Below are 225714 nucleotides of genomic sequence, written 5' to 3' on the forward strand. Positions count from 1 at the left end.
CGGAGAAGGGCTTCAGGCGCCCGGCCTCGATGGCCTGCCGACGCGCGGCCACCTCGTCGCGCACCGCCTTCGGCAACGACGGCGCAATGGCGCTCAGGCGCACGAAGCCGTCCTTCATGCCGCCCCACACCGGCCGCGCGGCCCAGCGGCCGTCGATCACGCCGCGCGCCACCTGCGTGTAGTAGCCGCCCCAGTGGTGGGTCACCGCGGCCAGCTGCGCATGCGGGGCAAAGGCGCTCATGTCGCTCTGGTAGGCCAGCAGCTTCACGCCCTTGTCTTCCGCCGCCTGCGCCACCGCGGGCGAGGCGCTGTGGTTGGTGAGCACGTCCGCACTCTGGGCCACCAGCGCCAGCGCGGCCTCGCGTTCCCTGGCCGGGTCGAACCAGGTGTTCAGCCAGGTCACCCGCACCTGCGCGTTGGGGTTGGCCGCGCGCATGCCGAGCGTGAAGGCGTTGATGCCCTGGATGACCTCGGGCACCGGAAAGCCCGCCACATAACCGGCGATGCCGCTGCGGCTGCTGCGCCCGGCCACCAGGCCGGCGAGGTAGCGGCCTTCGTAGTAGCGCGCGTTGTAGGTGTTGAGGTTGGGGGCGGTCTTGTAGCCGCCCGCATGTTCGAACTTCACCTGCGGGAAGTCGGCCGCCACGCGCAGCGCGGGCTCCAGGTAGCCGAAGCTGGTGGCAAAGATCAGCCGGTGGCCTTGCAAGGCCAGGTCGCGCAGCACCCGTTCGGCGTCCGCGCCTTCGGGCACACCTTCGACCACCGTGGTGCTCACCTGCGCACCGAGCGTGCGCTCCATCTCGCGCCGGCCCTGGTCATGCTGGAAGGTCCAGCCCGCCTGCCCCACCGGGCTGACGTAGACGAAGCCGACCTTCAGCGGTGCGGTGGTGTTGGGTTGTGCCGGTGTGGCCAGCGGGAACGCCAGGGCGATGGCGCCGATGAGGTTTTTGAGCATGGTTGTCCTCGACATGGCCACCGAATTCACCGGGCGGTGGCAGCCCGCTGCAGCATTCGATTGTAGAAGCCGGGGTTCAGTGGCCGGTGGCCCGGCCGTACGGCTCAGGCGCCGACCACGCGGGCACGCACGTCGGGTGACAACGCGCTGGCCAGCTCCGCCGCAAAGCGCGCATGCAGGGCGTAGGCCTGCTCCACATCGGGCGTGATCGTCGACAGCCGCACCAGCATGCCGTCCAGCAGGCGGCCGCGCAGGCCAAAGCGCAGCTGGCGCAGGCGGAAGGCGGTGTCATCGGCCACGGCCTCGCCGCCCAGCACGGTCCAGTAGGTGATGGGCTCCGACCGGCCCGGCAGGCTGGCATGCAGCCGCGTGCCAGGCAGCGACCGGTCACTCAGCGGCAGCGTCACTTTCCGAAGGCCCGCGACACGGAAACCGTTGCCCGGATAACAGACCTCCGGCCGGTGCAGCTGCAGCCCGGCCGACTGCTCGCTACCCTCGGCGGCCAGCAGCATGATGCGGCGGCCCTGCGCGTCCACATAGGTGCGCTCCAGCACCTGGTCGTAGATGCCGAGGTGGCGGCCTTCCTGCCGGGCGGGGCGCACGAAGAGCTCGGCGCCGGCGTCGGTGTGCCAGGGGCCGAACCGGCGCGGGAACAGGGTGTCCAGCGTGGTCATGTCCCGCGCGGGGTCGGCCACCGGCCTGGCCCATTGCGCCATGAGTGCGGCCAAGCCCATGCCGGCACCGAGGCCCAGCGCCAGGCGGCGGTCGAGGTTCATGCTGCGCTCCCGGTGCGCGGCAGCAGCCGGCGCAACCCGCAGTCGAGGGCAAAGATCAGCACCAGCGCCACCGTGAACAGCACCAGCCCGGCAAAGCCGTGCACGAAACCCTGCCCCACCGCGTCGCCGAACCGGTAGGTCACCAGCATCAGCACGATCACGCGGATCACGTTGGCCACGAAGGACACCGGCACCACCAGCACGGCCAGCAGCGCATTGAGCAAAGCCGAGCCGCCGCTGCGCAGGCTGGCGTAGAGCAGGCCCATGGCCTCGAGCGTGAACATGGTCTGCAGGCCGGCACAGGCCTCGCTCACCAGCAGCTGGTACTGGCCGATGGTGACGACCACGCCTGAGCGCCCCACCGGCGCGCCCGCCCAGAACAGCAGCTGGGTGGCCACCGCCGACACCGCCAGCTTCAGCGGCCCGGTCAGCGCCAGCACCAGGCTGTAGGGCAGCGGCATGATGAGCAGCAGGAAGAACAGCGGAAAGGCTGCGGCGCGCAGCCCGCGCCGGCCGCCGCACAACAGCACCAGTGCGGCCAGCACCATCACCAGGGCGGTGATCTCCAGGCGCAGCAGCTGCTGGCTGCGCCCCACCACGTACATCAGCAGGCCCGCGCCAAACAGCAGCCCGGGCAGCAGGCGCGGTTGTGGCCCAGCGGCCAGCAGCTGATCGCGGCGCTGGTAGAGCAGCCAGGCCGACACGGCCGCGAACAGCAGCTCATGGCCTTGAGCGTGCGAGCTCCAGGCACCGGCGCTCAGATCCCACAAGGTGGGCACGAACAGGGCCGCCAGGCCGGCCGCCAGCCACAGCAGCGGGAGTCGATCGCCGCCGCCCAGGGCAGGGGCCGGCGGCAAGGCGGTGGGCGACACGGGGCGAGCGTGCAGCGCGCTCAGCGCTGCACGGGCTGGTCGCCGGCGGCGCTGGCCGCCTGGGCAAAACGGCCGACGTAGTTCACCTGGGCCGCACGGCGCAGTTCGCCCATGCGGGCGCTGACCAGCCGGCGCTTGCGATCGGCCAGCAGGTAGGCCTGGATCGGCTCGCGCGCCTGGGCGCGCTCCACCCGCGCATCCTGCGTCTTGAGCACGGTCCACACCCGCAGCGCGGGCGTGGTGTCCAGCACCATCGAGCGGCCTTCTTCGAGCTTGTGCAGCGTGTCCAGCAGGCGCACCGGCACGTTCTCCGGCAGCTGCACCGTCACGCCGGTGCGGTAGCGCAGCCCGGCGCGGTCCAGCGCGGCCTGGACTTCGGCCGCCGAGCGCGCCGAAGCGAGCACGGGCTGCAGTGCGGCCTGCGCCGGGCCGGGCACATCGACTGCGAACTCCTGCACCGTGAAGATGCGGCGCTCACCAAACAGCGCGGGATGGGCGTCGTAGTAGCGGTCGACCTCGTCGCTGCCCGGGCGCTCCACCTTGGCGGCCAGCTGTTCCTGGTACATGCGCGCCAGCAGTTCGCGCCGCGCCGCCTCCATGCCCTGCACGAAGGCCGGGTCGCTTTCGATGCCCTGCTCGCGCGCGGCCTGGGCCGCCAGCTCCTGTTCGACCAGGGAATCCAGCGCCACCCTGGGCGCCGCGTCGGCGTACAGGTCGTTGATGCGTGGCTGGCGCTGCAACAGGTACTGCACCTGGTGCAGCGAGAGTTCCCCCTCGTTCACCTTGGCCGCGATCTGGCTGGATTTCGGCGCCGCATCATGCCGGCCGCAGCCTTGCAGCAAGGGCAGCACCGCAGCGGCGGCCGCCAGCAGCAGCGCCGCGCGCCCTGGCGCGGGGAACAACATCGCAGTGACGCTCAGCTGCGGCGGCGGCGCAGCGCCACGCCGGTGAGCAACAGGCCCATGGCCACCATCGCCACGGTCTGCGGCTCGGGCACGGCGGTGACATAACCGGCATAGATGCCGGTGACACCCGCCAGGCCGGTGCCGTCCACCGTGCCCGTGAGGGTGAGCGCGTAGCTGCCACCGCCGGTCAGGCCGTAGAACGAAAAACCGTCGTTGGGGTTGCTGTCCATCTGGCTCGCACCCAGGCCGGTGCCCGTGAGGGTGGCGGAGCTGAGGCTCACGTTCCACATCGTCCCGAAGTTGACGGTGGTCGTATCGCCGTTCACGGTGGTGGACGAGCCGGGGATGGTGAAGGTGTAGACGTCGGCGAAGTTGCCCACGTAGTTGCTGAACGAGTGGTACAGCGGCTTGGACATGTCCAGCAGGCCGAGGTTGAACACGTCGGCTACCGCCGGGCCCGCGGCCAGGGCACCCGCCGCCACCGCGGCCAATGCGCGCATCTTCATGAGGTCTCCTCCATTGAGCGTTCGTTACAAGTTGAGGAACATCTTGTCACATGCGCCAGCGAAGGGCCTACCCCTCATGCCGGGGGAAGCGGCTGTGAAGATCCCACAATCACCCGATCCAGGGGATGGGGAGTCAGCATGCTGATCAACTGTGTGGCCTACCAGGACGGCACCAAGCTGGCCGACATCCCGATCGCGGAAGTGAGCGACTACCTGCAGCGGCCCGGCTGTTTCGTCTGGGTGGCCCTGCGCGACGCCACCGACGAAGAGCTGCACACCATGCAGCAGGAGTTCGCCCTGCACGAGCTGGCGGTGGAGGACGCACGCCATGGGCACCAGCGGCCCAAGGTGGAGGAATACGGCGACACCGTGTTTGCGGTGATGCACACGGTGGAGTTCACTGCCACCGACGCGCTGCGCGCCGGCGAGGTGGCGGTGTTCGCCGGGCCGAATTTCGTGCTTTCGGTGCGCAACAACAGCCAGCAAGGTTTCCTGGGTGTGCGCGCGCGGGCCGAGCGTGAGCCGCAGCTGCTGCGCCATGGTGCAGGGTTTGTCTTCTATGCCCTGATGGACGCGGTGGTGGACCGCTACTTCCCGGTGATCGATGCGCTGGAGAGCGAGCTGGAAGCGATCGAGGGCCGCATCTTCGAGCCGGGCGCCGCACGCGCCAACATCGAGCAGCTGTACGCGCTAAAGGGCCGCATCATGACCGTCAAGCATGCGGTGGCGCCCCTGATGGAAGCCGCCGGCAAGCTGAGCCTGGGCCGCGTGCCGCGGGTGTGCGAGACCAGCCGCGACTACTTCCGCGATGTGTATGACCACCTGATCCGCATCAATGCCACGCTGGACACCTTGCGCGACACCATCGGCACCGCCATCCAGGTAAACCTGTCGATGGTGACGATCGAGGAGTCCGAGGTCACCAAGCGGCTGGCCGCCTGGGCCGGCATCTTCGCAGTGGCCACCGCGTTCGCCGGCATCTGGGGCATGAACTTCGAGCACATGCCCGAGCTGAAGTGGCACTTCGGCTACCCGGCCGCGCTCGGTTTGATCGTCACCACCTGCGGGCTGCTGTGGTGGCGCTTCCGCAAGGCGGGCTGGCTGTAGCACGCTGCCGGCCGCGCCAGTGGCCATGACCTGAGCGCCCGGGGCACGTGAGGTCCGCACGGGTCGCACATGCCGTCCAGCGCCCCTCGCGCACCGCTCACCGGGCAGCGGATGGCAAAGCGCCAACTTGTCACGCGGCGCGCGCCAGGCTCGCTTCAAGGGGTAACCAAACGAACCGATAGACAGGGAGCTGCCAGCGGCCCCGGGTGCCATGCCCGGCCGCGGCCACCCTGTCATCGAGAGTTCACCGAAGGAGACCCTGATGGAGCGTTTTGCACGAGCTGCCGCGTTGGCAATGTTGGTCTGCACCCTGGCCGCCTGTGGCGGCAGCCCTGCTCCCCAGGCCGTGGCCGCGCCCGCGGGCGGCGCCAGCGGGCCGACAGCCCAGACCATCACCGGAGTGAGCACGCCGACCAGCGTATCGGTGGTGACCGCCAAGAACGCCCAGTAAGCCGACGCCTCCGGAGAACGACCATGACGCTTCGCCCCCGCACCCTGGTGGCTGCCCTTGCAGCCGCCCTGCCCGCCCTGGCCCTGGCCGCGCCGGGCAGCAGTTCGCCCTACCGCACCGACACCCAGAACAGCCACGTCGAAGACGCGACCTCGCGCGGCGTGGGCCAGGTGAACATGATCACCTGCTTCATCGGCTCCATGCGGCCGGAAGCGCTGGTGAACCAGCCCAACTACTTCGCGATGGTCGACAAGACCAAGTGCGACCCGGAAAAGAGCGCCGGCAACGACAGCTCGTCCAGCGGCGCGGCGAACGCGCCCAACTACATGACGGCGACGGTGAACTCCAGCCGCAGCTCCAACAGCGAGCCGATGCGCGTGAAGGTGTGGGCCGATGAGAAGGAACAGGACTTCAGCGCCACCATCTTCATCAACATCTCGGCCACCGAAGCGCCCACCGCCAACAACCCGTACGGCGTGTTCCGCATGGACTATTGCGGCAAGGGCGACAGCGGCGGCCCCTGCATGATGAATGGCTACCTCGAGGGCAGCGCCGACGGCATCAGCTATTTCGAGCTCGAAGGCGATGGCGCCGGTGGTGGCGGCGGCAAGGCGCTGCGGCTCACCACTTCCGGCACCGACAGCGGCGCCGGCATGCTGCAGATGACGGAGCAGGGCCAGCCCCTGGCCTATTCCTTCGCCTACAACGCCAGCTACTTCCGCCGCTCCGACGGCACGCAGGACCAGTGTTTCTCACGCGATGCGAGCGACCCCGAGACCGGCATGTCGGTGTGGCGCTACGGCCTGTACGACGCCAGCACCGGCGAGCGGGTGAACCGCAACTCCGGATTCCCGATCGAGTTCACCGGCGCACAGGGCCAGGTCGAGCGCGGTCAGATCGGCTACTGGGGCCTGAACGTGCCCCCGGGCGTGAACATCGCCAGCGGCACCACGGTGCAGCGGGTGGAATACGGCGCCGGCCAGCCCACCAAGACCGCCTATGCCCTGCTCAAGGCCGATGGCCGGCTGATGAAGTACAGCAAGCAGACCCGCACCCTGGCCGCCACCGACAAGCTGCACTTCCAGACCTGGGTGGGCGACGCCACCAACTTCTACCCCGGTGCGCAGTCGAACACGCAGTACGAGATGTACTGGGACGACAGCGCCGGCGCCTTCAAGGTCACCGCCACCATGGAGTGCGGCAACGGCCCCTGCCAGACGCATGACCTGTCGGCCGAGCAGACGGTGCAGCCCTCGTTCTTTGCGCCCATGGGGGGTGTGCGCGGCTGGTCGCAGACGCTGGGCGGCGAGCTCTTCATCCCGCTGGCCGGCGTGACCGGCAGCGTGCAGTCGGCCAACGTCAACGTGATCTACCGCACCCAGGACCTGGTGTACCCGGCCGACATGCCGACCACGCTGTACTGCCTGCGCGACTGCCCCACCGCAGCCAGCATCGGCGCCTACTTTGCCGACGGCTCGAACGCGCAGTCACCCTTCGTGGCCAATACCTTCAACAACTGGATGCCCTCGGGCAGCGACGCGGTGGTGAGCTACAGCACCGACACCACCCATGTGCTGCTGAAGGACGGCGCCGGCGCCGCGGTGACCTTCACCAACCGCGACGCGCTGCAAAGCCGCCCGCAATACCAGCACGGCCTGCGCACCGGGCGCCTGTTCACCGACCTGGCCGGCGCCCAGTGCACCAACGACACCAGCCATTACTGCGACTACAAGGTCGAGGAAATGGCCACCTACTACCAGTGGGAAACCGGCCCCAACCAGTGGAACCAGTTCGCCGCGCTGAAGGACGGCAGCGGTGCCCTGGTGACCTTCGATGCGCCGCTGCAGGTGACCTACAACGTGCCCACCGGCACGGCCTACGGCGCCTATGCCGGCAAGTCCATCGTGCTGCAGTACGGCGGCTTCGGCGAGCTCTGGGGCATCCCGGGCCACTGCGTCTCGCGCACCACCAACGAACCGGTGAGCTGCGAAGGCCAGGAGTCGCGCTACGTGCCGGCCTTCGTGATCCCGATGGACGAGGTGCTGGGCCGGGTCAGCCTGGGCGGCACGCCGCTGCTGGCCAAGTGGCTGGACCGCGAGATCCGCTTTGCCCGCAAGGACGTGTCGGTGTGTGCCGCGGCGGGTGTCACCCTGCCCAGCGGGCTCACCCTGCCCACGGCCAGCAGCCTGGCGGACCCGTCGGATGCCAACTCGCCGATCTACATCGGCGCCCGGCCGGTGGTGACGGACGCGCCGCGGGTGATCCACGGCGACGTGAAGTTCTGATGGCCGGCGTTGCGGCGGGCCTGCAGCCCACCGCGACACCATGGCGGCCGCGCACACGGGTGGGCTGGGGCTTCGCGGCCTCGGCCCTCGCGCATGGGCTGCTGCTGGCCTGGCTGGGCACGCCGTCGCAGCGGCCGGGCAGCAGCCCGGTGCGGCCGGCCGCCGCCCGACCGCACATCACCTGGCTGGCCCTGGCACCCGCTGCGGCGCCGGCACCGGCGCCCGCCACGTCCGCCCGGACAGACACCCCGCCCCCGCGAGCCCCGCGGCCGGCGGCGGCGCGCAAGCAGGCCGCCGCGCCCACCGCAGCACCCTCCCCCAAGGCCCTTGCACAGGCGGCGGTCGCGGCCCTACCAGCACCTGAGCCAGCCGCGTCGGCGCCGCAGGCCATCGCGGGCGTGGCCTTCGCACCGGCGGCCATCGGCTGGGGTGGCAGGGCACCACGACCCTGGGCCGCGATGCCGTCGATCCAGCCGCTGCCGCCCAGCGCATCGACCGCGCCGCCGCCGGAGGCGGCGCTGGCCCGGATGCAGGACGCCGCGCGTGCGCAGATCGCCCTGGCGCTGCAGCAGCAGCTCGGCCGCCTGCCGGCTCCGTCCACCGGCGTGCAAGGCCGCTGTGCACCCCCCGCGTCCGGCGCCGGCGACCTCGCCTGCGACAGCGACGCGCTGCAGCAGGCGGTCTCTGCGCAGGCCGCGGCACTGGCCGGCCTGCTGCGGGCCTACCGTGGCGCCGACCCGCGTGTGACCGACGTCGCGCTGGCCTACACCGACGGCCGCTACCAGCTGCAGCTGCGATAGCACGGGCCGCCGCATGCGGCGCACGCGCCGGCCCGCGCGCCCGGTAAAGTGCCGGCACCATCACACAGCGAAGTTGAACCCCCATGAACAGCAAACCGGTGTTGACCGCGGACGAAGTGGCGCAGATGCTCGCCGCCGCCCGCCAGGAAGCCCAGGCCAACGCCTGGGCCGTGACCATCGCGGTGGTGGACGATGGCGGCCACCTGCTGGGCTTGCAGCGCCTGGATGGCGCCTCGCCGGCCAGCGCGGCCATCGCCACCGACAAGGCGCGCACCGCGGCGCTCGGCCGGCGCGAATCCAAGGCCTATGAAGACATGATCAACAACGGCCGCACGGCGTTCCTGTCGGCTCCGCTGCACGGCATGCTGGAAGGCGGCGTGCCGGTGGTGTGCGAAGGGCAGGTGGTGGGCGCGGTGGGCGTGTCGGGTGTCAAGTCCGAGCAGGATGCCCAGGTCGCCAAGGCGGCCGTGCGCACCGTGGCCGCGGGGCAGTGAGGACGGCATGGACAGCACTGCATCGCACGCGGCCCACCCCGCAGCGCACACGGCGCGGATCGTCTGGCGGGTGGCGATGCTGGCCGCCGTGCTGTGGGTGGGCTGGGAACTGAACGCCCTGCGCGGCGAACTGAACGCTCCGCAGCCCTCGTCCATCGGCCTGGCCCAGCAGGTGGCCGACGTGAAGACCGAGCTCGACGAAGTGGCCGACGCGGTGGCCGACTTGCAGGACGCGGTGGACCGGGTGGAAGCGGCGCTCGTCGAGGATGCCGAAGCCGACCCCGCGGTGCGGCGCGAGGCTGCGCTGCAGCAGCGCGTGCTGCAGCCGGCTCGGCGGCACGCCGGCGCGGCCGCGCCGTCGGCCACGCGGGTGGTGCATCAGCCGGCGAACACCGCGTCCAGCTCGGCGATCCAGCGGCGCTTGTCCGCCTCACCGGCAAAGCTGGCCTCGAAGCTGTTGCGCGCCAGCACGTAGGCGTCGCGCGCGGTGAGCGCCGGCACGGCCTCGAAGGTCTCCAGGTAGTTCTGGTTCACGTAGCCGCCGAAGTAGGCCGGGTCGTCCGAATTGACCGTGGCCTTCAGGCCCGCGTCCAGCAGCGCCTTGAGGTTGTGCTGCGCCAGGGTGCCGAACACGCACAGCTTCACGTTGGACAGCGGGCACACGGTGAGCGGAACCTGCTCGCGCACCAGGCGCTGCACCAGCGCCGGGTCTTCCACGCAGCGCACGCCGTGGTCGATGCGCTCGACCTTCAGCACGTCCAGCGCTGCAGCGATATAGGCCGGCGGGCCCTCCTCGCCCGCGTGGGCCACCAGGTGCAAACCGAGCTCCCGGCAGCGGGCGAACACCCGCGCAAACTTTTCGGGCGGGTTGCCCCGCTCGCCGCTGTCCAGGCCCACGCCGACGATGCGGTCGCGGTAGGGCAGCGCCTGCTCCAGTGTCGCAAATGCCGCCTCCTCGCTCAGGTGGCGCAGGAAGCACATGATGAGCGCGGCGCTCACGCCGAGTTCGTCGCGCGCGCGCTGCACCGCACGGGTGAGACCGTCGATCACGGTGCCGAAGGGCACGCCGCGGTCGGTGTGCGTCTGCGGGTCGAAAAAGAGCTCCGCATGGCGCACGTTCTCGGCCGCCGCCTTGGCGAAGTAGGCCATCGCCATGTCCTCGAAGTCCTGCGGCTTCAGCAACACCGAGGCGCCGGCGTAGTAGATGTCGAGAAAGCTCTGCAGGTCGGTGAAGGCATAGGCCGCGCGCAACGCCTCCACACTGGGATACGCGAGTGCCACGCGGTTGCGTGCGCTCAACGCAAAGATGAGTTCCGGCTCCAGCGAGCCCTCGATGTGCAAGTGCAGTTCGGCCTTGGGCATGCGGCGCAGCAGCTCGGGCAGGCGCTCGCGTGGGATGGCGTCGAAATCGTTGGTCATGGCTTGCCTTGAAAGGACAAAGGCCGCTCGTTGCAGCGAGCGGCCTCGGGTACTGCTAGCGCATCACGCTCACTTGCCGGTCGGCACTTTCGCGTCCACGCCCTTCACGAAGAAGTTGATGCCGTGCAGGAACTTGTCGTCGGCGACTTCGTCCTTCTTCAGCATCTCCTTGCCATCGTTGGTGACGATCGGGCCCTTCCAGATGGCGAAGCTGCCGTCCTTCAGGCCGGCCTTCACCTTCTCCAGCGCCTCCTTGGCATCGGCAGGCACCTTGTCGGACAGCTCCACCAGGTCGATGGCGCCTTCCTTCACGCCCCACCAGGTGTTGTCGCCGGCCTTCCAGGTGCCGTCCAGCGCCTCTTTCACGGCCTTCTTGTAGTAGGGCTCCCAGTTGATGATGGCCGAGCCGAGGTGGGCGTTGCGGCCGAACTTGCCCATCGGCGAATCCCAGCCGAAGCCGTACTTGCCGGCTTTTTCGGCCGTCTGCAGCACGGCCGACGAATCGGTGTTCTGCATCAGCACGTCCACGCCCTGGTTGATCAGGCTCTGCGCGGCTTCGCCTTCCTTGGGCGGGTCGAACCACTTGTTCACCCACACCACCTTGGTCTTCACCTTCGGGTTCACGCTCTGCGCGCCCAGGGTGTAGGCGTTGATGTTGCGGATCACCTCGGGGATGGGAATGGAGCCCACCACGCCCAGCACATTGGTCTTGGTCATCTTGCCGGCGATCACGCCGGCCATGTAGGCGCCTTCATAGGTGCGTGAGTCGTAGGTGCGCATGTTCTCGGCACCCTTGTAGCCGGTGGCATGCTCGAACTTCACGTCCTTGCTGTCGGCGGCCACCTTGAGCATGGACTCCATGTAGCCGAAGGTGGTGCCGAAGATCAGCTTGTTGCCCTGGCCCACGAAGTCGCGGAACACACGTTCGGCATCGGCCGCTTCGGGCACGTTCTCGGCAAAGGTGGTCTCGACGCGGTCGCCGAATTCCGCTTCCACCGCCTTGCGTGCCTTGTCGTGCGCAAAGGTCCAGCCGGCGTCGCCCACCGGGCCCACGTAGGCGAAGGCGATCTTCAGCTTGGCCGTGGCGGGGGCCGAAGCCGGCGCCGCTGGGGCGCTGGCGGCGGCGGATGCAGCCGGCGCGGCGGGCGCTGCTTCCTCCTTCTTGCCACAGCCCACGAGGGCGGCGGTGGCGGCCAGCGAGCTCCAGCCGGCCCACTTGATCAGCGAGCGCTTCGAGATGGGAATCATGCGGTCTCTCTCCGTCGGGTGTGAAGATATGAAGGGCGGATTATCCGGGCGCTCACGAGCCCGGAAAAAAGGGTTTGCCCAGCGACGCCGGCATGTTGATCTTGATCCACGCCGGGTTGCGGGAGATCAGCACCAGCACCACGATGGTGGCGAGGTAGGGCAGCATGGTGAGGAACTGGCTCGCGATCTCCACGCCCTGGCCCTGCAGCTGGAACTGCAGCATGGTCACGCCGCCAAAGAGGTAGGCCCCCAGCAGCACACGCGCCGGCCGCCAGGTGGCGAAGGTGGTGAGCGCCAGCGCGATCCAGCCCTTGCCGGCCACCATGCCCTCCACCCACAGCGGGGTGTAGATCACCGACAGGTAGGCCCCACCCACGCCGCACAGCGCACCGCCGGCCACCACGGCCAGCAAGCGGATGCGCCGCACCGGGTAGCCTAGCGCATGCGCCGACTCGGGCGACTCGCCCACCGCGCGCAGCACCAGCCCGGCGCGCGAGCGGTAGAGGAACCACGCCAGCGCCACCGTGAGCGCGATCGCGATGTAGACCATCGGATGGTGGCGGAACAGCGCCGGCCCGATGAAGGGAATGTCCGCCAGCCCGGGGATGGCGAAGTGCGGGCGGTCGGCCAGTTTCTCCTGCGTGTAGGGCAGGCCGACGAAGGCGGAGAAGCCGCTGCCGAAGAGGCTCAAGGCCAGGCCGCTGGCGTACTGGTTGGTGTTGAGCCAGATCACCAGCAGCCCGAACACCGCGGCCATCGCAGCCCCGGCCACCGCACCGGCACCGAAGGCCAGCCAGTCGTTGCCGGTGTGCACCGAGGTGGCGAAGCCGGCGACGGCGGCCACCAGCATCATGCCCTCGGCCCCCAGGTTGACGATGCCGGCCCGTTCGTTGATCAGCAGCCCCAGCCCGGCCAGTGCGAGCACCGTGCCGGCGTTCAGGGTGGCCGCGAGCAGCAGCGAGAGGGTCTCGTCCATCAGGCTTCCTTCACCGTGGTGGTGTGGGCCGCAGCCGGCGCCACCGGCCGCGGCTGCGCCGGTGCCCAACGCAAGCTGTAGTGGATCAAGGTGTCGCAGGCCAGCAGCGCAAACAGCAGCAGGCCCTGGAACACGCCGGTGATCGCCTTCGGAAGGCCCAGGCGCGACTGCGCGAGTTCGCCGCCGATGTAGAACATGCTCATCAGGACGGCCGAGAACACGATGCCCACCGGATGCAGCCGGCCGACGAAGGCGACGATGATGGCCGCGAAGCCGTAGCCCGCCGGTACATAGGGTGTCAGCTGCCCGAGCGGCCCCGCCACCTCCAGCGCACCCGCCAGCCCGGCCGCGCCGCCGGACAGCAGCAGCGCCGTCCACAAGGCCGTGCGCGAGGAGAAGCCGGCATAACGCGCCGCCGCCGGCGCCAGCCCGCCCACCTGCAGCTGGAAGCCGCGGTAGGTGCGGAACAGGAACAGCCAGCACGCCCCCACCGCCAGCAGTGCGATCGGCGCACCGATGTTGATGCGCAGGCTGCCGTCAAACAGGCGCGGGATCTTGGTCACCGCGAGGAAGCTGATGCTTTGCGGAAAGTTGTAGCCCTGCGGGTCCTTCCAGGGGCCATACACCGCATAGCCCAGCAGCATGTCGGCCACGTACACCAGCATCAGGCTCACCAGGATCTCGTTGGCATTGAAGCGGTCACGCAGCAGCGCCACGATGGCCGCCCACAGCATGCCACCCAGCACCCCCGCCAACAGGATGGCCAGCACGATCCAGCGCCCGGTGTGCGCGTCCGCCTGCATCGCCACCCAGCCGCCCGCCATCGCGCCCAGCACGAACTGGCCTTCGGCACCGATGTTCCAGATGTTGGAGCGGAAACACACCGCCAGGCCCAGCGCGATCAGCACCAGCGGCACGGCCTTCACACTCAGCTCGGACAAGGCATACGCGTTCTTCGCCGGCTCCACGAAGAACATCTGCAACCCACGCACCGGGTCCTTGCCCAGCAGCATGAACAGCGCGATGCCGACCAGCACCGTGATCGCCAGCGCGATCAAGGGCGAGGCCAGGGACATGGCCTTGGAGGGCTGGGGCCGGGCCTCAAGCTTGAGCATGAGGCTCCTCCACCGCGGCGCCGGCCTTGTCGCGGCCCCACAAGCCCGACATCCACTCGCCGATCTGCTGCACCGTGGCGTCGCGGCGCGCGATCGGCGGCGACACCCGGCCCTGCGCCATCACCACCAGCCGGTCGCTGATCTCGAACAGCTCGTCCAGCTCCTCGCTCACCACCAGCAGCGCGCAGCCGGCATCGCGCAGCTTGAGCAGCTCGCCGCGGATCTGCGCGGCGGCGCCCACGTCCACGCCCCAGGTGGGCTGCGACACGATCAGCAGCCTGGGCTTCGCGTCGATCTCGCGGCCCATCAGGAACTTCTGCAGGTTGCCGCCGGACAGGCTCTTGGCCACCGCATCCGGCCCGCCGGCCTTGACCTGGAAGCGCGCGATCAGTTGCTCGGCCAGCCGCTGCACATCGCGGGTGCGGATCCAGCCGCTGGGGTTCACGTTCTCGGTGCGCGTCAGCAGGGTGTTCGCCTTCAGCGACAAGGTGGGCACCGCGCCGCGGCCCAGCCGCTCCTCCGGCACGAAGTGCAGGCCCAGCCTGCGGCGCGCGGCCGGGCCGCGGCGCGCGATGTCCTGCCCGAAGAGGCTGATGCTGCCGGCGGGGGAGCGATCGTCCTCGCCCGACAGCGCGGCCATCAGCTCCTGCTGGCCGTTGCCCGACACGCCCGCCACGCCGAGGATCTCGCCGGCGCGCACCTCGAAGCCCACGCTGTCCAGCGCGGTGGCGAAGGGGTCGCGCTTCGGGACGCTGAGGCCGCCGACCTTCAAGGCCACCTCACCCAGCGCCACCTCGCGGTGCTCCAGCTCGGGCGGCTCGGCACCGATCATCAGGCGCGACAGGGAGGCATTGGTCTCGCGCGTGGGGTCCACCTCGCCGGTGACCTTGCCGCCGCGCAGCACGGTGCAGTGGTGGCACAGCGCGCGGATCTCGTCGAGCTTGTGGCTGATGTAGAGGATGGCGCAGCCGTTGGCACTCAGCTTGCGCAGGGTGATGAAGAGCTTGTCCACCGCCTGCGGCGTGAGCACCGAGGTGGGCTCGTCCAGGATGAGCAGCTGCGGCTGGGTGAGCAGCGCGCGCACGATCTCCACCCGCTGGCGCTCACCCACCGACAGCGTGTGCACCGGGCGCAGCGGGTCCACCTCCAGGCCATATTCGCCGGCCACCTGGCGGATGCGTTCAATGACCTTGGGCAACGGGAGGCCCTTGTCCAGGCCGAGCCAGACGTTCTCCGCCGCGGTGAGTGTGTCGAACAGCGAGAAGTGCTGGAACACCATGGAGATGCCCAGCGCACGGGCCTCGCTCGGGTTCTTCACCTGCACCGGCTGGCCGTTGAAACGCACCTCGCCGGCATCGGGCCGCACCGCGCCGTAGATGATCTTCATCAGCGTGGACTTGCCGGCGCCGTTTTCACCCAGCACGGCATGGATCTGCCCGGGCATCACGCGCAGCGACACCTTGTCGTTGGCGCACACCGCCGGGTACTGTTTGGTGATGCTCAGCAGCTCGAGTCGAGGCACGGAGGTTGTCATGGGGTGCGCAGAGCAGTTGAGCCGTAGCGCCGTTGGCCGGCGACGAAGGTGGCGACCAGGTTGCGCTCGTCGCCGAGCGTCATCCATGCAAACAGGCGGTCATGCACGTCGCGTGCCACTTCATGGCGCCGCGCCGCCACCGGGCCCACGGCCCAGTCCCACACCGCCACGTCGGCGAGTGTACCGACGGCCAAACTGCCGATTTCATGGTCGAGCCGCAGTGCACGCGCCGCACCCAGGGTGGCCGCATACAGCGTCTTCCAGGCCGTCAGGCGGCGGCCCGCCATGGCCTGCACCTTGTAGGCGTCGGCCATGGTGCGCAGCATGGACAGGCTGGTGCCGCCGCCCACGTCGCAGCCCAGGCTCACCGGGATGCCCGCCGCCTGCGCCGCGGCCCAGTCGAACAGGCCGCTGCCGAGGAACAGGTTCGACGAAGGGCAGTGCGACAGCTGTGCACCACTCGCGCGCAAGGCGGCGCGGTCGGCATCGTCCAGCCAGATGCCATGCGCGAAGATGGCGCGCTCGGTGAGCAGGCCGTGCTGCGCATACACGTCCAGGTAGCTGCGGGCCTGAGGGAAGAGCTCTGCCACCCAGCGCACCTCGTCCTGGTTTTCCGCCACATGGGTCTGCATGTAAAGGCCCGGCGTTGATGCCAGCAGGCGGCCGGCCATGGCCAGCTGCGCGTCGCTGCTGGTGGGCGCAAAACGCGGCGTCACCGCATAGGCCAGGCGGCCGTTGCCATGCCAGCGTTCGATCAGCGCGCGGCTGTCAAGCTCGGCCTGCACCACGTCGTCGCGCAGGAAGTCGGGCGCATGGCGGTCCATCAGCACCTTGCCGGCAATCAGCCGCATGCCGCGGGCCTGCGCCTGCTCGAACAGCGCATTCACCGAGGTGGCGTGCACCGTGGGGAACACCGAGGCGCTGGTGGTGCCGGTGGCCAGCAGCGCGTCCAGGAACAGCGCGGAGATGCGCTGCGCGTGGTCGGCGTCCGCCATGCGGCGCTCGGCCGGGAAGGTGTGCTTCTCCAGCCAGTCCAGCAGCGCGGTGCCATAGGCGCCGATCACGTCGATCTGGCCGCTGTGCACATGGGTGTCGATGAAGCCCGGCAGGATGAGCCGGCCGCGATGGTCTTCGCGTGGCCAGTCCTCACCCGGCGCCTGCGGCTGCACCGCCACGATGCGGCCATCTTCGATCAGCAGCCAGTGATCGGGGCGGAAGCGTGCGCCAGGGCCGCTGGCATCGTCCAGGCCGGGGTCGGCGTCCAAGTCCAGCAGGTCGCCGCGCAGGGCGAGCCGGCTCATCGCCTGGCCCTCTGGAATGGACGCCTATGGACGGCTGTGTGGACGCTGCGCTGGGGGGCCACGTGCGAATACCCTTACTGGTGACGGCGGATCTTCGTCAATGGCGATCAGGCCGCCATACGGTGCGGCGTATAGCCGCCATGGCGAGCATCGTATACAACGAGGGGTACAACCCGTTAACTTAGGGCAAGCCCTCCCCACCCTTCAGTCGCATGACCACTCGCACTATCCGTTTTGTGCACCGCGGCCGCACCGTCAGCGTCAGCGGCATCGCGCCCACGCGCACGGTGCTGGACTGGCTGCGCGAGGATGCGCGCTGCACCGGCACCAAGGAGGGCTGCGCCGAAGGCGATTGCGGCGCCTGCACCGTGATCGTGGCGGAGCGGTCCGATGCACCCGGCAACGTGGGCGGCCTTCAGCTGAAGACGGTGAACGCCTGCATCCAGTTCATGCCGGCGCTGGACGGCAAGGCGCTGCTCACGGTGGAGGACGTCACCGCGCTGGGCGACGGCGCGCAGCTGCACCCAGTGCAGCAGGCGATGGTGGACTGCCACGGCTCGCAGTGCGGCTTCTGCACCCCCGGCTTCGTGATGAGCATGGCGGCCAGCTACGAGCGCCATTGCCAAGCCCGCACCAGGCCCAGCCGCGCCGAGCTGGCGGACGAGCTGGCCGGCAACCTGTGCCGCTGCACCGGCTACCGTCCCATCCTGGACGCCGGCCAGCGCATGTTCGAGCTGCCGCAGCGCCGCCTGCCGGTTGAAAGCTTGCGCGAGCAGCTGAACGCCTTGCAGGCCGAGCCGCCGCTGTCCTATGAGTTCGACGGCCGCCGCTTCTGGGCGCCGCGCACCCTGGCCGAATTTGCGGCCCTGCGCGAGCAGCAGCCGCAGGCCCGTTTGATGGCCGGCTGCACCGACATCGGGCTGTGGGTGAACAAGCAGTTCCGCGAGCTGGGCGACATCCTCTTCATCGGGGACGTGGCCGAGCTGCGCCGCATCGAGACGCACGACGCCCAGCTGCGCATCGGCGCCGCGGTGAGCCTCGAAGACGGCTGGGCCACGCTGGTGCAGCACTGGCCGCAGTTGCAGGCGATGTGGCTGCGTTTTGCCTCGCCGCCGGTGCGTCATGCCGGCACGCTGGTGGGCAACCTGGCCAATGGCTCGCCCATCGGCGACGGTGCACCAGTGCTGATGGCCCTGGGCGCCACGCTGCTGCTGCGCCGCGGCACCCAGCAGCGCCGCCTGCCGCTGGAAGCCTTCTACCTCGGCTACATGAAAAACGCGCTGCAGCCCGGCGAGTTCATCGAGGCGGTGGAAGTGCCGCTGCCCACCGCATCGCAGCGGATGCGCGCCTACAAGGTGTCCAAGCGCTTCGACAGCGACATCTCGGCGGTGGCCGCCGGCTTGAGCATCGAGCTCGACGGCGACATCGTGCGCAGCGCGCGTTTTGCCTTCGGCGGCATGGCCGCGGTGGTGCAGCGCGCCGCCGGGGCGGAACAGGTGGTGCAGGGCCAGCCCTGGAACGAAGCCACGCTCACCGCCGCGCTGCAGGCACTCGCCGCCGACTTCCAGCCGCTGACCGACCTGCGCGCCAGCGCGGCCTACCGCACCCATGTGGTGGGCCAACTGCTCAGGCGCTTCTGGCTCGAGACCCGGCCGGCCGCGCCGCTGCCGGCGGCCGAACTCGACGTGTGGCACGACGTGCGCCGCGCCGTCGTCTGAACACCAAGGACAGACCATGAACAAGCTGGTCGACGCGCCCCTCACCGAGCCGCTTCCCACGCCGCAGGTCGGCGTGGGCCGCCCGCATGAATCCGCCGCGCTGCATGTGACCGGTCGTGCCGCCTATGCCGACGACATCGCCGAAGCCAGCGGCACCCTGCATGCTGCGCTGGGACTGTCGCCAGTGGCGCATGGCCGGCTGCTGGGCGTTGATTTGCAGCGCTTGCAGGCCCTGCCCGGCGTGGTGGCGGTGCTCACGGCCGCCGACATTCCTGGTGTGAACGACTGCGGCCCGATCGTGCACGACGACCCCATCCTGGCCGATGGCGAACTGCACTACCTCGGCCAGCCCGTCTTTGCTGTCATCGCACAAAGCCGCCAGGCCGCGCGCCAGGCCGCGGCGCTGGCCAAGGAGGTGATCCGCTGCGAGCCGCTGCCCGCCGTGCTGAACGTGCGCGAGGCCCACGCCAAGGCGCATTACGTGCTGCCGCCCATGCACCTCACCCGCGGCGACCCGGCGGCCGCGCTGCAGGCTGCGCCGCACCGGCTGCAGGGCTCGCTCACGGTGGGCGGGCAGGAGCAGTTCTACCTCGAAGGCCAGATCTCCTACGCGCTGCCCACCGACGACGGCGGCATCCACCTGCACTGCTCCACCCAGCACCCGAGCGAGATGCAGATGGTGGTGGGCCATGCGTGTGGCCTGAAAGCGCACCAGGTGCGGGTGGAATGCCGTCGCATGGGTGGTGGCTTCGGCGGCAAGGAATCGCAGTCCGCCCTGTTCGCCTGCGTGGCCGCGGTGGCGGCCCAGCGGCTGAACCGGCCGGTCAAGTTGCGGTTGGACCGCGACGATGACTTCCTCGTCACCGGCCGGCGCCATGGCTTCGAATACGACTACGAGGTGGGCTTCGACGATGCGGGCCGCATCCTCGGCGTGGAGATCACGCTGATCGGCAACGCCGGTTACTCGGCGGACCTGTCGGGGCCGGTGATGACGCGAGCCATCTGCCACTTCGACAACGCCTACTGGCTGCCCAACGTGGCCATCCATGGCTACCTGGCACGCACCAACACGCAGAGCAACACCGCCTTCCGCGGCTTTGGCGGGCCGCAGGGTGCGATCGCGATCGAGGCCATCCTGGAGCGCATCGCCACCCGGCTCAAACGCGACCCCGTCGCCGTGCGCCAGGCCAACTACTACGGCACGCAGGAGCGCAATGTCACGCCCTATGGCCAGACGGTGGACGACAACGTCATCCACGAGCTCACCCAGCAGTTGATCGACAGCAGCGACTACGCCGTGCGCAAACTGGGCATCACGCGCTTCAACGCGATGAGCCCGGTGCTGAAGAAGGGCATCGCCTTCACGCCGGTGAAGTTCGGCATCTCCTTCAACGTGACCCACCTCAACCAGGCCGGCGCGCTGGTGCATGTGTACCAGGACGGCAGCATCCTGGTGAACCATGGCGGCACCGAGATGGGCCAGGGCCTGAACACCAAGGTGGCCCAGGTGGTGGCGCATGAACTGGGTGTGCCCTTCGAGCGCGTGCGCGTGAGCGCCACCGACACCACCAAGGTGGCCAACACCTCCGCCACCGCGGCCTCCACCGGCGCGGACCTGAACGGCAAGGCCGCGCAGGACGCGGCGCGCCAGATCCGCGAACGCCTCGCCGCACTGGCCGCGCGCCTGCACGGCGGTGCACCGGAGGACGTGCGCTTCGGCAATGACACGGTGACCGCCGGCAGCACGACCTTGGCCTTCTGCGACCTGGTGGCGCGCGCCTACCTGGAGCGGGTGCAGCTGTGGTCCGACGGCTTCTATGCCACGCCGGGGCTGCACTGGAACCGCGAGACGCTGACGGGTCGGCCGTTCTACTACTACGCCTATGGCGCGGCGGTGAGCGAGGTGCTGGTGGACACGCTCACCGGCGAATGGCGGCTGCTGCGTGCGGACCTGCTGCACGACGTGGGCCAGTCACTCAACCCGGCCCTGGACATCGGCCAGGTGGAAGGTGGCTTCGTGCAGGGCATGGGCTGGCTCACCACCGAGGAGCTGGTGTGGCACGCGACCACGGGCGCCCTGCTCACCCACGCGCCCAGCACCTACAAGATCCCCACCGCCAACGACGTGCCCGAGGCGCTGCAGGTGCAGCTGTTCGACAACCGCAATGCGCACGACAGCATCCACCGCTCCAAGGCGGTGGGCGAACCGCCGTTGTTGCTGGCGTTCTCGGTGTGGCTGGCGCTGCGCAATGCGGTGGCCGCGGCGTTGGGGCCGGACGCCGACCCCCGCCTGGATGCACCGGCCACGCCGGAAGCCATCCTGCGGGCGCTGGGTGCGTTGCCATGAACGAAGCCACCCTGCGCCGCACGGCGCTGGCCTGGCTGGCCGCCGCCCGCCCCGCGGTGGTGGTGCAGGTGCTGGAAGCGCAAGGCTCCACGCCGCGCGAAGCGGGCGCGCGCATGCTGGTGAGCGCCGATGCGGTGGAAGGCACGATTGGTGGCGGGCACCTGGAGCTGCAGGCGATTGCCGACGCCCGCGCGGCGCTGGCCGCAGGCACCGCACGCCAGCTGCACGAAAAGCGTTACGCCCTCGGGCCCGCGCTCGGCCAGTGCTGCGGCGGCGCGGTCACCCTGCGGCGCACGCCGCTGGATGGCGACAGCCTCGCCCGCTGGCCCGAACCGCTGGCGCGATTTCACCTGCAGCTGTACGGCGCCGGCCATGTGGGCCGCGCGATCGTGCGGGTGCTGGCGGGCATCGACTGCCGCGTGAGCTGGATCGACGAACGCGACGCCGAATTCCCCGTGCGCAGCGAGCTGCCGCCGCACATCGAGTGCGTGTGCGTGGACAAGGTGCAGGCCGAAGTGGCCGGCGCCCCGGCTGGTGCCTTCTACCTCGTGCTCACCCACAGCCACGCGGTGGATCTGGCGATCGTGGAGGCGGTTCTGCGGCGCGGTGACTTCGGTTTCCTGGGCCTGATCGGCTCGGCCACCAAGCGCGCCCGTTTCGAACACCGGCTGCAGGAGCGCGGTGTCACGGAAGCACAGCTGCAGCGCCTGGTCTGCCCGATCGGCCTGCCGGGCATCACCGGCAAGGAGCCGGAGGTGATCGCGGTGGGCGTGGTGGCGCAGCTGCTGCAGTGGAGCAGTTGACCAACAGCCGCTCTCTAGTGAGCCACGGAGCGGCGCAAGCGGTACACCATTCCCAGACCATACGCGCCGGAATTGCAGGTCACCCCCATCAGGTCACCATCCCTTCCAACGGCGAGGCGAGAGGATGCCGTGCCGAACGGTGCCGCCGGGAACGACGCGAGAGCGGTCACCATGCGACCCGCAGCAACAAAGACAGTTCCGGCGCCATTGGCGCCGCCAGCCGACGAGGTGCCCACCACGACGTTGGAGTCGATCGCATGCCCGGCGTTGACCCAGCTCCCCGCTGAATTGTCCGCAGGTAGGCGTGTGATGGTCTGATAGCCTTCATCCGGCGTGACGCGAAACACCGTCCCCTTGTTCTCGAGGCCACCGTAGACCGTGGTGCCAAACAGCGTGTCGCCGACCCGGCTTAGCCCGTCCATCGGCTGGACTCCGTCCTTGGTCAAAGGGTCGAAGGAGTGCATGAGGCTGAACTGTCCATCGACCGTCACGCGATAGACCGTTCCGTGGCCCCCCGTGCCTCCAAGGTAGGTCGCCCCATAAAGGCTGCCGTCCGACCCTTGAACGATGTGGCCCATGGGATTGCTCCCGTCTGTACCCGTGCCATTCGTGCTGAATCCGTGAAGCACGGTCATTTCCTGTCCGGGAGTCCATCGATACAGCAGGCCGAACTGTGTGGGACCGCCCATCGCCATCGTGCCGTAGATACTGCCGTCCCTGCCATGGATGATGGGGCCAGCGCCACTGCCCTGCGTCATGCGGTACAGCGTCTGCAACTCGCCTTGCTTGCTGACTCTGAAGATGGATCCGCGATCTGCGCCGGCGTCGCCGTATGTTGAGCCGTAGAGATAGCCATCCCGCGCAAGCACGAGCGCGCCGTTCGGCTGGCTGCTGTCCTTGAAGCCGGTAAACGAATAGAGGCTCTGAAGCGGCGTGTCACCAGAGATCCTGAAGATGGTGCCTGCATTGCGGGCACCACCGGCACCAGTCACGCCGTACCAGCTTCCGTCAGGAGCCTGAGTAAGAGGCCCCTTCGGACAACTACCATCGTTGCCGCTGAAGTGATGAAGGACGGTGAACTCGTAGCTGGAGGACATCCCTTCGGACTGTGATGCGCTCGCAGGAATGCTGCAGCAAGCTGCCAGTGTCCAAGCGCACAAGCGCACCCATCCCTTGACCTTCATGTGATCTCCTCCCTGTGGACGGCGGCAGCGGTTGTTTGCTGCCGCCAAATGTGGAGGCAGAGTGTGCGCCGGTGCCATGCCCAGCATTCCCCCTCGATTGGGGGGTGAGCCTAGCGGTTTCGAGACGCTGCCCTCTTCGGGGTTGCAATGCTTAAGCTGCACGCAAGAGGATCGACCGACCTCCGAGAAGAGAGTTGAGAGCCTGGGGTCGTTCGGTGCCTTGTTCCGCAAGAGCGGCCCGTGACCACTATGCAGCCGATCAGGACCGGGTTGCAGCAGCTGGTGAACGAGGCGCCATGCAGCGCCATGGTGGACAGTGGCTTAGCGCAACCCCAGCCGCGCCAGCTTCTTGATGAGGCCGACGCGCGAGATGCCCAGGCGGCGTGCCGCCTCCGACTGGTTGCCCTGGGTGGCGGCCAGTGCGTCGCGCAGCAGCCGGCGCTCCAGTTCGTTGAGTGCCGCATCCAGCGGTCCCACGCCGGTGTCGGGCGCAGTGTCCGCCACAGCGGCAGTGCCAACGTCTGCCGTGTCGGCCCCCACATCGCCGCTCGCCAGCCGCAACAGCCCCGCGTCCACCGTCTCCTGCCCGGGCAGGATCAGCGCGCCGGCGCACTCCACCACCGCACGCAGCTCGCGCACATTGCCGGGCCAGGGCCGCGCGGTCAGCCACGCCAGTGCGTCCCCGGCCAGGGCGGCCCGCGGCGCCACCCGGTGCAAAAAGCGCGCGGCCAGCACCGGCACGTCGGCGGGCCGCTCGTCCAAGGCCGGCGTGCGCAACACCACGCCCTTGAGGCGGTAGTACAGGTCCTCGCGGAAGCTGCCTTCGCGCACCATGGCATCCAGATCGCGGTGGGTGGCGGCCACCACGCGGGTCTGGGCGCGTTTGGCCTGGCGCCCGCCCACCGGCACGAAGGTGCCCTCCTGCAGGAAGCGCAGCAGCTTCACCTGCATGGGCAGCGGCATTTCGCCCACCTCGTCGAGGAACAGCGTGCCGCCGTCGGCCGCTTCCACCAGGCCGGGTTGGTCGCGGTAGGCGCCGGTGAAGCTGCCGCGCAGGTGGCCGAAGAGTTCGCTTTCCAGCAGCTCGGCCGAGAGCGCGCCGCAATGGATGGCCACGAACGGGCCGTCGGCGCGCCGGCTGCAGTCGTGCAGCGCCCGCGCCACCAGCTCCTTGCCGGTGCCGGTGGGGCCCAGCACCAGCACGCTCACCTGCGTGGGCCCGACCCGCCGCACCATGCTGCGCAAGGCCGCCATCGCGGCGCTCTGGCCCACCAGGCCGAGTTCGTCCGACGCGGCGGCGCTGCGCAGCCGGCGCAGCTCGGCATCGAGCCGGCTCTTGCGCAGCGCCCGCGCCACCACGAAGCGCAGCATGTCCGGGTCGATCGGCTTGGTGAGGAAGTCCCAGGCGCCGGCTTCGATGGCGCGCAAGGCCAGGTCGTGGTCGCCGTGGCCGGTGAGCACGATCACCGGCACCGCCGCAAACCGCGGGATCAGCGCGACGCCGGCTTCGGGGTCCATGCTGGGCGGCATCGCCAGGTCCAGCAGCACCAGCTCGGGCCGGCGCCGCTCGAAGGCCGCGAGGGCCTGCTCGCCGTCGCCGGCCACACTGACCTCATGCCCGAGGTCGCGCAGGAAGGAGCCGCCCAGGCGCTGGAAGGCCGGTTCGTCGTCCACCAGCAGCAGGTGGCCGGGCTCGGCGGCCCGGTCGGTGGCGGGGCCGGTATCAGGGATGTCGTCGATGCGGGTCATGGGCGGGCCGGGAAGGTGAGCGTGAAGCAGGTGGACCAGGGTGCACGCTCGCTCAAGGCCACCGAGCCACCATGGGCCGCGAGGATGCGCGCCACGATCGCCAGGCCCAGCCCGGTGCCACCGGCACTGCGCGAAGCAAAGGGTTCGAACAGCCGTTCGCGGATCTCGGGCGGCACGCCGGGGCCGTCGTCGCAGACATGCAGGCGCACCGCGTCGACGCTGCGATCGGCATCGAGGTGCACGCGGGTCCGGGTGCGGGGCGCCGCGGTGACCACGCCGCCCTGCGCATCGGGTTCCGCCGGCGCCGGGCCCGCCGCCACCGCGGTGTTGGCGTTCTCCAGCAGGTTGGTGAGCGCCTGGTCCAAGCGGCGCGCATCGGCCTCTATCCACAAGGGCGCGTCCAGCCCCGGCCCCAGGCTCACGGCGGGCCAGCGCAGGGCCAGCGCCCGCACCCGGGCGGCCAGGTCCAGCGGCGCGGGGTTGAGTTTCCAAGGCTTGGCGTAGTCCAGCAGGTCGGACGTGAGGTGCGAGATGCGCCCCACCTGGTCGGCCACTTCACGCCGGGTGGCGCTGGGCGCCGCGGCCACCGCCATGGAGATGATGTTCAGCGGGTTGCGGATGTCATGCGCCACCGTGGCGGCCAGCGCGCCCAGCTCTGCGAGGCGCGCCTGCAGCTGGCGTTCGCGCTCGCGCGCGGCCAGCACCTGCGCCTGCTCCACCCGCGCGGCGGCGTCGGCCAGCACCGCGCCGAACATCTCGGCCGCATGGCGCGGGCCGGGCGGGGCCGCATCCCAGCCGAGCAGCTGGCAGCGCCAGCCGTCGGCACCGCGCGTGCAGTGCAGGCTGGGCACGTCGGACGAGGGCAACGGCGCCTCGCCGGCGCCCTCACCCACCACCACCGGCACTTCCAGCCCGACTCGGCTGCCGATCAGCCCGCTGGCGATCGCCGCCAGCTCCACGGGGGTTTCGGCCGGCTGCAGCGCCGTGCGCCAGGCCGCGAGGTCGTTCACCGAGACCTGCCCGCCAGGGAAGATGAGCCGCTCGGCCACCCGGCGCACCGGGCCGTTGAGCGCCAGGCAGCTCACGGCCACCGCCAGGCCGCCCAGCCAGCGCGATTCGAACGGCAGCAGCGGCGTCAGCGCCACCACGCCGGCGCCCAAGGCCAGCAGCAGCGTCCAGGCCAGCGCACGCCGAGCCCAGGCATTCACCACGAACACCCGGTAGCGCAGGATGCCGTACACCAGGATCAGCGAATAGGCCGGCAGGCCGAACAGCGGCCACGGTGTCATCGGCAGCTGCATCGCAGCCATCAGGTAGCCGGCGAGGCACAGCGCGCCCCAGACGCAGGACGCACCCACCGCCGCGATCTGGCTGCGCCGGGGCTGGCTGGCGCGCATGAAGCCCACCGCCAGCACGCTCAGGCCCGTGATGCCCAGCACCACCCAGGCCACGCTGGCCACCAGCCCCACCGTGGTGGGCACCGCCACCCAGCCGAACGAGGGCGCGTGGATGAGGTAGCCGGGGGACCGCACCCACGCCAGCAAGGTGGATGCGCCGCCCAGTGCATAGGCGGCACCCAGGCCTATGCGGCCCAGCGGCACGCGGCAGAACACCACGCAGAAGTGCAGGAACACCGCCGACACCACCGGCGCGGAGGACACCAGCTTGATCGCCAGCGGCTCCACCTCCGGGCCCACCCAGTTGGGCAGCTCGTTGCCCACCACCCACACCGCCACGCCGGCCAGGAACAGCACCAGCAAGCGGGCACCCGGCACCCGATGGGCCCAGATCCAGAGCACGACGGCGAGCGCCAGGGTTTCGAGCAGCGCGAACGCGAGCACCGCGTGGATGAGCATGGGATTGGCCGGGTTCGGCGGCTGTTAACCGCAGCGACGATTCGAAGGAACCGCCTGTATCCAAAGTATACGGTCGGGCGCCGGCACACCAATGAAATCAAGCACTTAGCGCCGCTTCGCGGCTGGCTTGGAACCTGCGCTAGCAGGCTCACCAAGACCTCCTGCCGACACCATGCTGCTGCGCTCGTTCCGCCCTGCCTTGCCGCTCCCCGGCGCTGCCGCGCCCACCGCCCCCACCGCGCCGGCGCCCGCCCCGCTGGACCTGCGTGCGCTGCTCGGGGAAGCGGCCTGGGCCGGTCTGCCCGCTGCAGTGCAGCGCCGCTTTGTCACAGGCCATCCGAGCGCGGTGTACGTCGGCCGCATGGCGCTGCACTGTTCCTGGGTCGGCCGGCTGTTCGCCGGGCTGTCGCGCCTGGTGGGCGCGCCGCTCACGGCGGCGTGCCAGGCCGACATCCCGGCCGTGGTGAGCGTGCACGGCAATGGCCGCGGCGGCGTGGTGTGGGAGCGCCGCTTCGGCCACCCCGGCGCCGGTGGTGCGACCGTGCGCTCCACCAAGGAGCTGGCGCCCGACGGCACGCTGTTCGAGCGCACCGACGGCGGCCTGGGCATGGCGCTGCGGGTGTTCGAACGCGAGGGTTCGCTGGTCTTCCAGAGCCGCCGCTACGAGCTGGTGCTGGGCCGGCGGCGCTGGGTGGTGCCCGCCCTGTTCACCCCCGGCACCTGCGAAGTGAGCCACACGGACCTGGGCCATGGCCGCTTCCGCTTCACCTTGCAGATGCGGCATCCGCTCTGGGGCCGCACTTTTTTCCAGACGGGCGTGTTCACCGACCCGGTGGACCTCATCCATTCAGACGCCACAACGTAAGAGGCTGCCATGACCCCCCTGATCTACTCCGTGCTCGCCCTGCAGGCACTGCTGGGCGCCTTCGACAACCTGTGGCACCACGAGCTGCAGGCACGGCTGCCGCAGCGCGTGTCGGCGCGGCGTGAGCTGGCGCTGCACACCGCGCGCGAGGTGATCTACGGCGTGGTGTTCCTCACGGTCGCCTGGGCGGAGGCCCGCGGGCCCTGGGCCGTGCTGCTGGGCGGGCTGCTGGTGGCGGAGCTGTTCATCACGCTCGCCGACTTCATGGAAGAGGACCGCACGCGCCGCCTGCCGCCCTTTGAGCGGCTGCTGCACACCGTGCTGACCGCGCTGTACGGCATCTTCCTGGCGCTGATGGCACCGGTGCTGCTGGCCTGGGGCCGCAGCCCGGGCGGCCTAGTGCTGGTGGACCACGGCCCCGTGTCGTGGCTGTTCAGCGCCTTTGCGCTGGGTGTGCTGGCCTGGGCCGCACGCAATGCGCTGGCCTTGCGCAGCACCCGCCAGGCGGCGGCTGACGCGGCGGTGGCCGAGCGGGCCGCGCGCATGGCCGCACGCAACGCACCCGCGCTGCGCGGCACGCCGCTCACCGTGCTGGTGGCCGGCGGCACCGGCTTCGTGGGCACCGCGCTGGTGGCCGACCTGGTGCGCAGCGGCCGGCGCGTGATCGTGCTCTCCAGGGACGTGCAACAGGCCCGCGGCACGCTCGGCCCGCGCGTGACCGTGATCGACCGGTTGGACACCCTGCCGGCGGAAACCCGCATCCATGCGGTGGTGCACCTGGCCGGCGCGCGGGTGCTGGGCTTGCCGTGGACCCGCCAGCGCCGGCACACCTTGCTGGCGAGCCGGGTGGACCTGACCACCGAGCTGGTGGCGCTGATGCGCCGGCTGCACCACCGGCCCGAGGTGCTGGTGGCGGCCTCGGCCACGGGCTTCTACGGCGTGGCGCCCGAGGGTGCGTCCATGCACGGCGCGGGCGCGGTGCCGGTGGACGAGTCCGCCGCGCCGCGGCCGGGGCAGTTTGCCAGCGACCTGTGCGCGGCGGTGGAGCATGAGGCCCGCCGTGCGGAGGCCCTGGGCGCCCGTGTGGTGCTGATGCGCTTTGGCGTGATCCTCGGCCGTGGCGATGGTGCCTGGCCGATGCAGGCGCTGGCGGCGCGGCTGGGCCTGGCCACCACGCTGGGCACGGGCCGCCAGCCCGCCCCCTGGCTGCACCTGGACGACGCGGTGGGCCTGCTGCGCCTGGCGATCGAACAGCCCCGCCTGGCCGGCCCGGTGAATGCGGTGGCACCGCAGGCCTGCACGCAGCACGAGTTTGCGCAGGCGCTGGCGGCCGCGCATGGCCGGCGCGCCTGGCTGCGCATGCCAGCCGCACTGCTGCGCGCGCTGGGCGGGGAGATGATGTCGCTGATGCTCGAAGGCCAGGCGGTCGCGCCCGCGGCGGCGCTGGCGGCGGGGTATCGCTTCAGGCACGCCGATCTGGCCGCTGCCTGCCGCTGCCTCGCCGGCACGGCATCGGTAACGGCCTGCCAGCCCGCTGCGGGACACCGATGAAGCAGCTGCAACGGCCCGTGCCGCCAGGGTTGCGCTAGCGCCCTGGCCCCTGCTGATCGCCCAGGGCATGCGTGCGCTCCTCCACCCAGCGGTCCACCGCGAGCAAGGCATCGCTGAGCGAGCGCGCCATGGGCGTGAGGCGGTACTCCACCTGCGGCGGCACGGTGTCCAGCGGCTGCCGCTCGACCAGGCCGTGGTGCTGCAACTCGCGCAGCGTCTGCGTGAGCACCTTCTGCGAGATGCCGCCGATGCGGCGCAGCAGCTCACCGTTGCGCATCGGCCGCTCACGCAGCGCGGGCAGCAGCAACGACCATTTGTTGGCCACCAGGGTGAGCGCCCGTCGCGACGGACAGGCGGCGTCATACACATCGAAGACAGGTTTGCTCATCGGGGCCGGAATTCCGGTGGTTACCAGCAGGTGCGTACTTCCTGCCACGCACAGGCCGCCGCAAGCTTAGCCCCATGTCGAACACACGGAGTCCTCATGGGTTGGATCTACCTGCTGGGCGCGGCATCGCGGAGGTGGTGATGGCGCTGGCGCTGAAACGGTCGGAAGGCTGGACGCGCATGGGTGCGTCGGCGCTTGGCATTACGGCCGCGCTGCTCAGCATCTTCTTGCTCACGCGGGCCTTGCGGCAGCTGCCGCTGGCTACCGCCTACGCCATCTGGACAGCACTGGGCAGCCTCGGTGTGGCGGCCGTGGGTGCCTGGCTGCTGAAGGAGCCTCTGGGCGCACCCAGGCTGCTGTGCATAGGGCTCATCGTGGCGGGCACCGCCGGCCTGCGCGCACTGGAGGGCTGATGCAATGAAACGCCTGCTTCGCATCGACAGCTCACCCACGCGCCCCGGCTCACGCACACGCGCGGTGGCCGACACCTTCGTTCAGCACTGGCGCGCCGCCCAACCGCATGCCGACGTGGAACACCTGGACCTCTGGACCACGGAGCTGCCCGAGTTCGATGCCGAAATGATCGAAGCCAAGTTCGCCGTGCTGCGCCGGCAGGACGCCACCGACGCCCAGCGCCAGCGCTGGGACAAGGCCATGCGCCTGGCGCGGCAGCTCAATGCGGCCGACGTGGTGCTGGTGGCCGCACCGGTGTGGAACTTCGGCCTGCCCTACCGCCTGAAACACTACATCGACGTGGTGACGCTGCCCGAGCAGAACTGGCGTTGGACGCGCGAACGCGGCTACGAGCCCTTGCTGCAAGGCAAGGCCGCCGTGCTCGTGTGCTCCAGCGCCAACGACTACCCCGCCGAGGGACTGCATCCGCCGGACTTCGCCAAGCCGCATCTGCGCCAGTGGCTGCGGTTCATCGGCATCGACGAGGTGCACACGATCAACGTCGCGCCAACGCTGGACGCGCCCGACCCGGTGGCCGCGAGGCTCACTGCATCACAGGACGCGGCAGCCGCGTCGGCTGGGCGGTTGTGAGGCCAAGGCGGCACGCCAGATCTACGGCCATCCAGTACGCTGCAAATGCGACGGATCGGCACGCGTACGATGCAATGTCTCTGCACATTGGAGCGGTCGGCCGTGGTCACCAGCCTGGAGAAGGAACTCAAGCGTCAGGTCACCGTAGACGGCGCTCAATACATCCTGACGCTTCATCCCGATGGTTTTCGCCTGACGGGCAAAGGCAAGCGCAAGCCACAGGTCGAACTTCACTGGCGTGACTTGTTGAGCGGCGATGCTGCCATGGCGGTGGCTTTGAATGCCTCGCTCGCTCACGAAAGCCCACCGAGGCCGACAGCGTCAGGGGCAGGGCGTCCGAGCTCGCGAAAGCCAATCAAGGCGGCGCGTTAAGTGATGGTGCGGCGAGCGCCTTCTAATGAGCTATTTGGTCACGGAAGGCCGCCGTCTCGACGGAAGCAGCTCGGGAGCCGCCCGAGTGGCAGCCGTCCCAGGGTCAGGCCAGGCGCAAGGAAAGCGATGGCAGCAACTTATGCCGTTCCGCGCTTCGGGAGCAGCACTTGCTGCGGGGGCGGTGGTGTTCGCCGGACAGCGCTCACCACCCACGGGACAACACTCAAGGAGCCCTTCAAATGAGAACTGTTTTCGCACTAGCCGCGGCCATGTGTGTCTGCGGGGCGGCAAATGCTGCCGCCGAGGCCTGGAATTTCGACTTCGCCAACGTCATCAAGACCAATGATCGAACGCCACAACTGGTCAGGCCAATCCATGTCGAAGGGACCTTCGTCGCAGAGGATCTGAACCACGACAACCAGTTCGAGCTGAGCGAGGTCAGTCAGCTCAGTGTGCGGGATCTCGAACTCCGGTCCTTGATCCTTCCAGTGGCGCCATCGGTGCCTATCCCTTCATTCGTTGTCGATCACCCGTCCAGCCTTTGGACTTCGCTGGGCGCCTTCCGCTTTGACAAGGGCGCCTCCACGCTCGAAATTGCGTTTTTCACCGGTTCGACCGATCGGACCCTGATTTACGTTGACACGATCAACGGCCACTCCGGATACAACATGCAATCCGAGTCTTGGACGCTCGACTTCTCCGAGGCTGTGTTGACTGCTGCACCCGTGCCTGAACCCGCCACCACTGCGCTTTCCCTGGTTGGATTGGCAGCCGTGATGAGCCGGGGACGCACGAAGCGCCGGCGCGACCACTGAAGCGCTTCACTCCTTGGGCCAAGCGTACCGACGCATTCTGGGAGACGATGACCACGCTTGGCCTCCGGAAAGGTGGCACGCATGAACGGCCGCTTCTGGCCGAAAACCGTCATGGCAGCAAGCCAACATAGTGACCCAGTTCAGCCTCAAGCCGTCTCTCTAACTCTGAGGGCTGCTCTAAGCGCCTAGGGACGTCATGTCGACACCACGGGCGGATGGCGATTGCTCTCGCGAGCGGTCCAGTGGCTTATCCGCCTGCTGGGCTGTGCCGCTCGCGAGTGGGTCACCGCGGTGTTGCCGAACCACTTCCACTTGCCGCCTGCCTGCGGGAAGCCAACCGTGCCTGCTGCTCCGCTATCACCTGGACGAGCCGAGCCGGGTTCACCGGCTTGGTGACGTAGTCGTCGAAGCCGCCGCTCAGCGCTTGATCGATTTGATCGGGAAGCGCATCGGCGGAGACCGCGATGAGCGCAATCGATGCAGTGTCTCTGCTGACACGCAGGGAAGCGGCCAGTTCCATGCCGGTCATGTCACCCAGGTGCATGTCGACCAGCATCATCTGTGGCGGCCGTGCGCGTGCCATCGCCAGGCCCTCAGCGCCCGTCGTCGCAACACGCAGCGCCACGCCGGAGCGCAACGCCAGGATTTGGCGCATCAGTTCGACGTTGACCTCGTTGTCCTCTACATAGATGACATCCAGTAGTTCGCTGCTTCGTGACTCCGTCGGCGGCCCGCTTGGCTCTTCCGTCGGCGCCATGGAGGGGGGAGCCGCCGAAGGCAGGCTGACGGTCACCCGGGTCCCCACGCCGGAAGCGCTCTCGATGCGCAGGCTCCCCTTCATCAGGACCACGAACTGTCGCGTGAGCACAAGGCCTATCCCCGTTCCTTCAACTTTGGAGTGCTGGGCGCCCAGCCGGTTGAACGGCTCGAACAACTGGGCCTGCTGCTCCGGCGTCATGCCCTTGCCGGTGTCCTCGATGACGATGTCGACGAAGTCCTCACGGGCGTGCAGCGACAAATCGACCTGTCCGCCGGCCGGCGTGTACTTCACGGCGTTGCTCAAGAGGTTGATGAGCACCTGCTGCAATCGCAGGCGGTCTGCCATTACGAAGTGAGATCGTGCCGGGCCATGCGGGCCACCTTCCGCCTCGGGGCGATCATCTGCACGGGCGAGCGGCGAGAGACGTACGCGCGCGCCCATTGCGGCCTGCGCTGTCATCGTGAGGGCCCGTTCTGCCTCTGCCGCAACGTCGACCGGCTCGAGCGACATGGTCATCTGCCCTGCCTCGATCAGCGAGAGGTCCAGGAGTTCGTTCACCAGCGCCAGCAGGTGTCGTCCCGCGTGCTCGATGTGCTCGACTCGCTTGCGATCCTCCTCGCGCAACCCGGAGGCCTCGTCCATCGCCATCAGCCGGGCGAACCCAATCACGGCATTCAGGGGCGTGCGCAGTTCGTGGCTCATGTTCGACAGGAAGCCCGACTTCGCCTGGTTGGAGGCCTCGAGCGCGAGGCGCGCCTCCCTTTCGGCACGGGCTCTTTCGTGGTCGCTGACATCGCGCAGCACGATGGTCGCCACCGGGCCGATGCGCGTTCGCACTGCCGACGTCGACACTTCTGCCGGAAAGGACGTGCCATCGGCACGCCGGGCGCGCAGGTCGTGGATTCGCAGCGTCAACGTTTCCACGTCGTCGGCCGGCACCGCTTCGTCGATCAGCGCTTCCAATCGGGGGTAGTCCTGGGCGGTGACCAGCTCGGCGACTGCGGTGCCCAGCCGTTCGCGGGATGGGCTGTTGAAGATGGCTTCGGCCGCGCGGTTGAACAGCACGATGCGCCGCTGCCCGTCCACGCAGATCACCGCATCCCCCACCGCGTCCAGCAGCCGGGCGATCTCGCGCTCCGCTGCCGCCCGCTCCTGGAGGCGCAGGCGCGTGAACAGAACGAGGATGGCCCCGAGCACAGCGGCGGAGCCCAGGTTCAAAGCGAGCAGCACGACGCCCGCCTGGCGAGACGTCTTTGCCAGGCTGGCCGAAAACGCGTCCTCGAGGGGGGTCAGCCGGTTGTCTATGGCCCTGGCGCGATCGCGCAGCTCTGCCACTGTCTGTTCGGTCGCGCCGGCTCGAATGCGCTCATGTGCCACGGTGCCCAGCGCCGCCAGTTCCTTGACGCCGGCGTCGCCTTCACGCCACAAGGCGACCGACGGGGCGAGCAGCTGAGTCTTGTGGAACCACCGGAACAGCCAGATCAGCCCTTCCACGTCCTTCGGATCATTGCCACCCGCCAGGAAACCCTGTCGGGCTGCGGCCAAGTCGACCGGCGACTGCTCCAGCGCCTCGCGGGCTCTACCGTCCCCGATCGGCACGGACAGTGCCGCCGAAAAGCGATGGAAGTCCGCTTCCTCCTTGCTCGACAGGTAATCGCGCAGCGCCATCTGGGCGCTCCTGCGACCCTTCGAGTACAGGTTCTCGCCCCCGACGTATGCGCGCACGGCGGAAAGCAGCTCGATGCTGGCGCTTGCCAGTGCCACCTGCAACGCGAGGATGCCAGCTGCGGCGACCACGATGGGCCAAGTGCGCCGGGGCGCACCGAGCATCCCCGTGCGGATACTTGTCATCCCCGCTGGGGAGCGATGGGCCGCCCCCCGGGTGAGCGCGGAGCCCCGACGGTCTTGATCACCGTTCTCGCTCGGGCGGAAGCGCGGCGCTGACATCGGTTTGCTGGTGCCTGGGGACTGCCTTTGCCTCGAGGCAGGCATCGAGCGCCATGCGCATGTAGCGGTAGCTCGTCAGGACGCGCCCGCGGATGAGCTCGAAGTAGCGCACATTGGGCCGCGTTCCCACGAGCGTGCAGATGATCTCGAGGGCTTCCCACGGATGCGTATCGTCGTATTTCGCATGCAGCCGGAGCCACTTCATGGCCTTGGCTCGCACCTCCGGCGCGAAGCTGTTCTCGTACGCGTCGCTCTCGCAGACGAAACGCGACCAGTCTCCCGTCACGCCCTCGATCGCGTAGTTCGTTGCCGCCATGCCCGCCGCCAGCGCATCGCGTTCACAGCTGTGCCAGCACCAGTGAGACAGCGCCTGCGTTTCAGCCGGCGGATCCGCATAAAGCAGATCGCCTGCGCTCAACCCGCTGGCGAGTGCCCATTGCACCCAGTGATCCGCATGGTTCTGCTCGACGCGGATGTTGCGGATGAGGTATCGCCGCGCCTCGTCGTGTCCTCGCACGCGGCCCATCTGCACCTTGAGCAGGTTCAGGGCCATGTACTGCGGGAACTGCTCGATCACCGGCCAGACGCCCGCAAGGAACCTGCCGGTTTGCGCCTGCTCCAGCTGGGCGTCCCGCATGAGCCCGAACAGGGGATGGGCGGCGACGCGCTCACGCGCCTCGCTGCAGTCGAGCGCGAGGTCTTGCGCCCAGGTCGGGTAGCTGTGGATGTCGGTCAGCTCACCGCTGCGTGCAAACCCGTCATCCATGTTGTCTCCCTGAACGATCTGTCAGCTTGGAATGTACGGATCAACGCCGGTTCCTTCAATGAGGTCGAGGAGATCGTTAGGCGCGGTGTAAGCGTCTTGGGGCGATGCCAGTTCGCGGCATCCCCCAAAAGGGGGATCAGGACCATGCATCCACATGCACGCACGCTCCCTCCAACCCCTGCCTCGTCTCACGACATCGGGTCGTACATGAACTCCCGCAGTTCCTGATCACACCGACACGCCGCCGCGATCTTCGCGGCCCAGGCCACCGCCTCCTCCCGTGAAGGCAGTTCAAGGATGGTGTATCCGCCCTCGATGCGCCGCGTTTCCGGGTAAGTGCCTTCGGCCACCGAGCCATCCGCCGACACCTTCACGGGCGCGATGCTCTCGTTGATCCCACCGGCGAACACATAGACGCCGGCGGCCTGGGCTTGGGCAATCACCGCATGCGAGGCGTCCACCACCGCCTGGAACTCTCCCTCGGGGATGACCATCGCGCTGCTGGGAAACGAAATCAGGTACTTGGCCATACTGTGCTCCTTGTGTTTGCCGTGGATTCGGCCTGCCAGCTACGACGTTGCACGGGCCTGGCCTTCGACCGTCATCGCTCGGTGTTAACCCTGGAAGACCACACCCGCTCGTAGTCGGCAGCGCCTGGCCTCAGGTCAGGGACCGCGGCTCTCATCGCTCCCATCTGTACCAGATGCCTCAAGGCCCCACGTCGCCTCCAGATGGTGGCGCAAGGTCGCCAGGATCTCATCTGACAGCGCAGGCAAGCCACGCGCAGTGGCGCGGGCGAGGATCAAGCCGCCCACCATGGTGGACAGCATGGCAATGGCGCGCACCCGGTCCTCCGGTTCAATCTGCGCCGCTTCGGTGTCGTCGGGCCGTCGCCGCGCAAACAGCGCCATGTAGCGCCCGATGCCTTGGGCAAAGGCGTCCGCGATGGCACCGGTTTCGCGTGCCGCGTCTGCCGCCAGCGCCGCCACTGGGCAGCCCTGGCCGACGCTGTCGCGGTGCTGCGGCGACAGGTAGTTCGCCACCCCGGCGCGAAGGAACCCGCCGGCGTCGGCGCCCGCATCGGCGTCCGGCGTCTGCAGTTCGGAAAGCGTCCACTCGAACGCGCATTCGCACGCCTGGGCCGCCAGTGCGTCCTTCGATTCGAAGTGGCGGTACAGCCCGCCGTGGGTGAGCCCGGCCTCGCGGGTGATGTCGGCCACGCCCACGCCGGTGAAACCGCGCTCGCGATACAGCCGGGCCGCAGCCTGCAGGATGGACCGGCGGTTCTCGGTCACCTGCGCCTTCGAGACTTTCATATCGATCCTTTTCGCAGACACCGCTGCGTATTGATGATGATCATATTCAATGACTTATGATGTTGAGCATCATCATTAAGTTAGCCAAGACCCCATGCATCTCTCTCCCGCTGCGAGCCATCGAATCGTCGTCACCGGCATGGGACTGGTTTCCCCACTCGGTTGCGGCGTCGAGCTGGCCTGGCAGCGGCTGCTCGCCGGCCGGTCCGGCTTGCGCCTGCTGCCCGATGCGATGACGGCCGACATCGCCGCCCGCGTGGGTGGTGTGGTGCCCGATGTGCAGGAGGATGCGCTGGGCGGTTTCGACATCGACCGCTTCGTGTCCACGAAGGACCAGCGCAAGATGGATCGCTTCATCGGCTTTGCGCTTGCCGCTGCGCAGGAGGCGCTTGCCCAGGCGCAGTGGGGGCCGGCCGACGAGGCGGCCCAGCAGCGCACGGCCACGGTGATTGCGTCGGGCATCGGTGGCTTGCCAGCGATCGCGGGCGCGGTGCGCAATACCGAATTACGCGGGCCGAAACGGCTGTCGCCGTTCACGGTGCCCTCGTTCCTGGTGAACCTCGCCGCGGGCCATGTGTCGATCAGGCATGGCCTGAAGGGGCCGATCGGTGCGCCGGTCACGGCGTGTGCCGCCAGCATCCAGGCCATCGGCGACGCTGCCCGGCTGATCCGCTGCGGTGAGGCCGACATCGCGGTGTGCGGCGGCGCCGAGGCCGCCATCGATCGCGTGAGCCTGGGCGCCTTTGCCGCCGCGAAGGCCTTGTCCACCGGCTTCAACGACACCCCCACCCGCGCATCACGGCCCTTCGACCAGGCCCGCGACGGGTTTGTGATCGGCGAAGGCGCTGGCATGCTGGTGATCGAATCGCTGGCGCACGCACTGGCCCGCGGCGCCACGCCCTTGGCCGAGCTGGTGGGATACGGCACCAGCGCGGATGCGTTTCACATCACCGCCGGGCCCGAAGACGGCAACGGCGCGCAGCGGGCGATGCAGGCGGCGCTGGCGCAGGCCGGCCTCGCCCCGGCCGAGCTGCAGCACCTGAACGCCCACGCCACCTCCACGCAGGTGGGTGACCTGGGCGAACTGGCCGCTGTGCGCAGCGTGTTCGGCGGCGACGGTCCACTCGCCATCACCTCCACCAAGTCGGCCACCGGCCATCTGCTGGGCGCGGCCGGTGGCGTGGCAGCCATCTTCACCGCGTTGGCCTTGCGCGATCAGGTCGTCCCGATGACGCTGAACCTCGACCACCCGGACGCCCTTGCCGAGGGTTTGGACATCGTGCGCGGTGCGCCGCGGCGCACGGCCATCGATCACGCGATGGCCAACGGTTTCGGGTTCGGCGGCGTGAACGCCAGCGTCATCTTCAAGCGCTGGATGGCATGAGGCTACGCATGGGAAGTTAGGGGGATGGACAAGGCGGCCGGCTGGCGAGATGCTCCGCCACTTCGGGATTGGAGGAGTCGCATGATGAATGCTCGCCTCGCCGGCATCGCCGCCATCTGTGTCCTGTGGGCCACGCTGGGGCTGTCGCCCGCACGGGCGCAGGTCACCTGGGCCGACGTGCTCGCCTTCAAGCCACCCGCGGACACACCGGTCTACACCGCGCAGCGCCTGGCCAAGGCACCGGCGGACGAGTGCTTCAACGGCATCGGCGTGGACTATCCACCGATCAACCCCGACGGCAGCTGCAACGTCGGCACGCCCAAGAAGAACCAGGCTTACGTCTGGGGGCTGGCGCAGGCCGGCCTGGGCGACCCGCTCTTCGTGGGTGACGAGATCTGGTTCGGCACGGTGGCCAACCCGCTGTGCGGCGGCTCGGCCACCGGCCTGTTCGAGCCGCAGCCGGAGCTGAAAACCTCGTGGGTCTGCGAATACGGCATGAGCATGCTGGCGCGACGCCCGGTGCACCCGTTGCCGCCCAGCGCCGGAGACTGGCGCCTGCCACGCGCCTACTCCTACAACGTCGTGCAGCGGCGGCTCACCGAGCGCACGCCCGCCGACCCGGCCTTCCAGAACATCTTCGGCCTGCGTTCGGCCGGCGCGCTGGGCCGCGCGGTCTTCCTGGCCGGCCCCACCTTTTCGAACGACGTGACCTTCGCCGCCTGGGACGCCGCCAGCGGCAGCTACCGCGGCGCCTGCCGGGCCACCGCGCTCAACCAGATCCGGCAGTGGATCACGGTCAACGGCGTGCTCTATGCCGGCGCCGGCCGCGATGCGGGCGATGGCGTCATCCTGCGCTGGCGCGGCACGGTGGACAACCCGTTCAATGGCGCGCCGGCCGTCTCCGACTACTGCGGCTTCGAGGTCGTCGGCGTGCTGCCGTCGTTCCCGTCCTACCTGGCCAACTACGACGGCAAGCGCATCGCGGCGTCGGTGTGGAACAAGTCCACGCTGGACGGCGACGGGCTCGCCAAGGCCGCCAGTGTCACCTTCGCCGCCGGCATCTACCTCGGCCCCCTCTTCGGCACCGACGGTCAATACACCAGCGCCGATGCCGCTGCCACCTGGACCCGCATCTGGTCGCCTCTGCAGTACGAGACCGACCCGGTGGTGGCCGGCACCACCGGGGGCGGAGCCATTGCCTTCTGGAAGGGCTGGCTCTGGTTCGGCACCATGCACAACAACAGCAGCACCAGCCAGCTGCATGCCAGCTGCACCGCGCCCGCCTGCTTCGGACCGCCGGCCAGCGTGGACGAAAACGTCTACCTGTTGTTCAACGTGTCACGGGCCGCATCCCTTTGGCGCGCGCGCGTGTCGCCCACCGGCGGCCTGGAGGTGCAGCTGCTCTACGGGCAGACCGAGCTGCCGGCGCTGGTGCCCGGCACCAAGACCTTCCAGATGAAACCCACCGGCTGGACGCCGCGCCATGGCAAGGCGGGTTTCGACAACCCGTTCGTCACCTACACCTGGGCGGCGTCCGCCGGCAGCGACGACCTGCTGTTTGGCATGTACGACTACCGCTATGTGTTCGACGTGCGCATGGGCCTGGTGTCCGCCACCGGTGCCCGCGCGGCGGCCATCAGCCCCAGCGGCGCGGCCATCAGCACCACGGTGGACCCCCAACGCGGCTACGGCGCCGACCTCTGGCGCTTCAACGACCCGGAAGCGCCGGCGCGCGCCGAGAGCCTGCGCGGCTTCGGCAACTTCACCAACTATGGCGTGCGCAACATGCTGCGCCTGAATGACGGCCCCAACGTGATCGTCGGCACGGCCAGCGGCCTCAACCTCGAGCCCGATGCGGGCTGGGAACTTCAGCTGCTCACGGCACCCGTCAAGGCCAGAGCGCCTGCCACGCCCGCTGCAGCGAGCCGGGCTCCATGACCGCCATGAACACCAGGCCGACCAGCGCGCCGGCCACATGCGCATCGTGGTTCACGCGGCCGGCGCGGCTGCGTCCGGCCAGCACGCTGAACGCGAGGTAGCCCACCGCGAACAGCGGCGCGGGGATTGGCACGGGGATCGGCAGCACGAAGATCGACGCCGCGGGGAAGGCGACGATCGAGGCGAAAAGCACCGCCAGGATCGCGCCGGATGCACCGAGGCTGGCGTAGCCGGGCTGCCGGCGATGCAGGGCCCAGGTGGCCATGCTGCTGGTGAGCAGGCCGATGGCGTACAGCGCGGCAAAACGCGGTGTGCCGATGTGGCGCTCCAGCCCGAAGCCGAAGGCCCAGAAGGTGAAGCCGTTGAACAGCAGGTGCGCCAGGTCGGCGTGGATGAAGCCGCTGGTCACCAGCGTGGCGTAGTCGCCGCGCTGCACCAGGCCGTGCGGGCGCAGCAGGTTGCGCTCGATCAAGCGCGGAGCGACGAACAGGCCGAGCAGGCTCACAACGCCGAAGGCGGCAAGCAGCAGCGCCGCGGCCGGCGCCCCGGCACTCAGTTGAAGCAGGATGTCCATGGGCGCACTTTACGAGGCCGCTCGGGGCGGCCTGGCCGGCGCGCCCGCCTACCTCGGCATCAAGGGCAGCCCGCGGTACACCCGCACGTAGTCCACCACGGCCTCATGTCCCGCACCGCCCATGGCCAGCAGGCCAAGGCGCGGTAAGGGCCCGAGCTGATGCACCCAGGTGCCGCCGCGCACCCAGTGGCCGGCGTCCGCGCGGGTGAAGGCGGTGATCAGCGCCTCCTGGCCGCGGCGCTGCACATGCAGCGCCAGCGTGGTGCGGTCGCCCGGTGGGCCGACCACGCTGTTGCCGTAGCGCGGCCGCTCGCCAGGCTGCGCCGGCCGCTCGATCGCGAACTCGGTCTGGCGCGTGTCGTGCAGCGCCACATGCACCAGCTTCACATAGCGGTCGTCGTCAGCCCACAGGGCCAGGCCGGCTTGCACCGGCTGTGCGATGTCGCCTTCGGCGGGCAGCGCCAGCCCGACCCGCGTTTCGATCCACAGGTCACCCGCGGGAAGGGCCGCACCCAGCACCGGGGCACTGTTGTGCTGCGCCCAGAGGTCGCCCGCGCTGGTAGGCAGGATCAGCTGCCCGTGCTCGAACCTCGGCGTGGCGTCGGGCGGCCGGGTCCAGCGCCAGCGCTGGCTCAGGCGAGCACCGGTCCATTCGTCGCGCCAGAGCATGCGGCCGCGCGGCACGGTGGCCGCGGTGTCGTGCAGCGGGGCCTGGCGGGCCACCGTGGCGCCTGCGCGGATGGTGGGCGCGGCCATCGGCTGGTCGCTGGGGCCGCGCCGCACCACCGGCCAGCCGTCCACCCAGTCCAGCGGGTCCAGCAGCAGCGGCCGGCGCGTGAGCGGCGAGCCGGTCCATTGCGGATGCTGCCGGTCCACCGCGTGGTACAGCGTCCACCAGCGCCCGGCCTCGTCGCGCAGCACCGAGTTGTGGCCGGCACCGACCCAGCGGTTGCCGTTCTGCGCCAGCACCGGCGTGCCGCCGATGCGCGCCTCATTGAAGCTGCGGCCGTCGCGGTCCAGGAAGGGGCCCAGCGGATCGCGTGAGCGGCCCACGAACACCATGTAGCCGGTCAGGTCCGCATTGCAGCAGTTGGTGGAGGAGGCAAAGAGGTAGTGGTAGCCGTCCTTGAACACCACCTCGGAGCCTTCGTAGCGGCCGCTGCGCGACAGCGGCAGGGGCTCACCCTGGGCCTTCAGCCCAACGGTATCCAGCGGCTGCACCAGCAGGCCGCCGCCATAGCTGCCGAAGTACAGCAGCTTGCGGCCGTCCGGCAGGGCCAGCAGTTCCGGGTCGAAGGTCCAGTGGAAGTTGCAGCCCGGCCCGGCACGGCGCGGGCCCACCACCAGCTGCGGCTCGGGCACCCAGGGGCCGAGCGGCGAGTCGCTGGTGGCCACGCCGATCGCGCTGTCGCTGTTGCAGCCGGGCTCGGGGCTGAGTGCGTCCACCACGTCGGTGATCGTGTAGTAGAGGCGGTAACGGCCGTCCACGAACACCAGCTCGGGCGCCCACAGCCCCGCGGTGGCGGTGGCCTGCGGCGGCACCTGCGGCATCGCCTCGCCCTGGTAGCGCCAGTGCACCAGGTCGTCGGAGCGGAACATCGGCATGTGGCGGAAGCGCAGGCCGCCTTGGGCGTCCCGGTCGGCGTCGTTCAGCGGGTCCTGCGTGCAGATCAGCGTCCACGGGGGATCGCCCGGCCGCTGGCCTTTCAGCACCGTGGGGTCGGCGCAGCTTTCCACCGCCGCGCCATCGGGCAGCGTCAGCGGCAAGGGATTGCGATAAGTCGCGGGTGCGCCGGCCCAGGCCCCGCCCGGCAGCGCCAGCGCGAGGGCCGCAGCCAGCCCGCCGCGCACTACAACGGCCGAGAGTGCGCTCGCCCGCATCACGGCACCATCGTCGGCCCGCCGACCACCGGCGTGCCGTTCACCCAATCGAGCTTGTCCAGGTACATGAAGCGGCGGTTGCCGCGCGCACCCGTGGCCGTGACCTCCCAGGCGTGATAGGCGATCCAGGTCTGGTCGCCCACCTGCAGCAGGCCGGCGTGGCCGGGGCCGACCAGCGGCGGCGTGGTGTCCTGGCGGCTCTTGAGCACCGGGTTGGCGGCGGCACGTTCGCAGGGGCCCAGCGGGCCCGCACACACCGCATGGCCGACCGCATAGCTGGTGTCGGCGTAGTTGCCGCCGGAATAGAACAGGTGGTACGTGCCCTCGTGCACCCACATCGTGGGCGCCTCGATCACCGCGCCTTCCCAGGCCGCCTGGTTGGTGAGCAGGCGCACCGGATCACCCTGCACCGCCAGGCCGTCGGCCGACAGGCGCTGGGCGTACAGCGACGTGGGCATCGCGCAGCAGTTGCCGTCGTTCTTGAAGTAGAGATAGAGCTGGTCGCCCACCTGCAGCGGGCTGGCGTCGATGCTGCCGCCTTCGGCGACCTGGCAGACGAGCGGCGCGTTGCGCGAGTCCACGTACGGGCCCTGCGGCTGCTGCGCCTCGGCCACGCCCACGCACTGGCGATCGCTCGCCTGGTCATGCGCGGTGAAGTACAGCAGGTAGCGGTTGCCCAGCTTCAGCACCTCGGGCGCCCACACGAAGCCGAACCCCGGCCGCGCCCACACCGGCAGCTGCGGCATCGCATCGGCCTGCGCCTGCCAGCTGACGCGGTCGGTGGAGGCGGCCACCTGCACGTTGCGCCCCACGCTGTTGGTGGCAAAGGCATAGGTGGTGCCGCCCTCCTGCAGCAGGAAGGGATCGGGAAAGTCGCCCAGCGAGCTGACATGCGCCACCGGCGGCGGCGCAGTGTCCACCGGGGCGGACGAGCCGCCACCGCCGCAGGCCGCCAGCAGGGACGGGAGGGTGATGCACAGGCGCAGCCAGGCGCCGGCCTGACGTCGGAAGGTGCCGAACATGGGGACTCCTTGTGGGGTGGGTTCAGTGCGGGGCGGTATCCGCGTGGGTGAACTGCGCGTCGCGTTCGAGCATGCGGTTGATGCTGCGCTGCTCGCGCTCCAGCGTGGTCTTCATCGGGGCCTCGTGCACCACCACCGCGGTGAGCGCGTCGCCCAGCATGGTGGTCACGCGTGACTGGCGCGCCACCTCCTGCGGCAACGCGGCACCGAAGTCGGCCAGCGGTGCCACCTGCGGCCGGAACGGCAGCGCGCGAAAGGCCGCACCCTGGATGACCGATTGGCGAGTGGGCAGCTGGCCGGTGCGCGCCCAGGCACCACCCTCGTCGTACAGGAACTTCAGGAACTGCAGCGCAGCGCGGCGCTCGGCCGGGTTGTGCGTGCCACCCTTCAGCATCACGAGCAGGTGGTTGTCGGCCCAGGCGCCGGGTTGCTGGTACAGCTGGGGGAACGGCACTGCGGTGTAGCCCTGGTGCAGCGGCCGGCCGGGCTGGTGCGCCTCGCGGTCCAGGTCGCCCAGCAGCCAGGTGCCGTTGATCATCACCGCGCCCTGCCCGCCGACGAAGGCCTGGATGCCGGCGCCGTAGTCATGCCCGTGCGAGGCCAGGCCTTCCCGGTACAGCGTGGCCATCAGGGTCACCGCCCGTTCGGCCGCCGGGCTGCGCAGGTCGATCTGCGTGGGCCGCTGGGGGAACAGGCTCGCACCCTGCTGCTGCACCAGGGTCATCAGGGTGCGCGCGAAGGCCGGCGCATCGTTGACGGTGAGCATGATGAAGTAGGGCTTGCCGGTGGCCGCCTTGAAGCGGCGCGCCTGATCCAGCAGCTCGGCCTCGCTGCGCGGCAGCACCGGCTGCCCCGCGGCCGTGGCCAGCCCCGCGCTGCGCAGCAGGTTGAGGTTGATGTGCCACAGCCACGAGTGGGTGTCGAAAGGCAGCGCGTAGGGCCGGCCGCCCACGGTGACCGCACGCTGGGCCTGCGGCGTGAAGTCGGCGGCATTGATGCCGATCTCCTGGAAGCCACTGTCCAGCGGCTCCACCAGGCCGCGCTTGACGAAGTCGTTGAGCGTGGAGCCGTGCAGGATGGCGACGGCCGGCACGTCGCGGTTGATGATGCGCCCGCCGATCTGGTTGTAGTACGGGCGGTGCTCGATGATCTGGGTGCGCACCAGCACGCTCTGCTGGGTGGCGTTGAAGCGGTTGGTGAGCACGGTGATGATTCCGCACTCGCCGGTGGCGGCGGTGGGGTCGGTGACGGCACCGAACTCCGCATCGCAGGCGCCGAAAAAACGCGCGAAGGTGATCTCGGTGCGCTGCTGCGCCGCCGCCCACAGCGGCAACAGGGCCAGCAGCGCGAGCAACCAGCGGCGAAACCAGCGCGCGCTCATCGCACACCCCCGGCCACCGCGGCCACGATGTGGCGCTGGAAGAAGGCATACAGCACCAGCACCGGAATCGCCGCGAACACCGCCTGGGCCATCAGGAAGCCCAGGCCCTCGCTCTGCGCGAAGTTGGTCTGCATGGAAGCCAGGCCGAGCGACAGGGTGTACATGGCGGGCTGGGTGGCCGACATCACCGGCCAGAGGTAGTCGTTCCAGGCGTTCAGGAAGGTGAAGATGCCCAGCGTGGCCTGCGCCGGCAACGACAGCGGCAGCACCACCTTCCAGAACACGGTCCAGCGCGAGGCGTTGTCCAGCAGTGCGGCCTCCTCCAGCTCGATCGGGATCGCCTTGAAGTACTGCGACATCAGGAACACGCCGAAGGGCGCGGCCACGCCGGGCAGGATGAGCGCCGCATGCGTGTTGTGCAGGCCCCAGTCAGCAAACAGCCGGTGCAGCGGCGCCACGTAGCCCGCCTGCGGAATGGCCAGGCCGGCCAGCACCGCGGCGAACAGCAGCTTGCGCCCCGGGAACTCCAGGCGCGCGAACGCATACCCGGCCAGCGAGGACACGGCCAGCACCAGCACCGTCTGCCCCAGGGCCACGATGCAGGAGTTGGCGATCCAGCGGAACAGCTGCGAGGTGGCCACGATGTCGTGGTAGTTGCGCCAGGTGAAGGGCGCTTCGTACCAGACCGCGGTGCCCAGCTGCAGCACCTGGTTCGGCTTGAAGGACAGCGCCAGCACCCACAGCAGCGGCAGCACCCACACCAGCGCGAACAGCATCACAGCCACCATCGCGATGCGATCGCCGCGGTTGCGGCCCAGCACGGTTGCGATGCTCATCGCCGCCCCTCCTTGTCGGCCCGCGCCACCTTTGCCTGCACTTCCAGGCACAGCAGCAGCAGCACGGTCAGCACCTGCGAGGCCGCCGCGGCATAACCCAGCTGCCACTGGTCGAACATGGCCTCGTAGATGAACATCACCAGCGAGCGTGTGCTGTGGTTGGGCCCGCCTTCGGTGAGCAGCTGCACCTGGCCGAAGATCTGCAGCTGCGCGATCACCTGGGTGATGGTCACCAGCACCAGCACCCGCCGCAGCGCCGGCAGCGTGATGAATCGAAAGCGGGTCCAGCGGCTGGCGTTGTCCAGGTCGGCCGCTTCGTACACCTCGTTGGGTATCTGCTGCAGCGCGGCCAGGAACAGCATCATCGGCAGGCCCACGCACCACCACAGCGTCATGATGGCCACGGTGGGCAGCGCCAGCCAGGGGCTGTGCAAGGGCGACGCCATCGGCAGCCCGGCGGCCTGCAGCCCGCTGGCCAGGGCACCGGTCTCCGGCCGCAGCATCAGGCGCCAGATCAGCGTGACCACCGTGACCGACAGCACCGAGGTGCCGAAGAAGATGCCGCGCAGCCAGGCGGCGAGCGTGCCGGGCCGGTTGAGCACCAGCGCCAGGGCCAGGCCCGTGCCCACCAGCAGGGGCGTGGCGATGCCGGCGAACAGCAAGGTGTTGAGGAAGGCGCGCACCGCGATCTCGTCCTCGGCGAGGTCGACGAAATTGCGAAAGGCCACGAAGCGGCCCAGGTTGGACAGCAGGTCCACCGCATTCAGGCTCAGCCACACGCCGCGCACCGTCGGCCACACCATCAGCAGCACGTAGGCGGCGAGGAAGGGCGCAATGAACAACCAGCCGACGCGCTGCGCTTGCGTGGTGTGCGGGCCTTGCGCCGGCAGCTGCACCGCCAGCGGCGCATCGGCCGCGGCCACCACCGTGGGCACTTGCACGCGGGTCATGATGCGCGGTGCGCCCGGCCTTGGGCGTCGAACAGGTGCAGCTTGTCGCGTGCGAAGCCCAGCCGCACCGTGTCGCCGATCGCGCGCTCCGGCTGCGCGCGGCCATCGGCCACCACCAGGCTGCCGTCGGGCAGCTGCACATGCAGCAGGGTGCGGTCGCCCAGGCGCTCGATCACTTCCACCGTGCCGGGCAGCAGGCCCTCGGCCTGCACCTGCAGCGCCTCGGGCCGCACGCCCAGCGTCCAGCCGTCCGCTGCCGACGCGTCCAGGCGAACGCCGGTGGACAGCAACGCACCGCCAGGCAGCTGCACCACCGCGCCGCCGCCATCGTCGGGCTGGCGTTGCACCGGCAGGAAGTTCATCGCCGGGCTGCCGACAAAACCCGCCACGAAGCGGGTGGCCGGCCGGTCGTAGGCCTCCATCGGCGTGGCCACCTGCTCGATGCGGCCCTGGTTCATCACCACGATGCGGTCGGCCAGCGTCATGGCTTCCACCTGGTCATGCGTGACCAGCAGCATGGTGGTACGCAGCTGCTTGTGCAGGCGCGCGAGTTCCACCCGGGTGCGGGTGCGCAGGGCCGCGTCCAGGTTGGACATCGGCTCGTCCAGCAGGAAGGCGGAAGGCTGCTTCACCAGCGCCCGCCCGATCGCCACGCGCTGACGCTGGCCGCCCGACAGCTGCGCCGGCCGTCGCTCCAGCAGGCTGCCCAGCTCCAGCATCTTGGCGGCGGCTTCCACCCGCTGGCCGATCTGGTCGGCCGGCATGCCGATGTTGCGCAGGCCGAACGCCATGTTGTCGCGCACGCTCATGTGCGGGTACAGGGCGTACTGCTGGAACACCATGGCGACACCACGCTGGCCCGGGGGCAAGGTGGTGACCTCGCGCCCGCCGATGCGCATGCTGCCCGCGCTCACCGGCTCCAGCCCGGCCAGCATGCGCAACAAGGTGGACTTGCCGCAGCCCGAGGGCCCGAGCAGCGCCACGAACTCACCTGGCTCGATGCGCAGGCTGAAGTCCGGAATGACCTGGGTGGCGCCAAAGCGCTTGCTGACGTTCACCCACTCGATGCCCTGCATGTCGTGTCTCCTTGAATGCGCTCTACGGCGCGTGAACAGGCCGCAGCCGGTGGCCCGCCAGCAGGATGGCACAAGCACGCATGGTGCGAGGCCCGTTCATGCCAGCAGCCCCGCGCCCGCGCTGGCGCTGCAGGCCCACACCAGCGCCGGCTCGCCGCCGGGGCTGCGGTAGCCGCGCTCCACCGCGCTGCGCACCGACGCCACACGGCCGTGCGGCACCAGCGCCACCACGCAGCCGCCAAAACCGCCGCCTGTCATGCGCGCGCCGCCCTGCGGGCCCAGCACCTCGTTGACGATCATCGCGAGCCGGTCCACCGCTGGTGGCACGATCTCGAAATCGTCGCGCATGGACACGTGCGACTCGCGCATCAGCTCGCCCGCGCGTTGCAGGTCGCCGTCGCGCAGCGCCTGGGCCGCGTCCAGCGTGCGCTGGTTCTCGGTAACCACATGGCGCGCGCGGCGCAACAGCGGCAGCGGCAGCTCATGCGCGCGCGCCTGCCACAGCGCCTTGTCCACGTCGCGCAGCAAGGGCACGCCCAGCGCGGCGGCCGCCTGCTGGCATTGCTGGCGCCGCAGGTTGTATTCGCTGTCCACCAGCCCGCGCTGCACGCGGGAATGGATGACCAGCACCGCCAGGTCGGGAGGCAGCGGGATCGCCTGCGTCTCCTGCGTTCGGCAGTCCAGCAGCAGGGCATGGCCCGCCACGCCGGCGGCCGAAGCCAGCTGGTCCAGGATGCCGCACTGGCAGCCCGCGAAGTGGTGCTCGGCCCACTGGCCCGCGCGCGCCTTGCGGCGCACGTCCAGGCCCGTGCCGGCCAGGGCGTCGAAGGCGGTGGCCACCGCCATTTCGAGCGCCGCCGATGAACTCAAGCCAGCGCCCAGCGGCACGTTGCCCGCAATCGCGATGTCAGCGCCCTGCAGCTTCACGCCATCGGCCTGCAGCGCGGCCAGGGTGCCGCGCACATAGTTGGCCCAGCCGGCCGGCTCGCGCGGCTGGATGGGTTGCGTGAGGCTGAAGCTGTCGAGCTCGCTGCCCTCGTCGCAGGCCAGCACCCGCACCCGGCCGTCGTGGCGCGGCCGCAGCAGCAGCAGGGTTTCGCGGTCGATCGCGCAAGGCAGGCAGAAGCCGTCGCTGTAGTCGGTGTGCTCGCCGATGAGGTTGACTCGCCCGGGCGCGCGCGCCAACAGGCGCGGCTCGCCGCCGAAGCGGCCGTGGAAGGCGTTGAGCGCGCGTGCGAGCAACTGTGCGCGATCGAACGACGCCGGGTTCGTTGTCATGCCAGCGCCTCCACGCTGCGCAGGCGCTCGGCCGCCTGCTCGGGGGTGAGGTCACGCTGCGCATCGCCCAGCAGCTCGAAGCCGGCCATGAACTTGCGCACGGTGGCCGAGCGCAGCAGCGGCGGAAAGTAGTGCGCATGCAGCTGCCACGGCGCGGTGTCGCGCTCGTCGTGCGGCGCCCCGTGCCAGCCCATGGAGTACGGGAAGGACACGTTGAACAGCTGGTCGTAGCACCGGGTCAGGCGCTGGATCGCCAACGCGAGATCGCTGCGCTGCGCGTCGGACAGCGCTTCCAGCCGGGCGGCCGGCGCCTTGGGCAGCAGCAGGGTCTCGAAAGGCCAGTTGGCCCAGTACGGCACCACCGCCAGCCAGTGGGTGGTGTCCACCACCGTGCGCGCGCCGTCGGCCAGCTCCTGCGCCACGTAGTCCAGCAGCATCGCGCGCCCGTGTTGGGCGTGATAGGCCCGTTGGCGTTCGTCCTCCAGCGCCACCTCGCCGGGCACATGGTCGGTGGCCCAGACCTGGCCATGCGGATGCGGGCTGGAGCAGCCCATCATCGCGCCCTTGTTCTCGAACACCTGCACATGGCGGTACTGCGCACCCAGCGCCCGGCTCTGGTCCACCCAGGCCTGCACCACGGCCTCGATCGCGGGCAACGGCATCTGCGGCAAGGTGAGCGAATGGTCGGGCGAAAAACACAGCACCCGGCAGGTGCCGCGCACCGGCGCCGCCTGCATCAGCGAACCTGAAGCAGCGGGCGGCGGCTCGCCGGCGTCGGGCGTGAGCGCGGCAAAGTCGTTGGTGAACTCGAAGGTGCCGCTGTAGTGGGGGTTCAGCTCACCGTTGGCGCGGCGGTTGCCCGCGCACAGGTAGCAGCCGGGGTCGTGCCGCAACACCGCCTCGCCGCGCACCGGCTCCTGCTGCCCGGCCCAGGGCCGCAGGCTGCGGTGGGCCGACACGATCACCGAGCGGCCGGTGAGCGGGTTGAGCCGCCGATGCGGATGGCGCACCGGATCGAAGACGGTCGATGCGCTCATGCCGTGACCGGCAAGGGCGGCTCCATGTCGGCCGCCACCTGCTCCGCATGGCTGAGCGGCCCCGCATGGCCGGCCAGGCTCTCCAGCAGGCGCAGCTTCTTCAGCCAGCGCTTGTTGTAGCCCAGCGGATTGCGCTCGTAGTCCGCCGCCTTGAAAAGCTTGCCCTTGGTGGCGCGCGCGATCATGGCCGGGTCGGCCTTGGGCTGGCGCTCCGGCGTGAGCAGGCCGTTCTTCTCCAGGAAGGTGTCGGTGAGCTGGGTGTAGCAAAAGCCCACCAGGCCCTTGCATTCATGCACCGCCTCCAGCAGCGCCACATAACGCCCGGCGAATTCCGCTCCGGGTTCGACGAGTGAATAGCCCCAGCCTTCGTCGCCCTCGTGCAGCGGCGCGATGCCGCCGAACTCGGTGAGCATCACCGGGCGGTCGTGCCCTTCGAAGCCGTCCAGCAGCAGCGCGTGGCCGCCGCCCGGGCGCTCGTGCTGCAGGGTGGCACGCGCCGCCTGGCGGCTGCCGTAGCGCTCGATCAGCTTCTGCGGTTCGTCGGTGTAGTCATGGATGCTGAGGATGTCGCCGCACGGCATCTCCCAGCCGTCGTTGCCCACCACCGGGCGCGTGCCGTCCAGCGCGCGGGTGGTGTGGTACAGGGCGCGCACGAGGTCCACCTGGCGCGCCTGGGTGGGCAGTGCCGGCACGCCCCAGGATTCGTTCACCGGCACCCAGGCCACGATGCAGGGGTGGGACAGGTCGCGCTCCACCAGCGCGCGCCACTCGTCGCACAGCGCATGCACCGTGGTGTCGGAGAAGCCGTAGGCCGAAGGCATTTCGCTCCACACGCACAGGCCCAGGCAGTCGGCCCAGTACAACCAGCGCGGGTCTTCGCTCTTCTGGTGCTTGCGGGCGCCGTTGAAACCCAGGCGCTTGATCGCCTCGACGTCGGCGCGCAGGCGGCCGGTGTCGGCCGTCATCAGGGAATCGGGCCAGTAGCCCTGGTCCAGCACCATGCGCAGCTCGTAGGGCCGGTCATTGAGCAGGAAGCGGCCATCCTCCACCCGCACCGAGCGCATGGCGGTGTAACTCTCCACCCGGTCCAGCAGGCAACCGTCGGCGTCATGCAGCTCCACCACCGCGTCGATCAGCTGCGGATGCTCCGGCGACCACTGCAGCTCGGCGCGCGCGTCGTCGATGCCGGGGTCGGGCAGGTGGATGTCGCGCGAGGCATCGGCACCGAAGATCATGGTGCGGTCCTGCGCGATCACCGCACCGTCGGCCATCAGCGTGACCACCAGCGACATGCCCGGGCGCCCGCCCGCCACACGCACCGCCACGCCCATGTGCCAGCGCGCGAAGTTGGGCGTCCAGCGCAGGCGCTCGATGTGGGTGGCCGGCACGCGTTCGATCCACACCGATTGCCAGATGCCGGTGGTGCGGGGGTACCAGATGCTGTGCGGCTCGGCATGCCAGTCCTGCTTGCCGCGCGGCTTGTGCATGTCCGCCGGGTCATCCTCGGCCAGCACGCTGACGGTGATCTCCGCCGCTTCGGGCGCGACGCAGTCGGTGATGTCGATGGAAAACGGGCTGTGGCCGCCCACATGCTGGCCCACGCGCTGGCCGTCCACCCACACGGTGGCGCGGTAGTCCACCGCGCCGAAGTGCAGCTTCAGGCGGTCGTCCGGCCGGCTCTTCAGCCCCACCAGCGGCACGGTGCGCTCATACCAGCAACGGTGGTGAAAACCCAGGTCGCCCACGCCGCTGAGCTGGGCCTCAGGCGCATACGGCACGCGGATCTCGCGCTCGAAACGCACCTGCGCCGGCCGGCTCCAGCGCGCCTTGTCGTCATAAGTGAATTGCCAGGTGCCGTCGAGGCTGCGCCAGTCGGTGCGCCGCAGCTGGGGGCGGGGGTGGTCCATGAACGGGTTCCAGGAAAGGATGAAAGCAGTGCGTTCACTATCTCAACAATTCTTGTTAGAGTCAACGCATATAGAGAGTAATTTGCGCGATCCGCCGGGGGCTGCGGCACGGGCCGCGTCGATAATCTGCCCAATCCCACCGTTGTTAAGGACACAGCGCGCATGAAACTGGATGGAGGCCGCGTCCTCGTGCTGGACGGCGAAGAAGTGCTGCCGGTGATCAAGGCGCTGGCGTCCGAGACGCGGCAGGCCATGCTCGCGCTGCTGACCGACCAGGTGCTCAACGTGTCCGAGCTCGCCGCCGCGATGAACCTGCCGCATTCGACGGTGAGCTTCAACATCAACCAGCTGCAGGCGGCCGGGCTGGTGTCGGTGGCCACCGAGCCGGGCACCCGCGGCACGCAGAAGCTGTGCGCCAAGCGCTACGACGAGGTGCACATCCGCCTGCCCGGCGCGGCGGTGGAGAAGACGCCCAACGTCACGTCGGTGGCCATGCCGATCGGCAGCTACCGCTTCGTGGAGGCCAAGCCCTCCTGCGGCCTGGTGAGCGAGAACAAGATCATCGGCATGCTGGACGACCCCCGCTCGTTCTTCGAGCCGGACCATGTGCATGCGCAGCTGATCTGGATTGCCGAGGACGGCTACATCGAATACGCCTTCCCCAACAACCTGCCTTACGGCGTGTTGCCGCGCACGCTGGAGCTGTCGATGGAGATCTGCTCCGAGGCGCCCTCGCACAACCCCGACTGGCCCTCGGACATCACGCTGGTGATCAACGACGTGGAAGTGGGCACCTGGACCAGCCCCGGCGACTACGGCGGCAAGCCCGGCCTGCTGACCCCGGCCTGGTGGCCCACCGAGCGCACCACGCACGGCCTGCTCAAGCAATGGACCGTCACCGAGGGCGGCACCCTGATCGACGGCGTCACGCTCTCCAGCGTGGCGATTGCCGACCTGCGCCTGGCGCAGTCCAACCACATCAAGGTGCGGCTCGCGGTGAAGGAGGATGCACGTCATCGCGGCGGCCTCAATCTGTTCGGGCGCAAGTTCGGCAACTACCCGCAGGACATCCTGATGCGCATCACCTACGACTTCCCCAAAGGCAGCGGCCCGGGGGCTGCCGCCTGAGGGGAAGCGGGCCGCTTCACAGCGTGAAGTTCACGCCCAGCGAGTAGGTGGACGGCGTGTAGCGGATGTCGCGCGGCCGGCTCGGGTCGCCGATGTAGCTTTCGTACTTGGTGTGGGTGATGTTGGTGGCGTCGAACTGCAGCGACAGGTTCTTGGTGATCGCGTAGCCCAAGCTCAAGTCCACGTAGGTCGCACCGCGCACCGTGTTGACGAGGTGGAAGTCGCCGTCGTTCACGTTGTCCGCATAGGCCCCGCGGTGGGTGGCGGCCAGGCGGCCGGTGATGCCGTTGCCCTGGTACATCAGCACGAGGTTGTAGTTGTGCTTGGACACGTCCACCAGCGGTGAGTCGATGAAGGTGTCGCTGTTGAGCGACGTGCGCGTTTGGTTCTTGCCGTTGATCAGCGTGTAGTTCGCCTGCATACCGAAGTTCCTCCAGATGCCAGGCAGAAAGTCAAAGAAGGCCTGGCCGCCGACTTCCACGCCGTGCAACCGGCCCTTTCGCGAATTCTGCGGACGCGTCACGTAGTAGTTTTCACCGCCAATGTTTTCCACGTCGGTGAAGGGCTGTAGATAGCCGTCGATGCGCCGGTCGAACACGGCCACCTGCACGTAGCCGTTCTTCTTGAAGTAGTACTCCAGCGTCGCGTCGGAGCTGATCGACTTGGTTGGCTTGAGATTCGGGTTGCCAGCGCTTCCCGCACCCGGCACGTTGACCGTCGCTGCCGTTAGCGCCAAAGCAGGGTTCAGATCGGCGAACGTTGGGCGCGTGATGGTCTTGCCCACGGTGAAGTGAGACTGCAGCCGGTCGGTCCAGCTCGCCACCAGGCCCAGGCTGGGCAGCACGTTGGTCTCGGACGTGGTCATGTCCAGCGGGCTCAGCACGTTGGGGTCGCCTTGCTGGGCGGGCGGCGTGCTCAAGGTGCCCTCCAGGCGCCGGTTCACCCGGATCAGGCGCACGCCGGCATTGCCCAGCACCGACACGCTGCCCACGTCGAAGCCGAACTTGCCTTGCACATAGGCCGTGATGTTGCGCTCCCGCTGCGAGAACGAGCGCAGTGGATCGGCCGGCGCGCGGCCCAGCGGTGCACCGTAGCCCTGGCGCAGTGCATCGGTGTTGTCCAGCAGGTAGTTCATGTCCGGCGTCATGAACGGGCCGAGCAGCCGGTCCACCCCGGGCACCAGGCGATCGAAGTTGGGACCGAACGCCACGCTGGCCAGCGGCCGGGCGTCGTCTGGGAAGTCGTTGAAGGTGTTGGCCGCCTGCGATTCGGCGCGGCGTTCGCTCAGGCGCACCCCGCCCATCACCTTGCGCATGAAACCGTCACCCAGCGCCCATTCGGCATCGGTCTTCCACTGCGCCTGCCGGCCGGTGTCCTCGTTCCAGTTCTGCACCAGCGCCAGCAAGGCGAACTGGCTCGGGTCGCGCAGCGGCGTCTGGCTGGAGGGGGTGGTCACCGAGGTGAAGCCGCCATGCCCGTCCGGGCCCACGGTGTAGGTGCGCGTGGTGACGTCCATCACGCGCTGGTCCACCACGATGCGCTCGTTGGAGTACTTCGAATGCGAGAAGGCGAGGTCGGAGTTCAGGCGCAGCGGCCCTTCGCGGTAGGCCACGCCCAAGGTCGCCAGGTTGGTGCGGGTCTTCTGGCGGAAGGCCTGCGTACTCGTGGTGGTGTTGGGGTCCACGTTCCATGGATTGGGACCGTAGCGCGTGGCCGGGTTGGTGGACGAGATCACCGGGCAGATCGGGTTGTTGCCGTTGGGCAAGCAGCCCTCGGTGCCCACCACCACGTCGGTGGCATGCGGGGTCCAGCCCACGATCGAGAAGATGTAATCCGTCTCGAAGCGGTTCTTGTAGTCCATCGACAGCAGGTGCGAGCTCACCTCCAGCTTGTCGCTGGGCTTCCATTGGAAGGCGCCGTGCAGGCTGGCGCGCTCGCGGTTACCGCGGTTGTAGATGCCGCCCACGAAGGCCGCGCTGGCCAAACGCTCGCCCGGAGCGGCCGGCTGGAAGATGCCGTTCTGGTCGCGGAACACATGCGTCGAGTTGCCGTTGGCGTCCACCGACCACACCTGCTCCGGCCGGTCGTTCCACTGCACCGGGTACACGAACCGGTCCTTCTGGTAGTAGGCGTCCACCAGGAAGCCCATCTCGCCCGCATCGGTCTTGGTCCGATTGCTGATCGAGCCGCCCACCGCCGGGTCGGTGTAGTTCTCGCTCTGCGAGGAACCCTGGGGCTTGAGGCGGCGCGCTCCCGCCTTGGCTGTGGCCTGCCAGCCCATGCCCTGGGTGAACGGCGTGGCGAGCCGTACATTCACCGAGCCAGCGATGCCGCCTTCCAGGATGTCGGCGGTCAGTGACTTGTAGACGTCCAGGCCCTGCACGGACATCACCGGCAGATCCTGGTAGCTGATGCGGCGGCCGGTGCCGGTGAACACCTCCATGCCGTTGACGGTGGTGGACACGTCGGGCAGGCCGCGAATGATCACGTTGGCGGTTTCACCGAGGTCGCGGGTGATCTGCACGCCCGAGATGCGCTGCAGCGCATCCCCGATCGACCGATCCGGAAAAGCGCCGATGTCCGACGCATTGATCGAGTCGACCACCTGGATCGAGTCGCGCTTGATCTCCTCGGTGGTGCGCAGGCTCTTGCGCATGCCGGTGATCTCCACGGTCTGCACCGTGTTGTCGGCCGCCGCCGCGGGCGTGGCCGCCTGGCCCCAGGCGGCCGTGGCGAGCGCGGACAGCGTACAAGCGATGCAGATCGGGGTGAGCTTGAAAGGAATCATTCGTGGGCTCCGAGGTCGTGGACGCACGCGCATCGCGGCGACAACTGCAACAAACCGATTGCCAACAATCGGCCGGTTAACTGCAGCATTCTTTGGTAGAAAGGTGTCACTACCGCACGACTTCCCTCTCTCCGGGGCCGATCATCGCGAGTTGGCTGGAAGTAGTCACCCCGTGAAAACGATAACAAACAAGATTCTTTGTTGCTTTCTGATAGCGGCCTGCAAATCAGCCAAGGAACCCCTCGCGATGCCCCGTCTGCGCTACCAGAACCCGGTCCACCCGCACTACTTTGCCGACCCGTACGTCTGGCGCCATGCCGGCCAGTACTACGCCATCGGCACGGGCCCCGCCGAAGCGGCCGGCGAGGTGAGCGGCGCGGGCGGGGCCACCGTGTTTCCGCTGCTGCGCTCGCCCGACCTCGTGCAATGGCAGCCTGCCGGCCACGCGCTGGTGCGGCCCGATGCCGCCCTGGGCGACACCTTCTGGGCGCCGGAGATCGTGCAGGCCGACGGCCGCTGGTTCATGTACTACTCGGTCGGCCATGGCGACCGCAGCCACCAGCTGCGCGTGGCCTGCAGCGACGAACCGCTGGGACCCTACGTGGACTGCGCCCAGCTCACCGACCCCGCGGATGTGCCCTTCGCGATCGACCCCCATCCGTTCCAGGACGTGGACGGGCGCTGGTACCTCTTCTCCGCACGCGACTTCCTGGAGACGGTGGACGACAGCGGCGCCGCGGTGCGCGCCGGCACCGCGCTGGTGGTGCATGCGATGGCCAGCATGACCGCGCTGGTGCCCGGCAGCGGCCGCACGGTGGCGCGCGCGCGCTTCGACTGGCAGCGCTTTGCCGCCGACCGGCCCATGTACGGCCAGGTGTTCGACTGGCACACGCTGGAAGGCCCGTTCGTCGTGCGGCACGACGGCCGCTACTACTGCCTCTACAGCGGCGGCAGCTGGCAGACCCCTTCCTATGGGGTGGACTACGTGGTGGCCGACTCGGTGATGGGGCCCTACGTGGACGACGCGCCCGGCGCCGGCCCGCGCGTGCTGCGCACCGTGCCGGGGCAGGTGCTGGGCCCGGGGCACTGCTCGGTCACGGTGGGGCCCGACGGCAGCAGCCGCTACCTCGTCTATCACGCCTGGGGGCCGGACCAGGCGGCACGCCGCATGTGCATCGACCCGCTGGAGTTCACCGCCGACGGGCCGAGTTCGCCCGGCCCGAGCTGGCTGCCGCAACACCGCTGACAGCCGCTGAAAACCCGCATTGCAAAAACGCGTTCAGCAGCAGGTCCGCCGCATCCCACATTTGAACGATGCAGGCGGAGAACCGCAGGTCCATATTGGCCAGGTGCCTTGTTGGCATTCCGGTCCGGGAGGACACCATGCAGCTGCTGATGATGAAGGGGCATTCGGGCGCAGAGGTCGACAAGCTCGCCAAGGCGCTCGCGAAGGAGCTGGGCAACGACGCCACCGAGTTCCCGGTGCTCCACCAGGCGGGCGCGGCGATCGACGATGAGTTCGAGGCCGCCATCCGGCGCTGGCAGTCGGGCATCGGCATCATTGCCGACGGCGTGGTGGGCCCGCACAACCAGGTGCTGCTGGGGCTCATTGCGCCGCAAGGCGGCAAGTTCGACGGCCTGGCGCTGGACGTCGGCCATGTGAGCCGCCTGTTCCCGGTGACCAAGCCGGCCAACATCGCGCGCTACCTGCCCTACATCGAAGCCGCGCTGGGTGTGGCCGGCCTCACCGACCGGGCCATGGTGGTGGGAGCGCTGGGCACCATCCGGTCGGAGACCGAGGGCTTCGTGCCGATCTCGGAGTTCCAGTCCAAGTTCAACACCGCACCGGGCGGTGCGCCCTTCGGCCTGTACGACGGCCGCCTGGGCAACCGCGCCGCGGGCGATGGCGCGCGCTATCGCGGCCGCGGCTTCGTGCAGCTCACCGGCCGCTCCAACTACGCCACCTATGGCGAGAAGATCGGCTGCGACATCGAAGGCCGGCCCGATCTGGCCAACGCGCCCGAGGTGGCTGCCATCCTGCTGGCGGTGTTCCTCTCCGACCATGCGGCCAAGTTCCGCAGCGCCGTGGCCCAGGGCAACCTGCTCGCCGCGCGCAAGCTGGTCAACGGCGGCTCGCATGGCATCGACAACTTCCGCAGCGTGTTCACGCTGGCCGATGCGGTGTGGCCCGCCCAGGCCGGCGCTGCGGCCACGCCGGCGCGGCGCAGCCAGCGGCCCACCCAGAGCACGCACAAGGTCTCCAAGACCAAGAAGGACGCAGCCGACCTGCGCGACCGCGAGTTCATGCCCTGGGCCACCAGCCTGCCCGACGAATACCCGGGCGCCAATGACATCGCCCGCTTCCTGCCCGCCTATGCGGAGGCCCGGCTGGTGCTCAACCAGGGCCAGGAAGGCGCCTGCACCGGCTTCGGCCTGGCCTGCGTCATCAACTACCTGCGCTGGGTGAAAGCCGGCAACCCGGCGCGGATGCAGTCGGTGAGCCCGCGCATGCTGTACATCCTGGCGCGCCGCCACGACGAATACCAGGGCGAGAACTACGAGGGCTCCAGCTGTCGCGGGGCGATCAAGGGCTGGTTCAACAACGGCGTGTGCCTGGAGGAGGACTGGCCTTATGCGCCCGACAAGTCCAACCCCGCGAGGTACGGTTTTGCCACCCGGGCCACGCAGAACACGCTGGGCGTGTACTACCGGGTGGACACCAAGTCGATCACCGACATGCAGGCAGCGGTGGCCCAGCATGGCGCGGTGTTCGTCTCTGCCTTCACGCACGACGGCTGGGACGAACTCCCCTCGCCCAAGGCGCCAGTGAAGTCCCATGCCGATGTGCCGGTGATTCCCTTCGACGGCAAGCCGTCCAAGGACGGCGGCCATGCCTTCGCGGTGGTGGGCTTCAACCGCGAGGGCTTCCTGATCCAGAACTCCTGGGGCGAACAATGGGGCAGCGGCGGCTTCGCGGTGCTGAGCTACCTGGACTGGCTGGCCAACGCGATGGACGCCTGGGTGGTGTCGCTGGGCGTGCCCGGCGTGGTGGCCGGGCGCCTGGCCTCCGGCTCCATGGTGCAGGGTGCCCGCGCCGCCGGCGCCGACCGTTCCAAGTGGTGGGACAGCGGCATGGCCTACCAGCACAGCGTGGTGCTGGGCAATGACGGCCGGGTGCAGCGCTACCTCACCGAGGACGAACCGCCGCGCAAGCTGCAGCACCAGGTGTTCGCGCTGCCGGACCAGTGGTTCCGCACCCGCCCTGCCAACGAACCGAAGCGGCTGGTGCTGTACGTGCACGGCGGCCTCAACGATGAAGCGGCTGCGATCAAGCGCGCCAGCGCGATGGGCCGGTTCTTCGCGGGCAACGGCTGCTACCCGCTGTTCATGGTGTGGAAGACCGGCCTGGTGGAGTCGATCAGCGGCATCCTCGAGGACGCACGCCGCAAGCAGCCGCAGGTGGCCGGCGCCGGCGACTGGCTCAAGGACAAGATGGACCTGCTGGTCGAAAAGACCATCGGCCGACCCTTCGCCAAGCCGATCTGGAGCGAGATGAAGGAGAACGCCGAACTCGCCTTTGCGCCGCGCCATGGCGGGGAGCTGTTGCTGGAGGCCATCCAGGCGCTGGCCGGCACCTGGGGCAGCCGCTTCCAGCTGCACCTGGTGGGCCACTCGGCCGGCTCCATCCTGCTGGGCCACCTGCTCAAGGCCGCGGCCGCACGCCCCGCGGTCAAGGGCGCGCTCACCACGGTGAGCCTGTTCGCACCGGCCTGCACGGTGGCCTTTGCGGCACGCCACTACGCATCGGACGACGAGGTGATGCAGCGGCTGTACCTGGACGTGCTGTCGGACAAGGAGGAGCGTGACGACAACGTCGCCTCGATCTATCACAAGTCCCTGCTCTACCTGGTGTCCAACGCGCTGGAGACCGACCTGCGCACACCCATCCTCGGCCTGGACGTGGTGAACGACACGTCCTACGACGGCTGGGACGGCTCCTCCGACACCGGCGAGGCCCTGGCCACCTGGCGCAAGGCGGCGGACAGCGTGTCGCTGGCCCAGCGCACCCAGGTGGTCAACACGGGCCGGGTGCGGGTGGCTGTGGATTCGGCGGGCGAGGACGTGACCCAACCGGCCGCCCACGGCGCCTTCGACAACGACATCGACGTGATGACGCGCACGCTGCAGCGCATCACCGGGGGGCCCTTGAGCATGGCGGTGGACGACCTGCGGGGCTACTGAGCTGGCTGTCGGGTGCGGGGCGGCGCGCTGGGCCCGCGCCGCACGGGCATGGGCCTTGCCGCGGGCTATCACGTTCAATCCGATTGAAGGTGTTGTCCATGCCCGCTGCCTCACGCCCCCGCAAGACCGTCATCGTCACCGGCGGTGCCGGTTTCCTCGGCTCGCACCTGTGCGACCGGCTGCTGGGCGACGGCCACCACGTGCTGTGCGTGGACAACTTCTACAGCGGCACCAAGGACAACGTGCTGCACCTGCTGGACGACCATCGCTTCGAGCTGCTGCGCCATGACGTCACGGTGCCGCTGTTCGTGGAAGGCGAGGAGATCTACAACCTGGCCTGCCCGGCGTCCCCGGTGCACTACCAGTTCGACCCGGTGCAGACGGTGAAGACCAATGTGCATGGCGCGATCAACGTGCTGGGGCTGGCGCGCCGCATCAAGGCGCGCGTGCTGCAGGCCTCCACCAGCGAGGTGTATGGCGACCCCGAGGTGCATCCGCAGGTCGAGACCTACTGGGGCCATGTCAACCCGATTGGCCCGCGCGCCTGTTATGACGAAGGCAAGCGCTGCGCCGAGACGCTGTTCTTCGACTACCACCGCCAGCACAACGTGCGCATCAAGGTGGCGCGCATCTTCAACACCTACGGCCCGCGCATGCAGGTCAACGACGGCCGCGTGGTCAGCAACTTCATCGTGCAGGCCTTGCGCAACGAGCCGATCACGCTGTATGGCGACGGCACGCAGACGCGTTCGTTCTGCTTCGTCACCGACCTGGTAGAAGCCTTCATCCGCCTGATGGACACGCCCGACGACCTCACCGGCCCGGTGAACCTCGGCAACCCGGTGGAGCACACGGTGCGCGAGCTGGCCGACAAGATCGTCGCGCTCACCGGCTCGCGCTCGGCCATCGTGCACAAGCCCCTGCCGATGAACGACCCGGTGCGGCGCCGCCCCGACATCAGCCAGGCGAAGGCGGTGCTGGGCTGGGAACCCAAGGTGGGCGTGGACGACGGGCTCAAGCAGACGATCGCCTACTTCGACGAGCTGCTGAAGAAAGGGCCGGCGGCGCTGGAACACCGCTGAAGGACACGGCCGCCCGCGCGCGCGCTCCGCTGTCAGCCCAGCGCGCGCAGCACCGCCTCGGCGATCATCCCGCTCACCCGCTGGTTGGCTTCCTGCGTCACGCCCGCCACATGCGGCGTGAGCAGCAGGTTGGGGCAGCCCTGGAAGTGCGCGCTGGCCGGCAGCGGCTCCGCCTCGAACACGTCCAGGGCGGCGCCGCCGAGGCGGCCCTCGCGCAGCGCGGCGGCCAGGGCCCGCTCGTCCACGATGCCACCGCGGGCGGTGTTCACCAGCACTGCACCCGGTTTCATCGCCGCGATGCGGGTGGCGTCGAACAGGCCCCGTGTCTGCGGCGTGAGCGGCAGGTTCAGGCTCACGACGTCGGCCTCGGCCAGCAACTCGTCCAGCGTCAGCGCGCGCACGCCGGCCTCGGCGAACAGCGGATCGCTCGCCTCGCGCCGGCCGCGCCAGGCCACCGGCTGCATGCCCAGGCCGGCGGCCAGGCGGGCGGTGAGCCGGCCGATGTCGCCAAACCCCACGATGCCCATCACCTTGCCACCCACCTCGCGGCCGTGGCTCAAAGCTGCACGAGGCCACAGGCCCGCCGCCACGTCGGCGCTGGCCTGGTAGGCCCCGCGCAGCAGCAGCAGCGCGCTGGCGATGGTGTATTCCGCCACGCTGGCGGCATTGGCGCCGGTGGCCGGGATCACTTGCATGCCACGCTGCTCGCAGGCCGGCAGGTCGATGTTGTCCAGCCCCACGCCCAGGCGGCCGATCACCCGGCAGCGCTGCAAGGCGGCCAGCAGGCTGCCGCGCACCTGGGTGCGGTTGCGCACCACCAGGGCGTCCGCCATCGGTGCCTCGGCCAGCAGCGCGCCGGGCTGGTCCACCAGCGTCGGGTCGTACAACACATGGTGCTGCTGGCGCAGGCGCTGCACCGCGCTCTCGTCCATGAACTCGGTGATCACGATTCGGCAGGCCGTCATGCGCCCATGATCGCCTACCGCGCCGGCGATTCCGCTGGGGTGGCCTTGGCCTAACATCGGCCCCCTCTCCCAGATCTGCGGACCCCACATGGACATGCTGGACAAGCGCGACGACCTGAAGGCGCGCAACTTCCCGAGCGCCAAGGAAGAAGCGGTCACTGCACAACCGCCCTCGCTGTACGCCGGCCCGGAAAGCGCCTACCGGCTGGCCTTCACCGACAACAAGTTCCTGCTGCGCGAAGAGCTGCGGCCGGTGCGCATGCAGCTCGAACTGCTCAAGCCCGAGCTGATCCAGCAGGAGCAGGGCATCGAGTCGACCATCGTGATCTTCGGCAGCGCCCGCATCCCGGCGCCCGACGAAGCGGCGGCCGCGCTTGAAGTGGCGCGCGCCAGCGGCGACGCGCTGGTGCTCAAGCGGGCCGAGGTGGCGATGGCGATGTCGCGCTACTACGCCGAGGCCCAACGTTTTGCCGAGCTGGTGACCCAGGCGTCCGCCACGCTGGAGACGCCGCTGTACGTGGTGACCGGGGGCGGCCCCGGCATCATGGAAGCAGGCAACCGCGGCGCGCATGAGTGCGGCGGCAAGAGCATCGGCCTGAACATCGTGCTGCCGCATGAGCAGGCGCCCAACCCGTACATCACGCCCGAGCTGTGTTTCCAGTTCCACTACTTCGGGTTGCGCAAGATGCACTTCCTGATGCGCTCGATCGCGCTGGTGGCCTTTCCCGGCGGCTTCGGCACGCTGGACGAGCTGTTCGAGGCGCTCACGCTCATCCAGACCGGCAAGTGCCGGCGCCGGCCCATCCTGCTGTTCGGGCGCGAGTTCTGGTCACGCCTGGTCAACTTCGAGCTGCTGATCGAGACCGGCATGATCAGCCCCGGCGACGTGAACCTGTTCCGCTATGTGGAGACGGCCGAGGAGGCCTGGGAATTGCTCCGCGGCGAGTACGGCTTTGACGGCGCGCCGGCCAAAGGCAGCTTTGCAGACGATGTTTGAGCGAACTTTTCGCTAACGCGGCAGGCCGGGCCGCGGGCAAAGTGAATATCTCTCACACCGGCGGCATGGAGAATCGCGCGTCATGACGCCCCACGCTCGCCGGAGACCCACATGAACACCAAGATCAGCCTGATCGGCGCCCCCACCGACGTGGGCGCCGGTGCCCGCGGCGCCAGCATGGGCCCCGAAGCCCTGCGCGTGGCCGACATCCAGCTCACGCTGGAGAACCAGGGCCTGGAGGTCATCGACCGCGGCAATCTGGTCGGCCCCAACAACCCCTGGCAGCCACCCGACGAAGGCTACCGTCACCTGGAAGAGGTGGTGGCCTGGAACCAGGCGGTGCACGAAGGCGTGTACGCCGAGCTGGAGCAGGGGCGCCTGCCCATCCTGCTGGGCGGCGACCACTGCCTGGCCATCGGCTCGATCAGCGCGGTGGCCCGCCACTGCCGCGAAAAGGGCAAGAAGCTGCGCATCCTCTGGCTGGACGCGCATGCCGACTTCAACACCAGCATCATCACGCCCAGCGGCAACATCCACGGCATGCCGGTGGCCTGCCTGTGCGGCCACGGCCCCAAGGAGCTGGTGGAGATCGGCGGCCATGTGCCGGCCATCCAGGGCAAATGGGTGCGCCAGATCGGCATCCGCTCGGTGGACGAAGGCGAAAAGCGCTTCGTGCACGAGATGGACCTGGAAGTGTTCGACATGCGCTACATCGACGAGATGGGCATGCGCCACACCATGGAGCTGGCCCTGGCCACCATGGACGTGAACACGCACCTGCACGTGAGCTTCGACGTCGACTTCCTCGATCCCGACGTGGCGCCCGGCGTGGGCACCACGGTGCGCGGCGGCCCCACCTACCGGGAGGCGCAGCTGTGCATGGAGATGATCGCCGACACCGGGCGGCTGGCCTCGCTGGACGTGATGGAGCTCAACCCGGCGATGGACGTGCGCAATGCCACGGCCGAAGTGGCGGTGGACCTGATCGAGTCGCTCTTCGGCAAGAGCACCTTGATGCGCAAGTAGGCCGCCTTACACTGCCCCCGACATGACGGAGGGCCCCACACCGCGACGGAACCTGGCGCTGCGCACGCGGCTGATGCTGCTGGCAGCAGCCGCCATCGTGCCGCTCGCGCTGATGTCCGGCCTGGGCCTGCTGCTGATGGTGCAGCAGCAGCGCCAGCAGGCTGAACGCTCGGCCCTGGACCTCACCCGCGCGATGGCGATCGCCGTGGACGCGGAGCTGCAGCGCACGGTGGCCGCGCTGGAAGTGCTGTCCACCGCCGCGTCGCTGGACACCGGCGACCTGCAGGCCTTCATGGTGCGCGTCCAGCGGGTAGTGGCGCAGCAGTCGGGCTGGCAGCTGGCGCTGCTGGCCGACCCCCAGGGCCGCGTGCTGCTGAATACCGCCTATCCGGACGGCGGCGCCTTGCCGCCGATGGCCGAACAGGAGAGCTTCGCCCAGGTGGTGCAGAGCCGCCAGGCCGTGATCGGGCTGCTCAAGCGCGGCTATCGCGGGCAGTTTGCGCTGCCGGTGCGTGTGCCCGTCATGCGCGACGGGCAGCTGCGTTATGTGCTCACCGCGGTGCTGAGGCCGGAGGCCATCGCCAGCGTGCTGCAGCGACAGCGCATTCCCAACGACTGGCTGGTGTCGGTGTTCGACGCCAAGGGCCTGCGCGTGGCGCGCTCGCGCGGCGCGGAGCGCTTCATCGGCATGCCGGCGGCGCCCAGCCTGCAGGCGCTGATCGCCCGCCACGGCGACGAAGGCACCGGGGTGACCACCTCGCTGGAAGGCGAGGAGATCCACACCGCGTACACCCGGCTGCGCAGCAGCGGCTGGATGGTGGCGATCGGCGTGCCCTCTTCCGCCGTGTATGCCGGCATCAGCCAGTCGCTGGCCGCGTATGGCGGCGGGCTGCTGCTGTCGCTGCTGCTCGGGGGCCTGGCCGCGCTCCTGGTGTCGCGCGGCATCACCCGCCCCATCCGTTCACTGCACCAGGCGGCCCAGGCACTGGGGCAGGGCCGGGTGCCACAGGTGCAGGGCAGCTCCATCCGCGAGCTGCAGGACGTGGCCGACGCGCTGCATGCATCGGCCCAGTTGCAGCAGGCTGGCGCAGCGGAACGCGCCAGGCTGTACGAGCAGGCCCAGGCCGCGCGCCAGCAGGCCGAAGCCGCCAACCGGTCGAAGGACGAGTTCCTCGCGATGCTGGGCCATGAGCTGCGCAACCCGCTGGCGCCCATCGTCACCGCGCTGCGCCTGATGGCCTTGCGCAATGGCGATGCGCACCAGGCCGAGCGCCGCATCCTGGAGCGCCAGGTGGCCCACCTCACCCGGCTGGTCGACGACCTGCTGGACGTGTCTCGTTTTGCGCGCGGCAAGGTGCAGTTGCAGCGCGAGCTGCTGGACCTGCGCGAGGTGATCGGGCGTGCGCTCGAGATCGCGCAGCCGCTACTGGCCCACCGCGACCAACCGGTGCGGGTGGACCTGCCGCCGGAGCCGGTGTTCGTGTTCGGCGACGCGGTCCGGCTGGCGCAGGTGTTTTCCAACCTGCTGAGCAACGCCGCCAAGTTCACCCCGCCGCAGGCCCGCATCGCGGTGCGCACGCTGGCGGACAGCGCCAGCATCACCGTCACGGTGGAGGACGGCGGTGCCGGCATCCCGGCCGACCTGCTGCCCCGGGTGTTCGATCTCTTCGTGCAGGGCCAGCAGGCGCTGGACCGCCAGGCCGGTGGCCTGGGGCTGGGCCTGGCGATCGTGAAGACGCTGGTCGAGCTGCACGGCGGCAGTGTCAGCGCGCACAGCGAGGGCGAAGGCCGGGGCGCCCGGTTCAGCGTGCGGCTGCCGCGCGCCACCGCGGCCGCAGCCACCAGCGCCCCGCTGCCGGCCCAGCGCACGGTGGCCGGCGCCCCGGGCAAGCGCATCCTGGTCGTGGACGACAACCTCGATGCGGCCGACACGCTGGCGCTGGTGCTGGGCACCTTCGGCCACCAGGTTCGCACCGCCGCGAGCGGGCCGCAGGCGCTGGCGCTGCTGGACACATTCGTGCCCGAGGTGGCGGTGCTGGACATCGGCCTGCCCGGCATGGACGGCTACACGCTGGCACGCCAGCTCAAACATGACGACCGGGTGCCGGGCCTGCGCCTGCTGGCCCTCACCGGCTACGGGCATGAGCTGGACCGGGCCAAGGCCCTGGCCGCCGGTTTCGACGACCACTTCGTGAAACCGGCCGCGGTGGAAGACCTGCTGGCCGCGATCGAGCGGCTGTTTGCGGCGCCGGCCTGAGGGCGGCAGCGCCCTGCTGAAGGATCAAAACACTCGGGCTCTCAGGCCCAGACGCTGACCTGCAACGGGCGCGAGGTGCCGCGGAACAGGTGGTGCACCAGCAAGGGCCCGAGCTCGACCTCGATGCGCAGGTCGCCCTGGTCCACCATCGTCATGGTGCCGCGGGTGAACGCCGGCGTCGGCGACGGGATGCCGGGCTCGGCGGGCAGCATCGGCTTGGCGATGAAGCCCTGGCGCAGCTGGGCGCGGTAGTCGGCGAGCGGGCTGGAAGCGGCGGTGAACGAGCTGGATGCGACGGTCATCGAACGGCAGGGGAGCGAGGCCGGCGCAGTGTAGCGGCCGGCGCCGCGGGCCTACCAGTCGCGTAAACGCCGCTTGAGCTTGGCCATCACTTCGTTGTTGATCTGCGAGACGCGCGCGGTGCTCAGGCCCAGCGATTCGGCGACCTCGCTCATGCTTTCGTCGCGCTGGTAAAGCGCTTCCATCACGAAGCGCTCGCGCTCCTCCAGCGCGTCGAAGGCCGCGTTCAGAGCCTCATGGCGCTGGCGTGCCTGCAGGCCACGCAGCGGATCGGCGAGTTCGTCCACCTGCGCCTCGTCCTCGCCATAGGCCGCCCACGTGGCAAAGGCCTCTTCGCCCTGCTCCAGCTCCTCGTCCTGCGTGCGGGCGCCGCCGGCACCCGCTTCGACCATCAGGTCGTGGAACTTCTGCAGTGTCCAGCCGAGTTCGTTGGCCACTTCCTTGGCGCGCGGCGTGCGATGCAGCCGGTGCTCCAGGCGCTGCACCGCGGCGCGCACCTGGCGCAGGCGCGAGCGGGTGTCGCGCGACAAGGTGTCGGTGGCGCGCAGCGCGTCCAGCATGGCGCCTTCGATGCGGCGCGCGGCATAGGTCTCGAAGCTGGCGCCATGGCCTTCTTCGAAGCGGGAGAGGGCCTCGTTCAGGCCGATCAGGCCGGCCTGCTCCAGCTCCTCCATCGTCACGTTGGCGGGCAGGCGCATGCGCATGCGCGCGGCGATGCGGCGCACCAGTGCCTTGTGGGCACGCAGCTGGACGCTGCGCTCGCAGGTGGCCGCCTTTCGTTGGGAGATCGAGGTCATGTGTGGCACCCCTGACCGTAACCCCGCGGCGCGGTGCGGTCAACGCACCCGCTTGGGGGAGGCGCCGCGTGGTGGCCGCCGGCGTGACAAAGTGGCAGCGGCTTCGGCTTCGGCCTGCGGCGCCGACCGCACGGGCACGCTTTGCGGTGCCGCATCGCCCAGCTCGCGCGCAGCGTCCTTGAGGATGCGGTCCAGCCGGTCGCTCAGTTTTTCGGTGCTGATCTGCTCGCGGAAGCGCTCCACCATCAGCGGCAGGCTGAACGGGCTGGGCACCTTCAGCTCCACCAGCTCCGCACGCTGCGAGCGCATGCGGTTCAGCGCACGCGCCAGCCGGTCCAGCTCCAGCTCCTGCGACAGCACTTCGCCCTCGGCCTGGCCGAGCAGCAGGTTGCCGGCGTCGTACTTGCGGAAGACTTCGTAGAACAGCGATGACGATGCCTGCAGCTGCCGCAGGCTCTTGGGCGCGCCGGGGTAACCGTTGAACACCAGCCCGGCCACGCGCGCGATCTCGCGGAAGCGCCGGCGTGCGAGCGCGCTGGAGTTCAGGCTCTCCAGCACGTCGTGCATCAGCCGCCCGGTGTCGAAGGCGGATCCATCCAGCAGCGGCGCGATGTCCACCGGCAGCGGCGACAGCAGCTCGAAGCCGTAGTCGTTGATGCTGATCGCAAAGCTGTTGGGCTGCTGTTTCGACAGCCGCCAGGCAAGCAGGTTGCCCAGGCCGATGTGCACATTGCGCCCGGCGAACGGATACAGGTAGAGGTGGTGGCCTTCGCGCGAGCGGAAGCGTTCGATCAGCAGCGTGTCCGGCGACGGCAGCTGGGACAGCGCCATCTGCGTGCGCAGCATCGGCTCGGCCGCCCGCATCTCCGGGCTGTCGAACTCGCCGCGGCGGGCGTCCTGCAGCATCTGCAGCACCATGTCGGAGAGTTCGTTGGACAGCGCCATCTTGCTGCCGTTCCACACCGACACCACACCCTTGCGCTTCTTCTCCGGCTTCTTGACGTAGGCCGTGAGCTCCTTGGTGCGCACGTATTCCAGCAGGCGGCCGGCGAACACGAAGCAGTCGCCCGGGTTCAAGCGCGAGATGAATCCTTCCTCGATCGTGCCGATCATGCCGCCCGAGACCCACTTCACCTGCATCGCGGCGTCGCTGACGATGGTGCCCACGCCGAGGCGGTGGCGCTGGGCGATGCGGCGGTCCGGCACGGTGAAGCGGCCTTCCACCACCTGCACCCGATGAAAGTCGGGATACGCGTGCAGGCTGGCACCGCCCTGCACCACGAAGTCGATCGCCCAGTCGAACTCCTCGCGCGTGAGCTCGGCATAGGAGGGCGCAGTGCGCACCTCCTCGAACAGGGCCTCGGAGGTGTAGCCGCAGCCGCCCTCGCGCGGCTCGGCAGGGAAACCGCCTCCCAGCGCCACCGTGACCAGGTGCTGCACCAGCACGTCCAGCGGCTTGTGCGGGCAGCGCCGCTGCTCCACCCGCCCGGCATGCGCGGCGCGCCGCGCGGCCGCGGCCTCCACCAGCTCCAGCGTGTTGGTGGGCACCAAGGTCACGCGGCTGGGCCGGCCCGGCGCATGGCCGGAGCGGCCGGCGCGCTGCAGCAGCCGCGCCACGCCCTTGGCCGAGCCGATCTGCAGCACCCGCTCCACCGGCAGGAAGTCCACGCCGAGGTCCAGCGAGGAGGTGGCCACCACCGCCTTCAGCTGGCCCTCCTTGAGCCCCAGCTCCACCCAGCTGCGCACTTCCTTGTCCAGCGAGCCATGGTGCAAGGCCACCACGCCGGCCCAGTCGGGCCGCGCCTGCAGCAGCAGCTGGTACCAGATCTCGGCCTGCGAGCGCACATTGGTGAACACCAGCGTGGTGGACGAGCGCTCGATCTCCTCCACCACCGGCATCTGCATCTGCGCGCCGAGGTGGCCGCCCCAGGAGAAGCGGCCGGGTTCGTGCGGCAGCAGGGTGTCGATCACCAGCGTCTTGTCGACCCGGCCCTGCACCAGGCGCGCATCGGGGTCGGCGGTGAGCACATGCATCGCATCGGCGAGGTTGCCCAGGGTGGCGCTCAGGCCCCAGGCCACCAGCCGCGGGTTCCAGCGCCGCAGGCGGGCCAGCGCCAGCTGCACCTGCACGCCGCGCTTGTTGCCGATGAGCTCATGCCACTCGTCCACGATGACGGTGTGCACACCGGCAAGCTCCTCGATCGCCTTTTCGCGCGTGAGCATCAGCGTGAGGGATTCCGGCGTGGTGACCAGCGCGGTGGGCATGCGCCGGTCCTGGCGCGCGCGTTCGGCCGAGGGTGTGTCGCCGGTGCGCAGGCTCACGCTCCAGCGGCTGCCCAGGTCGGTGAGCGGGCGCGCCAGGGCACGCGTGGTGTCGGCCGCCAGCGCCCGCATCGGCGTGAGCCACAGCACACCCAGCGGCGGCGCATGGCGGCCGCCGCCCAGCACCGGCACGCCCAAGGCCTGCGCCCGCGCCAGCGCACCGAACCACACCGCATAGGTCTTGCCCGCGCCGGTGGTGGCATGCAGCAGGCCGCTGTGGCCCTCGGCCATGGCCCGCCACACCTCGCGCTGGAACGCAAAGGGCTGCCAGCCGCGCTCGGCGAACCAGGCGTCGGGCAGGCGATCGAAGGGGGCGCTCATCGGCGGCTGATTGTGGGCCCGGCGCTCAAAGGCGCGCCCAGGGCTCGATTCACAAACCTTCGCGCCGCGGAGCGGGCTCGTCCTTGGGCTGGCGGCGCCTGCGGTAGCGTTCCATCAGCGGCGTGGCCGACACGCCATGCAGGCAGATCGACATCGCGATCGTGAGGAACACCGCGCTCGCCACGGTGTGGGTCCACGCCGGGTCCAGCTGGTGCCCGGCCGCATACGACAGGTAATACACCGAGCCCACGCCGCGGATGCCGAACCAGGCCATGAGCCGGCGCTGCGCCTTGGTGACGCGGCGGCGCGGCAGCACGGCCAGCACGGCCAGCGGGCGTGCCACCACGAGCACCAGCGCGGCGAACACCAGCACCTGCCATTCCCAGGACACCCACGCGAGCGTCGCGCCGATCAGCAGCACGATCGCCACCTCGGCCAGGCGCTCGCACTGCCCGCTGAAACTGGACAGCCGCGAGGAATGCCCCGCATCGTCCTCGGCGTCCTTGCGCACCCGGCCGCGCCGCTCGGCGTGCGCCAGGCCGGCCCCGGCCGCAAACACCGCCAGGAAGCCATAGGCGTGCAGCGCCAGCGCCACGCCGTACACCAGCGCGATCACGCCGAAGACCAGGAACTCCTCGTATTCCAGCCGGTGCCCGCCGCCGCGCAGGCGCAGCACCGTGCGGCCCACCCACACGCCGCACCACCAGCCGAGCAGCAGGCCGGCGGCGATCGCCCAGACCAGGTCGACCGCCACCCAGCGCCAGCCGAAGGCGCCCAGCTCGTGCGTGCCGAGCAGGCCCAGCGCGAGCATCACCGCAGGAAAGGCCGTGCCGTCGTTGATGCCGCCCTCTGCGGTGAGCGATACGCGCACCGCGTCCCGGTCGCCGGCCTCGCGGATCTGCACATCGGAGGCCAGCACCGGATCGGTGGGCGCCAGCACTGCCCCCAGCAGCAAGGCGGCCGCCGGCGGCACATCCAGCAGCAGCCAGCCGGCCAGAGCGATGAGGGCGGTGGTGAGCACCATGCCCACCGTCGCCAGCCGCACCGGCAGCTCCCAGGCGGCCCAGGTGAAGGGCATGCGCAGGCGCAGGCCCACGGCAAACAGCGTGATCAACACCGCGATCTCGGTCAGCAGCTCCAGGATGCCGGCCCGGTGCATCGGGTCCACGTCGATCAGGCCCAGGCCGACGCGGCCGGTCGCGGCGCCCACGCACAGGTACACGATGGCCGGCGACAGCGGCAGGCGCTGCACCAGGTGGCTGGAAAACGCCATCACGATGAGCACCGCGCCCACCAGCACGAACCAGGCGATCAGCATGCGGGCCTTGCGCTGTGCATGTCCATCCGGCCCCAGCGGCAAATGCGGTGCCTTGCGGCGAAGCACGCGCATCGCGCTGCCTACAATGCCCCGGCGCATGACCAAGACCCTTGCCGAGATGCTGGAAGGTTCCACCTGGGGCCGCAACCTTGCCTGGAACGAGATGGACCGGGTGCGCCAGGAGTGTTTCGAGCGCCGCGTGCCGGCCGAGGGCTATCTGGCCCGCATGGCCGACCCCTGCGAGCACTGGATCGGCGTCATCGAGGGCCTGGTGAAGATGTCGGTCACCGCGCCCGACGGCAAGGTGAGCACGCTCACCGGGCTGACCGCCGGCGGCTGGTTCGGCGAAGGCTCGCTGCTCAAGCGCGAGCCGCGCCGCTACGACGTGATCGCGCTGCGCGACACCCGCGCCGCCTTCATGCCACGCGCCACCTTCGAATGGCTGCGTGCCACCAGCCTGCCCTTCAACCACTACCTGCAGAACCTGCTCAACGCCCGGCTCGGGCTGTTCATCGGGCTGCTGGAATACGACCGGCTGCTGGGCGCGGACGCGCGCGTGGCGCGCTGCCTGGCCAGCCTGTTCAACCCCGACCTCTACCCCGAACCCGGGCCGTTCATCGACCTGCAGCAAGGCGAGATCGGCCTGCTGTCGGGCGTGTCGCGCCAGCGTGCCAACACCGCCTTGCAGCGCCTGCAGGCAGCGGGGCTGATCCGCATCGAGCACCGCGGCGTCACGGTGCTGGACCTGGGCGGGCTGCGCAGCTTTGCCGGCACCTGAAGCCTTGAATCCCTTGGACATGCCGGCTCACGCCGCACCCGCGCCGGATCCGGCCGTGCCACCCGGCAGCACCGGCTGGCATGGGCGGCTCGCCTTGCACTACCAGCTCGATGCGCAAGGCAGCACGACAGCGCACGACCGCCACCACGGGCCCTTGCGCGTGCTGCAGCGGCTGTATCCCGAAGGGCCCGCCGTGTGCCACCACGTGCTGGTGCATCCGCCCGGCGGCATCGTGGGCGGCGACCGGCTGGAGATCAGCGCCGAGCTCGACGCCGGCACGCATGCGCTGATCACCACCCCCGGTGCGACCCGCTTCTACCGCAGCGCCGGCGCCCTTGCGCACCAGAGCGCCAAGGTCAGTGTGGCCGACGGCGCGCGGCTCGAGTGGCTGCCGCTGGAAAGCATTGCCTACGACGGCTGCCTGGCGCACAACCAGGTGCAGGTGCAGCTTGCACCCGGCGCGCAGATGATCGGCTGGGATGTGCTGGCGCTGGGCCTGCCGGCGGCTGCCGCGCCGTTCCAGCGCGGCAGCTTCCTGCAGGAGCTGGAGCTGCCCGGCGTGTGGCTGGAGCGCGGCCGCATCGATGCCGCCGACCGGCGCCTGCTCGAGTCGCCCCTGGGGCTGGCCGGCCGCCCGGTGCTCGCCACCGCCTGGTTCGGTGCCGGCAGCGCACTAGCCCCCTCGCTGCGCGAGGCGCTGCTGGAAGGCACACGCGACATCCTGGCCGGCCACACCCTCGCAGCCCTGGCGGGCTGCACCTCGCCGCAGCCGCAGTGCGTGGTGCTCCGTGTGCTGGCGGACCAGGTGGAACCGGCCCTGCAACTGCTGGGGGCGGTGCGGGCCTGCTGGCGCCAGGTGGCCTGGGGCATGGCCGCCCACCCGCCCCGCATCTGGCGCACCTGAAGCGCGACCACCGGCGCACTCCGCAAGACCCCTGAGCGCTTGCCAGCGCTGCCCTACAAGGGCAGCAGAGGTTCCGGAAAATTCCGTGAAACGGTGTGACAGCCGCGACCGTGTGCGACCCACTCCGAACAAACCCGAAGCCGCGCCTTCATACAGGGACGGAGGCTGCCCAGCCTTGTGTCCCGATCCACCGACGAAGGAGCACTCGATGAAACTTCACACCCTCGCAGCGGCCGTTGCGGCCACCCTTGCCCTGTGCGGTGCGGCGCAGGCCCAGAGCACCAGCGGTACCAGCACCGGCACCATGAGCAGCGACGTCAACGGCAGCTCGACCATGCCGGCCGAGGTGGTGGCCCCCGGCACCCTGGGAACACCCAGCTCCAGCGCCACCAGCACCAGCGGCACCAGCAGCGCGAGCGGCCTGCCGCACCACACCACCGAAACGATGATTCCCACCCGCAATGAAGTGAAGGTGGAGGCCGCCTCCATGGTGCGCGCCGGCACCATCCCGCGCGGGGAGCTGAGCACGGCCTACCAGGACAAGGGCGCCCAACTCGGCTCGACCCCCTTCTGATCCTTGGCGTGCAGCCGGTGGCCGGGGTGCGGGCCGGCCACCGGGCCGTGAAGTGCGAACGACGGCGGCAGCAGCGCCTTGGGCGCTGCGCCCACAACGTCGCGGGCTCGCCACAATGCCGGCCGGTCGCGTCAACCCGGCCGGCGGCCTGACGTTATCATCCTCAGCCGGGCTCGATTTCGGCGTGTTTGCAGGTTTCGAGCCGCGTTCCGGTGCCCTTGTTGCGGTGCCGGCAGCGCAGGCTGTGAAGCCGATGAAACTGGTCTGACCCCCGTTCGTTCCCACTCAGGAGATTTCCCCATGACGATCAAAAACACCGTCGCCGCCGTTGCCGCTGGCGTGTTCGCCCTGTTCAGCGCCCAGGCTGCCCTGGCCGCTTCCCACGCTGGCGCCGCCCCGATGGCTGCTTCGGCTGCGTCCGGTGCCAAGGCCCGTGCCGAAGTCAAGGCTGAAGCTGCTGCCGCCGTGAAGGCCGGCGAAACCAAGGCTGGCGAAGGCATGCCCAAGGGCGAAGCCAAGACCGGCTCCACCACCACCCGTGCCGAGCGCAAGGCCAAGGCTGCTTCCGCAGTGAAGGCTGGCGAAACCAAGGCCGGCGAAGGCTCCAACACCGACCCGGCTGCCAAGGCTGCGTCCACCACCACCCGTGCCGAGCGCAAGGCCAAGGCTGCTTCCGCAGTGAAGGCTGGCGAGACCAAGGCCGGCGAAGGCACCCCGACGACGAAGTAATCCACTTCTTCCTCAGGCAAGAGGGCGATGACGGGCAAGCGTCATCGCCCTTTTCTTTTGTGCGGCGCTTCGGCACCCTTTCTCAGATGGACATCAGGCGGCGCACACCGTCGGCGGCCATGTCCGCGCCGCGGCCCTGCTGCACCACCTCGCCGCGCTCCATCACCAGGTACTGGTCGGCCAGCTCGGCCGCGAAGTCGTAGTACTGCTCCACCAGCACGATCGCCATGCCGCCGCGTTGCGCCAGCATGCGGATCACCCGGCCGATGTCCTTGATGATGCTGGGCTGTATGCCTTCGGTGGGCTCGTCCAGGATCAGCAGCCGGGGTTGCGCCGCCAGCGCACGCGCGATCGCCAGCTGCTGCTGCTGCCCGCCGGACAGGTCGCCGCCGCGCCGGCCGAGCATCTGCTTGAGCACCGGAAACAGCTCGAACAGCTCCGCCGGAATCGGCGTAGACCCCGGCTGCGTGGCCAGACCCATGCGCAGGTTCTCTTCCACCGTCAGGCGCGAAAACACCTCGCGGCCCTGCGGCACATAGCCGATGCCGCGCCGCACCCGCTCATAAGGTGTGCGCTGCGTGATGTCTTCCCCACCCAGCGTGATGCGGCCCGTCTTCACCGGCACCAGACCCATCAGGCTCTTGAGCAAGGTGGTCTTGCCCACGCCATTGCGTCCGAGGATCACTGTCACCTCGCCCAGCTTGGCGTCGAGCCCGACGTTGCGCAGGATGTGCGACCCACCGTAGTACTGGTTCAGCCCCTCAACGCTCAGCATCTCGAACTTGTCCTTCTGACTGGAACCCCCTCCCGGAGGGGGCCCGGGGGAGCGAAACATGCGACCGCAGGTCTATCTCGGCCGCTTCAGCGGCCGAGATAGACCTCCACGACGCGTTCATCGTTCTGCACATCGGTGAGCAGCCCTTCGGCGAGCACGCTGCCTTCATGCAGCACGGTCACCGTCTTGCGGCCTTGTGTGAGCGCGTGCACGAACTTCATGTCGTGCTCCACCACCATCAGCGAATGCTGGCCTTCCAGCGAGAGAAAGAGCTCGGCGGTGCGCTCGGTCTCCTCGTCGGTCATGCCGGCCACGGGCTCGTCCAGCAGCAGCAGCTTGGGGTCCTGCATCAGCAGCATGCCGATCTCCAGCCACTGCTTCTGGCCGTGCGACAGCAGGCCGGCCATGCGCTTCGCCTGGCTCTTCAGGTGGATCAGCGTCAGCACTTCGCCGATGCGGTCCAGCTGCGCGCCGCCCAGGCGCGAGAACAGGCTGGCCCGCACCCGGCGGTCGGCCTTGAGCGCCAGCTCCAGGTTCTCGAACACCGTGAGCTCTTCATACACCGTGGGCTTCTGGAACTTGCGGCCTATGCCCACCTCAGCGATGTCGTTCTCGCGCAGGCGAAGCAGGTCGATGTTGGAGCCGAAGTGCACCGTGCCGGCCTGCGGCCGGGTCTTGCCAGTGATGACGTCCATCATGGTCGTCTTGCCGGCGCCGTTGGGGCCGATGATGCAGCGCAGCTCGCCCACGCCCACCGACAGCGTGAGTGCGTTCAGCGCCTTGAAGCCGTCGAAGCTGACCGTGATGTCATCGAGGTAGAGCGCGATGCCATGCGCAAAGTCGGGCTCGCCGACATGGAGCACACGGCCGAATGCGGCCTGGCGCCCGCCAGAGCGGGCCGCACGCTCGTCATGCGCGCGCTTGGCCTCGGCCAGTGCGTCTTGCAGCTCGGGCGTCATGCCTGGCGCTCCTTCAACTTGCGGAACAGGCCGACGAGGCCCTGCGGCAGGAACAAGGTGACCGCGATGAACAGCGCCCCCAGAAAGTAAAGCCAGAACTCCGGAAAGGCCTGCGTGAACCAGCTCTTGGCACCATTGACCGCGAAGGCACCGACGATCGGGCCGATCAAGGAGGCCCGTCCGCCCACGGCCGCCCAGATCGCCATCTCGATGCCCGCGGCCGGCGACATCTCGCTCGGGTTGATGATGCCCACCTGCGGCACATAGAGCGCGCCCGCCACGCCGCACATCACCGCCGACAGCGTCCAGATCGACAGCTTGTAGGCGATCGGGTCGTAGCCGGTGAACATCACGCGGCTCTCCGCGTCGCGGATCGCCTGCAGCACGCGGCCGTACTTGCTGCGCACGATCCACCGGGCCATCAAGTAAAAGCCCACCAGCACGCAACCCGTGATCACGAACAGCGTCACCCGCATGCCCGCCGTGGCCAGCGGGATGCCGAGGATGCGCTTGAAGTCGGTGAAGCCGTTGTTGCCGCCGAAACCTGTCTCGTTGCGGAAGAACAGCAGCATCGCCGCGTAGGTCATCGCCTGCGTGATGATCGAGAAGTACACGCCCTTGATGCGCGAGCGGAAGGCGAAGAAGCCGAACACGAAGGCCAGCAGCCCGGGTACCGCCAGCACCAGCAGCATCTGCGCCGCGAAGGAATCGCTCAGGCCCCAATGCCAGGGCAGCGCCTTCCAGTCGAGGAACACCATGAAGTCGGGCAGGTCGCTCTGGTAGTTGCCGTCGCGGCCGATCTGGCGCATGAGGTACATGCCCATGCCGTAGCCGCCCAGCGCGAAGAACAGGCCGTGGCCCAGCGACAGGATGCCGGTGTAGCCCCAGATCAGGTCCATCGCCAGCGCGCAGATGGCGTAGCACATGATCTTGCCGACCAGGCTCACGTGGTAGTCGGCCAGGTGCAGCGGATGGCCGGCCGGCACCAGCAGGTTGAGCAGCGGCACCAGCACGCAGATGACCGCTAGCGCTGCGATCACACCAGTGCGGTGCAGCGCTGCGGAACGCTTGTGCACCGGCAAGGGCAGCACCGCGCCAACCGGCATCGCCTGCGCAGACTCAGCCTTGGGATGGGGAACGGCGCTCATGCTTCAGCGCTCCTTCCCTTCATCGCGAACAGCCCCTGCGGCCGGCGCTGGATGAACACCACGATGAACACCAGCACCATGATCTTCGCCAGCACCGCGCCGGCCACCCCTTCGAGCAGCTTATTCAACACGCCCAGGCCGAGCGCGGCCACCACAGTGCCGGCGAGCTGGCCGACGCCGCCGAGCACCACCACCATGAAGGAATCGACGATGTAGCTCTGGCCGAGGTCCGGCCCCACGTTGCCCACCTGGCTGAGTGCACAGCCGGCCAGCCCCGCAATACCGGCTCCCAGTGCAAACGCATACGTGTCCACCCGGGCGGTGTTCACGCCCACGCAGGACGCCATTCGCCGGTTCTGCGTGACCCCGCGCACGAACAGTCCCAGCCGCGTCTTCGCGATCAACAGCGCCATGGCGGCCAGCACCGCGCCGGCGAACAGCACGATCGCGATGCGGTTGTACGGCAAGGTGAGGTTGCTCATCACGCTGAAGCCGCCCGACAGCCAGGACGGGTTCTCCACCTGCACGTTCTGCGCGCCGAACACCGAGCGCACCAGCTGCATCAGCATCAGGCTGATGCCCCAGGTGGCCAGCAGCGTCTCCAGCGGCCGGCCATACAACCAGCGGATCACGCCGCGCTCCAGTACCGCGCCCACGAGCGCGGCGGCCAGGAACGCGGCCGGGATGGCGGCCACGATGTACCAGTCAAAGGCCGCGGCCGGCAGGTGCGCGCGGAAGAAGTTCTGCACCAGCCAGGTGGCATAGGCGCCGATCATCATCAGCTCGCCATGCGCCATGTTGATCACGCCCATCAGGCCATAGGTGATGGCCAGGCCCAGCGCCACCAGCAGCAGGATGGAGCCCAGGCTGATGCCGGTGAAGAGCACGCCCAGGCGTTCACCCCAGGCCAGGCGCGACTCCACCGCATCCAGCGCGAGCTTCAGTTGCGTGCGCACGTCGGGGTCGGTTTCCGCACCGGCGGCCAGGCGCTCCAGCAGCAGCGAACGTGTGGCCGGCTGGTCGCTGGATGCGAGTGCACGCACCGCGTCCAGCCGCCTGGCCTTGTCGCTGCTGGCCACCTGCACCGCCGCCTTCAGCACCGTGAGTTGCGCCTTGAGCGCCGGATCCGTTTCAGCCGCTTCGGCCTTCGCGATCAACGGCAGTTTGCTGTCGTCGGCATCGTCCTTCAGCTGGGCGATCGCCTTGGCGCGCAGGCCCGCATCGGGCGAAAACAGCTTCAGCGCCGCCAGCACCGCACCCAGCTCACGCCGCATGCGGTTGTTGTTGACCGCGTCCTCCACGCCATCGGGCAGCGCCACCTCGGCACCCGTGGCGGCATCAACGGCCTTGCCCTCGTGCACGATGAACACGCGCTCGGCATTGAACTTCACTTCGTCATCGAGCAGCGCCTGCGCAAACCGCTGGAGCGCCGGATCAGCCTGCGCCACCGCACGCTGCAGCGCCGCGATGCGCTCGTCGTTGTCGCCCGCGGCAATGGCGCGCGCCTGCTGCGCGTCCAGTGCGAACACCGACCCGCTCAACAGGGAGAGAACGCAGGCTAGAACGAGGCGAAACAACATCGGAGGTGCCAAAGAAAGTCCCCAGGGGGACAGGCCGCCAAAGGCGGCCAGGGGAACGGGCGTCGCCGGGCGGGCCGAACCCGATCCGGGTTGCCCGGTCGGGTTCGGTAGCCCCTCGGGGGTGGCCGCCATGCGGCCGGGGCTTACGCCCCTGCCGGGGCTCACTTCTTTTCGGGCTCGTCCTTCTTGCCCTTGTTCTCTGCGATGTACGGGCTCCAGGGCTGGGCCTTCACCGGGCCGGGTGTCTTCCACACCACGTTGAACTGGCCATCGGCCTTCACCTCACCGATGAACACCGGCTTGTGCAGGTGGTGGTTCTTCGGGTCCATGGTGGAGGTGAAACCGCCCGGGGCCTTGAAGGTCTGGCCCGCCATCGCGGCGATCACCTTGTCGGTGTCAGTGCTCTTGGCCTTTTCCACCGCCTGCGCCCACATGTGGATGCCGATGTAGGTGGCTTCCATCGGGTCGTTGGTGAGCGGCTTGTCCTTGTGGCCGGGAATGTTCTTGGCCTTGGCGTAAGCCGTCCATTCCTTGATGAAGGCGTCGTTGGTCGGGTTCTTGATCGACTCGAAGTAGTTCCAAGCCGCCAGGTGGCCCACCAGCGGCTTGGTGTCCACACCGCGCAGCTCTTCCTCACCCACCGAGAAGGCGACCACCGGCACGTCGGTGGCCTTCAGGCCCTGGTTGCCCAGCTCCTTGTAGAAGGGCACGTTGGAGTCGCCGTTGATGGTGGACACCACCGCGGTCTTCTTGCCTTCGGCCGAGAACTTCTTGATCTTGGCGATGATGCTCTGGTAGTCGGAGTGCCCGAAGGGGGTGTACTCCTCCATGATGTCGGCCTCGGCCACGCCCTTGCTCTTCAAGAACGCGCGCAGGATCTTGTTGGTGGTGCGCGGGTACACGTAGTCGGTGCCCAGCAGCACGAAGCGCTTGGCGCTGCCACCGTCCTTGCTCATCAGGTACTCCACCGCCGGAATCGCCTGCTGGTTGGGCGCGGCGCCGGTGTAGAACACGTTCTTGCTGAGCTCTTCGCCTTCGTACTGCACGGGGTAGAACAGCAGGCCGTTGTTCTGCTCGAACACCGGCAGCACCGACTTGCGGCTCACGCTGGTCCAGCAGCCGAACACCACCGCCACCTTGTCCTGCGTGATCAGCTGCTTGGCCTTTTCGGCAAACAGCGGCCAGTTGGACGCCGGGTCCACCACCACGGCTTCGAGCTTCTTGCCGAGCACGCCGCCCTTGGCGTTGATCTCGTCGATGGTCATCAGTGCGGTGTCCTTCAACACCGTCTCCGAGATGGCCATGGTGCCCGACAGCGAATGCAGGATGCCGACCTTGATGGTGTCGGCGGCCATGGCCAGGCTTCCGTAGCCGAGCGCCATGACGCCGGCGGCGATGGCGGTGAGGGATTTCGCGGCAGTGCGGCGAGAGACATTCATGGCTAACACGCTCCTTGAGATAAGCCACCCGAGAACGGAGCCGAGGTTAGGCACCGGGCCGCGAAGCCGGAATACGTCAGATGGCGTAGGGCCGCACCGGACCAGCCTGCTCGGCGGCGGGCGCCGCGGCGCCCGGTAGGTGTTCAGCATGGCTCTCGGCCTGCTACCGTAGCGGCCGCTGCCCCGCCCCCTCATCGATGAACCGCTTCGACCTGCACACGATGGACACCGCCCTGCGCGCCGGCTCGGCCGCACTGCTGTTGCTGCTGGGCGCGGCCCTGCTGCGCGCGCGTGGCGGTCTGGCGGCCGCCCGCCTGGGCGCCGCCTTCGCCATCGGGGTGGCGGCCTATGCGGCCTACCCGCCCGGCAGCGTGCCGTCCCCGGCCCTCACACCGCTGGCGGCGCTGTCGGCGGGCAACGGGCTGGTGTTCTGGCTGTTCACGCGAGCGTTGTTCGACGACGACTTCCGACCGCGTGCCTGGCACGTTGCGTTGTGGGGGCTGTTCGCGGTGGCCGGCGCGCTGCAGTGCGCGGTGTTCCGCCCGGCACATGGCGTCGCGGCGGTCGTCACCGGCATGGTGTTGACGCTGGTCCCGCTGGGGTTTTCGCTGCTGGCCGTGGCACAGACGCTGGCCAGCTGGCGCGACGACCTGGTGGAAGGCCGGCGCCGCCTGCGCGGGCCGCTGGTGGCCCTGGTCGTGGCCTACACCGCCGTGTTCGCGGTGGTGCGCCTGCTGGACGGCAGCGCCAGCGCATCGCCGCTGGCCAGCCTGGCCGAAGCGGCCGGCCTGCTGTGCCTGGTGGCGTGGGTGGCCTGGCGCCTGCTCGGCTGGCAAGGCGACGGCCTGTTCGCGCCAGTGGCGTCGCCGGCAGACCCGCCGCCAGAGGCACGGCCCACTGCGGCGCCGTCGGAGGCCGAGCCTGACCCCGTGCGCTTGCCCGCACCCGAGGCCGACCCGGCCCTGGTGGCCGCGCTGCAGGGCCTGATGGCCGAAGAGCAGGTGTACCGGGAAGAAGCGCTCACCGTCGGCGCGCTGGCCGAGCGCCTGGGCCTGCCGGAATACAAGCTGCGCCGGCTGATCAACCAGGGCCTGGGCTACCGCAACTTCAGCAGCTTCCTCAACAGTTACCGGCTGGCCGACGCGAAGCGCGCGCTCACCGACCCGGCCATGGCGCAGGTGCCGGTGCTCACCATCGCGATGGACGCCGGCTTCCAGTCGCTCGGGCCGTTCAACCGGGCCTTCAAGGCGGACACCGGCCTCACGCCCACCGACTACCGGCGCCTGGGCGGGCTGCCCACGCCTGGCAACGCACCGATGACGCTGGCCGATTCCGAAACCGGCTAGCCGGCGTCGAAGGCGGCGAGACGGCGCCGCGCCCCGCCGCCACGCTGCAGGCTTCTTCCTCCAGGAGCCTGCCCCGTGCGAACCGCCCTCACCTTTCTCACCGCCGGCGCCGCCGCGGCACTGTCCGGCTGCGCCGCGCTGCAGGCCGACAAGGCCGTGCGCGTGGCCACCGGGCTCACCAGCGAGCTGGTGTGTTCCGGCACCTTCATTTCCGGCCTGCCGCCGGAACGCAGCTTCGACGAACTGGTGCTCACCATGCCCGGCATGGGCCTGGTCGGCTGGGCGCTGGCCTACCAGGTCGACCGGCGGCACCGGGAAGTGACCGCCAGCGTGGCCGGTGGTTTCACCAGCCGGGCGGCCTACCGCGAGGGGCTGGGCTGCGTGCTGGGGCCGGGTGGGGACACACCGGCGGCGCTGCCCATGCCGCCGCTGCCGGCCGCGCTGGTGCCCGACATCGCAGGGCCGCAGGTGGTGGCCGCCACGCCACCCGCCCTGGCGGCCGCGGTCGACCGGGCGTTCGAGGCGCCCGGGCAGCGCACCCGCGCCATCGTGGTGCTGCACCAGGGCCGCGTGGTGGCCGAGCGCTACGCCGAGGGCATTGGCCCCGACACGCCGCTGATCGGCTTTTCCATGACCAAGTCGGTGCTCAACGCGCTGGCCGGCCTGCTGGTGCGCGACGGCCGGCTGCAGCTGCACCAGCCCGTGCCCCTGGCCGCCTGGGCCGGCGGCCAGGACGCGCGCCATGCCATCACGCCGGACCAGCTGCTGCGCCAGGTGTCGGGGCTGGACATGCCGCAGGCCAACAGCGGCTTCGACATCACGGCGCAGATCATGTTCACCGAGCCGGACACCGCGGCCGCCGCCGCCCGCCTGCCCCTGGCCGCCGCGCCGGGCACACGCTGGAACTACAGCGATGGCCACTACCAGCTGCTCTCGCGCGTGCTGCGCGACGCCGCCGGCGGTGGCCGGGCCGACCTGCCAGCCTACGCCGCGCGCGAACTGTTCGGCCCGCTCGGCATGCGCCACGCGAGCTTCAACACCGACGCCAGCGGCACGCCGGTCGGCGCCTTCGGCCTGCAGGCCAGCGCCCGCGACTGGGCCCGCTTCGGCCAGCTGTATCTGGCCGACGGCATGGCCGGCGGGCGGCGCCTGCTGCCGGCCGGCTGGGTGCGTTACAGCACCACCCCCACGCTGGACACCGGCTACGGCGCGGGCTGGTGGCTCAACCCGCCCGGCGAGGTGCCCGGCTGGGGCATACCCTGGGGGCTGCCGCACGCGCCGCGCGACACCTTCTTCGCACGCGGCTACCGCGGCCAGTTCACGATCGTGGTGCCGTCGCGCCAGCTGGTGATCGTATGCCTGGCGGCGGCCGACATGACGCCGCTGCATGTGGCGGTGGCCGACCGGCTGGTGGCCGACGTGCTGGCGGCGCTGCAGCCCTGAAGGTGGGCACCCGCACCGGCCGCAACGCAGTACAGTGAACGCCCTATCACTCGCACGCGAGGCCTCCGTGAGCCGTGACAGCATGCCCCCGCAAGGCGCCACGCTGGACGAGATCCTGCTCAACCACGAGCTGGACAGCCGCTTCAACGGCCGCCCGCGCTACCCCGACGAGGCCGATCTGCTGCTGGAGATGGTGCAGAACATCGCGCCGCAGCCGCAGGCCGCGCTGCAGCGGCTGGTGGAAAGCGTGCTGTCGGCCACCCAGGCCGACGGCGCCGGCGTGAGCCTGCTGGACGAAGAGGGCGGCCAAACAGTGTTCCGGTGGGTGGCCACCGCCGGTGAAGCGCGCCCGCTGCTGGGCCAGACCATGCCGCGCCATGGCAGCCCCTGCGGCGAGGTACTGGCGCGCAACGGCGTGCTGCTGATGCGCGAGCCCGGCCGCCACTACGCCTCGGTGCAGGTGCTGGGCCAGCCGCTGCAGGAGGTGCTGCTGGCGCCCATCCATCGCGACGCCGAGCCGGTGGGCACCCTCTGGGTGCTCAGCAGCACCGGGCACCATCGTTTCGACGCCGAAGACGCGCGCCTGCTGCAAAGCCTGGCCGCGCTCGCCTCCGAAACCGGCGACCTCTTCGAGCGCCTGAGCTTCGGCAACTCGAGCTACCTCTCCTGAAGCGGCGCATCGCCATGGCGCTCGCCGACAACACCACCACCAGCACCGCCGCACCGGCGCGCCGCATCGCCGACCTGCCCGGCCCGCGTGGCCTGCCGCTGCTGGGCAACGCCTTGCAGATCGAGCGCGACCGCCTGCACCAGCAGGTGGAAGCCTGGGCGCGCGAGTACGGCGAGGCCTACCGCTTCCGCATCACCTCGCGCGAGTTCGTCGTGATGTCCAACCCCGAGACGCTGGCCGCCATCCTGCGGGCGCGGCCCGACACCTTCGAGCGCACCTCGCGGCTGAACCAGACCGCCCAGGCCTTGGGCTTCGGCGGCCTGTTCTCGTCCAACGGCGACACCTGGCGGCGCCAGCGGCCCATGGTGCTGAGCGGGCTGGACCCCACCCACATCAAGGCCTTCTTCCCCACCCTGCAGAAGGTGACCGACCGCTTCGCGCGGCGCTGGCAGCGCGCGGCGCAGGCCGGCACTGCCATCGACCTGCAGGCCGACCTGATGCGCTACACGGTGGACGTGACCGCCGGCCTGGCCTTCGGCACCGACATCAACACCATCGAGTCGGACCAGGAGGTGATCCAGACCCACCTGGACAAGATCCTGCCGGCGCTGTTCAAGCGCCTGCTGGCGCCGGTGCAGTACTGGCACTACGTCAAGCTGCCGGCCGACCGCGCGCTGGACCGGCACCTGCAGGCCCTGCGCGAGGCGGTGGACGGTTTCATCGGCGCGGCCCGCCAGCGCCTGGCCGAGCAGCCGGCCCTGCGCGAGCACCCCAGCAACCTGATCGAGGCGATGGTGGCCGCGCGCGAGCGCGAAGGCAGCGCGGTGACCGATGGCGACGTGTCGGGCAACGTGCTCACCATGCTGCTGGCCGGCGAGGACACCACCGCCAACACCCTGGCCTGGATGATCTGGCTGCTGCACCGCCACCCCGAGGCCGCACGCCGCGCCACCGAGGAGGTGCGCGGCCTGCTGGGCAGCGCCGGCCAGCCCCTGCACCATGAGCAGCTGCGCGAGCTGGACTTCGTAGAGGCCTGCGCGCACGAGACCATGCGGCTCAAGCCCGTGGCGCCGCTGAACATCCAGCAGGTGGTGCGCGACACCGAGGCCGGTGGCGTGGCACTGCCGGCCGGCACCATGGTGATGTGCCTGATGCGCCCGGCCGCGGTGGACGAGAAGCACTTCCCCGATGCGCAGGCCTTCAAGCCGGAGCGCTGGCTCGCGGGGCCCTCGGCCACGTCGTCCAAGCGGGTGGCCATGCCCTTTGGCGCCGGCCCGCGCATCTGCCCCGGGCGCTACCTTGCGCTGGCGGAGATGAAGATGGTGATCGCCATGCTGCTGGCCCACTTCGACATCGCGGCGGTGGACACGCCCGATGGCGGCGAGGCGCGCGAGCGGCTGGCGCTCACGATGTCGCCGGTGGACCTGCGGTTGCGCCTGAAGCCACGCGGCGGCTGAGCGGCAGAGGCAGCCGCCCGGTGCTGCGGCACGCGAGCGCGTCGATACTCGCGGCTTTGCCGCTCCGTCTGCCGTTGTTCGTGATTCGCCGCCCCTTGTTGCCCGCGCTGGCCTTCGCGCCGCTGTTGCTGCTGATGTGCGCCGCCGCGCCGGCCGCACCGTACCTCCCCCGCTCCGACGACCAAGTGCTGGAAACGCTGCCGGTGCGCCCCGCCGACCCGCGCATGGCCGAGGTGAACGCGCTGCGCCAGGCGCTGCGCCGCCAGCCGGGTGATGCAGGCACTGCGGTGGCGCTGGCACGGCACTACTACGAGCTGGTGGCCGCCGAAGGCGACCCGCGCTACGTGGGCTATGCCCAAGCCGCGCTGGCGCCCTGGTGGAACCTGCCACAGCCGCCGCAGCGCGTGCGCGTGATGCGCGCCGTGCTGCAGCAGTTCAACCACAGGTTCAAGGAAGCGCTGGCCGACCTCACGGCTGCGGTGCAGGCCGATCCCGGCGATGCCGAGGCCTGGAGCTGGCTGGCCGCCATCCACATGGTGCAGGCCGACTATGCGCAGGCGCGCACCGCCTGCGAGCGCGTGGCGCCCTACACCTCCGCGCTGCTGGCCACGGCCTGCAGCGCGACGGTCGATTCGGTCACCGGGCGGGCCGAAGCCGCCGCCAAGGCCATCCGCATCGCGCTGCGTGAACAGCCCCAGGCCAGCGCGCCCGAGCGCCTGTGGGTGCTGACCCGGCTGGGCGAGATCGAGGAGCGGCGTGGTGCCTTCGAGGCGGCCGAAGCGGCCTATCGCGCCGGCCTGGCGCTGGACCTCACCGACGGCTACCTGCTGGCCGCGTATGCCGACTTCCTGCTCGACCGTGGCCGGCCGCAGGAGGTGCTGACGCTGCTGAAGGACAAGAGCCGCTCGGACGTGCTGCTGCTGCGCCTGGCACTCGCCGCCAAGGCGGCAAAAGCACCGTCCCTGGCCGCCTACGAACGCGACATGGGCTCGCGCTTCGAGGCGGCGCGCCTGCGCGGCGATGCCACGCACGAGAAGGAGGAAGCGCGTTTTGCGCTGCAGGTGCAGGGCCAGCCGGCGCGGGCGCTGCAGCTGGCGCAGAACAACTACGCGGTGCAGCGCGAGCCCGCGGATGCACGCATCCTGCTGGAAGCCGCCATCGCAGCTCGCCAGCCGGCCGCCGCCGCGCCGGTGCTGCAGTGGATGGCCGAATCTCACATCGAGAGCGTGGTGCTGCAGCAGCTGGCCGCGCGCCTGAAGGAGGCCCGCTGATGCGCCGCCTTCTGGCTGCCACGCTGCGCTGCATCGCATTGCTGGCCGCCATGCTGGCCGGCGCCCCCGCCCACGCGCACAAACCCTCGGACAGCTACCTCTCGCTCACCCTGGACGCGCAGGGCATGCACGGCCGCTGGGACATCGGGCTGCGCGACCTCGACTACGCGATCGGCCTGGACACCAACGGCGACGGCCGCATCACCTGGGGCGAGGTGAAGGCACAGCACGACAACATCGCCGCCTATGCGCTGGCGCGCCTGGCCGTGCGCAGCAACGATGCGCCCTGCACGCTCACCGCGGGCGCGCAGGCGGTGGACGACCACACCGACGGCGCCTACACCGTGCTGCCTTTCAGCGTTAGCTGCCCGCAGCTGCCCCAGCACCTCACGCTGCACTACACGCTCTTTGCCGAGCTGGACCCGCAGCACCGCGGCCTGCTCAATCTGCAGGCCGGTGGCTTGAGCCGCACGGCGGTGCTCGGGCCGCAGGCGCCCACGCAGCAGTTCGACCTGGCGCAGAGCAACCGGCTGACGCAGTTCCTGGACTACGCGCGCGAAGGCGTGTGGCACATCTGGGTCGGCTACGACCACATCCTGTTCCTGCTGTCGCTGCTGCTGCCGGCCGCGCTGGTGTGGCAGGGCCGGCGCTGGCAACCGGCCAGCGAGCTGCGCGCGCCCTTCATGGACGTGGTGAAGATCGTCACCTCGTTCACCGTGGCGCACTCGATCACGCTGTCGCTCGCCACGCTGGGCGTGGTGGCGCTGCCGTCGCGCTGGGTGGAATCCGCCATCGCGCTGTCGGTGGTGCTGGCCGCGCTGAACAACGTGTTCCCGCTGTTCCACGGCCGGCGCTGGACGGTGGCCTTCTGCTTCGGCCTGATCCACGGCTTCGGTTTTGCCAGCGTGCTGCAGGACCTGGGGCTGCCGCAGGATGCACTGCTGCTGGCGCTGGTGGGCTTCAACGTGGGCGTGGAGGCCGGCCAGCTGGCGATCGTGGCGGTGTTCCTGCCGCTGGCCTTCAGCCTGCGCCGCACCCGGCTCTACCGCGAGTGGATCTTCGTCGGCGGCTCGTCGCTGATCGCCGCGATCGCGGCGGTGTGGCTGGCCGAGCGGCTGTTCGATTTCAAGCTGCTGCCGTTCTAGGGCTTGGCATTCACCTCGAAGGCGAGGTTGATGAAGCGGCTGTCCCATGTGTCCGGTTCGGTGGTGGACACGCGCAGGTCGGTGCCGCGCAGCACCCAGCGGCCGGGCGCGGGCGCACCGAACCCTACCCTGCCCTGTGCGTCGGTGTGGAACCAGCCACCTGAAGCGCCGCGGGCATCGATCAGCTCCACCGCCAGTCCGGCCAAGGGCTGGCCATCACGCAGCACCTGCACCTCCAGCGGATCACCTTCACGCAGCCGCTGCAGCCCGCTTTGCAGCAGCGCGTCCAGGCCCATGCCGGACGCAGCCGCCGCAGCGGTGCTGCGGCCTGCGGCCAGCTCGATGCGCGCGTGCTTGGTGAAACGCTCCTTCCAGGTCACACCCCGCGCCCGCATGCCAGCCCAGGCCTCGCGCACCGCCGGTGAGGCGGCAATCTCGTCGAGGTAGATGTCCACGATGCGGGCTTCCAGTTCCACCTCGAAGGGCACCAGCTGCGCCCAGCAGCTGAGCGGCGCCGCCAGCCGGTCGCGTGGTGCGCCTGCCACCGCCGCCTGCAGCAGCAGCGACTTCGGCAGGTCGCGCACCGCGCTGAAGCTCACGGGCCGGTCGTCGGCGCTGCGGCAGCCGCGCATCGTCAGCTGCTCCGCACCGATCGGGAACTCCTGCAGCGGGTAGCGGTTGCCCGTGCCCAGCGACAGCAGCGGCACGCCGCTGGGCGCGCCCAGGGGCAGGAACCAGGTGTCGTGGGCCGCCGCACCGGCACAGGCGCCCAGCAGTGCGAGGGTGGCGACGGTCTTCGACAAGGCACACGACAGCATGGCGGCTCCTTGGCTCAGAAACGCAATTGCAGCGTCACACGGAGTGTGCGCGGCTCCGCAGGATGCACGTGGCGGTCGAGCACGGCGGCCGCTTCGGTGGGCAGGCGCGATTCGTACAGGTACTCGATGTCGTTGACCTGGCGGTCCAGCAGGTTGAACACATCGACGCTCAGCTCGGCATCGCGGGTCAGCTTGCGGCTCACGCGCAGATTCGTCAGCAACGAGGCAGCCGCGCGCTGGCTATCGTCTTCCACCAGCGGGCGCGGGCCCAGGTAGCGCCACTGCAGGCTGGCCGACCAGGCGCCCATGTCGCGCAGCGTGATGGCCGCGGAGGCCACACGCTCCACCGCGCCGGGAATGCGGTCGCCGTCCGGGCTGCTGTCGGAAAAGCGCGCACGCGTCCACGCGAGGTCCGCATCCACCAGCAGCCAGGGCACGGGGACGTAGCGGTTGTTCCATTCGATGCCGCGGCGCCGGCTGGGGCGGTTGGCCTCGGTGGTGCCGGCATCGCCCACGTACACCAGCTCGGAGCGGCTGCGCAGCTCCCACAGTGCCAGCGAGCTCTGCAGGCCGCGCAGCGCCTCGGTGCGCGCGCCCAGCTCCCAGCCGGTGCTCGCCACCAGGCCGGGCACGGGTGTCACCGGCGCCTGCGTCTTCGGGTCCACCGTGCTGGTGGTGCCGCGCGCGTCGTTGCTGTGGAAACCACGGCCGGCGTTGATGAAGAACTCGGTGTGCTGCCAGGGTCCCAGCACCACTGACAGCTTGGGCGACACCTGGGTGTCCGCGCTGCGGCCGCTGTTGGCCGGCAGCGAGCTGTCCACGGCGAACCGGAAGGTGTCGGCCCGCACCCCAGCCACCGTGCGCAGCCAGGGCGTCCAGGCGAGGCTGTTCTCGGCATACAGCGCGAGCGAGGTTTCGCGCACCGCATCGTCGCGCGTGGTGCCCACCCGCTGCCGCGCCACCGTGTCGAACAGGCCGACGCGGATGCGGTCATGGCGCAGCTGCACGCCCAGCTCGCTGCGCGAGGGCCGGCCGAGCAGCTCCTGGCCCCAGTCGCGTGCGGCATTCAGGCCGAACACCGAGCGGCTGTCGCGTTGCTCGAACTGGTCACCCCCGGCCCGCTCCAGCGCATAGGTGAAGTTGGAGAACAGGTCGAGCCGGTAGCGCATGGCATAGGCGCTGATGCGCAGGCCATCGTCGCCCTGGCGCCGGTGCCATTCGCCGGCCAAGCTGGCGCGCGAGGTGCTGCCACCGTCGCTGGTGTCGATGGCATCGAAGCGGCCGAGGGTGCCGGCATCGATCGCGCGCTGCGGCACCTGGTCGGTGGCGTCCCAGCGCGCGCCATGACCCATGAGCGACGCACTCCAGCCACGCTCCCGGTCGCCCTGCGACAGGATCAGCGCGCCGCTGGCCTTCTTCAGGTGTTCCGGCAGGGTCCAGGGGCCGTCGTTGTGCATCAGCTCCAGCGCACCGAGCAGCTGGGTGTCACCGGCCACCGGCGTGGAGCCGGCGCCCACCAGGCGCTGGTAGCCGCGTTCACCCAAGGTGAGCTGCGCGAGCGGCTGCGCCAGGCTGCGCCGATAGCGGATGTCGGCTGAGCCCGCGGCGGCAAAGTCGCCGCTGCGCGAGAGGTACGGGCCCTTGCGGTATTCGATGCGGTCCACCAGCTCGGGGATCAGGAAGTTCAGGTCCGTGTAGCCCTGCCCGTGGCCATGCGTGGGCATGTTCACCGGCATGCCGTCGATCGAGGTGGCGAAGTCGGTGCCGTGGTCGAGGTTGAAACCGCGCAGGAAGTACTGGTTGGCCTTGCCGTCGCCGGAGTGCTGGGTGACGATGACACCGGGCACGAACTCCAGCAGCTCGCCGGGTCGCAGGGCCGGCCGGCTCTTGAGCAGCTCGGCGCGGATCACGCCCTGGGAGGCCGCGTCGGTGCTGCCCACCGCATTGTCGTAATGGCCTTCGATGACCACACGGTCGGGGTCGCCTTGCGCCATGGCACAAGGGCACAGCAGCACGAAGGCGCTGGCCATGAGAGGGAAACGCAGGTTCACGGTGAACTTTGGCAGCAGCCACCCGCGCGCCGCAGCGCCGAGGGCACAGGAAGAGGACAGCCCGCACGCGGGCAGCGACGGCGCGAGGCGCGCGCTCAGCGCCGCGGCGGACGGCGCAGCGGCCGCAGGCTGCGGCTTGCCATGAACCAGCCGGGCGCCGGGCGCCAGACATGCCGTGCGCCCGCCGACGGCGGTACAGCGGTCACCCATCCACTGCTCAGGAAGGCCAGCGCCAGCAGCCCCGCCGTGGCGTCGATGCCGGCATCTGGCTCCGGCTCGCCAGGCACGGCGGTGGCGTGAGCCTGCGCGTGATGGTGTCGCTGCCACTCGTCATGGCGGTGCGCCGGCTCCGTCGTCTTGGCCTGCAGGCGCCACGCAATGCTGGCCGGCTGAGCGGGCACCGCTGCATGCCGATGCAAGGCACCCTGGAGCAGGCGCGCGTGCACAGCAGCCCCACCCTGCACCAGCACGATCAACGCCAGCCAGCCGGCCAGCAAGCGGGCCAGGGAGAGCAGCGTCGGGTTGGAGTGCGGGCGGGTCAACATCGGCAGGGGTGCCAGTATGGCGCCCGGTGATCTACGCAGGCAGCGGCCCGGCGGATGCACGCCCGCCAGCGGCCCTCTCACCGCCGCAGGATCATCTCGCCAAGGTACGGTTCGAAGCCGAACGACCGGTACATCGGTTCCGCTTCATCCGAGGCAGCCAGGTTGAACACCCGGATGCCGCGTGCATCGCATTGCGCCATCACCTGGCCGACCAGCGCCCTGGACAAGCCCTGCCGGCGCCAGGCCGGCTCGGTGAACACGTTCGCCACCCGGGCGCGAAGGCCGGTGGCCTCACCCCGCGTGGGGCCCCAGTCGAGCAGCACCGCGCCGGCGCCGGCCACCACCTGGCCCGCGGCCTCGCCGACGAAGCCGACATAGCTGCCCCGTTCAATGCGGGGTGCCAGCCAGGCTGCATAGTTGTCGATGTCGTCCTGCGGCTCGCCGCGGAAGTAGCGGTGTCGGGCGATGCTGAGCGCATCGTGCGGCCGGGCTGCACGCAGCGTGCATGAAGCAGTCATGGGGTCATTCTGCCGAAGGCTTTGCGCCCTCAGCCGCCGCCCAGCTGCCGCACCCGGCCCATCGCCAGCCCGGCGGCAGCGGTGCGTGTCTCCACGCCCAGCTTCTCGAACACATGCTCCAGGTGCTTGTTCACCGTGCGCGGGCTCATGCCGAGGATCTCGGCGATGTCGCGGTTGGTCTTGCCCTTGACCACCCAGTACAGCACCTCCGCCTCGCGCAGCGTGAGCCGGAAGGTGGCGGCGATGCCCTGCACGGTGGCGGCGTCGGAGGTTTCGCGCATCACCACCAGCCACTCGTCGTCGCCGGTGTCCTCGTGCAGGGTGAACTGCAGGCGGCGCGGGCCGTGTGCCATGGCGTGCTGCTGCGGCGCCTGGCCGGCGCGGCGCGCGGCGGCCTGGGCGCGCGCCCAGTCGGCCACGGTGGGCGGCAGCTGGTGTTCATGGTCCGCGCCGAGGTAGCTGTGCAGCAGCTTGCGCGCCAGGGGTGTCTGCCACAGCAGACGGGCGTCGGCCAGGCGCAGCGTGAAGGCCGCGTGGCCGAAGGCATCCAGCGCATTGCGCGCCTGCGCGCCCTGGCGCGCCTGGCGCATGTGCACCGCCATGCGGGCCAGCACCTCGGCGGCGCGGATCGGCTTGGTCACGTAGTCCACGCCGCCGGCTTCGAAGGCGCGCACCACGTGTTCGGTCTCGGTCAGGCCGGTCATGAACACGATCGGAATGTGCGCGGTCTCCGGCGCGGCCTTGAGGCGGCGCGCCACCTCGAAGCCGTCCATGCCCGGCATCACGGCGTCCAGCAGCACGATGTCGGGCAGCGCCTGGGCGCAGCGTTGCAAGGCCGCCTCACCATGCGTGGCCACCAGCACGGTGTAGCCCGATTCGTCCAGCGCGTCGTGCAGCACGGCCAGGTTGTCGGGCACGTCGTCCACGATCAGCACCAGGTCGCCGGCCGTGCGGTCGATGGTGGTGGGTGCGTTCATGCGGCGGCCTTCAGCAGCTGGGCGATCGCATCGAACTGGAACTCGCGCGCCAGCGCCCGCACCCGCTGCGCGAAGGCGGCGCAGCCCGGGTCCGCCGCTTCGATGCGCTCCAGCGCCTGCACCACGCCACGGTAGTAGCCCAGGTTTACCGACTCGGCCAAGGCCTGCAGCTGTGCTGGCGCCGGCCAGTGCAGTGCGGCCGGCTCGGGCGCCAGGGCGGGCTGCATGGCGGGCGCCTCCAGCCACTGCAGTGCCAGGCGCCGGCCCAGCCAGTCCAGCAGCTCCGCCAGGCGCAGCGGCTTGACGATGAAGTCCTGCGGCGTGATGCCCGCATCGTTGTCCAGCCCCTTGTCGAAGGCATTGGCCGACACCACCGCCACCGGCGCGTCGCTCAAGGCTTCGCGGCGCAGGCGGCGTATCGTTTCCCAGCCGTCGATGCCCGGCATGGCCAGGTCCATCAGGATCGCGTCGGGGCGCAGCCCCTCGCGCAGCAGGCCCAGCGCCGCCTCGCCATGCGCGGCCTGCACCACCTGGAAACCCAAGGGCGCCAGGCGTTGGGCCAGCAGGCCGCGGTCCACCTCCTCGTTGTCCACCACCAGCACGCTGCGGCGCGCGCCGGCATAGCCGGTGCGGCTGGCACGCGGCAGGGCCTGCGTGGCCAGCGCGGCATTCACCTCCGGCAGGAAGAGCCGGATGCTGAAGGTGGTGCCCGCGCCGGGTGTGCTCTTGACCGTCATCTCGCCACCCATCAGGTCGGTGAGCATCTTGCTGATGGTCAGGCCCAGGCCGGTGCCCGGGCTGCCGCTGTCAGCCGAGCCGCGCGCAAAGGGCTCGAACACGCGGGCGATCTCCTCGGCCGCCATGCCCGGCCCGGTGTCCTCGATCTCGAAGCGCGCCATCTCGCGTGCATGGCTCACGCGGAAGGTGACCTGCCCCGTGCGCGTGAACTTGACCGCATTGCCCAGCACGTTGATGAGGATCTGGCGCAGGCGCTGTTCGTCCGCCCGCACCGCCAGCGGAATATGGCCGTCCAGGCGCGCCGCGAAGCCAATGCCCTTGGCCCGGGCCTGCAGCTCGAACAGGTGCACCAGCTGCAGCAAGGTGGCCTGGAAAGGCATGGGCTTGACCTCCAGCCGCAGCTTGCCGCCCTCGATGCGTGCGATGTCCAGCGTGCCTTCGATCAGCGACAGCAGGTGGTCGCCGCCGCGCCGGATCACGCTGACCGCCTGCTTGCGGTGCGGCGGCACGCTCTCGTCCTCGTCCAGCAGCTGCGCATAACCGAGGATGCTGTTCAGCGGCGTGCGCAGCTCATGGCTCACCGCGGAGATGTAGCGTGTCTTCGCCTGGTTGGCCTGGTCGGCCTGGCGCTTGGCCTGCTGCAGCTGCTCGTCGGTGCGGCGGTGCGAGTCGATCTCCTGCATCAGCAGGTGCGTCTGGCGGTTCGATTCCTCCTGCGCGACCTGGCGGCTCTTGTGCGTGAGCACCAGCCACCAGGCCAGCACGCCGGCCACCAGCAGCACGCCCGCATACAGCTTCAGGAAGGTCCACTTCAACGCGCCGGCCGCCGCCACGGCGGCAGGGCCGAGCAGGCGCAGCTCGTGCTGGTACACCCCCCAGAACAGCAGCGCCGACAGCGGCACCAGCGCGCACATCACGAGCAGGTACTGCCCCAGGCCGGTGGACAGGTAGGGCTGCACCCTGCGCGGCAGCAGCCGGGCCAGCAGCGCGTTCCACTGTGCCGACAGGCGCGCCTGCGGCTTGCAGAGGTCGTCGCAGCGCGCGTCCAGCGAACAGCACAGCGAGCAGATGCTGCCCTGGTAGGCGGGGCAGTGCGCCATGTCGTCGCCTTCGTACTCGCGCTCGCAGATCACGCAGCGGTGCAGCAGGCGCCCGCCGCTGTCGTTGGCCAGCAGCAGCGAGGGCTGGCGCGCGATGTAGTAGCGGCCGCGCGTGATCCAGGCGATCAGCGGCGCGGTGACCAGCGCCGTCGCCAGCGCGATGAGCGCGGAGAAGGCCTGCGCGCCAGGGCCCATGACGCCGAGGTGCGCGCACACCGACAGCGCCGAGGCGATGCCCATCGCGCCCACGCCCACCGGGTTGATGTCGTACAGGTGCGCCCGCTTGAACTCGATGCCCGCAGGCGACAGCCCCAGCGGCTTGTTGATCACCAGGTCGGCCACCACGGCGGCCATCCAGGCGATGGCAATGTTCGCGTACAGGCCCAGCACGCGGCCCAGCGCCTGGAACACGTCCAGCTCCATCAGCATCAGCGCGATCAGCGTGTTGAAGGCCACCCACACCACCCGGCCCGGGTGGCTGTGGGTGAGGCGCGCGAAGAAGTTGCTCCAGGCCAGCGAGCCGGCATAGGCGTTGGTGACGTTGATCTTCAGCTGCGACACCACCACGAACAGCGCCGTGGCCGCCACCGCCCAGCCCACGCGCGGGAACACGGTCTCGTAGGCTGCCAGGTACATCTGGTTCGGGTCCACCGCGCGGTCGGTGGGCACCATGTGGCTGATGGCCAGGTAGGCCAGCAGCATGCCGCCCAGCATCTTGAGCACGCCGGGCAAAAGCCAGCCAGGCCCGCCGATCAACAGCGCGGTCCACCAGCGCGCCTTGTTGGCGGCGGTGCGCTCGGGCATGAACCGCAGGTAGTCGGCCTGCTCGCCCATCTGGGTGATCAGCGCCACGCCCACGGTGACCGCGGCGCCGAAGTGATGCAGGTCGAAGGCGGCGGCACTGCCGGCCTCCCCGCCGTAGTGCACCAGGCCATGCAGGATGCCGGGGTTCCTGTTGAACACGTACACATACGGCAGCACCAGCAGCACGATCCACAGCGGCTGCGTCCACACCTGCAGGCGGCTGATCATCGTGACACCGTGGGTCACCAGCGGCACCACCGCCAGGGCGCACAGCAGGTAGCCCCATGCGGGCGGGATGTCGAACGCCAGCTCCAGCGCATAGGCCATGATGGCCGCCTCGAGCGCGAAGAAGATGAACGTGAACGACGCGTAGATCAGCGAGGTGATGGTCGAGCCGATGTAGCCGAAGCCGGCGCCGCGGGTGAGCAGGTCCATGTCCACGCCATGGCGGGCGGCGTACACGCTGATGGGCAGGCCGGCGGCGAAGATGATCAGCCCGGTCGCGAGGATGGCCCAGAAGGCGTTGAGGAAGCCATGCTCCACCAGCAAGGTGGCGCCCACCGCCTCCAGCACCAGGAAGGACGCCGCGCCGAACGCGGTGTTGGCCACCCGCAGCTCGGACCACTTGCGAAAGGCGCGCGGCGTGAAGCGCAGCGCATAGTCCTCCAGCGTCTCGCGGCCCACCCAGGCGTTGTAGTCGCGCCGCACCTTCATCACGCGCTGCACCGGCGCTTGCGCTTCGGCCGGCGGCGTGGCGCTGCCGACGGCCGCCGGTGCGGCGGCGGTGGTGCAGGAGGCGCAGTCGTGCGGGCACATGGCAGAGCGTTCGCGGTGCAGCTTCCATGCCATCGGCGGCCGGGTGTCCCCCAAGTTGGTGCGCGTAGACTGCCCCGTGGCACCTTTCTTGCACCCAAGCGCCACCAATGAAGCAACCCCCACGCTCACTTCGTTCGCTGCCCCCCGAGGGGGCGCGTCAGCGCCTTCGGGCGGCCGGGCGGCGCTGACATGGAACTCACGCCTCGCGAAAAGGACAAGCTGCTGGTCTTCACCGCCGCCCTGCTGGCCGAGCGGCGCAAGGCCCGCGGCCTGAAGCTCAACTATCCGGAGGCGGTGGCGCTGATCAGCGCGGCCATCATGGAAGGCGCCCGCGACGGCAAGTCGGTGGCCGAGCTGATGAGCGAAGGCAAGCAGGTGCTGGCCCGCGGCGACGTGATGGACGGCGTGGCCGAGATGATCCCGGAGATCCAGGTCGAAGCCAGTTTTCCCGACGGCACCAAGCTGGTGACCGTGCACCAACCCATTGCATGAGCGGAGCACCAAGATGAGGAATGTGCTGGTGGCGATCGGTTCGGCCATGAGTGCGGCCACTGCCCTGGCCCACGAGGGCCATGGCATCGACGGGCCGCACTGGCATGCCACGGATGCGTTGGGGTTTGTGGTGGTGGGCGTGGTCGCCGCCGGCCTGGCCTGGTGGATGCGCCGCAAATGAGGAGCGTGCGATGACGCCCGGCGAACTGCTGGTCGATGGCCCCGACCATGTGCTGAACCCGGGCCGCCGCTGCACCACGCTGGTGGTGCAGAACAGCGGCGACCGGCCGATCCAGGTGGGCTCGCACTACCACTTTGCCGAGACCAATGCCGCGTTGCGTTTCGACCGCGAAGCGGCGCGCGGCATGCGCTTGAACATCGCCTCGGGCACCGCGGTGCGCTTCGAGCCCGGGCAGCAGCGCACGGTGCAACTGGTGGACTACGCGGGCGACCGTCAGGTGTGGGGCTTCCGCGGCCTCGTTCAGGGCAGCCTCTGATGGCCACGTTGGGACGGCGCGCGTACGCCGAGATGTTCGGCCCCACGGTCGGCGACCGCTTGCGCCTGGCCGACACCGACCTGCTGATCGAGGTGGAGCGTGACCTCACGCTGGCCGCGGGGGGCTATGGCGAGGAGGTGAAGTTCGGCGGCGGCAAGACCATCCGCGACGGCATGGGGCAAAGCCAGCGCATCAACGGGCCTGGCCTGCATGAGGCGGTGGACTGCGTGATCACCAATGCGCTCATCGTGGACCACTGGGGCATCGTGAAGGCCGACATCGGCCTGCGCGCCGGCCGCATTGCAAGGATCGGCAAGGCCGGCAATCCGGATGTGCAACCCGGCGTGGACATCGTCATCGGCCCGGGCACCGAGGTGATCGCGGCCGAAGGCATGATCGTCACCGCCGGCGGCATCGACAGCCACATCCACTTCATCTGCCCGCAGCAGATCGAAGAGGCGCTGATGAGCGGCGTGACCACCATGCTGGGCGGCGGCACCGGCCCGGCCACCGGCACCTTTGCCACCACCTGCACGCCGGGGCCGGACAACATCGCGCGCATGCTGCAGGCGGCCGATGCCTTCCCGATGAACATCGGCTTCCTCGGCAAGGGCAACGCCAGCCGGCCGGAGGCGCTGCGTCAGCAGATCGAGGCCGGCGCCATCGGCCTGAAGCTGCATGAGGACTGGGGCACCACGCCGTCGGCGATCGACTGCTGCCTGGGCGTGGCGGAGGACACCGACACCCAGGTGTCCATCCACAGCGACACGCTCAATGAATCGGGCTTCGTGGAAGACACGGTGGCGGCCACCAAGGGCCGCACGCTGTGCGCCTTCCACACCGAGGGCGCGGGTGGCGGCCATGCGCCGGACATCATGAAGGTGGTGGGCGAAAAGAACTTCCTGCCCTCCTCCACCAACCCCACGATGCCCTACACCGTGAACACGGTGGACGAGCACCTGGACATGCTGATGGTGTGCCACCACCTCGATGCCAGCATCGCCGAGGACCTGGCCTTCGCCGAAAGCCGCATCCGGCGCGAGACCATCGCCGCCGAGGACGTGCTGCACGACCTGGGCGCGATCAGCATGTTCAGCTCCGACAGCCAGGCCATGGGCCGCGTGGGCGAGGTGATCATCCGCACCTGGCAGACCGCGCACAAGATGAAGCAGCAGCGCGGCTCGCTGCCCGGGGACAGCGAGCGCCACGACAACACGCGGGTGAAGCGCTACGTGGCCAAGTACACGATCAACCCGGCGCGCGCCAACGGCATCGCACACGAGGTAGGCAGCGTGGAAGAAGGCAAGTGGGCCGACCTGGTGCTGTGGAAGCCCGCCTTCTTCGGCGTGAAGCCGGCGCTCATCCTGAAGGGCGGCTTCATCGCCGCAGCCGCCATGGGCGACCCCAACGCCAGCATCCCGACGCCGCAGCCGGTGCACTACCGCCCCATGTTCGGCAGCTACGGCGGTGCGCTGGCGCGCGGCTCGCTCACCTTCGTGTCACAGGCAGCGCTGGCCAACGGTGCCGCCGAAAGCTACGGCCTGCACAAGCGGCTGGCGGCAGTGAAAGGCTGCCGTACCGTGACCAAGGCCGACATGGTGCACAACGCCTACCTGCCGGTGATGGAGATCGACGCGCAGACCTACAGCGTCCGCGCGGACGGGCAACTGCTCACCTGCGAGCCCGCCAAGGTGCTGCCGATGGCGCAGCGGTATTTCCTGTTTTGACCGTGACGTCAAGTGCCAGCGTGCGCGCGGAGCCAATCGGCGAACGCATCCTCAGTGAGCTCGCCGCCGGCAAGCTTCAGCATCGTCAGGACGCAGTCCGCATCCGACGCGGCCAGCGAGGCGCCGTTGAGCTCGAGAAAGAGTTCCACCGCCACGAAGGCCGTTCGCTTGTTGCCATCGACGAATGGATGGTTGCGAGCAATGCCGAATCCATAGGCAGCGGCCAAGGCAGCCACGTCGGGATTCCCGTAGTTCGCCAAATGACGAGGCTTCGCAAGCGCAGACTCCAGCAGGCCCTCGTCTCTTGTTCCACCCGCTCCCCCGTGCTCGGACAGCTGCTCGTCGTGGACCGCCCTGATCACCGCCGCATCAATCCAGATCCAACCGTCGTTCGTAGGGAGCCTCACTTCGCCAGCTCGCGAAGCACGTCACGGCGCTTCTTCATGATCCGCCGTGCCGCAGACATCTGCCGCTCGAATTCTGGGCTGTAGGGAGTGAGACGTACTCCATCCACCGCCTCGGTCATGTACACCGTGTCGCCCTTTTCGAGCTTCAATCGGGCGAGCACCTCCTTGGGCAAGATCACTCCCACCGAATTGCCGATCTGGGTGAGTTTCAGGGCAGTCATCACGATCTCCGTTATAACGATCGTTATACTAATCCATCCTGTTTCACCGGACAAGGCGATCCCGTGCTAACCATCAACAAACTCCTTCCCGGCGGCCACGGCCTGAGCACGGTGCTGCTCAAGCGCGCCGCCACCGTTGAACTGGACTGGGACGTGCGCCAGAAAAGCCGCTTCGACGCGACCGACAGCCAGGGGCGCCCGCTCGGCGTGTTCCTGCCGCGTGGCAGCGTGGTGCGCGGTGGTGACGTGCTGGTGGCCGAGGACGGCTCGCTGATCCGGGTGACGGCGGCCGACCAGCCGGTGCTGGTGGTGCGCCACTGCCCCGACCACGGCAGCGCCTTCGACCTGCTGCGCGCGGCCTATCACCTGGGCAACCGGCATGTGGCGCTGGAGCTGCGGCCGGACCACCTCAAGCTGGAGCCGGACCATGTGCTGGCCGACCTGCTGCGGCAGATGCACCTGATCGTGAGCGAGGCGCAGGCGCCCTTCGAGCCGGAGGCGGGGGCCTATGCGGCCGGCGGCCATGCGGCCCACATGCATGGACACGAGCACAGCCACCACCCCGATCACGATCACGGTCACGGCCATCACGCGCCGCCCGCGTCCGCATCCTCTCCCGCACGCGGCCGGCCGATCGGCGTGGCGGTCACCGCCGCACCCGCCCCGGCCCATGTGCACGGCCCCGGCTGCGGCCACGACCACGGGCATGGCGACCGCCCACATTGAGCCGCTGCAGCCGGCCTCCCTGCTGCAGCTGATCTGGCTCGCCTCGCCGGCGCTGCCGGTGGGGGGCTTCAGCTATTCGGAAGGCCTGGAGCCGGCGGTCGAATCCGGCCACGTGAGCGATGAATCCAGTGCCGCCACCTGGCTGGCGGATCAACTGCACCTCAGCATGGCGCGGTCGGAGCTGCCCGTGCTGGCAGCCGCCTTCCGCGCCTGGCAACAAGGCGACCCGCAGCGCCTGAGCGCCCTCAACGACTGGGTGCGCCAGACCCGCGAATCCAGCGAGCTGCTGCAGCAGACGGAGCAGATGGGGCGCTCGCTGCTGGACTGGCTGCGCCACCGCGATGCCGCCGATGCGCGCCTGGCGGTGCTGGCAGCCTTGCGACCCGCGCCCACCTGGCCCGTGGCCTTTGCGCTGGCCACGCTGCAGACCGGCGCCCCGCTCGCCGCCTCCCTCAACGCCTTTGCCTTCGGCTGGGCGGAAAACATGGTGCAGGCCGCGATCAAGGCAGTGCCGCTGGGCCAGGCCGCCGGCCAGCGCATCCTTCAGCAGCTGAGCCACGCCATTCCCGCGGTGGTGGAAGGCGCGCTCGCCCTGGACGACACGCAGCGCCAGGCCTTCGCGCCGATGCTCGCCATCCTGAGCGCGCAGCACGAGACGCAATACTCGCGCCTCTTCCGTTCCTGAACCGCCATGGCCCGCAACACCGAGATCAAGGCCCGCGTGGACGACCCCGCAACGCTGGAGGCGCGTGCCCGCGCCATCGCCGGTCGCGGCCCCGAGCTGCTGCTGCAGGACGACACCTTCTTCCACTGCGCCCACGGCCGGCTCAAGCTGCGCGAGTTCGGCGATGGCAGCGCCGAGCTGATCGCCTACGAGCGCCCGGATGCCACCGGGCCCAAGACCTCCCGCTACATCGTCACCCCGGTGCCGGAGCCGGCCGCCATGCGCGAGGCGCTGGTGCGCAGCAACGGGCTGCGCGGCCGCGTGCGCAAGCAGCGCACCTTGTACCTGGTGGGCGCCACGCGCGTGCACCTGGACCATGTCGAGGGCCTGGGCCACTTCATGGAGCTGGAAGTCGTGTTGCGCCCGGACCAGCACGAGGAAGAAGGGCTGGCGATCGCCCGCTCGCTGATGCAGCAGCTGGGCATTCCCGCGTCCGCCCTGGTGGCCGGCGCCTACATCGACCTGATCGAACAAACACCACAGCCCGAGGGGCATCCATGACCCTGCATTCGATTCCCGGCCGCACCAAGAAACTGCCGCCCCTGCGCGTTGGCGTCGGCGGCCCGGTGGGCTCCGGCAAGACGACCTTGGTCGAGATGCTCTGCAAGACCATGCGCGAGCGCTGGGACCTGGTGGTCGTCACCAACGACATCTACACGAAGGAAGACCAGCGCCTGCTCACCGTGGCCGGTGCGCTGGAGCCGGAGCGCATCGTCGGCGTGGAAACCGGCGGCTGCCCGCACACCGCGATACGGGAGGATGCGTCCATCAACCTGGAAGCGGTGGACCGCATGCTGGAGAAGTTTCCTGACGCGGACATCGTGTTCATCGAGTCCGGCGGGGACAACCTGGCCGCCACCTTCAGCCCCGAGCTGAGCGACCTGACGATCTACGTGATCGACGTCGCGGCCGGGGAGAAGATCCCGCGCAAGGGCGGGCCCGGCATCACCAAGAGCGACCTCTTCGTGATCAACAAGACGGACCTCGCGCCCTACGTGGGTGCCAGCCTGGAGGTGATGGCCGCGGACACCGAACGCATGCGGCGCCAGCGGCCCTATGTGATGACCAACCTGAAGACGCGCGAAGGCCTGGCGGAGGTGGTCTCGTTCATCGAGACCAAGGGGCTGCTGGTGCCCGCTGGCCGCTGAGCTCAGGCCGTCGCGAACGCGCTGGCGGTGAGCTCGCGTTCGCGCTGCGGGCGATGCACCGTGATGGTGGCGCAGGCCTGCTCGAACACACCGCGGGCGCACTCCTCGCAGCAACCGCAGTTGCGCGCGATGCAGGTTTCATCCTGCAGCGTCTCGAAATCCGGCACGCCGTCCTTCACCGCCTGGGTGATGTCACGGTCGGAAATGCGATGGCAGAGGCAGACGATCATCGTGTACAGCAAGGCCGGACCCCCCGGCTGCTGCACAGTCTAGCCTAAACGAGAATGCTTCTCAGTTGATTTCCACCCCGCGCTTGGGGGAAATCAACTCCTCACTCTTCCATTTGCGATTGCAGGTAGTTCTGCACACCCACCGCGTCGACAAGGCCGAGCTGGGTCTCGAGGTGGTCGATGTGCTCCTCGGTGTCCTTGAGGATGTCCTCCAGCAGGTCGCGGGTGACATAGTCGCGCACCGCTTCGCAGTGGGTGATGCCGTCACGCACGGTCTGCTGGGCCGCGCTTTCCAAGGTGAGGTCGCAGCGCAGCAGCTCCACCACGTTTTCGCCGATCAGCAGCTTGCCCAAATCCTGCAGGTTGGGCAGGCCGTCGAGCATGAGGATGCGCTCGATCAGCCGGTCGGCGTGTTTCATCTCGTCGATGGACTCTTCGTACTCCTTCTTCGCCAGCCGCTCGAAGCCCCAGTGCTTGAGCATGCGGTAGTGCAGGAAGTACTGGTTCACGGCGGTGAGTTCGTTCTTCAGCTGCGCGTTCAGGAACTGCAGGACCTGGGGATCGCCTTTCATGCGCTTTCTCCTTGTGTTTGTGGGTTGCGGGCGATTGTGCTGCGACAAAGCGCCCGCGCCTGAAAACCCCGCGGCGCCGCAGTGAGTGCGAACGCTTCGCGACCGCATTACGGTCTGAACACCCCCGGCCACAACCACAAGGCGCCTGCCGTCATCGTGAGGTAGCGGCCGAACTTGCCCACCGCCATGAAGGCGACGCAGGGCCAGAACGGCAGCCGCAGCCAGCCCGCCACTGCGCACAGCGGGTCGCCCACCAGCGGCAGCCAGCTCAGCAGGCAGGCCTTGGCACCAAAACGTTCCAGCATGCGCAAGGCCCGATGCTCGTGCGGCTTGTGGTGGGTGACACGTTCGTAGGTGCGTTCGGCGCCATAACCCATCCACCAGGAGATGGCACCTCCGAGCGTGTTGCCGGCGGTGGCCACCAGCACGGCCGGCCAGAACAGCGACGGATTGAGCTTGACCAGGCCGAACACCGCCGGTTCCGAGCCCAGGGGCAGCAGCGTGGCCGACACCATGGACACCAGGAACACCGTGCTGAGGCCGAACTCGGGCAGCGCCAGGGCCGCCAGCCATGTGTGCATCCAGGCTTCCATGGCGGCCGATTATGGGTGGCGCACCGGGTGCGCGGCGGTGGCTGCCATGGCGCGGCGCAGCATGGGCGCGCCCACCCCGGCCGCTATACTCCTGCCTCCTTTTTCAGCACTCCCCTTCTCCCTCTTCCCATGCGCATCGGCCGGATCGAGCTGCCGAATCACCTGTTCGTCGCCCCCATGGCGGGTGTGACGGACCGGCCGTTCCGCCAGCTGTGCAAGCGCCTGGGCGCAGGTTATGCGGTGAGCGAGATGGTCACCTCGCGCAAGGAGCTGTGGAACTCGCTGAAGACCTCGCGCCGCGCCAACCATGAGGGCGAGACCGCGCCGATCGCCGTGCAGATCGCCGGCACCGACGCGGCCATGATGGCCGAGGCCGCGGCCTACAACATCGACCGCGGCGCGCAGATCATCGACATCAACATGGGCTGCCCGGCCAAGAAGGTGTGCAACAAGTGGGCCGGCTCCGCGCTGATGCAGGATGAGCCGCTGGCGCTGGCCATCGTCGAGGCGGTGGTGGCGGCCTGCGAGCCGCACGGCGTGCCGGTGACCTTGAAGATGCGCACCGGCTGGTGCGAGAGCGAACGCAACGCGGTGCGCATCGCCCGCGCGGCACAAAGCGCCGGCGTGGCCATGGTCACGGTGCATGGCCGCACGCGCGAACAGGGCTACAAGGGCGAGGCCGAATACGCCACCATCGCGGCGGTGAAGGCCGCCCTGTCCATCCCCGTGGTGGCCAACGGCGACATCGACTCGCCGCAGAAGGCCCGCGAGGTGCTGGCTTTCACGAAGGCCGATGCGCTGATGATCGGCCGCGCGGCGCAGGGCCGGCCCTGGATCTTCCGCGAGATCGCGCACTTCCTGGCCACCGGCGAAACATTGCCGCCGCCTGAAGTGCGGCAGGCCAAGCAGTGGCTGGTGGAACACCTGCACGACCACTACGGCCTGTACGGCGAGCAGGCCGGCGTGCGCACCGCGCGCAAGCACATCGGCTGGGCGGTGCGTTCGCTGCCGGGCGGCGAAGCCTTTCGCGCCCGCATGAACCTGCTCGAGCGCTGCGAGGACCAGGTGCTCGCGCTCAGCGACTGGTTCGATCGCCTGGCCGACACCCATCACCGGCTGCCCGCCACCAGCGGCGCGGCCAACGACGACACCATGGCGCTGCAAGCATGAACCGACCATGAGCAAGAAGCACATCGAGGACTGCATCCGCGACAGCCTGGAAACCTATTTCAAGGACCTGCGCGGTGCCGAGCCGCATTCGGTGCACGAAATGATCATGGCGGCGGTGGAAAAACCGCTGCTGGACGTGGTGATGCAGCATGCCGAGGGCAACCAGTCGCGTGCGGCCGAGTGGCTGGGCATCAACCGCAACACGCTGCGGCGCAAGCTGCTCGAACACAAACTCGTGAAGTGACTTCTCCCATGACCACCGCCCTGATCTCCGTCTCCGACAAGACCGGCATCGTCGATTTCGCGCGTGCCCTGCAGGGCGCCGGCGTCAAGCTGCTGTCCACCGGTGGCACGGCCAAGCTGCTGGCCGATGCGGGCCTGCCGGTGACCGAAGTATCCGAAGTGACCGGCTTCCCGGAGATGCTGGACGGCCGGGTGAAGACCCTGCATCCGCGCATCCACGGCGGCCTGCTGGCCCGCCGCGATTCCGCCGAGCACATGGCTGCGCTGCAGCAGCACGGCATCGGCACCATCGATCTGCTGATCGTCAACCTGTACCCCTTTGCCCAGGCCACCGCTCGACCTGACTGCACGCTGGACGACGCGATCGAGAACATCGACATCGGCGGCCCCGCCATGCTGCGTGCCGCCGCCAAGAACTGGCAGGACGTGGCGGTGGTGATCGACCCCAGCGACTACACCCGCGTACTGGCTGAGCTGCAACGCGGCAAGATCGAACGCAACACCAAGTTCATGCTGGCGAAGAAGGTGTACGCCCACACCGCTGCCTACGACGGCATGATCACCAACTACCTCACCGCGCTGGAAGAAGGTGCGGAGAACACCACGGCCAGCGTGCCGGCACGCCAGGAGTACCCGGCGGTGTTCAACCTGCAGCTGGTGAAGACGCAGGGTCTGCGCTACGGCGAGAACCCGCACCAGAGCGCCGCCTTCTACCGCGACGCCAAGCCGGCCGACGGCACCCTGGCGCACTGGGTGCAGTTGCAGGGCAAGGAGCTCAGCTACAACAACATCGCGGACGCCGACGCGGCCTGGGAGTGCGTGAAGACCTTCGACGCGCCGGCCTGCGTGATCGTCAAGCACGCCAACCCCTGCGGCGTGGCGGTGGGCGGCACGGCGGTGGAGGCCTATGCCAAGGCCTTCAAGACCGACCCGACCTCGGCCTTCGGCGGCATCATCGCCTTCAACCAGCCGCTGGACGCGGCCGCCGCCGAAAGCGTGGCCAAGCAGTTCGTCGAAGTCATCATCGCCCCGAAGATCAGCCGCGAGGCGCGCGAGGTGTTCGCCGCCAAGCAGAACGTGCGCCTGCTGGAGGTGCCGCTTTCGCGCCAGGGCAACACGCTGGACGTCAAACGCGTCGGCGGCGGCATGCTGCTGCAGTCCGCCGACGCCAAGAACGTGGCCGCCAGCGAGCTGCGCGTGGTCACTGCCAAGCAGCCGACGCACGAGCAGATGCAGGACCTGCTGTTCGCCTGGAAGGTCGCCAAGTTCGTCAAGAGCAATGCCATCGTGTTCTGCGCCAGTGGCATGACGCTGGGCGTGGGCGCCGGCCAGATGAGCCGGGTGGATTCCGCCCGCATCGCCGGCATCAAGGCGCAGAACGCCGGCCTCACGCTGCAGGGCTCGGCGGTGGCCAGCGACGCCTTCTTCCCCTTCCGCGACGGCCTGGACGTGGTGTGCGATGCGGGCGCCACCTGCGTCATCCAGCCGGGCGGCTCGATGCGAGACGACGAAGTGATTGCCGCAGCCAACGAGCGTGGCATCACCATGGTGTTCACCGGCACGCGCCACTTCCGCCACTGAAGCGCCGCGCGCCCACGGCGCGGGCGGGGGCTTCGGCGCCCGGATAACCCCTGCGCCAAAGCTCCCACCTTTGGGGGAGACCTGCGCCCGCGCGGTTCCCCGTTCCTATACTGACCCAAACGCGCCCTCAGTGGCGCGCACAGGGACGGGCGCTTCATGGGCACGAAACGGGCGGACGCGCAAGAGCACCTCGCCGCGCCCGGCGAGCCGCCCCGGCCCGCACCCGGCGCCTCGCCGGCAGCCAACGACACCGCCTTCGACGAGTTGCTGGCGCTGGTGCGCACCGACAGCCGTGCCGCGGCGGCCTACCTGGAACGGCTGCGTGACCAGCCGGTGCCGGAGCCAGGGCTGCAGCAGCTGTGGCAACCGACGCTGCCACAAGGGCTGCCAGCCGAGGCGCCACCACAGCACCCGGCTCACCTGCTGCAGCTGGTGATGGACGCGGTACCCGCGCTGGTGTCCTACATCGACCACACGGGCATCTACCGCTGGGTCAACCGGCACTACTGCCACTGGTTCGGCATGCAGCGCTCCCAGATCGTCGGCCGCCCGTACCGGGACGTGGTGGGCGACGCGATCTACCGCGACCTGGCGCCTTACCTCGATCGCGCCATGCAGGGCGAAACCGTGGGCTGGACAAGGCGCACCGAGCGCGCCGCAGACCCGCAACCGCGCTGGGTGAATGGGGTGTACACACCCGACCGTGACCTGGACGGCACGGTGCGCGGCGTGATCACCACGGTGCGTGACGTCACCACCGAGCGCGAGGCGCTGAACGGGCTGCAGGAAAGTGAAACGCACGCCCAGCTGCTGTTCGAGACGGCGCCCCACGCGTTGCTCGTGGTGGACGAACACGGGTGCATCGAACGCGCCAACCGCCATGCGGAAGCGCTGTTTGCCTGTCCCTTGAACCGGCTGTTGGCGCAACCGGTGGAGCAGTTCATTGCCGGCCTGGAAGACATCGCGCCGGCGGACGGGCCGGGCGCTTCGGCCGACGCCGGTGTGTTCACCGGCCACCGCGCTGACGGCAGGCCGTTCCTGGCGCAGGTCAGCGTCGGCCTGCTGAGAAGCGCTCGCCACACGTCGCGCATCGTCGGGGTGAGCGACATCAGCGTGCAGGCGGAAGCGCAGCGTCTGCTCACCGAGCACCAGAACCAGCTGAAGCGCCAAGTCCACGAGCGCAGCGCGGCGGTGCAACAGGCCGAGTCGCAGCTGCGCCTGATCCTCGAGTCCACCGCCGACGGCCTGTTCGGCGTGGATGCCGAGGGCCGCATCACCTTTGTGAACGCCGCCGCCTGCAGCATGCTGGGCCGCAGCGCCGAGGCGCTGATGGGCGAAGTGGCGCATGCCCTGCTGTGCGCACGGGCCGAGCCGCCCGCGGCGGCTGCCAGCCCGCTGGAGCACACCCTGCGCACCGGCGAGGCCACGCGTGTGGAAGGGGCGCTGCTGCCGCGCCCGGATGCGCCGCCGCTGCCCGTGGTCTACGAGGTACGCGCCATGTGGCGCAGCGGCCACATCGTGGGCGCGGTGGTGAGCTTCAACGACATCACCGAGCGCGTGGCCGCCGAGCGGGCCCGCGATGCCGCCCTGGCCGAAGCCGAGCGGCTGGCCCGCGTGCGCACCGAGTTCCTCACCAACATGAGCCACGAGATCCGCACGCCGCTCAACGCGGTGCTGGGGCTGGCGGAAGTGGCCGCGCGCGGTGACCGCGACCGCTCGCCGGAAGAAACCTTCCGCATGATCCTGGATTCCGGCCAGGTGCTGCTGGGGGTGGTGAACGACATCCTCGACTTCGCCAAGATCGAGGCCGGCAAGCTCAGGATCGAGTCGCAGCCCTTCGAGCTGGGGCCGGTGATCGACCGCGCCGTCTCGCTGGTGGCGCCGCGGGTGTTTGCCAAGGGCCTGCACTTCTGGGTCGACGAATCGCTGGCCCTGCCCTCACGCCTGCGTGGCGACGCGCTGCGGCTGACCCAGGTGCTGGGCAACCTGCTGTCGAACGCACTGAAGTTCACCGAAAGCGGCGGCATCGAGCTGCGGGTGTGGTGCGATGCACACGACCTGTGGTTCAGCGTGCGCGACAGCGGCATCGGCATCGCGCCCGAATCGCTGCAGCGCCTGTTCAAGCCTTTCGAGCAGGCCGACTCCTCCACCACGCGCCGCTTCGGCGGATCCGGCCTGGGCCTGGTGATCAGCCGCCATCTGCTGGACATGATGGGCGGCAGCATCAGCGTGCGCAGTGAGCCGGGCGTGGGCAGCACCTTCAGCGTGCGCGTGCCGCTGGTGGACGCGCAGCCTCCTGCGCCACCGTCACCCGGGCGCGTGGCCCTGGCCGGCCCGGTGAGCCAGGCGCATGTGGCCGAGGCCTTGCGCCACCAGGGCATGGAGGTGCACTGCACGACCGCACGCGATGGGCTGCAGCTGGCGCCGGACCTGGTGGTGCTGCCGGCCGACTCCCTGCAGGACGAGGCACTGTGCGACGAAGCCGAGGCGGCGCTGCAGGCCGGCCGGCGTGTGGCCGTGGTCACGCACGCGCTGGCCGCCGAGCTGCCGGCGTCGCTGCGCCAACGTGCCATCCTGCTGGAGGCGCCGCTGCGCGCACGCCATGTGGCGACCTGCCTGAGCCGGCCCACCGTGCCGGACCTCCCGCGCGAAGACACCGGCGGCCGGCTGGCCCGCATGGTGGTGCTGGCGGCGGAAGACAACGAGGTGAATGGCCTGGTGCTGGAGGCCATCATGCGCATGGAAGGCGCCCGGCTCACGCTGGTGGAGAACGGCCGGCTCGCGGTGGAATGCGTGCGCCAGGCCGGGCCGGGCGCCTATGACCTGGTGCTCACCGACATCCAGATGCCCGACATGGACGGGTATGTCGCCACGCGCGAGATCCACCGGCTCGACCCCCGCCTGCCGGTGATCGGCCTGACCGCACACGCCATGGCCGAGGAGCGCGACCGCTGCCTGGCCGCCGGCATGGTGGATCACCTGGCCAAGCCGGTGGAACTCGAGCAATTGGTCGCGCTGGCCTTGCGCCACGCCCGTCCTCCGTCGGTGCGCCCTTAAGATGCGCGGATGTCCTCACTGGCCGACTTCACCGGGCTGGTGCTCGCGTTCATCGCGCGCCTGATCACCGGTGCACAAGGGCACTGGCTCGGCTGCCCTCCCAAAGCCGAACAACGCATCTACTTCGCCAACCACCAGAGCCACCTCGACTGGGTGCTGATCTGGGCCGCGCTGCCGCGCGACCTGCGCGCCCACACCCGCCCGATCGCGGCCAAGGACTACTGGACCTCCACGCCCTTCAAGCAGTGGCTGACCAGCGCGGTGTTCAACGCGGTGTACGTGAACCGCCAGCGCACCGACGACCAGGACCCGCTGGAGCCCTTGGTGGAAGCCTTGCGCAACGGCGATTCGCTGGTGATCTTTCCCGAAGGCACACGCAGCAACAAGGGCGATCCGCAACCGTTCAAGAGCGGGCTGTACCACCTGGCGCAGCAGTTCCCCGAGGTGCAGCTGATCCCCGCCTGGATCGACAACGTGCAGCGTGTGATGCCCAAGGGCGAAGTGGTGCCGGTGCCCATCCTGTGCAGCGTGACCTTCGGTGCGCCGATCAACCTGGCACCGGGTGAAGACAAGCGGGTGTTCCTCGATCGGGCTCGTAGCGCGGTGTTGGCGGTGCGCCCGGGAAGCAACTGACATGACGGCGCTGTTCAAGTCCCTCAAGGCGCTGTCGGTGGAGCAGCAGGTTGCGCTGCTGTTCGTCATCCTCTTCGGCCTGCTGCTGATCGCGACCGTGCTGGCGGTGATGGTGTCGGTGCGCGAGCTGGCGCCGGTGCAGCGCGAGCGCCACCAGCGCTACAAACGAGATCTCTCCGCGGTGTGGATCAGCGCGGCGGTGTTCTGGCTGGCGTGGATCTCGGGTGCCTTCGGTGCCACCCTGCTCTTCACGCTGATCTCGTTCCTGGCGCTGCGCGAGTTCATCACGCTGATGCACACCCGGCGCGGCGACCACCGCAGCCTGCTGCTGGCGTTCTTCGTGGTGCTGCCCTTGCAATACCTGCTGGTCGGCAGCCGCAGCTTCGACCTGTTCACCGTGTTCATACCGGTGTATGCCTTCCTCGCCATTCCGGTAGTGGGCGCCCTGGCCGGTGATCCGCAGCGCTTTCTGGAACGCAACGCCAAGATCCAGTGGGGCATCATGGTCAGCGTCTACGGGCTGTCGCATGCGCCCGCGCTGCTGCTGCTGGACTTTCCCCACTACGCCGGCGGCGGAGCCTTCCTGCTGTTCTTCCTGGTCTTCGTCGCCGCCACCGCCCAGCTGGCCCAGGAAGCGGCCAGCCGACGGCTGCGGCGCCGCCCGATCGCGCGCCAGATCAGCCGCAGCTTCTCCTGGCCGGCCTGGCTGGTGGGCGCTTTCGCCGCTGCGCTGGTGGGCGCCCTGCTGTACTGGATCACGCCGTTCAAGGTCGGCCAGGCGCTGGTGATGGCCTTCATCGCAGGTGCCTCGGGCACCCTGGGGGAGTTCGTGATGAAGGCGCTCAAGCGCGATGCCGGTGTGCACCACTGGGGCAACCGCAGCACCGTCACCGGTGCGGTGGGCCTGCTGGACCGCGTGGCACCGCTGTGTTTTGCGGCACCGGTGTTCTTCCATTCGGTGCGCTGGTACTTCAAGCTGAACTTGTGATGCGCATCCTCGGCATCGACCCCGGCCTGCAGACCACCGGCTTCGGCCTGGTGGACTGCGAAGGCGCGCTGCTGCACTACGCGGCCAGCGGCACCATCCGCACCGGCGATGCCGCAAAGGGCGACCTGCCAGGGCGGCTGAAGATCATCTTCGACGGTGTGCGCGAGGTGATCGCGCGCTACCAGCCGGCGCAAGCGTCGGTGGAGATCGTGTTCGTCAACGTCAACCCGCAGAGCACCTTGCTGCTGGGCCAGGCGCGCGGTGCCGCATTGGCGGCGCTGGTCTCCAGCGGGCTGCCGGTGTCCGAATACACCGCGCTGCAGATGAAGAAGGCGGTGGTGGGCCACGGCCAGGCGCGCAAGGAGCAGGTGCAGGACATGGTGGCGCGGCTGCTCAAGCTGCCCGGTTTGCCGGGCAAGGACGCGGCCGATGCGCTGGGCATCGCGATCACCCATGCACATGCCGGCGCTTCGTTTGCCGCGATGGCACGCTCCACCACGCTCACGCGGCGCTCGCACGCGCAGTACAAGCGCGGGCGCACGTACTGAGCGCCGCCTCAGGCGAGCGCGAATTCCTTGTCCAGCGCGGCCAGGGTGTCGGCTGCAAAGGCGTGTGCGTCCTTGTCCTGCACCTCGGCCAGCAGTTGCGCCATGCGGTCACGGGTGCGGCGCGCTTCACCCGGCTGGTCGGCGCTGCAGTGCGCTCGCGCCAGTGCCTCTTGGGCGAAGAACCGCTCGTAGGCGTCCGCCCCGTTGGCCTCGCAGCGCTGCAGGCAGGCCTGCGCATGCGCCACTGCCTGGGTGCCCTGGCCAGCGACCGCATGACACAGCGCAAGCTGGTAGTCGGCACGCTCCACCTCCATCCAGCCGCCGGCGCGCTCCCAGGCCGCACGCGCGCGCTGCGCCGCGTCCAGCATGGTGTGCACACGCCCGGCATCGGCCCGGTGGGCCGCTCCGAAGTAGTAGCGCAGGTCACCGGCGATGTTGTTGGTCAGCGCGGCCAGCGCCTTCTGTGCAGCCGGCTCGCCGGAGTGCTCAGCCAGATCGCCGGCTTGCTGCACCAGCGCCTGCACGCGCGGCCATGCGCTGCGGCGTGTGAGGGCCAGCGCGGCGTTGTAGTGGGCACGCACGGTCTCCGCCGCAGGCAGGGACGATGCCTTGGCGGCCACCGGATCGCTCAGCAGGGTGATGGCCAAGCGGCCGCGCGCCACGGCGAGCTCCGCCGCAGCCTGCCCGGCCACCGCGGGCGCCAGCCGGTCCAGCGCTGTGGCGTACGCCGCGGCATCGTCGCGGTGCCCGAGCAGCACATGCTCCAGGCTGCGCACGAAGAGCTCTGCCTGCTCAGGTGCTGCAGGCAGCAGGGCAAAGCCGTCTTCCAGCCGCCGCACTGCCGCCGGCGCATCGTCCGGGTGCAGGGCGAGCGCGTCGTCGATCACCGCTTTCAGCGTGGTGGGCGTGTCATTCATGGGTCTCTCCGCGTGGGGTGGGGGTGATGAGCCATCGCGCCAGCCAACCCAGCACCCAGGGCCAGCCAGCGGCATGGGTGGTGAGGCCGGTGAAGTCAGGCCGGAAGCCGCGATGGCGCAGGCACAACTGCGTGCCGCCCGCCTGCGCGTGGAGCGTGAACTCAACCTCGGAGCAGAGTTCGGGCTGCCAGCTCGGTTGCCACGACAGGCACAAGCGGGTAGGCCGCTCGGCTGCCAGCACCTCGCCGTGGATACCGTGCCGCACACCATGGCGGGTCACGATGTCGCAGCGCCAGGGCGTGCCGGGCACCGGCGCGATCTGCCAGTTGCTGCTGGTGTAGCTGTCGTCCTCGCCCCACCAGGCGGCCAGCCACTCTGGCGTAGTGAGCGCATCGAAGACCCGCTCGGCCGGGGCCGCCAGCCAGGCGTCGCCTTCGATCACCAGGCCGTGCAGGCGCACGTCCACCGCGGCCTCAGTCGTCATGTTCGACCATGCGTTTCAGGCGCGCCAGGCCGGCCTGCCAGCCCCGGCGCTGTTCGGCCAGCCAGACCTCCAGCTCGCGCAGGCGAGCCAGGTTCACGCCGTAATAGCTGCGCCGGCCTTCACGCGTTTCCACCAGCAGCCCGGCCGCCTTGAGCTGGCGCAGGTGCTTGGAGATGGCCGGCCGGCTGATCGGGAAGCGGGCAGCCAGCTCATCGACATGCAATCGCTCCTGCGACAGGCAATGCAGGATCTGCTGCCGGGTGGGATCGGCCAGCGCCTGCAGCGCATCGGAAGCCTGGAAGGGTAAGGGGGATGGTTCGTTCATCTTGCGTTTATGGTAACCCGATGGTTACCATAAGACAATGCACACCACCACCGACCCTTCTTCCGATCCCGCCCTGCTGGACACACTGGCGCAGATGCCGGCCCAGCTGCAAGCACTGGCGCGCGCACTGCCGCCGCACCGCCACGCGTGGCGGCCCGGCAGCGATCTGTTCTCCCTGCTGGAGCACGCCTGCCATCTGCGCGACCTGGAGGCCGAGGGCTACCAGCTGCGCATTCGCAGGCTGGTGGAAGAGGACCTGCCCGAATTGCAAGAGATCGATGGCAGCAGTTGGGCGGTGGAGCGCGACTACCAGGCGCAATCGCTGGACGAGGCGATGGGGGCCTTCGCGGCGCATCGTGCACGCACCGTCGCGCTGCTGGCCGACACCCTGCCCCGGCATGCCGGGCGCAAGGGCCTGTTCGGCGGTTTTGGCATCGTCACCCTGGGCGAGCTGGTGCGCGGCATGGCGGCGCACGATGCGTCGCACCGCGAGGAGATCGCGGCGCTGGTCGCAGCAGCCGCGCAGGTGGCCTGAAGCGCTACTTCTCCGAGGCCTTCTTCTTTGGCGGCGGCACCTTGCCGCCCTCCTTGCGTGCTTCGGACAAGCCGATCGCGATCGCCTGGGCGCGGCTCTTCACGGTCTTGCCGGAGGTGCCGCTCTTGAGCTCGCCGCGCTTTTCTTCGTGCAGCGCCTGCTCGACTTTTTCAGACGCCTTCTTGCCGTACTTGGCCATGGTGACTCCTGGCAGCGGTGCACATGCCGAGGCTTCGGCAAACACCGTGCCGCGGCCGCTACAGCAGCATCGCCAGGCGCTCCAGGATCAGCACCGCGAAGAAGCCGGCCGCAGCGATCAGCGTCCACTTCACCAGCACGATGCCGCGCCGGCGCCACACCGGCTGGCGCGTGCCCAGGTACATCGCAAAACACAGCAGCCCCGCCACCAGCAGCAGGCCAAAGACGAGGCGAAAGAGGAACATCGTTCAGCGGCTACCAGGCCGGTGCCAGCTCGGCAAAACCGGCCGGCGCCTGGGCTTCGTCCTCGAAGCTCACCAGCTCATAGGCCGAGCGGTCGGCCAGCAGCTGGCGCATCAGCTTGTTGTTCAGTGCGTGGCCGCCTTTGAAGGAGGTGTAGGCCGCCAGCATCGGCTTGCTCTCGATGTAGAGGTCGCCGATCGCGTCCAGGATCTTGTGCTTCACGAACTCGTCGTCGTAACGCAGGCCCTCGGCATTGAGCACCTTGTAGTCGTCCACCACGATCGCGTTGTCCATGCTGCCGCCCAGGGTGAGGCCGCGCGAGCGCATCAGGTCCACGTCCTTGGTGAAGCCGAAGGTGCGGGCGCGTGCAATCTCGTGCTTGTAGCGGCCCGAGCCCATGTCGAAGCTGACGCGGGAGCCGGTGGCGTCGAAGGCCGGATGGTCGAACAGGATCTCGAAGGTGAGCTTGAAGCCGTGGTACGGCTCCAGCCGCGCCCACTTCAGGTTCGGCCCTTCGCCTTCACGCACCTCGACCGGTTTCAACACGCGGATGAAGCGCTTGGGCGCGTTCTGCAGTTCGATGCCGGCGCTTTGCAGCAGAAACACAAAGGCAGCCGCCGAGCCATCAAGGATGGGCACCTCGTCGGCGGTGATGTCGATGACCAGGTTGTCCAGCCCCAGGCCGGCGCAGGCCGACAGCAGGTGCTCGGTGGTCTGCACCTTGGGCGCGCCGGGGTCTCCGTTCACCGAGATGGTGGACGCCATGCGGGTGTCCGACACCGCGCTGGCACGCACGGGGATGTCCACCGGCGTGGGCAGGTCGACACGACGGAACACGATGCCGGTGTCAGGCGGCGCGGGCCGCAGCACGAGCTCGACCTTCTGGCCGCTGTGCAGCCCCACGCCGACGGCGCGGGTGAGCGACTTCAGGGTGCGTTGTTGCAGCATCCCGCGATTGTAGGAAGACGGTCCATCCCCGCGCGCCGACAAGGGCACGCAGGGTGGGACGAAGGAGAGAAATGTTCGCTATCGCACCGATTGATGCGGGGATGAGCGTAGCGAGGGCACCGAGGTGCGCCTGAGAAGCGCAGCCGTACTTCCTGTACGGCGAGCATCACAAGGCGCAGATCGGTGGCCGCAGTAGCTCAGCACCGTATCAATCAGCCTGCTTACGCAAAAAGGCCGGGATCTCGATCTCGTCCATGCCGTTGCTTGCCAGTGCGTCCACTTTCGCGGCGGCCTGCGTGCGGCCGTTGCGCCACACGCTGGGGGTGCTCAGGTGCTCGTAGTTGTGCTGCACCGGCGGGTGCTGCACGGCCTGGTTGAGGATCGGCAGGTTGTCGGTGCCGGTGCGCAGGCCCACGGCCGGCTGCTGCACCACCGTCAGCGGCGCTTGGGCGCGCTTGGCGGGGGACAGGCCGGTGGCGATCACCGTCACGCGCAGCTGGTCGCCCAGGCTTTCGTCGTAGGCGGTGCCGTAGATCACGTGCGCATCGTCGGCCGCATAACGGCGGATGGTGTTCATCGCGTTGCGGCTTTCGCTCAGCTTGAAGGTCGCCTTGCTCGCCGCGATCAGCACCAGCACGCCGCGCGCGCCGGAGAGGTCGATGCCCTCCAGCAGCGGGCAGGCCACCGCGGCTTCGGCGGCCTTGGTGGCGCGGTCCGGGCCGCCGGCCTGCGCCGTGCCCATCATCGCCTTGCCCGGCTCGCTCATCACCGTCTTCACGTCCTCGAAGTCGACGTTCACGAGGCCAGGGATGTGGATGATGTCGCTGATGCCGCCCACCGCGTTCTTCAGCACGTCGTTGGCGTGCGCGAAGGCCTGCTCCTGGGTGACATCGTCGCCCATCACCTCCAGCAGCTTCTCGTTGAGCACCACGATCAGAGAATCGACGTTCGCTTCCAGCTCGGCCACGCCGTTGTCGGCGGCCTTCATGCGGCGGTTGCCCTCGAACTCGAAGGGCTTGGTCACCACGCCCACCGTCAGGATGCCCATCTCCTTGGCCACGCGTGCGATCACCGGCGCGGCGCCGGTGCCCGTACCGCCGCCCATGCCGGCGGTGATGAACAGCATGTGCGCGCCGTCGATCGCCTGTCGGATGCGGTCCACCGCCTCATCGGCCGCCGCCTTGCCCTGGTCGGGCTTGGCACCCGCACCCAGGCCGGTGGTGCCGAGCTGGATGATGTTGTTCGCGCTCGAGCGGTTGAGTGCCTGGGCGTCGGTGTTGGCGCAGATGAACTCCACGCCTTGCACGCCCTGCGCAATCATGTGCTCGACCGCGTTGCCGCCGCCGCCACCGACACCGATCACCTTGATCTGCGTGCCTTGGTTGAACTCCTCGATCATTTCGATCGCCATGGTGCACCTCTCCTTCGTCAATGTTGCAGTTGCCGTTGATTCACGATGGGGTTCGTCAAACCCCTTGTGTTTCGCTGCCCGAAGACAGCGACCCAACCGAGCTTCATGTCGAGCCCGTTCATCAGAAATTCCCCAAGAACCAGTCTTTCGCGCGGCCGAACAGGGTCTTCACCGACCCTGCCTGCTGCGCCGCGCGATGCCCTCGCGCGCGGGCGATCCGCGCCTCTTCCAGCAAACCCATCACGGTGGCCGAACGCGGGTTGGCCACCATGTCGAACAGCGCACCGCTGTACGTGGGAATTCCCTTGCGCACCGGCTTGAGGAAGATGTCCTCGCCGAGTTCCACCATGCCGGGCATCACCGCCGAGCCGCCCGCCAGCACGATGCCGGAGGACAGCAGCTCCTCGTAGCCGCTCTCGCGGATGACCTGGTGCACCAGCGAGAAGATCTCTTCCACCCGCGGCTCCACCACGCCGGCCAGCGCCTGGCGGCTCAGCATGCGCGGCGCCCGGTCGCCCAGGCCGGGCACCTCGAGCTGCTCGCTCGGGTCGGCCAGCAGCTGCTTGGCCACCGCGTACTCGACCTTGATCTCCTCCGCGTCCTTGGTGGGCGTGCGCAGCGCCATCGCGATGTCGCTGGTGATCAGGTCGCCGGCGATCGGGATCACCGCAGTGTGGCGGATGGCGCCGTCGGTGAAGATCGCCACGTCGGTGGTGCCGGCGCCGATGTCCACCAGCGCCACGCCCAGGTCCTTCTCGTCCTCGGTGAGCACGGACGCGCTGCTGGCACTCGGGTTGAGCACCAGCTGGTCCACCTCCAGGCCGCAGCGGCGCACGCACTTGATGATGTTCTCGGCCGCGCTCTGCGCACCGGTCACGATGTGCACCTTCACCTCGAGCCGGCCGCCGCTCATGCCGATCGGCTCCTTCACCTCGTGGCCGTCGATCACGAACTCCTGCGGCTCCACCAGCAGCAGCTTCTGGTCGTTCGGGATGTTGATCGCCTTGGCGGTCTCCACCACGCGCGCCACGTCCACCGGCGTCACTTCCTTGTCGCGCACGATCACCATGCCGGTGCTGTTCTGCCCGCGGATGTGGCTGCCGGTGATGCCGGTGTACACATGCGTGATCTTGCAGTCGGCCATCATCTCGGCCTCTTTCAAGGCCTGCTGGATGCTCTGCACGGTGGCGTCGATGTTCACCACCACGCCGCGCTTCAGGCCATGCGACGACGCGGTGCCGATGCCGGCCACCCGCAGCTCGCCATTGGGCATGACCTCGGCCACCACCGCCATCACCTTGGCGGTGCCGATGTCCAGGCCGACGACGAGATCCTTGTATTCCTTCGCCATTGCGATTCCCTCAGTGCTTTCTTGCCTTGGCTGTACCAGCCGGTGGCAATGTCGTCGTGATGCCCTTGAGCTTGACGGCGTAGCCGTCGGCATGGCGCAGGTCGGCATAGGCCAGCGGGCGCTCGAAGCGGCCGGTCACCTGCGTGACCGTGCGCACGAAACGATCGGTGCGTGCCAGCACCTCCGGCTCCTCGCCGCGGCCCAGCTCCACCTCGGCGCCGGTGTCCAGCATCACGCGCCAGGAGCCGCGGCCGGACATCGCCACGCCTTCGACGCCGGCATCCAGCCGTTCGAACATCGGTGCGAGCCGCTGGTACATCGCGAGCACGCGTGCCGAGCTGCCGTCCGGCCCGCTGAGCGCCGGCAAGCCGTCGTCTTCCACATCGCCCACGTTGGCCTCGAACACGTCGCCCTCGGTGTTCACCAGCTTGTCCGTGCCGTCCATGTCCTGCCACAGCGCGGCCGGGTGGTGCTCCACCAGTTCCACCCGCAAGGTGCTGGGCCACACCCGGTGCACCACCGCCTTGCGCACCCAGGGCACGGCCTCGAAAGCGCTGCGCGTGCGCGCCAGGTCCATGGTGAAGAAGTTGCCCGCCAGGCGCGGCATCGCATTGGCCCGGATGGTGCTGACGCTGTTGCGGCCCAGATCGCCCTCGATCTTGACCACGCGGAAGGCAAACACCGGCAGCCGCGCCAGCCACAGCAGCGCCGCCACCGCCAGCGCCATGCCGACGAGCGCGAACACGGCGTTCGCGATGCCGTTCATCAGCCGGATGTCGACCGGCATGGCGTTGGTGGACGGGGCGAACGTGGCCATGACAGTCAGGCGGCCTTGGCTGGCGTGTCCAGCGCCGCGTTCGCCAGCAGCAGCAGGCACAGCTGCTCGTAGCCGATGCCGGCCGACTGCGCCGATTTGGGCACCAGCGAATGGCTGGTCATGCCGGGCGAGGTGTTCATCTCCAGCAGGAAGGGCTTGCGGTCGCTGGCGCGGATCATCAGGTCCGCCCGGCCCCAGCCGCGGCAGCCCAGGGTGCGGTAGGCCTGCACCACGATGCGCTGGATCTCGCGCTCCTCGGCTTCCGGCAGGCCGCTGGGCACCAGGTACACGGTGTCGTCGGTGAAGTACTTGTTCTGGTAGTCGTAGCCACCCTCGGGCGCCACGATGCGCACCACCGGCAGCGCCATGGCGTTGGGGCCGTGGCCCAGCACCGGGCAGGTGACCTCGTCCCCATCAATGAACTCCTCGCACAGCACATCGGGGTCGTACTGCGCCGACAGCTTCACCGCCTCGGCCATGTCGGAATAGCCCTGGACCTTGCTCACGCCGATGGACGAGCCTTCGCGTGGTGGCTTCACGATCAGCGGCAGGCCCAGTTCGTCGGGCACGTTGCGGATCTGTTCGTGCGTCTGCTGCTCGGGCGCCAGCCACACATAACGCGGCGTGGGCAGGCCCTCGGCCAGCCACACCCGCTTGGTCATCACCTTGTCCATCGCGATCGCGGAGGCCATCACGCCGGAGCCGGTGTACGGGATGCCCATCAGCTCGAGCGCACCCTGCACCGTGCCGTCCTCGCCGTGGCGGCCGTGCAGCGCAATGAAACAGCGCTGGAAGCCCTGCGCCTTCAGCTCGCCCAGCGCGTGCCCGGCCGGGTCGAATGCATGCGCGTCCACGCCTTGCGACCGCAGCGCGGCCAGCACGCCGCTGCCGGACATGAGCGAGACCTCCCGCTCCGCCGAGGTGCCGCCCATCAGCACCGCCACCTTGCCCAAGGCCCTCACGTCGATCGTCGTCGTGTTCATGCCTGTTGCCCCTTCACCAGATCCACCACCCTGGCAGGCGCCACGCCGATGGAGCCGGCACCCATGGAAATCACCACATCACCATCGCGCGCCTGTTCGGTGATGGCTTGCGGCAGCGCGTTCACGTCGTCCACGAACACCGGGTCCACCTTGCCGGCCACACGCAGCGCACGCGCCAGGCTGCGGCCATCCGCATGCGCGATCGGCGTTTCACCGGCGGCATACACCTCGGTGAGCAGCACCGCATCGGCGCTGCCCATCACCTTCACGAAATCCTCGAAGCAGTCGCGGGTGCGGGTGTAGCGGTGCGGTTGGAACGCCAGCACCAGGCGCCGGCCGGGGAAGGCGCCACGCGCAGCCGCGATCACCGCGGCCATCTCCACCGGATGGTGGCCGTAGTCGTCGATCAAGGTGAAGCTGCCGCCGCCATTGGCCGTGGACACAGGCAACTCGCCATAACGCTGGAAGCGCCGGCCCACCCCGGTGAACTCCGCCAGCGCCTTGACCACCGCCGCATCGGGTAGGTCGAGCTCGGCCGCCACCGCAATGGCAGCCAGCGCATTGCGCACGTTGTGTTCGCCCGGCAGGTTGAGCGTGATCTCCAGGTCGGGCAGCACCACGCCATTGCGGCGCTGCGCGGTGAAGCGCATCTGCCCGCCCGGCAGCGCCTGCGCGTTGACGGCGCGCACCTGCGTGTCCTCGCCGAAGCCATAGCTCACCACCGGCCGCGACACCAGCGGCACGATGCTCTTCACGCCCGGATCGTCGCCGCACAGGATGGCGGCGCCGTAGAAGGGCATGCGGTGCAGGAAGTCCACGAACGCGTGCTTGAGCTTGGCGAAGTCGTGGCCGTAGGTGTCCATGTGGTCGGCGTCGATGTTGGTGACGACCGAGAGCACCGGGTTCAGGTTGAGGAAGGAGGCGTCCGACTCGTCGGCCTCCACCACGATGTAGTCGCCCGAGCCCAGGCGCGAGTTGGCACCGGCGCTGTTGAGCTTGCCGCCGATGACGAAGGTGGGGTCCACGCCCGCTTCGGCCAGCACGCAGGTGACCAGCGAGGTGGTGGTGGTCTTGCCGTGCGTGCCGGCGATCGCGATGCCGGACTTCAGCCGCATCAGCTCCGCCAGCATCACTGCGCGCGGCACCACCGGCACGCGGCCGGCGCGCGCGGCGACCACCTCCGGGTTGTCGGCCTTCACTGCGGTGGAGGTGACCACGGCTTGCGCGCCCGCGATGTGGGCTGCGTCGTGGCCGATCAGCACGCGGATGCCCAGTTCAGCCAGGCGGCGCGTGGTGGCGCTGTCGCTCTGGTCGGAGCCGGACACGGTGTAGCCCAGGTTGTGCAGGATCTCGGCGATGCCGCTCATGCCGGCGCCACCGATTCCCACGAAATGAATGCGTTTGACTGCGTGCTTCATGTCTGCCCCTCGCCCGACGGGTACGCCGGCCGATCCCCCGAGGGGAGGCGGGCCGACTTGGGGCGGCCCGGCGCTCGGCCCGCGTTCGCCAACAACACTGCGGTCATTGGTTCTTCCTTTGCACCAGTCCCTCGATTTCGTCGGCCACGCGGGCGGCCGCGCGCGGCCGGCCCAGGTGGCGTGCTTTTTCCGCCATGGTCTGCAAGGTGGCGCGGTCCAGCGTGCGCAGCAGCTCGGCCAGGCCTTGCGGCGAGAGTTCGTCCTGCGGCAGGTGGATGGCCGCGCCGTGCTGGGCCATGAACTTGGCGTTGTCGCGCTGGTGCGCGGTGGTGCTCACCACCAGCGGCACCAGGATGCTGGGCACGCCGCCGGCGCACAGTTCGCTCACGGTGACCGCGCCGGCGCGGCAGATCATCAGGTCGCAGTCGGCCAGGCGCTGCGCCATGTTGTCGATGAAAGGCAGGATCTCCGCCGGCACGCCGACGAGTTCATAGGCCTTCTTCACCGACTCGAAGTTGGCCTGGCCGGTCTGGTGGGTGACGATGGGGCGCTGGCTCAGGTCCATCAACGCCAGTGCGTTGGGCAGCGTCTCGTTGAGCGCCTTTGCGCCCAGGCTGCCGCCCACCACCATCACGCGCAGCGGGCCGCTGCGGCCGGCAAAACGTTCGGCCGGCTCCGGCATGGCCTCGATCTCGGCGCGCACCGGATTGCCGGTGACCACAGCGTGCTTCACGCGGGTGGCCGCTTCGCCGTCGAAGCCGAAGCCCACCTTGTCGGCCACCGGCAGCAATGCGCGATTGCTCATCAGCAGCGAAGCGTCGGCGTTCACCAGCATCAGCGGCTTGTTGAGCAGCGAGGCCATCAGGCCGCCGGGGAAGCAGACATACCCGCCCATGCCGAGCACGGCATCGGCGCTGCGGCGGCGCAGGATGCGCAGGCAGTCGCCGAAGGCCTTGAGCATGCGCAGGCCGCCGGTGAGGGTGTGCAGCAGGCCCTTGCCGCGCAGGCCGCTGAAGGCGATGGTGTCCATGGCGATGCCTGTTTGGGGCACCAGCTTGTTTTCCATGCCGGTGGCGGTGCCCAGCCAGCTGACGGTCCAGCCGCGTTGCTGCATTTCCTGCGCTACGGCAAGGCCGGGGATGATGTGGCCTCCGGTGCCGGCGGCCATGATGACCAGGTGGCGGCTCATTTGTTTGGCGCCTCCACCGCTGCTGGTCTCTGTTGGCCTTCGGCCTGCGGTTGGTTTCTGGCCACTCGCGTGCAGCCCGCCGGTCGCGCCCGGCCGGCGGTCACTTCTCTTGCTGGCTCAAGAGAAGTAACCAAGAGAAGAGCCTTCGAATACGAACATCCGATCAGGTTCGCTGACACCGAACCGGGGCCCGGTTTTCGGGGGGCACGCTGACGTTGCTGCAGACCCGAGGCCACTTTGCGCCAGCCAGGCACATCGACCCGCCGATCACTCGACCACCAGCCAGCCTCCGCATGCCATGGCCGAGCGAGCGCAGCGAAGCGCCCGCGCACGGAGGATGGAAAGACGTCCAGCGCGCGGTGCACACAAGCCAAGGCACCCGTCACAAGTCGCCTCGGGTCTCTGCCGACCGCGTGGCTCTCCAGAAAACCGGTCCCCGTCTCGACGTGAGGGAGCGAAATCGGATGTTGGATTTCCAGGCTCTTCTCTTTGGTTACTTTCTCTTGAGCCAGCAAGAGAAAGTGACCGCCGGCCGGGCGCGACCGGCGGGCTGCACGCAAGTGGCCAGAAACCCATCCGGCCGAAGGCCAAGACAAGACGGCGTTCATGCGCGCCCCCCCCGCATCAACTGCCGGTTCTCAATATCAACCCGAACCACGATCGCCAACGCGATGAGGTTCAGCACCACGGCAGAGCCCCCATAGCTCATCAACGGCAACGTCAACCCCTTGGTCGGCAGCACCCCCAGGTTCACTCCCATGTTGATGAAGGCCTGCCCGCCCATCCAGATGCCCACGCCCTGCGTCATCAAGCCGGCAAACACCCGATCCAGCGCGATCGCCTGCCGCCCGATGTGGAAGATGCGCCGCGTCAGCCAGAAGAACGCGACGATCACCGCCGCCACGCCGATGAAACCAAGTTCCTCGCCGACAACAGCCAGCAGGAAGTCGGTGTGCGCCTCCGGCAGGTAATGCAGCTTCTCCAGCGAGGAGCCCAGCCCCTGGCCGAAGATCTCGCCCCGGCCGAAGGCGATCAACGAATGGGTGAGCTGGTAGGCCTTGCCCTGCGCGTAGGCCGGGTTCCACGGGTCCAGGTAGGCAAAGATGCGCTGGCGGCGGAACTCGCTGAACACGATCATCAGCACGAAGGCGCCCACCAGCACCGCCACGCTGAGGAAGAACATGCGGCCGTTCACACCGCCCAGGAACAGGATGCCCAGCGCGATGGCGGCAATCACCATGAACGCGCCCATGTCAGGCTCGGCCAGCAGCAGCAGGCCCACCACACCCAATGCCACCGCCATCGGCGTGACGGCGCGGAAGAAGTTCTCCTTCACATCCATCTTGCGCACCATGTAGCTGGCGGCATACATCGCCATCGCCAGCTTGGCCCATTCGCTCGGCTGGAAGTTCAGGATGCCCAGCGGGATCCAGCGGCGCGCACCGTTCACGCCCTTGCCCACATGCGGCACCAGCACGATCACCAGCGACAGCAGCGCGGTGACGAACAGCCAGGGCGCCCACTTCTCCCACACGCTGATCGGCACCTGCACCGTGGCCAGCGCGGCGATCGCTCCCAGCACGATGAAGGTCAGTTGGCGGGTGAGGAAATGGGTGGGCGCATAGCGCGCAAAACGCGGACTGTCCGGCAGCGCGACGGAGGCCGAATACACCATCACCAGGCCCAGTGCCAGCAACGCCACCGTCACCCAGATCAGGGCCTGGTCGAAGCCCAGCAGGCGCGCGGGCTGGCCGGAGGACACGCTGACCCAGTCGCGCACCGGTACCTGGTCGCCGCGGCCGTCGCCCTTGGGGCGGCCGGGCAGCACGGCCACCAGGCGCTGCAGCAGCGCGCCGGGGGACAGCAGGGCCAGCGCCTTGTTCATCATGCGAGGCTCTCCCCGCGATCCGCGGCCAGGTCGTGCACCGTGCTCACGAACACTTCGGCGCGATGTTTGTAGTTGCGGAACATGTCCAGGCTGGCGCAGGCCGGGCTCAGGAGCACGGCGTCGCCCGGCTGCGCCTGCTCGAAGCACCAGCGCGTGGCCGCCTCCAGCGAGTCGTGGCGCTGGATCGCCACGCCGCTGCCCGCCAGCGCGGCGTCGATGGCTGCGGCGTCGCGGCCGATCAGCGCGACGGCGCGCACATGCTGCGACACCGGCTCGCGCAGCGGCGCAAAGTCCTGCCCCTTGCCGTCGCCTCCCAGGATCACCACCAGCCTGGCGGGCGCCTTGTCCAGCCCGAGGCCGTTGAGTGCCGCGACGGTGGCGCCTACGTTGGTGCCCTTGCTGTCGTCGAAGGCCTCCACGCCGTCGATGGTGCCGATGTACTCCACGCGGTGCGGCTCGCCGGTGTATTCACGCAGGCCGTGCAGCATGGGGGCCAGTGGGCAGCCGATCGCCGTGGCCAACGCGAGCGCGGCCAGCGCGTTGGCTGCGTTGTGGCGGCCGCGGATGCGCAGCGCGTCGGCCGGCATCAGGCGCTGCAGGATGATTTCTTCCTCTTCGCCTTTCTTGCGTTTGATGGTCTCGTCACTTTCCATCGCACGCACCAGCCAGGCCATGCCGTTCTGCGTCACCAGGCCGAAGTCGCCCGGGCGCTGCGGTTCGTCCAGGCCAAAGCGCACCACCTTGCGATGGATCGTCTTGGCCGGGCGGCCCTTGGCGCCTTTGACCACGATCGGCTCGGGCACCAGGCGCTCGACCTGCGGATCGTCCCGGTTGATCACCATCGGCGCCTCGCGACCGAAGATGCGCGCCTTCGCCGCCACATAGGCCGCCATGTCGCCATGCCAGTCGAGGTGGTCCTGCGTGATGTTGAGCACCACCGCCGCGCTCGGCTCGAAACCCTTCACCTCGTCGAGCTGGAAGCTGGACAGCTCCAGCACCCACACCTCAGGCAGGTGCTCGAACACCGGTGCCTTGGGCGGTGGCGGGGCCAGTTGAAGCGGGGCTTCTTCCTCGGTGGACTCCACCGGCGCGGTGGCAAAGGCATCGGTGTCCGCGATGTGCGGTGCGTCTTCGGCCGGCGCCAGGGCCTCCGGCTCGTTCTCGTCGCGCTCGGTGGACAGCACCTCGGCTTGCGCGAAGGCGTCGGTGTCTGAGAGCTGCGGGTCCTCGATGGCCGGGGCGTCGGGCTGGGCATTGCCGGCAGGTGCTTGCGCGGGCTGATCCGGGATCGTTCCGGCCGCTGCGTCCGGGGCCGCATCGTCGGCGGCCGCGGGCTCCGCCGGCTCCAGGTCCAGCGCCGCCGCCAGCGTGTCCAGCATCGTGGGCCCGATGTTGCCGGCGGTGGCCACGCGCTTGCCGGCGCGCTCCACCAGCAGCGCGGTGAGCGCGGTGGTCGTCGTCTTGCCGTTGGTGCCGGTGATGGCCAACACCTTGGGCTCGTAGCGCCGCTCGGCCTTCAGGTCGGCCAGCGCGCGGTTGAACAGGTCCAGCTCGCCCTGCACCAGCAGGCCGGTGTCCAGCGCCCGGTTGAGCAGCGGCGCGATGCGCTCATCGGTGGGCGCGAGGCCGGGGCTCTTGAGCACCAGCTGCACACCGGCCAGCACCGCCTGCACATCGATGGCCCCGGTGCTGAACTCGGCCTGTGGCAGCGCATCGCGCAGCTCGGCCAGCTTGGGCGGTGTTTCGCGCGAGTCCCACACCCGCACCCGCTCGGCGCCGCAACGCACGCACCAGCGCGCCATCGCCAGGCCGGAGTCGCCCAGGCCCAGGATGAGAACGGAGAGGCCGCGGAGGTAGTTCATGCCGGGCTCTTGCTCACCGCAGCTTCAGGCTGGCCAGGCCGATCAGGCACAGCAGCATGGTGATGATCCAGAAGCGCACCACGACCTGCGTCTCGGTCCAGCCGCTCTTTTCGAAATGGTGGTGCAGCGGCGCCATCTTGAAGATGCGCCGGCCCTCGCCGTAGCGTTTCTTGGTGAACTTGAAGAAGCTCACCTGCAGCATCACCGACAGCACCTCGATCACGAAGATGCCGCCCATCACGGCGAGCACGATCTCCTGCCGCACGATGACGGCGATGGTGCCCAGCGCACCGCCCAATGCCAGCGCGCCCACGTCGCCCATGAAGATCTGCGCGGGGTGCGCGTTGTACCAGAGGAAGGCCAGCCCGGCACCGGCCATCGCGGCGCAGAACACCAGCAGCTCGCCCGCGCCGGGGATGTAGGGGAACAGCAGGTACTTGCTGTACACCGAGCTGCCCACCACGTAGGCGAACACACCGAGCGCGGAGCCCACCATCACCACCGGCATGATCGCCAGCCCGTCCAGCCCGTCGGTGAAGTTCACCGCGTTGCTGGAGCCCACGATCACGATGTAGGTGAGGATGATGAAGCCGAACACGCCCAGCGGATAGCTGATGGTCTTGAAGAAGGGCACCATCAGGTCGGCCTTGGGTGGCAGCTCATTGGAGAAGCCGCTCTGCACCCAGCGCAGGAACAGCTCGAGCACACGCAGGTTGGAGGTCTCGGACACGCTGAACGCCAGGTACAGCGCCGCCACCAGCCCGATCAGCGACTGCCAGAAGTACTTCTCCTTGGACGACATGCCCTCGGGGTTCTTGTGCACCACCTTGCGCCAGTCGTCGGCCCAGCCCACGGCGCCGAAGCCGAAGGTGACCATCATCACCACCCACACGAAGCGGTTGGTCCAGTCGAACCACAACACGGTCGCAATGCCGATGGCGATGAGCACCAGCACGCCGCCCATGGTGGGCGTGCCCGCCTTGGCCAGGTGCGCCTTCACGCCGTATTCGCGGATCGGCTGGCCGATCTTCAGCTCGGTGAGGCGGTTGATCACCCAGGGGCCGAAGGCCAGGCCGATCAGCAGCGCGGTCAGCGCCGCCATCACCGCACGGAAGGTGAGGTACTGGAACACGCGCAGAAAACCCAGCTGCTCGGGATAGAGCAATTGCAGCCAGGAGGCCAGGCTCACCAGCATCAGGCGGCTCCGTTCGAAGAAGAGGAAGAAGCAGCCGCGAGCAGGGCCTGCACCACACGTTCCATCTGCATGAAGCGCGAACCTTTGACGAGTACAGCCGCTGCTTCGGGCGCCTGGCCCAGCGCGGCCAGCAGCTCGGGCACGGTGGCGAAGTGGCGCGCGCCGGTGCCATAGGCGGCGGCCGCGTCGGCACACAGGCTGCCCGCGGTCCACAGCGCCGGCAGGCCGCGCTCGCGCGCATAGGCGCCGACCTCGGCATGGAACTGCGGGCCTTGAGTGCCCACCTCGCCCATGTCGCCCAGCACCAGCCACTGCGGGGCTGGCAACTCGGCCAGCACGTCGATCGCGGCGCGCACGGAATCCGGGTTGGCGTTGTAGCTGTCGTCCACCAGCGTCACGCGGCGGCCGGCGCGTTCGAAGGACTTCAGCTGCGAGCGGCCTTTCACGGCTTCGAAAGCCTCCAGGCCGCTGGCGATCGCTTCCAGCGGCGCACCGGCGGCGAGCGCACACGTGGCGGCGGCCAATGCGTTCTTCAGGTTGTGCCGGCCGGCCACTTTCAGGCGCGCGAGCGTGGTGCCCACCGGCGTGTGCAAGGTGAGCGCCCAGGCGTCGCCGTCCCACGCTTCGGTGCCGGTGACGTCGGCGGCACCGTGCATTGCGAAGGTGAGCTGCGGACGCTGGCCGGCCAGGGTGTGCCACAAGGGCGCGTATTCGTCGTCGGCCGGGAACACCGCGACGCCGGTGGGGCCCAGGGCCTCGATCACGCTGCCGTTCTCGCGCGCCACCGCTTCCACGCTGGCCATGAACTCCTGATGCTCGCGCTGTGCGTTGTTCACCAGCGCCACCGTGGGCTTGACCAGGCGGCTCAACTCGGCGATCTCGCCCACGTGGTTCATGCCGAGTTCGATCACGCCGGCCTTGTGCCAGGTGCTTTCGTCCTGGCGCAGGCGCAGCAGGGTGAGCGGCACGCCGATGTGGTTGTTGAGGTTGCCCTCGGTGGAAAAGGCATGCTGCGGCACCCAGGCGCGCAGGATGCTCGCGATCATCTGCGTGACCGTGGTCTTGCCGTTGCTGCCGGTCACGGCGATCAGCGGCAGCACGAAGCGGTCACGCCAGCCGGAGGCCAGCGCCTGCAGGCCGGCCAGTGCATCGGGCACCTGCAGGCCCGGCAGGCCGGCGTCGTGGAGCCCGCGTTCGGCCAGCGCCGCCACCGCTCCGAGCGAGCCCGCCTGCGGCAGGAAATCATGCGCGTCGAAGCGCTCCCCCTTGAGCGCGACAAACAGGTCGCCCGGCTTCAGGCTGCGGGTGTCGCTGTGCACACGCAGGATGGCCGTGGTGCCGTCACCGACGAGCGTGGCACCCGGCAGCAGCGCATGGGCATCGGCCAGCGTCATCATCATGGTGTGCCCTCCTGCTGCTGACGCTGCGCCAGCGCCTTTGCGGCCTCGACCACGTCGGAGAACGGGTGTTTCACACCGGCGATCTCCTGGTAGTCCTCATGGCCCTTGCCGGCGATCACCACCACGTCGCGTGCATCCGCTTCGCGCACCGCGCGGGCGATGGCCTCGTGGCGGTCCTCCAGCACCAGCGTGCGGTCCATGTGCTGCAGGCCGGCGGTGATGTGCTTCAGGATGTCCAGCGGCGCTTCGTGGCGCGGGTTGTCGCTGGTGACCACCACGCGGTCGGCCAGCGCTTCGGCGATGCGGCCCATCTGCGGCCGCTTGCCGGGGTCGCGGTTGCCGCCGCAGCCGAACACGCACACCAGCTCGCCGCCACGTGCCGCGGCCAGCGGCTTGAGCGCGTGCAGCACCTTCTCCAGCGCGTCGGGGGTGTGGGCGTAATCGACCACCACCTCCGGCAGGCCGTCGCGGCCAGCCGCCACACGTTGCATGCGGCCGGGCACGGGTGTCAGGTAAGGCACCACGCCGGCCGCGTCCTGCAGCGACACGCCGCAGGCGCGCAAGCCACCCAGCACCGCCAGCAGGTTGCTCGCGTTGTAGTCGCCGATCAGCGTGCTGCGCACCGCCACCGTCTGCTCACCCTCGCGCAGGGTGAAGGCGAGGCCGCCGTCCACATAGCGCAGGTCTTCTGCGGTGAGGCGCCCGCCCTCGCGCACCGAATAGGTCCACACATCCAGCGACGAACCCTGCAACTCGATCGCGAGTTGCGCGCCACGGTCGTCGTCGATGTTGATCACCGCGGCCTTCAAGCCCGGCCAGCCGAACAGCATGCGCTTGGCGGCCCAGTAGCCTTCCATCGTGCCGTGGTAGTCCAGGTGGTCCTGGGTGAAGTTGGTGAACAGCGCCACCTCGATGCGGGTGCCGTCCAGGCGCCGCTCCACGATGCCGATGGACGAGGCCTCGATCGCGCAGGCCGCGAAGCCCTGGTCCACGAAGCGGCGGAACGCCGCCTGCAGCAGCACCGGGTCCGGCGTGGTGAGGCCGGTGAACTGCACGTTGCCAGGCTCGCCACCCGCCCGCTCCGACGGCGGCTCACCGATCCCGAGGGTGCCCACCACGCCGCAACGGCGGCCCAGCCGGGTGTTCGCCTGCGCCGTCCACCAGGCGGTGGAGGTCTTGCCATTGGTGCCGGTGGTGGCAATCACCTGCAGCTGGTCGGTGGGCTGGCCGTAGTACTGGTGGGCGATCGGGCCGGTCGCGGCCTTGAGATTGGGCAGCGACGCGACGCGCGCATCCTTGAAGGCGAAGGCGTCCACGCCGTCGAGCTCCACCAGGCAGGTGGTGGCGCCGGCGTCCAGCGCGGCCTGCACGAAGCGGCGGCCGTCGGTGGCATAACCGGGCCAGGCGATGAAGCCGTCGCCGGGCTGGACCTGGCGGCTGTCGGTGCGCAGCACGCCGGTCACCCATTCCTGCAGCCAGCGCGCGGCCGCTTCGGGAGACTTGAGGAGGACGGTTGGCATCAGAAACTCTCTTCCTCGGCCGGCTGGCTGGCGATGATCTGCGGCTTGACGTCGATGTCCGGCGGCACGTTCATCATGCGCAGCGTCTGCTGCACGACCTGGCTGAACACCGGCGCGGCGACATCGCCGCCGAAGTACTTGCCCGCGCTGGGTTCGTCCACCATCACCGCCACGATGACGCGCGGCTTGTCCACCGGGGCCAGGCCAACGAACCACGAGCGGTACTTGTTGCTCGCATAGCCCTTGCCTTCCTGCTTGTGCGCCGTGCCGCTCTTGCCGCCCACCGAATAGCCCATGGTCTGTGCCTTGGGGCCGGTGCCGCCCGGCCCCGCCGCCATCTGGAGCATCTTGCGTACCTCCTGCGCGGTGCGGGCGGACATCACCCGCACGCCGCCGGCCGGCTGCTCCTGCTTGAGCATGGTCACGGGAATCACCTCGCCGTCGCGCGCGAACGCGGTGTAGGCATGCGCGATCTGCAACAGCGATGCGGACACGCCATAACCGTAGGCCATGGTGGCCTGTTCGATCGGGCGCCAGGTCTTGTAGGGCCGCAGCCGGCCGCTCACCGCACCGGGGAAGTTGATCTGCGGCTTCTGCCCGAAGCCCACGCTGGACATCAGCTCCCACATCTCGCGCGGCGGCATCTGCATCGCCAGCCGGGCGGCGCCGATGTTGCTGGACTTCTGGATCACCTCGCGCACCGTGAGCACCGGGTGCGGGTGCGCATCGCGGATCGCAGTGCCGGTGACCACCAGGCTGCCCGGTGCGGTGACCACCGGCGTGTCGGGCGTGACCCGGCCGGTGTCCAGCGCATGGGCGATGATGAACGGCTTCATCGTCGAGCCGGGCTCGAAGGTGTCGGTGAGCGCGCGGTTGCGCAGCTGCCCGCCGGTCAGGCTCTGGCGGTCGCCCGGGTCGTAGCTCGGGTAGTTGGCCAGGGCCAGGATCTCGCCGGTTTGCGCATCCAGCACCACCACGCTGCCGGCTTTGGCCCTGTGCTCGATCACCGCGTCGCGCACGCGCTGGTAGGCGAAGAACTGCACCTTGGAGTCCACCGCCAGCTCCACGCTGCGGCCATCCACCGGCTCGATCTGGTCGCCCACGTCTTCCACCACGCGGCCCAGCCGGTCCTTCAACACGCCACGCTGGCCGTCCTTGCCCTGCAGGTCGGCCTGGAAGGCGAGTTCGATGCCTTCCTGCCCCTTGTCCTCCACGTTGGTGAAGCCCACCACATGAGCCGCGGCTTCGCCTTCGGGGTAGCGGCGCTTGTACTCGCGCACCTGGTACACGCCCTTGATGCCCAGCGCCTTGATGCTGGCCCAGCGCTCGTCCTCCACCTGGCGCTTCAGCCAGACGAAATTGGGGCTGTCGTCGAGCTTGCCTTCGAGCTCGGCCAGCGTCATGCCAAGCAGGCGGGCCAGCTCCTTGCGCTGCTCGCGGGTGGCCTCCAGGTCCTTGGGGATGGCCCAGACGGACGGCGCCGGCACGCTGGCGGCCAGGATCTGGCCGTTGCGGTCCACGATGCGGCCGCGGCTGGCCGGCACCTCCAGCGTGTGCGCGTAGCGCTTCTCGCCTTCCTTCTGGTAGAAGCCGGTGCTCACGATCTGCACGTAGGCGGCGCGCCCCACCAGCAGCACGAAGCCGCCGGCCACCAGCGCCACGAGGAACTTCGAGCGCCAGGGCGGCGTCTTGGACGCCAGCAGCGGGCTGGTGGCGTAGTTGACGCTGCGCACGCTGGCATGCGCGCCCGCCCGTGCGGCCGCCTTCGCGCGGCCGATCATGGCTGGCCTCCATCGGTGACGTACTGCGTGACGGCCGGCGTGGCCGGCGCCATGCGCAGCTTCTCGCGCGCCACCCGCTCCACCCGCAGGTTGGTGGCTTCGGCCTGGCGTTCGGTGAGCAGGCGCTGGTGGTCGGTGTCCAGCCGGCGCTGCTCGTTCTGCAGCTTGTCCAACTCGGCGAACAGGCGGCGCGCCTCGTACGAGGTCTTCACCAGGTACAGGCCACTGGCCACCAGCACCAACAGCAACAGGAGGTTGACGCGCGCGAACATCAGGCGGCCTCCGTCCTCTCCGCCACGCGCAGGATGGCCGAGCGCGAACGCGGGTTCGCGCGCACTTCGGTCTCGCTGGGCTTCAGGCGGGCCAGCGCGCGCAGCCGCGTGGGCAGGGGTTCCGCAAACGGGGCACGCCGGTCGACCACGCTCTTGCTTTCGCGCGAGATGAAGGTCTTGACGATGCGGTCTTCCAGCGAGTGGAAGCTGATCACCACCAGCCGGCCTTGCGGCAGCAGCAGCTTCAACGCCGCGTTCAGGCCTTGTTCGAGCTCCTCAAGCTCGGCGTTGACCTGAATCCGAAGAGCCTGAAATGTGCGCGTTGCAGGATCCTGGCCCGGCTCGCGGGTTTTGACCGCACGAGCCACGACTTCGGAAAGCTCCCCTGTGCTTCGAACAGGATTCCCGCCTTCCCGGCGAGCCACAAGCGCCTTTGCAATCGGCACAGCAAACCGTTCTTCCCCATAGTCGCGTACCACCTTTGCAATCTGGCGCTCATCGGCGCGGGCCAGGAAATCCGCGGCGCTTTCGCCACGGGTCGGATCCATGCGCATGTCCAGCGGGCCGTCGAAACGGAAGCTGAAGCCGCGCGCGGGGTTGTCGATCTGAGGCGAGGACACACCCAGGTCGAGCAGCACGCCGTGCACTTGCGCGATGCCCAGTGCCGCCACCTGCTGCGCCATGTCGGCGAAGGAGCTGTGGCAGATGGAAAAACGCGGGTCGTCGACCCGCGATGTTTCGCCTTGAGTCGCCGCCGCAATCGCGTCCGGATCCTTGTCGAAGGCGATCAGCCTTCCGCGCGGTGTGAGCCGCCCGAGGATGGCGCGGGCATGGCCGCCGCGGCCGAAGGTGCCGTCGATGTAGGTGCCGTCGGCATCCCACACCAGGGCATTGACGGCCTCGTCCAACAAGACGGTGCGGTGATCGAAGGAGGTCGTGCTCATCAGAAGACGAAGTCCTTCAGCGCGTCGGGCAGGCCGGAGGCCATGACCTTGGCTTCGTGCTCGGCGTAGCGGCCGGCGTCCCACAGCTCCAGGCGCTGGCCCATGCCGAGCAGCATCACATCCTTGGTGAGGGCGGCGGCGTTGCGCAGCTCGGGGGAAATGAGCACGCGGGAGGAGGCGTCGATCTCCACGTCCATCGCGTTGCCCAGGAAGATGCGGCGCCAGCCTTCGGCCGACATCGGCAGCTGCATCAGGCGATCGCGGAAATGCTCCCAGGCCGGGCGGGGAAAGACCAGCAAGCAGCCGTCGGGGTGCTTGGTGAGGGTGAGCTGCCCTTGCGCGAGCGCGAGCAGCACGTCGCGGTGGCGGACCGGGACGGTGATCCGCCCCTTTCCATCCAGCGCGAGCGCTGAGGCACCCTGAAAGACAAACGTCGACACCGAAACCCCGCTAGGGCCACTGAGACCCACAAAAGTGCACTTTTCGCCACTTTAGCCGACGGTTTCGGCAAGGTCAAATAAAATCGGGCCGAAAAATCAATGAAATCAATAACTTACAGCTGAGACCTGAGGTACCAGACTGTCATTTAGTGAAGAAAAATAAGGACTTGCGGGCGGCAGTGAAAGTGATGGGTGAGCTGCTGCTCGCAATGAGCTGGCCCGCGCTCCAGCAGGCAGAGCGCGCCGGCGCTTGAAAGCCGGACCGCAAGAGTTACCGACGAATTGTGGCGCCGGCGCGCTGAAACATCGTCCTGCGTGCGCTTTGTCACGCCGTCGGCGGGCCACCGAGCGGGTGCGTTTTTTGCGGCGCTGCCGGGATCCGCATCCGTCCGCGAAAGGATTCAATGGAACCGACGAGCCCCACTGTCCTGCTGGTGGACGACGACAGCGACAACCGGGAGGTGGTACGCGAGTTCCTGCGCGAGGCGGGCCTGGAGGTCTGGTGCGCCCGTGACGGCGCGGAGGCCTTGGCTTCCATCCGCGTGCGCCGGCCGGACGCGGTGCTGCTGGACTACATCATGCCCACCATGGACGGTGCAGCCCTGGCGCGTGCCTTGCGCGAATCGCCCGCCACGAAGGACATCGGCGTGGTGATGGTGAGTGGGCTGAGCGAAGCCTTTGTGCGCCCGGTGTGCAGCGACTACGACGTGTTCCTCCCTAAGCCCTATTCGCCCGACCAGGCCGTGCAGGCGCTCACGCAGGCGGTGCGCCGGCGTGGCGCCCCCGCTGCCTGACTGCTCCGCCCGCAGGCGCAAGGGGATACGGGAGCATGATTTGCCGCGCGGGCGGTGAACCAGTCGCTTCGCCATGTCTTCGGACGCCGACCTTCTTTCCCGCCTGCTTGAGCATGCCGTCGGCCTGGCCGGCCTGGACGATCTGGACCCGGTGCTGCGGCGGATCGGCGACGCGCGCACCGTGCTGCTCGGCGAAGCCAGCCACGGCAGCCTGGAGTTCTACCGGCTGCGTGCCCAGCTGACCCGCCGGCTCATCACCGAACACGGCTTTGACGCGGTGGCGGTGGAAGCCGACTGGCCGGACACACTACGCGCCAGCCGCTGGGCCATGGGCCACGACGCCGACGCCTCCGCCGAGCGCGCGCTGGGCGGCTTCGAACGCTTTCCGCAGTGGATGTGGCGCAACCCGGAAGTGCTCGGCTTCCTGCAATGGCTGCGGCAGCACAACGCACAGGCCCAACCGCCGCAGCGCGTGGGGTTCTTCGGTCTGGACCTGTACAGCCTGCGCGCGTCCATGCAGGCGGTTCTGCATTACCTCGACCAAGCCGATCCCACCGCTGCGGCTCGCGCACGGCAGCGCTACAGCTGCTTCGACCACTTCGGCGAGGACCCGCAGTTCTACGGGCAGGCGGTGCGCTTCGGCCTGACCGAAGGCTGCGAGCGCGAGGTGCTGCAGCAGTTGCAGGAGCTGTGCAGCAGCTCGCACACTGGCCTGCTGGACGACGCAGCCGCGCTCGACGACGAGCACTTCCATGCGCAGCAGAACGCCCAGGTGGTGCGCAACGCCGAGGCCTACTACCGGGCGATGTTCGAAGGCCGCGTGTCGTCGTGGAACCTGCGTGACGACCACATGGCCGGCACCCTGGCCGCGTTGCAACGCCACCTCGCGCAGCAACGCGGCCGCCCTGCCAAGGTGGTGGTGTGGGCGCACAACTCGCACATCGGCGACGCGCGGGCCACCGCCATGGCCGACGAAGGCGAGATCAACCTGGGCCAGCGCGTGCGCGAGGCCGCCGAAGCTCCAGGCGATACCTTCCTGCTCGGCTTCACCACCCACGCCGGCACGGTGACCGCCGCGAGCGACTGGGACGGCGCGGCCGAACGCAAGACGGTGCTGCCCTCGCGCGCCGGCAGCCATGAGCGCCTGCTGCATGACCTGGGCCTGCCGCTGGCGCTGCTGCCGCTGCGGGATCCCGAGCTGCAGCGCGCACTGTCAGCGCCCCGGCTGGAGCGGGCCATCGGCGTGATCTACCGGCCGGACACCGAGCTGATGAGCCACTACTTCCGCGCCCGGCTGGCGCAGCAGTTCGATGCGGTGATCCACATCGACGAAACGCAGGCGCTGCCGCCGCTGGACGCGTCGGCGCGGTGGCCGCAGCCGCACACCGGGGAAACCGAAACCTACCCGTCCGGCGTGTGAGGCGGGGTCGCTATGGCGACGTCGGGCGGCGCAGCAGCGCCATCACTTCCTCGTCGCTGGTCTGCTCGAAGTCGAGGTAGTGCTCCCCGACCGAGTTGAAGCGCGCCGGCTCCTGCAGGCACACATAGTCCTGAGGGGCGAGACCCAGACGATCGCCCATGCCGGCAGGGGCCACAGGCACCGCCACCACGGTGCGCGCGGCGCCCAGCTGCGCCAGGCCCTGCAGCGCCGCCTGCATGGTGCCCCCCGTGGCGATGCCGTCGTCCACCAGCACCACCACGCGGCCGGCCACTGGCGCGGCGGGCGCACCTTCGCGGTAGAGGCGCCGCCGCGCTTCGATGAGCTGCAACTGTTCTTCGTGTTGCGCGGCGATGTATGCCGGCGAGGCGCCGGTGGCTTGCACCAGCGCGTGGTTCAGCACGGTCTGCGGCGGGCTGCCCTCCACCACTGCGCCCAGCCCGAGCTCCGGCTGGCCGGGCGCGGGCAGCTTGCGCACCAGCAGCACGTCCAGCGGCGCCTCCAGGGTGCGGGCGATCTCCCCGGCCACCGGGACCCCGCCGCGTGGCAGCGCCAGCACCAGCAGTGGCCGGGTTTCGCCCGACAAGCACTGTTGCACTGCGCTGGCGAGCTGCCGGCCGGCGTCGGAGCGGTGGGCGAAGCGCAGCGAAGGCGAATGGATCGACATGGCAGGCAGCGGTGCCCGCTGCACCGCGACGATGAACCCGAGAAGCGCATGCTGCCCGTCTTCAGCCGCCCGGTCCAGCGGCTGCGATCTCAGCGCCGCGCTTCAGCCTTCGTTGAGCAGCCGCTGCAGGTCGCTGGCCAGGGCCTTGGGGCCGGCGCCATAGCGCTCGAACAGCCGCACCCGCCCCTGGGTGTCAAAGACATAGGAACCGGCGGTGTGGTCCATGGTGTAGCTGCCTTCGGCCTTGCCGGGCACCTTGGCGTAGAACACCTTGAACTCCTTGGCGGCCGCCTGCGTCTGCTCCGGCGTGCCGCGCAGGGCAACGAAGCCGGGATCGAAGTTGTGCAGGTAGCTCTTGAGCAAGGCGGGCGTGTCGCGCTCGGGATCGATGGTCACGAACACACCCTGCACCTTGTCGCCCTGGGGCCCGAGCGAGCGCTTCACTTCGGCCAGCTCGGCCATGGTGGTGGGGCAGACGTCGGGGCACTGGGTGTAGCCGAAGAACACCACCGTCACCTTGCCCTTGAAGTCACCCAGGGTGCGCGGCTTGCCGTCGGCATCGGTCAGCGCCAGCTGGCGGGCATAGTCGGCGCCGGTGATGTCCACGCCCTGGAAGCTGGGCTGGTTGTTCGCCCGCTCGCAACCCGCCAGAGCCGCCAGCGCCAGGGCACACACGAAAGCACGGCGCGCGAGGAAGTGGGTCATGACAGCAGCGGCATCAGGTAGTGGTCCAGCAGCAGCGCGGCGAACAGCAGCGACAGGTGCAGGATGGAGAAGCGGAAGGTGCGCCGCGCGAGGTCGTCGCTGTAGTGGCGCCACAGGCGGAAGGCATAGCCGATGAAGGCCGCGCCCAGCGCCAGCGCAGCCAGCAGGTACAACCAGCCGCTCATGCCGTACACGAACGGCAGCAAGGTGCCGGCGAACAGCACCAGCGTGTACAGCAGCACATGCAGGCGGGTGAATTCGTTGCCGTGGGTCACCGGCAGCATCGGCAGCCCCGAGCGGCGGTAGTCCTCCGCGCGGTACAGCGCCAGGGCCCAGAAGTGCGGCGGTGTCCACAGGAAGATGATGAGGCACAGCATCAACGCCTCCGGCCCCACCTCCCCGCGCATCGCGGCCCAGCCCAGCACCGGCGGCATGGCGCCGGAGGCGCCGCCGATCACGATGTTCTGCGGCGTCATCGGCTTGAGCACCACGGTGTAGATCACCGCATAACCCACGAACGTGGCGAAGGTGAGCCACATGGTGAGCGGGTTCACCAGGAACCACAGCAGCGCGCTGCCCAGGCCGCACAGGATGAGCGAAAACAGCAGCGTCTGGGTGTTGGTGAGTTCGTGCTTGGCGGTGGGCCGCCAGGCGGTGCGCGCCATCTTGGCGTCGATGTGCTGCTCGACCAGGCAGTTGAACGCGGCGGCCGCTGCGGCCACCAGCCAGATGCCCGCGGTGGCGGCCAGCGCCACCCGCAGGTCCGGCACGCCCGGCTCAGCGAGCAGCATGCCAATGACCGCGCAGAACACGATCAGCTGCACCACCCGCGGCTTGGTCAGCACGTAGTACTGCCGCAGGCGCGATGCGGCTGCAACGTGGGGGCTCGGGCTGCTGACGGTGTTGGCCATGGGGAACCGGCGATTCTACGAAGTGGACGCTGCCGGCCGCAGTGACGGGGCCGGTGAACGCTGCGCCGCCCCCTGGCGCAGCCGCAGGCCCAGGCGCGTGAGCAGGAGCACCAGCGCAGCCGCGCCGCCGGTGTGGCCGACCGCGGCCGCCAGCGGCCAGCCGAGCACGACGTTGGACAAGCCCGTGCCCAGCTGCCACGCTGCCACCGCCGCCAGGCCGAACGCAAAACGGCGTGATGCCCGGTCCCCGGCGCGTGCCAACGCGGCGGCCAGGGCCACCAGCGCCACCAGGAGCACATAGGCCACCAGGCGGTGCATGTAGTGGATGGCGGTCAGGGCGGCAAACGGCAGCCAGTCGCCGCTGGCGGTGGTGCCCAGGCCGCGCCGCAGGGTGAAGCCATGAGCGAAGTCCATCTCGGGCCACCAGCTGCCCTGGCATTGGGGAAAGTCGCTGCACGCCAGCACTGCATAGTTGGTGCTGACCCAGCCGCCCAGCGTGATCTGCAACAAGGCCAGCAGCACCACCGCGGCCACGCCGCAACGCAGGGCCCGCGTGCTGGCCAGCGGGCGGGGCGCAAACGCCTCGTCCTGCGCCGCCAGCAGCGCGATCAAGGCCAGGCCGCCCAGCAGGTGCCCGGTGACCACTGCCGGATACAGCTTCATGGTGACCGTGAGCGCGCCGAACGCGCCCTGCACGCACACCCACACCAGCGTGGCGGTGGCCCACCAGGGCGACGGTGCAGGCGCGCCGTCACGCCGGCGCCACTGGCGCCAGGCCACCACGCACAGCACAGTGATCAGCGCACCCACGCCGGTGGCGAGGTAACGGTGGATCATCTCGACCCAGGCCTTGCGTTGCGTGACCGGCCCGCTCGGCATGGCGCTCTGGGCCGCGGCGATCTCATGGTGTGCGCCCAGCGGGCTGGCGTTGCCATAACAGCCGGGCCAGTCGGGGCAACCCAGGCCGGAATCGGTGAGCCGGGTGAAGGCACCGAACAGCACCAGGTCGAAGGTGAGGAAGAGCGTGAACACCGTGATCGCACGCCAGCGCGCCACCGGGTGGCCCTGGCGCTGGCGCCGCACGATCCACAGCAGCGGGGCGAGCGCGATCGCGCCGCCCAGCAGCAGGATGCGCACCAGCGGCGCAAGGTCCACGAGCGCCTGGCTGGTGTTCATCGGCCTGGCCGGTCCCAGGAGGCGGAGGCGCGCAGCAGCTTCTCGAGGTCGCGCTTGAGCTTGGCGGGGTCGGGGTTGGGCGGCGTGCGCATCATCCACTCGCCCATCGGGTCCACCAGGTACAGCGTGCTCTCCAGCGCCTGCCCCGGCTCGGGCTGCAGCCAGCGTGACAGCGCCTCGCGCGAGGTGCGCAGCACCGTGGTCGGTGGGTTGGACAGTGCTTCGCGCACCGGCGGCGGCACGGCCGCGTCGTCGGTCACCAGCCAGACCTTGTCCACCCGGTCGCGCTCCTTGCCCATCATCTCGCGCAGCTGGCGCTGCAGAAACAGGCGCTTGTCGCACTCGGCATCGCAGGCGCCGCCACCCACCGAGACCAGCAGCCACTGCCCTTTCAGCGACGATGCCGGCACGGCCTGGCCGGCCAGCGTGCGCAGCGGCAGGTCGGCCGGCAGGCTGCGGGTGGGCTGGATCAGCGTGCTGTAGTTGGTGCGCCCCTGGGGCCGGATCACGAAATAGGTGAAGTACGAAGCGATCACCGGGGCCGCGCACACCGCCAGCACCGCCAGCATCTTCCAGCGGCCGCGTTGCACACGCTGGTGCTGGTCGCCGGCCTGCCCGGCGTTGGGCAGCGAATGCACGGTGAACTCAAGCGGCTCGGCGCGTGCGGGGACGGAGGATTTGGAACCAGACATACAGACCCGCGATGAGGGCACAAAGGGCGAACCACTGGAAGGCATAACCGTGGTGCTTGGAAAGGTCCACGGCCGGCAGGGGCCAGTCGCGCGCCAGGCCGTCGGCGGCATCGGCGCCCGCGTTCAACTGCTGCACTGACAGGGGCCGCAGGGCCAAGTCAATTTCCGTGGTGAAAGCAGCGAGGTCGAGATTTTGCCGGATCGGCCCCGATGCCGCCCCCGCAAACTCGAACAGCCGCGACGGTGGCGGGGCCACGCGGCCAGCGATCTCCACCACGCCTTGCGGCGTGGTGATGGCCGGCAGGTGGGTGCGGTCCGCCGCATCGCGCGGCACCCAGCCGCGTTGCACCAGCACCGCATCACCCGGCGCGAGCACCAGCGGCGTGAGCACGAAGAAGCCAGGACGGCCACCGCCGATCTGGCGGTTGTCGAGGAAGACCGTGTGCTGCGCCAGCCACTGCCCGCGCAGCCGCACCGGCCGATAGTGCTGGCCCGCGGCCGCCTGCGCATCGCGCGCCAGCGTGGTGTTCTCCAGCGCGGGCAGGCGGCCACGGCTTTCGATCGCCCGCTGCAGCGCCTGCTTCTGCGCGGCGCGATCGAGCTGCCACACACCGAGGCGCGCCGTGAGCGCCATGCCGGCCAGCGCCGCCAGCGTGACCACCCAGCGCCTGTGCTTGTCGCTCAGCATGGAATGAAATAATCCCGGCCCATGAAAGCCATCATCATCATCGGCCTGCTGCTCGTGCTGGCCGCCCTGGCCAGCGCCGGCGTGTTCATGCTGCGCAAGGACACCGACGACGGCCAGCAGCGTGACAAGAAGATGGCGCGCGCCCTCGCGGTGCGGGTGGGCCTGTCGGTGGCGCTGTTCCTGTTCATCCTGCTGAGCTGGTATTTCGGCTGGATCGAGCCGAGGGGCATTCCGGTCACTCGGTAGTGACCCTCAACAACAAAGCCGCCCTCGGGCGGCTTTGTTGTTGGCCCCGTGGGACAGACCGCGCAGCGGCCAGGGGATGCTGCGCATCCCTCCGGGTGATCTGACGCCCCACCCCAACCCGCCCCCAAGGGGCGGGAGTCCCACTGGGACAGACCGCGCAGCGGTCAGGGGCGGTGGTCATCGGACGAGCGAAATGCGGACGGTTGTCCGGCCGCATTCGAGCCCCCTCGGGGGGCGGCCGCCAGGCGGCCGGGGGCTCCATGTCACATCCAGTAGACGACGGCGTACAAACCCAGCCACACCACGTCCACGAAGTGCCAGTACCAGGCCGCGCCTTCGAAGCCGAAGTGGCGCTGCGGGGTGAAGTGGCCCTTCATCAGGCGCAGCGTGATGAACAGCAGCATCAGCATGCCGACCAACACGTGGAAGCCGTGGAAGCCGGTCAGCATGAAGAAGGTGGAGCCGAAGATGCCGGAGCTGAGCTTGAGGTTCAGCTCGGTGTAGGCATGGTGGTATTCGAAGGCCTGCACACCCACGAAGGTGGCACCCAGCAGCACGGTGACCCACATCCACGCGATGGTGGTGGCGCGCTTGCCGGCGATGAGCGCATGGTGCGCGATGGTCAGCGTGACACCCGAGGTGAGCAGCAGCGCGGTGTTCAGCGTCGGCAGCGGCCAGGGCCCCACGGTGTGGAAGGGTTCCACCGTGCCGCCGGGGGCGGCGGTGGCGCCGGCCTGCAGGCTGGGCCACACCGCCTTGAAGTCAGGCCACAGGATCTGGTTGTCCAGGCTGCCCAGCGTCGGCACCGAGTAGATGCGCGACCAGAACAGGGCACCGAAGAAGGCGCCGAAGAACATCACCTCCGAGAAGATGAACCAGCTCATGCTCCAGCGGAACGAGGTGTCGATGCGCTTGCCGTACAGGCCCGTCTCGCTCTCGTGGATGGCCTGGCTGAACCACTTGAAGATCACGGCGGCCCACCAGGCCAGCCCGAAGAACAGCGAGAACTTGCCCCACTCATGGCCGTTGACCCACTGGCCGGCACCCAGGATCACGAAGAACAGGCCGATGGCCGTCAGCACCGGGTAAGCCGACGGTGGGGGAACGAAGTAGTAAGGCGTGTGCCCTGAGTGAGTCGCTGCCGACATTGGTTTTCTCCTCGAACCGAACTGCAAAAATCTTCGAAAGTCAGCCCACGACCCAGCGCACCACGGCGATCAGCACGCCGATGAAGATCAGCGCGGCGATCACGCCGGCGACGATCACGTGCACGGGGTTGAGCTGGCTCACATCCTTTTCATACTCGCTGGCCTGGCGCACGCCGAAGAACGACCACGCCACCGCCTTGAACGACTGCAGGAACGAGCCCTTGCGGCCGACCGCCTGGCGCAGGCTGCCGTCATCGGGCTCGCTCAAGACTTCACTCCCTTGCCGCTCACCTCGAAGAAGGTGTACGACAGGGTGATGGTCGTCACATCCTTCGGCAGCTTGCGGTCGATCACGAAGACCACCGGCCATTCCTTCTTCTCGCCCGGCTGCAGCGTGTATTCGTTGAAGCAGAAGCACTCCAGCTTGTTGAAGTGCGGGCTGGCCTGCTTGGGCGCATAGCTGGGAATCGCCTGCGCCGACATCACCCGGTTCTGCTCGTTGCGAAACTCGTACATCACCGTGGTCACTTCGCCCGGGTGCACCTGCACCGAACTCTTGGCCGGCCTGAAGCTCCACGGGCCGCGTGCGTTGGCATCGAACTCCACCGTGACCGTGCGCGAGGTGTCGACCTGGGTGTTGACCGGGCCACGCTCGCCGACCGGCCTGCCGCCGGCTTCACGCTCCGACAGGCTCAGCACGTTGATGCCCAGCGCCTCGCAGATCGACTTGTAGACCGGCACCAGCGCATAACCGAATCCGAACATCAGCGCGACGATGACGCCGAGCTTGCCCACCATGCGCAGGTTGTCCCTGCGCAGGCCGGCTTGATCGTGGTCGGGCGTGCTCACGCTGTGCAGTGCGGTCAGCGGCCCAGCAGGACGATCTTGGCCACGAAGCCGAGCGCAAAGACCGCTGCGATCGTCGCCAGGATTAGCGCGAGCCGGAGGTTCTTGCGGCGTTGCTCGGGATTCGGGGCCATGGACGTCAGCCGATCACGCGGGTGGCGGTGGCGTCCAGCTTGGGCGGTTCCTCGAAGGTGTGGAACGGGGCCGGCGACGGCACTTCCCACTCCAGGCCTTCAGCGGCCTCCCACGGGCGCTGGGCGGCCTTTTCGCCCTTGCCGCGCATCATGGGCACCACGATGAACAGGAAGAAGTACACCTGCATCAGGCCGAACCAGAAGGCGCCGAGCGAGGCGATCAGGTTGAAGTCGGCGAACTGCATGGGGTAGTCGGCATAACGACGCGGCATGCCGGCCAGGCCCAGGAAGTGCATCGGGAAGAAGGTGACGTTGAAGGCGATCAGCGAGCCCCAGAAGTGGATCTTGCCGCGCGTCTCGTTGTACATCACACCCGTCCACTTCGGGCCCCAGTAGTACACGCCGGCGAACAGCGCATACAGCGAGCCGGCCACCAGCACGTAGTGGAAGTGGGCCACCACGTAGTAGGTGTCCTGCAGCTGGATGTCGATGGGCGCCACCGACAGGATCAGGCCGGTGAAGCCGCCCATCGTGAACACGAAGATGAAGCCGACCGCGAACAGCATCGGGGTCTCGAAGGTCATCGAGCCCTTCCACATGGTGGCGATCCAGTTGAACACCTTCACCCCGGTGGGGATGGCGATCAGCATGGTGGCGTACATGAAGAACAGCTGGCCGGTCACCGGCATGCCGGTCGTGAACATGTGATGGGCCCACACGATGAACGACAGGATGGCGATGGACGCGGTGGCGTACACCATCGAGGTGTAGCCGAACAGGCGCTTGCGGGCGAAGGTCGGGATGATGGCGCTCACGATGCCGAACGCCGGCAGGATCATGATGTACACCTCGGGGTGCCCGAAGAACCAGAAGATGTGCTGGTACATCACCGGGTCACCGCCGCCCTGCGGGGTGAAGAAGCTGGTGCCGAAGTGGCGGTCGGTCAGCGTCATCGTGATGGCGCCGGCCAGCACCGGCATCACCGCGATCAGCAGGTAGGCGGTGATCAGCCAGGTCCAGCAGAACAGCGGCATCTTCATCAGCGTCATGCCGGGCGCGCGCATGTTCAGGATGGTGACGATGATGTTGATCGAGCCCATGATCGAGCTGGCGCCGAGGATGTGCATCGCGAAGATGCCGGCGTCCATCGACGGGCCCATCTGCAGCGTCAGCGGCGCGTAGAGCGTCCAGCCGGCGGCGGGGGCGCCACCGGGCATGAAGAAGCTCGCCACCAGCATGATGGCCGCGGGAATCATCAGCCAGAAGCTGAAGTTGTTCATGCGCGCGAAGGCCATGTCCGCCGCGCCGATCTGCAGCGGGATCATCCAGTTCGCGAAGCCCACGAAGGCCGGCATGATCGCCCCGAACACCATGATCAGACCGTGCATGGTCGTGAACTGGTTGAACAGCTCGGGGTTGAAGAACTGCAGGCCCGGCTGGAACAGCTCCAGCCGGATGCACAGCGCCAGGATGCCGCCGATCATCAGCATCGTGAAGCTGAACAGCAGGTACAGGGTGCCGATGTCCTTGTGGTTGGTGGCGAACACCCAGCGCCGCCAGCCGGCGGGCGCGTGGTGGTCGTCATGGGCATGGCCGTGGTCGTGCGCGTGACCCGCGGGATGAGGGAGAACTGCACTCATGTGTGTTTCCTTGGAACCTTGGATTACTTGCTGGCGGCGACCACGTCAGCCGGCTGCACGGTCTGGCCGGTCTTGTTCGACCAGCTGTTCTTCGTGTAGGTGACGACGGCGGCGATCTCGGTGTCCGACAGCTTGCCCTTCCAGGCGGGCATGGCGCCGTTCTGGCGGCCGTGCAGCACCACGTCGAGCTGCTTGCCCTTGTCGGCGTCCAGCACCACCGGCGAGGCGTCCAACGCCTTGATCGGGCCGGCGCCCTTGCCGTCCGGGCGGTGGCAGGCGGCGCAGTTGGCGGCGTAGACCTTCTCGCCGCGCGCGATCAGCTCCGGCTGCGTCCACACCTTGCTCGGGTCATCCGCGGCGGCGGCCAGGGCCTTCTTCTTGTCACCCACCCACTTGCTGTAGTCCTCCTGCGAGAGCACCTTCACGTGGATCGGCATGTAGGCGTGCTCCTTGCCGCAGAGCTCGGCGCACTGGCCGTAGTAGTCGCCGGTCTTTTCGGCGCGGAACCAGGTGTCGCGCACGAAGCCGGGGATCGCGTCCTGCTTGACGCCGAAGGCCGGCACCATCCAGGCGTGGATCACGTCGTTGGCGGTGGTGATGATGCGCACCTTGCGGTTCACCGGCACCACCAGCGGGTTGTCCACCTTCAGCAGGTAGTCGTCGCCCACCGGCTTGCCGGCGTCGGACGCTTCGCGCTGCGACACGTCCAGGGTGGAGAGGAAGCCGATGCCCTCGCCTTCGCCCTTGAGGTAGTCGTAGCCCCACTTCCACTGGTAGCCGGTGGCCTTGATCGTGAGGTCCGCGTTGGTGGTGTCCTTCATGGCGACAACGGCCTTGGTGGCCGGCAGCGCCATCGCGATCACGATGAAGAACGGCACGATGGTCCAGGCGATCTCGACCTTCACGCTCTCGTGGAAGTTGGCCGCCTTGGCGCCCTTCGACTTGCGGTGCTTGATGATCGAATAGAACATCACGCCGAACACGGCAACGAAGATCGCCGTGCACAGCCACAACATCATGTTGTGCAGCCAGGCCTGTTCGGACGCGATGCGCGTCACACCCACGGGCAGGTTGAGCTGGTTGACCCCAGGCCCGCCCGGCAGGTCGTTGACGGCGAATGCCGCCTGCGCCGCCAGCGCGGCGCCCAGCGTCACCACCCCGGCCCTCAACCGGCTCCAAGCCTTGCGGCCCACAAGCGTTGTCGTCATTGTCATCATCGTGGTCACTTCAGTTCCAATTCCGATTCCTTGGCCGCGGCGGCTCCGGTGCCGCGCAGCGCCCTCCGAAGTTCCTGCGCCAGCGCCGGCCGGCAGTGCGGCAGCACATAGCGGCCCACATGCGCACGCCGGCCCTGGCCCGACAACTCCACCAGCGATGCGTCACCGGCTCGCGGCTCCACGCGCACGCAGGCGGCGCGGAAGGCGGTACGGTCCACCCGGCTGCCGCACTGGTGGGCCACCTGCAGCTCGCCGTTGCTCAGCGTGAGCGTTTCATGGTCGGTGGCGTGGCGGCCATAGAGCAGCACCACGCCCACCAGGCCCAGCACTTCCAGGCCGGCAAACGGCAGCACCAGCGTCGCGCCCCGCCACCAGAAGAACAGTGCCACCGCCAGCGCGGCCGCACTCACCGCCAGCACCGCGCGCAGCAGCTGGCGCGGCGACAGCGAACAGTTGCGCCGCAGCACCCACAGCAGCACCACCCCGCTGGGGGTGTGCAGCTCGCGCGCGAAGCGCCATGGCGAACACGGCGACGCAGCGGGCGTCGGCGCAGGCCAGGGACTGGGGGCGAGGGTCGCGGTCATCGAGGGTCAAGCGAGGGTGGTGCTCAAAAGGAACGGCGGGCAGCTGCCGCGCCCCTTCGGCCCTGACATCCGGATGCCAGAACGGCCCATGCGCCACCCTGACCCAGATCAACCCAGGGATTTTAGCGCACGCCGCTGGCGTTTCAGGGCGTGCCCCGCCGGCCGGAGCGCACCATCTCACGCATCGCGTCCAGCGACACCTCGGTCTGCGCCTGCACACGCGCCTTGGGCGCGGGCCGGAAGGCATGCCCGTACACCAGCTCGAAGCTGAGCGCGATGCGGCCCTGGGCATCCGCCTGCGCCTGCAATGCCTGCAACAGCTGCGCGCGCCAGCGCGGTGTGCGCAGGCCCGCATGCCGGCCGGGGTGGCCATTGCCGCCCAACATCCTCAGCTCGGCCAGTGCCGCCTCGGCCGAGGCCCAGGTGAGGGTCACGGTTTCCTGGTCCATCACCGGATCGGCAAAGCCGGCGTGCACCAGCATGTCACCCAGGTCGTGCATGTCGATCAGTGCTGCCATCGGGGCACCCCAGCCCTGGGCCTGGTACAGCGCGCGCAGCTGCGGCAAGGTGCCCGGCCCCAGGCTGGAGAACATGAGAAAACCGTCGACGGCAAGGGCACGCTGCCATTGCGCCATCAAGGCAGGCGGGTCGGCCGCGGCCTGCAGCAGCATGTTGGCCCACACCAGCTCGCCGGCGGCCGGCTGCACCTCGTCCGGGCTCACCACCAGCGGCGCAGCGGTCCAGCGACGCGGCGACCACCAGGGCGCACGGTGCGCGGCGGCACTGCGCTCGCGCAGCGCCGGATCGCTCTCCACCACGACGCGGCGCGCCTGCGGATAGGCCGCCAGCAGCACCGCGTCGCTGGCACCCAGAAAACCGGACCACTGGATCACCGTCCGGGGCTGTTTCAGGATGACCGGCAGGCGCTCAGCCATGCGGCGCGCCACTTCGCCATGCAGCCAGGGCGGCTGCGGATGCGCGGCCAGCCGACGCACGATGCCGCGCACCGCAGCGTCGTCGATCAAGCGCCGGGCGTTGGAAGGGGTGTCAGGCGGCGCCATGGCGGGGCAGTATATTGAGTCGATGCCCTTGCCGCCGCCCCTGCCCAGCCTGTGCGCCGTGTGCCACCGCTGGGCACGTGGCCGCTTGTGCAACGCCTGCCTGACGCGCTTCGGCAGCGCCGTGCCGCGCTGCCTGCAATGCGCCTTGCGCGTGCCACACGGCGTGCAGCGCTGCGGCGCCTGCCTGCGCCGCCCGGGCGCGCCCGTGGACGCGAGCGTCGCCGCCGTGGACTATGCCTTCCCCTGGGACGGGTTGATCGCGGGCTACAAGTTCCACCAGCGCCTGGACCTGGCCGGCGCGCTCGCCCGCCTGCTGCACGCCGCACTGGTCCGCCAGCCCGAGCTTCCGCCGGCCACGCTGGTGCTGCCCGTACCACTGAGCCGCGAACGGCTTCGCGAGCGCGGCTACAACCAGGCCTGGGAACTGGCGCGCCGCGTGGCGCGCTGGCGGGGTACGCAGGCGAACGCCGGCGTGCTGTCACGCATCAGGGACACCGCGCATCAGCTGGGGCTGAGCGAGAGCGAACGCGTGAGCAACTTGCGCGGTGCCTTCCTGGTGGAGCCTGGCCAGGCGCAGCACCTGCAGGGCCGCACGGTGGCGCTGGTGGACGACGTCCTCACCAGCGGCGCGACCGCGCACGAAGCCGCCCGCGTGCTGCGTGCTGCGGGTGCGGCGCAGGTGCAGCTGTGGGTCGTCGCCCGCACCGCCGCGCCGGCGGACGCCTGAGCAACGAAGACAATGCCGGCATGTTCAACATCGTGCTTGTGCAGCCGGAGATTCCACCCAATACCGGCAACGTGATCCGCCTGGCGGCCAACACCGGCTGCCGCCTGCACCTGGTGGAGCCGCTCGGTTTTTCGATGGACGACAAGCTGCTGCGGCGTGCCGGCCTGGACTATCACGAATATGCGCCGGTGCAGCGCCATGCCTCCTGGCAGGCACTGCTCGATGCCGAGCAGCCGCCGCTGCAGCGCTGTTTTGCCTTCACCACGCGGGGCAGCCGCCTGATCGGCGAACTGCAGTTCCAGCCCGGCGACTGGCTGGTCTTCGGCAGCGAAACCGCCGGCCTGCCGGCCGCGCTGCGTGACAGCTTTCCCGAACCGCAACGAGTGCGGCTGCCGATGCGCGCGGACCAGCGCAGCCTCAACCTGAGCAATGCAGTGGCGGTCGCGGTGTTCGAAGGCTGGCGCCAGAACGGCTACGCCGGCGGCAGCTGATACACGTCCGGGTCGAAGCGCTCCATCCAGATCTGCGGCTTGGCCAGCGGCGCGAAGCCATGCTGCGCATACAGGCCCGGTGCCGTGCTGGTGGCCAGGGTGAAACGACGCAGCCCCTGCAGGTCGGCGTGGGCCTCCACGGCCTGCATCAGGGCCCGGGCGATGCCCTGGCCGCGAGCCTCCGGCAGCACGAACACGTCGCACAGCCACGCATAGGTGGCCCGGTCGGTGACCACACGCGCGAAGCCGACGAACCGGCCGTCGTGGTCGCGCGCGGAAAAGCACAGCGAGTGGCGCAGCGCCCGCGCCACCGTCTCACGGGGGATGCCAAGAGCCCAGGTGGACTGGCTGCTCAGGAAGCGGTGCACTACCTCCAGGTCCACGTCCTGCGGGTCGTCGCTGATCTGGAGCATGTCGTGCCTCGTCGCCAATATCAAGTTTCTGCGCGGGCGTCGCGCCGCATCAGCGCGCTCACGGCCTCTTCGGGTGTGAGCTGGCCGTCGAGCAGCGCCACCACCACCTCCGTGATCGGCATCTCGACCTGGGCGTCGCGGGCACGCTGCAGCACCATGCCGGCGCTGTACACCCCTTCGGCCACATGGCCAAGCTCGCTCAGCACCTGTGGCAGGGACTGTCCTGCGGCCAGCATCAAGCCGACACGGCGGTTGCGCGACAGGTCGCCCGTGGCGGTGAGCACCAGGTCCCCCAGGCCGGAAAGGCCCATGAAAGTCTCGGCCCGTGCACCCAGGGCCACGCCCAGCCGCGCCATCTCGGCCAGGCCGCGCGTGACCAGGGCCGCGCGCGCGTTCAGGCCCAGGCCCAGGCCGTCAGCGATGCCGGTGGCGATGGCGAGCACGTTCTTCACCGCACCACCCACTTCCACGCCGATCGGATCGGCGCAGGTGTAGATGCGCAGGCTGTCGCCATGGAAGGCGTCGACCGCCACCTGGCTCAGCCCGTCATGGAAGCTGGCGGCCACCAAGGCGGTGGGCTGGCCGCGCGCCACCTCGAGCGCAAAGCTCGGGCCGGACAGCACGCCGGAGCGCGCCTGCGGCCGCACCGCGCGGGCCACCTCGTGCCCCAGCCAGCCGGTGCCGGCCTGGAAGCCCTTGCACAACCACAGCACGTGGGCGTCCGCGGGCACCACCCGCAGCATCTCGTTCAGCGCCGACATCGGCGTGGCGATCACGATCAGCCCGCCTGCGGCATGGGCCAGCGCCTCGGGCAGGTCGGCGCCCAGCATGAGCGCCGCAGGCAGCTCCACTTCGGGCAGGTAGCGCTCGTTGCGGCGCGATGCCTGCATGCGCTGCACCTGCGTTGCATCCCGCCCCCACAGGTGCACCGCATGCTGGGCGGCGGCCTGCACTGCCAGTGCGGTGCCCCAGGCACCGGCACCCAACACGGTGATGTTCACGGCGCGGCCGACGCCGGATGCCGGCGAGCGCGGGAGAACATCCTCAAGCGGTGGCGGGGTGCTCGGCGCCGTTGCCCTGCTGGGCGAGCATCTGTTGCTGCTGGGCTTCGAACATCGCCTGGAAATTCACTTCCGACAGCACCACCGGCGGGAAACCCGCGCGGGTGCAGACGTCGGAGACGATGGCACGCAAGTACGGGTACACCATCTGCGGGCAGGCGATGCCGATGATGGCCTGCAGCTGGTCCTGCGGCACGTTGCGGATCTCGAAGATCCCGGCCTGCTTGGCCTCCACCAGGAACAGGGTCTTGTCCTTGATCTTGGTGGTGACGGTGGCGGTGACGCAGACCTCGTACACACCGTCGGTGACCGCTTCGGCCGACAAGCCGAGGTTGATGTCCACCTCGGGCTGCTGCTGCTCGAGCAGGATCTGGGGCGAATTCGGCTGCTCCAGCGACATGTCCTTCAGGTACATGCGCTGGATCTGGAACACGGGGGTTGCTTCTTGCTCGGCCATGGTTGTCTCTTGTGAAAAGCGAGCGCGGATTATGGCCTAGCGCACCTGGCGATCAGGCGCCTTGCAGCAGGGGCGTCAGGCCGCCCTTCTGGTCCAGCGCGATCAGGTCGTCGCAGCCGCCGACATGGGTGTCGCCGATGAAGATCTGCGGCACGGTGCGGCGGCCGGTGAGCTCGATCATGGTGTCGCGCTCGCCGGGGTTCAGATCGACGCGGATTTCCTCGATCTGATCGACACCGCGCTGCTTGAGCAGCATCTTCGCCCGCTGGCAGAACGGGCAGACCTGGGTGGTGTACATCTTCACGTGGTTCATGGCGAGGTCGCTGCAAGGGTCGTGCCCAACGGGCGATGGAGGCATTGTCCGGCGGACGGCTTGCCCCTGCTTGCAGGGGCGGCATGGCCAGGCGGCCGGGGCTCAGGCCTTCTCGACGGGAAGGTTGGCTTCGCGCCATGCGGCCAGCCCGCCGGCCAGCGACTGCACGTTTTCGTAGCCCAGCTTCTTGAGCACGCCCACCGCGCGGCCCGCGCGCGCGCCGGTGGCGCACACCAGGATCAGCGGCAAGGCCTTGTTCGTGGGCAGGTTCTTCGCGCCCTCGAGCGAGCCGAAGGGGATGTTGCGCGCGCCCATCACATGGCCTGCGGCGTATTCGGCCGGCTCGCTCACGTCGATGAGCACGCCTTTTTCGCGGTTGATCAGGCGCACCGCTTCGGCCGAAGACACCGCCGAGCCGCCCACGCCGCGCGACAGCATGGGCCACAGCAGCAGGCCGCCCGACACGAGCGCGGCGAGGACGAGGAACCAGTTGTCGAGCAGGAACTTCACGGTGGATGGGCCCGGGGTGCGAAAACGCGAATTATAGAATCGAGGGTTTCCACGCCTGCCTCCGCCTGCCATGTACAAGCTCGTGCTCATCCGCCACGGTGAATCGACCTGGAACCTCGAAAACCGCTTCACCGGCTGGACCGATGTGCCGCTCACCGAGACCGGGGTGCAGCAGGCGCGCCAGGCCGGCCGGCTGCTCAAGGAAGCCGGTTATGAGTTCGACTTGGCCTACACCTCGGTGCTCAAGCGCGCCATCTGGACGCTGTGGCACTGCCTGGACGAGATGGACCGCACCTGGCTGCCGGTGCTCAAGCACTGGCGACTGAACGAGCGCCACTACGGCGCGCTGCAGGGCCTGAACAAGGCCGACATGGCCAAGCAGTACGGCGACGAGCAGGTGCTGGTCTGGCGCCGCAGCTACGACACCCCGCCGCCCGCGCTGGAGCCGACCGACCCGCGCAGCGAGCGCCAGGACCCGCGCTACGCCAGGCTGAAGCCCGAGGACGTGCCGCTCACCGAATGCCTGAAGGACACGGTGGCGCGTGTGCTGCCGTTCTGGAACGATTCGATCGCGCCGGCGCTGAAGAGCGGCAAGCGCCTGGTGATCGCTGCCCACGGCAACAGCATCCGCGCGCTGGTGAAGTACCTGGACAACATCGACGACGCCGACATCGTGGGCGTCAACATCCCCAACGGCATTCCGCTGGTGTACGAGCTGGACGCGGACCTGAAGCCGATCAAGAGCTACTACCTGGGTGATGCGGAAGCCGCCGCCAAGGCCGCTGCCGCGGTGGCGAACCAGGGCAAGAGAAGCTGAGCATGCTGCGTGTCGTGCGCCTGGGCACGCCGCGCGAACAAGGCGAAGGCCTGCGCATCGGCACGGTGCGCCGGCCGCCGCGCGGGGTGCCCAAGGCGGACTACGCACGGCTGGACTACTACGACGTCTGGCTGCCCACCTTGGCGCCCAGCGCGGAGCTGATGGCGTGGATCAAGGAAGAGGCCATCACGCCCGCGCGCTGGAAGACCTTCAGCCAGCGCTACCGCGCTGAGATGGCGCGGCCCGACGCTGCACACCTGCTGGCCACGCTCGCTGCGCTGTCGCAGCAGGCCGACTTCGCGGTCGGCTGCTATTGCGAGGACGCGTCGCGCTGCCACCGTTCACTGCTGCGCGAGTTGCTGCAGCGTGAAGGCGCGAAGCTGGCCTGATCCCATGCCCCGTTTTGCCGCCAACCTCTCGCTGATGTATGGCGAGCACGCCTTCCTCGATCGGTTCGAAGCCGCCGCAGCCGATGGCTTCGACGCGGTGGAGTTCCTCTTCCCCTATGAACACGCGCCAGAGGCGATCGTGCAGCGCCTGCAGGCGCACGGCCTGACGCAGGCGCTGTTCAACCTGCCGCCGGGTGACTTTGCCCAGGGGGAACGCGGGCTGGCCGCCCTGCCCGGCCGGGAAAGCGAGTTCCTTGCATCGGTGGAACAGGCCCTGCCCTATGCGCTGGCCACCGGCTGCCGGCGACTGCACGCCATGGCCGGCCTGGTGCCGCCCGGGGCCGACCTCGCCGCGATGCGCGCCGTGTACATCGCCAACCTGCGGCGCGCCGCCGCCCTGCTGCAGCCGCACGGCATCACCTTGTTGATCGAGCCGATCAACACCCGCGACATGCCGGGTTACTTCCTCAACCACCAGCAGCCGGCGCACGACGTCGTGGCCGAGGTGGGCGCACCCAACCTGGGGGTGCAGATGGACCTGTACCACTGCCAGGTCATGGAAGGCGACGTGAGCATGCGCCTGCGCCGCCACATCGCCGGCGTGGGCCACGTTCAGATCGCCGGCGTGCCCGACCGGCATGAGCCCGACTGCGGCGAGCTGCACCATCCGCCCCTGTTCGCGCTGCTGGACGAGCTGGGTTATGCCGGCTTCGTGGGCTGCGAGTACCGGCCGCGGGCCGGCACCTCAGAGGGCCTGGGCTGGCTGCGACGCTGGCGCGCCCGGGACTGAGCCGGGCTCGGCCAGGCGCTCCTCGATCTGCTGCTGCAGCAGGTCCGCGAGGGCGCGGCGTTCGAGGTGCCGCGTGCCCTGGGGCAGCAACAGGGACACATGCGCGGTCACGCCCTGCGCCCCCGCCACGCGCCACACGCTCTGCAGCAAGGTGGTCTCGCCCACATAGGCCACGGCCGGGCTCACCGCGTGTTCCGGCTCCGAGAAACGAAGCACCACCGGCTGCACCGGCACCTGCGTGGTGATCGCCGCCTGCAGCAGGTTGGCATGGAAGGGCAGCACACCACGGCCGTCGCTGGTGGTGCCCTCCGGGAACACCGCCACCATCTCGCCATGCTGCAGCGCATGCGCCATCTGGTGCACCACGCGCAAGGCATCGCGCTTGCGCTCACGCTCGATGAACAGGGTGCCGGCCGAAGCCACCAGCCGGCCCAGCAGCGGCCAGCGCTTCACGTCGGCCTTGGACACGAAGCGCGCCTGCGGGCACACCGCATGGATGGCCAGGATGTCCATCCAGGAGATGTGGTTGGACACCAGCAACGCCGCTCCCGCGTGCGCCACCCCGTCTGACTGCAGGCTCACCCCCAGCACGCGCAGCATCTTTCCCGCCCACCAGCGGATGCGCTGCTGGCGCTGCGCGCGGTCGAGGCGGTCAAACTGCAGCAGCACGATGGCCAGCCCGTGCAGCATGTGCACCACGGCATGCAGCAGGCGCGCCAGCGCGCGCAACGGGCGCATCAGCGGTTGTTGGCTGCGGCCTGGTAGGCCACGGTGCCGGCCACCAGCGTGGTGCACACGCGGCCCGGCAGGGCCATTCCGGTGGCCTCGAAGGCAAACGGCGTGTGCTTGCCCTGGCTGAGCAGGCGCTGCGGCGTCACGGACCATTCGGCCTGCGGATCGAACACGCAGACGTCGGCCACGCCGCCCTCGACCAGGCGGCCCGCGCTGGAGGCGAGCGAGCCCAGTGCATCGCCGAGCACGCGAACCGGCTCGCTGGTCACCCTGGCCAAGGCCTGGGGCAGGCCCAAGCCGCTGTCCTGGCCCCAGCGCAGGGCCAGGCTGAGCAGCAGCTCCAGCCCGGTGGCGCCCGGCTCCGCTTCGCCGAACGGCAGGTTCTTCATGTCCTCGTCCACCGGCGTGTGGTCTGACACCAGGGCGTCGATGGTGCCGTCGGCCAGCGCGGCCCGCAGCGCGTCGCGGTCGGCCTGCTGGCGCAGCACCGGCGTCAGGCGCATGGCCGGGTTGAAGAAGCCGATGTCCATGTCGGTAAGGTGCAGCGAATTGATGCTCACGTCGGCGGTGACCTTCAGGCCCTCGGCCTTGGCCGCGCGCAGCAGCGCCACGCCGGCCGCGCTGGACAGGCGGCACAGGTGCACGCGCGCGCCGGTGATGCGCACCAGCTCGAAGATGGTGGCCAGCGCGATGGTCTCCGCACTCACCGGCACGCCAGACAGCCCCAGCCGCGTGGCCACCGCGCCGCTGGCCGCCACGCCCTTGCCCAGCCACGGGTCCTGTGGTCGCAGCCACACGGTGTAGCCATAGGTGGAGGCGTACTGCAGCGCGCGTTGCAACACCAGCGTGTCGGCGATCGGGCTCTCCGCCTGGGAGAAGCCGACGCAGCCGGCTTCGGTGAGCTCGGCCATCTCGGTCAGCACCTCGCCGGCCAGCCCGCGGGTGAGCGCGCCCAGCGGGAACAACCGGCACAGGCTGAGCTTGCGGGCGCGGAACTTGAGCATCTCCACCAGGCCAGGTTCGTCCAGCGTGGGGTCGGTGTCGGGCGGGCACACCAGGCTGGTGACGCCGCCGGCCGCCGCCGCGTTGAGCTCACTCTCCAGCATGCCCTCGTGTTCATGGCCGGGCTCGCGCAGGCGGGCGGCCAGATCCACCAGGCCGGGTGCCACCACGAGGTGAGTGGCGTCGATGGTGCGGTCGGGCTCGAAGTCGGCCGGCACCTTGCCGATCGTGAGGATGCGGCCGTTGGCGATCGCGATGTCGGCCGGTTCGTCGCGGCCGCTCGCCGGGTCGACCACCCGGCCGTGGGAGATGAGGATCTTCATCGAGCCCTCCGCCGAGCCGTCTCAAGGAGGGCGAGCGCCCCCTCGGGGGGCAACGAACGAATGTGAGTGTGGGGGTTGTCCATGACTATGCTTCGTTCCCGGCAATGATGCTCATGACCGCCATGCGCACCGCGATGCCGAAGGTCACCTGCGGCAGGATCACGCTGTGGGCGCCATCGGCCACCGCGGAGTCGATCTCCACGCCGCGGTTGATCGGGCCCGGGTGCATCACAATCGCGTCCGGCTTGGCCAGCGCCAGCTTGTCGTCGGTGAGGCCGTAGTGCTTGAAGAACTCGCCGGCGCTGGGCAGCATCGCGCCGCTCATGCGTTCGTTCTGCAACCGCAGCATGATGATGACGTCGGCGTCGCGCACGCCCTCCTTCATGTCGTGGCACACCCGCACGCCCATCTCCCGCAGGTCGCCCGGCACCAGCGTCTTGGGGCCCACGGCGCGGATCTCCGGCACGCCGAGGATGCCCAGCGCATGGATGTCCGATCGCGCCACGCGCGAATGCACGATGTCGCCGACGATGGCCACCGTGAGGTTGCTGAAGTCCTTCTTGAAGTGCCGGATCGTGTACATGTCCAGCAGGCCCTGCGTGGGGTGCGCATGGCGGCCGTCGCCGGCATTGACCACATGCACGTGCGGCGCGCAGTGCTGGGCGATCAGGTAGGGCGCCCCGCTTTCGCTGTGGCGCACCACGAACATGTCCGCGTGCATCGCCGACAGGTTGGCGATGGTGTCGAGCAGGCTCTCGCCCTTGGCGGTGGACGAGCGCGCGATGTCGAGGTTGAGCACGTCGGCACTCAGGCGCTTGGCCGCGATCTCGAAGGTGGTGCGCGTGCGGGTGCTGTTCTCGAAGAACAGGTTGAACACGCTCTTGCCGCGCAGCAGCGGCACCTTCTTCACCTCCCGGTCGTTCACCGAGAGGAAGGTGCCTGCGGTGTCCAGGATGTGGTGGATCACCGCACGTGGCAGGCCTTCGATGGAGAGCAGGTGGATCAGCTCGCCGTGGGCGTTGAGCTGGGGGTTGCGTCGGATCAGCATTACGCTTGCTCCTCTTCGACCGAGAACGAGAACCGGCCGCTCTCTTCCCGGGTGAGCGACAAGCGCTGGCCGGTCGGCAGCGCCACCTTGGCCGCTGCGTAACCCGCCTCGACCGGCAGTTCGCGCCCGCCGCGGTCCACCAGCACCGCCAACTGCACGCTGGCCGGGCGGCCAAAGTCGAACAGCTCGTTGATCGCGGCGCGGATGGTGCGGCCGGTGTAGAGCACGTCGTCGATCAAGAGGATGTGTGCGCCGTCGATCTCGAACGGCAGCTGGGTCGCGTCGGTGCCGGCGGCCAGGCCGCGCGAGCCAAAGTCGTCGCGATGCAGGGTGCTGGACAGCACGCCGGGCTGGCCGCTGCGCTGCAGGTCGGTGTGCAGGCGCTCGGCCAGCCAGGCGCCGCCCGACCAGATGCCGACCAGCACGGTGTCGGGCTGCAACAGCTTGCGCACGCCGCGCAGCAGGTCGGCGTACAGCGCCTCGGCGTCGAGGTGGAGTGAGCTCATAGGGTTCTCAGGTACTGGTCCAGGATCACGGCGGCCGACGCTGCGTCCACGTCGCCCGCGCCACCGGCGATGGCTTCGGTGGTGGAGTAACGCTCGTCGACCTCGTGCACCGGCAGCCGGAAGCGGCCGTGCAGCTGGCGCGCGAAGCGCTGTGCGCGGCGGGTATTGTCGTGCGGCGCGCCGTCGGGGTGATAGGGAATGCCGACCACCAGCGCGTCGGGTTGCCACTCGGCGATGAGTTTTTCGATGGCGTTGAAGCGGGCGTCGCCCTCGGCCGCGATGGTGCGCAGCGGTGAGGCGCTCTTCAGCAGGCTGTTGCCGCTGGCCACGCCGACACGCCGGGTGCCGAAATCAAAAGCAAGAAAGGAAAGCGGGCGGGAGACGGAAGCAGGAGCAGGCGTCGAAACGCTCATGCGTGCCCGGCCTCGCCGCTCAGCATGCGCGGGTCGATGCCCAGCAGGGACAGCGCACGTTCATAGCGGTCCTCGGCCGGCGTGTCGAAGATGATCTCCGGCGTGGCGTCCACCGTGAGCCAGCCGTTGCGGCCGATCTCTTCCTCCAGCTGGCCGGCGCTCCAGCCGCTGTAGCCAAGTGTCACCAGGATCTTCTTCGGCCCGGCGCCGTTGGCCAGGGCCTCCAGCACGTCCTTGCTGGTGGTCATTTCCAGGTCGCCGCCGGGGATGGCGAGCGAGGAGTTGTAGTGGCCGCCGTCGGCGCCCAGGCGCTCGTGCAGCACGAAGCCGCGTTCGGTCTGCACCGGGCCGCCAAAGTACACCGGCTGCTCGGCCAGGTCCTCCCGGTCGAGCGTGAGTTCCACCTTCTCGAACAGGTTCTTCAGCTTGATGTCGATCGGCTTGTTGATCACCAGGCCCAGGGCGCCCTTGTCGGTGTGTTCGCACAGGTACACCACCGCGCCGGAGAAGGTGCCATCCGCCATGCCGGGCATCGCGATCAGGAACTGGTTGGTGAGGTTGATACTGCCGTCGGCCATGAACCAATTCTAAACAGCGACAAATCGCCGACACTGCCCTTCCGTGGAGAAAAACCTGGATTCCGCCCTGGTCTGGTTCCGTCGCGATTTGCGGGTGGACGACCAGGCCGCGCTGTACCACGCGCTCACCGCGGCACGCCGGGTGTGGTGCGGCTTCGTCTTCGACACCGACATCCTGGATCAGCTGCCGCGCGCCGACCGGCGGGTGGAGTTCATCCGCGACAGCCTGGTCGGGTTGGACTCGCAACTGCGCGCGCTGGGCCAGTCGCACGGCGTGGAAGGCACCGGCCTGATCGTGCGGCACGGCAGCTCGCGGCAGGAACTGCCTGCCCTGGCGGCCGCGCTCGGCGTGCAGGCGGTGTATGCCAGCCATGACGACGACCCGGACGCGCTGGGGCGCGACGCCCAGGTGCGCGGCGCGCTGGCCGACCTGGGCATCGTGCTGCACACCGCCAAGGACCATGTGATCTTCGAGCGCAGCGAGGTGCTCACCGCCAGCGGCAGCCCCTACAGCGTGTTCACGCCCTACAAGAACGCCTGGCTGCGCCAATTGCAGCCCTTCTTTCTCAGCGCCTACCCGGTGGCCAAACACGCCGGCGCGCTGGCGCCACTGCCCCCGGGCGAGGCGGCCGAGGTGCCGCCCTTGCAGGCGATCGGTTTCGAGACCACCAACCTGCACGAGCTGCGCCTGCCTTCGGGCAGCGCCGGCGCGATGGAGCTGTTCGACGACTTCATCGACCGCATCGACGACTACGCCGCCACCCGCGACTTCCCGGCGGTGAAGGGCCCCAGCTACCTGGGCCCGCACCTGCGCTTCGGCACCCTCTCCATCCGCCGCCTCGCCCGCGAAGCCCATGCCCGCATGCTGGGCGGCTCGCGCGGGGCGGAGGTGTGGCTGTCCGAGCTGATCTGGCGCGACTTCTACCACCAGGTGCTGCACCACCATCCGCGCGTGGTGGGCCATGCCTTCCGGCCCGAGTACGACAACATCAAGTGGGAGCACGGCAAACACGCCGACGCGCTGTTCAGCGCCTGGTGCGAGGGCAGGACCGGCTATCCGATCGTGGACGCGGCCATGCACCAGCTGAACCAGAGCGGCTACATGCACAACCGGCTGCGCATGGTGACCGCCAGTTTCCTGGTGAAGGACCTGGGGATCGACTGGCGCCGCGGCGAGGCCTACTTCGCGGAGAAGCTCAATGACTACGACCTGGCCGCCAACAACGGCGGCTGGCAATGGGCCGCCTCCACCGGCTGCGACGCGCAGCCGTATTTCCGCATCTTCAACCCGGTGAGCCAGAGCGAGAAGTTCGATGCCTCGGGCCGCTTCATCCGCCGCTATCTGCCCCAGCTGGCCGGCCTGCCCGACGCGCTGATCCACGCGCCCTGGCTGGCGCGGCCGGTGGACCTGGAAGCCGCCGGCCTGGAACTGGGCCGCGACTACCCGCCACCCATCGTGCAGCACGAGCTGGCGCGACAGAAGACGCTGGAGCGTTTCGCGGCTGCGCGCCAGCGCTGAAAGCCTGTCACTCCGCCGGCGCGGCCTTCACTGCATGCGCATGCTTGTGCGGCAGGTGCCGGCGTATCCAGTGCACCACGTCGTCCACGTAGGTGAACACCACCGGGATCACCAGCAGGCTGAGGAAGGTGGAGGTGATCAGCCCGCCGATCACCACGATGGCCATCGGTGCGCGGAAGCTCGGGTCCACGCCCAGCCCCAGGGCGATCGGCATCATGCCGGCACCCATCGCAATGGTGGTCATCACGATCGGCCGGGCGCGCTTGTGGCAGGCATCGAGCAGCGCCTCCCAGCGATTGAGGCCATGGTCGCGCCGCGCCAGGATCACGTAATCGATCAGCAGGATGGAGTTCTTGGTGGCGATGCCCATCAGCATGATCAGGCCGATCATGGAGGGCATGGACAGCGCGGTGTGCGTGATGAACAGCGCCAGGAACGCGCCCGGGATCGACAGCACCAGCGCGGCCAGGATGGTGATCGGCTGCACGAAGTCCTTGAACAGCAGCACCAGCACGATGTAGATGCACAGCACGCCGGTGAGCATGGCCAGGCCGAAGCTGGCGAACAGCTCGGCCATCGCTTCAGCGTCACCCACCGAGGTCTGGATCACGCCGGGGGGCAGGTTCTTCAGGCTGGGCAGGGCCATCGCCCTTTCCTGCACCTGGCCCAGCGGCTGCTGGTTGAGCTCGATCTCGAAGTTGATGTTGCGCAGCCGGTCGTAGCGCGCAATCTCGGCCGGACCGCTGTCGATGCTGATGGTGGCCACGTTCTGCAGCGGCACCGGCCCGCGCGCGCCGGGCACCGGCAGGCGCGCGATCAGCCCGAGGTCCTTGCGCGCGGCATCGGGCAGCCGCACCACCATCGGCACCTGGCGCTGCGACAGGTTCAGCTTGGCCAGGCCCTGGTCGTAGTCGCCGGCCGTGGCCACGCGCAAGGTGTCGGCGATCGCCGCGGAGGTCACGCCCAGGTCGGCGGCGCGTGCGAAGTCCGGCCGCACGATCAGCTCCGGCCGCACCAGGCTGGCGCTGGAGGTGACCGCGCCGATGCCGGGGATGGTGCGCAGCTCGCGCTCCACGATCGCGGCATGGTGGGCAAGCTGCTGTCCGTCCTCGCCCGCCAGCACCAGCACGTACTTCTCGCTGGACGCGCCCAGGCCCACCTTCACCCGCGCACCGGGCAGCACCTCCAGCGCCTGGCGCAGCTGCGCCTCGATGTCCTGCTTGGAGACGCCCTTGCGGTCATCGCGGTGGGTCATGTTGATCGTGAGCACCGCGGTGCGCACCTCGGCCGCTCCCTGGGGCGCGAACGGGTCGGCACCCGCGCTGCCGCCACCGATGGCGGTGTAGATCAGCTTGATGTGCTTGTTCTGCTGCACCACCTGGCGCGCCTGTTCGGCCAGTGCATAGCTCTCCTGGAAGGTGCTGCCGGGCGGCAGGGTCACCGTCACCTGCGTCTGCGACAGGTCGTCCGGCGGGATGAAGCCAGTGGGCAGCAGCGGCACCAGCATGAAGGAGCCGATGAAGAACGCGGCCGCCGCCACCAGCGTGAGCACCCGGTGTTTAAGGCAGGCACGCGCCCACCGCATGTAGATGCGGATCCAGGCCGGCTCCTTCTCCTCGTGGCCGATCGCCTTGAGGATGTAGGCCGCCATCATGGGCGTGAGCATGCGCGCGACCACCAGCGAGAAGAACACCGCGATCGCCGCCGTCCAGCCGAACTGCACGAAGAACTTGCCCGGCACGCCACCCATGAAGGCCGTGGGGAGAAACACCGCGATCAGCGTGAAGGTGGTGGCGATCACCGCCAGGCCGATCTCGTCGGCCGCTTCCATCGCCGCCTGGTACGGCGTCTTGCCCATGCGCAGGTGGCGCATGATGTTCTCGATCTCCACGATCGCGTCGTCCACCAGGATGCCGACCACCAGCGACAGCGACAGCAAGGTGACCACATTGATCGTGAAGCCGAACCAGTGCATCACCGCGAAGGCCGGGATCACCGACAGCGGCAGCGCGGTGGCGGACACCAGGGTGGCGCGCCAGTCGCGCAGGAACAGGTACACCACCAGCACCGCGAGCGCCGCACCTTCGTACAGCAGGTGCATGGACCCGACGTAGTTCTCCTCCACCGGGTCCACGAAGTTGAAGGCCTCGGTCACGGTGATGTCGGGGTGCGCCGCTTTCAGCTCCTCCAGCGCCGCGCGCGACCCGCTCGTCACGTCGATTTCGCTGGCGCCACGCGAGCGCACGATCTCGAAGCCCACCACCGGCTTGCCGTTGAGCAGCGCCGCGGAGCGCTGTTCGGCCACGGTGTCGGACACGGTGGCCACCTGGTCCAGGCGGATGCTGCGGCCATCGGAGAGCGCGATCTCCATCGCGGCCAGCTCGGCGGCGGACTGCACGGTGGCGATGGTGCGCACCGACTGCTCGGCGCCGCCGATGTCCATGCGGCCGCCGGAGGCTTCCTGCTGCACCTGGCGCAGCTGGCGGGAGATGTCGGCCGCGGTGGCGTTCAGGGCCAGCAGGCGCGCCGGGTCGAGCTCCACGCGCACTTCCCGGCTCACGCCGCCCACCCGCGTGACAGCGCCCACGCCCGGCACCGCGAGCAGGCGCTTGGCCACCTGGTTGTCCACGAACCAGGACAGCGCCTCGTCGTCCATGCGCTGCGAGGCCACCGTGTAGGTGAGGATGGGCGTGCCGGCCAGGTTGACCTTCTGGATCACCGGATCACGCAGGTCCGCCGGCAGGTCGGAGCGCACCCGCGACACCGCGTCGCGGGTGTCGTCGATCGCCTCCTGCGTGGGCTTCTCGAGCCGGAACTCCACCGTGAGGATGGCCACGCCGTCGCGCAGGTTGGTGTAGATGTGCTTCACCCCCTGCAAGGTGGCGATCGAGTTCTCGATCTTTCGCGCCACCTCGGTTTCCAGCTGCGCCGGCGAGGCGCCCGGCAGGCTGGCGGTCACCGTCACCATCGGCAGGTCGATGTCCGGGAAGTTCTGGATCTTCATCGCCCGGAAGCCCATCAGGCCCACCAGCGTGAGCATGATGAACAGCAGCACCGAGGGCGTCGGGTTGCGGATCGACCAGGACGAGACGTTGATGGCCATGCAGCGCTCTCCGGTGTGCTTACTTTGCCGGCGCGGCGGCGGCCGGCTTCGCACCGCCTGCGCCGGAGGCCGAGGGCGCGGCCGCCTGCACCACCCGCACCGTATCGCCATCGGCCAGGAAGCCGGCCCCGCTGGCCACCACGCGGGCATTGCGGTCCAGGCCGGAGGCGATCTCCACACGATCACCCACGCGGCGGCCGAGCGCCACCTTGGTCTGGGCCACCTTGTTGCCCGGCCCCACGCGGTAGACGTAGGCAAATCCTTCGCGCAACAGCACCGCGCTTTGCGGCAGGCTCAGCCCACTGGCCCGGCCGAGCTCGAACTGGCCACGCGCGAACATGCCGGCCTTGGCATCGGCGCGGCCGGTGAGGTCCACATAGACCAGGCCATTGCGGGTCTGGGCGTCCACGGTGGGGGCCACCATGCGCACCTTGCCGGGCACGATGGCACCGGAGGCGGTGGTCACCTGCGCCGGCATGCCGGGCTGCACACGGGCCAGGTCGGCTGCGCTCACCTCCGCGCGCCATTCGAGCCGCTGCTGGCGGATCAGGCGGAACAGCTCCTGGCCGGGCTGCACCACCTGCCCCACCGCGGCCAGGCGCGCCGAAATCACACCGTCGTCGGGTGCCAGCACGCGGGTCTGCGACAGGCGCAGCTGGTCGGCCTGCAGGCGCGCCCGCAGGGCCTGGGCGCGGGCGCGGGCGGTCTGCTCGGCGGTCAGGTACTGGTTGATCTGCTGGGCACTGATGGCGCCGGTGGTCTGCAGCTGGCGCGCACGTTCGGCATTGGCCTGTGCTTCGGCCACGGTGGCCTCGGCTTCGGCGAGGTTGGCCCGTGTTTGCGCGATCTCGGCATTCACGGTGTCGCTCTGCAGGCGCGCCAGCAGTTGGCCGCGCTTGACCGCATCGCCCACGTTGACGCGCACCTCGGCCAGGCGCAAGCCGCCGATCTCCGAGCCGATGATGGCCTCCTGCCAGGGCGCGATGTTGCCGGTGGCCGGCAGGGTTTGTGGCCAGTCGACCGTCTGCGGCGTGGTGGTGGTCACGGTGAGCGCGGCCTTGGCGGGCGCCGAAGCCTTGTCGTCAGCGGCGCGCGAGAACAGTGTGGCGCCAGCCAGGGACACGGCGGCCAGCGTCACCGCCAACGCGGCGGAATGTTTGTGCAGCAGGGGAAGTGGATTCGATTTCACCGTTGACCCTCGTTGTTGGCCGTCGCGTCGGGCGCTGGCGTGCCGGCGTCCCAGCCGCCGCCCACGGCCTTGTAGAGCGTGATCCAGGCCGCCACGCGCTCGCGCTGCACACCCACCAGCGCAGCCTGCGCGTTCAGCGACAGGCGGCGCGCGTCCTCCATCTCGATCAGGCTGCCGGCGCCCACCTGCCAGCGGTTTTGCGCGGCGGCAAAGTACTCGCGATAGCCCCGGGCGGCGCGCTGCGCGTCGGCTTCGCGGCGCTGCGCCGCATCCAGCCGCAACAGCGCCTCCTCCACCTCCCGCACGGCCTGGCGCGCACGCTGCTCGAACAGCGCACGGGCTTCGTCGTAGCGGGCCTGCGCGCCTTCCACACCGGCGGCACGCAGGCCGCCGTCGAACAACGGCAGGCTGGCCGCCGGCGCTATGGACCAGCTGCTGCCGTGCGTGGTGATGCCGGCCACCCGGGTGGCGACCGCGGCGATGGTGCCGGCCAGGCTGAGCACCGGGAAGCGCTGAGCCTGCGCCGCACCGACGTCGGCGGCGGCCGCGGCCAGCTCGCGCTGCGCGGCCGCCACATCCGGGCGCTGCGCCAGCACCGCTGCCGGCACGGCGGCCACCTGGAACGGCGCCGCCGCCGGCAGGCGGGCGCGTCGGTCGGCGAGCTGGCGAGCCAGCGCGTCGTAGGGCAGGCCGGTCAAGGCCACCAGGGCATGCACGACGGCCGCGCAATCCGCGCGCTGGGCCGCCAGCCGGTTGGCGGCTTCGGCGGCGCCCGCTTCGGCCAGCGCACCGGTGGCCGGTGCATCGAAACCGACCTTCACCTTCTGGCGCGTCAGTTCGGCGATCCTGCCTTGTGAACCGGCCTCTTCTTCGTACACGGCGGCCAGCGCCTCACAGGTGCGCAGCGACACGTAGGTTTGCGCCACCTCCGCGGCCAGGCTCACCCGCGCGTCGTGCCAAGCCAGGCGACTGCCTTCCACACGGGCCTGGGCCGCGGCCGCACTCTGGCGCCGCGCTCCGAAGAGGTCGATCTCCCAGGCGGCATCGGCACCGGCACTGGCGGTGTAGAGGTGCCCGTCCTGGCCCGGCTCATGGACCGCGGCGGCGTTGGTGGCGAGATTGATCTGCGGCCACAAGCCGGCCCGCGTGCTGCGCAGTGCGGCCCGCGCCTGCCCGATGCGCGCCAGCGCCTGCGCGACCGAGGGGCTGTCGCGCTCGGCGCTGCTCACCAACTCGGGCAGCAGCGGATCGTCGAAGCGGCTCCACCAGCCGGCCAGCCCGGCCGCATGGCCCTCATGGGGCAGGGTGCTGGCCCAGCGGGCGGGCGCCGCCGCAGCGCTGGGCACATCGGCGGGCCCGGAGGCGCAGGCGGTGAGCAGCACAGCGGCCGACAGCAGGCCCAGCCGGGCGCAAGTTCGTGCAAGGGAACTCATGTCGTGCGGTGAGGAAGCGGCGCAGCATCGCTGCAGATGCCGTCGTGCGGCGGCGCAGCGGCCGGTCTTCAAGACCGCCGACTATAGGGGAATTCCCGTGCGGGGCCCTGCAGCCGCATGGCGGATGCCGCTACGAGAACCCGTGAGAGCACCGTCGGGGCGGTTGCACCTGCCCTGCCCGCCTGGGCGACCCGGCGGCGCGCGCCGGATCAGAACAGCTCGACGTCGCCGACCTTGGAGCCGTCTTCCGCCAGCTCGCCGCGGGCCACCAGGTCGGCGTGGCTGGCCACCTGGTTGCGCCCATGGGTCTTGCCGTAATACACCGCCTTGTCGGCGCGCTCGAAGGCGGCGCTGGGCGTGTCGGTGGGCTTGACCTGGGTGAAGCCCACGCTCACGGTGATGTGGCCCACCTGCGGAAACGCATAGTGCTCCGTGTTGGCACGCAGGCGCTCGAAGGCCTGGGCGGCGTCGGTGTCGCTGCTGCAACGCATCAGCACCACGAACTCCTCGCCGCCGAAGCGGTAGAGCCGGTCGTGGAAACGGAAGCTGGAGCGCATCAGCCGCGACAGCAGCAGCAGCACCTCGTCGCCGATCAGGTGGCCGTAGGTGTCGTTGACGTTCTTGAAGTGGTCGATGTCGATCACGCCCAGCCAGTAGCCCTGGCCGCTGCCCTTGCTGCGCCGGCCTTCCGCGGCCGCCCCCTGCGCGGCCGCGGCCGGCAGCGTGACGACCGTCTTCATGAAGGTCTCGTCGAAGGTCTTGCGGTTGAGCAGGCCGGTGAGCGTGTCGCGCTCGCTGTAGTCGAGCAGGCCCTGGAAGTTGCGGTAGATGCGCAGGATGCTGCCCACCATGCGCTGCGCTTCCGCGGACATCGGCTGCGCCGTCTCGATTTCCAGCACGCCCACGACCTCTCGGTCGGTGGCCACCGGAAACAGGCTCACATGCGGTGGGCCTGGCTGAAAACGCACTTCCTGCGTGCGCAGGCAGTCGCGCCGCACCGGGTGTTCGTCGATCAGCGGCAGCTGGTCCAGGTCGACCCAGGCCGGATCGGCGGTGGCGGCCACGTCGCCGTGCCCGAGGCGGGCTCGCGTGAGCCAGCGCTCGCCGTTCGGATCCGCCACGGTGCGGTAGATGGCCACGGACAGTGGCTGCAGCAGGTCCTTGAAGGCGCCGACCAGTGTCACATCGAGCACGTCCCGGTCACGGAAACCGGTGAGGTGCGCGAGGTGATCAACCAGTTCGGACATCGATGAAGGCTAGGCAGTCACTTCCACCGAAGCATAGCGGCTCACCAGGGCCAGCAGGTCCTCTTCCGCATAGGGCTTGCCCAGGTAGTGGTCCACCCCCAGCTCGGCCGCGTAGTCCTTGTGCTTCTGCGCGATGCGCGAGGTGATCATGATCACCGGCAGCTCGCGCCAGCGCGCGTCGCCCCGCATGTTGCGCACCAGGTCGAAGCCGTCCATGCGCGGCATCTCGATGTCCGACAGCACCACCGCCGGCCGCTCTTCGGCCAGGCGCTCCAGGCCTTCCAGCCCGTCCTTGGCGAGCGACACACGGTAGCCTTCGCGCACCAGCAGGCGCTGGGTGACGCGGCGCACGGTGAGCGAATCGTCCACCACCAGCACCAGCGGGGCCTGCACCACCGCGGCTTCCTGCGCGCGCAGGGCTTCGGCCGCGCTGTCCGGCTTGGCCAGCGCCTCGCGCATGGCGTGCCAGGCGGCATCGCCATACAGCGTGGCCAGCGCCACCGGGTTGTAGATCAGGGCGACGGCGCCGGAGGCCAGCAGCGTCATGCCGGCCAGGCCGGGCAGGCGCGAGAGCTGGTTGCCCAGGTTCTTGACCACCACTTCCTGGTTGCCCAGCACTTCGTCGATGTGCAGGGCCACACGTTGCTGCGCGCTGCGAACGATGATCACCGGCAGGGTGCGGCCGGTTTCGGTGCCGCGCGGGCTGGACTGCAGCAGCGCGCCCAGCCAGAAGAACGGCAGGTTGCGGTCACCCACCGTGAGCTGGCCGCTGGCATAGGCCTGCTCCACCTCGGCCGGCTTGGCCCGGCGCACGATCTCGATCAGCGTGGACGGGATGGCCACCGTGGTGTCGCCGCAGCGCACCATCACCACCTGCGTCACCGCGGTGGTCAGCGGCAGCACCAGCTTGAAGCTGGTGCCCTGGCCCGCGGCCGTGGCGGTCTCGATGCGGCCGCCCATGGCGTTCACTTCGTTTCGCACCACGTCCATGCCGATGCCGCGGCCGGCCAGCTCGGTCACGGTTTCCGCCGTGCTGAAGCCCGGCGTGAAGATCAGGTTGGCCAGTTCCGCCTCGGTCGGCGCGGCGTCCGCCGCCACCAGGCCCATGGCCACGGCACGTTGGCGGATGCGCTCCAGGTTCAGGCCGCCGCCGTCGTCGCGGAATTCCACGCCGACTTCGTTGCCTTCCTGGGTGAGCACCACCGTGATCTGGCCGGCGGCATCCTTGCCGTGGGCCGTGCGCACATCGGGCGTTTCAATGCCGTGAGTGACGCAGTTGCGCAGCAGGTGCTCGAAGGCACCGGTCATGCGGTCCAGCACACCGCGGTCGACTTCGATCGAGCCACCCACGATGTCCAGCCGCACCTGCTTGCCGGTCTCCTTGGCGGCCTGGCGCACCACGCGGTACAGGCGCTCCGACAGGCCCTCGAACTCCACCATGCGCGTGCGCAGCAGGTCGTCCTGCAGGTCGCGCGTCAGGCGGGCCTGGGCCGCGAGTTCGTCTTCGGCCGACTGCAAGGTGCGCTGCAGGCTGCGCTGCACCGTGGCCACGTCGTTCACCGACTCGGCCATCATGCGGGTGAGTTCCTGGAAGCGCGTGAAGCGGTCGAACTCCAGCGGATCGAAGGCCTGCGCGGCGGCCTTGGCGGCCTCCATGCGCGAGGTGATCTGCGTTTCGGCCTGCAGCTCGATGTCACGCAGCTGGCGGCGCAGGCGCTCCAGGTTGTCCGTCAGGTCGGTGAGCGAGCTCTTCAGCTGCGACACGTCCGACTCGATGCGCGAGCGGGTGATGGACACCTCGCCCGCGTGGTTGACCAGGCGGTCCAGCAGCGGAGCCCGCACACGCACGTTGGCGTGGTGGCTGCTGGCGGCCGAACGATCCACCTTGGCCAGGCGCGGCGCGCGCACCTCGGTGCTGAAGCGGCTCCAGTCGATGACGGCGGGCAGCGATCCGGTGCGCGGAGCCACCGGATCGGCGGGAGCCGCAGCAGCCGGGGCATCGTCGGCCACCGGGGGCAAGTCGGCCGGGGCCGGCTCGACCACCGGCACCTCGGGCAGCGCCTCGGCCACCACGGGCAGTGCCGGGGGTTCCTCGCGCAGGGCCTCCTCGACCGCTGCGCTGGCCTGTTCGTAGGCCGCCGCATCGTTGGAGCGCAAGGCATCGAAGCGCGCCTGCAGTGCGTCGACCCGGCCTTCGAGCGCTTCCACGTCGGAGCCGGCGGCGTCGCCACGGGCCAGCAGGTGCTCGATCGCGGTTTCCAGCCGGTGCGCCATTTCGCCCAGGCGCATGGCGCCGGCGAGGCGGGCACCGCCCTTGAGCGTGTGCAGTGTGCGCATGCAGGCGGCCGCCGCGCCGGCGTCGGCCGGACGGCGCACCCACTCGCGCATGCGCGATGCCAGTTGCGGCAGCAGCTCCTGGCCTTCTTCCTCGAAGATCGGGAACAGCTCCGCGTCGATTGCGTCCACCGCGTCGATGTCGTCTTCATCGTCCAGCGCATCACCGCGAGCGACCACCGTGCGGCGGTCGGATTGCGGCAGCGCAGCCAGGCTCTTCAGTTCGGTGTGGCGCAGTTCCTCCAGCGCGGCCGATACGGCCATCGCGGGAGCGGGCTCGGCCACCGGCGCGATCGGCTCGGCCACCACGGCCGGCTCGGCCACGGCGGCTTGCACGTCGGGTTCGGCGGCGATCTGCGGCTCGGCAACGATCTCGGCCTCGGCCACCGGCGCCTGCTCCGCGACGTCTGCGGGCTCTGCAGCGGCCGCGGTCTCCGGCTGCGCCGTCGCAGGCTCGGCCACCGGTTCGTTGGCGGCCAGGTCGGGGAAGGCGGCGTCCGCTTCCGCGGAGTCCAGTTCGGACACCACGGGTTCGCTGTCAGTGGAATCGTCGGCTTCCGGCATGGCGGCCAGGGCCTGCATGCGCTGCGCGGATTCGATCTCGTGTGCGGCCAGACGCTGGTGCAGCTCGGGCGGCACGTCCTTCAGGAAGCCGGCGGCAAACTGGTGCAGCAGGCGGCGGATTTCCTCGGCGGCGTCGATGAACAGCTGCGCCTCGGCGGCTTCACCGCTGCCGATGGCCTGCGAGCGCATCAGCGCATGTTCCAGCGTGCGCGCCAGCTGCGACAGCTCGGTGAAGCCCACGGTGGCGGAATTGCCCGCCAGCGAATGGGCCATCGCGATCGCGTTTTCGCCCACCGGGCGGTCCAGCTCCAGCGACCATTCGGCCAGCTCGGTGGACAGGCGGCGCGACAGTTCGTCCGCTTCGTTGAGGTAGATGTTGAACAGCGGGATGCTGATGCGCAGCGGCCCGACGATCTTCACCTGGTCCAGGTCCACCGTTTCGGCGGCGGGTACTTCGGCTTCGGCGGCGGGAGCTTCGGCCAGCACCTCCGGCGCAGCAGCCTCTTCGGCGGCGGGCACCAGGTCCGGCAGTGCCAGGTCCACCTGGTCCACCGGGGTGAACGCAGGCTGCACCTCGGTGATCTCTTCCGGCGCCAGGTTCAGCTCGATCGTCTGCAGCGGCTCGGGCGCCGCAGCGGGCGTGCCGTCCAGGCTGCTCAGGTCCAGATCGAAGGACACCTCCGGCACGGCGGCCGCGCCACCGAGCACCGCGGTGGTCTCTGCGGGTTCAGCCTGCACCTCGGGCAGGAATTCGGCACTGAGCGGCAGCTCGCTGAGGTCGATGGTCTCGACCGTGGCCGGCACCTCGATCTCCGGCTCGCGGATCTCGGGCAGCGGCTGTGCCGGCTCCTGCGGAGCGGCAGCCACCGCCGCCGGCAGCTGAAGTTCGCTGGCAGCCGGCAACTCCGGCACCATGGCGGTCAGCGCAGCCGGCGCAGCCGTGCCGGGCAGCGGCATGGCGTCGCGGCGGCCTTCCAGGCGCAGTGCGTCCGCCGCGTGGCGAACCACCGACGACTCATGGCCACGGGCCTGGCCGGCGGCGATGGCCTCGATCCAGTCGCCCAGGTAGGCCAGCGCATCGGAAGTGAAGCCGAGCAAGGTGTCGTCCGCGTTCGGCGCGTCGGCCAGGCGGGCGTTGTAGAGCTGCTCGCAGGCCCAGCCCGCTTCGCCGAAGTCGGTGAGGCCGACCATGCGCGAGCTGCCCTTGAGCGTGTGGAAGGCGCGCCGCACCGTGGTGAGCTCGCCGATGTTGCTGTTGTCGTCCGCCAGCGCGGCCAGCGCCTCGCGGGCGTTCTGCATCACCTCGCGCGCTTCCTCCAGGAAGATCTCGCGCATCTCGGTGTCTTCTTCCAGGCCGGTGGCACCGGCCGGCGTGGGCGCGGAGGCCGGCGCAGGCACGGGCGCCGGCACCGGCGCAGCGGCCACCGGCTCGGGCGCCAGGGTGGCGGCGTCGGAGGCGGTGTGCACGAAGTCGGCCATCACCTGGGCCAGCTCTTCGCGCACGGCCTGGCGCTGCTCCTCGTCCTGCGCATGCTCCAGCGCGGCGTGCGCGGTGCTCACCGTCTCGGCCAGCACCGACTGGTCGGCCACCAGGGCTTCATGCGACAGGCGCTCCAGGTCGCGCGAGACCTGCTCCACGCTGACCTCGGGATGCGCGGCAGCCATGGCCAGGTCGCGCGCCTGCTCGATCAGGCGGGGCTCCACCGTGCCCACCAGCGGGGCCGGTGCGGTGTCCGCACCATCCAGCGGCGTGAAGCCGGAGTGGCGATGGCCCTGCCCCATGACGGCGCGCAGGGAGCCGCTCTCGGCGTCGAAGGTGAATAGCGACTTCGCCAGCTGCGGCTGCACGCTGAGCATGTCGATCAGGAAGCCGAGCGCGCCCAGGTTGCCGGCCAAGCGGTCGAAGGTGCCGGCCTGCGCCGCACGCTGTGGGTCCACCTCGGTGGCGATGAGGCCATCGACCTCGTCGCGCATGCGCACCACCGCATGCGAGGCCTGCTCCATGCCCAGCACCGACAGCACGCCGCGCATCGCGGACAGCTGGCCCGGCACGGGGATCAGCACCTCGCGTTCGGCCGGGTTGCGGAAGAACTGGTCGATCAGCTTTTCGGCTTCGGACAGGGACGCTCGCAGCTCCTGCACCACGCTGCCCATGGTCTGGCGGTCGGACACGCGGCGGTACAGCTCCTCCATCCAGCCTTCCAGCGGCTCGGACGGCGCACCGTGGCCCACGTGGTCGATGCGCTGCGCCAGGCGCTGCACACGCACGGCCTCCTCGGGATGGTCGAACTCGCCATCCTCCAGCGAGGCGTCCAGGTAGAGCATCGCGGTGGCGACCTCCATCGCCAACTCAGGCGACGGCGCCTGGCCGCTGGTGACCGTCTGGTGCACGGCGCCGTGCAGCGCATCGGCCAGGCGGTCACCCGACGGGTACAGCCGCTTGAGCGAATCGGTGACCAGCGCGAACTGTTCCGCCAGGCCATTGAGGCGGTGCAGTTCGCCACCGGCCACGGCGGACCAGCCATCCTTGGCACCGGCCACGCGCTTGCGCGCCTGGGCGATCCAGGCGGGGTCGAAGCGGCCCAGGCGGGCGTCTTCGTAGTTGACCGCTGTCTTTTGCGTGAGGCCATAGACGCGCCGCACCGCCGCCATGCGCGGGGTGGCGTTGCTGTCGGCCTTGTCACCGGCCTGGGCGCAGAAGAACAACAGGTCCTGCGCCAGGCGCTCGGACACGTCGTTGCCACCGCGCTCGCAGATGCGCAACTGGGCCAGCAGGCGCGAGACGATGCGCTTGCTGTACACGTCGCCCGGCGGCATGCCGAGCGACTGGCCTTCGCAGAAGGCGGACGCCAGCTGCCACAGGGTGGCCAGGTGGCGCTCGGTGGCGCCGGCCGCCAGCCCCGCGAACAGGTCGCTCATGCGCTTGGCCGCCGCCTTGGGCGACTGCCGCATCATCAGCAGCATCTGGGTCTCGAGCTCGCCCCGGGTGTCGGCATCCGGCTGGCGCGGCGTGGCCGCGGCATCGGCCGGCAGATCACGCCAGCGCCAGTCGTGCGACCACAGGTCGGCCGGGTGCACACGCTCTGCGCCCGCCATCTCCTGCACGCCGCGATAGGCGGGGAACAGCGCCAGCGCGGACACCGGCTTGCCGGCCAGGCGGCGCGCCAGGTAGTCCAGCAAGGCGAAGGAGGCACGCTCGATCGCCTCCACCGCAGCCGCGTTGAGTTTCTTCGGCCGCTGCGACAGGCGTTGCACGGCCGCTTCGCTGGCGCGCAGCAGCTGCGCACCGGCCGGCAGGCCCACGAGCTCCAGTGCGCCCACGCCCTGGTGCAGCTGCTGGCGCGCAGTGCGCAGCACGCCGGGGTCGACGGCGTCGACGTCGGAGCCGCTGAGCGCTTCGCTTTCCTTGACGAAGCGGCGCAGCGACTTGTGCGCTGCCTCCAGCGACTTCCGCAGCTCTTCTTGGACCCAGGCGAGGGCGCTCAGGTCATCGGTCGTTTCGGTGTCGCGTGCGTCCATCATCAGGCTTCAGTGACATGCGAAATCCGCTTCAGGCGCTGGGGTGCGGCCTGAAGCGGACGGTGTGGCGAGCGCGAGGCGAGGTCAGGCGACCTTGAATCGCGACACCGACTGTTTGAGTTCTTCAGCGGTCTTCGACAGCTCGCGCACCATCTGCGCGGTGGAGCGCGTGCCCTCACCGGTCTGCTCGGTCACCGCGAAGATGTGCTGAATGTTGGCGGCCACCACGTTCGCCGATTCGGCTTCGCGGGAGGCCTGGCTGGAAATCTGCGCAATCAGGTCGGACAGTTCACGCGTGACTCGATCGATGTCGTTCAGCGCAGAACCTGCCGCGTCGGACAGCTTCGTTCCCTCGACCACACCCTGCGTGGAGCGCTCCATGGCGGCCACCGCGTCCTGCGTGTCGGTCTGAATGGTCTTCACCAGGGCCGCGATCTGCCGCGTGGCGTCGCCGGAGCGTTCCGCCAGGCGCTGCACTTCCTCGGCCACCACCGAGAAGCCCCGGCCGGCTTCACCGGCGGACGCTGCCTGAATGGCGGCGTTCAGTGCCAGCACGTTCGTCTGTTCCGTAATGTCGGAAATCAGTTCGGTGATTTCACCGATCTCCTGCGACGACTCGCCCAGCCGCTTGATCCGCTTGGAGGTTTCCTGGATCTGCTCGCGGATGGAGTTCATACCGCCGATCGTGTTCTGCACCGCCTGCAAGCCGGTTTCAGCGGCTTCCAGCGACTGGCGCGCCACGTCCACGGTTTCCTGTGCTTGTGCGGACACGTCGTTGATTCGGCCGGCCATCTGCAGCACCGCTTCACCGGTCTGGCGAATCTCGTGCAGCTGTTCGGTGGAGGCGGCCAGCAGCTCGGTGGAAGTGGCTTCCACCTGCAGCGTCGTTTCGGTCACCCGCGACACCGTGCCCTGCACCTGCGACACCAGCGACCGCAGCTCTTCCACCGTGAAGTTCACCGAGTCGGCGATGGCGCCGGTGATGTCTTCCGTCACCGTGGCCTGCTGCGTCAGGTCGCCTTCAGCCACCGTCTGCAGTTCGTTCATCAACCGCAGAATCGCCGCCTGGTTGGCGTCGTTCACGCGCTTGGCTTCCTGCTCCTGGCGCTCGGCTTCGAGTCGCTGGCCTTCCGCCATCTGGCGACGGGCTTCCTGGTCCTTGACGTACAGGCGCAGGAAACCGTAGCCGCCGCCGGCGATCAGCAGGATCGACAGCGCCAGCAGTGCCACCGACGCGGCACTCAGGCCGCCTTCGCGGGCCAGCTTTTCCTGCAGCGTTTCCAGGCCTTTGCGCAGCGGTTCGCTGTCGGCAATGATGGTCGCCTGGGCTTCACGTGCGGACACCAGGCCCTGCAGGTTGCCCAGGATGGCGCTGGCTTGGGCCCGCGTTTCTTCGTACTGCTTGATCAGCTGCTGCAGGCGTTCCTTGGTCTGCGCGTCCTTGGTGCCGGGCAGGCGCAGTTCCGGGTTGCCGTTGGCCAGGCCTTCGGCGATTTCACGGAACGAGTTCAAGTCCTTGCCCAGCAGGAACACGGCCTCGGGGCTCACGCCTTCCATCGTCAGGAATTCGTTGGCGCTCTTGCCGATACGCTGGGTCAGCATCACCAACTGGCCCACGGCGGACAGCTCGGCCGGCGAGGCTTCCTGCTGCAGCTTGAGCGAGGACACCGTCTCGGCGGTTTCCAGCAGGTCGGACGACTGGCGGTTGATCGCGCGCAGCGCCTGGCCCACCTGGGTCAGCGTCTTCTGCTGCGCGATCACGATGTTCGCGTTCTTTTCGGCCCGGTCCACCAGCGGCAGCATCGGGTCGATGGCTTCCTGGGCGCCCAGGGTGGCCTGCGGCAGGTCGGCGTCACCGTTCTTCAGGCCACGCACGTTCTTGGCCAGCACCTCGGTGGACTCTTTCACCTCCGGGAAGGCCTGCGGGCTGCCGATCAGCGCCTGCGACACCGACTTCGCCAGCCGCTGCGACTGCATCAGCGCCTGGCCGGTGGCACCCACCTGCACCGCGTTGCGGTTGGCGGAGGTCACTGAATAGACACCGGCGCCGATCAGGGTGAGCAGGCCCACGCTGACCATGGCGGCGAGGAAGCGCTGCTGCTGCGCAACCGGCTTGTTGCCGATCAGCGGCAGGCCGGTGGACAGCGTGGACTCGGGGCCCACGTCGGGCAGCCGGGTCTCGCCGAATTCGCCGGTCATCTCCGAAGGCGCGGCCTCGGAGATGATGGAGGAGTCGTTGCTCACCGAGGGCACCGCGTTCATGTCGAGCGTGATGGTGCCGTTGGGGTTGAGCGCGGCTTCGTCGAGTTCACCCGACGGGCCGTTCATCTCGTCGACCGCCACGTCGGCATCGCCGTCCGGACGCTTGCCCCAACCGGTGCCTTTGATCTTGTTCAGGAAGCTCATGTCTGCCTCTTGCGGTCTTGCTTGGTCGATGAGGAGCTGGAAAGCGCGGGTAGAGCGCCGCGCGTCAGCTCACGATGCCGAGGAATTGCTCGTCTTCGGCGAGCGAAGAAAGAAGGATCTCCTGCCAGGCCCGCCCTTCGGTGTCGCGCATGCGCGCGCCGGCGAAAGGTGGCTTGCGGCCGGAATCTGACTCGTCTGCAGCGAGCTGTTCGGCACTGCGCAAACCGGCGAGCCGGTCCACCAGCAGCGCACAGTTCAGGCCGATCGAAGGGTTCAGCGCGATGAGGCGGGCCTGCTCGCGCTGGCCTTCCACCGCCGCCGTGGGCCGCCCCGCCATGCCGAGGAAGGCGCCCAGGTCGACGACGCCATGCAGGCCGCCGCGCAGGTTCGCCACCCCGGCAAACCAGGCGCGAGTGTGGGGCACCGGCAGCAGGGGCACCAGTGAAAATATCTCACCTGCCTGCTGCAATGGAAACAACAGGCCCTGACCGCGGCATTCGACCGCCAGCCAGGAGACGGGGCGCGCCTGGGTGCGCGCCGCCTGCAGTCGCTCGGCCAAGCGGCTTTGCAGTTCGCGTAGTGCTTCCTTCTTGGCCATCGAATGGGTCTTGTTCTAAAGCGTGCGCGTTGCGCGCCGCTGTTGGATTAATCGAACGCCTTGATCTTGCCGATCAATTCGTCCGCGTCTACCGGCTTGACCACGTAATCGCGTGCACCTTGTCGCATTCCCCAGACCTTGTCGGTCTCCTGGTTCTTGCTGGTGCACATGATCACCGGCACATCGGCGAAGCGCGGGTCGCGGGTGATGGCGCGGGTGAGCTGGAAGCCGTTCTGGCCCGGCATCACCACGTCCATCAGGATCAGGTCGGGTTTTTCCTCGCCCAGGCGCTTCATGGCGTCCTCGCCGTTCTCGGCGGTGCGCACGGTGTAGCCGCGCTTGGTGAGCAGCTCCGAGAGGTGGTGCAGCTCGGTCTTGGAATCGTCCACCAGAAGAATCTTTTGGATGGCCATGGTCGTTGGGTCCTCGGTCGGTCGTGAACAGGAGGCTGCGGCTGCATCGGCGAAATGCCGCAGCGTCGCCCCGTCAGCTGCCGTTGCGGCGGTATTGCTCCACCGCACGCAGCAGTTGTTCCTTGGTGAAGGGTTTGGTCAGGTAGTCCTCGGAGCCGACCATGCGGCCCCGCGCCTTGTCGAACAGGCCGTCCTTGGAGGACAGCATGATCACCGGCACCCGGGTGAAGCGGGGGTTGCGCTTGATGATGGCGCAGGTCTGGTAGCCATCCAGCCGCGGCATCAGGATGTCGCAGAAGATGAGCTGGGGGTCGTGGTCGCTGACCTTGGACAGTGCGTCGAACCCGTCCTCGGCCAGCACGACGTCGTAGCCGCCCTGGCGCAGAAAAATCTCCGCGCTGCGGCGGATGGTGTTGCTGTCGTCGATGACCAGCACCTTGGTTCCCGCAGCGGGAACCGCAGGGGCTTGTGGGTTCACAGGCGTGTACTCCTCACGACAACTGGACGAGGGTTCAGATCTGAACCATCTCGAAGTCTTCCTTGCGGGCACCGCATTCCGGACAGGTCCAGTTCATGGGGATGTCACCCCACTTGGTGCCCGGCGCTATGCCATGCTCGGGATCCCCGGCGACCTCGTCATAAATCCATCCGCAGATGAGGCACATCCAGGTACTCGATTCGCTCACTTTGCTCGTTCAGGTCACTACAATGGTCGAAGATTGTAGCTACTCGCTTCTTGAAAAAGATAAAGGCTTGTAGGCACATACGCAACTTTCTTCACACCTCTCTGGAGGTTCCGGCCACTTAAGAAGCCGCTCCTCCGACCAGCGCTGGACCCACTCCCCATGACCACCGATTCCCCACAGGCTGGCGCCAGCGACGACGCCGCCCAGGAAGCCTTGGCGCCGGCCTGCGTGATGAGCTTCAACGCCAGCGACGCCAGCGGCGCGGCCGGCATCGCCGGCGACGTGGCCACCATCGCCGCCATGGGCGCCCATGCCCTGCCGGTGGTCACCACCATCGTGATGCGCGATACCGCCGAGGTGTTCGACCAGCATCCGCTGGACCCCGAAGTGATCGTGGAGCAGGCCCGCGGCATCCTGGAGGACGTGACGATCTCCGCCTGGAAGGTGGGCTTCCTCGGTTCGGCCGAGGGTGTGAGCGCAGTGGCCGAGATCCTCTCCGACTACCCGGACGTGCCGCTGGTGTCCTACATGCCCAGCCTCGGCTGGCTGGAAGAAGACCAGCTCCAGCCCTACCTGGACGCCTTCCGCGAGCTGGTGTTGCCGCAGACCGAGGTGCTGGTGGGCAGCCACAAGACCCTCACCGACTTCCTGCTGCCCGAATGGGACAGCGAGCGCCCGGCGTCCGCACGCGAGCTCGCGGTGGCCGCCGGCGAGCATGGCACCCGCTTCGTGCTGGTCACCGGCGTGATGATCACGACCAAGGGCAGCGAGCAGTTCATCGACAACATCCTCGCCTCGCCGCAGGGCGCGCTGGCCGGCGAGAAGTTCGAGCGCTTCGAAACCGCCTTCGTGGGCGCCGGTGACACGCTGGCCGCTGCACTGGCGTCCCTGCTGGCCGCGGGCAGCGAGCTGCAGTCCGCCGTGGGCGAGGCGCTGTCCTTCCTGGACCAGAGCCTGGATGCGGGCTTCCGGCCCGGCATGGGCAGCGTGGTGCCCGACCGCTTCTTCTGGGCCCTGCCGCCCGCCGAAGAAGGCGAAGAAGGTGCGGCCGCCGGCGAAGCGCCGGAGGACGACACCGCCGGAGCGCCGCGCCGTGTCCATTAACCCGGCATCCACCAACCAGGCCCTGTTCGAACGCGCCCAGGTTTCCATTCCCGGCGGGGTGAATTCGCCGGTGCGCGCCTTTCGCGCCGTGGGCGGCACACCGCGCTTCATTGCGCGGGCCGAAGGCGCGTACCTGTGGGACGCCGAAGGCCGGCGCTACGTCGACTACATCGGCTCCTGGGGGCCGATGATCCTCGGCCATGGCCATCCGGCCGTGCTGGACGCAGTGCAGCAGGCGGTGCGCGAGGGCCTGAGCTTCGGCGCACCCACCGAGCGCGAAATCGAGCTCGCCGAAACCATCATCCGGCTGGTGCCCAGCGTGCAGCAGGTGCGCCTGGTGAGCTCGGGCACCGAGGCCGCCATGAGCGCCATCCGCCTGGCGCGCGGCGCCACCGGCCGCGCCAAACTGATCAAGTTCGAAGGCTGCTACCACGGCCATGCCGATGCGCTGCTGGTCAAGGCGGGGTCCGGCCTGGCCACCTTCGGCCACCCCACCAGCGCCGGCGTGCCGCCCGAGGTGGTGCAACACACGCTCGTGCTGGAGTACAACAACGTCGCGCAGCTGGAACAGGCGTTTGCCGAGCATGGCAGCGAGCTGGCCTGCGTGATCCTGGAGCCGATCGCCGGCAACATGAACTTCGTGCGCGCCAGCCTGCCCTTCGTGCAGCGGCTGCGCGAGCTGTGCACCCAGCATGGCGCCCTGCTGGTGTTCGACGAAGTGATGACTGGTTTCCGGGTCGCGCTCGGCGGCGCCCAGAGCCTGTATGCACGTGCCCTGCCCGGCTTTGCACCGGACATCACGGTGTTCGGCAAGGTGATCGGTGGCGGCATGCCGCTGGCCGCCTTCGGCGCGTCGCGCGACATCATGAAGCAGCTGGCACCCCTCGGGCCGGTCTACCAGGCCGGCACCTTGTCGGGCAACCCGGTGGCCACCGCGTGTGGCCTGGCCACGCTGCGCCAGATCGCCCAGCCGGGCTTCTATGAAGCCCTGTCCGCCAAGACCCGCCAGCTCACCGAAGGCCTGCTGGCCGCCGCGCGCGATGCCGGCATGCCCATGGTGGGCGACTGCGAAGGCGGCATGTTCGGCTTCTTCTTCCCGCCCTCGGCCGGCGACAGCCTGCCGCAGCACTACGCGGCGGTGATGGCCACCGACAAGGAGCGCTTCAACCGCTTCTTCCACGGCATGCTCGATCGTGGCGTGTACCTCGCGCCGGCGCTGTACGAGGCGGGCTTCGTGAGCGCCGCCCACAGCGACGAGGACATCGCCGCCACTCTGCAGGCCGCCTCCGAGGCATTGCGCTGACCCCTCCGGGGCTTGCGCCCCGGGCTCCCGAGCTCTCCTGCCATGCACATTCACATCCTCGGCATCTGCGGCACCTTCATGGGTGGCCTGGCCGCCCTGGCGCGCGAGGCCGGCCACCGTGTCACCGGCTGCGACGCCAACGTCTACCCGCCGATGAGCGACCAGTTGCGCGCACTCGGCATCGACCTGATCGAAGGCTACGGCGCGGACCAGCTGGCACTGGCGCCGGATCTTTTTGTCATCGGCAATGTGGTCTCGCGCGGCAACCCGCTGATGGAAGCCCTCCTCGAATCGGGCGCGCGCTACACCAGCGGGCCGCAGTGGCTGGCCGAGCATGTATTGCAAGGCCGGCATGTGCTGGCGGTCGCCGGCACCCATGGCAAGACCAGCACCACGTCCATGCTGGCGTGGATCCTCGAACACGCGGGCCTGAAGCCGGGCTTCCTGGTCGGTGGCGTGCCGCAGAACTTCGGCGTCTCGGCCCGCACCGGCGACCTCAGCGTGCAGGCACCGGGCAGCGGGCGGGCGCCCTTCGTGATCGAGGCGGACGAATACGACACCGCCTTCTTCGACAAGCGCAGCAAGTTCGTGCACTACCGGCCGCGCACCGCGGTGCTGAACAACCTCGAATACGACCACGCCGACATCTTTGCGGACCTGGGTGCGATCGAGACCCAGTTCCACCACCTGGTGCGGACCATGCCGGCCAGCGCCCGCCTGGTGGTCAATGCGCGTGAAGAGGCTCTGCAGCGTGTGCTGGAACGCGGCTGCTGGAGCGAGGTCCAGCGCTTCGGCGCGCGCAAGGAAGAGCCAGGCGCTTTGCGCGCGCGGGGCGAGCCGCATGCCTTCGACGTGTTGCGCGGCAGCATGAAAGTCGCGCGGGTGGACTGGGCCTTGCTGGGCGAGCACAACCAGCTGAACGCGCTGGCCGCCATCGGCGCGGCCGAACACGTGGGCGTGGCGCCGGAGCTGGCCGCGCAGGCGCTGGCGAGCTTCGAGAACGTGCGGCGCCGGCTCGAGCTGCGCGGCGAAGCCGGTGGCGTGAAGGTGTACGACGACTTCGCGCACCACCCGACCGCCATCCGCACCACCGTCAATGGCCTGCGCCGCAAGGTGGGCGACGAGCGCATCCTCGCGGTGTTCGAGCCGCGTTCCAACACCATGAAGCTGGGCACCATGAAAGCGCAGCTGCCCTGGTCGCTGGAAGAGGCGGACCTGGTGTTCTGCCACAGCGGCAACCTGGGCTGGGATCCGCGCGAACCGCTGGCGCCGCTGGGTGCGCAGGCGATCGTGTGCGACAGCATCGAGGCGCTGGTGGCGGCGGTGGCCAAGGCCGCCCGGCCGGGCGACCATGTGCTGTGCATGAGCAACGGCGGCTTTGGCGGCATCCACGCCAAGCTGCTGGACGCGCTCACACGCCGATGAACATCGCTGCGGGCCGAGCGCCGGGCCGCCCCCAAGCCGGCCCGCATCCCCGCGGGGGATCGTCCGGCGTACCCGCCGGGCGAGGGGCCGACATCTCGCACCTGCTCTACCTGCACGGCTTCCGCTCGTCGCCCCAGTCGATGAAGGCGCGCATGGTGGCGGCCTGGATGGCGACGCACCGTCCCGACGTGGCTTGGTGGTGCCCGCAACTGCCGCCTTCGCCTCGCGCCGCGATGCAGCAGGTGATGGCCGGCATCGCCGCCTGGCCAAGCGGGCACATGGCGGTGATCGGCAGCTCGCTGGGCGGCTTCTATGCCACCGCGGTGGCCGAAGCGACCGGCTGCCGCGCGGTGCTGCTGAACCCCGCCGTGGACCCAGCCCGCGACCTGGCCGCCCACATCGGCGAGCAGACCACCTGGCAGAACCCGCAGGACCGTTTTTTCTTTCGAGCTGAATTCATCGAGGAGTTGCGCGCGCTGACCGTGCCCGCGATCACGCTGCCTGATCGCTATTTCGCCGTCATTGCCAAGGGCGACGAAGTGCTCGACTGGCACGAGATGCGCGGCCGCTATCCGGGTGCCGATGTGAAGCTGCTGGAAGGCAGCGACCATGCACTGTCCGACTTCGACCAGCACCTGCCCGACGTGCTGCGCTTTCTTCACCTCGGCTAGCCGGCTGCGCCGAGCCCTTCGGCGACAATCCGCGCGACCCGCACACCCCCTTTATGTACGCCCTGTTCGATGACGCCGGCAAATTCCTCGCCGGCCGCGTGATGAGCGAAGCCGACAGCTCGATGCAGATCGAGCTGGACTCCGGCAAGCGCGTGAAAGCCAAGAGTGCCAACGTGCTGCTGCGCTTCGACAAGCCGCAGCCCGCCGAGCTGATCGCGCAAGGTCACGCCCTGGCCCAGGAGATCGACCTCGACCTGGCCTGGGAATTCGCGCCCGATGCGGAGTTCAGCTTTGCCGACTTCGCGCGCGACTACTTCGATGCCAAGGCCGGCCCGGTGCAGCAGGCGGCCGCCCTCTTTCGCCTGTTCGATGCGCCGCACTACTTCCGCCGCATGGGCAAGGGCCAGTTCAAGAAGGCTCCCGAGGAACAGGTGAAGGCGGCCCTGCTGGGCATCGAACGCAAGAAGCAGCAGGCCGCCCAGGTGCAGGCGTGGAGCGAGCAGCTGGTGGCCGGCAGCTGCCCGGAGCCGATCCGCGAGCAGCTCTACAAGATCCTGTTCAAGCCGGACAAGAACGGCCCGGAATACAAGGCGGTGGTCGAGGCCGCCAAGCAGGCGCAGCGTGCACCGCTGGACCTGCTGAAGGACGCCGGCGCCATCTCCAGCGCCTACCAGTTCCACTGGCAGCGCTTCCTGTTCGAGCACTTCCCCAGGGGCACCGGCTTTCCGCCGCTGCAGGCACCTGCGATCAAGGACACGCTCCCGCTGGCACCGGTGCGCGCGTTCTCCATCGACGACTCGGCCACCACCGAAATCGACGACGCCCTGTCGGTGCAGGGCTTGGGGCAAGGCACGGTCGTGTTCGGCATCCACATTGCGGCACCGGGCCTGGCGATCCAGCCGGATGCGGCCGTCGACAAGGTGGCGCGCGACCGGCTGTCCACCGTCTACATGCCGGGCTGGAAGATCACGATGCTGCCCGACGAGGTGGTGCAGGCCTACACCCTCACCGAGGGCCGCGACTGCCCCGCGGTAAGCCTGTACGTCACCTTCGACGAGCACTCGCTGGAGTTCAAGGGCAGCGAAACGCGGCTGGAGCTGGTGCCCATCGCCGCCAACCTGCGCCATGACCAGCTCGACAGCGTGATCACGCAGGCCACGCTCACCGGCGAAGCACCGGCCGACTACGCCTTCGCGCCTGAACTGGCGTTCGCCTTCCGCCTGGCGCACCACCTGAAGGCGCAGCGCGAGATCGCACGCGGCAAGCCGGAAAACTTCAACCGCCCCGACTACAACTTCCGCCTACAGGGCAACGACGGGCGCGAGCCCGACGGCAGCGAGCAGGTGCAGATCAGCACGCGTCAGCGTGGCGCGCCGCTGGACCTGATCGTGGCCGAGGCCATGATCCTGGCCAACAGCACCTGGGGCGGCTGGCTCGCGGAATGCAGCGTGCCGGGCATCTACCGCAGCCAGGCGAGCTTGGCGCCCGGCATCAAGGTGCGCATGGGCACCAAGCCGGCGCCGCACGCCGGCATGGGCGTGGCGCAGTACACCTGGGCCACCTCGCCGCTGCGCCGCTATGTGGACCTGGTGAACCAGTGGCAGATCATTGCCTGCGCCCGCCACGGCCGTACCGCGGCGCTGGTGGCGCCGTTCAAGCCCAAGGACGCGGCGCTGTTCTCCATCATCTCCGGCTTCGACGCGGCCTACAGCGCCTACAACGAATTCCAGTCCGGCCTGGAGCGCTACTGGACCCTGCGTTACCTGCAGCAGCAGGCGATCGACGAGCTGGACGCCGCAGTCATGAAAGACGGGCTGGTACGCGCCGAAGCGCTGCCGCTGGTGTTCCGCGCGCTGGGCACCGAAAGCCTGCCGCGCGGGGAGCGGGTGCGCGTGCGCATCTCCGGGCTGGACCTGCTGACGCTGGACGTGCACGCCAGCCTGCTGGTGCGGCTGGGCGAGGTAAACCAGGCCGCCGCCGAACCGGCGGTGGAAGAGGACGAGGACGACGCCCCGCCGCAAGGCCCGCTCGCCATCGCGATCGACCTGTCGGACGCGGACGGCGAAGCGCCCGCGGCGCCCGCTGCCTGACCCAACAGCATGCTGCGCCGCCTGTCCACCCTGCAGATTGCACTGCTGGTTTCGATCGCGGTGCATGCCGGCCTGCTGGCCTTGAGGATCGCCGACCCGGTGGGCTTCGACCGCCTGTTCGAGGACACGCCGCTGGAGGTGATCCTCGTCAACGCCCGTTCCAACGACAGGCCCACCAAGGCGCAGGCGATCGCGCAGGCCAACCTGGGCGGTGGTGGTGAAGCCGCGGCCGGCCGCGCCACCTCGCCCCTGCCGGCATCCACCCTGGTGGAGCTGGGCGACACCAGCGACGAATCGCATCGCCAGATCGAGCAGTTGCAGGAGCAGCAGCAGCAACTGCTCGCGCAGATCCGCCGCGACCTGGCCGCGCTGCCGCCCCCCGACCCCCGGCGTGACAGCGGCAATCCGCAGGAGCACGACAACGAGGAGCGGCGGCGCCAGCTGCTGCGCCTGCTGGCGGAGATAGAAAAGCGAATCAGCGAGGAGAACGCCCGCCCGAAGAAGCGCTACATCAGCCCCGCCACCCGCGAGGAGGCCTATGCGATGTACTACGACAGCCTGCGCCGCAAGATCGAGGAACGCGGCACGCGCGACTTTCCCCAGGTGGGCGGCAAGAAGCTCTACGGCGAGTTGACGATGAACGTGACCGTGGATTCGCAGGGCCGGGTGGTGGACGCCCAGGTGGTGCGGCCGTCCAAGTCCAAGTTGCTGGACCGGCGTGCGGTGGCGATCGTGCATGGGTCGGCGCCCTTCGGTGCCTTCAGCGGCGCGATGCGCCAGCAGGCCGACCAGATCGTGGTGACATCGCGCTTCCGCTTCACGCGCGACGAGGGCCTGGAGACCACCCTGACCACTACGCCACGCTGACCGCCATGCCGACCACCATGCCGACCGCTCCCGACCGTTATGCCGTGCTCGGCAACCCGGTGGCCCACAGCCAGTCGCCGGTCATCCACACGATGTTCGCCCAGGCCACCGGCGAGCCGGTGGTGTACGAGCGGGTGCTGTGCCCGCTCGACGGCTTCGAGGCGGCGCTGCGCGAGTTCGCCGCCGGCGCCAAGGGCTGCAACATCACCGTGCCATTCAAGTTCGACGCGATGCGGCTGGCCACCCGCTGCAGCGAGCGCGCAGCGCTGGCCCAGGCGGCCAACGTGCTGCGCTTCGACGCGGAGGGCTGGTATGCCGACAACACCGATGGCGTGGGCCTGATGCGCGACATCGAGCACCATGCCGGCGTCGCAGTCGCAGGGCAGCGAGTGCTGCTGATGGGCGCCGGCGGGGCCGCCGCCGGTGTGCTCGGGCCGCTGCTGGAGCGCCGCCCGGCAGAGGTGGTGGTGGCCAACCGCACCGTGGCCAAGGCCGCGGCGCTCGTGGACCGGCACCGGGCGCTGGCGCAGCAACATGGCGTCGCGCTTTGCGCCACCGGCCTGGCCGACTGCGGCACCAGCTTTGGCGTGGTGCTCAACAGCAGCGCCAGCAGCATGGCCGGTGCCGAGGTGCCGGTGAGTGCCCAGGTGCTCGCGCCGGGGGCCCTGGCGGTCGACCTGATGTACGGGCCGGCGGCCGCTGGTTTCCTGCAGTGGGCCGCGGACCATGGCGCGGTCGGGCGCGACGGCCTGGGCATGCTGGTGGAGCAGGCGGCCGAAGCCTTTTTTGTCTGGCGCGGCGTGCGGCCAGCCACTGCGCCAGTGCTCACCGCCCTGCGGCAACGCCTGGCCGCTGCATGAAAGCCGCCTGGTCCCACCTGTTGCGGCTGCTGGCGCTGGTGCTGGTGTGCGGCCTGGCGCTGCAGATGTATTTCCTCGCCCGGGTGGCGCTGATGCTGGTGGTGGACCCACAGTCCACCGCGTTCCAGCGCAGCGAGGCGTGGCGGCTGCTCACCGAGCAGCACCGGATCCTGTGGAGCCAGCAGTGGGCCGACTACGGCACGATCTCGCCGCAGCTCAAGCGCGCCGTGATCGCCAGCGAGGACGCCAACTTCAGCGAGCACAGCGGCATCGAGTGGGACGCGATCGAAAAGGCCTGGGAGCGCAACCAGCGTGCGGAGGCGCTGGCGGCCAAGCTGGCCGAGCGCCAGGCGCACCGCCCGCCCCCGCGCAACCCCGCGCCGGCGCGGCCGGCGCCACAGGCCCGCATCGTGGGCGGCTCCACCATCACCCAGCAACTCGCCAAGAACCTGTTCCTCGGCAGCGAGCGCAGCCTGGCGCGCAAGGGCCAGGAAGCGGTGATCACCTTCATGCTGGAAGGCCTGCTGTCCAAGCAACGCATCCTGGAGATCTACCTCAACAACGTGGAATGGGGCGAGGGTGTGTTCGGCGCCCAGGCCGCAGCGCGCCACTATTTCCATGTCGATGCCGCCCAGCTGGGGGCGTCGCAGGCGGCGCGGCTGGCGGTGATGCTGCCGGCACCCAAGCGTTTCGAGCGTCGGCCGGGGTCGGCCTACGTGGTCGGCCGCGCCGGCACGGTGGCCGCGCGCATGGGCGCGGTGGAGCTGCCCTGAGCGTCACCTAGGCGTCCGCACGCAGACGCTGCCATCCCTAGAATCGACGGATGGCACCCACACTCACGGAAGAACTCGCCAGCGCCGCCGCGCGGCTGGTGGTCGAGGAAGGCATGGAGTACGGGCCCGCCAAACGCCGGGCCGCCCGCGTGCTCGGCCGCCACAGCGTGCGCCCCGCCGAGTTGCCCAGCAATGACGCGGTTGAAGAGGAAGTTCGCGCTTACCTTGAGCTGTTCTGCGCCGACACCCAGCCGGCCGAGCTGGACGCCTTGCGCCGCCTGGCGCTGGACTGGATGGAGCGCCTGGCGGAGTTTCGCCCCCACCTCACCGGCGCCGTCTGGCGCGGCACCGCCACCCGGCTGTCCAACCTGCACCTCGATCTTTATTGCGACGACGCCAAGGCCGCCGAGATCGGCCTGCTCAACCGCGGCATCGACTTCGACGTGGACAGCCGCACCCGGCCGGGCGGCGGCGAGCCGATCGAGGTGCTGGTGATCGCGGCGCCTTGCCGGGCGCTGAACGAGGAGGTCACGCTGTTCCTCCATGTGCGCGACCTCGACGAACTGCGTGGCGCGCTCAAGCCCGACGCCGGCGGGCGCACCCTGCGCGGCGACGCCGGCGCGCTGCGCCGCCTGTTGCAGGAGACCCCATGAGCTTGACTTCCTCGCGCCGCCGCCTGCTGCTCACCGCGGCCACCGGCCTCGCGGCCGCCGCGGCGGGCGGCTGGTACTGGCAGCGCCAGCAGGCCCGCAATGCGGTGACCGCGGCACTGTGGGAATCCAGCTTTCCGGACCCCGAGGGCCGTTCGTGGGCGATGGCACCTTTGCGTGGCAAGCCGGTGGTGGTGAATTTCTGGGCCACCTGGTGCGCGCCTTGTGTCAAGGAACTCCCTCAGTTCGATCGCTTTCATCGCGAGTACAGTCAGCGCGGCTGGCAGGTCGTGGGCTTGGCGATCGACAGCCCCATGGCGGTGGCTGAATTCCTCAAGCGCACGCCGGTGAGCTTCCCGATCGGCGTGGCCGGCATGGACGGCGCCGAGCTGATGCTCGCCCTGGGCAACAGCCACGGGGTGTTGCCGTTCACCACGGTGCTGGACGCGGCCGGCGACGTGGTGCGCAAGCGGGTGGGGGAAACCAGTTACGACGAGCTCGTGCGCTGGACCAACCGGAACGCCTAGCAAGAATTTATTTTGTGTCAAGTTGCTGGCAACCTCTGTCAAAAGGCGTAAAGTCCGGCCCTTCTTACATTTGGAACCGCGCCCTTGCGGCCGGCTCGCAGCCCGCGAATGTCCGTTCTCGTCGTCCACGGCCCGAACCTCAACCTGCTGGGCACCCGTGAACCGGGTGTGTACGGGTCGGTCACGCTGGCTGAGATCGATGCGGAACTGGCCAGGATCGCCGCAGAAGCCGGCGTAGGCTTGAGCAGCTTTCAAAGCAACCATGAAGGTGCGCTGATCGACCGGGTGCAGGCCGCCCGCACCGATGGCAGCACCGCGATCATCATCAACCCGGGCGGTTTCACCCACACCAGCGTGGCCTTGCGCGACGCACTGGCCGCGGTGGCGCTGCCCTTCGTGGAGGTGCACCTGTCGAACATCCACCGGCGCGAGCCGTTTCGGCAGCACTCCTATTTTTCGGATCTCGCCGAAGGCGTGATCTGCGGCCTGGGCAGCGCCGGCTACCGGCTGGCGCTGCAATACCTGCTGTCCCGGCCAGCCCGCGGCTGAGGGGCCGCCGTCCAGGGGCGCCATCCAGCGCCCGCCACAACGACAACGTTGGAGAACCACACACATGGACCTGCGCAAGCTGAAGACCCTGATCGACCTCGTCTCGGAGTCCAACATCTCCGAACTCGAGATCACCGAAGCCGATGGCAAGGTGCGCATCGTCAAGGCCGACCCCCATGCGCCCATCCAGACCGGCATGATGCTGCAGCAGCAGCCGGCCCCCACGCTGGTGGCCGCGCCCGCCCCGGCCGCGGCGCCCGCCGCGGTGGCCGAGGCGCCCGCAGCGCAGACCGGCCACCAGGTGAAGTCGCCGATGGTGGGCACCTTCTACCGTTCATCCAGCCCGGGCGGCAAGGCCTTCGTGGAGATCGGCAGCCAGGTCAAGGAAGGCGAGGCGATCTGCATCATCGAGGCGATGAAGATCATGAACGAGATCGAGGCCGACAAGTCCGGCACGGTCACCAAGATCCTGGCCGAAAACGGCCAGGCCGTGGAATTTGGCCAGCCGCTGTTCGTCATCGAATAAGGCGGGCGGCATGTTCAAGAAGATTCTGATCGCCAATCGCGGCGACAACGCCGCAGGCGTTGCGGCGAAGCCAGATCGCGCTTCGGGCGCAGCCCGAGAGGGCCATTGAGCCGAGGCACCATGTTCAAAAAAATCCTGATCGCCAATCGCGGCGAAATTGCCCTTCGCATCCAGCGCGCCTGCCGCGAGATGGGCGTGAAGTCGGTGGTGGTGTATTCCGAAGCCGACCGCGACGCCAAGTACGTGAAGCTGGCCGACGAGGCGGTGTGCATCGGGCCGGCGCAGTCGGCGCAGAGCTACCTCAACATGCCGGCGATCATCTCGACTGCCGAGGTGACCGACGCCGAGGCCATCCACCCCGGTTACGGCTTCCTGAGCGAAAACGCCGACTTCGCCGAGCGGGTGGAAAAAAGCGGTTTCGTCTTCATCGGCCCGACGCCGGATGCGATCCGCATCATGGGCGACAAGGTGTCGGCCAAGCAGACCATGATCAAGGCCGGCGTGCCCTGCGTGCCGGGCTCCGAAGGTGCGCTGCCGGACGACCCGAAGGAGATCGTGCGCATCGCGCGTGCCGTGGGCTACCCCGTGATCATCAAGGCGGCCGGCGGCGGCGGCGGGCGCGGGATGCGGGTGGTGCACACCGAGGCGGCGCTGGTCAACGCGGTGCAGATGACCCGCTCCGAAGCCGGCGCGGCCTTCGGCAACGCGGCGGTGTACATGGAGAAGTTCCTCGAGAACCCGAGGCACATCGAGATCCAGGTGCTCGCCGACGAGCACAAGAACGCGGTCTGGCTGGGCGAGCGCGACTGCTCGATGCAGCGGCGCCACCAGAAGATCATCGAGGAAGCGCCGGCGCCGGGCATTCCGCGCCGGGTGATCGAGAAGATCGGCGACCGCTGCGCCGCGGCCTGCAAGAAGCTGGGCTACCGCGGCGCCGGCACCTTCGAGTTCCTGTACGAAAACGGCGAGTTCTACTTCATCGAGATGAACACCCGGGTGCAGGTCGAGCACCCGGTGACCGAGCTGGTGACGGGCATCGACATCGTGCAGATGCAGATCCGCGTGGCGGCGGGCGAGCGCCTGCCCTTCACGCAGAAGAACATCCAGATGCGCGGCCATGCGATCGAGATCCGCGTGAACGCCGAGGACCCGTACAAGTTCACGCCCTCGCCTGGCCGCATCACGATGTGGCATCCGCCCGGCGGCCCGGGCGTGCGGGTGGATTCGCATGCGTACACCAACTACTACGTGCCGCCCAACTACGACTCGATGATCGGCAAGATCATCGTGCACGGGGACACCCGCGAGCAGGCGCTGGCGCGCATGCGCACCGCGTTGTCGGAGACGGTGGTCGAGGGCATCCAGACCAACATCCCGCTGCACCGCGAGCTGATGGTGGACCCGAAGTTTGCCGAGGGCGGCACCAGCATCCACTACCTGGAAGGCTGGCTGGGCCAGCACAACAGATAGTGATGGACCACCCCCGCAACGCCTTCGGCGCTCCCCCTCCAGGGGGCGACACCAGCGGACCGGCGGAGCCGGATCCGCGGTGTCTTCTGGGCTTCGGCCGGTGGTGCGCTACCAGCCGCGCGCCTTTGCACCATGTTTGAGCTGGTGCTGTTCGCGCCGGAGGCGCTGGTGGAGCCGGTGTCGGATGCGCTCATGAACGAGTTGGAGGCGCTGTCGGTGTCGGTGGAAGACGCCGATGCGGACACGGCATCCGAACGTGCGCTGTTCGGCGAGCCAGGCATGCCGCCGCCGCGTGCCGGCTGGCAGCACTCCACCCTCAAGGCGCTGTTTGCGAACGAGGCCGAGGCCACCGATGCAGCCACCTTGCTGCTGGCGCAGGACTGGGCCGCCGCCGTGCAGGTGCAGGCGCTGCAGCCGGTAGCCGAGCAGGACTGGGTGCGGTTGACGCAATCGCAGTTCGCGCCGGTGCAGATCACCGAGCGCTTCTGGATCGTGCCGAGTTGGCACCAGCCGCCCGCCGAAGCCAAGGAAGTCATCCGGCTCGACCCCGGCCTAGCGTTCGGCACCGGCACTCATCCCACCACGCGGATGTGCCTGCGCTGGATCGCACGGCTGGCACCGCAGCGCGCGGCCTGCTGGCAGCGGGTGCTGGACTACGGCTGCGGCTCCGGCATCCTGGCGATCGGGGCGGCGCTGCATGGCGCGCAAGGGGTGGACGCGGTGGACATCGATCCGGCGGCGGTGGACGCCACCCGCGCCAATGCGCAGGCCAATGGTGTGAGCCTTAGCGCCGGCCTGCCGGAGCTGGCACAGGGCGCTTATCCGCTGGTGCTGGCCAACATCCTCGCCACGCCGTTGAAGCTGCTGGCCCCGCTGCTGTGCGACCACCTCGCCCCCGGTGGCGACCTGGTGCTGGCCGGCATCCTGGAGCGCCAGGCCGACGAACTGAAGGCCGCGTATGCACCCTGGTGCACGCTGCGGGTGAGCGACTGCGAGGACGGCTGGATCCTGATGACGGCACGCCGGGCGGACGGCCGCAGCACCTAAGGCCATGAGCCTCGCCCGGCCGCCCGAAGAGGCGAATTCCCGCTTGGCGGGAAACGCGCGCAGCGCGAAGGGTGCACCCTTCAACCTCGCCCGGCCGCCCGAAGAGGCGAATTCCCGCTCGGCGGGACAGGCCGCAGGCCGAGGGGCGCCCCAATGAGCCTCGCCACCCGCTGCACCACCTGCGGAACCATCTTCCGTGTCGTGCAGGACCAGCTCAAGGTGTCCGAGGGCTGGGTGCGCTGCGGCCGCTGCCAGGAGGTTTTCAACGCGTTGCAGAACCTGTTCGACCTGGAGCGCGAGGCGCCTCCGCCCTGGCCGCGCGCGCCGGCGCCTGCCGACGCCGAATGGGACTCCACGCAGCAGCCCGACGCCGAGCGCGACACGCCGGCCGAACTCACCGACGAACCACCGGACCCGGCGGGCCTGGCCACGCAGCCCCTGCTGCACACACCGTCACGCGACAGCTTCGAGCCCGCGTCCGATGACGACGACACCGAGGACGAGTCGGACTTCGCGGATGCCCGCTTCAACCTCGCGTTGCTGGATGAAGAAAGCGGCGGCACCGCATCGGCTGCACTGGCCGCGCTGCAGGCACCTGCCCCGGCCCCCAAGCCGGCCTCGCCACCGGCGCCGCAGTTCGTGCGCCTGGCCGAGCGCGAGGCGCGCTGGCAGCAGCCGCGGGTGCGCGCCGGCATGGCGGTGCTGCTGGTGCTGGCGAGCCTGCTGCTGGCCGGCCAGATCGGCGTGCAGCTGCGCCCCCAATTGACGGCAGAGTGGCCCGCGCTGCGCGCCGTGCTGGACCCGCTGTGCCATGCCGTGGGCTGCCATGTGGAGCCGCCGCGCCGGCTGGACAGCCTGATCGTCGATTCCACCGGACTCACCCGCCTCGGACCACCCGGCACCTACCGCCTGTCGGTGGTGCTGCACAACCGCTCCAGCGTGCCGGTGCTGCTGCCGGCCATCGAGTTGAGCCTCACGGATTCGCAGGGCCAGCTGGTGTCACGCAAGGCCTTCACCGCGGCCCAGCTGGGCGCGCCCCAGGCCAGCATCCCCGGTGGTGCGGAACTGCCGCTGCAGGCCGCGCTGTCCACCGGCCCCCACCCCATCGTCGGCTACACCGTCGAGATCTTCTACCCCTGACCCTGACACCCTTTTGTTTGCGGAGACGCCATGCCGGCCTTGATTTGCGGATCACTCGCTTTCGACACCATCACCACGTTCCCGGGCCGCTTCGCGCAGCAGATCCTGCCCGACCAGGTGCACATCCTGAACGTGTCCTTCCTGGTGCCCACGCTGCGGCGTGAGTTCGGCGGCTGCGCCGGCAACATCGCCTACAGCCTGCGCCAGCTGGGCGGCGAGCCGGTGGTGCTGGCCGCGCTGGGCGCCGATGGCAAGGAGTACCTGCAGCGCCTGCAAGGCTGGGGACTGGACACCTCGAGCGTGCGCCTGGATGAACAGAGCTACACCGCGCAGGCGATCATCATCACCGACCAGGACAACAACCAGATCACCGCGTTCCATCCGGGCGCGATGTCCAACGCTCACCAGACGCCGGTGCCCCGGCGCGCCGACGTCAAGCTGGCCATCATCGCGCCCGATGGTCGCGACGCCATGCTGCAGCACGCGGAGCAACTGGCCGCTGCCGGCATCCCGTTCGTCTTTGACCCGGGCCAGGGCCTGCCGATGTTCGACGGCGCCGAACTGCGCCACTTCGTCTCGCTGGCCACCTGGGTGGCGGTGAACGACTATGAAGGCCGCATGCTGAGCGAGCGCACCGGCATGAGCCTGGCCGAGCTCTCACGCAGCGCCAACCTGCGCGGCGTGGTGGTCACGCTGGGTGCTGAAGGCTGCGAGATCTGGGAAAACGGTGAACGCAGCGTGGTGCCGGGCGTCAAGGCCAATGCGGTCGTCGACCCCACCGGCTGCGGCGACGCCTTCCGCGGCGGCCTGCTGTATGGCCTGGAGCGAGACTGGCCGCTGCAGCGTTGCGTCGAGCTTGGCAACCGCCTGGGTGCACTGAAGATCGGCTGCGCCGGCCCGCAGAACCACGTGGTAGACCGCGCCGCGCTTGGCGTGCAGTAACCCTCGCACGGCTTTCAGCTTAAAGGAAGCTGCAGGCCGTCGAGCCAGCGCATCACGCGGTCTGGCTCGATGGCGATCACCAGCCGCTTGCGCCTTGACGACGCCCCCTGCTGGAGCACCACCTCGCGCCTCGCCACCCCCAGCTGATCCGCCAGCCAGGCGATCAGCTCATCGTTGGCACGCCCTTCGAGCGCGGGCGCAGCCAGCCGCACCCGCAGACAGCCATCGTGCAGGCCGACGGCTTCGGTGCGCTTGGCATTCGGCACCACGGACACCAGCAGCGCGGTGGATTCCGCATTCACCGCCGAGAGGCACTGCCAGGCCATGTTGGGCTCACGCGATTGTCAGTGAAGCGCAGATGAAAAAACCCGGCCGAAGCCGGGTTTGGTTGCCTTGCGGCAGCCGGATCCTCAGGGCTTGTTGCCCGTGGGGAACGGCCACGCAGCAGCGGGGCTCAGCGCGGTTTTGGCCGCAGGAGCCGCCGGCGCAGGTGCAGGCGCAGGGGCGGCAGGGGCAGCAGGTGAGGCGGGTGCCTTCTTGGCTGCAGCCTTCTTGCCAGCGGCCTTCTTCGCAGCCGGCTTCGCCGTCGCCTTTTTCGCAGCGGCCTTTTTCGCCGGCGCCTTCTTGGCGGCCGCCTTCTTCGCAGGCGCTGCCTTCTTCGCAGCGGCCTTCTTCGCAGGCGCCTTTTTCGCAGCGGTCTTCTTCGCTGCGGCCTTCTTCGCCGGTGCAGCCTTCTTCGCCGCCGCCTTCTTGGCCGGGGCCTTCTTCGCTGCAGCCTTCTTCGCCGGCGCCTTCTTGGCAGCGGCCTTCTTGGCCGGTGCTGCCTTCTTCGCCGGTGCAGCCTTCTTCGCTGCAGCCTTCTTCGCCGGAGCGGCCTTCTTCGCCGCCGTCTTCTTCGCCGGGGCCTTTTTCGCCGCAGCCTTCTTCGCAGTTGCCATAACAATCTCCTTGATCAAGTGGCAAAGAGCACTGCACCGTTCGAACCAGTGCAGCGATTCACCGCCCGTTGCTGTACCCCTCGGCTCAAGGCCTTAAGGGCTGCCCCGGTGCGGTGAACGGGGTTGCGGTCCTTGCCCACCGTATCTGACGACGGCGATCCAAGTCTCGCGAATCTTGATCTCTTATCGGCGGAACCGCGGAAAGCTTCTAGGCGAGCTTTGCCGTCAGTCCCAGCTCAGTGCGCCACCGGATTGGTACTCGATGACGCGCGTTTCAAAAAAGTTGCGCTCCTTCTTCAGGTCGATCATTTCGCTCATCCACGGGAACGGGTTCTCCTCGTTCGGGAAGAGCTCTTCCAGCCCGATCTGCGTGGCACGCCGGTTGGCGATGTAGCGCAGATAGCCCTTGAACATGCTGGCGTTGAGGCCCAGCACGCCGCGCGGCATGGTGTCCTCGGCGTAGCGGTATTCCAGCTCCACCGCCTTCAGGAACAGGGCCTTGATCTCGGCCTTGAACTGAGGCGTCCACAGGTGCGGGTTCTCGAGCTTGATCTGGTTGATCAGGTCGATGCCGAAGTTGCAGTGCATCGACTCGTCGCGCAGGATGTACTGATACTGCTCGGCAGCGCCGGTCATCTTGTTCTGGCGGCCCAGTGCCAGGATCTGCGTGAAGCCGACGTAGAAGAACAGGCCTTCCATCAGGCAAGCGAAGACGATCAGGCTCTTGAGCAGGGTCTGGTCGGCTTGCGGCGTGCCGGTGTGGAAGTGCGGATCCATGATCGCGTCGATGAACGGGATCAGGAACTCGTCCTTCTCGCGGATGGAGGCGACCTCGTGGTACGCGTTGAAGATCTCGCTCTCGTCGAGACCCAGCGACTCCACGATGTACTGGTAGGCGTGGGTGTGGATCGCTTCTTCGAAGGCCTGGCGCAGCAGGAACTGGCGGCACTCCGGCGCCGTGATGTGGCGGTAGGTGCCCAGCACGATGTTGTTGGCGGCCAGCGAATCGGCGGTGACGAAGAAGCCGAGGTTGCGCTTGATGATGCGGCGCTCGTCTTCGCTCAGGCCGTTCGGGTCCTTCCAGGTCGCGATGTCGCGCGACATGTTCACCTCTTGCGGCATCCAGTGGTTGGCGCAGGTGGCGAGGTACTTTTCCCAGGCCCACTTGTACTTGAACGGCACCAGCTGGTTCACGTCGGTGGCGCCGTTGATGATGCGCTTGTCGGCCATGTTCACGCGGCGCGTGGGCTGCGACTGCATCGGCTTGGCAATGACGGGCGGCGTGGGGATGGCGGCCGGAGCGGCGGGCCGTGCGGGGACGGCGGACTGGAGAGCGGGCTGCGCTGCAACCTGCGTCGGAAGCGGCGACGGGGTCGCGGCCCGCGCGTCACGTGATGCTTGAGGCGCGGTGCTGTTTGATGGAGTCGTCGGTTTGACTTCGTCGTCCCAGACCAGCATGTGTGTACTTCCTAATGTTGTGAATTATCGGAGTGTTGTGTGCAAACACCAAGCACTTCTTGACATCAACGCGATGTCGTTGTTGCGGCCTCGCATCGCATTTCCTCGTTGCGATGCGAGCCGCATTCAGCGCATCGACGATGCGCCGACAGCGATCACTGACACGCTTCGCACGTGGGGTCGTCGATCGCGCAGAACTTGATGTCGGTGGCCGGTGCGGCGTCCGCTGCCTGCACCATTTGCGCTTGCGCTTGTGCGGCCACTGCATCGAGCGCGGACACGCCACCACCCGAACTCACCGCGTTCATCGCGCCCGCTTTCACCGTGGACTTCTCGGCGTGCGTGGCACCCATGGTGCGCAGGTAGTAGGTGGTCTTCAGGCCACGCAGCCAGGCGAGCTTGTAGGTCTCGTCGAGCTTCTTGCCCGAGGCACCCGCCATGTAGATGTTCAGGCTCTGCGCCTGGTCGATCCACTTCTGGCGCCGCGCCGCCGCTTCCACCAGCCACTGGGTTTCCACCTCGAACGCGGTGGCGTACAAGGCCTTCAGCTCTTCCGGCACACGGTCGATGCGGCGCAGCGAACCGTCGAAGTGCTTGAGGTCCATCACCATCACGTCGTCCCACAGGCCGAACTTCTTGAGGTCGCGCACCAGGTACTCGTTGATGACGGTGAACTCGCCCGACAGGTTGCTCTTGACCGAGAGGTTGCCGAAGCACGGCTCGATCGACGCATCCACGCCGATGATGTTGGAGATGGTGGCGGTGGGCGCGATGGCCACGCAGTTGGAGTTGCGCATGCCGTGCTCCTGCACCCGCGAACGCAGCGCGTCCCAGTCCAGGCTCGTCGAGCGGTCCACTTCCACGTAGCCGCCGCGCGCCTGGGCCAGCAGGTCCAGCGAGTCGATCGGCAGGATGCCCCGGTCCCACAGCGAGCCGCGGTAGCTGGAGTAGCGGCCGCGCTCGGCCGCCAGCTCGGTGGAGGCCCAGTAGGCGTAGTAGCACACCGCTTCCATCGAGCGGTCAGCGAACTCGACCGCCGCCTCGCTGGCGTAGGGCGTGCGCAGCTGGTACAGGCAATCCTGGAAGCCCATGATGCCCAGCCCCACCGGGCGGTGGCGCAGGTTGGAATCGCGCGCCTTCTTCACCGCGTAGTAGTTGATGTCGATCACGTTGTCGAGCATCCGCATCGCGGTGGCGACCGTCTTCTTCAGCTTGGCATGGTCGATCGCGCCGTCCAAGATGTGCTGCGCGAGATTGACCGAGCCCAGGTTGCAGACCGCGATTTCGGTGTCGCTGGTGTTCAGCGTGATCTCGGTGCAGAGGTTGCTGCTGTGCACCACGCCCGCATGCTGCTGGGGGCTGCGCACATTGCAGGCGTCCTTGAAGGTGATCCAGGGATGGCCGGTCTCGAACAGCATCGACAGCATCTTGCGCCACAGGTCCTTGGCCGGCATGCGCTTGAAGAGCTTGATCTCGCCGCGGTCGACCTTGGCCTCGTAGGCGGTGTAGGCCTCCTCGAAGGCGGTGCCGAACTTGTCGTGCAGGTCCGGGCAGGTGCTGGGCGAGAACAGGGTCCAGTCGCCACCTTCGTGCACCCGCTTCATGAACAGGTCCGGAATCCAGTTCGCGGTGTTCATGTCGTGGGTGCGCCGGCGGTCGTCGCCGGTGTTCTTGCGCAGCTCGAGGAACTCCTCGATGTCCAGGTGCCAGGCTTCCAGGTAGGCGCACACCGCGCCCTTGCGCTTGCCACCCTGGTTGACCGCCACGGCGGTGTCGTTCACCACCTTGAGGAACGGCACCACGCCCTGGCTCTTGCCGTTGGTGCCCTTGATGTGCGAGCCGAGCGCACGCACGCGGGTCCAGTCGTTGCCCAGGCCGCCGGCGAACTTGGAAAGCAGCGCGTTTTCCTTCAGCGCTTCATAGATGCCGTCCAGGTCGTCGGCCACCGTGGTGAGGTAGCAGCTGGACAGCTGCGAGCGCCGCGTGCCGGCATTGAACAGCGTGGGCGTGCTGCTCATGAAATCGAAGCTGCTCAGCACTTCGTAGAACTCGATCGCACGCGCTTCGCGGTCGATCTCGTTCAGCGCCAAGCCCATGGCCACGCGCATGAAGAAGGCCTGCGGCATCTCGATGCGGTGGTCGCGCACATGCAGGAAATAGCGGTCGTACAGCGTCTGCAGGCCGAGGTAGTCGAACTGCAGGTCGCGGCTGGCGTTGAGCGCAGCGCCCAGCTTGGCCAGGTCGAACTGCAGCAGCTTCTCGTCCAGCAGTTCCGCGTCCACGCCCTTCTTGATGAAGCCGGGGAAGTAGTCCGCATAACGGGCCTGCATGTCCGCCTGCATCACTTCCTCGCCGAGGATTTCCCGGCGGATCGTGTGGAGCAACAGGCGTGCCGTGGCGCGCGTGTAGCCCGGGTCCTTCTCGATCAGCGTGCGGGCGGCCAGGATGGCGGCCTTGTACACCTCGTCGATCGGCACGCCGTCATACAGGTTGCGGCGCGTCTCGGCGAGGATGGGCTCCGGCTTCACGTCGGCGCCCAGGTCGGCGCAGGCCGACTCGATCAGCATCTGCAGCTTGGCCGAATCCAGCGGCACGCGCACGCCGGCGTCCAGCACGAACAGCTGCGGTTCCGCAGCGGCCGGGGTCTCGCCCTGCTTGGCCCGCTCCTGCGCACGGCGCTCGCGGTAGAGCACGTAGGCGCGTGCCACTTCATGGTGGCCGCCGCGCATCAGGCCGAGCTCGACCTGGTCCTGCACGTCCTCGATATGGAAGGTGCCGCCGCCCGGACGCGAACGCAGCAGCGCACGCACCACGCTCTCGGTCAGGCCGTCCACCGTCTCGCGCACGCTGGCCGAGGCCGCGCCCTGGGTGCCGTGCACCGCGAGGAAGGCCTTCATCAGCGCCACCGCGATCTTGTTCGGCTCGAAGGACACCACCGCGCCGTTGCGACGGATGATCTGGTAGCCCTGGTAGGCCGATGCCGTGGCAGGCGCCGAGGCAGCGGCTGCCACGGCTTGGGGCGCGGACGACTCGGAAGAACGGGTGACGACAGTTTGCATAGGGGCCCTTCTCATGAAGCAGTCAACCCGCCAGGCGGCGACGCGGCGCGGCCTGGGCGAGGTGGATGTTGGAGATCTGTGTGTTGTGAAGGCGGTGCCCTGAGCACCGCCACCCGTGGCCGCGTTCGTTGCGCGGATCGGGCGATTGTGGAAAAGCCTGTGGAGATTCGGTGGAGTGCACGTGGATCGTTTGGATTCGCTCAGGCACTACATCTGGTGTCGGCACAGCACTTTAAGCACTACCTATAGCGTACCCCATGCGGGCTTTCCCGATTGAACAATCGTGTGAAGACCCAGCGCGCCGGCGGGCGGCGCTTGCTTTTGTCGGCTTTTTTTGGCTTAGGCGCGCGCCGGAAACCGGGCGTCGTCCCAGCCGAGTGCGGCTTGCAGCGCGGCCCAGTCGAAGCCCGGGCCCGGGTCGATCTTGCGGCCGGCCGCCACGTGCTCGTGGCCCACGACATGGCGCACCGGGTAGCGGGCGGCCACGGCCCGCAGCAACGGCACCAGGGCGGTGTACTGGGCCGGATGGAAGGTTTCGCCCTCCAGCCCTTCCAGCTCGATGCCGATGGAGAAATCGTTGCAGTTGTCGCGCCCCTGCCACTGCGAGCGGCCGGCGTGCCAGGCGCGTGCATCGCAGGACACGAACTGCACGGTCTGGCCATCGCGCCGCACCAGAAAATGGGCCGACACCTGCAGCCCGCGGATCTGCTGGAAGTACGGATGGGCCTCCCAGTCGAGCCGGTTGGTGAACAGCCGCTCGATCTCGTCGCCGCCGTACACCCCGGGTGGCAGGCTGATCGAGTGCAGCACCACCAGGTCGATCGGCGTGCTCTCCGGCCGCGGGCCGAAGTTGGGCGAGGCGCAGGCGCGAGCGCCGCGCCACCAGCCGTCGTGCCAGTCGGCCACGCCCGGGTTCACAGCCCGTCGAGCCGCTCGCCCACGTGGTCGGCCACGTTGATGCCCAGGCGGGCCATGCGGTAGCGCATCTGGCGCAATGACAAACCCAGGCTGGCACCGGCAGCCGTGCGGTTGAAGCGATATCGCTCCAGCGCGCGCACGAGGATGTCGCGCTCCACGTCGTCCAGGTAGGCCACCAGGTCGCTGGGCAGCGGCGGCGGCGCATTCGCCGCCACAGGCGCGGGCGTGGGCGGCGAGTACGCCGATTCGCCGCTGTCGGTGAGGATGTCGAGGTCGACCACCTCGGTGTCGGCGAACGAGTCTTCCGGCAGGCCCAGGTCCACCCGCTCGATCACCTCGCCACCGGACAGGGCCACCGCCCGGTGCAGCAGGTTCTCGAGCTCGCGCACGTTGCCGGGAAAGCTGTAGTGCGACAGGTGCAGCAGCGCATCGCGCGACAGCACCGGGGGCGGCCACACGCCGGCGTCGCGCGCGATGCGCTCCAGCACCGCCTGGCAGATGGCGGGCAGGTCCTCGCTGCGCTCGCGCAGCGGCGGCACGCGGATCTGGATGACGTTGAGGCGGTAGTACAGGTCCTGCCGGAAGCGGCCGGCCTGCACCTCGGCGGCCAGGTCCTTGTGCGTGGCGCTGAGGATGCGCACGTTCACCGGCACCTCGTTCATCGCGCCGATCGCGCGCACCGAGCGCTCCTGGATCGCCCGCAGCAGCTTGCTCTGCATGGACAGCGGCAGGTCGCCGATCTCGTCGAGGAACAGGGTGCCGCCCTGGGCCGCCTGGAAGAAGCCTTCGCGGTCGTCCGCAGCGCCGGTGAAGGCGCCCTTGCGGTAGCCGAAAAACTCCGCCTCCAGCAGCTGCTCGGGGATGGCGCCGCAGTTCACCGCGATGAACGGGTGCGCCGCACGCGGGCTCACTTCATGGATGGAGCGTGCCACCAGCTCCTTGCCGGTGCCCGACTCGCCCTGCACCAGCACCGGCGCCATGCTGCGCGCCACCTTCTCGACCAGGCCGCGCACCTGCTGCATGGCACCCGACTGGCCCACCAGGCGGCGCAAGGTCACGCTGGACGGACCGGCCGGCGCGGCGGGCGGTTCGGGCAGGGGGGCCGAGGGGGCCCGCTCGGCGGCCGGTTTGGCCGGCGCCCCGGTTTCCGACGGCAGGCTGGCCGGCACCACCGTGGGCGAGGTCTGCGGCGCACGCCCGAGCGCGGACGCCACCACGGCGCGGAACTGGCGCAGGTCCACCGGCTTGGTGAGGTAGTCGTAGGCGCCCGCCTTGAGCGCCTCCACCGCGTTCTCGGACGAGCCGTAGGCGGTGATCACGATCGCCTTTTCGCGGCGCGCGCTCTGCTCCAGGCGCTTGAGCAGGTCCAGCCCGGTGCCGTCGGGCAGGCGCATGTCGGTGATGACGGCGCTGTAGGTGCGGTCCTTCAGGTGCAGCCAGGCCTCGTCCACCGAGCCGGCGGTCTCCACGTCGTAGCCTTCGCGCAGCAGGGTCAGTTCGTAGAGCGTGCGCAGGTCCGGCTCGTCGTCGACGACCAGCAGGCTGAAGTGCGAGGGGGAGTTCATGGCAGAGGGCTCTGTTCGGGCAGCAGGAGGGCGCCGCGTTTCATGACCACCAGGAAGACATTGCGGTGCGCATCCTGCACGGCGCCGGGGCGGTAGTCGATGGTGGCGCCATAGCGCTCGCACAACTCCTTGCAAATATACAAGCCGAGCCCGGTGCCCCGGCTGCGGGTGGAGAAGAACGGCTCGAACAGATGCCGCTCCACCTCGGGCGGTATCGGCGCGCCGTCGCTGGCCACCGACAGCGTGGCGGCGTGTTCATTGTCGGCGCGCAGGCGCAGCACGATCGCGCCGGGGTTCTCGCTGGCGTGCCGGCGGGCGTTGTCCAGCAGGTTGATCAGCACACGGCGCAGGTGGTCGGGCTCGAAGGCCACGCCCACCGGCTCGCGCGGCAGTTTCACGCGCAGCCGGCTGCCTTCGCCCAGCGGCAGGTGCACGGTGCGTGCCCACTCGCTGCACACCTTGGCCACTTCGGCGGTGGCATCGATCACGCGCGCGCTGGGCGGCGTGCCGGGCGCCACCTCCATCACGTCGTCGACGATGCGCTTCAGGCGTTCGGCGTTCTCCGCCACCATGCGGGTAAGCCGGTGCTGGTCGGGCGTGAGTGCGTCCTCTTCCAGCAGGGCGTTGGCCTGGGAGATCGCCGCCAGCGGGTTGCGGATCTCGTGCGCGATGCCGGCCGACACGCGGCCCATGGCAGCGAGCTTTTCCTGGCGCGTGCGGCCCTGCACGCTGCGCAGGTCCTCCAGGAACAGCACACACAGCTCCTCGCCGCCTTGCGCCTCAGGGTTGTCCACCGCGTCGGCCGGCGTGGGCAGGCGGCGGGTAAAACGCACGCGAACCACCAGCGTGCGCGACAAGCCCGGCTCGAACGGCAGCACCACTTCGCGCCCGGCCTCGGGCCAGCTGCCTTCGGTGAAGGCGCGCTGCACCGCTTCAGTCAAGGCATTCCAGGCCAGCGTCTCCTGCAGCACGAAGGGCGCCGGCCGGCACATGCTGTGGGCACCCAGCAGCAGGCGGGCCGCCGGGTTGGCAGTGCGCACGCGGCCGCGCCGGTCCACCACCATCACGCCGTCCTGCATCTGCTCGATCACCAGCCGGTTCAGCTGCGCCTGCTGGCGCGCCAGCTGCAGGGTGCCGCGTGCGGTGAGCTCCTCGCGTGCCAGGCGCCCGGCCAGCTCGCCGGCGAGCAAGGTGATGACAAAAAAGCCGATGCCGGCCAGGCCCGCCTGGGTCATGGGCGCGGTCATGTCGCCGCCATGCAATCCGGCGCGCCAGGCGCTGCCCAGCAGCATCAGCGCGATGGCCGCCGCAGCGCCCAGCGCCATCACGCGTGGCGTCAGCACGCCGGCCATCAGCACCGGCAGCACCAGCAGCGCCACGTAGTTGAAGTTGGAGGTGGGCTCCAGCAGGTGCAGCACCGAGAAGGCCAGCAGGTCCACGCCGATGGTGGCCAGCCACTGCGGGCTGCTCACCCGCGCCAGCGACCGCGGGCTGGCCGGCGCACGGAAGCGCGGCATGATCCACAGCGCGATCGCCTGCGCGGCGTAGGCCAGGCACACCACCAGCGGCCCGCCCGCTCCGCGCAGGCCGAACACCGCGCCCACGAGTTGCGCCACCACCAGTGCCACGCCGAGCGCTGCACGCGCGGTGACGAAGGTGCGGTAGATGCGCTGGAAGGCCGAGCCACCGCCGGAGATGAGCCGCAGCGCCTGGCGGGGCAGGAAGCGGCTGTCGGTCGGGGTGGAATCGTCGCCGCGCCAGCCTTCCAGGCGCGACTCGTCTTCATCGTCCCAGCTGTCGCCGTGCAGGTCGCTGGCGCCATTGACACCCAGCACGCCGAACCAGGATTCGTCGATCGAGCGCTCTTCGCGCCGGCGGTCGCCGCGACGGCGGTCGCGCTGGCGCCGGTTGCCGCGGGGCAGGTCGTTCGCCTTCATCGAGGCGCGGCCGGGCCGAGTGCGCGGTGCGCAGGGCTGCAGAAGTAGAGCGCCCCATCGGCCACGGCTTCGCCGGCGGGCAGGTGCACCCCGCATTGCGCACAGCGCACCATGGTCTGCAGCGGCACGGCGCCACGGCGCCTGGGCGGCAGGTTGCGGTTGGCCCGACGCACGGCAAACCACAGCACCACGCCGATCACCAGGATCATCAGCAGGTATTTCATCGCATCAGGCCCATGGCATCAGGCGCTGCGGTGCAGCAGCACCTCCAGCACGAAGCGGTAGCCCACGTAGGCCAGCAGCAGCAGCACCGCACCGGTGTAGAGCCAGCGCGTGGCGCGGCGCCCGCGCCAGCCCCACAGGTGACGCCCCACGATGAGGGCCGCAAACACCGCCCAGCCCAGCAGCGAGAACACGGTCTTGTGGCTCCAGTGCCATTGCGCGGTGGACCAGGCGCCCAGCAGCAAGGTGGCGGTGAGCACCACGAAACCCGCATCGACAAAACGAAAGGTCAGGCGCTCCAGCCGCAGCAGGGGCATGCCGAACGGGCCGGTGCCCGCGCTGCCCGCCTTCAGCCGCAGCTGGCGGTCGGCCGAATCCAGCATGGACGCATGCAGCACCGCGGCGCCGAAGAGGCCGTAGGACGCCACGCCGAGCATCCAGTGCAGCGGCACCCACGGCGAGCTGGCCAGGGGATGCGGCTCGCCGGGGAAGATCACCGCCACCAGCACCACCAATGCACCCAGCGCCGCCAGCACACGCCGCACCTGCGGCAGCGGCACGAAGCGGCTTTCGATCGCATGCACCGTGAGCACCAGCCAGGCGGTGATGGACAGCACCGGCGCAAAGCCGAAGCGCGCACCGGCGCCATGCGGTTCGTCCAGCGCGGCAAAGTCGATCACCAGCGCCACGCCATGCGCCAGCCAGCCCAGCTGCCAGGCCACGGCCGGCCAGCGGCGCTCGCCGCCACCGGTGAGCGCGGCCAGGCCGTACGCCAGCATCGCCACCCAGGCGACCACCAGCGACAGCAGGCCCGCGCCGCTGTGGGACCCGAGGGATAAAATCATCCGGACAGTTTACTTTCGCGCCCGCGTTCGCCGGGTTGCGCACCCCACTCCATGGCTTCCGCCCTCACCGATCGCCTGTCGCGCCTGGTCAAGACCATGCGCGGCCAAGCCCGCATCACCGAAAGCAACGTGCAGGACATGATGCGCGAGGTGCGCATGGCGCTGCTCGAGGCCGACGTGGCGCTGCCGGTGGTGCGCGACTTCATCGCCCGCGTGAAGGACAAGGCGCTGGGCCAGGAGGTGGTAGGCTCGCTCAACCCCGGCCAGGCGCTGGTGGGCATCGTGCACAAGGAGCTGGCCGCCACCATGGGCGCCGGGGTCAGCGACCTCAACCTCGCGACCCAGCCGCCGGCGGTCATCCTGATGGCCGGCCTGCAGGGCGCGGGCAAGACCACCACCACCGCCAAGCTGGCCAAGCACCTGATCGAGAAGCGCAAGAAGAAGGTGCTCACGGTGTCGGCCGACGTATACCGGCCCGCCGCCATCGAGCAGCTGAAGACGGTGACGCGGCAGGCCGGCGGCGAATGGTTCCCGTCCGACCTGACGCAAAAACCGCGCGACATCGCGCTGGCCGCGCTCGACCATGCGCGCCGCCACTACTTCGACGTGCTGCTGGTGGATACGGCCGGCCGTCTCGCGATCGACGAAGCGCTGATGGCCGAGATCCGAGACCTGCACGCGGCGCTAAACCCGATCGAGACCCTGTTCGTGGTGGACGCGATGCAGGGCCAGGACGCGGTGAACACTGCCAAGGCCTTCAAGGACGCGTTGCCGCTCACCGGCGTGGTGCTCACCAAGCTGGACGGTGACTCGCGCGGCGGCGCGGCGCTGTCGGTGCGCCAGGTGACCGGCGCGCCGATCAAGTTCGCGGGTGTGTCGGAAAAGATCGACGGCCTGGAAGTGTTCGACGCCGAGCGCCACGCCGGCCGGGTGCTGGGGATGGGCGACATCCTGGCGCTGGTGGAGGAGGTGCAGAAGGGCGTGGACATGGAGGCTGCGCAGAAGCTGGCCGAAAAGGTGAAGTCCGGCTCCGGCTTCGACCTGAACGACTTTCTGTCCCAGATCACCCAGATGAAGAAGATGGGCGGGCTGTCCGGCCTGATGGACAAGTTGCCCACCGAGATGATGAACAAGGCCAAGGCCGGCCCGGCGGACATGGACCGCGCCGAGCGCGACGTGCGCCGCATGGAAGGCATCATCAATTCGATGACCCAGCTGGAGCGCCGCAAGCCGGAGCTTATCAAGGCCAGCCGCAAGCGCCGCATCGCCGCCGGTGCCGGTGTGCAGGTGCAGGAGGTGAACCGCCTGCTGAACCAGTTCGACCAGATGCAGGGGATGATGAAGAAGATGAAGGGCGGCGGCCTCATGAAGATGATGAAGCGCATGGGCGGCATGAAGGGCATGGGCGGCATGCCGCGCTGACAGCCGCATGGATACGGGGTGATACCCTTCACCCGTTGACCTCCTCCGGCCCGGCGGTTAGGTTCGCCGGTTCCTTGTTTCACCCTCACGTTCGATGAACACCTGGACCTGGGGCGCATTGGCGGCACTGGCGATCGGCCTGGTGGTGCTGGTGTGGATGCGCCAGCGCCGGCCCGTCGAGGCGCCGCGCAAGCCCAAGCCGCACCAGTTCGAATCCCTGGACACGGTGATGGCCTGGGAGCCGCATGCGACCCGCATTCTTTCCAGCCATGAACGGCAGGCGTATGCCGTGCTGGTGCGTGCGCTGCCCGAATGCATGGTGCTGGCCCAGGTGCCGCTGTCGCGCTTCCTCAAGGTGCCCACGCGCTATTCGTATGCCGAATGGCTCAAGCGCGCCGGCAGCCTGAGCGCCGACCTGGTGGTGTGCGACCGCAACTCCGAAGTGATGGCCGTGGTGGAGGTGCGCTCCGCACGTGAAAGCGAACGCGCGCGCCAGCGCCTGGAACGCATGGAGCGGGTGCTCGAGGCGGCCAAGATCCGCGTGCTGGTGTGGCAGGAAGGCGAACTCCCCTCGCCTGCCGCGGTGCGCCAGGCCTTGCTGCCCGACGGTGAACCCGAGGACACACCCAGCCGCCATGACGCGCCCATGGGCGGGCGCCAGTTCGGCGCCACCGGGTTGAGCTCGATGCCGGTGGCAGAAGTGGACGACACCACGCCCGGCGACCTGCACGAGCCGCCGCCCTCGACCTGGTTCGACGATTTCGAACAGCAGCCGACAGCCAGCTCGCCACAACAGCGCCGGCCCTGAATCCGCCGGCCGCTACGGCGCCGGCTCAGCTCAGCTCAGCAGCGCTTCCGCGAACTCGCGCGCGTCGAAGGTCTCCAGGTCTTCCAGCTTCTCGCCCACGCCGATGAAGTACACCGGCACCGGCCGTTCGCGCGCGATGGCGGCCAGCACGCCGCCCTTGGCCGTGCCGTCGAGCTTGGTGACGATCAGGCCGGTGAGCGTGAGCGCTTCGTCGAAGTGCTTCACCTGCGTCAGCGCGTTCTGTCCGGTGTTGCCGTCCACCACCAGCAGCACCTCGTGCGGCGCGGTGCTGTCGGCCTTGGCGATCACGCGGCGGATCTTCTTCAGCTCTTCCATCAGGTGCAGCTGGGTGGGCAGGCGGCCGGCCGTGTCGGCGATCACCACGTCGCAGTTGCGCGCCTTGCCGGCCACCACCGCGTCGTAGGTCACCGCGGCCGGGTCGCCGCCCTCCTGGCTGACGATCTGCACCTCGTTGCGATCGGCCCAGACGGTGAGCTGCTCGCGTGCCGCAGCGCGGAAGGTGTCGGCCGCCGCGAGCAGCACCTTCTGCTGCGCATCGGCCAAATGGCGGGTGAGCTTGCCGATGCTGGTGGTCTTGCCCGCGCCATTGACGCCCACCACCATCATCACGGTAGGCGTGAACTGGCCGATGGCCAGCGGCTTTTCCAGCGGCTTGAGCAGATCGGTCAGCGCGTCCATCAGCAGCCCGCGCACGGCCTGCGGGTCGGTGGTGCGGGTCTCACGCACCCGGCGCTTCAGGTCGTCGAGCAGGAACTGGGTGGCCTTGACGCCGGCGTCGGCCATCAGCAGCGCCTCTTCCAGTTCCTCGTACAGGTCGTCGTCGATCGTCGTGCGGCTGAACACCGAGGACAGGCTGGAGCCGGTCTTGGCCAGGCCCGCGCGCAACTTTTCGATCCAGCGGCTGCGCTGCTCGGGCGTGGGCGGGTCGGCCGGCACCAGCTCGGCCAGGATGGGGATGTCGAATTCCTTGACCGGTGCGGCGTCATCCGGCGCCGGCTTGGGCGCGGGCGCGCTGTTGCTGCCGGCCCAGCCCGGCATCGGGATGTCGAAGCTGCTGGCTTCGTCCGCAGCCGGCGCAGGCGTGGGAGCTGGCGGCGGCGGTGCGGGCGCGAATTTTTTCTTGAAGAAGCTGAACATCAGGAGGGGGTGTTGGGGCCGGGTTTCCCGACCGCTGAAGCCACGTTATAATCGCGGGCTTCAAGGCGCTTTAGCTCAGTCGGTTAGAGCGACGGAATCATAATCCGCAGGTCCGGGGTTCGAGTCCCTGAAGCGCCACCAGATCCAACAAGGGGCTTAGCAGCGATGCTAAGCCCCTTGTGCTTTGTGCGGCGCGTCCGTCCGCCCGAGCCGTTGTTGGCAGGCAGACCGGTTGTGCAAGACCGATAAAAGACTATATTCAGTCCGATTCCGTCCCAAGGGCATACCGATGCGCTACTCATCTCAAGTCAAGCCGATCAGCTACCTCAAGGCCCACGCCGCAGAGGTGCTGACTCAGCTTGCCGAGCAGCGCCAGCCCCTGGTCATCACCCAGAACGGCGAGGCCAAGGCCGTGCTCCAGGACGTGGCCTCCTTCGAAGAGACACAGGAGACACTGGCCCTGCTCAAGATCCTGGCGCTCGGTCAGCAAGACGTGGAGGCGGCTCGGGTCAAGCCGGTTGCCGATGTGGTGGCGCGGCTGCGCGCAAAGCGGCCCACGGCCTGATGGTCGGCAGGTCGCCGCGTCATGAGGTTCTGCTCACCCACGGCGCGGAGCAGGACCTGGAGTCCCTCTACGACCACATCGCCGAGTTCGACAGTGTGGCCAAGGCCCATCACGTTCTCGACCGTTTGATGGAGGTCGTGGAGGGGCTGGCGCAGTTTCCCGAGCGTGGCAGCTACCCAAAAGAACTCTTGGCACTGGGCATCAAGGAATACCGCCAGACCTCGTTCAAGCCCTATCGAGTGATCTACCGCGTCGTTGGGGCCCGGGTCGTCATCTACTTGATCGTCGATGGCCGCCGGGACATGCAATCCGTGCTGGCGCGCAGACTACTGGGGGCCTGACGCAACCACCCCGCCAAGCCGACTCAACGCGTCCCCTTCGCGCACAATGCGCGCCTCCACCCGCTTCGAGCCGAAAGCCGCCCCTTGCGAACCGTGCGCACCACCCGCTACGTGACGCCGCTGCGCGAAGGCGGCTCGCTGCCGGCCGTGATCGAGGCCGATGACGATGGCATGTACGTGCTGAAGTTCCGCGGCGCGGGCCAGGGCGCGAAGGCCTTGATCGCCGAGCTCATCGGCGGCGAGCTTGCACGTGCGGCCGGCCTCGACGTGCCCGAGATCGTGCTCGCGGAGCTGGACCCCGAACTCGCCCGCACGGAGCCCGACCCGGAGATCCAGGACCTCATCCGCGCCAGCGCCGGCCTGAACCTGGCGCTCGATTTCCTGCCGGGCTCCATCACCTTCGAGCTGCTGGCCCAGCCGCCCAGCGCCGAGCTGGCGTCGGCCATCGTCTGGCTGGATGCCTTCATCACCAACGTGGACCGCACGCCGCGCAACACCAACATGCTGTGCTGGCACCGGCGCCTGTGGCTCATCGACCATGGTGCAGCCCTGTTCTTCCACCACGACTGGAACGACGTGCTCGCGCGCAGCCGGCGGCCGTTCGTGCAGATCAGGGACCATGTGCTGATCGACCTGGCGGACCGCCTGCCCGAGGCGGACGACCGATTGAGCCGGGCCATCACGCCGGAGGTGGTGGCCGGCATCGTCGACCTGATCCCGGACGCCTGGCTGGCGGGCGACACGCCGTTCGCCAGCCCGGCCGAACACCGCGCGGCTTATCGCGAGTACTTCTGCAGCCGCCTGCAGGCGCCGCGTGCATTCGTCGAGGAGGCCGTCCGTGCCCACGCTGCACACCTATGACTACGCCATCGTCCGCGTGGTGCCACGGGTGGACCGGGGCGAGTTCATCAATGCCGGCGTCATCATCGCCTGTGCCCGCGCCGGCTACCTGAAGGCTTTCATCGAGCTCGACGAAGCGCGCCTGCAGGCGCTGGACCCGAGCGTGGACCTGACCCTGGTGCGCGCCACCCTGGCCACCTTGCCGGTGGTGTGCGAAGGCGGTCCTGGCGCGGGGCCGCTGGGCCGGCTGTCGCTGCGCGAGCGCTTCGATTGGCTGGTGGCGCCGCGCAGCTCCAGCATCCAGACCTCGCCGGTGCACGCCGGCCGCTGCGACGACCTGGGCCTGGCCGGTGAACGCCTGCTGGCGCGCATGGTGCGGGCGCCGGCACCGCCAGTGCGCTAGTTCGACCCGCCTTCGGCCGAAGTTTGAACTTGTGCGGCCGAGGTGCGATGCCTAGCATCCACTTCGGCCTTCACAACAGACAACTTCGGAGACAACAGGCCCGTGGCACCCTGGAGCGCGCTCTCTGCGGATGAACTGCAGCTGCTGGTCTCGGCCTTCTGGTCGGCGGGCGGCTCGCGCCATCACCTGGCCGACCGCCTGGGCTACTCCAAGAGCAAGACCAACGCGCTGATCGCCGGCCTGGTGGGCCAGGGCCTGCTGGCCGAGACCGGCGTGCAGCCGTCCAACGGTGGCCGCCGGCCTGAATCGCTGCGCCTGAATGACCAGCTCGGCGTGGTGGTGGCGGTGGACATCGGTGTGACCAGCCTGCACGTGGCCGTGTTCAAGCCCGACCTCAGCCTCCTGGGCGAACACGCCGAGCCGATCGACGTGCGCGAACAAGGCCCCGGCGCGGTGCTGCCGCGGGTGCGTGCCCTGATGCAGGACCTGCTGCAGCGCTGCGGCGCCAGCAAGCGCCAGGTGCTGTGCATCGGCATCGGCGTGCCGGGGCCGGTGAACTTCCAGATCGGGCAGCTGGTGAACCCGCCGCTGATGCCCGGCTGGGAAGGTTTTTCGCTGCGCGACGACCTGCGCGAGGACTACGCCGCGCCGGTGTTCGTCGACAACGACGTCAACCTCATGGCCTTCGGCGAGCTGTGGCGGCTGCAACGCTCGCTGCAGAACTTCGTGGTCATCAAGGTGGGCACCGGCATCGGCTGCGGCATCGTCTGCCACGGCGAGGTGTACCGCGGCGCCACCGGCTCGGCCGGCGACGTGGGCCACATCTGCGTGGACCAGGCGGGGCCGCGCTGCTACTGCGGCAACCTCGGCTGCGTGGAAGCCATGGCGGCCGGGCCGGCCATCGTGCGCGGCGCGGTGGAAGCGGCGCAGTCCGGCCGCAGCCCGGTGCTGGCCGAGATGCTGCGCACCCAGGGCCAGCTCGAAGCGGTGGACGTGGCCGCTGCCTGCCGCAGCGGCGACGCGGCCGCCAGCGACATCGTGCAGCAGTCCGGCCGGCTGATCGGCCAGATGCTGGCCTCGGTGGTGAACTTCTTCAACCCGTCGCATGTATTCCTGGGCGGCGGCATCACGCGCATGGGGCCGCTGCTGCTGGCCGCCGTGCGCCAGAGCGTCTACCAGCGCTCGTTGGCACTGTCCACTCGCCACCTTGAAGTGCAGTACACGCCGCTGGGCGAGCAGGCCGGCGTGATCGGCGCGGCGGTGCTGGCCATGCACGAGACCTTGCGTGCGCCGGGAGCCGCACGATGAGCATTGCCCGCAGCGTGTCCGTCGAATTTCAGGGGATCGAAAAAAGCTTCGGCCCGGTGCAGGTGCTGCATGGTGTGAGCTTTGCGCTGGAGCCCGGCCGCGTGGTCGGCCTGCTGGGCGAAAACGGCGCCGGCAAGTCCACGCTGATGAAGATCCTGGCCGGCTACGAGCGGCCCACCGCGGGCAGCCTGCGCGTGAACGGCGAGCCGCGGCAGTTCGGCAACTCGCGTGATGCCGAGGCGCTGGGCATCGTGCTCATCCACCAGGAGCTCAACCTCGCCGACGACCTGACGGTGGCGCAGAACATCTTCCTCGGCCATGAGCGCAAAAAAGGCTGGCTGCTCGACGACGCCACCATGGAGCGCGAAGCCGCCGACGCGCTGGCGGCGGTGGGCTTGAAGGTGGCACCCTCCACCCAGGTGCGTCGGCTGATCGTGGCGGAGAAGCAGCTGGTGGAAGTGGCCAAGGCCATCTCGCGCCAGGCCCGGCTGCTGATCATGGACGAGCCCACCGCGACCCTCACGCCGGGCGAGACCGAGCGCCTGTTCCGCCTGATCGCCAAGCTGCGCGATGACGGCGTGACGGTGGTCTACATCTCGCACAAGCTCGACGAGGTGGAGCGCATCACCGACGAGGTGATCGTGATGCGCGACGGCCGCTTCGTGGCCCGCGCGGCCACGGCCACGCTCACGCGGCATGAGATGGCCAACCTGATGGTGGGCCGGGAGCTGAGCGACCTGTTCCCGCCACGCGATGCGGTCGCGCACGATGGCCCGGTGGCCCTGCGCGTGCAGGGCTTCACCGTGCAGGGCTGGGCCAGCGACGCCAGCTTCGAGGTGCGCGCCGGCGAGATCCTGGGTTTCGCCGGCCTCGTGGGCGCAGGTCGCACCGAGCTGTTCGAAGGCCTGCTGGGCTTGCGCCCGGCCCGCGGCAGCGTCCAGATGCAAGGCCGCAGCCTGCCCGGCGGCACCGGCTGGCCCAGCCCGCGTGAGGCCGCCCGGGACGGCCTCACCTACCTGAGCGAGGACCGCAAGGGCAAGGGCCTGCATGTGCACTTCGGCCTGCAGCCGAACCTGACATTGATGACCCTGGACCGCCATGCGCGGCCCTGGCTGAAGCCCGCCTCCGAGCGGGCAGCGTTGGAAGCGGCGGTCAAGGACTACGGCATCCGCACCGGATCGCTGGACGTGAAGGCCTCGTCGCTGTCCGGTGGCAACCAGCAGAAGCTGGCGCTCGCCAAGGTGCTGCAGCCGCAGCCGAAAGTGGTGGTGCTGGACGAGCCCACCCGCGGCGTGGACGTGGGCGCCAAGCGCGACATCTATTTCCTCATCCAGCGCCTGGCGCGCGAGGGGCTGGCCGTCATCGTCATCTCCTCCGAACTGATGGAGCTGATCGGCTTGTGCCACCGCGTGGTGGTGATGCATGCCGGCCGCGTGGCCGCCACGCTGGATGCGGCGCACCTGACCGAAGAGGAGCTCATCGCCCATGCCACCGGAACCCGCCGTGAAGCCATCGCCTGAGGCCGCCCACCGCGCCGAGGCCGTGCCGCGCTGGACCGAGCGCCTGCAGCGTTTCGGCCCGGTGCTGGGCTTGGTGCTGCTGTGCGTCGCCGGCACGGCGCTGAACAGCGACTTCGCCACGCTGGACAACGCGATGAACGTGCTCACGCGCACCGCCTTCATCGGCATCATCGCGGTGGGCATGTGCTTCGTCATCATCTCCGGCGGCATCGACCTGTCGGTGGGCTCGATGGCGGCGCTGATCGCCGGCGCGGTGATCATGTTCATCAACGCGATGGGGCCGGTCACCGGCTCGCCGGTGCTCGCGGTGGCGCTGGGCGCCGGCCTGGCGCTGCTGCTGGGCGCGGTGTTCGGCCTGGCGCACGGGCTGCTCATCACCAAGGGCCGCATCGAGCCCTTCATCGTGACCTTGGGCACGCTGGGGATCTTTCGCGCCTACCTCACCTACTTCTCCAACGGCGGCGCGATCACGCTGGACAACGACCTGGCTGACGCCTACGCGCCCGTGTACTACGCCAGCCTGGCCGGCGTGCCGGTGCCGGTGTGGGTGTTCCTCGCGGTGGCGGTGGCCGGTGCGGTGATCCTCAACCGCACCGCCTTCGGCCGCTATGTGCAGGCCATCGGCTCCAACGAGCAGGTGGCGCGTTATGCCGCAGTGCACGTGGACCGCGTGAAGATGCTCACCTACGTGCTGCTGGGTCTGTGCGTGGGCGTGGCCACCCTGCTGTACGTGCCGCGCCTGGGCTCCGCCTCGCCCACCACCGGCCTGCTGTGGGAGCTGGAAGCGATCGCGGCCGTGATCATCGGCGGCACCGTGCTCAAGGGGGGCGCCGGCAGCATCGTGGGCACGGTCATCGGCGCGATCCTGCTCTCGGTGATCAGCAACATCCTCAACCTCACCAGCATCATCAGCGTCTACCTCAACGCGGCCGTCCAGGGCTTCGTGATCATCATCGTTGCGTTCCTTCAGCGGGGGCGCCGGTAGAGCGCTCCTCACATCCACCACACCAGGAGACATCACCATGAGCATCACCCGCCGCAGCCTCGCGCTGGCCACCATCGCGGCCGCCGCTGCCCTCGCCACCCTGCCCGCACACGCCGCCGATGCGGTGCATGTAGGCGTGTCCATCCCCGCGGCCACCCACAGCTTCATGGGCGGCATCAACTACTGGGCCAACCAGGCCAAGAAGGACCTGGAAAAGGCGCACAAGGGCCTGAAGATCACCATCAAGACGGCCGCCAACGCCGGCGAGCAGGCCAACCAGCTGCAGGACCTCACCACGGTCAACAAGATCAACGCGCTGGTGATCTTTCCATTCGAATCGGCCGCGCTCACCAAGCCGGTGGCGCAGGTGAAGTCCAAGGGGGTGTACGTCACCGTGGTGGATCGCGGCCTCACCGACACCAGCGCGCAGGACGCCTACGTGGCCGGCGACAACACCGCCTTCGGCCGCATCCCGGCCGAGTACATCGCCAAGCAGCTGGGTGGCAAAGGCAATGTGGTGGCCCTGCGCGGCATCGCGACCACCTTGGACAACGAGCGCATGGACGCCTTCAACGCGGTGCTCAAGGGTTATCCGGACATCAAGCTGCTGGACGCCAAGTACGCCAACTGGAACCGCGACGACGCGTTCAAGGTGACGCAGGACTACCTCACCCGCTTCAAGAACATCGACGCCATCTGGGCCGCCGACGACGACATGGCGGTGGGCGTGCTCAAGGCCATCGAGCAGGCCAAGCGCAAGGACATCAAGTTGATCTTCGGCGGTGCCGGTGCCAAGGCCATGGTGAAGACGGTGATGGACGCGAAGGACCCACGCATCACCGCCGACGTGAGCTATTCGCCCAAGTTCATCTACGACGCGATCAAGCTCACCGCCGAGGCGCGCCTGAAGGGCGAGCCGCTGCCCGCCAAGACCATCATCCCGTCGGTGCTGATCACCAAGGACAACGCCAAGGAGTTCTACCACCCTGACTCCCCCTTCTGAAGGAATGGAGCCCCCACCCGCCGGGGTACCGGCGGCTCGCCCCCCGCGGGGGCTGCCCCAAGAGCTTGGGGCGGCCCGGCGCTCTTGGGGACCCCGGGCGCCTGCCCTTCTTGATGAGGACCTTGACGTGAAGACCATCCGCGGACCCGCGATATTTCTCGCGCAGTTCATGGGCGAGCAGGCGCCCTTCGACACGCTGGACCACCTGGCGGGCTGGGCCGCCGGGCTCGGCTACCAGGGCATCCAGCTGCCCACCGATCCGCGGCTGATCGACCTGCAGCGGGCGGCGGACAGCCAGACCTATTGCGACGAGATCCGGGGCACGCTGGCCGCGCATGGGCTGCAGATCACAGAGCTGTCCACCCACCTGCAAGGGCAGCTGGTGGCGGTGCATCCGGCGTACGACGAGCTGTTCGACGGCTTCGCCGCGCCACAGGTGCGTGGCAACCCCGCCGCCCGCACGGCCTGGGCCATCGAGCAGATGAAGCTCGCGGCCAAGGCCTCGCAGCGGCTGGGCCTTCGCACGCAGGCCAGCTTCTCCGGCGCACTCGCCTGGCCCTACCTCTACCCCTGGCCCCAGCGGCCGGCCGGGCTGGTGGAAGAGGCCTTTGCCGAGCTGGCGCGGCGCTGGCGCCCCATCCTCGATGCCTTCGACGAGTGCGGCGTGGACATCGCCTACGAGCTGCACCCCGGCGAGGACCTGCACGACGGTGTCACCTTCGAACGTTTCCTCGACGCGGTGGGCCAGCACCCGCGCGCCAACATCCTCTACGACCCCAGCCACTTCGTGCTGCAGCAGCTGGACTACCTGGCTTTCATCGACCTCTACCACCCGCGCATCAAGGCCTTCCATGTGAAGGACGCGGAGTTCCGGCCCACCGGCCGCCAGGGCGTGTACGGCGGCTACAGCGGCTGGGTGGAGCGCGCAGGCCGTTTCCGCTCGCTCGGCGATGGGCAGATCGACTTCCGAGCCATCTTCTCCAAGATGGCGCAAGTCGACTTCGACGGCTGGGCGGTGCTGGAGTGGGAATGTGCGCTCAAGCATCCGGAGGACGGCGCACGAGAAGGCGCCGAGTTCATCCGCCGCCACATCATCCGCGTGGCCGACCGCGCCTTCGACGACTTCGCCGGCAGCGGCGTGCAGCCGCAGGTGCTCAAGCGCCTGCTCGGCACGGGAGGCGGGCAATGAGCCGCCGCCTGCGCCTGGGCATGCTGGGCGGCGGCGAAGGCGCGTTCATCGGCGCGGTGCACCGCACCGCCGCGCGCCTGGACGACCGCTATGAGCTGGTGGCTGCGTGCCTGTCCAGCGACCCCGCGCGTGCACATGCCAGCGCCGCGGCGATCGGCCTGGACCCGCAGCGCAGCTATGCGGACTACCGCGAGATGGCGCGTGCCGAAGCCGCCCGCCCCGACGGCGCCGAGGTGGTGGCCATCACCACACCCAACCACCTGCATGCGCCCATGGCCACCGCCTTCCTCGAGGCCGGCCTGCATGTGATCTGCGACAAGCCGCTGGCGATGTCGCTGGACGAAGGCGAGGCCCTGGCCGCGCTCGCGCGGCGCAACAACCGGCTGCTCGCACTGACCCACACCTACTCCGGCTATCCGATGGTGCGGCATGCCCGTGCGCTGGTGAAGGCCGGCGCGCTGGGCAGCATCCGCCTGGTGCAGGCGGAGTACCAGCAGGACTGGTTGTCCGAGCCGATCGAACGCACCACCTCCAACAAGCAGGCCGCCTGGCGTGCCGACCCGGCCAAGACCGGCCCCGCCGGCTGCCTGGGCGACATCGGCACCCATGCCTACCAGCTGGCCGCGTTCGTGTCCGGCATGACACCCTCGCACCTGGCGGCAGAGCTGTGCACCTTCGTCGAAGGCCGCGCACTCGACGACCATGTGCAGATGATGCTGCGCTACCCCGGCGGCGCACGCGGGCTGCTGTGGGCCAGCCAGGTGGCGGCGGGTTGCGAAAACGCGCTGCGGCTGCGGGTGTTCGGCACCCAGGCCGGCCTGGCCTTCGACCAGGAGCATCCCAACGAGCTCTGGTTCACGCCGGTGGGCGGCACGGCGCAGCGCCTCACGCGCGGCCGGGTGGACAGCGCCGCCGCACGCCACGCCACCCGCGTGCCGGCCGGGCATCCCGAGGGTTATCTCGAAGCCTTCGCGCAGCTGTATGCCGATGCGGCCGAACATATCCATGCGATGGCCGAAGGCCGCGCACCGCGCGCCGAGGCGATGGACCTGACCACTGTGGAGGACGGCGTCGCCGGCCACCGGTTCATCGACGCGGTGCTCGAGAGCCATCGCCGCGACGGCAGCTGGGTGGCGCTGGCCGCGTGATGCGGCCAGGCGCCGCAGCTCATTCCACGCCGCTGCCCGAGCCGGACACCACCACCGGCGCGCGATAACCCGCCGGCTTGTCACCCACCGTCGCGCCGCCGTACATCATTCCCTGCATCGCGTTGGTGAAGAAGTAGTACGGGAAGGGCGCGGGTGTGTCGCTGGCGCGCGTGAGCCGCTCGGCCAGCGCGGGCGGCAGCTCGAAGTCCAGTGCACCCAGGTTGTCGCGCAGTTGTTCGGGCCGGCTGGCGCCCACGATCACGCTGGCCACACCCGGCCGGTTGGCCACCCAGTTCAGCGCCACCTGCGCCAGTGGGCGCTCGATCTCCCGCGCCACGCTCTCGAGTTCGTCCACGATGCGCCAGTTGCGCTCGGTGAGGTGCTGGAAGGCCGGGTTGCCGTTGTCCTTCATCGCGGCCAGGCGGCCTTCGGGCGCGACGTCGCGCCGGTAGCGGCCGGACAGCAGGCCACTGGCCAACGGGCTCCACACGGTGATGCCCATGCCCAGCTCGGTCGCCAGGCGCGCATGTTCATGCTCGAGGTTGCGCTCCACCAGCGAGTACTGCAGCTGCAACGCGCTCACCGGCTCGAAACCGCGCCACTCCGCCAGCGTCTGGGCCCGTGCGGCATACCAGGCCGGCACGTCGGACAGGCCGATGTGGCGCACCTTGCCGCTGCGCACCAGGTCGTCGAGGGTGCGCATCACCTCCTCCACCGGCGTGAGCTGGTCCCAGGCGTGCACGTAGAAGAGATCCAGGTAGTCGGTGTTCAGGCGCTTGAGCGAACCCTCCACCGCACGCAGCAGGTTCTTGCGCCCGTTGCCGCCGCCGTTGGGGTTGCGGTCGCCCAGGTTGAAGGTGTACTTGCTCGCCAGCACCAGCCGGTCGCGCAGGCCGGCGTCGGCCACGAACTCGCCCAGCCAGGTTTCGCTGGTGCCGTTGGTGTAGACGTCTGCGGTGTCGATGAAGTTGCCGCCACGCTCCACGTACATGTCGAAGATGCGGCGTGCGTTGGCTTTGTCCGAACCCCAGCCCCATTCGGTGCCGAAGGTCATGGCGCCCAGCGAGAGGCGGCTGACGCGCAGCCCGCTGCGGCCTAGGGTGTAGTAGGTGTCGAGTGACATGGTGAGCTCCTTTGCGTTGCGATGAGCCAAAGGTTAGCCAGCGACGCTCTGCCGATAAAGTCACATAATCTTGATGAAGTGATAAGCAGTGCTTTGCAATGAAACTCACGCACCTCGACGGGCTGCTCGCCTTTGCCACCGTGGCCCGGCAGCGCAGCTTCACTGCCGCCGCCTCGGAGCTGGAAGTCACACCACCGGCGGTGAGCCAGGCGGTCAAGCAGCTGGAAGACCGGCTCGGCGTGCGGCTGCTGCATCGCACGACGCGCAGCGTGAGCCTCACCGAGGCGGGGGAGCGGTATCTCGCCCGCGTGGGCCCTGCGGTGGGCGAGCTGATGCAGGCCTCGGAAGTGCTGGACAGCTTTCGCGCCGGCGTGAGCGGCCGGCTCAAGGTGAACGCACCGCTGGTGGTGCACGAGATGCTGTTGCGTCCGCTGCTGCCGGCGTTCCTGGCAGCGCACCCGGGCGTGCAGCTGGAGCTCACCTTGGACGACGGCTTCGTCGACATCGTGGCCGCAGGCTTCGACCTCGGCATCCGGCTGGGCGAGTCGGTGCAGCGCGACATGGTGGCGGTGCCGCTCACCCGCAGCGAGCGCACCTGCATGGTCGCCTCACCGGCCTATGCCAGACGCCATGGCCTGCCGGAGACGGTGGAAGCCCTGCGCGAACACCGCTGCATCCGCTACCGCTTTCCGGCGAGCGGCGCGATCTATCGCTGGGAAGTCAAGCGCAAGGGCCAGGTGGTGGAGGTGGCGGTGGACGGCCCGCTCACGGTGTCCGACAGCCTGAGCATGGCGCAGGCCGCGCTGGACGGCATCGGCATCGCCTACACCTTCGAGCGTCAGGTGGCGCGCCACCTGGCGGCCGGGCGGCTGCTGCCGGTGCTGCCCAAGCTGTGGCCCACCCACCCCGGCTTTCACTTTTACTACCCGAGCCGGCAGACACCGGCCACGGTGCGGGCGTTCGTGGAGCACTGCAGGGCGCAGATCGGGGATTGAGCGCGGCGCTGCGCGATGGGTTCGTCAGCCTCTTGCTTTCACGTGGCGATGGGTCGGCCCGTTCGATGTAAACCGAACCGGGCGGCTTGTGATGGCCTCGATGCGCTGCAGCAGCGCTTCTGCCGAGGACACGGGCTGCTCGTCATAAGAAGGACGCGCCCGAAACAGCAGCTGGGTCAGCGCGGCCTGGTGGATCAGATCGGCATCGCGCGAAGGCACGAGCCGCGTCACGCGGCCGCCTTGCTCCACACAGACAGAGCGATTGGCCGGTCCGTTCATGAGCTCGTAGGACAGGCACCAACGCAGCTCAGCGCCGCGGCCCAATGCATCCATGTGGCTTACCAGCAGACCGTCCAGGGCACCGGCGGCATCGATCGCGTAGCGGAGCAACACGGCATCCGGGTGGCCGCGGCGAAAGCGCCCCTGCCAGCCGTCACTGGTGTTGTGCGGCTCGGGCAATGTGTCGAGCGCCGCGTCTTCCGTCGGCAACGGCCCGGCGCCATGGCGGCAGAGGTAGCTGCGCAGCAGGCCCAGCTGCGTGATGTCGCCGGCCAGGCCCAGCTCGTCCAGCACCGCCTGGGCAGCGGCCGGCCCCACGCTGCTCCAGGTGGTGTGCGGATGGAAACCCCGCCATTCATCCAGCAGCAGGCCCTGCGCGCCCTCGAAGAGCACGGTGCCGCCCCGGCCCAGGCGCTGCGCGATGGCCTCCGGCGATGCGGGCGCCACGCGCAAAGCCACCGCGTGGGCAGCCGCCAGCCAGCGGGCGCCCACCTGATCGTCTGCGAGCACACGGGCCTCGAGCGCCTGCGCTTCGTCGCACCGAAAAGCGTAGCGCTCGAACTCCGCGGCCAGCGTGTCCCGGATGGCCACCAGCTTCTGCATGGCCAGCGCCGGGCGCAGCAGGTCGCCATAACGCAGCACCTGCTCCGGCCGCTGCAGCGCATGCCGCACCGTCTCACCGACGCCCACGCCGCAGCTGCCGTGTGCGGCCTGTCCCCGCTGCCATTCACGCAGCCGCCCCGCGGCCTGGTGATAAGGCGTGGTCACGCGGCAGCGCGCGTCGATCTGCAGCCGCTCTGCGGCGTCCCGCACCCCCACACGTTGCAGCGCCGCCTCCTCCACCAGCAAGGCGGTCGGGTGCACCACCACCTCGCGGGCCAGCACCGTGTGCACCGCCGGCAGGAAAGTGCCCGATCCGAACTGGGAGAAGGTGTGATGCCGACCGTCGGGCAGCACCACGTTGTGGCCTGCCTGGGCACCACCGTTGAAGCGCACCACCGTGTGCACCGGCCAGCGCCGGCACAGCGCGTCGGTGAACAGGCCCTTGCCGCAGTCGCCGAAGCCCAGGTCGATCAGGGAGGCGAAGCGCGGCGCTTCCACGGCCAGCGAGGTTCAGCCGAACAGGCGACGCCACCAGCCCGGCGCGGCCGGTGCGCGGCTGGTACCACCGATCGCCGACGCGGTGCCACCCGATCCCGCATGGGCCGCATACGGCCGCAGCGCCCGCACCACCGCACCGATGCGGCTGCTGCTCATGCCCTCGGCTTTCAGCGCCGTGGCCACCGCATCGGTGTCCGGCAGCGCCTTCTCGGTGAGCGCCACGATGGCCGCGGCCACCGCGCAGGTGTCCTCATGCGACTCCATGCAGATCACGTGGTCGCCCAGCAGCTCGCGCCAGCGGGCCTCGCAGTGCTTGCGGCGCTGCAGGTCGGGGATGAGGAAGAACAGGTGGTAGCTCTCCGCGGCCGCGGCGATCACCTCCTGGATCGGGATGTCCTCGTCCAGCTTCTCGCCGATGAGCGCTTCCACCTGGTGGCGTGACACGGCCGGATAGGGCAGCTCGTCGCCAGTCATGAACAGGTAGCCGCGCTTCTTGCGTTTGGCCCAGCAGTCCAGGTCGGTGTGCTGCGCCAGCACGTAGAACGCGAGCTCGTAGCTTTCGGAGCCGGTGCCGCCACCGCCGGCTTCCAGGTAGCTCCAGGTGAGCCACTGGTCCATCAGCTCGGCGGTCGACTCGAACTGGCCCACCTGCAACGGTGCGTTGTCCGAGGTGGCATCGCCGATGGCCATGAACATGATCTGCGGGTCGGGGATGCGGCAGGCCCCCAGCAGCTTCATGAAACTGGGCAGTTCGCGCGTGGCCAGCAGCCGGGGGATGTCGCCCATCGAGCCGGTGACGTCCAGCGCGAACACGATGCCCAGGGACTGCGGATGGTCGGCGCTGTCGCGCGACTCCCGCACCTTCAGGCCGCGTGGGTCCATCAGGCCATGGCAGCCGCGCTGGTTGAACACCTCGCCGGCCGGCTTGCTCGCGCGATCGGCCACCAGCGCAGCGTGCGCGGCATGTGAGTAGTTTCCGTGTCCCATGATGGTTGGCGCTTCAGGCGCGCTGTGGGTTGAAGTGGATGAACTGGGGCGGGCCGAAGGCCTGCCGCGCGGCGGCCACCAGGGCCTGGTCGATCTGTTCCGCGCTCATGCGGGCCGCTGCATCGGCGCTTTCGCTCACGGTGTGCAGCAGGTCCGCCAGCGGGCCCGGCACGCGCGAGGGGATGGCGGGCGGTGTGTCGCCGTGGCCCTGCAGCAGCTGGCGGATGGCCCAGGCGGACTGCACCAGGTCGCGCGCCGCATCACCGCCACGGCGCGCGCGGCCCCAGCCGATCAGCAGCACGCCGTGGTCGGCCGGATGCACCAGCCAGTGTTCGGGCCGCAGGTCGCCGTGAGTCCACCCACCACGGTGCACGTAGGCCAGCACTTCCAGCACCCGGCGCCACAGCCAGACGGCATGGCGTACGTCCTGGATGCCCTGCGGATGAAAGGCCAGCACGTCGGCCAGGCTCCCCCAGAACCCGTTGGGGTGGCGCCAAGCGAGCGCCTCACGCGCGTCGGGCACACCGTCGATTTGCCCATGCGCCACCACCTGCGGCAGGCGCTGGCTGAAGTAAGCCGAGCCATCGATCTGCAGCGCCTGCAGGCGGCGCAGCACATCCGCTTCACCGGCCAGGGGCCAGGCGACCGACCGGGCCACCTTGAGCGTCACGCGCTCGGGCAACGGCCCGCAGGCGTCGGCCAGCAACACCTCGGTGTGTTCACCCTCGGCCAGCGAACGCAGCACGCGGAAATCGCGGCCGGCGACACGCAGGATGCGGCCACCATCGCGCCCCAGGGCAAGCGAGCGCTGCCAGGCCTGCCGGAACGGCTCTCGCTGCACGACCTGCGTGTTGCGCGTGACCATCGCGCTGCAATAGGGGCAGGCCACGATGCGCCACAGCGCCTGGCGCGGCAGGGCGCCGCCGCACTGCGGGCAGGCCAAGGATGTGAAAGCGACGCTCAGCTGAATTGCTCCCCGACTGGCATGCCGGGCGATGGAATGCCGCGGCGCTTTGGCGGCGATTCTCGCTGACGGTGGCGGACCGCGCCCGCCGCGGTGGCCTCAGAGTGTGCGCAGTTCCACCGCTTGCGCCGGCTCGACCGCCAGGCTGTTCACCAGCGCGGGCCCGAACTCGGGCGATTCGATCTCCCAGCTTTCGCCCGGCGCCACGCTCACGCCATCGGCAAAGCTCAGCACCGCGGCGCCGAAGAAGTGCAGGTGCACGTCGCCGGGCCGGCGGAACAGCTTGTACTTGAAGTGGTGGTGTTCCAGGTTGGCCACCGTGTGGGACATGTTGGCCTCGCCGCTGAGGAAGGGCTTTTTCCAGCGCACGCTGCCATCGCCAGCCCGCAGCCGCGATTCGCCTTCCACATGCGCCGGCAGCGGGCCCACGCGCAGCGCCGGCCCCACCGAGCAGGCGCGCAGCTTGGAATGCGCGAGGTAGAGGTAGTTCTGCTGCTCGATCACATGGTCGGAGAACTCGTTGCCCAGCGCAAAACCGACGCGGTAGGGCGTGCCGTCCGGCCCCACGACATACAGGCCCACCACCTCGGCCTCTTCGCCGCCATCGGCGGCAAACGCCGGCATCTCGATCGGCTGGCCGCTGGCGCGCACGATGGAGCCGTCGCCCTTGTAGAACCACTCGGGCGCCACACCCACCTGGCCGGCCAAGGGCTTGCCGCCTTCCAGCCCCAGGCGGAACATCTTCATGCTGTCCGTCAGCGTCTCGGTCGCTTCCTTCAGCTTCTTGTGCATGGCATCGCGCGACGCGGCGCTGCCCAGGTGCGTGAGCCCCGTGCCGGTGACGTAGCAATGCGCGGGGTCCGGGTGCGTCAGCGGCGGCAGCAGCCGCCCTTCGCCCACGATCGCCTCGTAGCGCAGCGGCTCGCCGAGTTCCAGCTCGCTGAGCAGCTGGTCGATGGAGCGCTGCTGTTCGATGGCGCGCAGCGCCAGCGCGTAAGTGGAGGCCACACCACGCAGCGGCCGCACCTGGCCGCGTTCGGCATCGAGCAGGCCGACCCGCTGGGCACCGGAGTCGTGGACGAACTGGATCAGCAGCATGGTGTGGGTCCGGTCAAGGGCGGTCAATGGGAGTGGCGTGGCACGGCTGCGCCGCGGCAGCCCACCAGGAAGTCCAGGTCGCAGCCTTCGTCGGCCTGCAGCACGTGGTTGATGTACAGGCGCTGGTAGCCGCCGCTGGCCGGCGCAGGCTGCGGCACCAGCGTGGCCATGCGGTCGGCGAGTTCCGCCTCGGAGATGTCCAGGTGCAGGCGGCCGGCTTCGCAGTCGAGTTCGATCCAGTCGCCATCGCGCACCGCGGCCAGCGGGCCACCGGCTGCGGCTTCCGGCGCCACGTGCAGCACCACGGTGCCGTAGGCCGTGCCGCTCATGCGGGCGTCGGAGATGCGCACCATGTCCTTCACGCCCTGGCGCAGCAGCTTGGGCGGCAGGCCCATGTTGCCCACCTCGGCCATGCCGGGGTAGCCCTTGGGACCGCAGTTCTTCATCACCAGCACCGAGCTGGCGTCCACCTCCAGCGTCTCGTCGACGATGCGGCTCTTATAGTGCTCCAGGTTCTCGAACACCACCGCCTTGCCGCGGTGCTTCAGCAGCTCGGGCGATGCGGCCGAAGGCTTGAGCACCGCGCCACGCGGCGCCAGGTTGCCGCGCAGCACACGGATGCTGCCGTCGGCGATCAGCGGCTTGTCCAGCGGGCGGATCACCTCGTCGTTGTAGTTGGGCGCTTCGCGCACGTTGTCCCAGAGGCTGCGGCCGTTGACGGTCAGCGCATCGGGGTGCGGCAGCAGGCCGTGTTCACCCAGGCGGCGCAGCACCGCGGGCAGGCCGCCGGCGTAATAGAACTCTTCCATCAGGAAGCGGCCGGAGGGCAGCAGGTCCACCAGCGTGGGCGTGCCGCGGCCGATGTCGGTCCAGTCCTCCAGCGCCAGCGGCACGCCGATGCGCCCGGCGATCGCTTTCAGGTGGATGACCGCATTGGTGGAGCCGCCGATCGCGGCGTTGGTGCGGATCGCGTTCTCGAAGGCTTCACGCGTGAGCACCTTCGACAAGGTCAAGCCCTCGAGCGCCATCTCCACGATGCGCATGCCCGACATGTGGGCCAGCACATAGCGGCGCGAGTCCACCGCCGGAATGGCGGCGTTGTGAGGCAGCGAGGTGCCCAGCGCCTCGGCCATGCAGGCCATGGTGGAGGCGGTGCCCATGGTGTTGCAGGTGCCGGCCGAGCGCGACATGCCCCCTTCGGCCGCCAGGAACTGGTGCAGCTGGATCTCGCCGGCCTTCAGCGATTCATGCAGCTGCCACACCGCGGTGCCGGAGCCGATGTCGCGGCCTTCGAGCTTGCCGTTGAGCATGGGCCCGCCGCTCACCACGATGGCCGGCACGTCGCAGCTGGCGGCGCCCATCAGCAGGGCGGGCGTCGTCTTGTCGCAGCCGGTGAGCAGCACCACCGCATCCATCGGATTGCCGCGGATGGCTTCCTCCACGTCCATGGCCGCGAGGTTGCGCGTCAGCATCGCAGTGGGCCGCAGGTTCGATTCGCCGTTGGAGAACACCGGGAACTCCACCGGCACGCCACCCGCTTCGTAGATGCCGCGCCGCACGTGTTCGGCGAGCTTGCGGAAATGGGCGTTGCAGGGGGTCAGCTCCGACCAGGTGTTGCAGATGCCGATGATCGGCTTGCCCTGGAATTCATGGTCTGGCAGCCCCTGGTTCTTCATCCAGCTGCGGTACATGAAGCCGTTCTTGTCGTTCGTGCCGAACCACTCGGCAGAGCGCAGCTTCTTCTTGGCATCCGACACGCGTTGTCTCCTTGTGCGTGCCCTTGCGCGCAGGTGCAAAGGGCGGACGAGAGACTACGGCGAGCCGGTATATCAATCCAATGAGTTATTCGACGCTTGAGATACGAGAACGTGCATGGCTCAAGCAAATCAACCCGCAAACAGGGCGGTGGGCAGGCCCTGCGCGTCCGTCGTTGCCGTGAACAAGGCGCCGGCCAGCGGCTGGCTGGCGCGCTGCTCGTCACTCAGTTCGCCGGCCGCGGTGGTGATGTAGAGCGTGCGCAGGTCCGGCCCGCCGAAGATCACGTTGGTGACGTTGGAGGTCGGCAGCGTCAGGCGGGCCAGTTCGCGCCCATCGTCCGGCGCATGGCAGGTGACGCAGGCGCCGGCCCAGTGTGCGATCCACAGGCGGCCCCGGGCGTCCACCGTCATGCCGTCCGGGTAACCGTCGCCTTTGGCAAAACGCAGCCAGGGCCGCTGCTCGCCGAGTTCACCGGTCTCCGGCTCGAAGCGGGCCACATGCACCACGCCGCGCGCCGTTTCGTTCACCCAGACGGTGCGGCCGTCCAGCGACCAGGCCGGCCCGTTGACCACCGCAAAGTTCGCCGGCCAGGCACAGCGCAGCCGCGTGTGCTGCCCTTCGGCATGCAGGCAGTAGAGCGAGCCGGTGGGCGCCTGGCAGGCGGTATCCATGCTGCCGGCCCAGAAGCGGCCGTGGCGGTCGCACTTGCCGTCGTTGAAGCGGTTGCCCGGGTGGTGAGGTTCCGGCTCATGCAGGCGCTGCAAGTCACCGGTCTCGGGGTCGAAGAACGCCGGCCCCTTATGCAGGGCGACCACCAGGCCGCGGCCATTGGCACGCTCGGCCACCGCGCTGATGGATTCCCCGAAGCGCCATTCGCGGCGCTCCCCGGTGGCCACATGCCAGCGCATCAGGCGGTGGCCGTGGATATCGACCCAGTACAGCGCCTGCAGCGCCGGCGACCAGCACAGGCCTTCGCCGAGCAGCGCCCCGGCCTCCCACACGGGCGAGAC

Annotated in this window: 212 protein-coding genes and 1 tRNA gene (2 of these 213 cut by a window edge); 89 read left to right on the forward strand and 124 right to left on the reverse strand. The window is 69.2% G+C overall.

What is annotated here, in order from left to right; all coding sequences use genetic code 11:
* The 5 genes from VPH43_RS00790 to VPH43_RS00810 form a co-directional block, all read right to left on the reverse strand.
* On the reverse strand, positions 1–955 hold the 5' portion of the coding sequence (locus VPH43_RS00790; protein WP_328575739.1) for a BMP family ABC transporter substrate-binding protein. The gene continues 116 nt to the left of window position 1, outside the view; the window shows 955 of its 1071 coding nt (coding positions 1–955); its start codon is at positions 953–955; its stop codon lies beyond the left edge, outside the window.
* Between the two features lie 104 nt (positions 956–1059).
* Complete coding sequence (locus VPH43_RS00795) at positions 1060–1731, reverse strand: exosortase C-terminal domain/associated protein EpsI (protein ID WP_328575740.1); 672 nt, start codon at positions 1729–1731, stop codon at positions 1060–1062.
* On the reverse strand, positions 1728–2603 hold the full coding sequence (gene xrtB, locus VPH43_RS00800; protein ID WP_328575741.1) for an exosortase B: 876 nt from the start codon (positions 2601–2603) through the stop codon (positions 1728–1730). Before xrtB ends, VPH43_RS00795 begins: the two co-directional genes overlap by 4 nt.
* Before the next feature lie 20 nt (positions 2604–2623).
* A complete protein-coding gene (locus VPH43_RS00805; protein ID WP_328575742.1) occupies positions 2624–3508 on the reverse strand; it encodes an EpsD family peptidyl-prolyl cis-trans isomerase in 885 nt (294 codons plus the stop codon).
* Positions 3509–3519: 11 nt separating this feature from the next.
* Positions 3520–4014 (reverse strand): FxDxF family PEP-CTERM protein, encoded by a 495-nt coding sequence (locus VPH43_RS00810; protein WP_328575743.1) that lies wholly within the window; start codon positions 4012–4014, stop codon positions 3520–3522.
* Positions 4015–4152: 138 nt separating this feature from the next.
* On the opposite strand from VPH43_RS00810, the gene corA reads away from it, so the two are divergent.
* The 6 genes from corA (at position 4153) to VPH43_RS00840 (ending at position 9626) form a co-directional block, all read left to right on the forward strand.
* A complete protein-coding gene (corA, locus tag VPH43_RS00815) occupies positions 4153–5121 on the forward strand; it encodes a magnesium/cobalt transporter CorA (protein ID WP_328575744.1) in 969 nt (322 codons plus the stop codon).
* Between the two features lie 262 nt (positions 5122–5383).
* Positions 5384–5572, forward strand: coding sequence for a hypothetical protein (locus tag VPH43_RS00820; protein WP_328575745.1), 189 nt, complete (start codon positions 5384–5386; stop codon positions 5570–5572).
* Positions 5573–5595: 23 nt separating this feature from the next.
* A complete protein-coding gene (locus VPH43_RS00825) occupies positions 5596–7857 on the forward strand; it encodes a hypothetical protein (protein ID WP_328575746.1) in 2262 nt (753 codons plus the stop codon).
* Positions 7857–8657 (forward strand): hypothetical protein, encoded by an 801-nt coding sequence (locus tag VPH43_RS00830; protein WP_328575747.1) that lies wholly within the window; start codon positions 7857–7859, stop codon positions 8655–8657. Before VPH43_RS00825 ends, VPH43_RS00830 begins: the two co-directional genes overlap by 1 nt.
* 83 nt (positions 8658–8740) lie before the next feature.
* Positions 8741–9151 (forward strand): heme-binding protein, encoded by a 411-nt coding sequence (locus VPH43_RS00835; protein ID WP_328575748.1) that lies wholly within the window; start codon positions 8741–8743, stop codon positions 9149–9151.
* Between the two features lie 7 nt (positions 9152–9158).
* Positions 9159–9626, forward strand: a complete 468-nt coding sequence (locus tag VPH43_RS00840; RefSeq protein WP_328575749.1) for a hypothetical protein — start codon at positions 9159–9161, stop codon at positions 9624–9626.
* Here VPH43_RS00840 and VPH43_RS00845 read toward each other — a convergent pair.
* From VPH43_RS00845 to guaD, 6 genes are all read right to left on the reverse strand, one after another.
* Positions 9530–10570 (reverse strand): adenosine deaminase, encoded by a 1041-nt coding sequence (locus tag VPH43_RS00845; RefSeq protein WP_328575750.1) that lies wholly within the window; start codon positions 10568–10570, stop codon positions 9530–9532. The genes VPH43_RS00840 and VPH43_RS00845 overlap by 97 nt on opposite strands.
* A 69-nt stretch (positions 10571–10639) precedes the next feature.
* Positions 10640–11818, reverse strand: coding sequence for a BMP family ABC transporter substrate-binding protein (locus tag VPH43_RS00850; protein WP_328575751.1), 1179 nt, complete (start codon positions 11816–11818; stop codon positions 10640–10642).
* A 52-nt stretch (positions 11819–11870) separates the two neighbouring features.
* The gene (locus VPH43_RS00855) at positions 11871–12794 is read right to left on the reverse strand and encodes an ABC transporter permease (RefSeq protein WP_328575752.1); all 924 of its coding nucleotides are present in this window, start codon (positions 12792–12794) and stop codon (positions 11871–11873) included.
* On the reverse strand, positions 12794–13909 hold the full coding sequence (locus VPH43_RS00860; protein WP_328575753.1) for an ABC transporter permease: 1116 nt from the start codon (positions 13907–13909) through the stop codon (positions 12794–12796). The genes VPH43_RS00855 and VPH43_RS00860 overlap by 1 nt, the downstream gene beginning before the upstream one ends.
* Positions 13896–15443 (reverse strand): ABC transporter ATP-binding protein, encoded by a 1548-nt coding sequence (locus VPH43_RS00865; protein WP_328575754.1) that lies wholly within the window; start codon positions 15441–15443, stop codon positions 13896–13898. Before VPH43_RS00865 ends, VPH43_RS00860 begins: the two co-directional genes overlap by 14 nt.
* Positions 15440–16744: a guanine deaminase gene (gene guaD, locus VPH43_RS00870; protein ID WP_328575755.1), complete on the reverse strand. Its 1305-nt coding sequence runs from the start codon at positions 16742–16744 to the stop codon at positions 15440–15442. Before guaD ends, VPH43_RS00865 begins: the two co-directional genes overlap by 4 nt.
* A gap of 212 nt (positions 16745–16956) precedes the next feature.
* On the opposite strand from guaD, the gene xdhA reads away from it, so the two are divergent.
* Genes xdhA through xdhC form a run of 3 tightly spaced genes read left to right on the forward strand, consistent with a single transcriptional unit; the run spans position 16957 to position 21612 of the window.
* Positions 16957–18462, forward strand: a complete 1506-nt coding sequence (gene xdhA / locus VPH43_RS00875) for a xanthine dehydrogenase small subunit (RefSeq protein WP_328575756.1) — start codon at positions 16957–16959, stop codon at positions 18460–18462.
* Positions 18463–18478: 16 nt separating this feature from the next.
* The gene (xdhB, locus tag VPH43_RS00880) at positions 18479–20809 is read left to right on the forward strand and encodes a xanthine dehydrogenase molybdopterin binding subunit (RefSeq protein WP_328575757.1); all 2331 of its coding nucleotides are present in this window, start codon (positions 18479–18481) and stop codon (positions 20807–20809) included.
* Positions 20806–21612 carry a xanthine dehydrogenase accessory protein XdhC gene (gene xdhC / locus VPH43_RS00885; RefSeq protein ID WP_328575758.1) on the forward strand — a complete coding sequence of 269 codons (807 nt, stop codon included), beginning with the start codon at positions 20806–20808 and terminating at the stop codon, positions 21610–21612. Before xdhB ends, xdhC begins: the two co-directional genes overlap by 4 nt.
* Positions 21613–21626: 14 nt before the next feature.
* Here the strand turns inward: xdhC and VPH43_RS00890 are convergent, their stop codons facing one another.
* The 3 genes from VPH43_RS00890 to VPH43_RS00900 all read right to left on the reverse strand — a co-directional run bounded on the left by VPH43_RS00890 (position 21627) and on the right by VPH43_RS00900 (position 26401).
* Positions 21627–22796 carry a choice-of-anchor tandem repeat GloVer-containing protein gene (locus VPH43_RS00890; protein ID WP_328575759.1) on the reverse strand — a complete coding sequence of 390 codons (1170 nt, stop codon included), beginning with the start codon at positions 22794–22796 and terminating at the stop codon, positions 21627–21629.
* A gap of 321 nt (positions 22797–23117) precedes the next feature.
* Entirely contained in the window at positions 23118–24545 is a 1428-nt protein-coding gene (locus VPH43_RS00895; RefSeq protein WP_328575760.1) for a sigma-54-dependent transcriptional regulator, read from the reverse strand.
* The gene (locus VPH43_RS00900) at positions 24542–26401 is read right to left on the reverse strand and encodes a sensor histidine kinase (protein ID WP_328575761.1); all 1860 of its coding nucleotides are present in this window, start codon (positions 26399–26401) and stop codon (positions 24542–24544) included. Before VPH43_RS00900 ends, VPH43_RS00895 begins: the two co-directional genes overlap by 4 nt.
* A 172-nt stretch (positions 26402–26573) precedes the next feature.
* Here VPH43_RS00900 and VPH43_RS00905 point away from each other — a divergent pair, with 172 nt between their 5' ends.
* Together VPH43_RS00905 and VPH43_RS00910 are read left to right on the forward strand one after the other, a co-directional pair.
* Complete coding sequence (locus tag VPH43_RS00905; RefSeq protein ID WP_328575762.1) at positions 26574–27266, forward strand: DUF4166 domain-containing protein; 693 nt, start codon at positions 26574–26576, stop codon at positions 27264–27266.
* Positions 27267–27275: 9 nt separating this feature from the next.
* Positions 27276–28817 carry a TIGR01777 family oxidoreductase gene (locus VPH43_RS00910; RefSeq protein WP_328575763.1) on the forward strand — a complete coding sequence of 514 codons (1542 nt, stop codon included), beginning with the start codon at positions 27276–27278 and terminating at the stop codon, positions 28815–28817.
* A gap of 34 nt (positions 28818–28851) precedes the next feature.
* Here VPH43_RS00910 and VPH43_RS00915 read toward each other — a convergent pair whose 3' ends face one another.
* The gene (locus VPH43_RS00915; RefSeq protein WP_328575764.1) at positions 28852–29205 is read right to left on the reverse strand and encodes a winged helix-turn-helix transcriptional regulator; all 354 of its coding nucleotides are present in this window, start codon (positions 29203–29205) and stop codon (positions 28852–28854) included.
* 101 nt (positions 29206–29306) lie between these two features.
* Between VPH43_RS00915 and VPH43_RS00920 the strand changes: the two genes are divergently transcribed.
* From VPH43_RS00920 to VPH43_RS00935, 4 genes are all read left to right on the forward strand, one after another.
* Positions 29307–29618 (forward strand): DMT family transporter, encoded by a 312-nt coding sequence (locus VPH43_RS00920; RefSeq protein WP_328575765.1) that lies wholly within the window; start codon positions 29307–29309, stop codon positions 29616–29618.
* A 4-nt stretch (positions 29619–29622) separates the two neighbouring features.
* Complete coding sequence (locus VPH43_RS00925; protein ID WP_328575766.1) at positions 29623–30249, forward strand: FMN-dependent NADH-azoreductase; 627 nt, start codon at positions 29623–29625, stop codon at positions 30247–30249.
* A 102-nt stretch (positions 30250–30351) separates the two neighbouring features.
* The gene (locus tag VPH43_RS00930; protein ID WP_328575767.1) at positions 30352–30621 is read left to right on the forward strand and encodes a hypothetical protein; all 270 of its coding nucleotides are present in this window, start codon (positions 30352–30354) and stop codon (positions 30619–30621) included.
* A gap of 239 nt (positions 30622–30860) precedes the next feature.
* Positions 30861–31436, forward strand: a complete 576-nt coding sequence (locus tag VPH43_RS00935) for a hypothetical protein (RefSeq protein ID WP_328575768.1) — start codon at positions 30861–30863, stop codon at positions 31434–31436.
* Between the two features lie 283 nt (positions 31437–31719).
* Here the strand turns inward: VPH43_RS00935 and VPH43_RS00940 are convergent, their stop codons facing one another.
* The 4 genes from VPH43_RS00940 to VPH43_RS00955 form a co-directional block, all read right to left on the reverse strand.
* Complete coding sequence (locus VPH43_RS00940) at positions 31720–33993, reverse strand: ATP-binding response regulator (protein ID WP_328575769.1); 2274 nt, start codon at positions 33991–33993, stop codon at positions 31720–31722.
* A gap of 112 nt (positions 33994–34105) precedes the next feature.
* Positions 34106–34909, reverse strand: a complete 804-nt coding sequence (locus VPH43_RS00945; RefSeq protein WP_328575770.1) for a TenA family transcriptional regulator — start codon at positions 34907–34909, stop codon at positions 34106–34108.
* Positions 34910–35097: 188 nt separating this feature from the next.
* Positions 35098–35439: a YciI family protein gene (locus tag VPH43_RS00950; protein WP_328575771.1), complete on the reverse strand. Its 342-nt coding sequence runs from the start codon at positions 35437–35439 to the stop codon at positions 35098–35100.
* A gap of 135 nt (positions 35440–35574) precedes the next feature.
* Entirely contained in the window at positions 35575–36225 is a 651-nt protein-coding gene (locus VPH43_RS00955; protein WP_328575772.1) for a TetR/AcrR family transcriptional regulator, read from the reverse strand.
* Between the two features lie 94 nt (positions 36226–36319).
* Between VPH43_RS00955 and fabF the strand changes: the two genes are divergently transcribed.
* Positions 36320–37609, forward strand: coding sequence for a beta-ketoacyl-ACP synthase II (gene fabF, locus VPH43_RS00960; protein ID WP_328575773.1), 1290 nt, complete (start codon positions 36320–36322; stop codon positions 37607–37609).
* A gap of 84 nt (positions 37610–37693) precedes the next feature.
* Entirely contained in the window at positions 37694–39547 is a 1854-nt protein-coding gene (locus VPH43_RS00965; protein ID WP_328575774.1) for a hypothetical protein, read from the forward strand.
* Here the strand turns inward: VPH43_RS00965 and VPH43_RS00970 are convergent.
* The 10 genes from VPH43_RS00970 to VPH43_RS01015 form a co-directional block, all read right to left on the reverse strand.
* Positions 39498–40121, reverse strand: coding sequence for a rhomboid family intramembrane serine protease (locus VPH43_RS00970; RefSeq protein ID WP_328575775.1), 624 nt, complete (start codon positions 40119–40121; stop codon positions 39498–39500). The genes VPH43_RS00965 and VPH43_RS00970 overlap by 50 nt on opposite strands.
* A 48-nt stretch (positions 40122–40169) precedes the next feature.
* Entirely contained in the window at positions 40170–42002 is a 1833-nt protein-coding gene (locus tag VPH43_RS00975) for a family 43 glycosylhydrolase (RefSeq protein ID WP_328575776.1), read from the reverse strand.
* The gene (locus tag VPH43_RS00980; RefSeq protein ID WP_328575777.1) at positions 42002–43024 is read right to left on the reverse strand and encodes a glycoside hydrolase family 43 protein; all 1023 of its coding nucleotides are present in this window, start codon (positions 43022–43024) and stop codon (positions 42002–42004) included. Before VPH43_RS00980 ends, VPH43_RS00975 begins: the two co-directional genes overlap by 1 nt.
* 22 nt (positions 43025–43046) lie before the next feature.
* Entirely contained in the window at positions 43047–44405 is a 1359-nt protein-coding gene (locus VPH43_RS00985; RefSeq protein ID WP_328575778.1) for an extracellular solute-binding protein, read from the reverse strand.
* Positions 44402–45241, reverse strand: coding sequence for a carbohydrate ABC transporter permease (locus VPH43_RS00990; RefSeq protein ID WP_328575779.1), 840 nt, complete (start codon positions 45239–45241; stop codon positions 44402–44404). Before VPH43_RS00990 ends, VPH43_RS00985 begins: the two co-directional genes overlap by 4 nt.
* The gene (locus VPH43_RS00995; RefSeq protein ID WP_328575780.1) at positions 45238–46191 is read right to left on the reverse strand and encodes a carbohydrate ABC transporter permease; all 954 of its coding nucleotides are present in this window, start codon (positions 46189–46191) and stop codon (positions 45238–45240) included. Before VPH43_RS00995 ends, VPH43_RS00990 begins: the two co-directional genes overlap by 4 nt.
* The gene (locus tag VPH43_RS01000) at positions 46188–47267 is read right to left on the reverse strand and encodes an ABC transporter ATP-binding protein (protein WP_328575781.1); all 1080 of its coding nucleotides are present in this window, start codon (positions 47265–47267) and stop codon (positions 46188–46190) included. The genes VPH43_RS00995 and VPH43_RS01000 overlap by 4 nt, the downstream gene beginning before the upstream one ends.
* A gap of 96 nt (positions 47268–47363) precedes the next feature.
* Entirely contained in the window at positions 47364–48545 is a 1182-nt protein-coding gene (gene galK / locus VPH43_RS01005) for a galactokinase (RefSeq protein WP_328575782.1), read from the reverse strand.
* On the reverse strand, positions 48542–49582 hold the full coding sequence (locus VPH43_RS01010; RefSeq protein WP_328575783.1) for a UDP-glucose--hexose-1-phosphate uridylyltransferase: 1041 nt from the start codon (positions 49580–49582) through the stop codon (positions 48542–48544). The genes galK and VPH43_RS01010 overlap by 4 nt, the downstream gene beginning before the upstream one ends.
* Positions 49579–51489, reverse strand: a complete 1911-nt coding sequence (locus VPH43_RS01015) for a glycoside hydrolase family 2 TIM barrel-domain containing protein (RefSeq protein ID WP_328575784.1) — start codon at positions 51487–51489, stop codon at positions 49579–49581. Before VPH43_RS01015 ends, VPH43_RS01010 begins: the two co-directional genes overlap by 4 nt.
* 162 nt (positions 51490–51651) lie before the next feature.
* Between VPH43_RS01015 and VPH43_RS01020 the strand changes: the two genes are divergently transcribed.
* Positions 51652–52617 (forward strand): ArsR/SmtB family transcription factor, encoded by a 966-nt coding sequence (locus VPH43_RS01020; RefSeq protein ID WP_328575785.1) that lies wholly within the window; start codon positions 51652–51654, stop codon positions 52615–52617.
* Between the two features lie 16 nt (positions 52618–52633).
* On the opposite strand, the gene VPH43_RS01025 is transcribed toward VPH43_RS01020, so the two are convergent.
* Positions 52634–55405 carry a TonB-dependent receptor gene (locus VPH43_RS01025; protein WP_328575786.1) on the reverse strand — a complete coding sequence of 924 codons (2772 nt, stop codon included), beginning with the start codon at positions 55403–55405 and terminating at the stop codon, positions 52634–52636.
* A 247-nt stretch (positions 55406–55652) separates the two neighbouring features.
* On the opposite strand from VPH43_RS01025, the gene VPH43_RS01030 reads away from it, so the two are divergent.
* The 3 genes from VPH43_RS01030 (at position 55653) to VPH43_RS01040 (ending at position 60729) form a co-directional block, all read left to right on the forward strand.
* Positions 55653–56651: a glycoside hydrolase family 43 protein gene (locus VPH43_RS01030; RefSeq protein WP_328575787.1), complete on the forward strand. Its 999-nt coding sequence runs from the start codon at positions 55653–55655 to the stop codon at positions 56649–56651.
* Between the two features lie 137 nt (positions 56652–56788).
* The gene (locus tag VPH43_RS01035) at positions 56789–59647 is read left to right on the forward strand and encodes a C1 family peptidase (protein ID WP_328575788.1); all 2859 of its coding nucleotides are present in this window, start codon (positions 56789–56791) and stop codon (positions 59645–59647) included.
* Between the two features lie 98 nt (positions 59648–59745).
* On the forward strand, positions 59746–60729 hold the full coding sequence (locus VPH43_RS01040) for a UDP-glucuronic acid decarboxylase family protein (protein WP_328575789.1): 984 nt from the start codon (positions 59746–59748) through the stop codon (positions 60727–60729).
* A gap of 32 nt (positions 60730–60761) precedes the next feature.
* Here VPH43_RS01040 and VPH43_RS01045 read toward each other — a convergent pair whose 3' ends face one another.
* Positions 60762–61694, reverse strand: a complete 933-nt coding sequence (locus tag VPH43_RS01045; RefSeq protein WP_328575790.1) for a hydroxyacid dehydrogenase — start codon at positions 61692–61694, stop codon at positions 60762–60764.
* 94 nt (positions 61695–61788) lie between these two features.
* Between VPH43_RS01045 and VPH43_RS01050 the strand changes: the two genes are divergently transcribed.
* The 3 genes from VPH43_RS01050 (at position 61789) to VPH43_RS01060 (ending at position 65974) form a co-directional block, all read left to right on the forward strand.
* Positions 61789–62691, forward strand: a complete 903-nt coding sequence (locus VPH43_RS01050) for a TIGR00730 family Rossman fold protein (protein WP_328576187.1) — start codon at positions 61789–61791, stop codon at positions 62689–62691.
* A gap of 111 nt (positions 62692–62802) precedes the next feature.
* Positions 62803–63717 carry an arginase gene (rocF, locus tag VPH43_RS01055; protein ID WP_328575791.1) on the forward strand — a complete coding sequence of 305 codons (915 nt, stop codon included), beginning with the start codon at positions 62803–62805 and terminating at the stop codon, positions 63715–63717.
* A gap of 22 nt (positions 63718–63739) precedes the next feature.
* Positions 63740–65974 carry an ATP-binding protein gene (locus tag VPH43_RS01060; protein ID WP_328575792.1) on the forward strand — a complete coding sequence of 745 codons (2235 nt, stop codon included), beginning with the start codon at positions 63740–63742 and terminating at the stop codon, positions 65972–65974.
* Between the two features lie 41 nt (positions 65975–66015).
* Here VPH43_RS01060 and VPH43_RS01065 read toward each other — a convergent pair whose 3' ends face one another.
* Genes VPH43_RS01065 through VPH43_RS01080 form a run of 4 tightly spaced genes read right to left on the reverse strand, consistent with a single transcriptional unit; the run spans position 66016 to position 71104 of the window.
* Complete coding sequence (locus VPH43_RS01065) at positions 66016–66276, reverse strand: hypothetical protein (RefSeq protein WP_328575793.1); 261 nt, start codon at positions 66274–66276, stop codon at positions 66016–66018.
* Between the two features lie 51 nt (positions 66277–66327).
* Positions 66328–67071 carry a sigma-70 family RNA polymerase sigma factor gene (locus VPH43_RS01070; protein ID WP_328575794.1) on the reverse strand — a complete coding sequence of 248 codons (744 nt, stop codon included), beginning with the start codon at positions 67069–67071 and terminating at the stop codon, positions 66328–66330.
* Positions 67072–67110: 39 nt separating this feature from the next.
* On the reverse strand, positions 67111–69714 hold the full coding sequence (locus tag VPH43_RS01075) for a ligase-associated DNA damage response DEXH box helicase (protein ID WP_328575795.1): 2604 nt from the start codon (positions 69712–69714) through the stop codon (positions 67111–67113).
* A gap of 49 nt (positions 69715–69763) precedes the next feature.
* Positions 69764–71104 carry a cation:proton antiporter gene (locus tag VPH43_RS01080; protein WP_328575796.1) on the reverse strand — a complete coding sequence of 447 codons (1341 nt, stop codon included), beginning with the start codon at positions 71102–71104 and terminating at the stop codon, positions 69764–69766.
* 25 nt (positions 71105–71129) lie between these two features.
* Here VPH43_RS01080 and VPH43_RS01085 point away from each other — a divergent pair, with 25 nt between their 5' ends.
* From VPH43_RS01085 to VPH43_RS01100, 4 genes are all read left to right on the forward strand, one after another.
* On the forward strand, positions 71130–71810 hold the full coding sequence (locus VPH43_RS01085) for a Crp/Fnr family transcriptional regulator (protein WP_328575797.1): 681 nt from the start codon (positions 71130–71132) through the stop codon (positions 71808–71810).
* A gap of 19 nt (positions 71811–71829) precedes the next feature.
* Complete coding sequence (locus VPH43_RS01090) at positions 71830–72714, forward strand: urease accessory protein UreD (RefSeq protein WP_328575798.1); 885 nt, start codon at positions 71830–71832, stop codon at positions 72712–72714.
* 208 nt (positions 72715–72922) lie between these two features.
* Entirely contained in the window at positions 72923–73288 is a 366-nt protein-coding gene (locus VPH43_RS01095) for a hypothetical protein (RefSeq protein ID WP_328575799.1), read from the forward strand.
* 300 nt (positions 73289–73588) lie between these two features.
* A complete protein-coding gene (locus VPH43_RS01100; RefSeq protein WP_328575800.1) occupies positions 73589–74017 on the forward strand; it encodes a hypothetical protein in 429 nt (142 codons plus the stop codon).
* Positions 74018–74099: 82 nt separating this feature from the next.
* On the opposite strand, the gene urtE is transcribed toward VPH43_RS01100, so the two are convergent.
* The 5 genes from urtE to urtA all read right to left on the reverse strand — a co-directional run bounded on the left by urtE (position 74100) and on the right by urtA (position 79918).
* Positions 74100–74792, reverse strand: coding sequence for an urea ABC transporter ATP-binding subunit UrtE (gene urtE, locus VPH43_RS01105; protein WP_328575801.1), 693 nt, complete (start codon positions 74790–74792; stop codon positions 74100–74102).
* Positions 74793–74878: 86 nt separating this feature from the next.
* Positions 74879–75751, reverse strand: coding sequence for an urea ABC transporter ATP-binding protein UrtD (gene urtD / locus VPH43_RS01110; RefSeq protein WP_328575802.1), 873 nt, complete (start codon positions 75749–75751; stop codon positions 74879–74881).
* Positions 75748–76857: an urea ABC transporter permease subunit UrtC gene (gene urtC / locus VPH43_RS01115; protein WP_328576188.1), complete on the reverse strand. Its 1110-nt coding sequence runs from the start codon at positions 76855–76857 to the stop codon at positions 75748–75750. Before urtC ends, urtD begins: the two co-directional genes overlap by 4 nt.
* Positions 76858–76895: 38 nt before the next feature.
* A complete protein-coding gene (gene urtB / locus VPH43_RS01120) occupies positions 76896–78479 on the reverse strand; it encodes an urea ABC transporter permease subunit UrtB (protein WP_328575803.1) in 1584 nt (527 codons plus the stop codon).
* 161 nt (positions 78480–78640) lie between these two features.
* The gene (urtA, locus tag VPH43_RS01125) at positions 78641–79918 is read right to left on the reverse strand and encodes an urea ABC transporter substrate-binding protein (protein ID WP_328575804.1); all 1278 of its coding nucleotides are present in this window, start codon (positions 79916–79918) and stop codon (positions 78641–78643) included.
* Between the two features lie 197 nt (positions 79919–80115).
* Here urtA and VPH43_RS01130 point away from each other — a divergent pair, with 197 nt between their 5' ends.
* The 6 genes from VPH43_RS01130 to VPH43_RS01155 all read left to right on the forward strand — a co-directional run bounded on the left by VPH43_RS01130 (position 80116) and on the right by VPH43_RS01155 (position 87250).
* Positions 80116–81264 (forward strand): helix-turn-helix domain-containing protein, encoded by a 1149-nt coding sequence (locus tag VPH43_RS01130; RefSeq protein ID WP_328575805.1) that lies wholly within the window; start codon positions 80116–80118, stop codon positions 81262–81264.
* 75 nt (positions 81265–81339) lie between these two features.
* On the forward strand, positions 81340–82707 hold the full coding sequence (locus tag VPH43_RS01135) for a serine hydrolase domain-containing protein (RefSeq protein WP_328575806.1): 1368 nt from the start codon (positions 81340–81342) through the stop codon (positions 82705–82707).
* A gap of 67 nt (positions 82708–82774) precedes the next feature.
* Positions 82775–83377, forward strand: a complete 603-nt coding sequence (locus tag VPH43_RS01140) for a GAF domain-containing protein (RefSeq protein WP_328575807.1) — start codon at positions 82775–82777, stop codon at positions 83375–83377.
* Positions 83378–83391: 14 nt separating this feature from the next.
* Positions 83392–84834 carry a cytochrome P450 gene (locus VPH43_RS01145; protein ID WP_328575808.1) on the forward strand — a complete coding sequence of 481 codons (1443 nt, stop codon included), beginning with the start codon at positions 83392–83394 and terminating at the stop codon, positions 84832–84834.
* 56 nt (positions 84835–84890) lie between these two features.
* Positions 84891–86105: a tetratricopeptide repeat protein gene (locus VPH43_RS01150; protein ID WP_328575809.1), complete on the forward strand. Its 1215-nt coding sequence runs from the start codon at positions 84891–84893 to the stop codon at positions 86103–86105.
* The gene (locus VPH43_RS01155) at positions 86105–87250 is read left to right on the forward strand and encodes a HupE/UreJ family protein (RefSeq protein ID WP_328575810.1); all 1146 of its coding nucleotides are present in this window, start codon (positions 86105–86107) and stop codon (positions 87248–87250) included. Before VPH43_RS01150 ends, VPH43_RS01155 begins: the two co-directional genes overlap by 1 nt.
* On the opposite strand, the gene VPH43_RS01160 is transcribed toward VPH43_RS01155, so the two are convergent.
* The 6 genes from VPH43_RS01160 to VPH43_RS01185 all read right to left on the reverse strand — a co-directional run bounded on the left by VPH43_RS01160 (position 87247) and on the right by VPH43_RS01185 (position 95617).
* Entirely contained in the window at positions 87247–88068 is an 822-nt protein-coding gene (locus VPH43_RS01160; RefSeq protein ID WP_328575811.1) for a DUF4198 domain-containing protein, read from the reverse strand. The genes VPH43_RS01155 and VPH43_RS01160 overlap by 4 nt on opposite strands.
* 14 nt (positions 88069–88082) lie before the next feature.
* Positions 88083–90098 carry a TonB-dependent receptor gene (locus VPH43_RS01165; RefSeq protein ID WP_328575812.1) on the reverse strand — a complete coding sequence of 672 codons (2016 nt, stop codon included), beginning with the start codon at positions 90096–90098 and terminating at the stop codon, positions 88083–88085.
* 116 nt (positions 90099–90214) lie between these two features.
* Positions 90215–90664 (reverse strand): hypothetical protein, encoded by a 450-nt coding sequence (locus tag VPH43_RS01170; protein ID WP_328575813.1) that lies wholly within the window; start codon positions 90662–90664, stop codon positions 90215–90217.
* A 77-nt stretch (positions 90665–90741) separates the two neighbouring features.
* On the reverse strand, positions 90742–91182 hold the full coding sequence (locus tag VPH43_RS01175; RefSeq protein ID WP_328575814.1) for a GNAT family N-acetyltransferase: 441 nt from the start codon (positions 91180–91182) through the stop codon (positions 90742–90744).
* A gap of 29 nt (positions 91183–91211) precedes the next feature.
* Entirely contained in the window at positions 91212–92159 is a 948-nt protein-coding gene (locus VPH43_RS01180; protein ID WP_328575815.1) for a response regulator transcription factor, read from the reverse strand.
* Positions 92156–95617, reverse strand: coding sequence for a hybrid sensor histidine kinase/response regulator (locus VPH43_RS01185; RefSeq protein WP_442909190.1), 3462 nt, complete (start codon positions 95615–95617; stop codon positions 92156–92158). The genes VPH43_RS01180 and VPH43_RS01185 overlap by 4 nt, the downstream gene beginning before the upstream one ends.
* A gap of 189 nt (positions 95618–95806) precedes the next feature.
* Between VPH43_RS01185 and ureA the strand changes: the two genes are divergently transcribed.
* Genes ureA through ureC form a run of 4 tightly spaced genes read left to right on the forward strand, consistent with a single transcriptional unit; the run spans position 95807 to position 98333 of the window.
* Positions 95807–96109, forward strand: coding sequence for an urease subunit gamma (gene ureA / locus VPH43_RS01190; protein WP_328575816.1), 303 nt, complete (start codon positions 95807–95809; stop codon positions 96107–96109).
* Positions 96110–96122: 13 nt separating this feature from the next.
* Entirely contained in the window at positions 96123–96290 is a 168-nt protein-coding gene (locus VPH43_RS01195; protein ID WP_328575817.1) for a hypothetical protein, read from the forward strand.
* A gap of 10 nt (positions 96291–96300) precedes the next feature.
* Positions 96301–96606 carry an urease subunit beta gene (locus VPH43_RS01200; protein ID WP_328575818.1) on the forward strand — a complete coding sequence of 102 codons (306 nt, stop codon included), beginning with the start codon at positions 96301–96303 and terminating at the stop codon, positions 96604–96606.
* Positions 96606–98333, forward strand: coding sequence for an urease subunit alpha (ureC, locus tag VPH43_RS01205; RefSeq protein WP_328575819.1), 1728 nt, complete (start codon positions 96606–96608; stop codon positions 98331–98333). The genes VPH43_RS01200 and ureC overlap by 1 nt, the downstream gene beginning before the upstream one ends.
* An 8-nt stretch (positions 98334–98341) precedes the next feature.
* Here the strand turns inward: ureC and VPH43_RS01210 are convergent, their stop codons facing one another.
* Both VPH43_RS01210 and VPH43_RS01215 read right to left on the reverse strand, forming a co-directional pair.
* Complete coding sequence (locus VPH43_RS01210; protein ID WP_328575820.1) at positions 98342–98740, reverse strand: type II toxin-antitoxin system death-on-curing family toxin; 399 nt, start codon at positions 98738–98740, stop codon at positions 98342–98344.
* Positions 98737–98961, reverse strand: a complete 225-nt coding sequence (locus VPH43_RS01215; RefSeq protein ID WP_328575821.1) for an AbrB/MazE/SpoVT family DNA-binding domain-containing protein — start codon at positions 98959–98961, stop codon at positions 98737–98739. The genes VPH43_RS01210 and VPH43_RS01215 overlap by 4 nt, the downstream gene beginning before the upstream one ends.
* A 63-nt stretch (positions 98962–99024) precedes the next feature.
* Between VPH43_RS01215 and ureE the strand changes: the two genes are divergently transcribed.
* Genes ureE through ureG form a run of 4 tightly spaced genes read left to right on the forward strand, consistent with a single transcriptional unit; the run spans position 99025 to position 101559 of the window.
* A complete protein-coding gene (gene ureE, locus VPH43_RS01220) occupies positions 99025–99687 on the forward strand; it encodes an urease accessory protein UreE (RefSeq protein WP_328575822.1) in 663 nt (220 codons plus the stop codon).
* Positions 99668–100372 carry an urease accessory protein UreF gene (locus tag VPH43_RS01225; RefSeq protein WP_328575823.1) on the forward strand — a complete coding sequence of 235 codons (705 nt, stop codon included), beginning with the start codon at positions 99668–99670 and terminating at the stop codon, positions 100370–100372. Before ureE ends, VPH43_RS01225 begins: the two co-directional genes overlap by 20 nt.
* Positions 100373–100378: 6 nt before the next feature.
* The gene (locus VPH43_RS01230) at positions 100379–100912 is read left to right on the forward strand and encodes a class IV adenylate cyclase (RefSeq protein WP_328575824.1); all 534 of its coding nucleotides are present in this window, start codon (positions 100379–100381) and stop codon (positions 100910–100912) included.
* Positions 100909–101559: an urease accessory protein UreG gene (ureG, locus tag VPH43_RS01235; RefSeq protein WP_328575825.1), complete on the forward strand. Its 651-nt coding sequence runs from the start codon at positions 100909–100911 to the stop codon at positions 101557–101559. Before VPH43_RS01230 ends, ureG begins: the two co-directional genes overlap by 4 nt.
* A gap of 2 nt (positions 101560–101561) precedes the next feature.
* Here ureG and VPH43_RS01240 read toward each other — a convergent pair whose 3' ends face one another.
* From VPH43_RS01240 to VPH43_RS01250, 3 genes are all read right to left on the reverse strand, one after another.
* The gene (locus tag VPH43_RS01240; RefSeq protein WP_328575826.1) at positions 101562–101789 is read right to left on the reverse strand and encodes a (2Fe-2S)-binding protein; all 228 of its coding nucleotides are present in this window, start codon (positions 101787–101789) and stop codon (positions 101562–101564) included.
* 101 nt (positions 101790–101890) lie between these two features.
* Complete coding sequence (gene bfr / locus VPH43_RS01245) at positions 101891–102361, reverse strand: bacterioferritin (RefSeq protein WP_328575827.1); 471 nt, start codon at positions 102359–102361, stop codon at positions 101891–101893.
* Between the two features lie 107 nt (positions 102362–102468).
* A complete protein-coding gene (locus VPH43_RS01250; RefSeq protein WP_328575828.1) occupies positions 102469–102954 on the reverse strand; it encodes a YqaA family protein in 486 nt (161 codons plus the stop codon).
* Positions 102955–103083: 129 nt separating this feature from the next.
* Between VPH43_RS01250 and dusB the strand changes: the two genes are divergently transcribed.
* From dusB to ruvC, 7 genes are all read left to right on the forward strand, one after another.
* Positions 103084–104124, forward strand: a complete 1041-nt coding sequence (gene dusB / locus VPH43_RS01255) for a tRNA dihydrouridine synthase DusB (protein ID WP_328575829.1) — start codon at positions 103084–103086, stop codon at positions 104122–104124.
* Between the two features lie 7 nt (positions 104125–104131).
* Positions 104132–104368, forward strand: coding sequence for a Fis family transcriptional regulator (locus VPH43_RS01260; protein WP_328575830.1), 237 nt, complete (start codon positions 104132–104134; stop codon positions 104366–104368).
* 8 nt (positions 104369–104376) lie between these two features.
* Complete coding sequence (gene purH, locus VPH43_RS01265) at positions 104377–105948, forward strand: bifunctional phosphoribosylaminoimidazolecarboxamide formyltransferase/IMP cyclohydrolase (RefSeq protein WP_328575831.1); 1572 nt, start codon at positions 104377–104379, stop codon at positions 105946–105948.
* A 156-nt stretch (positions 105949–106104) separates the two neighbouring features.
* Entirely contained in the window at positions 106105–109005 is a 2901-nt protein-coding gene (locus VPH43_RS01270) for a PAS domain-containing protein (protein ID WP_328575832.1), read from the forward strand.
* Between the two features lie 9 nt (positions 109006–109014).
* A complete protein-coding gene (locus VPH43_RS01275; RefSeq protein ID WP_328575833.1) occupies positions 109015–109638 on the forward strand; it encodes a lysophospholipid acyltransferase family protein in 624 nt (207 codons plus the stop codon).
* A 1-nt stretch (position 109639) separates the two neighbouring features.
* Positions 109640–110626, forward strand: coding sequence for a phosphatidate cytidylyltransferase (locus tag VPH43_RS01280; protein WP_328575834.1), 987 nt, complete (start codon positions 109640–109642; stop codon positions 110624–110626).
* Positions 110626–111174: a crossover junction endodeoxyribonuclease RuvC gene (gene ruvC / locus VPH43_RS01285; RefSeq protein WP_328575835.1), complete on the forward strand. Its 549-nt coding sequence runs from the start codon at positions 110626–110628 to the stop codon at positions 111172–111174. Before VPH43_RS01280 ends, ruvC begins: the two co-directional genes overlap by 1 nt.
* Positions 111175–111182: 8 nt before the next feature.
* On the opposite strand, the gene VPH43_RS01290 is transcribed toward ruvC, so the two are convergent.
* Genes VPH43_RS01290 through VPH43_RS01300 form a run of 3 tightly spaced genes read right to left on the reverse strand, consistent with a single transcriptional unit; the run spans position 111183 to position 112900 of the window.
* The gene (locus tag VPH43_RS01290; RefSeq protein WP_328575836.1) at positions 111183–112091 is read right to left on the reverse strand and encodes a hypothetical protein; all 909 of its coding nucleotides are present in this window, start codon (positions 112089–112091) and stop codon (positions 111183–111185) included.
* Complete coding sequence (locus tag VPH43_RS01295; RefSeq protein ID WP_328575837.1) at positions 112084–112575, reverse strand: SRPBCC family protein; 492 nt, start codon at positions 112573–112575, stop codon at positions 112084–112086. Before VPH43_RS01295 ends, VPH43_RS01290 begins: the two co-directional genes overlap by 8 nt.
* The gene (locus VPH43_RS01300) at positions 112565–112900 is read right to left on the reverse strand and encodes an ArsR/SmtB family transcription factor (protein WP_328575838.1); all 336 of its coding nucleotides are present in this window, start codon (positions 112898–112900) and stop codon (positions 112565–112567) included. The genes VPH43_RS01295 and VPH43_RS01300 overlap by 11 nt, the downstream gene beginning before the upstream one ends.
* A gap of 37 nt (positions 112901–112937) precedes the next feature.
* Here VPH43_RS01300 and VPH43_RS01305 point away from each other — a divergent pair, with 37 nt between their 5' ends.
* Positions 112938–113435, forward strand: coding sequence for a DinB family protein (locus VPH43_RS01305; RefSeq protein WP_328575839.1), 498 nt, complete (start codon positions 112938–112940; stop codon positions 113433–113435).
* Positions 113436–113439: 4 nt separating this feature from the next.
* Here VPH43_RS01305 and VPH43_RS01310 read toward each other — a convergent pair whose 3' ends face one another.
* The 18 genes from VPH43_RS01310 to mraZ all read right to left on the reverse strand — a co-directional run bounded on the left by VPH43_RS01310 (position 113440) and on the right by mraZ (position 133295).
* Positions 113440–113634 carry a DUF6496 domain-containing protein gene (locus VPH43_RS01310; RefSeq protein WP_328575840.1) on the reverse strand — a complete coding sequence of 65 codons (195 nt, stop codon included), beginning with the start codon at positions 113632–113634 and terminating at the stop codon, positions 113440–113442.
* Positions 113635–113692: 58 nt separating this feature from the next.
* Positions 113693–113878: a hypothetical protein gene (locus VPH43_RS01315; protein WP_328575841.1), complete on the reverse strand. Its 186-nt coding sequence runs from the start codon at positions 113876–113878 to the stop codon at positions 113693–113695.
* A 10-nt stretch (positions 113879–113888) separates the two neighbouring features.
* Positions 113889–114824, reverse strand: a complete 936-nt coding sequence (lpxC, locus tag VPH43_RS01320) for a UDP-3-O-acyl-N-acetylglucosamine deacetylase (RefSeq protein ID WP_328575842.1) — start codon at positions 114822–114824, stop codon at positions 113889–113891.
* A gap of 208 nt (positions 114825–115032) precedes the next feature.
* A complete protein-coding gene (ftsZ, locus tag VPH43_RS01325) occupies positions 115033–116235 on the reverse strand; it encodes a cell division protein FtsZ (protein ID WP_328575843.1) in 1203 nt (400 codons plus the stop codon).
* Positions 116236–116356: 121 nt separating this feature from the next.
* Positions 116357–117586, reverse strand: coding sequence for a cell division protein FtsA (gene ftsA, locus VPH43_RS01330; RefSeq protein WP_328575844.1), 1230 nt, complete (start codon positions 117584–117586; stop codon positions 116357–116359).
* 10 nt (positions 117587–117596) lie between these two features.
* Positions 117597–118403 carry a cell division protein FtsQ/DivIB gene (locus VPH43_RS01335; RefSeq protein WP_328575845.1) on the reverse strand — a complete coding sequence of 269 codons (807 nt, stop codon included), beginning with the start codon at positions 118401–118403 and terminating at the stop codon, positions 117597–117599.
* A 5-nt stretch (positions 118404–118408) separates the two neighbouring features.
* Positions 118409–119386: a D-alanine--D-alanine ligase gene (locus VPH43_RS01340; RefSeq protein WP_328575846.1), complete on the reverse strand. Its 978-nt coding sequence runs from the start codon at positions 119384–119386 to the stop codon at positions 118409–118411.
* A complete protein-coding gene (murC, locus tag VPH43_RS01345; RefSeq protein WP_328575847.1) occupies positions 119383–120804 on the reverse strand; it encodes a UDP-N-acetylmuramate--L-alanine ligase in 1422 nt (473 codons plus the stop codon). The genes VPH43_RS01340 and murC overlap by 4 nt, the downstream gene beginning before the upstream one ends.
* 103 nt (positions 120805–120907) lie before the next feature.
* Positions 120908–121993 (reverse strand): undecaprenyldiphospho-muramoylpentapeptide beta-N-acetylglucosaminyltransferase, encoded by a 1086-nt coding sequence (gene murG / locus VPH43_RS01350; protein WP_328575848.1) that lies wholly within the window; start codon positions 121991–121993, stop codon positions 120908–120910.
* 604 nt (positions 121994–122597) lie between these two features.
* Positions 122598–123878: a putative lipid II flippase FtsW gene (gene ftsW / locus VPH43_RS01355; RefSeq protein ID WP_328576190.1), complete on the reverse strand. Its 1281-nt coding sequence runs from the start codon at positions 123876–123878 to the stop codon at positions 122598–122600.
* Positions 123878–125743 carry a UDP-N-acetylmuramoyl-L-alanine--D-glutamate ligase gene (murD, locus tag VPH43_RS01360; RefSeq protein WP_328575849.1) on the reverse strand — a complete coding sequence of 622 codons (1866 nt, stop codon included), beginning with the start codon at positions 125741–125743 and terminating at the stop codon, positions 123878–123880. The genes ftsW and murD overlap by 1 nt, the downstream gene beginning before the upstream one ends.
* A gap of 13 nt (positions 125744–125756) precedes the next feature.
* On the reverse strand, positions 125757–126938 hold the full coding sequence (gene mraY / locus VPH43_RS01365; protein WP_328575850.1) for a phospho-N-acetylmuramoyl-pentapeptide-transferase: 1182 nt from the start codon (positions 126936–126938) through the stop codon (positions 125757–125759).
* A complete protein-coding gene (locus VPH43_RS01370; protein WP_442909191.1) occupies positions 126938–128335 on the reverse strand; it encodes a UDP-N-acetylmuramoyl-tripeptide--D-alanyl-D-alanine ligase in 1398 nt (465 codons plus the stop codon). The genes mraY and VPH43_RS01370 overlap by 1 nt, the downstream gene beginning before the upstream one ends.
* Positions 128335–129858 (reverse strand): UDP-N-acetylmuramoyl-L-alanyl-D-glutamate--2,6-diaminopimelate ligase, encoded by a 1524-nt coding sequence (locus VPH43_RS01375; RefSeq protein ID WP_328575852.1) that lies wholly within the window; start codon positions 129856–129858, stop codon positions 128335–128337. Before VPH43_RS01375 ends, VPH43_RS01370 begins: the two co-directional genes overlap by 1 nt.
* Positions 129858–131639 (reverse strand): peptidoglycan D,D-transpeptidase FtsI family protein, encoded by a 1782-nt coding sequence (locus VPH43_RS01380; protein ID WP_328575853.1) that lies wholly within the window; start codon positions 131637–131639, stop codon positions 129858–129860. Before VPH43_RS01380 ends, VPH43_RS01375 begins: the two co-directional genes overlap by 1 nt.
* Positions 131636–131911: a cell division protein FtsL gene (gene ftsL / locus VPH43_RS01385; protein ID WP_328575854.1), complete on the reverse strand. Its 276-nt coding sequence runs from the start codon at positions 131909–131911 to the stop codon at positions 131636–131638. Before ftsL ends, VPH43_RS01380 begins: the two co-directional genes overlap by 4 nt.
* The gene (rsmH, locus tag VPH43_RS01390) at positions 131911–132855 is read right to left on the reverse strand and encodes a 16S rRNA (cytosine(1402)-N(4))-methyltransferase RsmH (protein WP_328576191.1); all 945 of its coding nucleotides are present in this window, start codon (positions 132853–132855) and stop codon (positions 131911–131913) included. The genes ftsL and rsmH overlap by 1 nt, the downstream gene beginning before the upstream one ends.
* The gene (mraZ, locus tag VPH43_RS01395) at positions 132855–133295 is read right to left on the reverse strand and encodes a division/cell wall cluster transcriptional repressor MraZ (RefSeq protein ID WP_328575855.1); all 441 of its coding nucleotides are present in this window, start codon (positions 133293–133295) and stop codon (positions 132855–132857) included. Before mraZ ends, rsmH begins: the two co-directional genes overlap by 1 nt.
* A 404-nt stretch (positions 133296–133699) precedes the next feature.
* Between mraZ and VPH43_RS01400 the strand changes: the two genes are divergently transcribed.
* The gene (locus VPH43_RS01400; RefSeq protein WP_328575856.1) at positions 133700–134089 is read left to right on the forward strand and encodes a response regulator; all 390 of its coding nucleotides are present in this window, start codon (positions 133700–133702) and stop codon (positions 134087–134089) included.
* A 73-nt stretch (positions 134090–134162) separates the two neighbouring features.
* Positions 134163–135509 (forward strand): erythromycin esterase family protein, encoded by a 1347-nt coding sequence (locus tag VPH43_RS01405; protein ID WP_328575857.1) that lies wholly within the window; start codon positions 134163–134165, stop codon positions 135507–135509.
* Positions 135510–135519: 10 nt separating this feature from the next.
* Here VPH43_RS01405 and VPH43_RS01410 read toward each other — a convergent pair whose 3' ends face one another.
* The 6 genes from VPH43_RS01410 to VPH43_RS01435 form a co-directional block, all read right to left on the reverse strand.
* Entirely contained in the window at positions 135520–136194 is a 675-nt protein-coding gene (locus VPH43_RS01410; protein ID WP_328575858.1) for a phosphoribosyltransferase, read from the reverse strand.
* Positions 136195–136296: 102 nt separating this feature from the next.
* Positions 136297–136899 (reverse strand): SCO family protein, encoded by a 603-nt coding sequence (locus VPH43_RS01415; RefSeq protein WP_328575859.1) that lies wholly within the window; start codon positions 136897–136899, stop codon positions 136297–136299.
* Positions 136896–137810 carry a heme o synthase gene (cyoE, locus tag VPH43_RS01420; protein ID WP_328575860.1) on the reverse strand — a complete coding sequence of 305 codons (915 nt, stop codon included), beginning with the start codon at positions 137808–137810 and terminating at the stop codon, positions 136896–136898. The genes VPH43_RS01415 and cyoE overlap by 4 nt, the downstream gene beginning before the upstream one ends.
* 15 nt (positions 137811–137825) lie before the next feature.
* Positions 137826–138986: a COX15/CtaA family protein gene (locus VPH43_RS01425; RefSeq protein WP_328575861.1), complete on the reverse strand. Its 1161-nt coding sequence runs from the start codon at positions 138984–138986 to the stop codon at positions 137826–137828.
* The gene (locus tag VPH43_RS01430; protein WP_328575862.1) at positions 138983–139624 is read right to left on the reverse strand and encodes an SCO family protein; all 642 of its coding nucleotides are present in this window, start codon (positions 139622–139624) and stop codon (positions 138983–138985) included. Before VPH43_RS01430 ends, VPH43_RS01425 begins: the two co-directional genes overlap by 4 nt.
* 7 nt (positions 139625–139631) lie before the next feature.
* A complete protein-coding gene (locus VPH43_RS01435) occupies positions 139632–140366 on the reverse strand; it encodes an SURF1 family protein (RefSeq protein WP_328575863.1) in 735 nt (244 codons plus the stop codon).
* 21 nt (positions 140367–140387) lie between these two features.
* On the opposite strand from VPH43_RS01435, the gene VPH43_RS01440 reads away from it, so the two are divergent.
* A complete protein-coding gene (locus tag VPH43_RS01440; RefSeq protein ID WP_328575864.1) occupies positions 140388–140612 on the forward strand; it encodes a twin transmembrane helix small protein in 225 nt (74 codons plus the stop codon).
* A 263-nt stretch (positions 140613–140875) separates the two neighbouring features.
* Here VPH43_RS01440 and VPH43_RS01445 read toward each other — a convergent pair whose 3' ends face one another.
* From VPH43_RS01445 to VPH43_RS01480, 8 genes are all read right to left on the reverse strand, one after another.
* Complete coding sequence (locus VPH43_RS01445; RefSeq protein WP_328575865.1) at positions 140876–141760, reverse strand: cytochrome c oxidase subunit 3; 885 nt, start codon at positions 141758–141760, stop codon at positions 140876–140878.
* 40 nt (positions 141761–141800) lie between these two features.
* Positions 141801–142028: a DUF2970 domain-containing protein gene (locus VPH43_RS01450; RefSeq protein ID WP_328575866.1), complete on the reverse strand. Its 228-nt coding sequence runs from the start codon at positions 142026–142028 to the stop codon at positions 141801–141803.
* Complete coding sequence (locus VPH43_RS01455; RefSeq protein WP_442909192.1) at positions 142025–142558, reverse strand: cytochrome c oxidase assembly protein; 534 nt, start codon at positions 142556–142558, stop codon at positions 142025–142027. The genes VPH43_RS01450 and VPH43_RS01455 overlap by 4 nt, the downstream gene beginning before the upstream one ends.
* 65 nt (positions 142559–142623) lie before the next feature.
* Positions 142624–142740: a cytochrome oxidase small assembly protein gene (locus VPH43_RS01460; protein WP_328575868.1), complete on the reverse strand. Its 117-nt coding sequence runs from the start codon at positions 142738–142740 to the stop codon at positions 142624–142626.
* Positions 142741–142745: 5 nt separating this feature from the next.
* On the reverse strand, positions 142746–144380 hold the full coding sequence (ctaD, locus tag VPH43_RS01465) for a cytochrome c oxidase subunit I (RefSeq protein WP_328575869.1): 1635 nt from the start codon (positions 144378–144380) through the stop codon (positions 142746–142748).
* 23 nt (positions 144381–144403) lie between these two features.
* Complete coding sequence (gene coxB, locus VPH43_RS01470) at positions 144404–145588, reverse strand: cytochrome c oxidase subunit II (protein WP_328575870.1); 1185 nt, start codon at positions 145586–145588, stop codon at positions 144404–144406.
* 14 nt (positions 145589–145602) lie between these two features.
* Entirely contained in the window at positions 145603–146181 is a 579-nt protein-coding gene (locus tag VPH43_RS01475; protein WP_328575871.1) for a DUF2244 domain-containing protein, read from the reverse strand.
* Between the two features lie 143 nt (positions 146182–146324).
* Positions 146325–147242 (reverse strand): biotin synthase, encoded by a 918-nt coding sequence (locus VPH43_RS01480; RefSeq protein ID WP_328575872.1) that lies wholly within the window; start codon positions 147240–147242, stop codon positions 146325–146327.
* Positions 147243–147264: 22 nt separating this feature from the next.
* Between VPH43_RS01480 and VPH43_RS01485 the strand changes: the two genes are divergently transcribed.
* Positions 147265–147969 (forward strand): ComF family protein, encoded by a 705-nt coding sequence (locus tag VPH43_RS01485; RefSeq protein ID WP_328575873.1) that lies wholly within the window; start codon positions 147265–147267, stop codon positions 147967–147969.
* 20 nt (positions 147970–147989) lie between these two features.
* Entirely contained in the window at positions 147990–148460 is a 471-nt protein-coding gene (trmL, locus tag VPH43_RS01490; RefSeq protein ID WP_328575874.1) for a tRNA (uridine(34)/cytosine(34)/5-carboxymethylaminomethyluridine(34)-2'-O)-methyltransferase TrmL, read from the forward strand.
* Here trmL and VPH43_RS01495 read toward each other — a convergent pair.
* The 5 genes from VPH43_RS01495 to VPH43_RS01515 all read right to left on the reverse strand — a co-directional run bounded on the left by VPH43_RS01495 (position 148442) and on the right by VPH43_RS01515 (position 151214).
* A complete protein-coding gene (locus VPH43_RS01495) occupies positions 148442–148873 on the reverse strand; it encodes a GNAT family N-acetyltransferase (protein WP_328575875.1) in 432 nt (143 codons plus the stop codon). The two genes, trmL and VPH43_RS01495, sit on opposite strands and share 19 nt — an antisense overlap.
* A 20-nt stretch (positions 148874–148893) precedes the next feature.
* Complete coding sequence (locus VPH43_RS01500) at positions 148894–149874, reverse strand: NAD(P)H-dependent glycerol-3-phosphate dehydrogenase (RefSeq protein ID WP_328575876.1); 981 nt, start codon at positions 149872–149874, stop codon at positions 148894–148896.
* A 43-nt stretch (positions 149875–149917) separates the two neighbouring features.
* A complete protein-coding gene (gene secB, locus VPH43_RS01505) occupies positions 149918–150391 on the reverse strand; it encodes a protein-export chaperone SecB (RefSeq protein ID WP_328575877.1) in 474 nt (157 codons plus the stop codon).
* Between the two features lie 52 nt (positions 150392–150443).
* Positions 150444–150704, reverse strand: a complete 261-nt coding sequence (grxC, locus tag VPH43_RS01510) for a glutaredoxin 3 (protein ID WP_328575878.1) — start codon at positions 150702–150704, stop codon at positions 150444–150446.
* Between the two features lie 102 nt (positions 150705–150806).
* Positions 150807–151214, reverse strand: a complete 408-nt coding sequence (locus VPH43_RS01515; protein ID WP_328575879.1) for a rhodanese-like domain-containing protein — start codon at positions 151212–151214, stop codon at positions 150807–150809.
* Positions 151215–151284: 70 nt separating this feature from the next.
* Between VPH43_RS01515 and gpmA the strand changes: the two genes are divergently transcribed.
* Genes gpmA through otnI form a run of 3 tightly spaced genes read left to right on the forward strand, consistent with a single transcriptional unit; the run spans position 151285 to position 153210 of the window.
* A complete protein-coding gene (gene gpmA / locus VPH43_RS01520; protein ID WP_328575880.1) occupies positions 151285–152031 on the forward strand; it encodes a 2,3-diphosphoglycerate-dependent phosphoglycerate mutase in 747 nt (248 codons plus the stop codon).
* A gap of 2 nt (positions 152032–152033) precedes the next feature.
* A complete protein-coding gene (locus tag VPH43_RS01525; protein WP_328575881.1) occupies positions 152034–152420 on the forward strand; it encodes a DUF488 domain-containing protein in 387 nt (128 codons plus the stop codon).
* Between the two features lie 4 nt (positions 152421–152424).
* Positions 152425–153210 carry a 2-oxo-tetronate isomerase gene (gene otnI / locus VPH43_RS01530; RefSeq protein WP_328575882.1) on the forward strand — a complete coding sequence of 262 codons (786 nt, stop codon included), beginning with the start codon at positions 152425–152427 and terminating at the stop codon, positions 153208–153210.
* Here the strand turns inward: otnI and VPH43_RS01535 are convergent.
* The 6 genes from VPH43_RS01535 to VPH43_RS01560 form a co-directional block, all read right to left on the reverse strand.
* The gene (locus tag VPH43_RS01535) at positions 153166–153948 is read right to left on the reverse strand and encodes a lysophospholipid acyltransferase family protein (protein WP_328575883.1); all 783 of its coding nucleotides are present in this window, start codon (positions 153946–153948) and stop codon (positions 153166–153168) included. The two genes, otnI and VPH43_RS01535, sit on opposite strands and share 45 nt — an antisense overlap.
* The gene (locus VPH43_RS01540; protein WP_328575884.1) at positions 153948–155267 is read right to left on the reverse strand and encodes a dihydroorotase; all 1320 of its coding nucleotides are present in this window, start codon (positions 155265–155267) and stop codon (positions 153948–153950) included. Before VPH43_RS01540 ends, VPH43_RS01535 begins: the two co-directional genes overlap by 1 nt.
* 85 nt (positions 155268–155352) lie before the next feature.
* Entirely contained in the window at positions 155353–156315 is a 963-nt protein-coding gene (locus VPH43_RS01545) for an aspartate carbamoyltransferase catalytic subunit (RefSeq protein ID WP_328575885.1), read from the reverse strand.
* The gene (gene pyrR, locus VPH43_RS01550; RefSeq protein WP_328575886.1) at positions 156315–156821 is read right to left on the reverse strand and encodes a bifunctional pyr operon transcriptional regulator/uracil phosphoribosyltransferase PyrR; all 507 of its coding nucleotides are present in this window, start codon (positions 156819–156821) and stop codon (positions 156315–156317) included. Before pyrR ends, VPH43_RS01545 begins: the two co-directional genes overlap by 1 nt.
* On the reverse strand, positions 156818–157234 hold the full coding sequence (ruvX, locus tag VPH43_RS01555; RefSeq protein WP_328575887.1) for a Holliday junction resolvase RuvX: 417 nt from the start codon (positions 157232–157234) through the stop codon (positions 156818–156820). Before ruvX ends, pyrR begins: the two co-directional genes overlap by 4 nt.
* Positions 157231–157812: a YqgE/AlgH family protein gene (locus tag VPH43_RS01560; protein WP_328575888.1), complete on the reverse strand. Its 582-nt coding sequence runs from the start codon at positions 157810–157812 to the stop codon at positions 157231–157233. The genes ruvX and VPH43_RS01560 overlap by 4 nt, the downstream gene beginning before the upstream one ends.
* A 43-nt stretch (positions 157813–157855) precedes the next feature.
* Here VPH43_RS01560 and VPH43_RS01565 point away from each other — a divergent pair, with 43 nt between their 5' ends.
* Positions 157856–159331, forward strand: coding sequence for a cryptochrome/photolyase family protein (locus VPH43_RS01565; protein ID WP_328575889.1), 1476 nt, complete (start codon positions 157856–157858; stop codon positions 159329–159331).
* A gap of 7 nt (positions 159332–159338) precedes the next feature.
* Here VPH43_RS01565 and VPH43_RS01570 read toward each other — a convergent pair whose 3' ends face one another.
* The 10 genes from VPH43_RS01570 to VPH43_RS01615 all read right to left on the reverse strand — a co-directional run bounded on the left by VPH43_RS01570 (position 159339) and on the right by VPH43_RS01615 (position 176802).
* Positions 159339–162434, reverse strand: coding sequence for an efflux RND transporter permease subunit (locus VPH43_RS01570; protein ID WP_328575890.1), 3096 nt, complete (start codon positions 162432–162434; stop codon positions 159339–159341).
* A 19-nt stretch (positions 162435–162453) separates the two neighbouring features.
* Positions 162454–163623 (reverse strand): efflux RND transporter periplasmic adaptor subunit, encoded by a 1170-nt coding sequence (locus VPH43_RS01575; RefSeq protein ID WP_328575891.1) that lies wholly within the window; start codon positions 163621–163623, stop codon positions 162454–162456.
* On the reverse strand, positions 163620–165056 hold the full coding sequence (locus tag VPH43_RS01580; RefSeq protein WP_328575892.1) for an efflux transporter outer membrane subunit: 1437 nt from the start codon (positions 165054–165056) through the stop codon (positions 163620–163622). Before VPH43_RS01580 ends, VPH43_RS01575 begins: the two co-directional genes overlap by 4 nt.
* Positions 165057–165265: 209 nt before the next feature.
* Positions 165266–166303: a GGDEF domain-containing protein gene (locus tag VPH43_RS01585; RefSeq protein WP_328575893.1), complete on the reverse strand. Its 1038-nt coding sequence runs from the start codon at positions 166301–166303 to the stop codon at positions 165266–165268.
* Between the two features lie 9 nt (positions 166304–166312).
* Positions 166313–172720 (reverse strand): hybrid sensor histidine kinase/response regulator, encoded by a 6408-nt coding sequence (locus VPH43_RS01590; protein WP_328575894.1) that lies wholly within the window; start codon positions 172718–172720, stop codon positions 166313–166315.
* 84 nt (positions 172721–172804) lie between these two features.
* Positions 172805–175126, reverse strand: a complete 2322-nt coding sequence (locus tag VPH43_RS01595) for a methyl-accepting chemotaxis protein (protein WP_328575895.1) — start codon at positions 175124–175126, stop codon at positions 172805–172807.
* Between the two features lie 64 nt (positions 175127–175190).
* Positions 175191–175724, reverse strand: a complete 534-nt coding sequence (locus tag VPH43_RS01600; RefSeq protein WP_328575896.1) for a chemotaxis protein CheW — start codon at positions 175722–175724, stop codon at positions 175191–175193.
* A gap of 47 nt (positions 175725–175771) precedes the next feature.
* Positions 175772–176137 (reverse strand): response regulator, encoded by a 366-nt coding sequence (locus tag VPH43_RS01605; RefSeq protein WP_328575897.1) that lies wholly within the window; start codon positions 176135–176137, stop codon positions 175772–175774.
* Positions 176138–176210: 73 nt separating this feature from the next.
* Positions 176211–176615, reverse strand: coding sequence for a response regulator (locus VPH43_RS01610; RefSeq protein WP_328575898.1), 405 nt, complete (start codon positions 176613–176615; stop codon positions 176211–176213).
* Between the two features lie 34 nt (positions 176616–176649).
* Entirely contained in the window at positions 176650–176802 is a 153-nt protein-coding gene (locus VPH43_RS01615; RefSeq protein ID WP_328576192.1) for a rubredoxin, read from the reverse strand.
* A gap of 180 nt (positions 176803–176982) precedes the next feature.
* Here VPH43_RS01615 and thiD point away from each other — a divergent pair, with 180 nt between their 5' ends.
* The 16 genes from thiD (at position 176983) to VPH43_RS01695 (ending at position 192767) form a co-directional block, all read left to right on the forward strand.
* On the forward strand, positions 176983–177927 hold the full coding sequence (gene thiD / locus VPH43_RS01620; RefSeq protein WP_328575899.1) for a bifunctional hydroxymethylpyrimidine kinase/phosphomethylpyrimidine kinase: 945 nt from the start codon (positions 176983–176985) through the stop codon (positions 177925–177927).
* Entirely contained in the window at positions 177917–179230 is a 1314-nt protein-coding gene (gene hemL / locus VPH43_RS01625) for a glutamate-1-semialdehyde 2,1-aminomutase (RefSeq protein ID WP_328575900.1), read from the forward strand. The genes thiD and hemL overlap by 11 nt, the downstream gene beginning before the upstream one ends.
* 42 nt (positions 179231–179272) lie before the next feature.
* The gene (gene mpl, locus VPH43_RS01630) at positions 179273–180655 is read left to right on the forward strand and encodes a UDP-N-acetylmuramate:L-alanyl-gamma-D-glutamyl-meso-diaminopimelate ligase (RefSeq protein ID WP_328575901.1); all 1383 of its coding nucleotides are present in this window, start codon (positions 179273–179275) and stop codon (positions 180653–180655) included.
* Between the two features lie 140 nt (positions 180656–180795).
* A complete protein-coding gene (locus VPH43_RS01635) occupies positions 180796–181326 on the forward strand; it encodes a YqiA/YcfP family alpha/beta fold hydrolase (RefSeq protein WP_442909193.1) in 531 nt (176 codons plus the stop codon).
* A gap of 53 nt (positions 181327–181379) precedes the next feature.
* The gene (locus VPH43_RS01640; protein ID WP_328575903.1) at positions 181380–183416 is read left to right on the forward strand and encodes a ribonuclease catalytic domain-containing protein; all 2037 of its coding nucleotides are present in this window, start codon (positions 181380–181382) and stop codon (positions 183414–183416) included.
* 9 nt (positions 183417–183425) lie between these two features.
* Positions 183426–184283 (forward strand): energy transducer TonB, encoded by an 858-nt coding sequence (locus VPH43_RS01645; RefSeq protein WP_328575904.1) that lies wholly within the window; start codon positions 183426–183428, stop codon positions 184281–184283.
* A 17-nt stretch (positions 184284–184300) separates the two neighbouring features.
* On the forward strand, positions 184301–185143 hold the full coding sequence (gene aroE, locus VPH43_RS01650; protein ID WP_328576193.1) for a shikimate dehydrogenase: 843 nt from the start codon (positions 184301–184303) through the stop codon (positions 185141–185143).
* A complete protein-coding gene (locus VPH43_RS01655; protein ID WP_328575905.1) occupies positions 185140–185916 on the forward strand; it encodes a transglycosylase domain-containing protein in 777 nt (258 codons plus the stop codon). The genes aroE and VPH43_RS01655 overlap by 4 nt, the downstream gene beginning before the upstream one ends.
* Positions 185917–185966: 50 nt before the next feature.
* Positions 185967–186569, forward strand: coding sequence for a hypothetical protein (locus VPH43_RS01660; protein WP_328575906.1), 603 nt, complete (start codon positions 185967–185969; stop codon positions 186567–186569).
* Complete coding sequence (locus VPH43_RS01665; protein ID WP_328575907.1) at positions 186566–187093, forward strand: TlpA family protein disulfide reductase; 528 nt, start codon at positions 186566–186568, stop codon at positions 187091–187093. Before VPH43_RS01660 ends, VPH43_RS01665 begins: the two co-directional genes overlap by 4 nt.
* Before the next feature lie 108 nt (positions 187094–187201).
* Entirely contained in the window at positions 187202–187642 is a 441-nt protein-coding gene (gene aroQ / locus VPH43_RS01670) for a type II 3-dehydroquinate dehydratase (protein WP_328575908.1), read from the forward strand.
* A 64-nt stretch (positions 187643–187706) separates the two neighbouring features.
* Positions 187707–188168 carry an acetyl-CoA carboxylase biotin carboxyl carrier protein gene (gene accB / locus VPH43_RS01675; protein ID WP_328575909.1) on the forward strand — a complete coding sequence of 154 codons (462 nt, stop codon included), beginning with the start codon at positions 187707–187709 and terminating at the stop codon, positions 188166–188168.
* A gap of 120 nt (positions 188169–188288) precedes the next feature.
* Entirely contained in the window at positions 188289–189638 is a 1350-nt protein-coding gene (gene accC, locus VPH43_RS01680; RefSeq protein ID WP_328575910.1) for an acetyl-CoA carboxylase biotin carboxylase subunit, read from the forward strand.
* 132 nt (positions 189639–189770) lie between these two features.
* The gene (prmA, locus tag VPH43_RS01685; RefSeq protein WP_328575911.1) at positions 189771–190685 is read left to right on the forward strand and encodes a 50S ribosomal protein L11 methyltransferase; all 915 of its coding nucleotides are present in this window, start codon (positions 189771–189773) and stop codon (positions 190683–190685) included.
* A 153-nt stretch (positions 190686–190838) separates the two neighbouring features.
* Complete coding sequence (locus VPH43_RS01690) at positions 190839–191825, forward strand: zinc-ribbon and DUF3426 domain-containing protein (protein WP_328575912.1); 987 nt, start codon at positions 190839–190841, stop codon at positions 191823–191825.
* A gap of 30 nt (positions 191826–191855) precedes the next feature.
* The gene (locus tag VPH43_RS01695; RefSeq protein WP_328575913.1) at positions 191856–192767 is read left to right on the forward strand and encodes a carbohydrate kinase family protein; all 912 of its coding nucleotides are present in this window, start codon (positions 191856–191858) and stop codon (positions 192765–192767) included.
* 14 nt (positions 192768–192781) lie between these two features.
* Here VPH43_RS01695 and VPH43_RS01700 read toward each other — a convergent pair whose 3' ends face one another.
* The 9 genes from VPH43_RS01700 to VPH43_RS01740 form a co-directional block, all read right to left on the reverse strand.
* Entirely contained in the window at positions 192782–193093 is a 312-nt protein-coding gene (locus tag VPH43_RS01700) for a DUF167 domain-containing protein (RefSeq protein WP_328575914.1), read from the reverse strand.
* 84 nt (positions 193094–193177) lie between these two features.
* Positions 193178–193705: a histone H1-like DNA-binding protein gene (locus VPH43_RS24620; RefSeq protein ID WP_442909181.1), complete on the reverse strand. Its 528-nt coding sequence runs from the start codon at positions 193703–193705 to the stop codon at positions 193178–193180.
* A gap of 225 nt (positions 193706–193930) precedes the next feature.
* Positions 193931–195163, reverse strand: a complete 1233-nt coding sequence (locus tag VPH43_RS01710; RefSeq protein ID WP_328575916.1) for a ribonucleotide-diphosphate reductase subunit beta — start codon at positions 195161–195163, stop codon at positions 193931–193933.
* Between the two features lie 155 nt (positions 195164–195318).
* Positions 195319–198222 (reverse strand): ribonucleoside-diphosphate reductase subunit alpha, encoded by a 2904-nt coding sequence (locus tag VPH43_RS01715; protein ID WP_328575917.1) that lies wholly within the window; start codon positions 198220–198222, stop codon positions 195319–195321.
* Between the two features lie 339 nt (positions 198223–198561).
* Positions 198562–199128 (reverse strand): 1,6-anhydro-N-acetylmuramyl-L-alanine amidase AmpD, encoded by a 567-nt coding sequence (gene ampD, locus VPH43_RS01720; protein WP_328575918.1) that lies wholly within the window; start codon positions 199126–199128, stop codon positions 198562–198564.
* An 8-nt stretch (positions 199129–199136) separates the two neighbouring features.
* Positions 199137–200705: a sigma-54-dependent transcriptional regulator gene (locus tag VPH43_RS01725; RefSeq protein WP_328575919.1), complete on the reverse strand. Its 1569-nt coding sequence runs from the start codon at positions 200703–200705 to the stop codon at positions 199137–199139.
* On the reverse strand, positions 200702–202642 hold the full coding sequence (locus VPH43_RS01730; protein WP_328575920.1) for a two-component system sensor histidine kinase NtrB: 1941 nt from the start codon (positions 202640–202642) through the stop codon (positions 200702–200704). The genes VPH43_RS01725 and VPH43_RS01730 overlap by 4 nt, the downstream gene beginning before the upstream one ends.
* Positions 202639–202866 (reverse strand): PP0621 family protein, encoded by a 228-nt coding sequence (locus tag VPH43_RS01735; protein WP_328575921.1) that lies wholly within the window; start codon positions 202864–202866, stop codon positions 202639–202641. Before VPH43_RS01735 ends, VPH43_RS01730 begins: the two co-directional genes overlap by 4 nt.
* Before the next feature lie 18 nt (positions 202867–202884).
* Positions 202885–203709 (reverse strand): cytochrome C assembly family protein, encoded by an 825-nt coding sequence (locus VPH43_RS01740; RefSeq protein WP_328575922.1) that lies wholly within the window; start codon positions 203707–203709, stop codon positions 202885–202887.
* Between the two features lie 51 nt (positions 203710–203760).
* On the opposite strand from VPH43_RS01740, the gene ffh reads away from it, so the two are divergent.
* Together ffh and VPH43_RS01750 are read left to right on the forward strand one after the other, a co-directional pair.
* Positions 203761–205131 (forward strand): signal recognition particle protein, encoded by a 1371-nt coding sequence (gene ffh, locus VPH43_RS01745; protein ID WP_328575923.1) that lies wholly within the window; start codon positions 203761–203763, stop codon positions 205129–205131.
* 94 nt (positions 205132–205225) lie between these two features.
* Positions 205226–205939: a DUF2726 domain-containing protein gene (locus VPH43_RS01750; protein WP_328575924.1), complete on the forward strand. Its 714-nt coding sequence runs from the start codon at positions 205226–205228 to the stop codon at positions 205937–205939.
* 30 nt (positions 205940–205969) lie between these two features.
* On the opposite strand, the gene ftsY is transcribed toward VPH43_RS01750, so the two are convergent.
* A complete protein-coding gene (ftsY, locus tag VPH43_RS01755) occupies positions 205970–207097 on the reverse strand; it encodes a signal recognition particle-docking protein FtsY (protein WP_328575925.1) in 1128 nt (375 codons plus the stop codon).
* Between the two features lie 64 nt (positions 207098–207161).
* Between ftsY and VPH43_RS01760 the strand changes: the two genes are divergently transcribed.
* The 11 genes from VPH43_RS01760 (at position 207162) to VPH43_RS01810 (ending at position 216399) form a co-directional block, all read left to right on the forward strand.
* Positions 207162–207238: transfer RNA gene (locus VPH43_RS01760), tRNA-Met, on the forward strand.
* A 148-nt stretch (positions 207239–207386) separates the two neighbouring features.
* Positions 207387–207662, forward strand: coding sequence for a type II toxin-antitoxin system Phd/YefM family antitoxin (locus tag VPH43_RS01765; RefSeq protein WP_328575926.1), 276 nt, complete (start codon positions 207387–207389; stop codon positions 207660–207662).
* On the forward strand, positions 207662–208003 hold the full coding sequence (locus VPH43_RS01770) for a type II toxin-antitoxin system RelE/ParE family toxin (protein WP_328575927.1): 342 nt from the start codon (positions 207662–207664) through the stop codon (positions 208001–208003). The genes VPH43_RS01765 and VPH43_RS01770 overlap by 1 nt, the downstream gene beginning before the upstream one ends.
* A 93-nt stretch (positions 208004–208096) precedes the next feature.
* A complete protein-coding gene (locus tag VPH43_RS01775) occupies positions 208097–208864 on the forward strand; it encodes a HipA family kinase (RefSeq protein ID WP_328576194.1) in 768 nt (255 codons plus the stop codon).
* A complete protein-coding gene (locus VPH43_RS01780) occupies positions 208842–209246 on the forward strand; it encodes a DUF3037 domain-containing protein (RefSeq protein ID WP_328575928.1) in 405 nt (134 codons plus the stop codon). The genes VPH43_RS01775 and VPH43_RS01780 overlap by 23 nt, the downstream gene beginning before the upstream one ends.
* A gap of 102 nt (positions 209247–209348) precedes the next feature.
* Positions 209349–210554: an ROK family protein gene (locus VPH43_RS01785; RefSeq protein ID WP_442909182.1), complete on the forward strand. Its 1206-nt coding sequence runs from the start codon at positions 209349–209351 to the stop codon at positions 210552–210554.
* Positions 210551–212074 carry a sugar ABC transporter ATP-binding protein gene (locus VPH43_RS01790; RefSeq protein WP_328575929.1) on the forward strand — a complete coding sequence of 508 codons (1524 nt, stop codon included), beginning with the start codon at positions 210551–210553 and terminating at the stop codon, positions 212072–212074. The genes VPH43_RS01785 and VPH43_RS01790 overlap by 4 nt, the downstream gene beginning before the upstream one ends.
* Positions 212040–213059, forward strand: coding sequence for an ABC transporter permease (locus tag VPH43_RS01795; protein ID WP_328575930.1), 1020 nt, complete (start codon positions 212040–212042; stop codon positions 213057–213059). The genes VPH43_RS01790 and VPH43_RS01795 overlap by 35 nt, the downstream gene beginning before the upstream one ends.
* Before the next feature lie 37 nt (positions 213060–213096).
* Complete coding sequence (locus VPH43_RS01800; RefSeq protein ID WP_328575931.1) at positions 213097–214062, forward strand: substrate-binding domain-containing protein; 966 nt, start codon at positions 213097–213099, stop codon at positions 214060–214062.
* 127 nt (positions 214063–214189) lie between these two features.
* Positions 214190–215251, forward strand: coding sequence for a sugar phosphate isomerase/epimerase family protein (locus VPH43_RS01805; RefSeq protein ID WP_328575932.1), 1062 nt, complete (start codon positions 214190–214192; stop codon positions 215249–215251).
* Positions 215248–216399, forward strand: a complete 1152-nt coding sequence (locus VPH43_RS01810) for a Gfo/Idh/MocA family protein (RefSeq protein WP_328575933.1) — start codon at positions 215248–215250, stop codon at positions 216397–216399. The genes VPH43_RS01805 and VPH43_RS01810 overlap by 4 nt, the downstream gene beginning before the upstream one ends.
* A gap of 19 nt (positions 216400–216418) precedes the next feature.
* On the opposite strand, the gene VPH43_RS01815 is transcribed toward VPH43_RS01810, so the two are convergent.
* Positions 216419–217522, reverse strand: a complete 1104-nt coding sequence (locus tag VPH43_RS01815; protein ID WP_328575934.1) for an aldo/keto reductase — start codon at positions 217520–217522, stop codon at positions 216419–216421.
* Positions 217523–217620: 98 nt separating this feature from the next.
* Here VPH43_RS01815 and VPH43_RS01820 point away from each other — a divergent pair, with 98 nt between their 5' ends.
* Complete coding sequence (locus VPH43_RS01820) at positions 217621–218517, forward strand: LysR family transcriptional regulator (RefSeq protein WP_328575935.1); 897 nt, start codon at positions 217621–217623, stop codon at positions 218515–218517.
* 24 nt (positions 218518–218541) lie between these two features.
* On the opposite strand, the gene VPH43_RS01825 is transcribed toward VPH43_RS01820, so the two are convergent.
* The 6 genes from VPH43_RS01825 to VPH43_RS01850 all read right to left on the reverse strand — a co-directional run.
* Positions 218542–219897 (reverse strand): adenylosuccinate synthetase, encoded by a 1356-nt coding sequence (locus VPH43_RS01825; RefSeq protein WP_328575936.1) that lies wholly within the window; start codon positions 219895–219897, stop codon positions 218542–218544.
* A gap of 12 nt (positions 219898–219909) precedes the next feature.
* The gene (locus VPH43_RS01830) at positions 219910–220884 is read right to left on the reverse strand and encodes a VWA domain-containing protein (protein WP_328575937.1); all 975 of its coding nucleotides are present in this window, start codon (positions 220882–220884) and stop codon (positions 219910–219912) included.
* 13 nt (positions 220885–220897) lie between these two features.
* A complete protein-coding gene (locus VPH43_RS01835; RefSeq protein WP_328575938.1) occupies positions 220898–221827 on the reverse strand; it encodes a protein kinase family protein in 930 nt (309 codons plus the stop codon).
* Between the two features lie 120 nt (positions 221828–221947).
* Entirely contained in the window at positions 221948–222946 is a 999-nt protein-coding gene (araD1, locus tag VPH43_RS01840; protein ID WP_328575939.1) for an AraD1 family protein, read from the reverse strand.
* 23 nt (positions 222947–222969) lie between these two features.
* Entirely contained in the window at positions 222970–224703 is a 1734-nt protein-coding gene (locus VPH43_RS01845; protein ID WP_328575940.1) for an IlvD/Edd family dehydratase, read from the reverse strand.
* 129 nt (positions 224704–224832) lie between these two features.
* Positions 224833–225714 carry the 3' portion of an SMP-30/gluconolactonase/LRE family protein gene (locus VPH43_RS01850; protein ID WP_328575941.1) on the reverse strand. Its footprint extends 45 nt past the window's final position, so the window shows 882 of its 927 coding nt (coding positions 46–927); its start codon lies beyond the right edge, outside the window — the gene reads right to left on this strand; its stop codon occupies positions 224833–224835.

Origin of the sequence: Ideonella sp. BN130291, from assembly GCF_036231905.1 — a bacterium.
Classification (GTDB): domain Bacteria; phylum Pseudomonadota; class Gammaproteobacteria; order Burkholderiales; family Burkholderiaceae_C; genus CAMLIZ01.

Coding starts and splice junctions, on each gene's coding strand:
- VPH43_RS00795 (WP_328575740.1), bottom strand. CDS start 1,731: ATGAACCTCGACCGCCGCCTGGCGCTGGGCCTCGGTGCCGGCATGGGC.
- VPH43_RS00805 (WP_328575742.1), bottom strand. CDS start 3,508: ATGTTGTTCCCCGCGCCAGGGCGCGCGGCGCTGCTGCTGGCGGCCGCC.
- VPH43_RS00810 (WP_328575743.1), bottom strand. CDS start 4,014: ATGAAGATGCGCGCATTGGCCGCGGTGGCGGCGGGTGCCCTGGCCGCG.
- corA (WP_328575744.1), top strand. CDS start 4,153: ATGCTGATCAACTGTGTGGCCTACCAGGACGGCACCAAGCTGGCCGAC.
- VPH43_RS00820 (WP_328575745.1), top strand. CDS start 5,384: ATGGAGCGTTTTGCACGAGCTGCCGCGTTGGCAATGTTGGTCTGCACC.
- VPH43_RS00825 (WP_328575746.1), top strand. CDS start 5,596: ATGACGCTTCGCCCCCGCACCCTGGTGGCTGCCCTTGCAGCCGCCCTG.
- VPH43_RS00830 (WP_328575747.1), top strand. CDS start 7,857: ATGGCCGGCGTTGCGGCGGGCCTGCAGCCCACCGCGACACCATGGCGG.
- VPH43_RS00835 (WP_328575748.1), top strand. CDS start 8,741: ATGAACAGCAAACCGGTGTTGACCGCGGACGAAGTGGCGCAGATGCTC.
- VPH43_RS00840 (WP_328575749.1), top strand. CDS start 9,159: ATGGACAGCACTGCATCGCACGCGGCCCACCCCGCAGCGCACACGGCG.
- VPH43_RS00845 (WP_328575750.1), bottom strand. CDS start 10,570: ATGACCAACGATTTCGACGCCATCCCACGCGAGCGCCTGCCCGAGCTG.
- VPH43_RS00850 (WP_328575751.1), bottom strand. CDS start 11,818: ATGATTCCCATCTCGAAGCGCTCGCTGATCAAGTGGGCCGGCTGGAGC.
- VPH43_RS00855 (WP_328575752.1), bottom strand. CDS start 12,794: ATGGACGAGACCCTCTCGCTGCTGCTCGCGGCCACCCTGAACGCCGGC.
- VPH43_RS00860 (WP_328575753.1), bottom strand. CDS start 13,909: ATGCTCAAGCTTGAGGCCCGGCCCCAGCCCTCCAAGGCCATGTCCCTG.
- VPH43_RS00865 (WP_328575754.1), bottom strand. CDS start 15,443: ATGACAACCTCCGTGCCTCGACTCGAGCTGCTGAGCATCACCAAACAG.
- guaD (WP_328575755.1), bottom strand. CDS start 16,744: ATGAGCCGGCTCGCCCTGCGCGGCGACCTGCTGGACTTGGACGCCGAC.
- xdhA (WP_328575756.1), top strand. CDS start 16,957: ATGACCACTCGCACTATCCGTTTTGTGCACCGCGGCCGCACCGTCAGC.
- xdhB (WP_328575757.1), top strand. CDS start 18,479: ATGAACAAGCTGGTCGACGCGCCCCTCACCGAGCCGCTTCCCACGCCG.
- xdhC (WP_328575758.1), top strand. CDS start 20,806: ATGAACGAAGCCACCCTGCGCCGCACGGCGCTGGCCTGGCTGGCCGCC.
- VPH43_RS00890 (WP_328575759.1), bottom strand. CDS start 22,796: ATGAAGGTCAAGGGATGGGTGCGCTTGTGCGCTTGGACACTGGCAGCT.
- VPH43_RS00895 (WP_328575760.1), bottom strand. CDS start 24,545: ATGACCCGCATCGACGACATCCCTGATACCGGCCCCGCCACCGACCGG.
- VPH43_RS00900 (WP_328575761.1), bottom strand. CDS start 26,401: ATGCTCATCCACGCGGTGCTCGCGTTCGCGCTGCTCGAAACCCTGGCG.
- VPH43_RS00905 (WP_328575762.1), top strand. CDS start 26,574: ATGCTGCTGCGCTCGTTCCGCCCTGCCTTGCCGCTCCCCGGCGCTGCC.
- VPH43_RS00910 (WP_328575763.1), top strand. CDS start 27,276: ATGACCCCCCTGATCTACTCCGTGCTCGCCCTGCAGGCACTGCTGGGC.
- VPH43_RS00915 (WP_328575764.1), bottom strand. CDS start 29,205: ATGAGCAAACCTGTCTTCGATGTGTATGACGCCGCCTGTCCGTCGCGA.
- VPH43_RS00925 (WP_328575766.1), top strand. CDS start 29,623: ATGAAACGCCTGCTTCGCATCGACAGCTCACCCACGCGCCCCGGCTCA.
- VPH43_RS00935 (WP_328575768.1), top strand. CDS start 30,861: ATGAGAACTGTTTTCGCACTAGCCGCGGCCATGTGTGTCTGCGGGGCG.
- VPH43_RS00945 (WP_328575770.1), bottom strand. CDS start 34,909: ATGGATGACGGGTTTGCACGCAGCGGTGAGCTGACCGACATCCACAGC.
- VPH43_RS00950 (WP_328575771.1), bottom strand. CDS start 35,439: ATGGCCAAGTACCTGATTTCGTTTCCCAGCAGCGCGATGGTCATCCCC.
- VPH43_RS00955 (WP_328575772.1), bottom strand. CDS start 36,225: ATGAAAGTCTCGAAGGCGCAGGTGACCGAGAACCGCCGGTCCATCCTG.
- fabF (WP_328575773.1), top strand. CDS start 36,320: ATGCATCTCTCTCCCGCTGCGAGCCATCGAATCGTCGTCACCGGCATG.
- VPH43_RS00965 (WP_328575774.1), top strand. CDS start 37,694: ATGAATGCTCGCCTCGCCGGCATCGCCGCCATCTGTGTCCTGTGGGCC.
- VPH43_RS00970 (WP_328575775.1), bottom strand. CDS start 40,121: ATGGACATCCTGCTTCAACTGAGTGCCGGGGCGCCGGCCGCGGCGCTG.
- VPH43_RS00975 (WP_328575776.1), bottom strand. CDS start 42,002: ATGCGGGCGAGCGCACTCTCGGCCGTTGTAGTGCGCGGCGGGCTGGCT.
- VPH43_RS00980 (WP_328575777.1), bottom strand. CDS start 43,024: ATGTTCGGCACCTTCCGACGTCAGGCCGGCGCCTGGCTGCGCCTGTGC.
- VPH43_RS00985 (WP_328575778.1), bottom strand. CDS start 44,405: ATGAGCGCGCGCTGGTTTCGCCGCTGGTTGCTCGCGCTGCTGGCCCTG.
- VPH43_RS00990 (WP_328575779.1), bottom strand. CDS start 45,241: ATGAGCATCGCAACCGTGCTGGGCCGCAACCGCGGCGATCGCATCGCG.
- VPH43_RS00995 (WP_328575780.1), bottom strand. CDS start 46,191: ATGACCCGCGTGCAAGTGCCCACGGTGGTGGCCGCGGCCGATGCGCCG.
- VPH43_RS01000 (WP_328575781.1), bottom strand. CDS start 47,267: ATGCAGGGCATCGAGTGGGTGAACGTCAGCAAGCGCTTTGGCGCCACC.
- galK (WP_328575782.1), bottom strand. CDS start 48,545: ATGACAACGAACCCGGCGTCGTTCGATCGCGCACAGTTGCTCGCACGC.
- VPH43_RS01010 (WP_328575783.1), bottom strand. CDS start 49,582: ATGAGCGCATCGACCGTCTTCGATCCGGTGCGCCATCCGCATCGGCGG.
- VPH43_RS01015 (WP_328575784.1), bottom strand. CDS start 51,489: ATGGACCACCCCCGCCCCCAGCTGCGGCGCACCGACTGGCGCAGCCTC.
- VPH43_RS01020 (WP_328575785.1), top strand. CDS start 51,652: ATGAAACTGGATGGAGGCCGCGTCCTCGTGCTGGACGGCGAAGAAGTG.
- VPH43_RS01025 (WP_328575786.1), bottom strand. CDS start 55,405: ATGATTCCTTTCAAGCTCACCCCGATCTGCATCGCTTGTACGCTGTCC.
- VPH43_RS01030 (WP_328575787.1), top strand. CDS start 55,653: ATGCCCCGTCTGCGCTACCAGAACCCGGTCCACCCGCACTACTTTGCC.
- VPH43_RS01035 (WP_328575788.1), top strand. CDS start 56,789: ATGCAGCTGCTGATGATGAAGGGGCATTCGGGCGCAGAGGTCGACAAG.
- VPH43_RS01040 (WP_328575789.1), top strand. CDS start 59,746: ATGCCCGCTGCCTCACGCCCCCGCAAGACCGTCATCGTCACCGGCGGT.
- VPH43_RS01045 (WP_328575790.1), bottom strand. CDS start 61,694: ATGACGGCCTGCCGAATCGTGATCACCGAGTTCATGGACGAGAGCGCG.
- VPH43_RS01050 (WP_328576187.1), top strand. CDS start 61,789: ATGCTGGACAAGCGCGACGACCTGAAGGCGCGCAACTTCCCGAGCGCC.
- rocF (WP_328575791.1), top strand. CDS start 62,803: ATGAACACCAAGATCAGCCTGATCGGCGCCCCCACCGACGTGGGCGCC.
- VPH43_RS01060 (WP_328575792.1), top strand. CDS start 63,740: ATGACGGAGGGCCCCACACCGCGACGGAACCTGGCGCTGCGCACGCGG.
- VPH43_RS01065 (WP_328575793.1), bottom strand. CDS start 66,276: ATGACCGTCGCATCCAGCTCGTTCACCGCCGCTTCCAGCCCGCTCGCC.
- VPH43_RS01070 (WP_328575794.1), bottom strand. CDS start 67,071: ATGACCTCGATCTCCCAACGAAAGGCGGCCACCTGCGAGCGCAGCGTC.
- VPH43_RS01075 (WP_328575795.1), bottom strand. CDS start 69,714: ATGAGCGCCCCCTTCGATCGCCTGCCCGACGCCTGGTTCGCCGAGCGC.
- VPH43_RS01080 (WP_328575796.1), bottom strand. CDS start 71,104: ATGCGCGTGCTTCGCCGCAAGGCACCGCATTTGCCGCTGGGGCCGGAT.
- VPH43_RS01085 (WP_328575797.1), top strand. CDS start 71,130: ATGACCAAGACCCTTGCCGAGATGCTGGAAGGTTCCACCTGGGGCCGC.
- VPH43_RS01090 (WP_328575798.1), top strand. CDS start 71,830: ATGCCGGCTCACGCCGCACCCGCGCCGGATCCGGCCGTGCCACCCGGC.
- VPH43_RS01095 (WP_328575799.1), top strand. CDS start 72,923: ATGAAACTTCACACCCTCGCAGCGGCCGTTGCGGCCACCCTTGCCCTG.
- VPH43_RS01100 (WP_328575800.1), top strand. CDS start 73,589: ATGACGATCAAAAACACCGTCGCCGCCGTTGCCGCTGGCGTGTTCGCC.
- urtE (WP_328575801.1), bottom strand. CDS start 74,792: ATGCTGAGCGTTGAGGGGCTGAACCAGTACTACGGTGGGTCGCACATC.
- urtD (WP_328575802.1), bottom strand. CDS start 75,751: ATGACGCCCGAGCTGCAAGACGCACTGGCCGAGGCCAAGCGCGCGCAT.
- urtC (WP_328576188.1), bottom strand. CDS start 76,857: ATGCCGGTTGGCGCGGTGCTGCCCTTGCCGGTGCACAAGCGTTCCGCA.
- urtB (WP_328575803.1), bottom strand. CDS start 78,479: ATGTTGTTTCGCCTCGTTCTAGCCTGCGTTCTCTCCCTGTTGAGCGGG.
- urtA (WP_328575804.1), bottom strand. CDS start 79,918: ATGAATGTCTCTCGCCGCACTGCCGCGAAATCCCTCACCGCCATCGCC.
- VPH43_RS01130 (WP_328575805.1), top strand. CDS start 80,116: ATGAACCGCTTCGACCTGCACACGATGGACACCGCCCTGCGCGCCGGC.
- VPH43_RS01145 (WP_328575808.1), top strand. CDS start 83,392: ATGGCGCTCGCCGACAACACCACCACCAGCACCGCCGCACCGGCGCGC.
- VPH43_RS01155 (WP_328575810.1), top strand. CDS start 86,105: ATGCGCCGCCTTCTGGCTGCCACGCTGCGCTGCATCGCATTGCTGGCC.
- VPH43_RS01160 (WP_328575811.1), bottom strand. CDS start 88,068: ATGCTGTCGTGTGCCTTGTCGAAGACCGTCGCCACCCTCGCACTGCTG.
- VPH43_RS01165 (WP_328575812.1), bottom strand. CDS start 90,098: ATGGCCAGCGCCTTCGTGCTGCTGTGCCCTTGTGCCATGGCGCAAGGC.
- VPH43_RS01170 (WP_328575813.1), bottom strand. CDS start 90,664: ATGTTGACCCGCCCGCACTCCAACCCGACGCTGCTCTCCCTGGCCCGC.
- VPH43_RS01175 (WP_328575814.1), bottom strand. CDS start 91,182: ATGACTGCTTCATGCACGCTGCGTGCAGCCCGGCCGCACGATGCGCTC.
- VPH43_RS01180 (WP_328575815.1), bottom strand. CDS start 92,159: ATGAACGCACCCACCACCATCGACCGCACGGCCGGCGACCTGGTGCTG.
- VPH43_RS01185 (WP_442909190.1), bottom strand. CDS start 95,617: ATGTGCCCGCACGACTGCGCCTCCTGCACCACCGCCGCCGCACCGGCG.
- ureA (WP_328575816.1), top strand. CDS start 95,807: ATGGAACTCACGCCTCGCGAAAAGGACAAGCTGCTGGTCTTCACCGCC.
- VPH43_RS01195 (WP_328575817.1), top strand. CDS start 96,123: ATGAGGAATGTGCTGGTGGCGATCGGTTCGGCCATGAGTGCGGCCACT.
- VPH43_RS01200 (WP_328575818.1), top strand. CDS start 96,301: ATGACGCCCGGCGAACTGCTGGTCGATGGCCCCGACCATGTGCTGAAC.
- ureC (WP_328575819.1), top strand. CDS start 96,606: ATGGCCACGTTGGGACGGCGCGCGTACGCCGAGATGTTCGGCCCCACG.
- VPH43_RS01215 (WP_328575821.1), bottom strand. CDS start 98,961: ATGACTGCCCTGAAACTCACCCAGATCGGCAATTCGGTGGGAGTGATC.
- VPH43_RS01225 (WP_328575823.1), top strand. CDS start 99,668: ATGGCGACCGCCCACATTGAGCCGCTGCAGCCGGCCTCCCTGCTGCAG.
- VPH43_RS01230 (WP_328575824.1), top strand. CDS start 100,379: ATGGCCCGCAACACCGAGATCAAGGCCCGCGTGGACGACCCCGCAACG.
- ureG (WP_328575825.1), top strand. CDS start 100,909: ATGACCCTGCATTCGATTCCCGGCCGCACCAAGAAACTGCCGCCCCTG.
- VPH43_RS01240 (WP_328575826.1), bottom strand. CDS start 101,789: ATGATCGTCTGCCTCTGCCATCGCATTTCCGACCGTGACATCACCCAG.
- bfr (WP_328575827.1), bottom strand. CDS start 102,361: ATGAAAGGCGATCCCCAGGTCCTGCAGTTCCTGAACGCGCAGCTGAAG.
- VPH43_RS01250 (WP_328575828.1), bottom strand. CDS start 102,954: ATGGAAGCCTGGATGCACACATGGCTGGCGGCCCTGGCGCTGCCCGAG.
- dusB (WP_328575829.1), top strand. CDS start 103,084: ATGCGCATCGGCCGGATCGAGCTGCCGAATCACCTGTTCGTCGCCCCC.
- VPH43_RS01260 (WP_328575830.1), top strand. CDS start 104,132: ATGAGCAAGAAGCACATCGAGGACTGCATCCGCGACAGCCTGGAAACC.
- purH (WP_328575831.1), top strand. CDS start 104,377: ATGACCACCGCCCTGATCTCCGTCTCCGACAAGACCGGCATCGTCGAT.
- VPH43_RS01270 (WP_328575832.1), top strand. CDS start 106,105: ATGGGCACGAAACGGGCGGACGCGCAAGAGCACCTCGCCGCGCCCGGC.
- VPH43_RS01275 (WP_328575833.1), top strand. CDS start 109,015: ATGTCCTCACTGGCCGACTTCACCGGGCTGGTGCTCGCGTTCATCGCG.
- VPH43_RS01280 (WP_328575834.1), top strand. CDS start 109,640: ATGACGGCGCTGTTCAAGTCCCTCAAGGCGCTGTCGGTGGAGCAGCAG.
- ruvC (WP_328575835.1), top strand. CDS start 110,626: ATGCGCATCCTCGGCATCGACCCCGGCCTGCAGACCACCGGCTTCGGC.
- VPH43_RS01290 (WP_328575836.1), bottom strand. CDS start 112,091: ATGAATGACACGCCCACCACGCTGAAAGCGGTGATCGACGACGCGCTC.
- VPH43_RS01295 (WP_328575837.1), bottom strand. CDS start 112,575: ATGACGACTGAGGCCGCGGTGGACGTGCGCCTGCACGGCCTGGTGATC.
- VPH43_RS01300 (WP_328575838.1), bottom strand. CDS start 112,900: ATGAACGAACCATCCCCCTTACCCTTCCAGGCTTCCGATGCGCTGCAG.
- VPH43_RS01305 (WP_328575839.1), top strand. CDS start 112,938: ATGCACACCACCACCGACCCTTCTTCCGATCCCGCCCTGCTGGACACA.
- VPH43_RS01310 (WP_328575840.1), bottom strand. CDS start 113,634: ATGGCCAAGTACGGCAAGAAGGCGTCTGAAAAAGTCGAGCAGGCGCTG.
- VPH43_RS01315 (WP_328575841.1), bottom strand. CDS start 113,878: ATGTTCCTCTTTCGCCTCGTCTTTGGCCTGCTGCTGGTGGCGGGGCTG.
- lpxC (WP_328575842.1), bottom strand. CDS start 114,824: ATGCTGCAACAACGCACCCTGAAGTCGCTCACCCGCGCCGTCGGCGTG.
- ftsZ (WP_328575843.1), bottom strand. CDS start 116,235: ATGGCGATCGAAATGATCGAGGAGTTCAACCAAGGCACGCAGATCAAG.
- ftsA (WP_328575844.1), bottom strand. CDS start 117,586: ATGGCGAAGGAATACAAGGATCTCGTCGTCGGCCTGGACATCGGCACC.
- VPH43_RS01335 (WP_328575845.1), bottom strand. CDS start 118,403: ATGGCCACGTTCGCCCCGTCCACCAACGCCATGCCGGTCGACATCCGG.
- VPH43_RS01340 (WP_328575846.1), bottom strand. CDS start 119,386: ATGAACACGACGACGATCGACGTGAGGGCCTTGGGCAAGGTGGCGGTG.
- murC (WP_328575847.1), bottom strand. CDS start 120,804: ATGAAGCACGCAGTCAAACGCATTCATTTCGTGGGAATCGGTGGCGCC.
- murG (WP_328575848.1), bottom strand. CDS start 121,993: ATGAGCCGCCACCTGGTCATCATGGCCGCCGGCACCGGAGGCCACATC.
- ftsW (WP_328576190.1), bottom strand. CDS start 123,878: ATGAACAAGGCGCTGGCCCTGCTGTCCCCCGGCGCGCTGCTGCAGCGC.
- murD (WP_328575849.1), bottom strand. CDS start 125,743: ATGAACTACCTCCGCGGCCTCTCCGTTCTCATCCTGGGCCTGGGCGAC.
- mraY (WP_328575850.1), bottom strand. CDS start 126,938: ATGCTGGTGAGCCTGGCCTCCTGGCTGCAATTGCTCTATCCCGAGCAG.
- VPH43_RS01370 (WP_442909191.1), bottom strand. CDS start 128,335: ATGATGACGCTGGCCGATGCCCATGCGCTGCTGCCGGGTGCCACGCTC.
- VPH43_RS01375 (WP_328575852.1), bottom strand. CDS start 129,858: ATGCCAACCGTCCTCCTCAAGTCTCCCGAAGCGGCCGCGCGCTGGCTG.
- VPH43_RS01380 (WP_328575853.1), bottom strand. CDS start 131,639: ATGATCGGCCGCGCGAAGGCGGCCGCACGGGCGGGCGCGCATGCCAGC.
- ftsL (WP_328575854.1), bottom strand. CDS start 131,911: ATGTTCGCGCGCGTCAACCTCCTGTTGCTGTTGGTGCTGGTGGCCAGT.
- rsmH (WP_328576191.1), bottom strand. CDS start 132,855: ATGAGCACGACCTCCTTCGATCACCGCACCGTCTTGTTGGACGAGGCC.
- VPH43_RS01400 (WP_328575856.1), top strand. CDS start 133,700: ATGGAACCGACGAGCCCCACTGTCCTGCTGGTGGACGACGACAGCGAC.
- VPH43_RS01405 (WP_328575857.1), top strand. CDS start 134,163: ATGTCTTCGGACGCCGACCTTCTTTCCCGCCTGCTTGAGCATGCCGTC.
- VPH43_RS01410 (WP_328575858.1), bottom strand. CDS start 136,194: ATGTCGATCCATTCGCCTTCGCTGCGCTTCGCCCACCGCTCCGACGCC.
- VPH43_RS01415 (WP_328575859.1), bottom strand. CDS start 136,899: ATGACCCACTTCCTCGCGCGCCGTGCTTTCGTGTGTGCCCTGGCGCTG.
- cyoE (WP_328575860.1), bottom strand. CDS start 137,810: ATGGCCAACACCGTCAGCAGCCCGAGCCCCCACGTTGCAGCCGCATCG.
- VPH43_RS01425 (WP_328575861.1), bottom strand. CDS start 138,986: ATGAACACCAGCCAGGCGCTCGTGGACCTTGCGCCGCTGGTGCGCATC.
- VPH43_RS01435 (WP_328575863.1), bottom strand. CDS start 140,366: ATGCTGAGCGACAAGCACAGGCGCTGGGTGGTCACGCTGGCGGCGCTG.
- VPH43_RS01440 (WP_328575864.1), top strand. CDS start 140,388: ATGAAAGCCATCATCATCATCGGCCTGCTGCTCGTGCTGGCCGCCCTG.
- VPH43_RS01445 (WP_328575865.1), bottom strand. CDS start 141,760: ATGTCGGCAGCGACTCACTCAGGGCACACGCCTTACTACTTCGTTCCC.
- VPH43_RS01455 (WP_442909192.1), bottom strand. CDS start 142,558: ATGGTGGGCAAGCTCGGCGTCATCGTCGCGCTGATGTTCGGATTCGGT.
- VPH43_RS01460 (WP_328575868.1), bottom strand. CDS start 142,740: ATGGCCCCGAATCCCGAGCAACGCCGCAAGAACCTCCGGCTCGCGCTA.
- ctaD (WP_328575869.1), bottom strand. CDS start 144,380: ATGAGTGCAGTTCTCCCTCATCCCGCGGGTCACGCGCACGACCACGGC.
- coxB (WP_328575870.1), bottom strand. CDS start 145,588: ATGACGACAACGCTTGTGGGCCGCAAGGCTTGGAGCCGGTTGAGGGCC.
- VPH43_RS01475 (WP_328575871.1), bottom strand. CDS start 146,181: ATGACCGCGACCCTCGCCCCCAGTCCCTGGCCTGCGCCGACGCCCGCT.
- VPH43_RS01480 (WP_328575872.1), bottom strand. CDS start 147,242: ATGGCGCCGCCTGACACCCCTTCCAACGCCCGGCGCTTGATCGACGAC.
- VPH43_RS01485 (WP_328575873.1), top strand. CDS start 147,265: ATGCCCTTGCCGCCGCCCCTGCCCAGCCTGTGCGCCGTGTGCCACCGC.
- trmL (WP_328575874.1), top strand. CDS start 147,990: ATGTTCAACATCGTGCTTGTGCAGCCGGAGATTCCACCCAATACCGGC.
- VPH43_RS01495 (WP_328575875.1), bottom strand. CDS start 148,873: ATGCTCCAGATCAGCGACGACCCGCAGGACGTGGACCTGGAGGTAGTG.
- secB (WP_328575877.1), bottom strand. CDS start 150,391: ATGGCCGAGCAAGAAGCAACCCCCGTGTTCCAGATCCAGCGCATGTAC.
- grxC (WP_328575878.1), bottom strand. CDS start 150,704: ATGAACCACGTGAAGATGTACACCACCCAGGTCTGCCCGTTCTGCCAG.
- gpmA (WP_328575880.1), top strand. CDS start 151,285: ATGTACAAGCTCGTGCTCATCCGCCACGGTGAATCGACCTGGAACCTC.
- VPH43_RS01525 (WP_328575881.1), top strand. CDS start 152,034: ATGCTGCGTGTCGTGCGCCTGGGCACGCCGCGCGAACAAGGCGAAGGC.
- otnI (WP_328575882.1), top strand. CDS start 152,425: ATGCCCCGTTTTGCCGCCAACCTCTCGCTGATGTATGGCGAGCACGCC.
- VPH43_RS01535 (WP_328575883.1), bottom strand. CDS start 153,948: ATGCGCCCGTTGCGCGCGCTGGCGCGCCTGCTGCATGCCGTGGTGCAC.
- VPH43_RS01540 (WP_328575884.1), bottom strand. CDS start 155,267: ATGAAGATCCTCATCTCCCACGGCCGGGTGGTCGACCCGGCGAGCGGC.
- VPH43_RS01545 (WP_328575885.1), bottom strand. CDS start 156,315: ATGCTGATCCGACGCAACCCCCAGCTCAACGCCCACGGCGAGCTGATC.
- pyrR (WP_328575886.1), bottom strand. CDS start 156,821: ATGAGCTCACTCCACCTCGACGCCGAGGCGCTGTACGCCGACCTGCTG.
- ruvX (WP_328575887.1), bottom strand. CDS start 157,234: ATGAGCGTTTCGACGCCTGCTCCTGCTTCCGTCTCCCGCCCGCTTTCC.
- VPH43_RS01560 (WP_328575888.1), bottom strand. CDS start 157,812: ATGGCCGACGGCAGTATCAACCTCACCAACCAGTTCCTGATCGCGATG.
- VPH43_RS01570 (WP_328575890.1), bottom strand. CDS start 162,434: ATGGCCATCAACGTCTCGTCCTGGTCGATCCGCAACCCGACGCCCTCG.
- VPH43_RS01580 (WP_328575892.1), bottom strand. CDS start 165,056: ATGAGTTCCCTTGCACGAACTTGCGCCCGGCTGGGCCTGCTGTCGGCC.
- VPH43_RS01585 (WP_328575893.1), bottom strand. CDS start 166,303: ATGTCCGAACTGGTTGATCACCTCGCGCACCTCACCGGTTTCCGTGAC.
- VPH43_RS01590 (WP_328575894.1), bottom strand. CDS start 172,720: ATGGACGCACGCGACACCGAAACGACCGATGACCTGAGCGCCCTCGCC.
- VPH43_RS01595 (WP_328575895.1), bottom strand. CDS start 175,126: ATGAGCTTCCTGAACAAGATCAAAGGCACCGGTTGGGGCAAGCGTCCG.
- VPH43_RS01600 (WP_328575896.1), bottom strand. CDS start 175,724: ATGGCCAAGAAGGAAGCACTACGCGAACTGCAAAGCCGCTTGGCCGAG.
- VPH43_RS01605 (WP_328575897.1), bottom strand. CDS start 176,137: ATGGCCATCCAAAAGATTCTTCTGGTGGACGATTCCAAGACCGAGCTG.
- VPH43_RS01615 (WP_328576192.1), bottom strand. CDS start 176,802: ATGTGCCTCATCTGCGGATGGATTTATGACGAGGTCGCCGGGGATCCC.
- thiD (WP_328575899.1), top strand. CDS start 176,983: ATGACCACCGATTCCCCACAGGCTGGCGCCAGCGACGACGCCGCCCAG.
- mpl (WP_328575901.1), top strand. CDS start 179,273: ATGCACATTCACATCCTCGGCATCTGCGGCACCTTCATGGGTGGCCTG.
- VPH43_RS01635 (WP_442909193.1), top strand. CDS start 180,796: ATGAAGGCGCGCATGGTGGCGGCCTGGATGGCGACGCACCGTCCCGAC.
- VPH43_RS01640 (WP_328575903.1), top strand. CDS start 181,380: ATGTACGCCCTGTTCGATGACGCCGGCAAATTCCTCGCCGGCCGCGTG.
- VPH43_RS01645 (WP_328575904.1), top strand. CDS start 183,426: ATGCTGCGCCGCCTGTCCACCCTGCAGATTGCACTGCTGGTTTCGATC.
- aroE (WP_328576193.1), top strand. CDS start 184,301: ATGCCGACCGCTCCCGACCGTTATGCCGTGCTCGGCAACCCGGTGGCC.
- VPH43_RS01655 (WP_328575905.1), top strand. CDS start 185,140: ATGAAAGCCGCCTGGTCCCACCTGTTGCGGCTGCTGGCGCTGGTGCTG.
- VPH43_RS01660 (WP_328575906.1), top strand. CDS start 185,967: ATGGCACCCACACTCACGGAAGAACTCGCCAGCGCCGCCGCGCGGCTG.
- VPH43_RS01665 (WP_328575907.1), top strand. CDS start 186,566: ATGAGCTTGACTTCCTCGCGCCGCCGCCTGCTGCTCACCGCGGCCACC.
- aroQ (WP_328575908.1), top strand. CDS start 187,202: ATGTCCGTTCTCGTCGTCCACGGCCCGAACCTCAACCTGCTGGGCACC.
- accB (WP_328575909.1), top strand. CDS start 187,707: ATGGACCTGCGCAAGCTGAAGACCCTGATCGACCTCGTCTCGGAGTCC.
- accC (WP_328575910.1), top strand. CDS start 188,289: ATGTTCAAAAAAATCCTGATCGCCAATCGCGGCGAAATTGCCCTTCGC.
- prmA (WP_328575911.1), top strand. CDS start 189,771: ATGTTTGAGCTGGTGCTGTTCGCGCCGGAGGCGCTGGTGGAGCCGGTG.
- VPH43_RS01690 (WP_328575912.1), top strand. CDS start 190,839: ATGAGCCTCGCCACCCGCTGCACCACCTGCGGAACCATCTTCCGTGTC.
- VPH43_RS01695 (WP_328575913.1), top strand. CDS start 191,856: ATGCCGGCCTTGATTTGCGGATCACTCGCTTTCGACACCATCACCACG.
- VPH43_RS01700 (WP_328575914.1), bottom strand. CDS start 193,093: ATGGCCTGGCAGTGCCTCTCGGCGGTGAATGCGGAATCCACCGCGCTG.
- VPH43_RS24620 (WP_442909181.1), bottom strand. CDS start 193,705: ATGGCAACTGCGAAGAAGGCTGCGGCGAAAAAGGCCCCGGCGAAGAAG.
- VPH43_RS01710 (WP_328575916.1), bottom strand. CDS start 195,163: ATGCTGGTCTGGGACGACGAAGTCAAACCGACGACTCCATCAAACAGC.
- VPH43_RS01715 (WP_328575917.1), bottom strand. CDS start 198,222: ATGCAAACTGTCGTCACCCGTTCTTCCGAGTCGTCCGCGCCCCAAGCC.
- VPH43_RS01725 (WP_328575919.1), bottom strand. CDS start 200,705: ATGAACTCCCCCTCGCACTTCAGCCTGCTGGTCGTCGACGACGAGCCG.
- VPH43_RS01730 (WP_328575920.1), bottom strand. CDS start 202,642: ATGAAGGCGAACGACCTGCCCCGCGGCAACCGGCGCCAGCGCGACCGC.
- VPH43_RS01735 (WP_328575921.1), bottom strand. CDS start 202,866: ATGAAATACCTGCTGATGATCCTGGTGATCGGCGTGGTGCTGTGGTTT.
- VPH43_RS01740 (WP_328575922.1), bottom strand. CDS start 203,709: ATGATTTTATCCCTCGGGTCCCACAGCGGCGCGGGCCTGCTGTCGCTG.
- ffh (WP_328575923.1), top strand. CDS start 203,761: ATGGCTTCCGCCCTCACCGATCGCCTGTCGCGCCTGGTCAAGACCATG.
- VPH43_RS01750 (WP_328575924.1), top strand. CDS start 205,226: ATGAACACCTGGACCTGGGGCGCATTGGCGGCACTGGCGATCGGCCTG.
- ftsY (WP_328575925.1), bottom strand. CDS start 207,097: ATGTTCAGCTTCTTCAAGAAAAAATTCGCGCCCGCACCGCCGCCGCCA.
- VPH43_RS01765 (WP_328575926.1), top strand. CDS start 207,387: ATGCGCTACTCATCTCAAGTCAAGCCGATCAGCTACCTCAAGGCCCAC.
- VPH43_RS01770 (WP_328575927.1), top strand. CDS start 207,662: ATGGTCGGCAGGTCGCCGCGTCATGAGGTTCTGCTCACCCACGGCGCG.
- VPH43_RS01790 (WP_328575929.1), top strand. CDS start 210,551: ATGAGCATTGCCCGCAGCGTGTCCGTCGAATTTCAGGGGATCGAAAAA.
- VPH43_RS01795 (WP_328575930.1), top strand. CDS start 212,040: ATGCCACCGGAACCCGCCGTGAAGCCATCGCCTGAGGCCGCCCACCGC.
- VPH43_RS01800 (WP_328575931.1), top strand. CDS start 213,097: ATGAGCATCACCCGCCGCAGCCTCGCGCTGGCCACCATCGCGGCCGCC.
- VPH43_RS01810 (WP_328575933.1), top strand. CDS start 215,248: ATGAGCCGCCGCCTGCGCCTGGGCATGCTGGGCGGCGGCGAAGGCGCG.
- VPH43_RS01815 (WP_328575934.1), bottom strand. CDS start 217,522: ATGTCACTCGACACCTACTACACCCTAGGCCGCAGCGGGCTGCGCGTC.
- VPH43_RS01820 (WP_328575935.1), top strand. CDS start 217,621: ATGAAACTCACGCACCTCGACGGGCTGCTCGCCTTTGCCACCGTGGCC.
- VPH43_RS01830 (WP_328575937.1), bottom strand. CDS start 220,884: ATGGGACACGGAAACTACTCACATGCCGCGCACGCTGCGCTGGTGGCC.
- araD1 (WP_328575939.1), bottom strand. CDS start 222,946: ATGCTGCTGATCCAGTTCGTCCACGACTCCGGTGCCCAGCGGGTCGGC.